Origin of the sequence: Streptomyces sp. NPDC005533 (assembly GCF_042871845.1) — a bacterium.
Classification (GTDB): Bacteria; Actinomycetota; Actinomycetes; order Streptomycetales; family Streptomycetaceae; genus Streptomyces.
The window spans coordinates 1-219192 of the sequence record NZ_JBIAJH010000011.1; the positions used below are offsets into that span (position 1 = coordinate 1).

General features: G+C 71.3%; 208 protein-coding genes, 1 tRNA gene, 1 pseudogene and 1 riboswitch. Of the genes and pseudogenes, 57 read left to right on the forward strand and 153 right to left on the reverse strand.

Features of this window, described 5'->3' with window-relative positions; genetic code table 11:
- The first annotated feature begins 98 nt into the window (after positions 1-98).
- Positions 99-299, forward strand: coding sequence for a PspC domain-containing protein (locus ACFYP3_RS13305; protein ID WP_030714303.1), 201 nt, complete (start codon positions 99-101; stop codon positions 297-299).
- 55 nt (positions 300-354) lie between these two features.
- On the opposite strand, the gene ACFYP3_RS13310 is transcribed toward ACFYP3_RS13305, so the two are convergent.
- The 3 genes from ACFYP3_RS13310 to ACFYP3_RS13320 form a co-directional block, all read right to left on the reverse strand.
- Positions 355-1119: a hypothetical protein gene (locus ACFYP3_RS13310; RefSeq protein ID WP_388831148.1), complete on the reverse strand. Its 765-nt coding sequence runs from the start codon at positions 1117-1119 to the stop codon at positions 355-357.
- 128 nt (positions 1120-1247) lie between these two features.
- Positions 1248-1511 (reverse strand): hypothetical protein, encoded by a 264-nt coding sequence (locus tag ACFYP3_RS13315; protein ID WP_030714310.1) that lies wholly within the window; start codon positions 1509-1511, stop codon positions 1248-1250.
- Positions 1512-1650: 139 nt separating this feature from the next.
- Positions 1651-2799, reverse strand: coding sequence for an adenosine deaminase (locus ACFYP3_RS13320; RefSeq protein WP_388831151.1), 1149 nt, complete (start codon positions 2797-2799; stop codon positions 1651-1653).
- 114 nt (positions 2800-2913) lie between these two features.
- Here ACFYP3_RS13320 and ACFYP3_RS13325 point away from each other — a divergent pair, with 114 nt between their 5' ends.
- Positions 2914-3648 (forward strand): alpha/beta hydrolase, encoded by a 735-nt coding sequence (locus tag ACFYP3_RS13325; RefSeq protein WP_388831153.1) that lies wholly within the window; start codon positions 2914-2916, stop codon positions 3646-3648.
- Between the two features lie 115 nt (positions 3649-3763).
- A complete protein-coding gene (locus tag ACFYP3_RS13330) occupies positions 3764-4132 on the forward strand; it encodes a cupin domain-containing protein (protein ID WP_388831440.1) in 369 nt (122 codons plus the stop codon).
- Here the strand turns inward: ACFYP3_RS13330 and ACFYP3_RS13335 are convergent.
- Entirely contained in the window at positions 4111-5376 is a 1266-nt protein-coding gene (locus ACFYP3_RS13335) for an ATP-grasp domain-containing protein (RefSeq protein WP_388831155.1), read from the reverse strand. The two genes, ACFYP3_RS13330 and ACFYP3_RS13335, sit on opposite strands and share 22 nt — an antisense overlap.
- Positions 5377-5513: 137 nt before the next feature.
- On the opposite strand from ACFYP3_RS13335, the gene ACFYP3_RS13340 reads away from it, so the two are divergent.
- Complete coding sequence (locus ACFYP3_RS13340; protein WP_388831157.1) at positions 5514-6557, forward strand: LuxR C-terminal-related transcriptional regulator; 1044 nt, start codon at positions 5514-5516, stop codon at positions 6555-6557.
- A 48-nt stretch (positions 6558-6605) separates the two neighbouring features.
- On the opposite strand, the gene ACFYP3_RS13345 is transcribed toward ACFYP3_RS13340, so the two are convergent.
- Positions 6606-7547 carry a LysR family transcriptional regulator gene (locus ACFYP3_RS13345; RefSeq protein ID WP_388831159.1) on the reverse strand — a complete coding sequence of 314 codons (942 nt, stop codon included), beginning with the start codon at positions 7545-7547 and terminating at the stop codon, positions 6606-6608.
- A 98-nt stretch (positions 7548-7645) separates the two neighbouring features.
- Here ACFYP3_RS13345 and ACFYP3_RS13350 point away from each other — a divergent pair, with 98 nt between their 5' ends.
- Positions 7646-8938, forward strand: a complete 1293-nt coding sequence (locus ACFYP3_RS13350) for an MFS transporter (protein WP_388831161.1) — start codon at positions 7646-7648, stop codon at positions 8936-8938.
- A gap of 91 nt (positions 8939-9029) precedes the next feature.
- Entirely contained in the window at positions 9030-9743 is a 714-nt protein-coding gene (locus tag ACFYP3_RS13355) for a L,D-transpeptidase family protein (RefSeq protein WP_388831163.1), read from the forward strand.
- Between the two features lie 4 nt (positions 9744-9747).
- Here the strand turns inward: ACFYP3_RS13355 and ACFYP3_RS13360 are convergent, their stop codons facing one another.
- Positions 9748-11091, reverse strand: a complete 1344-nt coding sequence (locus tag ACFYP3_RS13360) for an MFS transporter (RefSeq protein WP_388831165.1) — start codon at positions 11089-11091, stop codon at positions 9748-9750.
- 189 nt (positions 11092-11280) lie between these two features.
- Here ACFYP3_RS13360 and ACFYP3_RS13365 point away from each other — a divergent pair, with 189 nt between their 5' ends.
- The gene (locus tag ACFYP3_RS13365; RefSeq protein ID WP_388831167.1) at positions 11281-12285 is read left to right on the forward strand and encodes a sigma-70 family RNA polymerase sigma factor; all 1005 of its coding nucleotides are present in this window, start codon (positions 11281-11283) and stop codon (positions 12283-12285) included.
- On the opposite strand, the gene ACFYP3_RS13370 is transcribed toward ACFYP3_RS13365, so the two are convergent.
- From ACFYP3_RS13370 to ACFYP3_RS13430, 13 genes and pseudogenes are all read right to left on the reverse strand, one after another.
- Positions 12172-12510, reverse strand: coding sequence for an STAS domain-containing protein (locus tag ACFYP3_RS13370; RefSeq protein WP_388831169.1), 339 nt, complete (start codon positions 12508-12510; stop codon positions 12172-12174). The genes ACFYP3_RS13365 and ACFYP3_RS13370 overlap by 114 nt on opposite strands.
- Positions 12511-12591: 81 nt before the next feature.
- Positions 12592-13182, reverse strand: coding sequence for a Uma2 family endonuclease (locus ACFYP3_RS13375; protein WP_388831171.1), 591 nt, complete (start codon positions 13180-13182; stop codon positions 12592-12594).
- A gap of 95 nt (positions 13183-13277) precedes the next feature.
- Positions 13278-14555 (reverse strand): thymidine phosphorylase, encoded by a 1278-nt coding sequence (locus tag ACFYP3_RS13380; RefSeq protein WP_351586138.1) that lies wholly within the window; start codon positions 14553-14555, stop codon positions 13278-13280.
- A 90-nt stretch (positions 14556-14645) separates the two neighbouring features.
- Positions 14646-15044 (reverse strand): cytidine deaminase, encoded by a 399-nt coding sequence (locus ACFYP3_RS13385; protein WP_388831173.1) that lies wholly within the window; start codon positions 15042-15044, stop codon positions 14646-14648.
- Positions 15041-16306, reverse strand: coding sequence for an ABC transporter permease (locus ACFYP3_RS13390; protein WP_388831175.1), 1266 nt, complete (start codon positions 16304-16306; stop codon positions 15041-15043). Before ACFYP3_RS13390 ends, ACFYP3_RS13385 begins: the two co-directional genes overlap by 4 nt.
- Positions 16303-17418, reverse strand: coding sequence for an ABC transporter permease (locus tag ACFYP3_RS13395; RefSeq protein ID WP_388831177.1), 1116 nt, complete (start codon positions 17416-17418; stop codon positions 16303-16305). Before ACFYP3_RS13395 ends, ACFYP3_RS13390 begins: the two co-directional genes overlap by 4 nt.
- Positions 17415-19073 carry an ABC transporter ATP-binding protein gene (locus ACFYP3_RS13400; protein ID WP_388831442.1) on the reverse strand — a complete coding sequence of 553 codons (1659 nt, stop codon included), beginning with the start codon at positions 19071-19073 and terminating at the stop codon, positions 17415-17417. The genes ACFYP3_RS13395 and ACFYP3_RS13400 overlap by 4 nt, the downstream gene beginning before the upstream one ends.
- Before the next feature lie 232 nt (positions 19074-19305).
- Positions 19306-20364 carry a BMP family protein gene (locus ACFYP3_RS13405; protein WP_388831179.1) on the reverse strand — a complete coding sequence of 353 codons (1059 nt, stop codon included), beginning with the start codon at positions 20362-20364 and terminating at the stop codon, positions 19306-19308.
- A gap of 230 nt (positions 20365-20594) precedes the next feature.
- Positions 20595-21839 (reverse strand): amidohydrolase, encoded by a 1245-nt coding sequence (locus tag ACFYP3_RS13410; protein WP_388831444.1) that lies wholly within the window; start codon positions 21837-21839, stop codon positions 20595-20597.
- Between the two features lie 136 nt (positions 21840-21975).
- Positions 21976-23199 (reverse strand): hypothetical protein, encoded by a 1224-nt coding sequence (locus ACFYP3_RS13415; protein ID WP_388831181.1) that lies wholly within the window; start codon positions 23197-23199, stop codon positions 21976-21978.
- A gap of 48 nt (positions 23200-23247) precedes the next feature.
- Entirely contained in the window at positions 23248-24156 is a 909-nt protein-coding gene (locus tag ACFYP3_RS13420) for an N-acetylneuraminate synthase family protein (RefSeq protein ID WP_388831446.1), read from the reverse strand.
- A 414-nt stretch (positions 24157-24570) separates the two neighbouring features.
- Positions 24571-24942: pseudogene (locus ACFYP3_RS13425) on the reverse strand (cytidylyltransferase domain-containing protein); the annotation flags it as partial.
- Entirely contained in the window at positions 24939-26483 is a 1545-nt protein-coding gene (locus ACFYP3_RS13430; RefSeq protein ID WP_388831183.1) for a DUF6716 putative glycosyltransferase, read from the reverse strand. The gene ACFYP3_RS13430 and the pseudogene ACFYP3_RS13425, both read right to left, overlap by 4 nt.
- 176 nt (positions 26484-26659) lie before the next feature.
- Here ACFYP3_RS13430 and ACFYP3_RS13435 point away from each other — a divergent pair, with 176 nt between their 5' ends.
- Together ACFYP3_RS13435 and ACFYP3_RS13440 are read left to right on the forward strand one after the other, a co-directional pair.
- Positions 26660-27640, forward strand: a complete 981-nt coding sequence (locus ACFYP3_RS13435; RefSeq protein ID WP_388831185.1) for a glycosyltransferase family 2 protein — start codon at positions 26660-26662, stop codon at positions 27638-27640.
- On the forward strand, positions 27640-28995 hold the full coding sequence (locus ACFYP3_RS13440; RefSeq protein WP_388831187.1) for a polysialyltransferase family glycosyltransferase: 1356 nt from the start codon (positions 27640-27642) through the stop codon (positions 28993-28995). The genes ACFYP3_RS13435 and ACFYP3_RS13440 overlap by 1 nt, the downstream gene beginning before the upstream one ends.
- Here ACFYP3_RS13440 and leuE read toward each other — a convergent pair.
- On the reverse strand, positions 28988-29638 hold the full coding sequence (leuE, locus tag ACFYP3_RS13445; protein ID WP_388831189.1) for a leucine efflux protein LeuE: 651 nt from the start codon (positions 29636-29638) through the stop codon (positions 28988-28990). The genes ACFYP3_RS13440 and leuE overlap by 8 nt on opposite strands.
- A gap of 61 nt (positions 29639-29699) precedes the next feature.
- On the reverse strand, positions 29700-31280 hold the full coding sequence (locus ACFYP3_RS13450; protein WP_388831191.1) for a methylmalonyl-CoA mutase: 1581 nt from the start codon (positions 31278-31280) through the stop codon (positions 29700-29702).
- A gap of 179 nt (positions 31281-31459) precedes the next feature.
- On the opposite strand from ACFYP3_RS13450, the gene ACFYP3_RS13455 reads away from it, so the two are divergent.
- Positions 31460-32332 (forward strand): peptidoglycan-binding protein, encoded by an 873-nt coding sequence (locus ACFYP3_RS13455; protein ID WP_388831193.1) that lies wholly within the window; start codon positions 31460-31462, stop codon positions 32330-32332.
- Between the two features lie 263 nt (positions 32333-32595).
- Here ACFYP3_RS13455 and ACFYP3_RS13460 read toward each other — a convergent pair whose 3' ends face one another.
- Both ACFYP3_RS13460 and ACFYP3_RS13465 read right to left on the reverse strand, forming a co-directional pair.
- A complete protein-coding gene (locus ACFYP3_RS13460; RefSeq protein ID WP_388831195.1) occupies positions 32596-33645 on the reverse strand; it encodes a hypothetical protein in 1050 nt (349 codons plus the stop codon).
- Positions 33645-34397 (reverse strand): RNA polymerase sigma factor, encoded by a 753-nt coding sequence (locus tag ACFYP3_RS13465; RefSeq protein ID WP_385813832.1) that lies wholly within the window; start codon positions 34395-34397, stop codon positions 33645-33647. The genes ACFYP3_RS13460 and ACFYP3_RS13465 overlap by 1 nt, the downstream gene beginning before the upstream one ends.
- A gap of 483 nt (positions 34398-34880) precedes the next feature.
- Here ACFYP3_RS13465 and ACFYP3_RS13470 point away from each other — a divergent pair, with 483 nt between their 5' ends.
- From ACFYP3_RS13470 to ACFYP3_RS13490, 5 genes are all read left to right on the forward strand, one after another.
- Positions 34881-35342 carry a 2-oxo-4-hydroxy-4-carboxy-5-ureidoimidazoline decarboxylase gene (locus ACFYP3_RS13470; RefSeq protein WP_388831448.1) on the forward strand — a complete coding sequence of 154 codons (462 nt, stop codon included), beginning with the start codon at positions 34881-34883 and terminating at the stop codon, positions 35340-35342.
- A 152-nt stretch (positions 35343-35494) separates the two neighbouring features.
- The gene (gene sdhC / locus ACFYP3_RS13475; protein WP_388831197.1) at positions 35495-35875 is read left to right on the forward strand and encodes a succinate dehydrogenase, cytochrome b556 subunit; all 381 of its coding nucleotides are present in this window, start codon (positions 35495-35497) and stop codon (positions 35873-35875) included.
- Positions 35876-35880: 5 nt separating this feature from the next.
- On the forward strand, positions 35881-36381 hold the full coding sequence (locus ACFYP3_RS13480; protein WP_362800489.1) for a succinate dehydrogenase hydrophobic membrane anchor subunit: 501 nt from the start codon (positions 35881-35883) through the stop codon (positions 36379-36381).
- Positions 36382-36404: 23 nt separating this feature from the next.
- Positions 36405-38159: a succinate dehydrogenase flavoprotein subunit gene (gene sdhA / locus ACFYP3_RS13485; protein ID WP_388831199.1), complete on the forward strand. Its 1755-nt coding sequence runs from the start codon at positions 36405-36407 to the stop codon at positions 38157-38159.
- Positions 38159-38926, forward strand: a complete 768-nt coding sequence (locus ACFYP3_RS13490) for a succinate dehydrogenase iron-sulfur subunit (protein WP_362852056.1) — start codon at positions 38159-38161, stop codon at positions 38924-38926. The genes sdhA and ACFYP3_RS13490 overlap by 1 nt, the downstream gene beginning before the upstream one ends.
- 74 nt (positions 38927-39000) lie before the next feature.
- Here ACFYP3_RS13490 and ACFYP3_RS13495 read toward each other — a convergent pair whose 3' ends face one another.
- On the reverse strand, positions 39001-39171 hold the full coding sequence (locus ACFYP3_RS13495) for a hypothetical protein (RefSeq protein ID WP_388831201.1): 171 nt from the start codon (positions 39169-39171) through the stop codon (positions 39001-39003).
- A gap of 21 nt (positions 39172-39192) precedes the next feature.
- Between ACFYP3_RS13495 and ACFYP3_RS13500 the strand changes: the two genes are divergently transcribed.
- Together ACFYP3_RS13500 and ACFYP3_RS13505 are read left to right on the forward strand one after the other, a co-directional pair.
- Positions 39193-40065, forward strand: a complete 873-nt coding sequence (locus ACFYP3_RS13500) for a serine hydrolase domain-containing protein (RefSeq protein WP_388831203.1) — start codon at positions 39193-39195, stop codon at positions 40063-40065.
- 42 nt (positions 40066-40107) lie between these two features.
- Positions 40108-40659 carry a hypothetical protein gene (locus tag ACFYP3_RS13505; RefSeq protein WP_388831205.1) on the forward strand — a complete coding sequence of 184 codons (552 nt, stop codon included), beginning with the start codon at positions 40108-40110 and terminating at the stop codon, positions 40657-40659.
- A 45-nt stretch (positions 40660-40704) separates the two neighbouring features.
- On the opposite strand, the gene ACFYP3_RS13510 is transcribed toward ACFYP3_RS13505, so the two are convergent.
- Entirely contained in the window at positions 40705-42141 is a 1437-nt protein-coding gene (locus ACFYP3_RS13510; RefSeq protein ID WP_388831207.1) for a family 2B encapsulin nanocompartment shell protein, read from the reverse strand.
- 217 nt (positions 42142-42358) lie between these two features.
- Between ACFYP3_RS13510 and ACFYP3_RS13515 the strand changes: the two genes are divergently transcribed.
- Genes ACFYP3_RS13515 through ACFYP3_RS13525 form a run of 3 tightly spaced genes read left to right on the forward strand, consistent with a single transcriptional unit; the run spans position 42359 to position 43998 of the window.
- Positions 42359-42763, forward strand: a complete 405-nt coding sequence (locus tag ACFYP3_RS13515; RefSeq protein ID WP_388831209.1) for a hypothetical protein — start codon at positions 42359-42361, stop codon at positions 42761-42763.
- Positions 42764-42784: 21 nt separating this feature from the next.
- Positions 42785-43192 (forward strand): thiol-disulfide oxidoreductase DCC family protein, encoded by a 408-nt coding sequence (locus ACFYP3_RS13520; RefSeq protein WP_388831211.1) that lies wholly within the window; start codon positions 42785-42787, stop codon positions 43190-43192.
- An 11-nt stretch (positions 43193-43203) separates the two neighbouring features.
- Positions 43204-43998 carry a TetR family transcriptional regulator gene (locus tag ACFYP3_RS13525; protein ID WP_388831213.1) on the forward strand — a complete coding sequence of 265 codons (795 nt, stop codon included), beginning with the start codon at positions 43204-43206 and terminating at the stop codon, positions 43996-43998.
- 16 nt (positions 43999-44014) lie between these two features.
- Here ACFYP3_RS13525 and ACFYP3_RS13530 read toward each other — a convergent pair whose 3' ends face one another.
- From ACFYP3_RS13530 to ACFYP3_RS13540, 3 genes are all read right to left on the reverse strand, one after another.
- Positions 44015-45571: an ABC transporter substrate-binding protein gene (locus tag ACFYP3_RS13530; RefSeq protein WP_388831215.1), complete on the reverse strand. Its 1557-nt coding sequence runs from the start codon at positions 45569-45571 to the stop codon at positions 44015-44017.
- A 122-nt stretch (positions 45572-45693) separates the two neighbouring features.
- Complete coding sequence (locus tag ACFYP3_RS13535; RefSeq protein ID WP_388831217.1) at positions 45694-46989, reverse strand: metallophosphoesterase; 1296 nt, start codon at positions 46987-46989, stop codon at positions 45694-45696.
- Positions 46986-47300 (reverse strand): SCO4848 family membrane protein, encoded by a 315-nt coding sequence (locus tag ACFYP3_RS13540; RefSeq protein WP_388831219.1) that lies wholly within the window; start codon positions 47298-47300, stop codon positions 46986-46988. The genes ACFYP3_RS13535 and ACFYP3_RS13540 overlap by 4 nt, the downstream gene beginning before the upstream one ends.
- 121 nt (positions 47301-47421) lie before the next feature.
- Between ACFYP3_RS13540 and ACFYP3_RS13545 the strand changes: the two genes are divergently transcribed.
- Complete coding sequence (locus ACFYP3_RS13545; protein ID WP_388831221.1) at positions 47422-48660, forward strand: D-alanyl-D-alanine carboxypeptidase family protein; 1239 nt, start codon at positions 47422-47424, stop codon at positions 48658-48660.
- A gap of 48 nt (positions 48661-48708) precedes the next feature.
- On the opposite strand, the gene ACFYP3_RS13550 is transcribed toward ACFYP3_RS13545, so the two are convergent.
- From ACFYP3_RS13550 to glyA, 4 genes are all read right to left on the reverse strand, one after another.
- The gene (locus tag ACFYP3_RS13550) at positions 48709-49608 is read right to left on the reverse strand and encodes a YihY/virulence factor BrkB family protein (protein WP_388831223.1); all 900 of its coding nucleotides are present in this window, start codon (positions 49606-49608) and stop codon (positions 48709-48711) included.
- Positions 49609-49786: 178 nt separating this feature from the next.
- A complete protein-coding gene (locus ACFYP3_RS13555) occupies positions 49787-50392 on the reverse strand; it encodes a 2'-5' RNA ligase family protein (protein ID WP_388831225.1) in 606 nt (201 codons plus the stop codon).
- A 97-nt stretch (positions 50393-50489) separates the two neighbouring features.
- Positions 50490-51503, reverse strand: a complete 1014-nt coding sequence (trpS, locus tag ACFYP3_RS13560) for a tryptophan--tRNA ligase (protein ID WP_376619943.1) — start codon at positions 51501-51503, stop codon at positions 50490-50492.
- Between the two features lie 232 nt (positions 51504-51735).
- On the reverse strand, positions 51736-53004 hold the full coding sequence (glyA, locus tag ACFYP3_RS13565) for a serine hydroxymethyltransferase (RefSeq protein WP_030710527.1): 1269 nt from the start codon (positions 53002-53004) through the stop codon (positions 51736-51738).
- Between the two features lie 34 nt (positions 53005-53038).
- Positions 53039-53129: riboswitch (ZMP/ZTP riboswitch) on the reverse strand.
- Positions 53130-53263: 134 nt separating this feature from the next.
- Here glyA and rocD point away from each other — a divergent pair.
- The gene (rocD, locus tag ACFYP3_RS13570; protein ID WP_388831228.1) at positions 53264-54466 is read left to right on the forward strand and encodes an ornithine--oxo-acid transaminase; all 1203 of its coding nucleotides are present in this window, start codon (positions 53264-53266) and stop codon (positions 54464-54466) included.
- A gap of 15 nt (positions 54467-54481) precedes the next feature.
- On the opposite strand, the gene ACFYP3_RS13575 is transcribed toward rocD, so the two are convergent.
- A complete protein-coding gene (locus ACFYP3_RS13575; RefSeq protein ID WP_388831230.1) occupies positions 54482-55678 on the reverse strand; it encodes a glutathionylspermidine synthase family protein in 1197 nt (398 codons plus the stop codon).
- 14 nt (positions 55679-55692) lie between these two features.
- The gene (locus ACFYP3_RS13580; protein WP_388831232.1) at positions 55693-55995 is read right to left on the reverse strand and encodes a hypothetical protein; all 303 of its coding nucleotides are present in this window, start codon (positions 55993-55995) and stop codon (positions 55693-55695) included.
- A gap of 116 nt (positions 55996-56111) precedes the next feature.
- On the opposite strand from ACFYP3_RS13580, the gene ACFYP3_RS13585 reads away from it, so the two are divergent.
- Positions 56112-56936, forward strand: coding sequence for a hypothetical protein (locus ACFYP3_RS13585; protein ID WP_388831450.1), 825 nt, complete (start codon positions 56112-56114; stop codon positions 56934-56936).
- Between the two features lie 167 nt (positions 56937-57103).
- Here the strand turns inward: ACFYP3_RS13585 and ACFYP3_RS13590 are convergent, their stop codons facing one another.
- Entirely contained in the window at positions 57104-58504 is a 1401-nt protein-coding gene (locus ACFYP3_RS13590) for a PLP-dependent aminotransferase family protein (RefSeq protein ID WP_388831234.1), read from the reverse strand.
- A gap of 47 nt (positions 58505-58551) precedes the next feature.
- Here ACFYP3_RS13590 and ACFYP3_RS13595 point away from each other — a divergent pair, with 47 nt between their 5' ends.
- Positions 58552-59064, forward strand: coding sequence for a carboxymuconolactone decarboxylase family protein (locus tag ACFYP3_RS13595; RefSeq protein ID WP_388831236.1), 513 nt, complete (start codon positions 58552-58554; stop codon positions 59062-59064).
- Between the two features lie 69 nt (positions 59065-59133).
- Here ACFYP3_RS13595 and ACFYP3_RS13600 read toward each other — a convergent pair whose 3' ends face one another.
- From ACFYP3_RS13600 to ACFYP3_RS13620, 5 genes are all read right to left on the reverse strand, one after another.
- Complete coding sequence (locus ACFYP3_RS13600; RefSeq protein WP_388831238.1) at positions 59134-60138, reverse strand: hypothetical protein; 1005 nt, start codon at positions 60136-60138, stop codon at positions 59134-59136.
- 3 nt (positions 60139-60141) lie between these two features.
- Complete coding sequence (locus ACFYP3_RS13605; RefSeq protein ID WP_388831240.1) at positions 60142-60555, reverse strand: hypothetical protein; 414 nt, start codon at positions 60553-60555, stop codon at positions 60142-60144.
- Positions 60542-62260, reverse strand: a complete 1719-nt coding sequence (locus ACFYP3_RS13610) for a hypothetical protein (RefSeq protein WP_388831242.1) — start codon at positions 62258-62260, stop codon at positions 60542-60544. The genes ACFYP3_RS13605 and ACFYP3_RS13610 overlap by 14 nt, the downstream gene beginning before the upstream one ends.
- A gap of 133 nt (positions 62261-62393) precedes the next feature.
- On the reverse strand, positions 62394-63383 hold the full coding sequence (locus tag ACFYP3_RS13615) for a malate dehydrogenase (RefSeq protein WP_388831244.1): 990 nt from the start codon (positions 63381-63383) through the stop codon (positions 62394-62396).
- A 229-nt stretch (positions 63384-63612) separates the two neighbouring features.
- Positions 63613-64239, reverse strand: coding sequence for a short chain dehydrogenase (locus tag ACFYP3_RS13620; RefSeq protein WP_388831246.1), 627 nt, complete (start codon positions 64237-64239; stop codon positions 63613-63615).
- 71 nt (positions 64240-64310) lie between these two features.
- Here ACFYP3_RS13620 and ACFYP3_RS13625 point away from each other — a divergent pair, with 71 nt between their 5' ends.
- The gene (locus ACFYP3_RS13625) at positions 64311-65219 is read left to right on the forward strand and encodes a LysR substrate-binding domain-containing protein (RefSeq protein ID WP_388831248.1); all 909 of its coding nucleotides are present in this window, start codon (positions 64311-64313) and stop codon (positions 65217-65219) included.
- On the opposite strand, the gene ACFYP3_RS13630 is transcribed toward ACFYP3_RS13625, so the two are convergent.
- Both ACFYP3_RS13630 and ACFYP3_RS13635 read right to left on the reverse strand, forming a co-directional pair.
- Positions 65206-65742 (reverse strand): DUF3017 domain-containing protein, encoded by a 537-nt coding sequence (locus tag ACFYP3_RS13630; protein ID WP_388831250.1) that lies wholly within the window; start codon positions 65740-65742, stop codon positions 65206-65208. The two genes, ACFYP3_RS13625 and ACFYP3_RS13630, sit on opposite strands and share 14 nt — an antisense overlap.
- A complete protein-coding gene (locus ACFYP3_RS13635) occupies positions 65732-66592 on the reverse strand; it encodes a bifunctional methylenetetrahydrofolate dehydrogenase/methenyltetrahydrofolate cyclohydrolase (protein WP_388831252.1) in 861 nt (286 codons plus the stop codon). The genes ACFYP3_RS13630 and ACFYP3_RS13635 overlap by 11 nt, the downstream gene beginning before the upstream one ends.
- Before the next feature lie 244 nt (positions 66593-66836).
- Here ACFYP3_RS13635 and ACFYP3_RS13640 point away from each other — a divergent pair, with 244 nt between their 5' ends.
- Positions 66837-67499, forward strand: coding sequence for a hypothetical protein (locus ACFYP3_RS13640; RefSeq protein WP_388831254.1), 663 nt, complete (start codon positions 66837-66839; stop codon positions 67497-67499).
- Positions 67500-67578: 79 nt separating this feature from the next.
- Here the strand turns inward: ACFYP3_RS13640 and purH are convergent, their stop codons facing one another.
- Positions 67579-69171: a bifunctional phosphoribosylaminoimidazolecarboxamide formyltransferase/IMP cyclohydrolase gene (purH, locus tag ACFYP3_RS13645; RefSeq protein WP_388831256.1), complete on the reverse strand. Its 1593-nt coding sequence runs from the start codon at positions 69169-69171 to the stop codon at positions 67579-67581.
- Entirely contained in the window at positions 69168-69791 is a 624-nt protein-coding gene (gene purN, locus ACFYP3_RS13650; protein WP_388831258.1) for a phosphoribosylglycinamide formyltransferase, read from the reverse strand. Before purN ends, purH begins: the two co-directional genes overlap by 4 nt.
- Positions 69792-70036: 245 nt before the next feature.
- Here purN and ACFYP3_RS13655 point away from each other — a divergent pair, with 245 nt between their 5' ends.
- Entirely contained in the window at positions 70037-70618 is a 582-nt protein-coding gene (locus ACFYP3_RS13655; protein ID WP_388831260.1) for a hypothetical protein, read from the forward strand.
- Between the two features lie 278 nt (positions 70619-70896).
- Here ACFYP3_RS13655 and ACFYP3_RS13660 read toward each other — a convergent pair whose 3' ends face one another.
- Complete coding sequence (locus ACFYP3_RS13660; protein WP_388831262.1) at positions 70897-72510, reverse strand: DUF6350 family protein; 1614 nt, start codon at positions 72508-72510, stop codon at positions 70897-70899.
- Positions 72511-72629: 119 nt separating this feature from the next.
- On the opposite strand from ACFYP3_RS13660, the gene ACFYP3_RS13665 reads away from it, so the two are divergent.
- Positions 72630-73913 (forward strand): helix-turn-helix domain-containing protein, encoded by a 1284-nt coding sequence (locus ACFYP3_RS13665; RefSeq protein ID WP_388831264.1) that lies wholly within the window; start codon positions 72630-72632, stop codon positions 73911-73913.
- A gap of 84 nt (positions 73914-73997) precedes the next feature.
- Here the strand turns inward: ACFYP3_RS13665 and sucD are convergent, their stop codons facing one another.
- The 5 genes from sucD to ACFYP3_RS13690 all read right to left on the reverse strand — a co-directional run bounded on the left by sucD (position 73998) and on the right by ACFYP3_RS13690 (position 81079).
- A complete protein-coding gene (sucD, locus tag ACFYP3_RS13670; RefSeq protein WP_030710487.1) occupies positions 73998-74888 on the reverse strand; it encodes a succinate--CoA ligase subunit alpha in 891 nt (296 codons plus the stop codon).
- A 21-nt stretch (positions 74889-74909) separates the two neighbouring features.
- Positions 74910-76088: an ADP-forming succinate--CoA ligase subunit beta gene (gene sucC, locus ACFYP3_RS13675; protein WP_030864234.1), complete on the reverse strand. Its 1179-nt coding sequence runs from the start codon at positions 76086-76088 to the stop codon at positions 74910-74912.
- A 280-nt stretch (positions 76089-76368) separates the two neighbouring features.
- Positions 76369-77544, reverse strand: a complete 1176-nt coding sequence (locus ACFYP3_RS13680; protein ID WP_388831266.1) for a VWA domain-containing protein — start codon at positions 77542-77544, stop codon at positions 76369-76371.
- Positions 77545-77705: 161 nt separating this feature from the next.
- Entirely contained in the window at positions 77706-79976 is a 2271-nt protein-coding gene (locus ACFYP3_RS13685) for a DUF5682 family protein (RefSeq protein WP_388831268.1), read from the reverse strand.
- Positions 79973-81079 carry an AAA family ATPase gene (locus ACFYP3_RS13690; RefSeq protein WP_388831270.1) on the reverse strand — a complete coding sequence of 369 codons (1107 nt, stop codon included), beginning with the start codon at positions 81077-81079 and terminating at the stop codon, positions 79973-79975. Before ACFYP3_RS13690 ends, ACFYP3_RS13685 begins: the two co-directional genes overlap by 4 nt.
- Before the next feature lie 134 nt (positions 81080-81213).
- Between ACFYP3_RS13690 and ACFYP3_RS13695 the strand changes: the two genes are divergently transcribed.
- Both ACFYP3_RS13695 and ACFYP3_RS13700 read left to right on the forward strand, forming a co-directional pair.
- Entirely contained in the window at positions 81214-82557 is a 1344-nt protein-coding gene (locus ACFYP3_RS13695; protein ID WP_388831272.1) for an SWIM zinc finger family protein, read from the forward strand.
- A 290-nt stretch (positions 82558-82847) separates the two neighbouring features.
- Positions 82848-84443: a DUF5691 domain-containing protein gene (locus tag ACFYP3_RS13700; RefSeq protein ID WP_388831274.1), complete on the forward strand. Its 1596-nt coding sequence runs from the start codon at positions 82848-82850 to the stop codon at positions 84441-84443.
- 107 nt (positions 84444-84550) lie between these two features.
- Here the strand turns inward: ACFYP3_RS13700 and ACFYP3_RS13705 are convergent, their stop codons facing one another.
- Positions 84551-84952, reverse strand: a complete 402-nt coding sequence (locus ACFYP3_RS13705; protein ID WP_030710468.1) for a cobalamin B12-binding domain-containing protein — start codon at positions 84950-84952, stop codon at positions 84551-84553.
- Between the two features lie 174 nt (positions 84953-85126).
- Between ACFYP3_RS13705 and ACFYP3_RS13710 the strand changes: the two genes are divergently transcribed.
- The gene (locus ACFYP3_RS13710; RefSeq protein ID WP_388831276.1) at positions 85127-85909 is read left to right on the forward strand and encodes an esterase/lipase family protein; all 783 of its coding nucleotides are present in this window, start codon (positions 85127-85129) and stop codon (positions 85907-85909) included.
- Positions 85910-86129: 220 nt separating this feature from the next.
- Positions 86130-87665 carry a M23 family metallopeptidase gene (locus tag ACFYP3_RS13715; protein WP_388831278.1) on the forward strand — a complete coding sequence of 512 codons (1536 nt, stop codon included), beginning with the start codon at positions 86130-86132 and terminating at the stop codon, positions 87663-87665.
- Positions 87666-87738: 73 nt separating this feature from the next.
- Here the strand turns inward: ACFYP3_RS13715 and pcrA are convergent, their stop codons facing one another.
- Both pcrA and ACFYP3_RS13725 read right to left on the reverse strand, forming a co-directional pair.
- Positions 87739-90255, reverse strand: coding sequence for a DNA helicase PcrA (gene pcrA / locus ACFYP3_RS13720; protein ID WP_388831280.1), 2517 nt, complete (start codon positions 90253-90255; stop codon positions 87739-87741).
- Positions 90239-90586: an ArsR/SmtB family transcription factor gene (locus tag ACFYP3_RS13725; protein WP_388831282.1), complete on the reverse strand. Its 348-nt coding sequence runs from the start codon at positions 90584-90586 to the stop codon at positions 90239-90241. The genes pcrA and ACFYP3_RS13725 overlap by 17 nt, the downstream gene beginning before the upstream one ends.
- Before the next feature lie 160 nt (positions 90587-90746).
- Here ACFYP3_RS13725 and ACFYP3_RS13730 point away from each other — a divergent pair, with 160 nt between their 5' ends.
- Both ACFYP3_RS13730 and ACFYP3_RS13735 read left to right on the forward strand, forming a co-directional pair.
- Positions 90747-91100: a hypothetical protein gene (locus ACFYP3_RS13730; RefSeq protein WP_388831284.1), complete on the forward strand. Its 354-nt coding sequence runs from the start codon at positions 90747-90749 to the stop codon at positions 91098-91100.
- Between the two features lie 121 nt (positions 91101-91221).
- The gene (locus ACFYP3_RS13735; protein WP_388831286.1) at positions 91222-92280 is read left to right on the forward strand and encodes an NlpC/P60 family protein; all 1059 of its coding nucleotides are present in this window, start codon (positions 91222-91224) and stop codon (positions 92278-92280) included.
- Between the two features lie 21 nt (positions 92281-92301).
- On the opposite strand, the gene ACFYP3_RS13740 is transcribed toward ACFYP3_RS13735, so the two are convergent.
- From ACFYP3_RS13740 to ACFYP3_RS13750, 3 genes are all read right to left on the reverse strand, one after another.
- Positions 92302-93405, reverse strand: a complete 1104-nt coding sequence (locus tag ACFYP3_RS13740) for an alpha/beta hydrolase (RefSeq protein WP_388831288.1) — start codon at positions 93403-93405, stop codon at positions 92302-92304.
- A 90-nt stretch (positions 93406-93495) separates the two neighbouring features.
- Entirely contained in the window at positions 93496-94185 is a 690-nt protein-coding gene (locus tag ACFYP3_RS13745) for a LuxR C-terminal-related transcriptional regulator (RefSeq protein ID WP_388831290.1), read from the reverse strand.
- Entirely contained in the window at positions 94182-95477 is a 1296-nt protein-coding gene (locus ACFYP3_RS13750; protein WP_388831292.1) for a PspC domain-containing protein, read from the reverse strand. Before ACFYP3_RS13750 ends, ACFYP3_RS13745 begins: the two co-directional genes overlap by 4 nt.
- 131 nt (positions 95478-95608) lie before the next feature.
- Between ACFYP3_RS13750 and ACFYP3_RS13755 the strand changes: the two genes are divergently transcribed.
- A complete protein-coding gene (locus ACFYP3_RS13755) occupies positions 95609-96910 on the forward strand; it encodes a PspC domain-containing protein (RefSeq protein ID WP_388831294.1) in 1302 nt (433 codons plus the stop codon).
- Positions 96897-97121 carry a hypothetical protein gene (locus tag ACFYP3_RS13760; protein WP_388831296.1) on the forward strand — a complete coding sequence of 75 codons (225 nt, stop codon included), beginning with the start codon at positions 96897-96899 and terminating at the stop codon, positions 97119-97121. Before ACFYP3_RS13755 ends, ACFYP3_RS13760 begins: the two co-directional genes overlap by 14 nt.
- On the opposite strand, the gene ACFYP3_RS13765 is transcribed toward ACFYP3_RS13760, so the two are convergent.
- The 4 genes from ACFYP3_RS13765 to guaA form a co-directional block, all read right to left on the reverse strand.
- Positions 97067-97582 (reverse strand): DoxX family protein, encoded by a 516-nt coding sequence (locus tag ACFYP3_RS13765; RefSeq protein ID WP_388831298.1) that lies wholly within the window; start codon positions 97580-97582, stop codon positions 97067-97069. The genes ACFYP3_RS13760 and ACFYP3_RS13765 overlap by 55 nt on opposite strands.
- Before the next feature lie 18 nt (positions 97583-97600).
- Positions 97601-98842 carry a hypothetical protein gene (locus ACFYP3_RS13770; RefSeq protein WP_388831300.1) on the reverse strand — a complete coding sequence of 414 codons (1242 nt, stop codon included), beginning with the start codon at positions 98840-98842 and terminating at the stop codon, positions 97601-97603.
- A 117-nt stretch (positions 98843-98959) separates the two neighbouring features.
- Complete coding sequence (locus ACFYP3_RS13775) at positions 98960-99733, reverse strand: class II aldolase/adducin family protein (RefSeq protein WP_388831302.1); 774 nt, start codon at positions 99731-99733, stop codon at positions 98960-98962.
- Between the two features lie 156 nt (positions 99734-99889).
- Positions 99890-101476: a glutamine-hydrolyzing GMP synthase gene (gene guaA / locus ACFYP3_RS13780; protein ID WP_388831304.1), complete on the reverse strand. Its 1587-nt coding sequence runs from the start codon at positions 101474-101476 to the stop codon at positions 99890-99892.
- A 298-nt stretch (positions 101477-101774) separates the two neighbouring features.
- Between guaA and ACFYP3_RS13785 the strand changes: the two genes are divergently transcribed.
- Complete coding sequence (locus ACFYP3_RS13785) at positions 101775-102038, forward strand: chorismate mutase (RefSeq protein ID WP_388831306.1); 264 nt, start codon at positions 101775-101777, stop codon at positions 102036-102038.
- 264 nt (positions 102039-102302) lie between these two features.
- On the opposite strand, the gene ACFYP3_RS13790 is transcribed toward ACFYP3_RS13785, so the two are convergent.
- The 7 genes from ACFYP3_RS13790 to ACFYP3_RS13820 form a co-directional block, all read right to left on the reverse strand.
- Complete coding sequence (locus ACFYP3_RS13790) at positions 102303-103946, reverse strand: LPXTG cell wall anchor domain-containing protein (protein ID WP_388831308.1); 1644 nt, start codon at positions 103944-103946, stop codon at positions 102303-102305.
- A 166-nt stretch (positions 103947-104112) separates the two neighbouring features.
- Positions 104113-105918 (reverse strand): GMC oxidoreductase, encoded by a 1806-nt coding sequence (locus tag ACFYP3_RS13795; protein WP_388831310.1) that lies wholly within the window; start codon positions 105916-105918, stop codon positions 104113-104115.
- 11 nt (positions 105919-105929) lie between these two features.
- Entirely contained in the window at positions 105930-107558 is a 1629-nt protein-coding gene (locus tag ACFYP3_RS13800; protein WP_388831312.1) for a succinic semialdehyde dehydrogenase, read from the reverse strand.
- 93 nt (positions 107559-107651) lie between these two features.
- Entirely contained in the window at positions 107652-109316 is a 1665-nt protein-coding gene (locus ACFYP3_RS13805) for a protein kinase (protein WP_388831314.1), read from the reverse strand.
- Positions 109317-109441: 125 nt separating this feature from the next.
- A complete protein-coding gene (locus tag ACFYP3_RS13810) occupies positions 109442-112030 on the reverse strand; it encodes a protein kinase (protein WP_388831316.1) in 2589 nt (862 codons plus the stop codon).
- Positions 112031-112108: 78 nt separating this feature from the next.
- Entirely contained in the window at positions 112109-114556 is a 2448-nt protein-coding gene (locus tag ACFYP3_RS13815; RefSeq protein WP_388831318.1) for a protein kinase, read from the reverse strand.
- Between the two features lie 161 nt (positions 114557-114717).
- Positions 114718-116424 (reverse strand): glycerol-3-phosphate dehydrogenase/oxidase, encoded by a 1707-nt coding sequence (locus ACFYP3_RS13820; RefSeq protein WP_388831320.1) that lies wholly within the window; start codon positions 116422-116424, stop codon positions 114718-114720.
- 230 nt (positions 116425-116654) lie between these two features.
- Here ACFYP3_RS13820 and ACFYP3_RS13825 point away from each other — a divergent pair, with 230 nt between their 5' ends.
- Both ACFYP3_RS13825 and ACFYP3_RS13830 read left to right on the forward strand, forming a co-directional pair.
- Positions 116655-117884 carry a nucleotide sugar dehydrogenase gene (locus ACFYP3_RS13825; protein WP_030710418.1) on the forward strand — a complete coding sequence of 410 codons (1230 nt, stop codon included), beginning with the start codon at positions 116655-116657 and terminating at the stop codon, positions 117882-117884.
- 119 nt (positions 117885-118003) lie between these two features.
- A complete protein-coding gene (locus ACFYP3_RS13830; RefSeq protein WP_388831322.1) occupies positions 118004-118477 on the forward strand; it encodes a hypothetical protein in 474 nt (157 codons plus the stop codon).
- 75 nt (positions 118478-118552) lie between these two features.
- Here the strand turns inward: ACFYP3_RS13830 and ACFYP3_RS13835 are convergent, their stop codons facing one another.
- The 4 genes from ACFYP3_RS13835 to ACFYP3_RS13850 all read right to left on the reverse strand — a co-directional run bounded on the left by ACFYP3_RS13835 (position 118553) and on the right by ACFYP3_RS13850 (position 123190).
- Positions 118553-119677: a GuaB3 family IMP dehydrogenase-related protein gene (locus ACFYP3_RS13835; protein ID WP_388831324.1), complete on the reverse strand. Its 1125-nt coding sequence runs from the start codon at positions 119675-119677 to the stop codon at positions 118553-118555.
- Positions 119678-119986: 309 nt separating this feature from the next.
- Positions 119987-121486 (reverse strand): IMP dehydrogenase, encoded by a 1500-nt coding sequence (gene guaB, locus ACFYP3_RS13840; protein ID WP_365478460.1) that lies wholly within the window; start codon positions 121484-121486, stop codon positions 119987-119989.
- Between the two features lie 114 nt (positions 121487-121600).
- On the reverse strand, positions 121601-122230 hold the full coding sequence (locus ACFYP3_RS13845; RefSeq protein WP_388831327.1) for a sigma-70 family RNA polymerase sigma factor: 630 nt from the start codon (positions 122228-122230) through the stop codon (positions 121601-121603).
- A 348-nt stretch (positions 122231-122578) separates the two neighbouring features.
- Positions 122579-123190, reverse strand: a complete 612-nt coding sequence (locus ACFYP3_RS13850) for a response regulator transcription factor (RefSeq protein WP_003948568.1) — start codon at positions 123188-123190, stop codon at positions 122579-122581.
- Positions 123191-123579: 389 nt separating this feature from the next.
- On the opposite strand from ACFYP3_RS13850, the gene ACFYP3_RS13855 reads away from it, so the two are divergent.
- A complete protein-coding gene (locus ACFYP3_RS13855; protein ID WP_030710411.1) occupies positions 123580-123906 on the forward strand; it encodes a WhiB family transcriptional regulator in 327 nt (108 codons plus the stop codon).
- A gap of 185 nt (positions 123907-124091) precedes the next feature.
- On the opposite strand, the gene ACFYP3_RS13860 is transcribed toward ACFYP3_RS13855, so the two are convergent.
- A complete protein-coding gene (locus tag ACFYP3_RS13860) occupies positions 124092-124991 on the reverse strand; it encodes a LysR family transcriptional regulator (protein WP_388831329.1) in 900 nt (299 codons plus the stop codon).
- A 91-nt stretch (positions 124992-125082) separates the two neighbouring features.
- Here ACFYP3_RS13860 and ACFYP3_RS13865 point away from each other — a divergent pair, with 91 nt between their 5' ends.
- The 3 genes from ACFYP3_RS13865 (at position 125083) to ACFYP3_RS13875 (ending at position 127396) form a co-directional block, all read left to right on the forward strand.
- Positions 125083-125769 (forward strand): MOSC domain-containing protein, encoded by a 687-nt coding sequence (locus ACFYP3_RS13865; protein WP_388831452.1) that lies wholly within the window; start codon positions 125083-125085, stop codon positions 125767-125769.
- Between the two features lie 31 nt (positions 125770-125800).
- Positions 125801-126574 (forward strand): SDR family NAD(P)-dependent oxidoreductase, encoded by a 774-nt coding sequence (locus tag ACFYP3_RS13870; RefSeq protein WP_388831331.1) that lies wholly within the window; start codon positions 125801-125803, stop codon positions 126572-126574.
- 111 nt (positions 126575-126685) lie between these two features.
- Entirely contained in the window at positions 126686-127396 is a 711-nt protein-coding gene (locus tag ACFYP3_RS13875; RefSeq protein WP_388831333.1) for an ester cyclase, read from the forward strand.
- 73 nt (positions 127397-127469) lie between these two features.
- On the opposite strand, the gene groL is transcribed toward ACFYP3_RS13875, so the two are convergent.
- Together groL and groES are read right to left on the reverse strand one after the other, a co-directional pair.
- Positions 127470-129098: a chaperonin GroEL gene (gene groL / locus ACFYP3_RS13880; RefSeq protein WP_388831335.1), complete on the reverse strand. Its 1629-nt coding sequence runs from the start codon at positions 129096-129098 to the stop codon at positions 127470-127472.
- 112 nt (positions 129099-129210) lie between these two features.
- Entirely contained in the window at positions 129211-129519 is a 309-nt protein-coding gene (gene groES / locus ACFYP3_RS13885) for a co-chaperone GroES (RefSeq protein WP_030011064.1), read from the reverse strand.
- A 1223-nt stretch (positions 129520-130742) separates the two neighbouring features.
- Here groES and ACFYP3_RS13890 point away from each other — a divergent pair.
- The 5 genes from ACFYP3_RS13890 (at position 130743) to ACFYP3_RS13910 (ending at position 136607) form a co-directional block, all read left to right on the forward strand.
- Positions 130743-131423, forward strand: coding sequence for a response regulator transcription factor (locus ACFYP3_RS13890; RefSeq protein ID WP_388831337.1), 681 nt, complete (start codon positions 130743-130745; stop codon positions 131421-131423).
- The gene (locus ACFYP3_RS13895) at positions 131416-132756 is read left to right on the forward strand and encodes a sensor histidine kinase (RefSeq protein WP_388831339.1); all 1341 of its coding nucleotides are present in this window, start codon (positions 131416-131418) and stop codon (positions 132754-132756) included. The genes ACFYP3_RS13890 and ACFYP3_RS13895 overlap by 8 nt, the downstream gene beginning before the upstream one ends.
- A gap of 66 nt (positions 132757-132822) precedes the next feature.
- The gene (locus tag ACFYP3_RS13900) at positions 132823-134052 is read left to right on the forward strand and encodes an LCP family protein (protein WP_388831341.1); all 1230 of its coding nucleotides are present in this window, start codon (positions 132823-132825) and stop codon (positions 134050-134052) included.
- The gene (locus tag ACFYP3_RS13905) at positions 134040-135434 is read left to right on the forward strand and encodes an FtsW/RodA/SpoVE family cell cycle protein (RefSeq protein WP_388831343.1); all 1395 of its coding nucleotides are present in this window, start codon (positions 134040-134042) and stop codon (positions 135432-135434) included. Before ACFYP3_RS13900 ends, ACFYP3_RS13905 begins: the two co-directional genes overlap by 13 nt.
- A 705-nt stretch (positions 135435-136139) precedes the next feature.
- Positions 136140-136607: an NUDIX hydrolase gene (locus tag ACFYP3_RS13910; RefSeq protein ID WP_388831454.1), complete on the forward strand. Its 468-nt coding sequence runs from the start codon at positions 136140-136142 to the stop codon at positions 136605-136607.
- 428 nt (positions 136608-137035) lie between these two features.
- Here ACFYP3_RS13910 and ACFYP3_RS13915 read toward each other — a convergent pair whose 3' ends face one another.
- Positions 137036-137950, reverse strand: a complete 915-nt coding sequence (locus tag ACFYP3_RS13915; protein WP_388831345.1) for a polysaccharide deacetylase family protein — start codon at positions 137948-137950, stop codon at positions 137036-137038.
- Positions 137947-138822, reverse strand: coding sequence for a polysaccharide deacetylase family protein (locus tag ACFYP3_RS13920; protein ID WP_388831347.1), 876 nt, complete (start codon positions 138820-138822; stop codon positions 137947-137949). Before ACFYP3_RS13920 ends, ACFYP3_RS13915 begins: the two co-directional genes overlap by 4 nt.
- 194 nt (positions 138823-139016) lie before the next feature.
- On the opposite strand from ACFYP3_RS13920, the gene ACFYP3_RS13925 reads away from it, so the two are divergent.
- Positions 139017-140213 (forward strand): methyltransferase domain-containing protein, encoded by a 1197-nt coding sequence (locus tag ACFYP3_RS13925; RefSeq protein ID WP_388831349.1) that lies wholly within the window; start codon positions 139017-139019, stop codon positions 140211-140213.
- Between the two features lie 773 nt (positions 140214-140986).
- On the opposite strand, the gene ACFYP3_RS13930 is transcribed toward ACFYP3_RS13925, so the two are convergent.
- From ACFYP3_RS13930 to tsaB, 5 genes are read right to left on the reverse strand one after another with little or no spacing between them, the layout of a single operon-like run.
- On the reverse strand, positions 140987-141610 hold the full coding sequence (locus ACFYP3_RS13930) for a hypothetical protein (protein ID WP_388831351.1): 624 nt from the start codon (positions 141608-141610) through the stop codon (positions 140987-140989).
- 52 nt (positions 141611-141662) lie between these two features.
- Positions 141663-141935 (reverse strand): hypothetical protein, encoded by a 273-nt coding sequence (locus ACFYP3_RS13935; RefSeq protein WP_388831353.1) that lies wholly within the window; start codon positions 141933-141935, stop codon positions 141663-141665.
- Entirely contained in the window at positions 141932-143101 is a 1170-nt protein-coding gene (gene tsaD, locus ACFYP3_RS13940; RefSeq protein WP_388831355.1) for a tRNA (adenosine(37)-N6)-threonylcarbamoyltransferase complex transferase subunit TsaD, read from the reverse strand. Before tsaD ends, ACFYP3_RS13935 begins: the two co-directional genes overlap by 4 nt.
- Positions 143094-143573: a ribosomal protein S18-alanine N-acetyltransferase gene (gene rimI / locus ACFYP3_RS13945; RefSeq protein ID WP_030710386.1), complete on the reverse strand. Its 480-nt coding sequence runs from the start codon at positions 143571-143573 to the stop codon at positions 143094-143096. Before rimI ends, tsaD begins: the two co-directional genes overlap by 8 nt.
- 38 nt (positions 143574-143611) lie before the next feature.
- Positions 143612-144274 (reverse strand): tRNA (adenosine(37)-N6)-threonylcarbamoyltransferase complex dimerization subunit type 1 TsaB, encoded by a 663-nt coding sequence (tsaB, locus tag ACFYP3_RS13950; protein ID WP_388831357.1) that lies wholly within the window; start codon positions 144272-144274, stop codon positions 143612-143614.
- A gap of 166 nt (positions 144275-144440) precedes the next feature.
- On the opposite strand from tsaB, the gene ACFYP3_RS13955 reads away from it, so the two are divergent.
- Entirely contained in the window at positions 144441-144998 is a 558-nt protein-coding gene (locus ACFYP3_RS13955) for a hypothetical protein (RefSeq protein ID WP_388831359.1), read from the forward strand.
- A 33-nt stretch (positions 144999-145031) separates the two neighbouring features.
- Here ACFYP3_RS13955 and ACFYP3_RS13960 read toward each other — a convergent pair whose 3' ends face one another.
- The 8 genes from ACFYP3_RS13960 to ACFYP3_RS13995 all read right to left on the reverse strand — a co-directional run bounded on the left by ACFYP3_RS13960 (position 145032) and on the right by ACFYP3_RS13995 (position 152773).
- A complete protein-coding gene (locus tag ACFYP3_RS13960) occupies positions 145032-145214 on the reverse strand; it encodes a hypothetical protein (protein ID WP_388831361.1) in 183 nt (60 codons plus the stop codon).
- 116 nt (positions 145215-145330) lie between these two features.
- Entirely contained in the window at positions 145331-145798 is a 468-nt protein-coding gene (gene tsaE / locus ACFYP3_RS13965) for a tRNA (adenosine(37)-N6)-threonylcarbamoyltransferase complex ATPase subunit type 1 TsaE (protein WP_388831456.1), read from the reverse strand.
- A 49-nt stretch (positions 145799-145847) separates the two neighbouring features.
- Entirely contained in the window at positions 145848-147059 is a 1212-nt protein-coding gene (locus tag ACFYP3_RS13970) for an alpha/beta fold hydrolase (RefSeq protein WP_388831458.1), read from the reverse strand.
- Positions 147056-148192: an alanine racemase gene (alr, locus tag ACFYP3_RS13975; protein WP_388831363.1), complete on the reverse strand. Its 1137-nt coding sequence runs from the start codon at positions 148190-148192 to the stop codon at positions 147056-147058. The genes ACFYP3_RS13970 and alr overlap by 4 nt, the downstream gene beginning before the upstream one ends.
- 59 nt (positions 148193-148251) lie before the next feature.
- Positions 148252-149637, reverse strand: a complete 1386-nt coding sequence (locus ACFYP3_RS13980; RefSeq protein WP_388831365.1) for an NAD(P)H-hydrate dehydratase — start codon at positions 149635-149637, stop codon at positions 148252-148254.
- 26 nt (positions 149638-149663) lie between these two features.
- Positions 149664-150032, reverse strand: coding sequence for a holo-ACP synthase (locus ACFYP3_RS13985; protein ID WP_365482293.1), 369 nt, complete (start codon positions 150030-150032; stop codon positions 149664-149666).
- A 22-nt stretch (positions 150033-150054) separates the two neighbouring features.
- Entirely contained in the window at positions 150055-151902 is a 1848-nt protein-coding gene (gene glmS, locus ACFYP3_RS13990; RefSeq protein ID WP_388831367.1) for a glutamine--fructose-6-phosphate transaminase (isomerizing), read from the reverse strand.
- Between the two features lie 109 nt (positions 151903-152011).
- The gene (locus tag ACFYP3_RS13995) at positions 152012-152773 is read right to left on the reverse strand and encodes a hypothetical protein (protein ID WP_388831369.1); all 762 of its coding nucleotides are present in this window, start codon (positions 152771-152773) and stop codon (positions 152012-152014) included.
- A gap of 259 nt (positions 152774-153032) precedes the next feature.
- Here ACFYP3_RS13995 and coaA point away from each other — a divergent pair, with 259 nt between their 5' ends.
- Together coaA and ACFYP3_RS14005 are read left to right on the forward strand one after the other, a co-directional pair.
- Complete coding sequence (gene coaA, locus ACFYP3_RS14000) at positions 153033-154082, forward strand: type I pantothenate kinase (protein WP_388831370.1); 1050 nt, start codon at positions 153033-153035, stop codon at positions 154080-154082.
- A gap of 15 nt (positions 154083-154097) precedes the next feature.
- On the forward strand, positions 154098-155054 hold the full coding sequence (locus tag ACFYP3_RS14005) for a DUF389 domain-containing protein (RefSeq protein ID WP_388831371.1): 957 nt from the start codon (positions 154098-154100) through the stop codon (positions 155052-155054).
- A gap of 13 nt (positions 155055-155067) precedes the next feature.
- Here ACFYP3_RS14005 and glmM read toward each other — a convergent pair whose 3' ends face one another.
- From glmM to rfbB, 45 genes are all read right to left on the reverse strand, one after another.
- Complete coding sequence (gene glmM, locus ACFYP3_RS14010; RefSeq protein WP_388831373.1) at positions 155068-156426, reverse strand: phosphoglucosamine mutase; 1359 nt, start codon at positions 156424-156426, stop codon at positions 155068-155070.
- 136 nt (positions 156427-156562) lie between these two features.
- Positions 156563-157081, reverse strand: coding sequence for a 30S ribosomal protein S9 (rpsI, locus tag ACFYP3_RS14015; RefSeq protein WP_030710366.1), 519 nt, complete (start codon positions 157079-157081; stop codon positions 156563-156565).
- Positions 157082-157123: 42 nt separating this feature from the next.
- The gene (gene rplM / locus ACFYP3_RS14020) at positions 157124-157567 is read right to left on the reverse strand and encodes a 50S ribosomal protein L13 (RefSeq protein WP_008739660.1); all 444 of its coding nucleotides are present in this window, start codon (positions 157565-157567) and stop codon (positions 157124-157126) included.
- Positions 157568-157798: 231 nt separating this feature from the next.
- Positions 157799-159067 (reverse strand): glycosyltransferase family 87 protein, encoded by a 1269-nt coding sequence (locus ACFYP3_RS14025; protein ID WP_388831376.1) that lies wholly within the window; start codon positions 159065-159067, stop codon positions 157799-157801.
- Between the two features lie 69 nt (positions 159068-159136).
- The gene (locus ACFYP3_RS14030) at positions 159137-160765 is read right to left on the reverse strand and encodes an ABC-F family ATP-binding cassette domain-containing protein (protein WP_388831378.1); all 1629 of its coding nucleotides are present in this window, start codon (positions 160763-160765) and stop codon (positions 159137-159139) included.
- Between the two features lie 44 nt (positions 160766-160809).
- Positions 160810-161661 carry a tRNA pseudouridine(38-40) synthase TruA gene (gene truA, locus ACFYP3_RS14035; protein WP_388831380.1) on the reverse strand — a complete coding sequence of 284 codons (852 nt, stop codon included), beginning with the start codon at positions 161659-161661 and terminating at the stop codon, positions 160810-160812.
- A gap of 100 nt (positions 161662-161761) precedes the next feature.
- A complete protein-coding gene (rplQ, locus tag ACFYP3_RS14040) occupies positions 161762-162223 on the reverse strand; it encodes a 50S ribosomal protein L17 (protein WP_030154710.1) in 462 nt (153 codons plus the stop codon).
- Positions 162224-162326: 103 nt separating this feature from the next.
- A complete protein-coding gene (locus ACFYP3_RS14045) occupies positions 162327-163349 on the reverse strand; it encodes a DNA-directed RNA polymerase subunit alpha (protein WP_007265920.1) in 1023 nt (340 codons plus the stop codon).
- Positions 163350-163498: 149 nt separating this feature from the next.
- Positions 163499-163903, reverse strand: coding sequence for a 30S ribosomal protein S11 (gene rpsK, locus ACFYP3_RS14050; RefSeq protein WP_003956432.1), 405 nt, complete (start codon positions 163901-163903; stop codon positions 163499-163501).
- A 54-nt stretch (positions 163904-163957) separates the two neighbouring features.
- Positions 163958-164338, reverse strand: coding sequence for a 30S ribosomal protein S13 (gene rpsM / locus ACFYP3_RS14055; RefSeq protein WP_030710357.1), 381 nt, complete (start codon positions 164336-164338; stop codon positions 163958-163960).
- Between the two features lie 201 nt (positions 164339-164539).
- The gene (rpmJ, locus tag ACFYP3_RS14060; protein ID WP_003956441.1) at positions 164540-164653 is read right to left on the reverse strand and encodes a 50S ribosomal protein L36; all 114 of its coding nucleotides are present in this window, start codon (positions 164651-164653) and stop codon (positions 164540-164542) included.
- A gap of 74 nt (positions 164654-164727) precedes the next feature.
- The gene (gene infA, locus ACFYP3_RS14065; RefSeq protein WP_003956442.1) at positions 164728-164949 is read right to left on the reverse strand and encodes a translation initiation factor IF-1; all 222 of its coding nucleotides are present in this window, start codon (positions 164947-164949) and stop codon (positions 164728-164730) included.
- Positions 164950-165092: 143 nt separating this feature from the next.
- Positions 165093-165944: a type I methionyl aminopeptidase gene (map, locus tag ACFYP3_RS14070; protein WP_376614999.1), complete on the reverse strand. Its 852-nt coding sequence runs from the start codon at positions 165942-165944 to the stop codon at positions 165093-165095.
- A 92-nt stretch (positions 165945-166036) separates the two neighbouring features.
- Positions 166037-166684 (reverse strand): adenylate kinase, encoded by a 648-nt coding sequence (locus ACFYP3_RS14075; protein ID WP_388831383.1) that lies wholly within the window; start codon positions 166682-166684, stop codon positions 166037-166039.
- The gene (gene secY, locus ACFYP3_RS14080) at positions 166684-167997 is read right to left on the reverse strand and encodes a preprotein translocase subunit SecY (RefSeq protein ID WP_388831385.1); all 1314 of its coding nucleotides are present in this window, start codon (positions 167995-167997) and stop codon (positions 166684-166686) included. The genes ACFYP3_RS14075 and secY overlap by 1 nt, the downstream gene beginning before the upstream one ends.
- A 187-nt stretch (positions 167998-168184) precedes the next feature.
- Complete coding sequence (gene rplO / locus ACFYP3_RS14085; protein ID WP_008739693.1) at positions 168185-168640, reverse strand: 50S ribosomal protein L15; 456 nt, start codon at positions 168638-168640, stop codon at positions 168185-168187.
- Position 168641: 1 nt separating this feature from the next.
- Positions 168642-168824, reverse strand: a complete 183-nt coding sequence (gene rpmD / locus ACFYP3_RS14090) for a 50S ribosomal protein L30 (protein ID WP_005313525.1) — start codon at positions 168822-168824, stop codon at positions 168642-168644.
- The gene (gene rpsE, locus ACFYP3_RS14095; protein ID WP_030298218.1) at positions 168824-169429 is read right to left on the reverse strand and encodes a 30S ribosomal protein S5; all 606 of its coding nucleotides are present in this window, start codon (positions 169427-169429) and stop codon (positions 168824-168826) included. The genes rpmD and rpsE overlap by 1 nt, the downstream gene beginning before the upstream one ends.
- Before the next feature lie 45 nt (positions 169430-169474).
- Entirely contained in the window at positions 169475-169858 is a 384-nt protein-coding gene (rplR, locus tag ACFYP3_RS14100) for a 50S ribosomal protein L18 (protein WP_030026334.1), read from the reverse strand.
- 2 nt (positions 169859-169860) lie between these two features.
- Positions 169861-170400: a 50S ribosomal protein L6 gene (gene rplF, locus ACFYP3_RS14105; RefSeq protein WP_030710347.1), complete on the reverse strand. Its 540-nt coding sequence runs from the start codon at positions 170398-170400 to the stop codon at positions 169861-169863.
- Between the two features lie 20 nt (positions 170401-170420).
- Positions 170421-170819, reverse strand: coding sequence for a 30S ribosomal protein S8 (rpsH, locus tag ACFYP3_RS14110; protein ID WP_007265911.1), 399 nt, complete (start codon positions 170817-170819; stop codon positions 170421-170423).
- Between the two features lie 223 nt (positions 170820-171042).
- A complete protein-coding gene (locus ACFYP3_RS14115) occupies positions 171043-171228 on the reverse strand; it encodes a type Z 30S ribosomal protein S14 (RefSeq protein ID WP_003956452.1) in 186 nt (61 codons plus the stop codon).
- A gap of 5 nt (positions 171229-171233) precedes the next feature.
- A complete protein-coding gene (rplE, locus tag ACFYP3_RS14120; RefSeq protein ID WP_030388859.1) occupies positions 171234-171785 on the reverse strand; it encodes a 50S ribosomal protein L5 in 552 nt (183 codons plus the stop codon).
- Positions 171785-172096: a 50S ribosomal protein L24 gene (rplX, locus tag ACFYP3_RS14125; protein WP_030008468.1), complete on the reverse strand. Its 312-nt coding sequence runs from the start codon at positions 172094-172096 to the stop codon at positions 171785-171787. Before rplX ends, rplE begins: the two co-directional genes overlap by 1 nt.
- Positions 172097-172098: 2 nt before the next feature.
- Positions 172099-172467: a 50S ribosomal protein L14 gene (gene rplN, locus ACFYP3_RS14130; RefSeq protein WP_003956455.1), complete on the reverse strand. Its 369-nt coding sequence runs from the start codon at positions 172465-172467 to the stop codon at positions 172099-172101.
- 137 nt (positions 172468-172604) lie between these two features.
- Entirely contained in the window at positions 172605-172886 is a 282-nt protein-coding gene (gene rpsQ / locus ACFYP3_RS14135; protein WP_030008467.1) for a 30S ribosomal protein S17, read from the reverse strand.
- Positions 172886-173110, reverse strand: a complete 225-nt coding sequence (gene rpmC / locus ACFYP3_RS14140) for a 50S ribosomal protein L29 (RefSeq protein ID WP_008739703.1) — start codon at positions 173108-173110, stop codon at positions 172886-172888. Before rpmC ends, rpsQ begins: the two co-directional genes overlap by 1 nt.
- Positions 173110-173529 (reverse strand): 50S ribosomal protein L16, encoded by a 420-nt coding sequence (rplP, locus tag ACFYP3_RS14145; protein ID WP_030026326.1) that lies wholly within the window; start codon positions 173527-173529, stop codon positions 173110-173112. Before rplP ends, rpmC begins: the two co-directional genes overlap by 1 nt.
- 5 nt (positions 173530-173534) lie before the next feature.
- The gene (gene rpsC / locus ACFYP3_RS14150; protein ID WP_030230639.1) at positions 173535-174377 is read right to left on the reverse strand and encodes a 30S ribosomal protein S3; all 843 of its coding nucleotides are present in this window, start codon (positions 174375-174377) and stop codon (positions 173535-173537) included.
- Positions 174377-174724, reverse strand: coding sequence for a 50S ribosomal protein L22 (rplV, locus tag ACFYP3_RS14155; RefSeq protein WP_007265904.1), 348 nt, complete (start codon positions 174722-174724; stop codon positions 174377-174379). Before rplV ends, rpsC begins: the two co-directional genes overlap by 1 nt.
- A gap of 43 nt (positions 174725-174767) precedes the next feature.
- Positions 174768-175049 (reverse strand): 30S ribosomal protein S19, encoded by a 282-nt coding sequence (rpsS, locus tag ACFYP3_RS14160; protein WP_008739713.1) that lies wholly within the window; start codon positions 175047-175049, stop codon positions 174768-174770.
- 12 nt (positions 175050-175061) lie between these two features.
- Complete coding sequence (rplB, locus tag ACFYP3_RS14165) at positions 175062-175898, reverse strand: 50S ribosomal protein L2 (RefSeq protein WP_030388860.1); 837 nt, start codon at positions 175896-175898, stop codon at positions 175062-175064.
- Between the two features lie 39 nt (positions 175899-175937).
- Positions 175938-176261, reverse strand: coding sequence for a 50S ribosomal protein L23 (gene rplW, locus ACFYP3_RS14170; RefSeq protein WP_007265901.1), 324 nt, complete (start codon positions 176259-176261; stop codon positions 175938-175940).
- Positions 176261-176911 carry a 50S ribosomal protein L4 gene (gene rplD, locus ACFYP3_RS14175; protein ID WP_031152736.1) on the reverse strand — a complete coding sequence of 217 codons (651 nt, stop codon included), beginning with the start codon at positions 176909-176911 and terminating at the stop codon, positions 176261-176263. The genes rplW and rplD overlap by 1 nt, the downstream gene beginning before the upstream one ends.
- Before the next feature lie 4 nt (positions 176912-176915).
- Positions 176916-177560, reverse strand: a complete 645-nt coding sequence (gene rplC / locus ACFYP3_RS14180; RefSeq protein WP_007265899.1) for a 50S ribosomal protein L3 — start codon at positions 177558-177560, stop codon at positions 176916-176918.
- Between the two features lie 14 nt (positions 177561-177574).
- Positions 177575-177883 (reverse strand): 30S ribosomal protein S10, encoded by a 309-nt coding sequence (gene rpsJ, locus ACFYP3_RS14185; protein WP_003948644.1) that lies wholly within the window; start codon positions 177881-177883, stop codon positions 177575-177577.
- A gap of 469 nt (positions 177884-178352) precedes the next feature.
- Complete coding sequence (locus ACFYP3_RS14190; RefSeq protein WP_388831394.1) at positions 178353-179450, reverse strand: hypothetical protein; 1098 nt, start codon at positions 179448-179450, stop codon at positions 178353-178355.
- 105 nt (positions 179451-179555) lie between these two features.
- Positions 179556-182153: a peptidoglycan recognition protein gene (locus ACFYP3_RS14195; protein WP_388831396.1), complete on the reverse strand. Its 2598-nt coding sequence runs from the start codon at positions 182151-182153 to the stop codon at positions 179556-179558.
- Positions 182154-182345: 192 nt separating this feature from the next.
- A complete protein-coding gene (locus tag ACFYP3_RS14200; RefSeq protein WP_388831398.1) occupies positions 182346-184196 on the reverse strand; it encodes a hypothetical protein in 1851 nt (616 codons plus the stop codon).
- Positions 184197-184227: 31 nt separating this feature from the next.
- A complete protein-coding gene (locus ACFYP3_RS14205; RefSeq protein ID WP_388831400.1) occupies positions 184228-185127 on the reverse strand; it encodes a glycosyltransferase family 2 protein in 900 nt (299 codons plus the stop codon).
- A 6-nt stretch (positions 185128-185133) separates the two neighbouring features.
- Positions 185134-185577, reverse strand: a complete 444-nt coding sequence (locus tag ACFYP3_RS14210; RefSeq protein WP_388831402.1) for a DUF2304 domain-containing protein — start codon at positions 185575-185577, stop codon at positions 185134-185136.
- Positions 185574-186263 carry a glycosyltransferase family 2 protein gene (locus tag ACFYP3_RS14215; protein WP_388831404.1) on the reverse strand — a complete coding sequence of 230 codons (690 nt, stop codon included), beginning with the start codon at positions 186261-186263 and terminating at the stop codon, positions 185574-185576. Before ACFYP3_RS14215 ends, ACFYP3_RS14210 begins: the two co-directional genes overlap by 4 nt.
- 68 nt (positions 186264-186331) lie before the next feature.
- Complete coding sequence (locus tag ACFYP3_RS14220) at positions 186332-187666, reverse strand: lipopolysaccharide biosynthesis protein (RefSeq protein ID WP_388831406.1); 1335 nt, start codon at positions 187664-187666, stop codon at positions 186332-186334.
- On the reverse strand, positions 187663-188583 hold the full coding sequence (gene rfbD, locus ACFYP3_RS14225) for a dTDP-4-dehydrorhamnose reductase (protein WP_388831408.1): 921 nt from the start codon (positions 188581-188583) through the stop codon (positions 187663-187665). The genes ACFYP3_RS14220 and rfbD overlap by 4 nt, the downstream gene beginning before the upstream one ends.
- Positions 188580-189557 carry a dTDP-glucose 4,6-dehydratase gene (gene rfbB / locus ACFYP3_RS14230; RefSeq protein WP_388831410.1) on the reverse strand — a complete coding sequence of 326 codons (978 nt, stop codon included), beginning with the start codon at positions 189555-189557 and terminating at the stop codon, positions 188580-188582. The genes rfbD and rfbB overlap by 4 nt, the downstream gene beginning before the upstream one ends.
- A gap of 81 nt (positions 189558-189638) precedes the next feature.
- On the opposite strand from rfbB, the gene rfbA reads away from it, so the two are divergent.
- Together rfbA and rfbC are read left to right on the forward strand one after the other, a co-directional pair.
- Positions 189639-190514: a glucose-1-phosphate thymidylyltransferase RfbA gene (rfbA, locus tag ACFYP3_RS14235; RefSeq protein WP_319725466.1), complete on the forward strand. Its 876-nt coding sequence runs from the start codon at positions 189639-189641 to the stop codon at positions 190512-190514.
- Positions 190511-191110, forward strand: a complete 600-nt coding sequence (gene rfbC, locus ACFYP3_RS14240) for a dTDP-4-dehydrorhamnose 3,5-epimerase (protein WP_388831412.1) — start codon at positions 190511-190513, stop codon at positions 191108-191110. Before rfbA ends, rfbC begins: the two co-directional genes overlap by 4 nt.
- Positions 191111-191290: 180 nt before the next feature.
- Here the strand turns inward: rfbC and tuf are convergent, their stop codons facing one another.
- The 4 genes from tuf to rpsL all read right to left on the reverse strand — a co-directional run bounded on the left by tuf (position 191291) and on the right by rpsL (position 195647).
- Complete coding sequence (gene tuf, locus ACFYP3_RS14245; protein WP_030710320.1) at positions 191291-192484, reverse strand: elongation factor Tu; 1194 nt, start codon at positions 192482-192484, stop codon at positions 191291-191293.
- A gap of 146 nt (positions 192485-192630) precedes the next feature.
- A complete protein-coding gene (gene fusA / locus ACFYP3_RS14250) occupies positions 192631-194763 on the reverse strand; it encodes an elongation factor G (protein WP_362851956.1) in 2133 nt (710 codons plus the stop codon).
- 39 nt (positions 194764-194802) lie between these two features.
- The gene (gene rpsG / locus ACFYP3_RS14255; RefSeq protein ID WP_007265894.1) at positions 194803-195273 is read right to left on the reverse strand and encodes a 30S ribosomal protein S7; all 471 of its coding nucleotides are present in this window, start codon (positions 195271-195273) and stop codon (positions 194803-194805) included.
- Between the two features lie 2 nt (positions 195274-195275).
- Positions 195276-195647, reverse strand: a complete 372-nt coding sequence (rpsL, locus tag ACFYP3_RS14260; protein WP_007265893.1) for a 30S ribosomal protein S12 — start codon at positions 195645-195647, stop codon at positions 195276-195278.
- Positions 195648-196062: 415 nt separating this feature from the next.
- Here rpsL and ACFYP3_RS14265 point away from each other — a divergent pair, with 415 nt between their 5' ends.
- Positions 196063-198531: a YfhO family protein gene (locus tag ACFYP3_RS14265; protein WP_388831416.1), complete on the forward strand. Its 2469-nt coding sequence runs from the start codon at positions 196063-196065 to the stop codon at positions 198529-198531.
- Positions 198532-198618: 87 nt separating this feature from the next.
- On the opposite strand, the gene ACFYP3_RS14270 is transcribed toward ACFYP3_RS14265, so the two are convergent.
- The 10 genes from ACFYP3_RS14270 to ACFYP3_RS14315 form a co-directional block, all read right to left on the reverse strand.
- The gene (locus ACFYP3_RS14270) at positions 198619-202518 is read right to left on the reverse strand and encodes a DNA-directed RNA polymerase subunit beta' (protein WP_388831418.1); all 3900 of its coding nucleotides are present in this window, start codon (positions 202516-202518) and stop codon (positions 198619-198621) included.
- 97 nt (positions 202519-202615) lie between these two features.
- Complete coding sequence (rpoB, locus tag ACFYP3_RS14275; protein WP_030710308.1) at positions 202616-206098, reverse strand: DNA-directed RNA polymerase subunit beta; 3483 nt, start codon at positions 206096-206098, stop codon at positions 202616-202618.
- Between the two features lie 587 nt (positions 206099-206685).
- Positions 206686-207069: a 50S ribosomal protein L7/L12 gene (rplL, locus tag ACFYP3_RS14280; RefSeq protein WP_030710306.1), complete on the reverse strand. Its 384-nt coding sequence runs from the start codon at positions 207067-207069 to the stop codon at positions 206686-206688.
- Between the two features lie 110 nt (positions 207070-207179).
- Positions 207180-207710, reverse strand: a complete 531-nt coding sequence (gene rplJ, locus ACFYP3_RS14285; protein WP_030710304.1) for a 50S ribosomal protein L10 — start codon at positions 207708-207710, stop codon at positions 207180-207182.
- Between the two features lie 308 nt (positions 207711-208018).
- Positions 208019-208966 (reverse strand): hypothetical protein, encoded by a 948-nt coding sequence (locus tag ACFYP3_RS14290; protein WP_388831421.1) that lies wholly within the window; start codon positions 208964-208966, stop codon positions 208019-208021.
- A gap of 178 nt (positions 208967-209144) precedes the next feature.
- Positions 209145-209873: a 50S ribosomal protein L1 gene (gene rplA, locus ACFYP3_RS14295; protein ID WP_030710300.1), complete on the reverse strand. Its 729-nt coding sequence runs from the start codon at positions 209871-209873 to the stop codon at positions 209145-209147.
- 88 nt (positions 209874-209961) lie between these two features.
- Positions 209962-210396 carry a 50S ribosomal protein L11 gene (gene rplK, locus ACFYP3_RS14300; RefSeq protein WP_030710298.1) on the reverse strand — a complete coding sequence of 145 codons (435 nt, stop codon included), beginning with the start codon at positions 210394-210396 and terminating at the stop codon, positions 209962-209964.
- A 164-nt stretch (positions 210397-210560) separates the two neighbouring features.
- Complete coding sequence (nusG, locus tag ACFYP3_RS14305; RefSeq protein WP_388831424.1) at positions 210561-211475, reverse strand: transcription termination/antitermination protein NusG; 915 nt, start codon at positions 211473-211475, stop codon at positions 210561-210563.
- Positions 211476-211559: 84 nt separating this feature from the next.
- Positions 211560-211841: a preprotein translocase subunit SecE gene (gene secE / locus ACFYP3_RS14310; RefSeq protein WP_030388883.1), complete on the reverse strand. Its 282-nt coding sequence runs from the start codon at positions 211839-211841 to the stop codon at positions 211560-211562.
- Between the two features lie 106 nt (positions 211842-211947).
- Positions 211948-212020 (reverse strand) — tRNA-Trp (locus tag ACFYP3_RS14315).
- Between the two features lie 247 nt (positions 212021-212267).
- Here ACFYP3_RS14315 and ACFYP3_RS14320 point away from each other — a divergent pair.
- A complete protein-coding gene (locus ACFYP3_RS14320; RefSeq protein ID WP_388831426.1) occupies positions 212268-213494 on the forward strand; it encodes a pyridoxal phosphate-dependent aminotransferase in 1227 nt (408 codons plus the stop codon).
- A gap of 163 nt (positions 213495-213657) precedes the next feature.
- Entirely contained in the window at positions 213658-214677 is a 1020-nt protein-coding gene (locus tag ACFYP3_RS14325; protein ID WP_388831428.1) for an adenosine deaminase, read from the forward strand.
- Here the strand turns inward: ACFYP3_RS14325 and ACFYP3_RS14330 are convergent.
- The 5 genes from ACFYP3_RS14330 to ACFYP3_RS14350 all read right to left on the reverse strand — a co-directional run bounded on the left by ACFYP3_RS14330 (position 214667) and on the right by ACFYP3_RS14350 (position 218822).
- Positions 214667-215083 carry a hypothetical protein gene (locus ACFYP3_RS14330; protein WP_388831430.1) on the reverse strand — a complete coding sequence of 139 codons (417 nt, stop codon included), beginning with the start codon at positions 215081-215083 and terminating at the stop codon, positions 214667-214669. The genes ACFYP3_RS14325 and ACFYP3_RS14330 overlap by 11 nt on opposite strands.
- Before the next feature lie 16 nt (positions 215084-215099).
- A complete protein-coding gene (locus ACFYP3_RS14335) occupies positions 215100-216215 on the reverse strand; it encodes a UDP-N-acetylmuramate dehydrogenase (protein ID WP_388831432.1) in 1116 nt (371 codons plus the stop codon).
- The gene (locus tag ACFYP3_RS14340) at positions 216212-216610 is read right to left on the reverse strand and encodes a DUF3291 domain-containing protein (protein ID WP_388831434.1); all 399 of its coding nucleotides are present in this window, start codon (positions 216608-216610) and stop codon (positions 216212-216214) included. The genes ACFYP3_RS14335 and ACFYP3_RS14340 overlap by 4 nt, the downstream gene beginning before the upstream one ends.
- Positions 216611-216720: 110 nt before the next feature.
- Positions 216721-218172 (reverse strand): DHA2 family efflux MFS transporter permease subunit, encoded by a 1452-nt coding sequence (locus tag ACFYP3_RS14345; RefSeq protein WP_388831436.1) that lies wholly within the window; start codon positions 218170-218172, stop codon positions 216721-216723.
- A gap of 80 nt (positions 218173-218252) precedes the next feature.
- Positions 218253-218822, reverse strand: coding sequence for a TetR/AcrR family transcriptional regulator (locus ACFYP3_RS14350; protein WP_388831438.1), 570 nt, complete (start codon positions 218820-218822; stop codon positions 218253-218255).
- Between the last annotated feature and the right edge of the window lie 370 nt (positions 218823-219192).

A 219192-nucleotide genomic window follows, 5' to 3' on the forward strand; every position in this document is an offset into this window, starting at 1 on the left:
CAACAGCGGCTACCCCATGCCAGCCACACCCGACTCCCCTGGGTGTCCCGATCTTACGAATGACCCGAATCAACCCACGAAGAAAGGTATGGAACCCCATGAGCGCCCTTGTCCGCCCCCGTGACGGCCGCTGGATCGGTGGAGTGTGCGCCGGACTGGCCAGGCGTTTCGGAATTTCCGCGAACACGATGCGCGTCATATTCGCCGTCTCGTGCCTGCTGCCCGGACCGCAGTTCCTCGTGTACATCGCGCTGTGGGTGCTGCTGCCGAACGAGAAGTCCGCCTCCACCGCCTGGTGACCGGCGGCCGCGAGCGCGATCGGCGGCCGGGGGGACGGCCGGGAGGTCTGCCGGGTCAGCCGGCCTTCCGGACCTTTTCCAGCTGCTTGTCGGTCACTTCCTGCGGCACCTGGCCCTTCTTGTCGGCGCCCGCCACGTTGAGGGCCATCAGCCGCACGACGGTGTCGCCCTCGCGTGCGACGACGAGGTGGACCTGCGCCGAGACGCCCTCACCGGCCGCGGTCGTGGTCCAGCTGACGCTCTCGTCGGCACTCGTGCGGTAGTCGACCGCCCGCACCTCGCGGTAGCTGCCGGTCTGCTTCTCGACGGTGGCGGTGAAGCCCTTGCCGCAGGCGGCCACGGCCGCCTTGAGCCGGGCGATCAGCGCCTTGGCGTCGCTCTCGGCGTAGGAGCTGACGGAGGCGGACACGGCGAGCCCGACCTGTCGCTGGGAACCGATGCCGCGGTTGACGGTCCGGCGCGCGGCCGGGTCCGGCTTGTCGCCCATGATGTCGGCGAGCGGTTGGCAGGCCTTGCGGTCGGCCTGGGGCTGGCCGTCCGGGGCCTTGGGGTTCTTGCCCTGGGCGGAGATCTGGTAGCCGGGCAGGTCGCCCTGTTCCAGCGCCGAGCGGTCCAGCTTGGTGCCGCCGGTCTTCGGCTTGGCGGATCCCGTCGAGCCGGCGGACGCCGCCGGGGCGCCGGGCGCGCCGGAGGGCTGTTCGGCGGAGCCCTTGGGGTCCCGGTCCTTGTCCGTGGCGGGGGTCGCGCTGCTGCACCCCACCGCCGCGAGGAGCAGAGCGGGGACCAGTGCGACCATCGTCGCTCGTGCCTTCTTGCGCATGACCAAAGACCTCATACCGCTTACGTCGGCGGGCAGTTGGTGGCGATCGTGGCACACGGCACGACGCGGCGCCCACCCGCTCGAAGGGGTGTGCGCCACGTGTGCCCGCGTGCGAATTCCGTACGGAATCAGCCGCCGAGGTTGCTGGTCGGCAGGCCGCCGAGCAGACCGGTCACGGGGGCGAGCGCGGAGGCCGGGTCGCTCGACTGCTGGCCGCCCTCGGGGCTCACCTGCTGCTGGCTGGTGACGCTCTGGAGCGCGCCGGTGGCGGTGCTCGCCAGGTCGGTGAGGCCGACCGCGGGAACGGCGGCGGAAGCGGTACCGGCGGCGACGGCGGCGAAGGCGGCACCGAGAGCGGCGACACCGAGGGTCTTGGCAGCTGACTGCTTCATGAAAGGTATTCCTTGCGACGGGGAATTGAGCGGCTCCGCAAACTAGTCACTTCAAACCCTCGCCCGCAAACATCATTAAATACGAGAAAGCGCCCGGGAATTGCCTCTCCCGGGCGCTTTCAGTACGTCATGCCGTGGCCTAGGCCGATACAGAACCGCTGGTGGAAGCGGTCTGCTGGAACAGCCACTCCGACTTCAGCTCCGCGTAACCGGGCTTGATGACCTCGTTGATCATGGCCAGTCGTTCATCGAAAGGAATGAACGCGGACTTCATCGCATTGACGGTGAACCACTGCATGTCGTCCAGCGTGTAGCCGAAGGTGTCCACCAGGTGCTCGAACTCGCGGCTCATGCTGGTGCCGCTCATCAGCCGGTTGTCGGTGTTGACCGTGAGCCTGAAGTGCAGCTTCCGCAGCAGGCCGATCGGGTGCTCGGCGTACGAGGCGGCCGCGGCCGTCTGCAGGTTCGAGGTGGGGCACATCTCCAGGGGGATGCGCTTGTCCCGGACGTACGAGGCCAGCCGGCCCAGCTTCACGGAGCCGTCGGCGGCGACCTCGATGTCATCGATGATCTTCACGCCGTGACCGAGGCGGTCGGCGCCGCACCACTGCAGGGCCTGCCAGATCGACGGCAGGCCGAAGGCCTCGCCCGCGTGGATGGTGAAGTGGTTGTTCTCGCGCTTGAGGTACTCGAAGGCGTCGAGGTGGCGGGTGGGGGGGAACCCGGCCTCGGCGCCGGCGATGTCGAAGCCGACGACGCCGTTGTCGCGGTAGCGGTTGGCCAGCTCGGCGATCTCCAGCGCACGGGCGGCGTGGCGCATCGCGGTCAGCAGGGCGCCGATGCGGATGCGGTGGCCGTTGGCCTTCGCGCGGCGCTCGCCCTCGCGGAAGCCGTCGTTCACGGCCTCGACGACCTCTTCGAGGGTCAGGCCGGCTTCCAGGTGCTGCTCGGGGGCGTAGCGGATCTCGGCGTACACGACGCCGTCCTCGGCCAGGTCCTCGGCGCACTCGGCGGCGACCCGGAAGAGGGCGGCCTTCGTCTGCATGACCGCGCACGTGTGCGCGAAGGTCTCCAGGTAGCGCGGGAGGGAGCCGGAGTCGGCGGCTTCGCGGAACCAGATGCCGAGCTTGTCGGCGTCGGTCTCGGGGAGGTTCTCGTAGCCGACCTCGCGGGCCAGCTCGATGATGGTCCCGGGGCGCAGTCCACCGTCGAGGTGATCGTGCAGGAGCACCTTCGGGGAGCGGCGGATCTGATCCGGGGTCGGCAGGTTGGGGGTCTCGCTCGTCATCTGCGCACTCTAACTCCTACGCGCGTAGAGCGGGGTGCAGACGGCGACCGTCGATATGTAACAGAGACCGCGCGGACGGATGGCGTACACCTCGGGGTCTGAGACTGTTCCGCCATGGCACAGCATGCGCCGCCGGCGCGCGGGGCCCGCCTGGGGCGGGCGGCCGGCGCGAGAACCGGCTCGGGTTCGAGGGAAAGCCCGGTCAACGGGGTGGTGCTCCTGCTTCCCGGAGCGTCCAGATTCTCCCCCGGTCCCGTACGTCCCCTAGCGCGGGCGCTGGCCCGGGCGGGCGGGGCGGAGGGGCTGGTCACGCACCACGTCATCCACGGCGGGGGCGCCTCGCGGGAGGAGCAGGCGGGGTGGGCGGCGGACGAGGTGGTGCGCAGGTACGGGGACGTGCCGGTGTGCCTGGCCGGCTACGACGCGGGGGGCGCGGCCGCGCTGCGCGCCGCGGGCCACGGAGCCGTCAACTCGGTTCTGGCGCTCGCCCCTTGGTTAGGCGAGGCGACGGCCCGGGACTCCCCTGAACCGGTGAAACAGCTGTCGGGGCGGCAGGTGTTGATCGTGCACGGCACCAACGACGCGCGCAGCGACCCCGAGACCTCCTTCCGGCTGGCGGCGCGGGCGAAGAAGGCGAATCGTTCGACCTGCCGCTTCGAGGTGCATTCGGACGGGCACGGACTGCGCGAGCACCAGGCCGAAGTGGTGGCGCTGTCCGTGGACTTCGTCCTGGGCGCGGTGTTCTCGGGGCGCTACTCGCGGCCGGTGACCGACGCCCTCGCCGCGCCGCCGCCGCTGGGCCTGCGGATGCCGCTCGCCTCCGGCTTCGGCCGGTCGCTGCGCAGGTGACGGAGGGTGCCGGGCTCGCGCGGGTGCGCCCGCGGAGCGGGCCCGGCACGCAGGACGGTCCCGCGCGTAGAGTGGAAACAAGGACTCGGGCGCTTCTCCGACGGAGGCGATGACCATGGCCGGCCTGGTGTCCAGGAACTTCGACGAGGCGGACGAGACGCGGCCGTTCGGGGACGGCAAGGGCCGACTCGACCTGGTGGAGACGGAAAGCGGCGTGGTCGGGCGCGCCGTCTTCGAGCCGGGCTGGAAGTGGTCCCAGCACATCAAGCCGCTGGCCGGCACGGACAGCTGCATGGGCGACCACACCGGGTACGTGATGAGCGGCCGCATGAAGATCGTCATGGACGACGGCGAGAGCGCCGAGGTCGCGGCCGGCGACTACGTCCGGATCCCGCCCGGGCACGATGCCTGGGTCGTGGGCGACGAGCGGTGCGTCGTCGTGGACTGGACGGGCTACGGAACCTACGCGAAGCCTTCCGGCTGAGGTTGCCGCAGGCCGCCCGGCGCTCCCTGCACCAGCAGGGCGGCGGCCCGGTCGAGGGTGCGGGCCAGCGAGCCCGCCGTCGGGGCGGTGGCGAGGACGTAGGCGTGGTGGCGCGCGCCCGTGGGGGCGCGGCGGACCAGGGCGCCCGGCGGGATCTCCAGCTGCACCCGGGCCACGCCCGGCACGGCGCGGGCGGCCGCGAGCGCCGGGCGCACCCCGTCGAGGCGGCCGGGCGGGAAGTCCACGTACCGCAGCCCCGCGTGGGCGGTGCGCGGGCGGGGCACGCGCGCGGGCCCGGGCAGGCCGAGTCCGGCGGCGAGCGCCAGGCCGAGCACGTCGATGCCGTGGGCGAGCCGGAGCAGTCCCGCGAACTCCTCGGGGCCCGGGCGGGCGCGGGACCCGAGGAGGCGGGGGCCGCCGGCGGTGAGGACGACGCCGGTGTGCGAGGGGCCGTCGCGGTGGCGGGCGAGGTCGAGGACCCCGCGTACGAGGGCCCGTACGGCCTCGGCGCTGCACGGGGCCAGGGCCACCGGCAGCGTGTGGCCGGAGGCCGTGAGGCCGGGGGCGGGGGTGGCGGGCGCCGGGGTGTGCAGCATGCGGGCCCAGCCGAGGATGCGGTGGTGGCCCGCCGTGGAATGGGCTTCGACGGTGAGCTGCGGTCCTTCGAGGTACTCCTCGACGAGGAGGTCGGTGACCTCGGGGTAGCCGTGCGCGGCGGCGCGGGCCTCGGACTCGTCGCGGACCAGCCGCACCCCTTCCCCGTCGGCGCCCGCCCGCGGCTTGATGACGCACGGGTAGCCGATGAGGGTGGTGACGAAGGGGAGCGCGTCGGCGCGGCCGCAGCGGGCGAAGGAGACCGGCCGGGCGGGGTGCAGGGCGTTGGAGCGGGCGCGCAGGGCGGCCTTGTCCATGAGGGCGGTGACGGCGGCGGTGGGCGTGCCGGGCAGCCCCAGTTCCTCGTTGGCGCGGGCGGCGGCGAGGGCTCCGGCGGCGTCGAAGCCGAAGACGGCGGCCCGGCCGTGCCGGACGGCCTCCATGCGGCCGAGGGCCCCGACGAGGTGACGGTGGTCGCGCCAGTCCGTCCGTACCCGCCGCTCCGCCCCCTCACGGTCGGATGGCACCGATGGACCCGGCGCGACCACCACGGTGTGCGCGCCCGCTCGGCGGGCGGCTGCCACCACGGCTGGTCGCGGGCTCAGCAGGACGGCCACGGGCCCCCGCCCCTCCGGCGTCCGCTGCCGCATACCGCGCTCCCCCCTCACGCCGTGCCTCCACTGTGCCGGTTTGGCATATGCCTGTCGTGCCAGGTCAGGCGTCGTCTTATCGCCTTGCGGGAACACGAGGGGTTTACAGACAGACACAGAACGGGACGAATTGGAATATGCCCGCAGAGGAGACCGGAGCAAACGGAGCCACCGGCGCCGCCGGGGAGCTCAGCCCTGCGGCCCGGCGCCTCTACGCGTTCGCCGTCGAGCGGCACGCCTTCGACGCGACCGAGGCCACCGCGGCCCTGGGCGTGCGCGCCGCCGCCGCGATCACCGAGCTGGCCGCCGCGCACCTGCTCCAGCGGGCGCCGGGCGGCGGGCCGGAGCGGTGGAGCGCGGTGGCCCCCCGGGCGGCGGCGGCCCGCGCGCTGGCCCCGCTGGCCCTGCTCGTACGGGAGACCCACGACGAGATGGACCGGCTGCGGGGGCGGCTGGAGACGCTGGTGCCGGCGTACGAGGCGGGCACCGCGCACCGGGACCTGAGCGGGTCGGGCCGGCTGGAGCTGATCACGGACCTCGGCGCGGTACGGGGGCTGATCGCGGAGCTGGCCGCCTCGTGCGAGCGGGAGCTGCTGACCTCGCAGCCGGGCGGGGGCCGGCCGCCTGAGACGCTGGAGGAGTCGATCGGGCGGGACGAGTCGCTGCTGACGCGCGGGGTCCGGATGCGGACGATCTACCAGCACACGGCGCGGTACTCGCGGCCGACGGCGGCGTACGTGGAGCGGGTGACGGCACTGGGCGCGCAGGTGCGGACGCTGGGCGACGGGCTGATGCGGATGCTGGTCTTCGACGGGCAGACGGGGCTCATGGCGGTGCCGGACCGGACCGGGGCGGCGCTGGTGGTGCGGGAGCCGAGCGTCGTGCACTTCATGACGTCGGCCTTCGAGCGGTCCTGGCTCGGGGCGGAGCCCTTCCCGACGTCGGTGAGCCCGGAGGCGGCGCGGTCGATCTCGGACGAGCTGCGGCAGACGATCGTGCGGCTGCTGTCGGAGGGGCTGGAGGACAAGGTGATCGCGCGCCGGCTGGGGATGTCGGAGCGGACCTGCCAGCGGCACATCGCCGAGATCATGCGCGCGGTCGGGGCGAAGTCCCGCTTCCAGGCGGGCTACTTGCTCTCGGCGGCGCCGGCCCCGGCGCCCGCCCGGACGGATCCGGCCTGATCGTGCCACCTCCGGGTGCGGCGGGGTGATCGGTTTTCCGCGGTCGCGTCACGCGGCGGGTGGTTCCAGTTCGGGGATCAGGCGGCCGCGGCGGGAGAGCAGGAAGCGCTTGAACTCCGCCACGGGCGGGGTGTCGGGGTGGCCGTCGAGCCAGGCGACGCCGATCTCGCGGACGGCGCGCGGGGCGGTGACGGTCAGTTCGACCACTCCGGGGCGGGCCACGGCCGGGGGCGGCAGGAGGGCCACGCCGAGGCCGGCGGCGACCAGGCCGCGCAGGGTCTCGGCCTCCTCGCCCTCGAAGGCGACGCGCGGGGTGAAGCCGGCCTCCGCGCACAGGTCGTCGGTGATGCGGCGCAGGCCGTAGCCGGGTTCGAGGGTGACGAAGGTTTCCTCCGCGGCCTCGGCGAGGCGGATGCGCTTGCGGACGGCGAGGCGGTGGTCCTCGGGGACGACCAGGCGCAGTCGCTGTTCGTCGAGGCGGCGGGCGACGAGGTCGGGGGCGTCGGGGAGGGGTGAGGTGAGGCAGAGGTCGAGCGTGCCGGCCCGGAGCTTCTCCAGCATGGCCTCGCCGTAGTTCTGGACGAGGGAGAAGCGCACGCGCGGGTGGTCGGCCCGGAAGGCGCGGATCAGGCCGGGTACGGTCTCGGAGCCGAGGGTGTGGAGGAAGCCGAAGGCGACCTTGCCCAGGGCCGGGTCGGCGTCCTGCTGGACGGATTCGGCGGCGCGGGCGATGCCGTCCAGGGCCTGTTCGGCGAAGGCCAGGAAGGTGCGGCCCGCCGTGGTGAGGGCGACGTTGCGGCCCTTGCGGGCGAACAGCGTGACGCCCAGGTCCTGTTCGAGGCGGACCATGGCCCGCGACAGGGTGGACTGCGGTACGCCCAGTTCGTGTGCGGCGCGGGTGACGTGCTCGTGCCGGGCGACGGCGGCGAAATAGGCGAGGCGCGGGGCCAGCAGACGTGTCACCGCCATGTCTTCTTCGTAACGGTTCATAGACAGGCGCCGCCCTGAGCTGTGGTGATGCACGAGTGGATCGATTATCGCGATTCTGTGCATTGGACGCATCAAAAACACGCGCCTACCTTCGACGTATGCCTCCCGTTCATACCGGGGCACCCGTGATCCCGGGTGCCTCCACCCCGTCGTTTCCGCAGTCCGAAGCCCCCGAGCCGCGCGCTCCCGGCCGCCCCGGCTACCGCCGGATGAGCCTCGCGCTCTTCGCCGCCGGTCTGGCGACGTTCGCCCTCCTCTACTCCACCCAGGCGCTGTTGCCCGCGATCTCCGCCGGTTTCGGGGTGACGGCGGGCCGGGCCAGCTGGACGGTGTCCGCGGCCACCGGCGCACTCGCGCTGTTCGTCCTGCCGTTGAGCGCGCTGTCCGAGCGGTTCGGCCGCACGCGGACGATGACCTGGTCGATGGTGGTGGCCGTGGGCGTGGGCCTGCTGGTGCCGTTCGCGCCGAGCCTGGAGTGGCTGGTGGTGCTGCGCGCCGTCCAGGGCGCGGCGATCGCCGGGATCCCGGCCTCCGCGATGGCGTACCTGGCCGAGGAGGTCAGGCCGAAGGCCCTGGTGGGCGCGATCGGCCTGTTCGTGGCGGGGAACTCGATCGGCGGGATGAGCGGCCGTCTCGTCACGGGCTGGGCGGCGCAGCTGTGGGGCTGGCGGGCGGGGCTGGGAGCGGTCGCCCTGATGTCGCTGGTCTGCGCGGTGGCGTTCCTGGTGCTGCTGCCCAGGGCGCGGTTCTTCCGCCCGGCGTCGCTGAACCCGCGGGCGGTGGGCCGTACCGTCGTCGGTCATCTGCGGGATCCGCTGCTGCTGCGGCTGTACGGGATCGGCGCGCTGTTCATGACGGTGTTCGGCGCGGTCTACACGGTCATCGGCTACCGCCTGGTGGACGAGCCGTTCTCGCTCGGGCAGGGCGTGATCGGGTCGATCTTCCTGATCTACCTGGTGGGTACGGTCTCCTCGGCCGCCGCCGGCAAGCTGGTGGCCCGTACGGGTCGGCGCGGCGCGCTGTACCTGGCCGTGACGACCACGGCGCTGGGCCTGCTGCTGTCGCTGGCCGAGTCGCTGGCGGCGGTGCTGATCGGGCTGGTCCTGATCACGGCGGGCTTCTTCGCCGGGCACGCGGTGGCCTCCGCCGCGGTGAGCCGGACGGCGAAGACGGGCCGGGCGCAGGCCTCCGCGCTCTACCAGTCGGCGTACTACCTCGGCTCCAGCGCCGGCGGCACCCTGGGCGCCCTCGCGTACCACGGGGCCGGGTGGGCCGCCACGGTCGGGATCGCGCTGCTGGCGGTGCTGGGCGTCGTGTCCATCACCCTGTACGGGTCGCACGCGGCCCGCGCGGAGCGCCGGATGCCGGCGTCGGCCATGGCCGCGCGCTGACGAAATCTACGCTCCCGCACGAGGCAACCCCCGCACGTTTTCCGGGCATTCAACACGGTGGACGGAAGCGGTGCGAACAGGGGAGGTCCGGATGGGGACGCTGACGGCACGCGGGCGCGTGAAGCGGCGGGCGACGGTGGCGGGCGGGGTGGTGGCGCTGGCGCTGCCGCTGGTGGTCGCGGGGGGCGGGACGGCGCAGGCGGCCGGCTCCTGCAACCTCACGACGGGGCCGTACCAGCGGCAGGTGGAGCAGTTCCTGGGCCGGCCCGTCGACGGGAAGCAGTCCGCGGCGGACTGCACGGCGATCAGGTCGTTCCAGGCGAGTCACGGGATCACCCCGACCCAGGGGTACGCCGGACCGCTGACCTGGCAGACGATGAGCACGATGCTGGCCCAGCGGGCGGCGGGCAGCGCCCCGAACAGGGCGGGCGACTGCCCGGTGGACCGGGGGCGGATCGCCTGCGTCGACCTGACGCGGCAGCTCAGCTGGATCCAGGACGGCGCGGCGCTGACGTACGGCCCCGTCCCGGTCCGTACCGGCAAGGACGGCACGGAGACCCGGACGGGATTGAAGAAGATCTACTACCGCAGCATCGACCACTGGTCGACGCTCTACGACGTCTCGATGCCGTACGCGCAGTTCTTCGACGGCGGCATCGCCTTCCACTCGACCACCAAGAGCATGTGGAACCCGCCCGGTTCGGGCGGCTGCGTGAACATGCGGCCCGCCGACGCGAAGGCGTACTGGAACCTGCTGGGGAAGGGCGAGGACGTCTACGTGTACGGCCGCAAGCCCGGCACCTGAGCCCTCACCGCGCCGGGGCGGGCTCCGTCGCGGCGCGCTCGGCCGCCGCCCGCAGCTCGTCCAACCGCCGCAGGCCGGACCGCCGTTGGACGAGGGACAGGCCCGCCACGGCCGCGCCGAGGACCAGCCATCCCGCGGGGCCCGCGGTCATCACCGCGCCGGTGAGCAGCAGCGGGCCGGCGGACTTCTGGACGGACTGCGCCATGCCGGCCACGCCGAGGTACGAGGCCCGCGCCCGCGGGGGCGCGAGGGAGACCGCCAGTTCCCAGGAGCTCACCGAGCGCATCAGCTCCGCCGCGGTGGCCAGCACCGCCGCGGCGAGCAGGGCCGCCGAGGCGGTCCACATCCCGCCGCCGGCCGCCGCGGCCAGCAGGCCGCAGCACGCGAGCGTGGTCACCCCGTACAGCGCGACCGCGCGCGTCGCGGCGCGGGCGCCGTGGAAACGGGCCGACACCCGCAGCTGGAGGACGACGACGAGCACGGTGTTGAGGACCAGGAAGGCGGGGATCAGGGCGTGCGGGGCAGCGGTGTGGTTCACCAGCCACAGGGGCAGGCCGACGGCGAGGATCGAGTCGTCCAGGTTCATCAGGATGTCGAGCAGGACGAACCGGAGGTAGCCGCGGTCGCGCCAGGCGCTCGGTGCGGGCCCGGCCGCGGTCGCCGCGGGGGCCGTGCCCGGCGCGGCGCCGCCGGGGGGCGCGACCACCATCCCGCGGCCGCGCGGCTCGCGGGTGCGCCACACGAGGAGCGCGGCCACGAGGAACGACAGGGCGTTGGCCAGGATCAGCACGTGGTAGGCGCCGCGGGTGCCGACGGCGAGGCCGATGGCGGCGAGGCCGGCGCCGAGGGCGTAGCCGGCGTTGGCCGCACTGCGCGACAGCGCCTGGTAGGTGGCGCGCCGCTCGCCCGCGACGCGGGTGGCGAAGAGCATCTCCAGCGTCTTGGCGGCGCGGTCGCCCAGGTGGGTGAGGGCGAAGACGGGCAGCAGCACTGCGAAGTCGGTGACGGCCAGCAGCGCGCAGAGGGTCCCGAGGCGGACCAGGTGGCAGCCGATCAGCAGGGCGCGCAGGGGAACGCGGTCGGCGAGGTGGCCGGCCAGCGGCGATCCGGCGATGCCCGCCACCCCTGCCGCGCCCAGCAGCAGGCCGAGCCGTCCGGCGTCGAGGCCGACGACGAAGGTGAGGTACAGGACGCAGGACGCGGCCCACACGCCCGTCCCCGCGCGGTCCAGGAACTGGGCGAGCAGCATGATCCGCGCGTCCCGGCCGCCCGGTGGCCGGCGCAACTGCGCCGGCAGCCCGGCCGCCGCCCCCTGCCGTGCCGTCCGGATCTTCCCGCCGCGCCGCATCCCGGGCCCCCCGCATCCACCGTCCAGGTATCTCGATGTCGAGATACCTGCGGAAGCCTGCCGCCTTTTAATCTTGATGTCAAGATACTTGACATCAACAGAACAGGGTCGTCGAGCGCTTCCGGCTGCCGTTGTCAGAGGCCTCCGATAGTTTCGGGAGTAGCCGAACCAGCAGGGGGATGAACGGACATGAGCGACCTCGCCATCAGTACGGACCTCGACACGGCGATGGACCGGTACCGGGTCGAGCTCACCGGCTACTGCTACCGGATGCTCGGCTCCTCCTTCGACGCCGAGGACGCCGTGCAGGACACCTACGTCCGCGCCTGGCGCTCCTACGAGAAGTTCGAGGGCCGCTCCTCCCTGCGGTCATGGCTGTACCGGATCGCCACCAACGTCTGCCTCGACCTGCTGAACGCCGGGAACAAGCGGGCCCGCCCCATGGACCTGACCGCCCCCCAGCACCAGGCCTCCGCCGTGCTCAACGAGCGGCCCGAGGTGACCTGGCTGGAGCCGGTCCCGGACGGCCGGGTGCTGCCGCAGACCGCCGATCCGGCCGAGATGGCGCTGGCGAAGGAGTCCGTGCGGCTGGCCTTCGTCGCCGCCCTGCAGCACCTGCCGGCGAAGCAGCGGGCGGTGCTGATCCTGCGCGAGGTGCTGGCCTGGAAGGCCGACGAGGTCGCCCGGCTGCTGGAGACCACGGTGGCCTCGGTGAACAGCGCCCTGCAGCGGGCCCGGGCCACCCTGGCCTCGCAGGGCATCCGCGACAGCGATCCCGCGGACCCGCTCGACCCGGACCAGGCGAAGCTGCTGGAGCGGTACGTGTCCGCCTTCGAGGCCTACGACATCACGCGGCTCACCTCGCTGCTGCACGAGGACGCCGTGCTGTCGATGCCGCCGTTCGACCTGTGGCTGCGCGGCCACGAGGACATCGCGGCCTGGCACCTGAACCAGGGCATCGGCTGCAAGGGCTCGCGGCTGGTCCCGACGACGGCCAACGGCCTGCCCGCCTTCGGGCAGTACCGGCCGGCCGCCGACGGGAAGGGCCACACCCCGTGGGCGCTCCAGGTCCTGGAGATCTCAGACGGCAGGATCGTCGGGCTCAACGCCTTCCTGGACACCGCCCGCTGGTTCCCCCTCTTCGGTCTCCCCGAGCAGCTCGACGAGTCCCACGAGGCCCAGCAGGGCGCGTAGGGCGGGGCCCGCGCCGGTCACGGTGAAGCCCCCGCGCCCGCGGGCGGTCAGCCGCAGCCGCGCCAGCACCTCGACGGCGGCCAGGTCCGGCGCGGTGACGGCCCCGACGTCGCACTCCACCGCCGTCGCCCCGCCCTCGTACAGCCGGGCCAGCTGGGCGCACAGCCGTGCGGCGTCGCGGCGGGTCGATCCGGGTCCGGGCAGCACGAGTCGTCTGGTCTCCACAAGGGAAGGACCGCCGGGCCCACCGGAACTCATCGGCGGGGCCGCGACAAGGCGCGGTGAATCCCCGCCCCGGCTCCGAGATCAGGGGAGGGGGAAGCCGAACGTGTCGAGGACGAGGTCGAACGGCTCGGGGAGATGGACGGCCTCGCCGAACTTGCCCGCGTGCAGAAGGCGGTACTTGCCGTCGCCGGGCTCGCCGTACAGGTGGATGGTGGGGCTGCCCGTCGCGTGGGGATCGATGAGCAGGTAGAGCGGTACGCCCGCCGCGGCGTAGCCGTTGAGCTTCGCGACGCGGTCGTTTACGGCGTTCGACTTCGAGGTGACCTCGACGACGAGTTCGGCGGCGGCTGCCGGGATGTAGTTGGCGTCTTCGAGAACGACCTCGTCCGGCGCCACGACCAGGTCGGGGACGTAGAGCCCGCTCCGGGACGGAACCGCGACGTTGAGGGTCTGGTAGACCTCACAGGCCTCTGGCAGAACGGCCATCAGAGCCCGCTGGACCTTGACGGCGATGTAGTTGTGGTGGTTGACGGGCGGTGGCGCCACGGTGATGATCCCCTCGATGATCTCCACCCTGGAGCCCTCCGGCCAATCCGTCCCCTCCCAGAGACGGACCAGGCCGTCCCAGCCATCACCTTCTGCAGGCTCGTGCTGGACCGTGAGTGCGCTCATGGTGTGCTCCTCAAGCTGTTGGCACCGATCCCAGCATGCCGAACGGGACCGGCGGGGGTCCACCGGTCCCGTTCACCCGAAAGGGAAGCCGCAGGTCAGGCGATGCGGTCCAGGATGATCGGCGTGGCGGAGAAGGCCGTGCCGGCCGGGGAGACGTCGTACGTGCCCTCCAGCGCGGACAGGGCGTACGCGAACTTCTCCGGGGTGTCCGTGTGCAGGGTCATCAGCGGCTGGCCGGCGGTGACGGTGTCGCCCGGCTTCGCGTGCAGCTCGACGCCCGCGCCGGCCTGCACCGGGTCCTCCTTGCGGGCGCGGCCGGCGCCCAGGCGCCAGGCGGCGACGCCGACCCCGTACGCGTCCAGGCGGGTCAGGACGCCCGAAGCGGGGGCGGTGACCACGTGCTGCTCGCGGGCCACCGGCAGGGTCGCGTCCGGGTCGCCGCCCTGGGCCGCGATCATCCGGCGCCAGTGGTCCATCGCGGAGCCGTCGGCGAGGGCCTTGGCCGGGTCGGCGTCCTTGATGCCCGCCGCGTCCAGCATCTCCTTGGCCAGGGCGATGGTCAGCTCGACCACGTCGGCGGGGCCGCCGCCGGCCAGGACCTCGACCGACTCGCGGACTTCGAGGGCGTTGCCGGCGGTCAGGCCGAGCGGGGTGGACATGTCGGTGAGCAGGGCGACGGTCTTGACGCCGCTGTCCGTGCCGAGACCGACCATGGTGCGGGCCAGCTCGCGGGCGTCCTCGATGTTCTTCATGAAGGCGCCGGTGCCGACCTTCACGTCCAGGACGAGCGAGCCGGTGCCCTCGGCGATCTTCTTGGACATGATCGAGGAGGCGATCAGCGGGATGGCCTCGACCGTGCCGGTGACGTCGCGCAGGGCGTAGAGCTTCTTGTCCGCCGGGGCCAGGCCGTCGCCGGCCGCGCAGATGACGGCGCCCGTGGTGTCGAGGACGTGCAGCATCTCCTCGTTGGACAGCAGCGCGCGCCAGCCGGGGATGGACTCCAGCTTGTCGAGGGTGCCGCCGGTGTGGCCGAGGCCGCGCCCGGAGAGCTGCGGGACGGCCGCGCCGCAGGCGGCGACGAGCGGGGCCAGGGGCAGGGTGATCTTGTCGCCCACGCCGCCGGTGGAGTGCTTGTCGGCGGTGGGGCGGGAGAGGGAGTCGAAGTTCATGCGCTCGCCGGAGGCGATCATCGCCGCGGTCCAGCGGGCGATCTCGGTGCGGTTCATGCCGTTCAGCAGGATGGCCATCGCCAGCGCCGACATCTGCTCGTCGGCGACGACACCGCGCGTGTACGCGTCGATGACCCAGTCGATCTGCTCGGGGCTCAGCTCACCGCGGTCCCGCTTGGTCCGGATGACGGAGATGACGTCCATGTGGTGCTTCCTTCTACGCGCATAGAGAGAGGGGTTTGCGGAAGTACGACGGCCCTCCGCCCCGGCAGGGGCGAAGGGCCGTCGGCACGGCTATCTCAGGTGGTCGGGCCCGAAGGCCTGGGGCAGCATCTCCGCCAGCGGGAGGATCCCCTTCGGGGTCTCCACCAGCAGGTCCGGTCCGCCGAATTCGAAGAGCAGCTGCCGGCAGCGGCCGCACGGCACGAGGATCTCGCCCCGGCCGTCGACGCACGTGAAGTGCGTGAGGCGGCCACCGCCCGTGGCCTGGAGGGAGGACACCAGGCCGCACTCGGCGCACAGGCTGAGGCCGTAGCTCGCGTTCTCCACGTTGCAGCCGACGACGGTGCGGCCGTCGTCGACGAGGGCGGCGACCCCGACCGCGAAGCCCGAGTACGGGGCGTACGCCCGGGACATCGCGTCCCGGGCGGCCGTCCGCAGGGCTTCCCAGTCCACGGCGTGGGCCGGGGTCACTTGCCCTGGCCCTTGCGGTACGGCATGCCGTCCGCCTTCGGCATCCGCAGGCGCTGCGCGGACAGGGCGAGCACCAGCAGCGTGGTCACGTACGGGGCCGCGTCCACGAACTGGCTCGGCACCGAGTCGGTCATCGCGTACCAGACGAACAGCAGCGCGGCGCAGGCCGCCGAGATGCAGGCCTGCAGGTATTTCTTCTTGTAGAGCTGCCAGGCGCAGACGAGCACCAGCACGATGGCGATCAGCAGCAGCATGGCGTGGACGTTCGTGGCGCCACCGCGCAGCTTGAGGCTGTCGATGAAGCCGAACAGGCCCGCGCCCAGCGCCATGCCGCCCGGCATCCAGTTACCGAAGATCATCGCGGCGAGACCGATGTAACCGCGCCCGCCCGTCTGGCCCTCCTGGTAGATCGGGCTGGCGACGATCGACAGGAACGCGCCGCCCAGGCCGGCCAGGCCGCCCGAGACGATCACGGCGATGTACTTGTACTTGTAGACGTTGACGCCCAGCGACTCGGCCGCGATCGGGTTCTCACCGCAGGAGCGCAGCCGCAGACCGAAGGTGGTCCGCCACAGCACCCACCAGGTGGCCGGGATCAGCAGCAGGGCGACGATGGTCAGCAGGGACAGCTCGGTGACCAGGCCGCCGATGACGCCGGCGAGGTCCGAGACGAAGAACCAGTGCTTGGCCTGGAGGTCGGACATCCAGTCGGACAGCCCCGGGACGGTGATCTTGTAGATCGGTTCGACGTGCGGCGACTGCTTGGAGGAGCCGCCCGGCGCGTCCGCGAAGGTGAAGTTCGACAGGTACTGCGTGAAGCCCAGCGCCAGGATGTTGACGGCCACACCGGAGACGATGTGGTTGACGTTGAAGGTGATCGTGATGATCGCGTGCAGCAGGCCGCCGATGGCGCCGCCGATGATGCCGGCCATGACGCCGGTCCACGGACCCCACTGGTAGCCGGCCCAGGCACCGAACCAGGTGCCGAGGATCATCATGCCTTCGAGGCCGATGTTGACGACGCCCGCGCGCTCGGCCCACAGACCGCCGAGGCCGGCGAGGCCGATCGGGACGGCGAGCGAGAGCGCGCCGGAGACCTGGCCGACGGAGGTCAGGTCGTTCGCGCCGCTGATCAGGCGGACCAGCGAGACCAGCGCGAGGCCACCCGCGATGATCAGCATGATCCAGGGCAGGGTGAGCTTCTTGCGACCGCCGGACTTCTTCGGGGCGGCAGCCGTCGCGGAGACAGTGCTGGTGCTCACGCCGCGACCTCCTTGTCGGTCTTGATGGCGTGCCCGGCGGCGAGCTCCTCGCCGACCTTCTGCTGCTGGCGCCGGACGCCGTAGCGGCCGACGAGTTCGTACGAGACGACGACCGCGATCACGATCAGGCCCTTCATGATCGTGCCGATCTCCTTCGCGTACCCGGCCTGGTCGAGCGAGGCCGAGGCCTTGTCGATGAAGGCCATCAGGAACGCGGCGAAGAGCATGCCGACCGGGCTGTTGCGGCCGAGCAGCGCGATGGTGATGCCGGTGAAGCCGACACCGACGGGGAAGGCCAGGTTGTAGGTGTGCGTCTCGCCCAGCAGCTGCGGCATGCCGGCGAGACCCGCGACCGCACCGGAGATGAGCATCGAGGTGATGATCATCTTCTTGGCGTCGACGCCGGAGGCCTGGGCGGCGGACTCGCTGGCGCCGGTGGCGCGCAGGTCGAAGCCGAAGCGGGTCCGGTTGAGGGCGAACCAGTAGACGATGCCGAGGGCGAAGGCCACGAAGGTGAAGCCGTAGAGCTCCAGGCCGTCGCCGAGGGACACGGCCGGGAACCAGCCCGACTCGGCGATGTCGCCGGTCGTCAGGTCGTTGGAGCCCACGGCCTGGACGCCGAGGTTCTTCGTCAGCATCAGCCAGGCGATCAGGCTGGTCGCGATGGCGTTCAGCATGATCGTGGAGACGACCTCGCTCACGCCGCGCTTCGCCTTGAGGACACCGGCGATACCGGACCAGAAGGCACCGACGAGCATCGCCACGAGGACGATCAGCAGCAGGTGCAGCGGGCCCGGCAGGGCCACGGCCGCACCGACCACGGCGGAGAGCATCGCCGCGAGGCGGTACTGGCCGTCGACGCCGATGTTGAAGAGGTTCATCCGGAAGCCGATGGCCACGGCCAGGGCCGCCAGGTAGTACGTACCGGCCTGGTTCACGATGAGGACCTGGACGTCCTCGTAGCCGGCGTTCTCCACCATGAGGCGCAGCGGCTCGATCGGGTCGATGCCCGTCGCCGCCAGCACGATCATGGTCAGCAGGAAGGCGCTGACCAGGGCCAGCACGGGCCCGGCGAAGCCGAGGAGCAGCCGGTCCTTGTCGAATTTCTTCATCGGGCCTCATCCTCCGTCGTGTCACCGTCGGCAGCGGCGGAGTGGTTGTCGGTGGCTTCCAGGTGCCCGGAGGCGGCGCCCGTCATGGCGGTGCCGAGCTCCTCCGGGGTGACGGTCGCGGGGTCGGCGTCCGCGACCAGGCGACCGCGGTAGATCACCCGCAGGGTGTCGGACAGGCCGATGAGCTCGTCCAGGTCCGCGGAGATGAGCAGGACGGCCAGGCCCTCGCGGCGGGCGTCGCGGATCGCGTCCCAGATCTGCGCCTGCGCGCCGACGTCCACACCGCGGGTGGGGTGGGCGGCGATGAGGAACTTCGGGTTGTGGCTCATCTCGCGGCCGACGATCAGCTTCTGCTGGTTGCCGCCGGAGAGCGAGGCCGCGGTGACCTCGATGCCGGGCGTGCGGACGTCGTACTCGCGCACGATCCGCTCGGTGTCCTTGCGGGCCGCCTTCGTGTCGAGGATGCCGCGCTTGGAGTTGGGCGCCTCGGTGACGTGGCCGAGGATGCGGTTCTCCCACAGCGGGGACTCCAGCAGCAGGCCGTGCCGGTGCCGGTCCTCGGGGATGTAGCCGATGCCGCCCTCGCGGCGCTTGCGCACCGGGGCCTTCGTGATGTCCGTGCCGTCGAGCGTGATCACGCCCGTGTCGGCGGAGGCCATGCCCATGAGGGCTTCGATCAGCTCGGTCTGGCCGTTGCCCTCGACACCGGCGATGCCGAGGATCTCGCCCTTGTGGATGGTGAAGCTGACGTCGTCCAGCAGGAGGCGGCCGACCTCGACGTGCTCCACGATCGCGGAGTCCGCGGCGGCCGCGGGCACCAGGACCTCCGGCTCGGCGACGACGGCGTCGGTCGCGGCGAGGGTCAGGTTCCGCACCTGGAGCATCGGGACGTCGGTCACCGTCGACTCGCGGGTCTCCGGCGAGGGCAGCTCCGCACCGACCATCAGCTCGGCGAGCTGCTTGGTGGTGGCGGTCCTCGGGTCGGCGGTGCCGACCGTGGTGCCGCGCCGGATGACGGTGATGTCGTCGGCGACCTTCAGCACCTCGCCCAGCTTGTGCGAGATGAAGATGACGGTCAGGCCTTCGGCCTTGAGCTCGCGCAGGTTGTCGAAGAGGGCGTCCACCTCCTGCGGCACGAGCACGGCGGTCGGCTCGTCGAGGATGAGGATCTGCGCGCCGCGGTAGAGGACCTTGAGGATCTCCACGCGCTGGCGGTCGGCGACACCGAGGTCCTCGACCAGGACGTCGGGGCGTACGCCGAGGCCGTACGCGTCCGAGATCTCCTTGATCTTCTTGCGGGCCTTGGCGCCGATGCCGTACAGCTTCTCGCCGCCGAGAACCACGTTCTCCAGGACGGTGAGGTTGTCGGCGAGCATGAAGTGCTGGTGCACCATGCCGATGCCGCGGGCGATGGCGTCGCCGGGGGTGGTGAAGGAGACCTGCTCCCCGTCGATGGCGATGGTGCCCTCGTCCGGCTTCTGCATGCCGTAGAGGATCTTCATCAGGGTCGACTTGCCGGCGCCGTTCTCGCCGATCAAGGCATGGACCGTGCCCTTGCGGACGGTGATCGCGATGTCCTTGTTGGCGACGACGCCGGGGAAGCGCTTGGTGATGCCGTGCAGTTCTACGGCGGGGGGCGGGCTGGACGCGTTGATGACGCACTCTCCTTGGCGCGGAAGGAGCGGAAGGCAGGGGGGGACAGGGCGGGGAGTGAAAGTATCGCGTCCACGATGCTTCTACGCGCGTAGCACTGTCGGAAGTGAAAACTGGCGGCCACAGGGCCACTTGGTCACAGACTAGTGATCACAGAACGTGGCTCGGGGCCCGGGTAGCGATCGAGACCGCTGCCCGGACCCCGGAGACCAGGACTACTTGTCGGAGACGGCCTTACGGGGCGGTCTTGACCTCGATCTTCTTGGCGATGATGTCGGCCTTGGCCTTCTCCACCGCGGCGATGACGTCGGGCATCGCCTTGTACTTCGGGTTGGAGTCGGCCAGGCCGACGCCGTCCTTGTCCAGGCCGTAGCGGATCTCACCGGTGGTCGGCTTGCCGTCCTGGACCGACTTGATCACGTTGAAGACGGAGTCCTCGACGTCCTTGGTGACCGAGGTCAGGATGGAGTCCTTGTACTTCGCCAGACCGGCCTGGTTGTACTGGTCGGAGTCGACGCCGATGGCCCACTTGCCCTTGGCCGAAGCGGCCTCGATGGCACCGGAACCCGCGAGACCGGCGGCGGCGTAGACGACGTCCGCGCCCGCGTCGATCTGACCCTGCGCGGCGGCCTTGCCGAGGTCGGGCTTGGCGAAACCGTCGAAGTTCGGCGGCTGGGTCAGGTACTGGGAAAGCACCTTGGCGTTCGGGTTGGTGTCCTTGACGCCCTGGGTGAAGCCCGCCTCGAACTTCTTGATCAGCGGAACCTCGACACCGCCGATGAAGCCGACCGTGCCGGTCTTGGACACCTTGGCGGCGGCGACGCCGGCCAGGTAGGAGCCCTGCTCCTCGTTGAAGACGAGGTTGGCGATGTTCGGGCCGGTCACCGAGGTGTCGTCGATGATCGCGAACGTGGTGTCCGGGAACTTCGGCGCGACCTTCTTGATGGCCGGGGCGTAGGCGAAACCGACGCCGATCACCGGGTTGTTGCCCTTGCGGGCAAGCTCGGTCAGGCGCTGGACCTTGTCGGCCTCGCCCTCACCGTCGGTGGGCTCCGCCTCGGCGCCCTTGATCTTGAGGTCGGTTTCGGCCTTCTTCAGGCCGGCGTAGGCGGCGTCGTTGAACGACTGGTCGCCGCGGCCACCGATGTCGTACGCGATGGCAGCGGACTTCTGACCCGACTCCGAGGGGGAGGAGGAGGCGTCAGAGGACTTCTTACCGCCACAGGCGGTGGCCGAGAGGGCCAGCGCCGCGGACGCGATGCCCACGGTGGCGATCCTGGTGATCCGGCGCAAGGGGAGGCTCCTTCAAAACCTGACCGAAGCGCCACGACCGGCGCTGGTTTCGCGGCGATCGTAACGCGCGTAGATGTCAGTTAAAGGCCCGTTCATGAGTCGTTATCGGATCGTCGTGAACCGGACAGTGACCGATTGGTGACTCGTTACGGGTCCAGCCCTTGTGTACCAAGGGCTGGACACGCCCGGCAGGAGAATCGTCGATGTTGTAAGGAACGTCGCCCCGGCCGCTACCGGGCGGAGACGGTGCGACGCCCGTCGAGCAGGGCGGCGGCCGTGAAGAACTCCACGCCGACCGCGATCGCGTCCTCGTCCACGTCGAAGTCACCGCGGTGCAGATCGTGCTTGGCCGTGTCCCCCGGCGCCCGCACGCCCAGACGGGCCATGGCGCCGGGGACGTGCTCCAGGTACCAGGAGAAGTCCTCCCCGCCCAGGCTCTGCTCGGTGTCCTCGACCGACTCGGCGCCGCAGCGGGCCGTCATCGCCTCGCGCAGCAATTCGGTGATCACCGGATCGTTGACCACGGGCGGCACCCCGCGCACGTGGTTGATCTCGAACTTGGCCCCGTGCATGGTCGCGATCTCGTCGATCGCCCCGTAGAGCATGTCCGGCGCCTCGTGCCAGGCGTTCAGGTCCAGGCAGCGCACGGTTCCGGACAGCTCGGCGTGCATCGGGATGACGTTGCAGGCGTGCCCCGCCTCGATCCGGCCCCAGGTGACCGACATCCCCGAGCGGGCGTCCATCCGGCGGGCCAGCAGGGCCGGGGTGTCCACGGCCACCCGGGCGGCGGCCGTGACCAGGTCGGTGGTCAGGTGCGGGCGCGCGGTGTGCCCGCCGGAGCCGGAGAGGGTGACCTCCAGCCGGTCGCAGGCCGAGGTGATGGGGCCGGCCCGCAGCCCGATCCGCCCCGCGTCGACCCGGGGGTCGCAGTGCACGGCGACGATCCGGCCCACGCCGTCCAGCACCCCGGAGTCGATGGCGTCGGTGGCTCCGCCCGGCAGCACCTCCTCGGCGGGCTGGAAGAGCAGCCGTACGGGACGGGGCAGCAGCCCCTGCCGGTCGAGCTCGGCGAGCACCAGGCCGGCGCCGAGGACGACGGTGGTGTGCACGTCGTGGCCGCAGGCGTGGGCGCGGTCCGGGAAGGTCGAGCGGTACGAGACGTGCGTCTTGGCGTCCGGGATGGGCAGGGCGTCGATGTCCGCGCGCAGGGCCAGCATCGGCCGGCCCCCGTCCCAGGTGCCGACGTCACAGATCAGGCCCGTGCCGGACTTCAGCACCCGTGGTCGCAGGCCGGCTTTCTCCAGCCGGGCCTTGATCGCCGCGGTGGTACGGAATTCCTGGTGTCCGAGCTCCGGGTGCATGTGCAAGTCCCGGCGGAAGGCGATCAGTTCGGTACGCAGGTGGTCCGGAAGTGTGCCGGGCAGCTCGGGCCGGTCGGACGCGGCGGGCTGGGCGGTCGGGGACTCGCGGGACATCAACTGGTTCACCCGTTGAAGGGTAGGCGCACAGACGGGTCAACTGGCCGGGGATCCAGAAAAGTTCATGCCGTTAGGGGAAAGAAACACGGCCTCTGGCGCATGACCGGATGTCCGGGGGGGTAAACTCGCGCGCTCATCCGGCCGTAGGAGCCGCCTGGGCAGGGAGTCTGCGCACATCACGGGCGGTGTCGGTGACCCCGGCGAGGAAGCTGCGGGCGCGCGCGGACGCGGAGCCGGTGAGCCAGGACGGGTCCACATCGCATACGGCGACGGTCACACCGGTACCGGTCAGGGCGTACGGCAGCGTGTGGACGACGGTGGACGGAAAGCTGACGATCGTCCGGCCGACGGGACCGCGCCGCGCGATCAGCTCCAGCGGCAGGTCCGGGCGCACGATCTCCAGCCCGGTCGCCCGGCTCAGCGCGCGCAGCTTCTCCGGGGACTCGCGGCGGTGCGCGAAGTAGCGGGTGGCGCCGTGCTCCACGGTGAGGGCGCGCACCGCCTCCAGGTAGCGGGCCGGGTCCACCACACCGGTCTCCACCAGTGAGGTGCCGACCAGGTCGGTGCCCCGGGTCAGGCGGGGCGGGCCGAAGCGGGCGCGGGTCCAGGCGAAGTCGTTGACCCGCAGGGTCATGGCGCCGTGGGCGGTGACGGGCATCGAGCTGAACACCTCGACGCGGTGGCCGCGGCCCCGGGCGGGGGTGAAGCGGCGGCGCGCGGTCGCCGAGACGGGTGCGTAGGCCAGCTCGCGGACCCGGCCGGGCAGGCCTCCGCCGCCGACCCGGTGCCAGCGTACGAGGCGTTCGCCGCGGGCGGTCTGGGCGACGAACTCCATGGTGGCGGTGCCGTCGTCGACCACCACGAGCTCCTCGGCGCGCACGAGGGTGAGCAGCAGCTGCACGTAGCGCGAGAAGGGGTCGCCGATGACGACGGTGCGCGCCGCGCGGACGTCGCGCGCCAGCGCGGCGAGCGCCTTCAGCGGCGCGAACCGGCTGCCGCGCGCCTCCTGCCAGCACACCTCGTACCCCTCGTCCCGCGCCAGCGCGGCCATCCGGCGCAGCTGGCCGCGGGACATGGGGTCGGTGGGCGGCAGGACGACGATCCTGAGGGAGGACCCCGCGCCCGCCGGAGCGGGGGCGGGGTCCGGCCCGGCCCCGCCGTCCCCCTGCGCCCGGGCCCGGTCCGGGCCGGGTTCCGCCCCGCCGGAGCGGTGCCCGCGCTGGCGCGGGACCCCGTCCAGCCGGGGCTGCTGCGGGCCGGCGCCGGCCGGGGCGCTGCGCGCGTACGCCCACTCCAGCACGTTGAGGAGTTGGACCGGGCTCTCGACGAACGCCAGGGTGGAGGCGGAGGGGGTCACCACGTACTCCTTGTCGGGGGGTGGAACGCGTACGCGCCGGAGCGGGGGTCAGACGGCTACCGGCTCGCCCTGGACGCGGCGGAGCTTCTTCATGGGGCCGAGCTCGGACTCGTAGACCCGCTTGACGCCGTCGCCGAGGGCGGTCTCGATGGTGCGGATGTCGCGGACCAGGCGGGTCAGGCCGCCGGGCTCGACGGAGGCGGCCTGGTCGGAGCCCCACATCGCGCGGTCGAGGGTGATGTGGCGCTCGACGAAGGTGGCGCCGAGGGCGACGGCGGCGAGGGTGGTCTGCAGGCCCGTCTCGTGGCCGGAGTAGCCGATCGGGACGTTGGGGTACTCGTCCCGCAGGGTGTCGATGACCCGCAGGTTGAGCTCCTCGGCCTTGGCCGGGTAGGTGGAAGTGGCGTGGCAGAGCAGGATGTTGGCGCTGCCGAGCACCTCCACCGCGTGGCGGATCTGCTGCGGGGTGGACATGCCGGTGGACAGCACGACGGTGCGGCCGGTGGCGCGCAGGGCGCGCAGCAGCTCGTCGTCGGTGAGGGAGGCGGAGGCCACCTTGTGGGCGGGGACGTCGAACTTCTCCAGGAAGGCGACGGCCTCGGTGTCCCACGGGGAGGCGAACCAGTCGATGCCGCGCTTGGCGCAGTGCTCGTCGATGGCGCGGTACTCGTCCTCGCCGAACTCGACCTTGTGGCGGTAGTCGATGTAGGTCATCCGACCCCAGGGGGTGTCGCGCTCGATGTCCCACTGGTCGCGCGGGGTGCAGATCTCCGGGGTGCGCTTCTGGAACTTCACGGCGTCGCAGCCGGCTTCGGTGGCGGCGTCGATGAGGGCGAAGGCGTTGCCGAGGTCGCCGTTGTGGTTGATGCCGATCTCGCCGACGACGTAGACGGGGCGGCCGGGGCCCGCGGTGCGCGCTCCGAAGCTGCGCAGGCGGGGGTCCGGGGTGGAGGTCATGGCAGGGGGCGTCCTTCGGTGCGGGGGTGTGCGGGGTGTGGGCTGCGGGTCGAGGTGGGGCGCGGGGTGGGGCACGGCGTGGGGATGCGGTGCGGGGTGCGGGTCGAGCAGGGGCGCGAGCAGGCGGGCGCGTTCCAGGTCGTGCGGGTCGTCGATCTCCAGGACCCGGGAGGGGTCGGTGGCGACGGGCAGGGTGCGGCCGAAGAAGCGGTGGCGGGCGGCGCGGAGGCCGTCGGCGTCCATCGCGTAGGCGGCCCCGGTCTCCAGCAGGTCCTGCGGCCGGTCCTGGCGCCGGGGTCGGTACGCCTGGTCGTGGTTGACCCCGGCGCCGGAGCCGTCGGCCCCGGAGCGCCAGAGGAAACCGTGGAAGGGGGCCACGGTCAGGGCCGAGTCGGCCGCGCCGGAGGCGACGGCCACGGCGACCGACTCGACGTCGGAGGCGGTGAGGAACGGGCTCGTGCACTGGACGAGGAGGACCACGTCCACGCGGACGGAGTGCAGTTCCTCGAAGGCGGCGAGCGCGTGCAGGAGGGCGGCCTCGCTGCTCGCGGTGTCGCCGGAGATCGCGGTCGGGCGGGCGATCACGTCGGCTCCGGCGGCGCGGGCGGCCGCGGCGATCGCGTCACAGTCCGTGGAGACCACCACGTCGGTGACGGTCGGCGCGGAGCGGCAGGCCCGGACGGCGCGGGCGACGAGCGGGGTGCCGGCCACCTCGGCGAGGTTCTTGCCCGGAACTCCCTTGGAGCCGCCGCGGGCCGGGATCACGGCGAGGACGCGGGGGCTCACAGCTCCCCCAGCCTGCGGATCACCGGGGCGACGCGCTGCACGCCGTGCCGGTAGGCGCCGCGTGCGGCCTCGCGCAGGTGGGCGCGGAGCCGGCGGCGCAGCCGGGACTCCCCCGCCGTCGGGCGCACCGCGCCGGGCAGCGGGGTGCCGTCGGGGGCGAGGTGGTGCCGGGCGAGGATCCCGGGCAGGTACCGGGGGGCGGTGGTGAGCGTGTAGTACGGCGCGAGGGCGGGCAGCCGGGTCGCGGCCACCAGCCCGGCGACCTTCGCCCGGGCGACGGCGTAGGCGTCGTGCGCCACGCCTGCGGCGGGCTCGGCGGGCGAACGCGCGGCCCCGACCGACGCGGCCCCGACCGACTCGGCCGACGGGCGCGCGGCGGCGGCCGGGTCGTCCGACGAGCGCGCGGCGGCGGCCGGGTCGGCCGACGAACCCGCAGACCCGGCCGATTCGGCCGACGGACGCGCGGCGGCGGCCGGGTCGGCCGACGGGAGCGCGGCCCCGACCGACTCGGCCGACGGGCGCGCGGCGGCGGCCGGGCCCGGGCGTACGCCCTGGGCCGCCAGCCAGAGCGGATCGCCCTCCGGGAGGAGCCCGGAGTCGAGCTGGTCCCAGGAGGCCAGGCAGCCGGATCCCAGGAAGTGGTGGTTGCCGAGGGTCTCGCGGATGCCGAGGTCGGTGAGGATCGCCGTCGGGATGGACCGGTGCAGGGACTCCAGGGCGGCGGTGGAGGAGACGGTGACCAGCAGGTCGGTGCCGTCCAGCACCTCGCCCATGTTCCCGTACACCAGGCGGCAGTTGGCGGGCAGTCCGCCCGGGAGCTTCTCCGCGAGCCGCTGGTACGGCTGCTCCTCCAGGTGCGTGGTGTGCTCCCCGGGCTTGCTGCGCAGCTTGATCAGCACCTCCCGGTCGGGGTGCAGCCGTGCGTGCGCGGCGGCCCGTTCCAGCAGGTAGGCGCGGTCGGCGCGGCTGTCGGGCACGGAGGGCTGGACGGCGAAGACCACCGTGTGGGCCCTGCTCCCGGCCGGCTCGTACGGCGCCCCGCCCAGGAAGGGCAGCGCGGTCTCGGTGACGGCTCCGGCGTCCGCGCCGACGCCCTCGTACACGGCGCGGAAACGCTCGGCGTCGTGGCGGGAGTTGGCGAGGACGAGGTCGGCCCCGTGCCGCAGCAGCAGCCCGTCGGCGAGCTTCTCGTATACGACGCCCACGTATCCGGTGACGAAGACGGGCCGCTTCGCGGGGTTCGGCCACAGGGCGCGGGCCCCGTGCAGGACGGCCTGGACCGCTCCGCCCACGAGGGCGAGGACGACCACGTCGTGGCGCTCCCGCTCGATCTCGGCGAGGAACTGCGCGCAGGTCACCTCGGACAGCCGGTCGGCCCGCACCCCCACCTCACCGAGCTGGCGCGCGGTGGGGGTGGCGCGGCCGCGCAGCAGGTATCCGGTGAGCTGGTGGTCGGGGACGAGACGGCGGGCGGTGAGTGCGCCCCATTTCCATCGCGTATCGGAATCGGCGAGTACGGCGACGCGTTTGCGTTCTGGCACGCGGCAGAAGCTATTCCGCAATTTCGGTGATCGGCCCAACGAGCGCACAACAGCGGGTTAACAACGCGTCGACGAAATGCGAAAGCGCACGGGTTAACTCGCCCGCCCCGCGCCGTTCACGTGAAATCCGCATCCGGGCCACAGTGAATGCCGGGCGGCGCCCTAATGTCTCGCGGGTGCCCAAGCTCTCTGTTGTCGTGCCGTTCTACAACGTGCAGACGTACGCACCGGATGCCCTGAGGAGTCTCGAACTCAACGCCCGGGAGGATTTCGAGTTCCTGCTCGTCGACGACTGCTCGACGGACGGGACGCCCGGCCTGCTGGAGCGGGCGGCGCGCGAGCTGCCCGGGGCGGTGCACCTCAGACACGAGCGGAACGGCGGTCTGGCCACCGCGCGGAACACTGGCCTGGACGCGGCCCGCGGCGAGTACGTCACCTTCCTGGACGGCGACGACTGGCTGGCCCCCGGCCACCTGGCCCGCACGCTGGCCACCATAGAGGCGCTGAGCTGCGATTTCGTCCGCACCGACCATGTGCGGTGCACGGGCAGGACGCGGAGCGTGCAGCGCGTCCCGTACGGCCCGCAGTCGGTCGTCGCCGATCCGCGCACCGCGATCCTGCCCGCCGACCGGGCCACCTCGGTGGACTATCCGTACGCCTGGGCCGGCATGTACCACCGGCGGCTGCTGGAGCGCGGGGTGCTGCACTTCACCGACGGGCTGCGGACGGCCGAGGACCGGCCGTGGATCTGGCGGCTGCACCGGGAGGCGGAGTCCTTCGCCGCGGTGGGCCTGCCCGGGGTCTTCTACCGGCGCGGGGTTTCCACGTCCCTGACGCAGATCGGGGACGAACGGCAGCTCGATTTCATCCGGGCGTTTGATCAAGTACTGGCGGATGTCATCGCGGACCGGGAATCCGGTCTGCTGCTTCCGAAAGCCGTCCGAACGTATTGCGCGATTATCGCGCACCATTTCGGATCCATGGAAAGGTTCGAACCGGCCGTGGCCAAGAAACTCCGTTCGATGAGCGCGGCCGCGCTCGGCCGCATGCCCCAGGACGTATTGGACCAGGTCCTGGACTCGATGGACATCGAACGCTCCACCCTGCTGCGGCGGGTGCGCGGCAGCCGTCGCGCCCCCTCGGGAGCGGCCGCCTGATGCCCACCCAGATCTTCCTGGCCTCCACCCTCTACGGCGCGGCCACGCTCGCGGCGGGCATCGACGCGGGCGCCTTCCCGCCCGCCGGCCGCCGGATCCTGCTGACCAGCAACCACGCCGTCACCGCCGAGGTCACCCCCGGGATCGCGGACATGCCGGGCTTCGCCGCCCTGCGCACCCGCTTCGACGAGGTGCTCGACTGGAACCGGGTCATCGAGCCGCAGCACCCGAGCACCTGGGCCCCGCGCGCGGAGGACGTCCCGATCTGGGAACGGCAGCTGCGCTCCCTGTGGGGCCTCGGCGAGGACCGCGTCGAACTGGTCGTGGAATCGCTCCAGGTGCCGCCGGCCCAGACGCTGTGCCGGCTCTTCCCGGGCGCGGCGGTCGACGTCTACGCCGACGGGCTGATGAGCTACGGGCCCACCCGCTTCCGGCTCGACCCGCAGCTCGGGATGCGGGTGCGGCGGGTGCTGCACCTGGACCTGGTGCCGGGGCTGAAGCCGCTGCTGCTGACGGAGTTCGGGGCGCGGGTGGAGCTGGTGCCGACGGAGTCCTTCCTCAAGGTCCTCGCCGAGCTCGCCGGGGCCACCGAAGCGCACGCAGCCCCCGAGGTCCCCGGGGCCGAGCCCCCGGCGCTGCTCCTGGGCCAGTACCTGTCGGCGCTCGACCTGATGACCCCGGCCGAGGAGGAGGAGCTCCATGTGTCGATGGTCCGGGGCGCGCACGCCCTCGGCCACCGCGAGCTGGTCTTCAAACCGCACCCCGGCGCCCCGGCCGCGTACTCCCGCCGGGCCGAGGAGGAGGCCGGGCGGCTCGGCGCGCGGCTGACCGTGATCGCCGCGCCGGTGCTCGCCGAGACCCTCTACCAGCGGCTGCGTCCGGCGCTGGTCGTCGGCTGCTTCTCCACCGGCCTGCTGACCGCCGCCACCCTGTACGGGCTCCCCGTGGCCCGGACCGGCACGGACGCGGTCCTGGCCCGCCTGACCCCGTACCCGAACAGCAACCGGGTCCCGCTGGCCCTGGTGGACGCCCTGCTCCCGGACCTCGCCGACGCGCAGGCCGTGCGCGCCTGGACACCACCGACTCCGGAGCAGGTCCGGGCGGAGCCCGCCGCGCTGCTGACGGCCGTCGGGTTCACCATGCAGCCGCAGATCCTGGCCGCGCGCCGGCCGGCGGCCGAGGCCTATCTGGCGCAGCACCTGGACGCGCGCGCCTGGCGGTACTTCACCCGGCGCCGGCTGACCTCGCTGGGCCTGCCGGGCGGCATCCCGGCGCAGCTCTCGTTCCTGCCGCGCAGCCGCGCGGTGCGCCGGGCCGTCCGGCGGCTCGCCCGGGTGCGCCGCGCCCTCAGCTGACGGCGAGCTTGGCCGCGAAGCCGAGGAAGAGCACGCCCGCGGCCGAGGTGGCCCCGGCCGACAGCCGCTTGCGCCGGCGGAAGGCCTCCGAGAGCCGGGTGCCGCCGAAGATGAGCAGCGTCAGGTAGACGAAGCTGCCGGTCTGCAGCAGGCCGCCGAGGACCAGGAACGACAGCGCCGGGTAGGCGTAGGACGGGTCCACGAACTGCACGAAGAAGGACATCAGGAAGAGGATGGCCTTCGGGTTGAGGAGGCTGATCAGCAGCGCCCGCCGGTAGGGCCGCTCGTTCTCGCCCGGTTCGGCGGGGGCGGCGGCCCGCGCCTCGTCCCGCTCGCGGCGCGTGCGCCACAGCGCCCAGGCGCCGCGCATCATCCCGACGGCCAGCCAGGCCAGGTACCCGGCGCCGAGGAACTTCACCACGGTGAACACGACCGGGCTGGCCCGCAGCAGCGCTCCCGCGCCCACGGCGGTCAGCAGCATCAGCACGGCGTCGCCGGTGAACACGCCGGCGGCGGCCTTGTATCCGGTGCGGACCCCGCGCCGGGCGGCGACGGAGAGCACGTAGAGCGAGTTCGGACCCGGCAGGAGAATGATCAGTACGAGGCCGGCGAGGTACGTCGGCAGATCGGTGACACCCAGCATGTGCAGGAGTGTCCCACGAGGACACACCTGACAGTCCAGTGCCCTCTTTGAAGGCGCGTGGTCACCATGTGGAATCCGTCGGCTCGTACGTCCCCCACACCTCCCGCAGCGCCCCGCACACCTCCCCCACCGTGGCCCGCGCCCGCAGCGCCTCCTTCATCGGGTACAGCACGTTCTGCGTTCCCGCGGCCGCCTCCCGCAGGGCCGCGAGGGCCGCCGTCACCGCCGCCGCGTCCCGCTCCGCGCGCAGCCGGGCCAGCGCCGCGCACTGCCGCTCCTCGATGGCCGGGTCCACGCGCAGCGGCGCGTACGGCTCCTCCCGCTCCAGCGCGAAGCGGTTGACGCCGACCACCACCCGCTCCCCGCTCTCGGTCTCCTGCGCGATGCGGTAGGCGTTGCGCTCGATCTCGCCCTTCTGGAAGCCGTTCTCGATCGCGGCCACCGCCCCGCCCTGGTCCTCGACCCGCCGCATCAGCGCGAGCGCGGCCGCCTCCAGGTCGTCGGTCATCCGCTCCACGGCGTACGACCCGGCGAAGGGGTCCACGGTGTGCGGCACGTCCGTCTCGTGCGCGAGGACCTGCTGGGTGCGCAGCGCGAGGCGGGCGGACTTCTCGGTCGGCAGCGCGATGGCCTCGTCGAAGGAGTTGGTGTGCAGGGACTGGGTGCCGCCCAGGACGGCGGCGAGCGCCTGCACGGCCACCCGTACGAGGTTCAGTTCGGGCTGCTGCGCGGTCAGCTGGACCCCGGCCGTCTGGGTGTGGAAGCGCAGCATCAGCGACTTCGGATCGCGCGCCCCGAACTCCTCGCGCATGACGCGGGCCCAGATCCGCCGGGCGGCGCGGAACTTCGCGACCTCCTCCAGGAGGGTGGTGCGGGAGACGAAGAAGAAGGAGAGGCGGGGCGCGAACTCGTCGACCGCCATGCCGGCGGCGAGGGCCGTACGGACGTAGGTGATGCCGTCGGCGAGGGTGAAGGCCACCTCCTGCGCGGGCGAGGCCCCCGCTTCGGCCATGTGGTAGCCGGAGATGGAGATGGTGTTCCACTTGGGGATCTCGGCCCGGCAGTAGCGGAAGGTGTCGGCCGTCAGCCGCAGCGAGGGCTCGGGCGGGAAGATGTACGTGCCGCGCGCGATGTACTCCTTCAGGATGTCGTTCTGGACCGTGCCCGTCAGCCGTTCGCCCGGAATGCCCTGTTCTTCCGCGACCAGTTGGTAGAGCAGCAGGAGCAGCGCGGCGGGCGCGTTGATGGTCATGGAGGTGGAGACGCGGTCGAGCGGGATCCCGTCGAACAGCGTCCGCATGTCGTCGAGCGAGTCGACGGCGACCCCGACCTTGCCGACCTCGCCGTGCGCGAGGGGGGCGTCGGAGTCGTGCCCCATCTGGGTCGGCAGGTCGAAGGCGACGGACAGTCCGGTGCCGCCGCCCGCGATGAGCTGCCTATAGCGGGCGTTGGACTCGGCGGCCGTGCCGAAGCCGGCGTACTGCCGCATCGTCCACGGCCGCCCGGTGTACATGTTCGGATAAATCCCCCTGGTGTAGGGGAATTCACCCGGTTCGCCCAGGGCGGTCGCGGGGTCCCACTCCGTCAGGTCGCCGGGTCCGTAGACGGGTTCGATCGGGAGTCCGCTCTCGGTGCGTGCCATGTGACGAAGACCTCCGTAGAGCCACCGGGCCCGGGGCTGGTACAACCGTGCCCGCACATCGGTTCTTCAGGCCGCGGACGGCTGCTGGTCACAATGGCGCAACATCCCGTGGCCCGGTGCAACTCTCCGCGCGTGCCAGGCATCACCTAGATACACGACGTAGAAACCGGGGGACTGCAATGCAGCGCCAGAGATTCATAATCCGCACGATCGGGGTGGCCGCCGCCGTCGCGCTCGCCGCGACCGCCTGCGGGCCGCAGAAGTCGGAGTCCGCCGGCTCCACTCCTTCGGCTCCGTCCTCGCCCACGGCGGGCGCCACTCCCGAAGCCTCCCCGACCACCGACAACAAGCCCGCCGAGGCCTCGCCGTCGCCGTCGGCGTCCGCGTCGGCCTCCCCGTCGGCGTCTCCTTCGCCCACGGTGAAGCAGATCATGGCCAACGGCGACGACACCGACCAGGTGCGCGAGCTCCAGGCCCGCCTGCGCCAACTCAAGCTGATGTCGGTGGCCCCGACCGGTTTCTACGGCTCGAAGACCACGGCAGCGGTCAAGTCCTTCCAGTCGAAGAACGGTCTGACCGCGACCGGCTCGGTCGACGAGGCCACCTGGAAGAAGATCCAGGGCGCCAGCAAGAAGCCCACCGCCGACGAGCTGCGCCCGCCGACCGTCAACGAGGTCGACGCGCCGGACCCGCGCTGCATGGAGGGCCGGGTCATGTGCATCAGCAAGGAGAGCCGCACCCTCGCCTGGATGATCGACGGCAAGGTCGTCTCCACCATGGACGTGCGCTTCGGTTCGGAGAACACCCCGACCCGTGAGGGCGTCTTCAAGGTGGACCGCAAGGAGAAGGAGTGGACGTCGACGCTCTACCACACGTCCATGCCGTACTCGATGTTCTTCAGCGGCGGCCAGGCCGTGCACTACTCGGCCGACTTCGCGGCCCGCGGCTACGCCGGCGCCTCGCACGGCTGTGTGAACGTCCGCGACAAGGGCAAGCTGTCGGCGCTCTTCGGCCAGGTGAACGTGGGCGACAAGGTCGTCGTCTACTGGTGACGCGCGCGGCCCCACGAGCCCACGCAGAAGGCCTTCGACCGGGATCCGGTCGAAGGCCTTGTTGTTGCGCGGGCCGTGGGCCGGCCGCCGGGGTCGAGGTAAAGGGCGCGGGCAGGGCCGGGGGAACGTGCCCCGCCCGCGCCGGTTGCGCAGAGCCCAGGGGTACGGGGGGAACCCCGGCTCATGCGCGGCCGATGACCAGTCGGCTCGATATGTACTGCGTCGCCGGTTCGAAAAGTGTTACAGGCGGGTCAGCACATGTGTCAGAGGCCGGTGCGCAGGCCCGTCGCACCCCGCGGAAGCGCCGGGGCGAGGGTCGGGGGCCCCGGCGTGCCGTCCCCGAGCGGGGTGTCGCGACGCTTGCCGCCGGAGTCCCCGTCCAGCACCGACTTGCAGTAGTCCGGGATCCGGGTGAGTCCGTCGGCCAGGCGGGAGAGCCGCTCGCGGCGGTCGTCGTCGAGGCGTCCCGACCGGTAGTCCTGGCAGAGGTCCAGCGCCTTCAGCAGGGTCTCCCGCTCGCGCCGCTCACGGTCCTTGCCGGTGTCCCCGCCGCCGAAGGTGTCCCGGTCCGGGTCCTTGTCGCCCGTGCCGCCCGCGGCGTTCCGGCCGCTCTCGGTGTCCTTGCCCGCGCCGCCGGTGCCCGAGGCGCCCGACGAGGCGCCCCCGCCGGCCGTGGTGCCCGGCACCGTGCGTCCGTCCGGGCCCGGGAACTGCGTGGGACCGGGGGTGACCGTCGAATTCGAGCCGTTCGGCAGCGGGGTGGGCAGCAGCTTCGGGGTGAGCGTCGGGGCTCCGCTGCCGATGCCCGGCTCCGGGTTCTCGCCGGCGCTCACGGACATCGCCGGTCCCGGCCCCGCGGTGTCGTGCCGGTCCCGGTCCAGCAGCCCGGCGCCCGCCGCGGCGGCGAGACCGCCGACGGCGACGCTCGCCAGAGCGGCCGCCAGGCCGAAGCTCACGGTCCGGGCGCGCCGGGGCGCGGGGGTGAAGGAGGGGACGAGACGGCCGAGATCGACCACGGGCTCGCCGGATCCGGCCGGCGCGGTGCGCTCCGGCCGTCGTGCGGAAGGACCGGCGGCACGTGACGTGCGGAAGGCGGCCACGGCCGCGGCCTCGCCGGGCAGTTCCGTGCCCGCGGGCGGCAGCTCGCCGCCCGTACCCAGGGCTTGAAGGGCGTCCAGCGCGGCACGCAGTCGCGCGGCCTCGACGCGGGCACGCGGTTCTGCGCCGGCCGGCCCCACAGGTTCCGCCGGTTCGCCGCGCAGCAGTCTGTCCGCCGCGGCCTGGTCCAGCCACCTGTTGCGCTCGTCGGCCATCACATGTCCTTCTGCGTCCGCCAACGTGAATGCGTCACACCGGTTTGTTCTACGAAGCCCCCGCCACGGCCGCGTTGCGCGGGTACGGCGTCGAGATCCCTCCCGCCCCCGCCGTCCCACGGCTGGCCACCGGCATTATGGCCGACCGCCGCGCCCGGCTCCGCGCCGGTGCCCGGGTCCGGCCCGAATCCGCCGTCCGCGCCCTCTTCGCCGAGCAGCTCGGCCAGCTTCTTCAGGCCCCGGTGCGCCGCGGTGCGGACGGCGCCGGGGCGCTTGCCGAGGGTCTCGGCCGCGCTCTTCGCGTCGAGCCCGACCACGACGCGCAGGACGACGGCCTCCGCCTGGTCCTGCGGGAGCCGGGCGATGAGCGCCATGGTCCGGCCGGTGGAGAGGGACTCCATCGCCGCGCCCGCGGTGTCGCAGTCGGCGGCCCACGCGGTCAGCTCGGTGTCGTCGCCGCCGATGGCGGGACGGCGCCCGCGCATGCGGATGTGGTCGAGGGCCCGGTTGCGGGCGATGCGGGCGGCCCAGCCGCGGAAGCGGTCGGCGTCGCCGGTGAAGGAGTCGAGGTCGCGGGCGATCTGCAGCCAGGCCTCGGAGGTCACGTCCTCCGCGTCGCCGTCTCCGACGAGCGTGCGTACGTATCCGAGCAGGCGTGGGTGCACGGCGCGGTACACAGCACGGAACGCGTTCTCGTCGCCGTCCTGTGCCGCGAGCACCGCGGCGGTCAGCTCCGCGTCGTCCCCCAGCAAAGTCCCCAACCCGTTCAACGTCCTGTACGTGTGGCGCAAATCAGCACGTTACGGCTTTCAAGCACCTCCCGTCCACGAGTGATACAACGCGCAACCAATCCTGTGCGGAGCGAGGTGTGACACAAAACGCACTCCGGGCGCTGACAGGGGTACGGGCTTGTCGCACGAGTCCGTGACGGATGGCGGCCGGGGCCTCTCCTGTGGGGGGTGGCGGCCTCGGTCGCCCTCCCCCTCCCGGACGACTTCCCGGGCCTGGCTGTGGCGCTCACGTCATCCTTTCGGCTCACTTCCGGGTGAAATCCCCAGATGGGTACGACACACCCTGCCTCCCGTCGCTAGCGTGGCGGTACACCCGCGCCGCGCCCCGAGGAGCCCTCGCTGTCCAGCCACCTTCCGGCACAGGCCCGCGGCTGCCCCGACCCTTCTCACGGCTCAGGACTGACGCGGTTCAACGCCCTGTCCCCCGAGGCCGCCCACGCCGTCCTGCTGAACTGCTGCGGGAGCCGGCGCTGGGCGCACCGGATGGCCACCCACCGCCCGTACCCGAATCCGGACGCCCTGCTCGCCGCCGCGGACGAGGCCTCGTACGACCTCTCGCAGGCCGATCTGACCGAGGCGCTGGCCGCGGAGTCCTCGGCGGAGCTGGACCACGGCGCACCGTACGCCGCGCTGCTGGCCCTCGACGCGGCGCACGCGGAGTACGAACGGAAGTTCGGTCACGCCTTCGTGATCAGTCTCGCCGGGCATCCGCCGGAGGAGCAGGCGGACCAGCTGCTGGGGGCGATCCGCCGCAGGATGACGCACGAGGTGGACGAGGAGCGCTCCATCTCCGCGGACGAGCTGCGCCGCGTCGCCCAGGACCGGCTCTGGGATCTGACACGCTGGCTGACCTCGACCGATGGGCCGAGTGCCACGGAAATCGGGCTATTCGCCCCTGTGGGATAGCCCGTACGTGCCTGTTTGATCACACCGATGGCCCCCGCGCAAGGGAACCGACAAAGCGTCGCTACGATGTCCGGGGCCGGAGGACCGTACCCGGCCGGGCCCGACCGACAAAGAAGCCGGCTGGCCCCCGCCCCGCTTCCGGAGGGTTTTCCGTGCCGGCTGGAACGTTGTACCGCGGCCGGGAAGGAATGTGGTCCTGGGTGGCTCATCGAGTCACCGGCGTCCTCATTTTCTTCTTCCTGTTCGTACACGTCCTCGACACCGCTCTCGTCCGCGTCTCCCCCGAGGCGTACGACGACGTGGTGGCTACCTACAAGACTCCGATCGTCGCGCTGCTGGAGTACGGCCTCGTCGCCGCCATCCTGTTCCACGCGCTCAACGGTCTCCGTGTCATCGCCGTGGACTTCTGGTCCAAGGGACCCCGCTACCAGAAGCAGATGCTCTGGACCGTCGTGGGCATCTGGATCGTGATGATGGCCATGGCCCTGTACCCCGTACTGGGTCACGCCTACCTTGAACTGTTCGGGAAGTGACACGCATGTCTTCTGACACTTCTTCCGTCGACATGACCAAGGGCGCCGGCGACGGCGGCTCCGTGACCGGCGTCTCGCTCTACGACGTCGACAACCCGGCGCCGTACATCGAGGCCCCGCGCAAGCGCACGGGCAAGACCCCGCGCTCGACCCGCGGCAACTTCGAGATGGTCGCGTGGCTCTTCATGCGCCTCTCGGGCATCGTGCTCGTCGTCCTGGTCATCGGCCACCTGCTGATCCAGCTGGTGCTCGACGGCGGCGTCTCCAAGATCGGCTTCGCCTTCGTGGCCGGCCGGTGGGCTTCCCCGTTCTGGCAGGTCTGGGACCTGCTGATGCTGTGGCTGGCGATGCTGCACGGCGCCAATGGTCTGCGTACCGTCATCAACGACTACGCGGAGCGCGCCAACACGCGGCTGTGGCTGAAGGGCCTGCTCTACACCGCCACGGTGTTCACCATCCTTCTGGGCACGCTGGTGATCTTCACCTTCGACCCGAACATCCGCTAGGCAACGGGGCTGAGGCGAAACCAATGAAGATCCACAAGTACGACACCGTCATCGTCGGCGCAGGTGGCGCGGGCATGCGCGCCGCCATCGAGTCGACGAAGCGCAGCCGCACCGCGGTGCTGACGAAGCTCTACCCCACCCGCTCCCACACGGGCGCCGCGCAGGGCGGCATGGCCGCCGCGCTGGCGAACGTGGAGGAGGACAACTGGGAGTGGCACACCTTCGACACGGTCAAGGGCGGTGACTACCTGGTCGACCAGGACGCCGCCGAGATCCTGGCGAAGGAGGCCATCGACGCGGTCCTCGACCTGGAGAAGATGGGCCTGCCGTTCAACCGCACCCCGGACGGCACCATCGACCAGCGCCGCTTCGGCGGCCACTCGCGCAACCACGGCGAGGCGCCGGTCCGCCGGTCCTGCTACGCCGCGGACCGCACCGGTCACATGATCCTCCAGACGCTGTACCAGAACTGCGTCAAGGAGGGCGTGGAGTTCTTCAACGAGTTCTACGTCCTCGACCAGCTCCTGGTCGAGGAGGACGGCGTCAAGAAGTCGGCCGGTGTGGTCGCGTACGAGCTCGCCACCGGCGAGATCCACGTGTTCCAGGCCAAGGCCGTCATCTACGCCTCCGGCGGCACCGGCAAGTTCTTCAAGGTGACCTCCAACGCGCACACCCTCACGGGTGACGGCCAGGCGGCCTGCTACCGCCGCGGCCTGCCGCTGGAGGACATGGAGTTCTTCCAGTTCCACCCGACGGGCATCTGGCGCATGGGCATCCTGCTGACGGAGGGCGCCCGCGGTGAGGGCGGCATCCTCCGCAACAAGGACGGCGAGCGCTTCATGGAGAAGTACGCGCCGGTCATGAAGGACCTCGCGTCCCGTGACGTCGTCTCGCGCTCCATCTACACCGAGATCCGTGAGGGCCGCGGCTGCGGTCCCGCCGGTGACCACGTGTACCTGGACCTGACGCACCTCCCGCCGGAGCAGCTCGACGCGAAGCTCCCGGACATCACCGAGTTCGCGCGCACCTACCTGGGCATCGAGCCGTACACGGACCCGATCCCGATCCAGCCCACCGCGCACTACGCCATGGGCGGCATCCCGACCAACGTCGAGGGTGAGGTCCTGGCGGACAACACCACCGTCGTCCCGGGCCTGTACGCGGCCGGCGAGGTCGCGTGCGTGTCGGTGCACGGCGCGAACCGCCTGGGCACCAACTCGCTGCTGGACATCAACGTCTTCGGCAAGCGCTCCGGCATCGCCGCGGCCAGGTACTCGCAGGAGAACGACTACGTCGAGCTCCCGGAGAACCCGGCGCAGCAGGTCGTCGACCTCGTCGAGCGCCTGCGCAACTCCACGGGCAACGAGCGGGTCGCCGAGCTGCGCCTGGAGCTCCAGGAGACGATGGACGCGTGCGTGATGGTGTTCCGTACGGAGCAGACCATCAAGACCGCGGTCGAGAAGATCGCGGAGCTGCGCGAGCGCTACAAGAACGTGTCCGTCCAGGACAAGGGCAAGCGCTTCAACACGGACCTGCTGGAGGCCATCGAGCTGGGCAACCTGCTCGACCTGGCCGAGGTCATGGCCGTGTCCGCGCTGGCGCGCAAGGAATCCCGCGGCGGTCACTACCGCGAGGACTACCCGAACCGCGACGACGTCAACTTCATGCGCCACACCATGGCGTACCGCGAGGTCGGCGACGACGGCAAGGACTCCGTCCGGCTGGACTACAAGCCCGTCGTCGTCACCCGCTACCAGCCGATGGAGCGTAAGTACTGATGGCCACCCCGACCATGTCCGAGACGGACAAGATGGAGGCGGCGGCCGCCGCCTCGCCGTTCATCACGGTCACCTTCCGGATCCGCCGCTTCAACCCGGAGATCTCGGAGGAGTCGACCTGGCAGGACTTCCAGGTCGAGATCGACCCGAAGGAGCGCGTGCTCGACGGTCTCCACAAGATCAAGTGGGACCTCGACGGCACGCTGACCTTCCGCCGCTCGTGCGCGCACGGCATCTGCGGCTCCGACGCGATGCGGATCAACGGCAAGAACAGGCTCGCCTGCAAGACGCTGATCAAGGACATCAACCCGGAGAAGCCGATCACCGTCGAGGCCATCAAGGGCCTCACGGTGATGAAGGACCTCGTCGTCGACATGGAGCCCTTCTTCCAGGCGTACCGCGACGTCATGCCCTTCCTGGTCACCAAGGGCAACGAGCCGACGCGCGAGCGCCTGCAGTCCGCCGAGGACCGCGAGCGCTTCGACGACACCACCAAGTGCATCCTGTGCGCCGCGTGCACGTCCTCGTGCCCGGTGTTCTGGAACGACGGCCAGTACTTCGGCCCGGCGGCGATCGTCAACGCGCACCGCTTCATCTTCGACTCGCGTGACGAGGCCGGCGAGCAGCGGCTGGAGATCCTGAACGACAAGGACGGCGTGTGGCGCTGCCGCACGACCTTCAACTGCACCGACGCGTGCCCGCGTGGCATCGAGGTCACGAAGGCGATCCAGGAAGTCAAGCGCGCCCTGATCACGCGCCGCTTCTGACCTTCCGGTCCGTCTGTGCGAGGCCCCGTCCCCGGTCCGTCCGGGGGCGGGGCCCTCGCCGTTCCCCCAGCGCGTCAGCGGGCGGGAGCCGCGCTCACGATCGGCGCCCTGCCGGCCTCGGCCCGGCCGGCTCCGGCTCCCGCTCCGGGCACCGGGACGGGCACGGCGGTGGGCCACCGCTCGGGGGTCGACGAGGAGGCCCTGGCGCAGGCGATGGCCCCCGGCGCCGTCGCGGCGGGCACCATGGTGCGGGTGTCCGGGCGGGGGTGCGCTGGACGAAGGCGACGGGTCCGCTCTCCCAGGACCCCGCGGCGTCCTTCCGGATCGGCAGCATGACCAAGCTGTTCACCTCCACCGTGGTGCTCCAGCTCGTCGCGGAGGGCCGGTTCACCCTGGACACCCCGATCCGGGAGGTCCTCCCCGAGACCGTTCCGGCGCACTGGAAGCCGATCACCATCGGTCAGCTGCTGAGCCACACCAGCGGCCTCGGGCTGCCCTGCGAGCCCCTGGCGGACGGCCTCGGGCTGACCCCCGAACGGGTGGTCCACGCCTGGACCGGCTGCCCCACCGCACCGCAGTCCCCCGTCACCGCGCAGCAGTACAACGGCGCCAACTACTTCTTCCTCGGACTCGCGATCGAGAAGGTCACCGGCCGCACCTACGCCGAGGAGGTCCAGCGGCGCATCGCGCGCCCGCTCGGCCTGCGCCACACGTACGTCCCGCAGGCGGGGGACGCCTCCATGCCCACCCCCTCCCTCGCCGCGCCGACCCCGAAGGAGCCGTGGGCCTGGGCGGAAGACGGGATGATCTCCAACGCCCCCGACATGGAACGCTTCATGAGGGCCCTGCTCGGCGGCCGCCTGCTGCCCCCGGCCCAACAGCGACAGCTCTTCGTCAAGCCCGAACTGTCCAAGACAGCCGCTGAACAGCCGTACAATCAGGGCGGGTTGATGTTCCACATCCTCTCGGACGGGACGGAGATCCGGGGGAAGACGGGCAGCACGGCCCCGTACTCCAACGGCGTCTTCGGCACGCGGGACGGCACGCGGATCGCCACCTGGTCCTTCCTCCCCACCCCGGAGGCGGCCAAGGCGGGCATCATCGACCGCGTGACCAAGATCCTGGAAGCGGCTCTCTGACCGGCGTACGGGGAGGGGGGCCCTTGTGGAAGGATCGGCCATATGAGCGAGCAGCAGCCGAATCCGTACGCGAACGACCCCACCGGCCAGGGCGGCCAGGGCGGCACCCCCGGTCAGGGCGACTACAAGTGGGGTCCGGGCGAGGCCAGTTACGGCTACCCGCAGCCCTATCCGGCGGCCCCGGCCTACCAGCCGACCATCGGCGGCGCGGGCCTGCCGGCCCCGGGCTACCCCGCCGCCGCCCCGGCCGGCGGCGCCGGCCTGTCCCTCGGCGACATCACCATCGCCGGGGACCAGATCATCACCCCGTCCGGCGCGATGCCGCTCAAGGGCGCCATGTGGAACGCGACGGACTTCTCGCGCACCGAGGAGAAGATCCCGGCCCACGCCGTCGTGCTCGCGATCGTCTTCTTCATCTTCTGCCTGCTCGGCCTGCTCTTCCTCCTGATGAAGGAGAAGACCACCACCGGCTACATCCAGGTGACGGTGACCAGCGGCGGCCGCCACCACTCCACGATGATCCCGGCGACGAACGCGGGCTCCTACCAGTGGGTGATGTCCCAGGTGAACTACGCCCGCTCGCTGAGCTTCTGACGGGTCGGCGCGGGGCGGGGCACCGCCCGGCGGGCGCCCCCGCCCTCACGCGCGCGGACGGACCTCGACGTTCTCCAGGACGCCGACGGCGTCCGGGACCAGGACGGCCGCCGAGTAGTAGGCGGTGACGAGGTACGAGATGATCGCCCGCTCGTCGATGCCCATGAAGCGGACGTTGAGCCCCGGCTCCAACTCGTCCGGCAGGCCGGTCTGGTAGAGGCCGATCACGCCCTCGTTGTCCTCGCCCGTGCGCACCGCGATGATCGAGGAGGTGTGCTGCTCGGTGAGCGGGATCTTCCCGCAGGGCAGGATCGGCACCCCCCGCCAGGTGGGGATGTGGTGGCCGTCGACCTCGACGGCGGCGAGGCCGATGCCGCGCTTGTTGCACTCCTTGCCGAAGGCGGCGATCGCCTTCGGGTGGGCGAACAGGTACTGGGTGCCGCGCCGCATGGAGAGCAGGTCGTCGAGGTCGTCCGGGGTCGGCGGCCCGCAGTGCGTCTGGATCCGCTGGTCGAAGTCGGCGTTGTGGAGCAGCCCGAACTCCGGGTTGTTGACGAGCTCGTACTCCTGCCGCTCCCGTAGCTCCTGGACGGTGAGCCGAAACTGCTGGTGGGTCTGGTTCATCGGCTGGTTGTAGAGGTCGGCGACGCGGGTGTGCACCCGCAGCACGGTCTGGGCGACGCTCAGCTCGTACTCGCGGGGCGTGAGCTCGTAGTCGGCGAAGGCGCCGGGCAGCGGGTGCTCCCCGTGGTGGCCGGCGCTCAGTTCGATGGCCTTCTCCCCGGCCCGGTTGGTCCGGAAGCCGTTGCGGCTGCCGTTCAGGCCGGCGACGTGCGCGCGCAGGTGGGCGTACTGGTCGGCGACCGCCCGGTACGCCGTCTCCGGGAGGGCGAGGAGCGTGACGGCGGTCGCCGCGCGGGCGGTGAACTCCCAGGTGGCGCCCTTGGCGCGGGCCAGGGTGTGGCCGCCGAAGGTGTCGCCGTCACCGAGGCGGCCGATGACGTTCTCGTCGCCGTACTTGCCCGCGCAGACCTTCTCGACCTTCCCGTGGGCGATGAGGAAGACGTGGTCGGCCTTCTTCCCCGACTGCACGATGACCTGGCCGGGCTGGTACTCCTTCTGCACGAACCGCTCGGCCAGCGCGCCGAGCGCGAGCGGGTCGCCGAAGCCGCGCAGCAGCGGCAGCTCGGTCAGCTCGGCCGGGATGACGTGGACCTTGGAGCCGTTCTTGACGAAGGTGACGCGGCCGTCGCCGAGCGTGTACGAGAGCCGCCGGTTCACCCGGTAGACGCCGCCGGGCGTGTGCACCCAGGGCAGTTTCCGCAGGAGCCAGCGGGAGCTGATGCCCCGCATCTGCGGCTCGGACTTGGTCGTCGTCGCGAGGTTGCGCGCCGCCGCCGTACTCAGGCTGAGCTGTTCCTGTTCCTGTTCCTGCCGCTGCGCCGTTCCGGTCCGGGTGCCGGGGGCTGTCTCGACCGACATGGCCGCCTCGCTTTCGAATGCAGGTGACGGTGACCCTCGGTCGCCATGTGTAACGCATCGTGGTTGCGGCTGTCGCCGGGCGTCGCCACGGCCGGGTGAGGTGAGGGGGCCGTCCGGCCCAGCCCCGAGAGCCCCCGAGCATGCGCTTGAACTTGTTCAAAAAAGGCCCTACAGTCAACGTCGTAAGCATTTGAACGCGTTCAAGGGGGCTGGGTCCATGGACCTCACCGTGGTCACGTACGTCATCTACCTGCTGGTCAGCATCGGTCTCACCGTCTGGGTGGCCCGCACGCTCAGCCGCAACGGCCGGGTCTTCATCGGCGACGTCCTCCAGGGCAACGAGAAGCTCGCGGACGCCGTCAACCAACTCCTCGTGGTCGGCTTCTACCTGGTGAACATCGGCTTCGTGACGCTGTACCTGAGGTCGAGCGAGGAGGTCGACACCGCCCGCGGACTCTTCGAGGCCCTCTCGGTCAAGCTCGGCGTCGTCCTGCTGGTCCTCGGCGTCATGCACCTCGGGAACGTGTGGGTGCTGAACAAGATGCGCCGCCGGGGCATCATGGAGCACCAGCAGACCCCGCCCGTCGCCCCGCAGGGGTGGACCGTGCCGACCGGGGCCTGAGCCGTGGCCCCCACGGGAGCGGTGCGGAAACTGACCGTCCTGTACGACGCGAACTGCCCGCTCTGCGTGCACATCCGGCACTGGCTGCTCGCGCAGCGCTGGCTGGTCCCGCTCGCCCTGGTCCCGGCGGCCTCGTACGAGGCGCAGCGCCGCTACCCGCGGCTCGACCACGCGTCGACGCTGAAGGAGATCACCGTGATCGGGGACTCGGGGCAGGTGTGGACGGGGACCGACGCCTTCATCGTGTGCCTGTGGGCGCTGGTGGAACACCGGCCGAAGGCCAACTGGCTGGCCACCGCGGCCGGCCGGCCCTTCGCCCGGGCGGCCATGTACACCGCCTCCGCCTGGCGGCAGGCGGTACGGACCGGGGGAGCACCGGAAGGTGTGGAGGGACCGGCCTGTGACGACCACTGTTCCGTCCCCCGATAGGCTCATCCACCGTGACTGATCAGAAGGCTCCCAAGAGCGAGCAGACCCGCACGCTCATCCTCGAAACCGCGCTCCGTCTCTTCCAGGAGCGCGGCTTCGACAAGACGACGATGCGGGGTATCGCGAAGGAGGCCGGTGTCTCGGTCGGCAACGCCTACTACTACTTCGAATCGAAGGAACACCTGGTCCAGGGGTTCTACGACCGGATCGGCGCGGCACACCAGGCGGCGGTCCGGCCCATCCTGGACAACGAGACCGATCTCCAGAAGCGGCTCGCGGGCGTACTGACCAGCTGGATGGACATCGCGGCCCCGTACCACGAGTTCGCCTCGCAGTTCTTCAAGAACGCCGCCGACCCCGAGAGTCCGCTGAGCCCGTTCTCGCCGGAATCCGAGACGGCGCGGCAGGCGGCCATCGACATCCACCGCGAGGTGCTGGCGGGTGCGAAGACCAAGGTGCCGGCCGAGCTGGCCGACGTCCTGCCCGAGCTCATGTGGCTCTCGCAGATGGGCCTGGTCCTGTACTGGGTCTTCGACCGCTCCCCGAACAGCGAGAAGACGCGGCGGCTCGCCGAGCGCGGCGCGCAGCTGACGACGCGGGGCATCGTCCTCGCCCGGTTCCGGGTGCTGCGGCCGCTGGTGCGGGAAGTGCACGAACTGTTCGCGGACTTCCTGCCGGGCATGGCGCAGACGGCCACGGCCGGGGCCCGGCGCAAGGCGTCGGACCCGGACCCGAAGTCGGACCCGGACCCGAAGTCGACGTCGGACCCGAAGTCGACGTCGGACCCGAAGTCGGACCCCGCGTAGGCCCGGGGCCCCGTGCTCAGAGCCAGTCGAGTTCCCACAGGCGCCAGACCCCGGTGCCGTCCGACAGGTACTGGCCGCCGGTGACGGCGTCGCGGGACATCACGTAGTCCTTCTTCTGCCAGATCGGCACCAGCGGGGCCTGCTGGGCGACCGCCTTCTGGAGGTCGCGGAACTCGGTGGCGGCGTCGGCCCGCTCCGAGTGGGACTGGGTACGGGTGATCAGCTCGTCGACGTGCTTGTCGGAGAACCCGTTGTTCATGGACGAGTCGGCGCCGACGAGCGGGGAGAGGAAGTTGTCCGCGTCCGGGAAGTCGGCGACCCACCCGATCGTGTAGACGTCGAACTCGCCCGCCGCGTACCCCTTCTGGTAGTCGGCCCACTTCTCGACCGGCTTGACCGTCACCTGGAAGAGCCCGGTGCCCTCCAGCTGCCGCTTGAGTTCCTGGGCCTCGGTGACGTTCGCGCCGCGCACGTTCACGCCCAGGGTGAGCGGGACGGTGGCGTTGATCCCGGCGTCCTTGAGGAGCTTCTTCGCGGTGGCAGCGTTGGGCGTCGGGTAGGCGTCGAAGAAGGGCGTGCTGTGACCGGCGATGCCCGCCGGGACCAGGGAGTACAGCGGGGTGACGGTGCCCAGGTAGACGTCGCTCGCCACCTTGGAGCGGTCGAGCACGGCGGCGACGGCCTGGCGGACGGCGAGCGGCGCGGCGGCGGAGCCGGGGCGGACGTTGAAGACCATCGAGCGGGTCTCGCTGCCGCCGGCGGCCTGGTAGCGGACGTCCTTCATGCCCGGGTTGAGGCCGGCGAGGACGGCCGGCGGCATCTCCCGGTGGGCGACCTCGACCTGGCGGGCGTTCCAGGCCTGGTCGAGGTCCGCGGAGTCCTTGTAGTACTTCACCGTGACGGGAGTGCGGGCGGGCTTGCCCTGCCCCTTGTACGAGGTGTTGGGCTTGAGCCCGGCGCTCGTACCGGCCTTGTACGCGCCCAGCGTGTACGGGCCCGAGCCGTCGATCCTGCCGTCCTCGCGCAGGGACTTCGCCGGGTACGTGTCCTTGTCGACGATCGAGGCGGCGCCCGTCGCGATCTTGAAGGGGAACGTGGCGTCGCCGGCGGAGAGGTTGAAGGTGACCGTCCGGCCCTCGGCCTTGACCGACTCCAGGGTGTTGAACAGCGGGGCCGGGCCCTGGTCGGAGTTGATCGCTTTGATGCGGTCGAAGGAGTGCTTGACGTCCTCGGCGGTGATCGCCCGACCGCCGGCGAACTTCACGTCGGGGCGCAGCTCGCACTGGTAGGTGGTGAGCTTCTGGCCGACGAACCCGCAGGAGGAGGCGGCGTCCGGCACGGGGGCGTCGGAGCCGGGCTTGACGGTCAGCAGCGACTGGTAGACGTTGCTGAACAGGGCCCAGGAACCGACGTCGTACGCCCCTGCCGGGTCGAGGGAGGAGACCACGTCGGTCGTCCCGACCCGGATGGCGCCGTGGCCGCTGCCGTCCTCGGGCAGCAACTGCCAGGCGGCCACGCCGGCCACGCCGAGGACCAGCCCGGCCGCGATGATCTTCCAGCGGACAGACCGCATCCCGTGAACCCCACCCCTTGTCCCGGTGACAGCGCCACGCTGTCCGATTAACGGTCATCCCATCACGGAATATCAGCTGCCGGAAGGTCGATTCCCGGGAGTTCAAGGGCGGTTGGAGCGGGTCAGGCCTGATATGAGGCGAGTTCCACGACCGTGATGTCGGACGGCGCGCCCACCCGGACCGGGGGTCCCCAGGCGCCGGCCCCGCGGGACACGTAGAGCTGGGTGTCGCCGTAGCGCTCCAGCCCGGCCACGGTGGGGTTGGCGAGCTCGGCGAGGTAGTTGCCGGGCCAGAGCTGGCCGCCGTGGGTGTGGCCGGAGAGCTGGAGGTCGACGCCGTGGCGGACGGCGTCGTGGATGACGACGGGCTGGTGGGCGAGGAGCACGGCCGCCCGCGACCGGTCCCGGTCACCGAGGGCCGCACCGAAGTCGGGGCCCTTCCCCTCCGTTTCCCCCTGGACGTCGTTGACGCCGGCGAGGTCGAAGTGGGGCAGGGCGCGGCGGGCGTTCTCCAGCGGGGTCAGCCCCAGTTCGCGGACGTGGTCGATCCACTGCTGCGCCCCGGAGAAGTACTCGTGGTTGCCCGTCACGAAGTACGAGCCGTGGCGGGCGTCGAGCCGGCGCAGCGGCTCCGCGGCGGGCCCGAGGTCGGGGACGCTGCCGTCGACGAGGTCGCCGACGATCGCGATGAGGTCGGGCCGGGTGCGGTTGACGGTGTCGACGATGCGCTGGGTGTGGGCGCGGCCGAGCACCGGGCCGAGGTGGACGTCGCTGACGACGGCGATGCGGAACCCGTGCGCCGCGCGCGGCAGTTTCGCGAGGGGGACCCGCACCCGCCGCACGCTCGGCCCGCGCAGGACCCCGTAGGTCCCGGTGGCGACGGTGCCGACGGCCACGGCGGCGGCCGCCCCGCCGACCGCCCGCGCGACGAACCGGCGGCGGGTCAGCTCCAGGCCCCTGACGGCGGGCCCGGGGGCGGGCTCGTCGGTGGCGGCCGCGAGGGCCGCCGGGGCCGGGTCGGGGGCGGGGGCGGGGGCGGCGGCCCGGGGAACGGTCTGCGGCGCGGAAGGCCCGGCGACCGCCCCGGAGGGGACCCGGTGGGCCAGACGGCGGAGCAACAGCGCGCGGATCGGCTCCGCGACCAGCATCGTCAGGGTCAGGTACAGGAGCACCGCGAGCCAGAGGTACCCCGGCCAGGCCACCGTCTGCTGCAGCCAGAAGGGGGCTCCGGCACGACCCGTGGTCAGGGCGGCCACAGAGAGGAGGGGCAGGGCGATGGTCAGAGCCGTGCCGATGCGGCGGGTGCGGGCGCCGGGCGCCGTGGTGTCGCGGACCAGCCGGATCCACAGCCAGCGGTGCACCAGCACCAGCAGGGCGCAGACCGCGAGCGCGACGAGCGCGAAGACGAGGATCGTCACGCCGGATCACCCGTGCCGCCGGCCGGCCCCGCGCCCGTACCAGCACCAGTACCCGTGCCCGGGCCCGGGCGTGATGCGCGCCGCAGGGCCCGCACCCCGCGCAACCCGATCACACCGACCGCCGTCCCCAGGAGAAAGGACGTCACCGCGAGCGTCAGGTGCACCCAGAAGTAGGAAGTGGGGTCACCCGCCGCGTCGAAGGCCTGACCACTGCCGTTCTTCCACAGGTTCCGGACGAAAGACACCCAGATGAACCAGCTCCACACTCCGAAGGCGAGCAGGAACCAGGAGGCGGCACGGCTGAGTTTCATGCCTTCAGTATCGGATTCGTCCCCAGGACGGACGCGCCGGGGTGGGCTGTCCCGGGGGTGGTTGCACCGAAATGGCCGGTCAGCGACGCCGGGCAGCTCATCGGGAGGTACTTTCACCTGCGTGTCCGCCAAGACGACCGCGCTGACGGTCCTTTCCGCCGCGTTGCTGGTGCCCTCCCTCCTGGTGGCCCCCGCCCACTCCGCGCCGAACCCGCCGGCCGACGGGAAGGGCGGGCCCGCGAAGGCGCCGCAGCCCGCGCCGCCCGCGTCGATGTCCACGGTCGGCGGTTCCCTGCTCGGCCAGCCGGGGACCCAGGTGAACCTGCTGCCCGGCGCTCCCGCCCTGCCGACGAACCTCAGCGGGCGGTCCTGGATCGTGGCGGACGCCGAGTCGGGCGAGGTCCTGGCGGCGTACAACGCGCACTGGCGGCTCCCCCCGGCCTCCACCATGAAGATGCTCTTCGCGGACACCGTGCTGCCGAGCCTGCCCAAGGAGCAGGTCCACAAGGTCACCGAGCAGGACATGGAGGGCGTGGGCCAGGGCAGCAGCCTGGTCGGCGTCAAGGAGGACCTCGAATACTCGGTCCACGACCTGTGGCTCGGGGTGTTCCTGCGGTCGGGGAACGACGCCGTGCACGTGCTCTCGGCCATGAACGGCGGCATCGACAAGACCGTCAAGGACATGCAGGCGCACGCCGAGGAGCTCCAGGCGCTGGACACCCACGTCGTGTCCCCCGACGGGTACGACGCCCCCGACCAGGTGTCGAGCGCGTACGACCTGACGCTCATCGCCCGCTCCGGCCTGCAGAAGCGGGACTTCCGCGAGTACTGCGGCACGGCCGAGGCGAAGTTCCCCGGCCGGCAGGAGGCCGGTAAGCCGCGCGAGTACTTCGAGATCCAGAACACCAACCGGCTGATGACGGGCGCGGGCGGGCTCTCCCCCTACAAGGGCATCGCCGGGGTGAAGAACGGCAACACCACCATGGCCGGCGCCACCTTCACCGGGGCCGCCCAGCAGGGCTCCAGGAAGCTGCTGGTCACGGTGATGAACCCGGGCGCGGGCGGTGCGAACTCGGTCTACGAGGAGACCGCGGCACTGTTCGACTGGGGGTTCGCGGCCGCCGGGAAGGTCAGGCCGGTGGGTGAGCTGGTGCCGCCGAAGAGCGCGGACACCTCCCCGCACGGATCTCCGGCCCAGTCCCACGAGAACAACCCGTCGGCGGCCGGGAAGGGCTCGGGCGGCGTGGGCACCGCGCTGGGCATCGCGGGCGGCGTACTGGCCGTACTGGCGGGCGGCGCCCTGGTGGTCAACCGCCGCTGGCCCCGCGGCCGCCGTGGCCGGGGCGAGGACCTGGTGTGACCGCGGTCCGGGCCCCGCACGCGGCCCGGCCGGGGCCGGGCCCGGGATTCACCCGGAGGCGTCCGCGTCGGCCCTCTCCTCGGCCTCCTGGCTCTCGTCCGCGTCCCCGGTGGCCGTCCAGGAGGCGACGTACAGCAGCAGCTTCGCCGTGAAGTTGATCCAGAGCAGCAGGGCGATCGGCACGCCGAAGGCCCCGTACATGCTCTTCGCGGCGACCTCCCGCATGTAGCCGCTGAGCAGCAGCTTCAGCAGCTCGAAGCCCGCCGCGCCGATGAGCGCCGCCTCGATCAGGCGGCGGCGCGGCGGCTCCACCCCGGGGAGCAACGTCAGGAGGTAGAGCAGCACCAGGAAGGCGGCCACGACGCCGACGAGGAAGGCGGCCGCGCGCAGCCCCACGCCGCCCGCGCCCTCCTTCGGGACGCCCAGCCAGTCGGCGGACTTCCCGACCGCCGAGGCGCCGAAGATCGAGGCGGCGGCCGAGGCCAGGCCCACGGCGCCGAGGCCGAGGAGGACGAGCCCGTCCTTGCCCTTGCGGACGATGGGGTTCCCGTCGTCCTCGTCGTCCTTCTCCCACACGGCGCGCAGGCAGTCGCGCATCGCGCCCACCCAGCCGATGCCGGTGAACAGCAGCAGGGCGCCCGCGACGAGCCCGACGGTGGCCGCGTTCGCGACGAGCCCCTCGATGTTCAGCTGGTCGGAGATCCCCGGGACCTGCTCGGCGAGGCTCTTCTCCAGCTGGTCCAGCTGCTTCTGGCTGAGCAGCGCCGCGCCCACCGCGGCGGCCACGGTGATCAGCGGGAAGAGCGCCAGGAAGCTGATGAAGGTGATGGCGGCGGCGAGCCGCGTCCAGTGCACGCGGTCGAGGCGCTCGTACGAGCGCCACGCGTGGGTCCGCATGAGACGGTCCACGAGCGGCCCGATCACCGGGAGTTTCCTCAACCAGTCCATGGGGTCACCGTAAATGAGCCGACGTAAATAGCCGGGATTGTCGGTTTCGGGTACTACGGTCGTCGACTGTGACTTTTTCCGATGCGCGCCCTGACGGCCGCCCGTTCCACACGCTCGTTCTGCGAAGGCTGAGATTCCGCGCCCGGCGCACCGCCCGGCTGACCCTGCGCCCGCTCCTTCAGGAGGGCCGGGCGGTGGCCCCGGTGGCTCCCGCCGCCTCGCCCGCGGGGCGGCCCGGCTGCGGCGGTACGCCGATCGCCCCGGTCCCGAAGGGGTACTCGCGCAGCTTGCGCCAGACCCCGTCCGAGCCCTGCTCGTAGAGCGCGAAGCCCTCGCACAGCCACTCGGCGGTGTATTCGGAGAGGGCCGAGAAGGCCAGGTCCATCGCCTCCTCGGAGATCCCGTGGGCGACGGTGACGTGGGGGTGGTACGGGAAGGCCAGCTCACGGTCGAGCGGCCCGTCGGGGGCGCGGACCTCGCCCTGGAGACGGGTGCAGCCGTCGGCGCCCTCGACGACCTGGACGTAGACGACCGGCGAGAGGGGGCGGAAGGTTCCCGTCCCGCCCAGCCGCATCCGGAAGGCGCAGGAGGCGGCCGCGACCTCGGCGAGGTGGGCGCGGATCGCGGGGAGCCGGTCCGCCTCCACCTCGGTCGGCGGCACCAGGGTGACGTGCGTGGGGATGCCGTGCGCGGCGGCGTCCCCGAAGCCGGCGCGCCGCTGCTGGAGCTGGCTGCCGTACGGCTCCGGGACCGCGATCGAAACGCCGAGCGTTACGGTCCCCACGTATCTCTCCTCCGGTTGTCGCTGTGGACTGCTGCCGCCCCAGTGTGGCGGCAGCACCCCCGTTCTTGCCAGGGCCCTCTGTCCGTAGTTGCGTTCGTCAGTGCTTGGCGGGCACCAGACCGAGGCGGTCGTACGCCTGCGCGAGGGTCTCGGCGGCGACCGCACGGGCCTTCTCCGCGCCCTTGGCCAGGATGGAATCCAGCGTCTCCGGGTCGTCCAGGTACTCCTGGGTGCGCTGCTTGAAGGGTGTGACGAAATCGACCATCACACCGGCCAGGTCGGTCTTCAGCGCGCCGTAGCCCTTGCCCTCGTACTTCGCCTCCAGCTCGGCGATCGTCTCGCCCGTGAGGGTGGCGTAGATCGTGAGCAGGTTGCTGACGCCGGGCTTCTTCTCCGTGTCGAAGCGGATCTCGGCCTCGGTGTCGGTGACCGCGCTCTTGATCTTCTTCTCGGTGACCTTGGGCTCGTCGAGGAGGTTGATCAGGCCCTTGGGGGACGACGCGGACTTCGACATCTTGATCGCCGGGTCCTGGAGGTCGTAGATCTTCGCGACCTCCTTGACGATGTGCGCGGCGGGCAGGGTGAAGGTCCGGCCGTAGCGCTGGTTGAAGCGCTCGGCGAGGTCGCGGGTCAGCTCGATGTGCTGGCGCTGGTCCTCGCCGACGGGGACGGCGTTCGCCTGGTACAGCAGGATGTCGGCGACCTGGAGGATCGGGTACGTGAACAGGCCGACGCTGGCGCTGTTGACGCCGCCCTTCGCGGACTTGTCCTTGAACTGGGTCATCCGGCTGGCCTCGCCGAAACCGGTGATGCAGTTCATGACCCAGCCGAGCTGGGCGTGCTCGGGCACGTGGCTCTGGATGAAGAGCGTGCAGCGCTCGGGGTCCAGACCGGCGGCGAGCAGCTGCGCGGCGGAGAGGCGGGTGTTCGCGCGGAGGTCCTTCGGATCCTGCGGCATGGTGATCGCGTGCAGGTCGACGACCATGTAGAACGCGTCGTGCGTCTCCTGGAGGGCGACGTACTGGCGAATGGCTCCGAGGTAGTTCCCGAGGTGGAACGAACCGGAGGTGGGCTGGATGCCGGAGAGCGCGCGAGGACGATCAGAAGCCATGTCCCCATTCTCTCAGGTGCGGGGGCGGGCTCGGGCCCGCCGCTGGCCGGATACCTCCGGGTCGCGCCGCGGGTGCCGGTGCGGTGCGGGGGTACCGGGCGGTAGCGGCGCGTCCGGATCCAGCCCCGGCCGAGCGACCGCTTTCCGTTCCGGGCGGGGCCGGGCCGACACCGCCGCGCGGGGCTCCGCGGGCGCCGCCCACACGGCGGAGCCCCGGCGACGGCGGCGCAGGTCAGGACAGCGGGAGGCCCGGGGCGGGGAAGGCGGCCATGAGGTCGGCGACCTCCGCGCGGACCGCGGCCAGGGCCGGCTCGTCACCCTTCGCGGCGGCGTCGACCGCGCGCGAGATCCAGTCCGCCACCAGCGGCATGTGCTCCGCGGACAGCCCGCGGGACGTCAGCGACGGCGTACCGATCCGCACCCCCGAGGGGTCGAACGGCTTGCGCGGGTCGAACGGGACCGTGTTGTAGTTCACCACGATCCCCGCCCGGTCCAGGGCCTTCGCCGCGACCTTGCCCGGCACGTCCTTGCCCGTCAGGTCGATCAGGATCAGGTGGTTGTCGGTGCCGCCCGAGACCAGGTCGAAGCCCCGCTCCAGCAGCGCCGCCGCCAGCGCCTTCGCGTTGGCGACGACCGCGTGCGCGTACGCGGTGAAGGACGGCTGGGCGGCCTCGTGCAGGGCCACCGCGATGCCGGCCGTCGTCTGGTTGTGGGGGCCGCCCTGGAGGCCCGGGAAGACCGCCTTGTCGATGGCCTTCGCGTGCTCCTCGCGGCACATCAGCATCGCGCCGCGCGGGCCGCGCAGGGTCTTGTGCGTGGTGGTGGAGATGACGTCCACGTGGCCCGCCGGGGACGGGTGCGCGCCGCCCGCGATCAGGCCCGCGATGTGGGCCACGTCCGCGACCAGGACCGAGCCCGCCTCCTCGGCGATGGACGCGAAGGCCGCGAAGTCGATGGTGCGGGGCAGGGCGGTGCCGCCGCAGAAGATCAGCTTGGGCCGCTCGGCGAGCGCCAGGTCGCGCACGGCGTCGTAGTCGATCAGCCCGGTGTCGGCCTGGACGCCGTACTGCACGCCGCGGAACCACGAGCCGGTCGCCGAGACGCCCCAGCCGTGCGTCAGGTGGCCGCCCATCGGCAGGGCCATGCCCATCACGGTGTCGCCCGGCTTCGCGAAGGCCAGGTACACGGCCAGGTTGGCCGGCGAGCCGGAGTACGGCTGCACGTTCGCGTGGTCCACGCCGAACAGGCCCTTCGCCCGCTCGACCGCCAGGGCCTCGACGCGGTCGATGTTCTGCTGGCCCTCGTAGTAGCGGCGGCCGGGGTAGCCCTCGCTGTACTTGTTCTGCAGCACGGTGCCGGAGGCCTCCAGCACGGCCGCGGACACGTAGTTCTCACTGGGGATCAGGCGCAGGGTCTGCGCCTGGAGGACTTCCTCCGCCGCGACGAACGACGCCAGTTCGGGGTCGGTCGCGGACAGGGCGGGATGGCGGCTCGCGGACATGGCGGGCTCCTCCGGGGTCGATGTGATCGGTACCCCGCGAGGCCCAGGCGAGCGGCCCTGAATGCGGTCGAACGCGCACGGCTCCCCCGGAGTTCGTTCTCCGTGCGCCAGTCGCCGTGCGTAGCGCCCACCTTAGCCGCCGCGCGACGCGGAAGGTTTCTGCATCCGGCATCGGAGCGACGATAAGAAGACGACGATAAGAAGGGTGACGCCACCCTCGTCACCCCCGCACCGGGCAAGACGGACGATCGGAGACCCCGTGTCGACAACTGCTGATGTGATCCGCTCCGCCGACGCGCACAGCGCGCACACCTACCATCCGCTGCCCGTCGTCGTCGCGTCCGCGGACGGCGCGTGGATGACCGACGTGGAGGGCCGCAGATACCTCGACATGCTCGCCGGGTACTCCGCCCTCAACTTCGGGCACGGCAACCGGCGTCTGATCGATGCCGCCCGCGCCCAGCTGGAGCGGGTCACGCTCACCTCGCGCGCCTTCCACCACGACCGGTTCGCCGACTTCTGTACCGAGCTCGCCGCGCTGTGCGGCAAGGAGATGGTGCTGCCGATGAACACGGGCGCGGAGGCCGTGGAGACGGCGGTGAAGACCGCCCGCAAGTGGGGCTACGAGGTCAAGGGCGTCCCGGACGGGCACGCCAAGATCGTGGTCGCGGCCGACAACTTCCACGGCCGGACCACGACCGTCGTCTCCTTCTCGACGGACCACGACGCCCGCGACCACTTCGGGCCGTACACGCCGGGCTTCGAGATCGTCCCGTACGGGGACCTCACCGCGCTGTCCCACGCCGTCACCGAGAACACCGTGGCCGTCCTGCTGGAGCCGATCCAGGGCGAGGCGGGGGTGCTGGTCCCGCCGCCCGGCTACCTGAGGGGCGTACGGGAGCTGACCCGCGAGCGGAACGTGCTCTTCATGGCGGACGAGATCCAGTCGGGGCTGGGGCGGACCGGCAGGACCTTCGCCTGCGAGCACGAGGGGGTCGTCCCCGACGTCTACATCCTCGGCAAGGCGCTCGGCGGCGGTGTGGTGCCGGTGTCGGCCGTCGTCGCCGACGAGGACGTGCTCGGGGTGTTCCGGCCCGGGCAGCACGGGTCGACCTTCGGCGGGAACCCGCTCGCGTGCGCGGTCGCCCTGGAGGTGATCGCGATGCTGCGGACCGGCGAGTACCAGCAGCGCGCCACCGAGCTGGGCGACCACCTGCACCACGAGCTGGGCCTGCTGGTCGGCGGGGGCGCCGTGACCGCCGTGCGGGGCCGCGGGCTGTGGGCGGGCGTCGACATCGCCCCGGGCCACGGGAGCGGCCGGGAGGTCTCCGAGAAGCTGATGGAGCGGGGGGTGCTGGTGAAGGACACCCACGGATCGACGATCCGGCTCGCCCCGCCGCTGGTGATCAGCAAGGAGGACCTGGACTGGGGGCTGGACCAGCTGCGGGCGGTCCTGGCCTGAGCCCGGCGAGAGGGCTCAGAGGATCACGTGGGGCAGGAAGCGGGCGTACTCGTCCGTGACCGGCCCCGCGGATTCGCGGATGCCGAGCCCCGCCGCCTCGTCCTCGACGACCCACGCGCCGAGCACCACCCGGTTGCCGTCGAAGTCGGGCAGCGGGGCCAGGCCCTGGAAGCAGTACCGCTCGCCCTCCTCCGGTACGAAGGGCTCGCCGCCCGGTTCGTGCAGGGTGACGCCCGCGCCCTCGCGGCCGAGCAGCGGCTTGGCCACGTAGCCGGCGGATCCGGCCCCGGCCAGCTCGCGCGGTCCGTCGAGGTAGGCGGGCAGCAGGTTCGGGTGCTCGGGGAACAGCTCCCACAGGATCGCGAGCAGCGCCTTGTTGGAGAGCAGCATCTTCCACAGGGGCTCGATCCAGCAGGTGGTGCCGGTGCCGCCGCCGTGGTCGTACGTGCCGAGGACCTGCGGGCCGAACTCGTCCGTGGCCAGCCACTCCCACGGGTAGAGCTTGAAGCAGCTGCGGATGAAGCGGAGCTTGTCGTCCACGAACCGGCCGGACAGGCTGTCCCAGCCGATCTGCTCGACGGAGAGGGCGTGGGTGTCCAGGCCGGCCTGCTCGGCGGTCTCCTGGAGGTAGGCGACCGTCATCAGGTCCTCGCCCAGCTCGTCGGTCTCGGAGTGCGCGAAGTGCAGCGGACCGGACGGCAGGAGCTCCGCCTGGCGGCGCCAGGCGTCGACGAGGCGCTCGTGGAGGCTGTTCCACTGGTCGGCGCCGGGGAAGCGTTCCTCCATCCAGAACCACTGCGGGCTGGCCGCCTCCACCAGCGAGGTGGGGGTGTCGGCGTTGTACTCCAGCATCTTGGCCGGGCTGCCGGTGCCGTCGTAGCGCAGGTCGAAACGGCCGTAGAGGGAGGGCTGTTCGGCGCGCCGGCGCCAGGACTCGGCGATCAGCGCGGCGAGCTCCGGATCGGTGATGCCGAGGTCCGCGAACCTGTCGTGCTCGACGATGTGCGCGGCGGCCGCCAGGCACATGGCGTGCAGCTCCTCGACGACGTTCTCCAGGGCCTCGACCTCGGGGAGGGAGAAGGAGTAGTACGCGCTCTCGTCCCAGTAGGGGCGCAGGGTGTCGTCGGGGTAGCGGGTGAGGGGATAGATGAGCCCCTGCTCCTCGACGGTCTTCTGCCAGCCGGGGCGGGGCTCGATGGTGTGCCGCTGCATGGGTTCCGGTTTCCTCAGCCGCCGCTGGAGCCGGAGCTGCTGTGGCCGCCGATGCCGCCGCGGGTGACGGCCGACTTGTCGAAGCTGCCGCCGGAGACCTTGCCGCTGCTGACGTAGCCGCCGTAGTAGTACGCGCCGCGGCCGCCGCTCTTGCACTCCTTGTTGTTCAGGTGCTCCAGCGTGGTGCGGGACGCGCAGCGCTTGTCCGGTGCGTCGCTGCTGCCGCAGGCCACGAGGGTGGCCGCGAGCAGGCCCATGCCGCCGAGGGCGACCGCGCCCGAGCGCATACGGCGCTGGTTGGTGCTGCTGCTGTCCATGTCTGCTGCTCCCCCTGGGGCCTGGCGTGCTGCCGACAGAGTAGAGCGGTCGCCCGGGCCGATGGAATCCGGCCGCCGTGAGATCCGTGACCTAGAGTCGGTTCGTGCTCCTTGGGATGGTTTGCGCGCTCGGTGCGGCGGTCTGCTTCGGTACGGCGTCCGTTCTGCAGGCGGTCGCGGCGCGGGCGGCGGAGCCGGGCTCGGGGTCCGGGGTGGACGCGGCGCTGTTCCTGCGCGCCGTGCGGCAGTGGCGGTACCTGCTGGGTCTCGGTCTCGACGCGGTCGGCTTCGTCCTCCAGATCATCGCGCTGCGCCGCATCCCGATCTACGCGGTGGGGGCCGCGCTGGCCGCCAGTCTGGCGGTGACGGCGGTGGTCGCGGCGCGGCTGCTGCGGGTGCGGCTGTCCCGGACGGAGTGGGGTGCGGTGTGGACGGTGTGCGCGGGCCTGCTGATGCTCGGGCTCGCCGCCGGGGAGGAGGGCTCGGGAACGGGGTCGCTCGCGCTGGAGCTGGGGCTGCTGGCGGTGGCGGGGCTGGTGCTGGTGGTGGGCGCGGTGGCGGGGCGGCTCCCGGACGGCCCGCGGGCGCTGGTGCTGGGTCTGGCCGCGGGGACGGGCTTCGGGGTGGTCGAGGTCGCGGTGCGGCTGATCGACTCCCCCTGGGACCTGCGCGATCCGTCGCTGTACGCGCTCCTGCTGGGCGGCGGCGCGGCCTTCCTGCTGCTCACGTCCGCGCTGGCGCGCGGCTCGGTGACGGCGGCGACGGCGGGGCTGGTGCTCGGCGAGACGATCGGTCCGGCCGCGGTGGGCGTGGTCTGGCTCGGCGACCGCACCCGCGAGGGCCTGACGTGGCTCGCCGTCGCCGGCTTCGCCGTCGCGGTCGCCGGCTCCCTGGCCCTCGCCCGCTTCGGCGAACCGGCGGCTCCGTCCCCGGCCGGGTGACGAGGGCCGCGCCGCCCGCTCGGCCGCGCGGCCGTCTGCAGCCCGTCGTGTCGGGGCTCCGCCCCGAACCCCGCGCCTCGAACGCCGGCGGGGCTGGATGTGGCCGGCGTTTGAGGAGCGGGGGTTTGGGGGGCCGGCCCCCGGCGGCCGGGCCGCAGGCGGGCCCGTCAGGGAAGGGCGGCGGCGAGGGCAGCCAGCGTCGGCGACCACGCGCTGTCCGACGGCGTCCCGTAGCCCACGACCAGCGCGTCCCGCGGCGCGAGCGCCGCCTGCGGGTGCCGGAAGCGCGACAGGCCGTGCAGGGCCAGGTCCTGCCAGGCGGCCGACTGCACGACCGACCGCTCCGTCCCCGCCGGAAGGTCCAGCACCGCGTGCAGCCCCGCCGCGATTCCCGACACCCCGACCCGGCCCGCCACGGCCGCCACCAGCTCGTCCCGGCGACGCCGGTAGCGCAGCCGCATCCCGCGCACGTGGCGGTCGTACGCCCCCGAGGTGATGAACTCCGCCAGCGTCAGCTGGTCCAGCGTGCTGGAGGCCCAGTCCGTGGGGCCCTTGGCCGCGAGGACCTCGTCCAGCAGCCCCGGCGGGACGACCATCCAGCCCATCCGCAGCCCCGGCGCGAGAGACTTGCTGGCCGTGCCGAGGTAGACCACCCGGTCCGGGTCCAGCCCCTGGAGGGCGCCGACCGGCTGGCGGTCGTAGCGAAACTCCCCGTCGTAGTCGTCCTCCAGGATCAGCCCGCCCGTGGTCCGGGCCCAGTCGACCGCCGCCGCCCGGCGGGCCGGGGTGAGGGCCGCGCCCGTCGGGAACTGGTGCGCCGGGGTCAGCAGCACGGCGCCCGCCGCCGCAGTCAGCTCGCCCGTGCGGGCCCCGTCCCCGTCCACCCCCAGCGGCCGCGTCCGCAGCCCGGCCCGCTCCAGCAAGTTCCGGTGGAAGTCCAGGCCGTACCCCTCCACCGCGACCTCCCGCACCCGCCGCGCCCGCAGCACACCGGCCAGCAGGGTGAGGCCGTGCAGGAAGCCCGCGCACAGCACGATCCGGTCCGGGTCGGCGTACACCCCGCGGGCCCGCGCCAGATAGCCGGCCAGTGCCTGCCGCAACTCGACGCGGCCGCGCGCGTCGAGCGCGTAGCCGAAGGCCTCGTTCGGCGCGTCGGTCAGGGCCCGCCGGGCCGCCGACAGCCAGGCCGCGCGCGGGAATCCGCCCAGGTCCGGGGAGCCGGGCTGCAGGCTGTACGAGGGCCCCTTGCGCGCGGGGCGCCGTACGGGGGCGGCCGCCGCGGCCCGGCGCGGACGGGCCCGCTCCGCGACCCGGGTGCCGGAGCCCTGGCGGGCGGTCAGCCAGCCCTCGGCCACCAGCTCGGCGTACGCCTCCGCGACCGTGTTCCGCGCGATGCCCAGGTCGGCGGCGAGGGTGCGGGAGGACGGCAGGCGGGTCCCGGCCGCCAGCCGCCCGCTGCGCGCGGCCTCCCGCAGCGCCTCGGTGAGTCCGGCCCGCAGCCGCCGGCCGGCGGAGAGGTCCAGGTGCAGGTGGAGGTCGGCGCCGAAAGTGGCCCACGATCGCGTCATGGATATGGACCATATCCGTGGGCCGCCCGGATCCTAGGGTGGATCACATGACGACCACCCACGCACCCGCACACACACACGCACACGCACCCGAGCACACCCCCCGCATGCAGATGGCGAAGCTCGCCCCCGAGGTCTACAAGGCCGTCCTGGCCCTGGAGATCGCCTCCCGCAAGGGCCTGGACCCGGCCCTGGTCGAGCTCGTCAAGATCCGGGCCTCGCAGGTCAACCACTGCGCCTTCTGCCTCGACATGCACACCAAGGACGCCCTCGCGCACGGGGAGAGCGTCGACCGGATCGTGCAGCTGGCCGCCTGGGAGGAGTCGCGGCACTTCTACACCGAGAAGGAGCTCGCGGCGATCGAACTCACCGAGGCCGTCACGGTCCTGACGGACGGGTTCGTGCCCGACGAGGTGTACGCGAAGGCCGCCGAGCACTTCGAGGAGCGCGAGCTGGCCCAGCTGATCGCCGTGATCGCGACGATCAACGTCTGGAACCGCATCGGGGTCACCACCCGCATGGTGCCGGGCCACTACAAGCCGGGCACGTACCCGTCCTGACCGGCGTCGCCGGGCGGGCCGGCCGGCGGGCCGGGCCCGCCGACGCACCCGGACGGCCCACGAACCAGGTCAACCGGCCGGCCGGAACGCGGCCAGCGCCGCCGCGTGGTGGTCCTGCGTGACCTGCCACTCGGCGGCCGGGCCCGCGGTCAGCACCGCCCACTTGCCGCCGTCCGACCCGAACAGGACGCGTTCGACGCCGCGCCGCAGCCCGTGCGACTCCTCGCTGTCGTACTGGTAGACGAGCTCGGCCGCCCCGGAGCCGCCGGGGACCGGGCCGACGCTCACCTCCTGGTACCCGCGGGTGGCGCTCCGCAGGTATCCGGAGGCCTGGGTGACCGCTTCGAGCGGGCTGAGCTCCGGCTCCGACACCCGGAAGACCTGGATCAGCGCGGCCCGGTCGGCCGAGCGGTAGAAGACCCCCTCCTTGAGCTCCTCCCGCACCCAGCCCGCCGGGACGGCGATGGTGAAGCCCGCCGGGTCCTGCTTGGTCTCGTGGGCTCCCGCCCCCGTTCCCGGACCGGTGCCGGTCGGACTCGGGCTCGGGCCCGCACTCCTACCGGCCCCGGACGTCGGGGAGCCGGGGGCGGGGGGCGACGCCGTCCCGGACGGTTCCCCGCCGGACCACGACGGCGTTCCCGAGGCCACCGTCCCGTTCTTCTCCCCCGCGCGGTGCGCGTCGTCCGTGTCGCGGGCCAGGAACCACACCGCGCCGGCGCCGATCGCGACGGAGGCGACCGCGATGCCGGCCGTCACCGGAGTCCGCCACCGGCCGCGCGGCCCGCCGGACGGCGGCACCGGGCCGGACTGCGGCGGCAGGGGCGGCAGATATCCGGGGCCGGAGCCGTACGGCGGCTGCGGCGCGGTCGGCTCCCCGTACGGGGGCGGGGCCGCAGCTCCCGGCCCGAGCCCGAGCGGGTCGTACGCCGGTGGCGTGCCCGGCGGCTGCGGCGGAACCGGCGGCAGGCCCGGCGGCGGCCCGGCCGGCGGCCCCGTCGGGGCCGGGTCCACCACCCAACGCTGCGCCTGCGCGTCCCAGCGGCGCGGGCCGGACGGAGGCTGTGCCGGAGCCACGGCTCAACCCCCCAGCGTGCCGAGCAGGCTGCCCAGGGCAGCGGCCGCGCTCACCGACTCCACCAGCGGGGCCCACCGCTCCAGCGCCGCGCGCAGCCGTGCGGGCAGGCCGGGGCGGATCGTCTCGGCGCCCTCCAGCTGCTCGGCGATCCCGTCCAGTTCGGCGTCGAGGGCGGTTCTGTCGGCGCCGCGGGGGGCTTCCCGTACGAGCGCCTCGCGCAGGGTGAGGACCGCCTCCAGCAGCTGTGCGGCGTCGGGTGCGGCCGCTCCGGTACCGCCGTGGTGGACGGTGTTGGTGTTGTTGGAGCCGCCGAAACTGACCGCGCTGTCGTGGACGCTGCCGATCCGCACCCCGGACTCCGGCCCCGTGCCGCTGCCGCTCCCGCTTCCGCTCCCGCTTCCGCTATCTGTCGCCATGGCTCCCCCTGTGTGTGCTGTTGTGGTTGCCGCTGCCGCCGAAGCTGGCCGCGCTGCCGTACATCGCCCCCACGTACGTCGCGCCCTCGGCGAGGTAGATGCCGGCGCGCTGCGCGAACGCCTCGGTGTGCCAGCCGGCTTCGTGCAGGACCAAGGTAATACCGGCGACGACCCGGTCCTGAATGGTCTTCAAGTACCTGTCGAGGTCCATGAGGTGGAACAGCGAGCCGTTGTCCTGCGAGGCGAGTTCGCGCACGGACAGGCGCGGGCCCTCCGGCCGGGCGCCGCGGTGACCGCCGGCCGCGATCCTCACCCAGCTGGCGACTCCGCGCCCCAGGGTGACGAGGGAGGCCGTGAAGGAGCCGGGGGTGTGCCGCAGGGCCCAGAGCACCTTCCCGAACCGGTTGTTGTTCAGGTAGCGGTGGGCGTCCGCGTCCGCGTTGTGGAAGGCGACGTGGACGGGCAGCAGCACGTGCGGGGCCAGCTCCACCATCATCATCCCGCCCTGGGTGTGGACCCGTACGAACAGGGTGACGACCATGTTCTCGTCCCAGCCGCCGACGCGGATGCGCAGGAAGTGCCGGCGGCGTTCGCCGCCCTCCTCGATGGCCGCGGCCCGGTGCGCCTCGAAGTCCGCCCGCAGGTGGGGGCCTTCGTCGCGGTGCCCCAGTCCGTCGCCCGGCAGGAACACGCACTGGTCGACGACCAGCTCCTGCATCCGGTCCAGTACGGCGGCCTGGGCCTCCGGGGAACCGTGCGGCGAGGGCGCCCGCAGCCGCTCCACCAGGGGCACGATCGCCTCCAGGATGCGGGCGTTGGTGAGCTGGTCCGGTGTGGTGCCGGCGGGCAGGTCCTCACGGGGGCGCAGTTCGAAGGACTGCTGCCAGGGACGGTAGGCCTGGCCGGCCCCGACGAACGGGTCGTTGATGTCGTACATGATCAGCGGCGAGTGCTGCTCGTCGACGATGCGCCGCCGCACGCGCGCGAACCGAACGCCCACCTCGGCCTCGGCGGGATCGGTCGGCCGGTGGGCGTACCGGTCCCGGTTGAGGTCGTCGGCGATGGTCCGGGCGACGTACCCGCGCTGGAGGCCCACGACGGTGACGACCGCGGCGAAGACCGCCGGCACCCATCCGATGACCAGTCCGGTCGCCACCCCGCCGAGGCCCTGCGCGAAGAACAGGACGCCGAGGCCGAAGGAGCCTCCGGTGTCGTCGAAGGCGCCGAGCAGCGCCAGCCAGACCATGAGGATCACGAACAGCAGGGCGAGCAGGTTCCACCAGGCGTAGACGCGCACCACGATGGACAGGAGGCGCGCCAGCAGTCCGGAGCGGGCCCTGAGCCAGCCCGCGAGGCTCAGCAGCAGGAACGGGACGAGGAGCACCGCGAGGGCGCCCCCGGTCAGCACGGAACCGACGAACCAGGCGCCGAGTACGCCGAGCGCCCAGCCGAGTTCGGCGCGGCGGGCGCGCAGGGCGTGGGCGAGGACGCGCGAGGCGTCGAACCCGTAGGAGGGCGCGACGATCCGCTCCTCGTGGACGTACAGCTCCTTGATCACCCGATCGCGGTATCCGGCGTCGATGTAGGTGCCCGCGCACAGGAAGCGGCCGGCCTCGCTGAGCGCCGGGTCGACGGGGGGACGGCCGCGGCGGAGGTCGTCCTGCCGCCCGCCGGTGGATTGAGGGGGAATCGGGCTCTCGGTCACCGACCGACCTTAGATTTCCCTTATTTCAAGCGACAGAGGTAAACACGCCAAAGCGCCCCGGCCTGGTGGGGCCGGGGCGCTCGGGTCCGCGCTTCCCGCCGAGGTGTACGCACTGCTCGGCGGGAAGGACGGATCAGATCAGGCCGAGCTCGCGGACCGCGTCGCGCTCCTCCGACAGCTCCTGGACGGAGGCGTCGATGCGGGTGCGGGAGAACTCGTTGATGTCCAGGCCCTGGACGATCTCGTACTTGCCGTCCTTGCAGGTGACGGGGAAGGAGGAGATCAGGCCCTCCGGGACGCCGTAGGAGCCGTCCGACGGGATGCCCATCGAGGTCCAGTCGCCCTCGGCGGTGCCGTTGACCCAGGTGCGCACGTGGTCGAGGGCGGCGTTGGCGGCCGAGGCGGCCGAGGACGCGCCACGGGCCTCGATGATCGCGGCGCCGCGCTTGGCGACGGTCGGGATGAAGGTGTCGGCGAGCCACAGCTCGTCGTTGACGACCTCGGCGGCGTTCTTGCCGGCGATCTCCGCGTGGAAGATGTCCGGGTACTGGGTCGCCGAGTGGTTGCCCCAGATGGTGAGGCGCTTGATGTCGGTGACGTCGGCGCCGGTCTTCTTGGCGAGCTGCGAGATCGCGCGGTTGTGGTCCAGGCGGGTCATCGCGGTGAAGCGCTCGGCCGGTACGTCCGGGGCGGCGGCCTGCGCGATGAGCGCGTTGGTGTTGGCCGGGTTGCCCACGACCAGGACCTTGATGTCGTCCGCGGCGTTCGCGTTGATCGCGGCGCCCTGCGGCTTGAAGATGCCGCCGTTGGCGGAGAGCAGGTCACCGCGCTCCATGCCCTTGGTGCGCGGGCGGGCGCCCACGAGCAGCGCGACGTTGGCGCCGGCGAAGCCCTGGTTCGGGTCGTCGAAGATGTCGATGCCCTTGAGCAGCGGGAAGGCGCAGTCGTCGAGCTCCATGGCGGTGCCCTCGGCGGCCTTCATGCCCTGGGGGATCTCCAGAAGACGGAGCTTGACCGGCACGTCCGCGCCGAGCAGGTGCCCGGAGGCGATGCGGAAGAGCAGCGCGTAGCCGATCTGGCCGGCGGCGCCGGTGACGGTGACATTCACAGGAGTGCGGGTCATGGCCTTCTCCGTTAGACAGCTGGCGGTGGGGCGTCCCTGCCCCATGTGCTGGAGGACGCCGCTCCCCTGTAAATCTTGACGTGAAGAGACATCCGCGGTCAGGCTATCCGACCCGGAAGCGGGCTGACCCCCGGGTCCCTGTGGTGCGTGGCACACGGGTCCCGGCGTTTCGAAGGAAGAGCCGGTCCGGGGACCTCTGTTCGGCCTGCTGTCCGGCGCGCCGGCCCGGCTACTCGACCTGGAGGACCCGGCCCGTCTGGTGGCCCTCGATCGACTTGACGTACGCGTTCGCCGCGCGGGCCACGGGCACCGGGTCGAATCCCGCGAAGGTGTCCCCGTAGACGTCGAGGGACTCCTCGAAGACGGTGGGGCTGACGGCGTTGATGCGCTGGCGGCCGGGCAGTTCGATGGCCGCGGCGCGCACGAAGGCATCGACGGCGCCGTTGGCGAGGGCGGCCACGGCGCCGCCGAGCAGGGGTTCGCGGGCGAGGATGCCGGTGATCAGGGTGTACGAGGCGTGCGCGGGCAGGTGGGCGACGCCTTGGCGGACCAGCTCGACCTGGCTGACGACCTTGCCTTCGAGGCCGCTGCGGACGTCGTCGGTGCCCAGTTCGCCCAGGGGGCGCCAGGGCACGCTGCCGGCGGCGCACGCCACCGCGTCGATCTCGCCCACTCGTTCGGCCACCTGGGCGTACATGGCCCGGACGGACGCGGGGTCGGTGATGTCCACCGGCACGTCGGCGCCCGTGCGGGAGGCGGTGACGACCTGGTGGCCGCGCTCGCGCAGGGCCGCGTGGACCGCCCGTCCGAGGGTGCCGTGGGCTCCGACCAGGACGACCTTCTTCTTCGCGTTCATGGCACGAGCATCACCCGGGCCGAACTGTGAAGTCCAGCTACCTCTGCTACAGCAATCATTAAGATGAACTCATGCTCGATGTGAAGCGGATGATCATCCTCCGGGACCTGGCGGCCCACGGGAAAGTGACCGCCGTCGCCGACCTGCACGCGGTGACCCCCTCCGCCGTCTCCCAGCAACTGCGCGCCCTGGAGGCCGAGGCCGGGGCCGCCCTCGTCGAGCGGGACGGGCGCGGGCTGCGGCTCACCCCGGCCGGCGCGGCGCTGGCCGCCGCCTGCGAGCCCGTACTGGCCGCCCTGGAACGGGCCGAAGGAGCGGTCCGGGCCCTCGCCACCGAACCCGGCGGCGAGTTGGCCGTCGGCTGCGCCCCGAGCGCGCTGGCCACGGTGGCCGCGCCGCTCGTGGCCGAGCTGGCCGTACGCCACCCCCGGCTGCGCCCGCGCATCGTGCAGGCCGATCCCGAGGATGCCGTGCCGCTGCTCCGCGCGCGCCGCCTGGACCTGGCGGTGACGTACGCGTACCCGCTGCTCGGCGCCCCGCCCGCGCCGGGGACCACCGCGGTGCCGTTGTTCGAGGACCCGCTGTGCCTGGCGCTGCCGCGGGCCCTGGTCCCCGCCTACGAGCGGGACGGGCTCGCCGCGCTGGCCGTGACCGACTGGGTCGCGGCCCCCGCCCCGAGCAGCTGCCGCGAGATGCTGCTGCACGCCTGCCGGAACGCCGGATTCACCCCGCGCGTCGCGCACGAGTGCGCGGACCTGCGGGCCGGCCTGTGGCTCGTGGCCACCGGCCGGGCCGTGTCGATCCTGCCCGAGCTGCTGTGCGACGCCCCGCCGCCCGGCGTCTCCGTACGGGAGCTGCCGGGCCCCGGGCGGACGCTCGACGCACTGGTCCGGGCGGGCACGGAGACCCAGCCGGCCGTCGCGGCCACCCTGGCCGCGCTCACGGCGCTCACCGGACCCGCCGCCCTCACCGCACGGTGAAGCGGACCGCGGTCTCCAGGAACGGGATCTCCAGCAGCGGCTTGGGCTCGATCACCAGCGCGAGCAGCGTGATCGCCACGCCCAGCAGCCCGTACGTGATCATGTCCGTGAAGCGGGAGCGCACCGCGAGCATCCCCACCGAGGGCAGCAGGCGCCGCATCACGGACGCGGCGATCAGGGCCACGCCGATCGCCAGGCAGCCGGCCTTCGGGTGCCCCACCGCGGTGGTCAGCAGCCCGGCCGCGGTCGCGGCGAGCACGCTGAGCATCGGCCACTGACGGGCGGGCGTGGACACCGCCCCCGGGACGGCGCGGCCGCTGCCCTCGGGGCGGGCGGTGTCCCGGGTGATGGACGGGAAGCGCCGGGACCGGCGCCCCTCGTCCGCGGGCGCGGCGAGCGTGCCGGCCGCGCCCGGGGTGACGGGCGTGACCGGCACGCCGGACGGGACGGGCGTGCCGTTCGCCGGGGCCGCGCCGCCGCCGCCCGCGCGCCCGGAGTGCTCCGCGTCCCGTTCAGCCTGCACTGGTGGTCCGTTCCGCCGCCTCGACGACGTTGACGAGCAGCTGGGCCCGGGTCATCGGGCCGACTCCGCCGGGGTTCGGGGAGATCCACCCGGCCACCTCGGCCACACCGGGGTGCACGTCGCCGACGATCTTCCCGTCCTGGTCGCGGCTGACGCCCACGTCGAGCACGGCCGCGCCCGGCTTCACGTCCTCCGGCTTGACCAGGTGCGGCACGCCGGCCGCCGCGACGATGATGTCCGCCTGCCGCAGCAGCCCGGAGAGGTCGCGCGTGCCGGTGTGGCAGAGCGTCACGGTCGCGTTCTCGGACTTGCGGGTGAGCAGCAGGCCGATGGAGCGCCCCACGGTGATCCCGCGGCCGAGGACGACGACGTGCGCGCCGTTGATCCCGACGTCGTGGTGGCGGAGCAGCTCGACGATCCCGTACGGGGTGCAGGGCAGCGGGCCCGGCTCGTTCAGCACCAGCCGGCCGAGCGACATGGGGTGCAGGCCGTCGGCGTCCTTCAGCGGATCCATCAGCTCCAGGACCCGGTTGGTGTCGATGCCCTTGGGGAGCGGGAGTTGCACGATGTAGCCGGTGCAGTCCGGGTTGGCGTTGAGCTCCCGTACGACCGCCTCGATGTCCTCCTGGGTGGCCGTGGCGGGCAGTTCGCGCTGGATGGAGGCGATGCCGACCTCGGCGCAGTCCTTGTGCTTGCCGTTGACGTACCAGCGGCTCCCCGGGTCGTCACCGACCAGGAGGGTGCCGAGGCCGGGGGTGATGCCCCGGGCCTTCAGGGCCGCCACGCGGGCGGTCAGTTCGGACTTGATCGCGGCGGCGGTGGCCTTGCCATCGAGAATCTGGGCGGTCATGACCCCATCCTCCCGGATGAGGTGGCCCCGGTTCCAGTCAAGGTGCTCGCCGGTGTGCAGGGTTCATTGCACTTGCACAACAAGTCACCGGCCGCACCGTAACGAACTGGACAAGCCCCGGCAGCCGGACGACGATGAAAACGACTGAGTGCCGCGGGCAGTGCCGGGGGGCGGACCGCACCGTGCAGGATTCCTCCGCGCTCATGCCGTGCGTCCCCGCGCTTCCACGGAGGAACACCCCAAGATGAGCTTCGGCGACCCGCACAATCCGTACGGACAGCAGCCGCCCCAGGCCCCGCAGGGCCAGCCCGGCTACGGCTACCCCCAGCAGGCCCCGCACGCCGTCCCGCAGCAGGGCGGCTACGCCTATCCGCAGCAGGCACCGCAGGCGTACCCGGGCGGCCCCGTCGGATACCCGGGCGCCCCGTTCCAGGAGATGCCCGGCGGCGCGAAGGCGGCCCGCGTCATCCTCTTCATCATCGGCGGCCTGCAGGTCCTGGCCGGCCTGTTCTTCATCATCGGCGGCGCCGTGTTCGCCGCGGCGCTCTCGGACTCCGGTTCCTCCAGCTCCTCCGCCGAGGACCTGGGGGCCGTCGCCGGCATCGGGGGCGTCGTCATCGGCCTCGTCTTCATCGGCTTCGCCCTGTGGCCCATCCTGACCGCGGCCAAGATGGCCAAGGGCCGCGGCGGCGTCCGCGTCTCCGGCATCCTCTACGGATCGCTGCAGATCCTCTTCGCCGTTCTCGGCGTGCTGGGGAACGTGATCGCGCTCAGCGCCGACGAGCACGGCCAGTCCGGCTTCACCGTGATCACCACACTGCCGTCCCTGGTCTCCCTCGCCCTCGGCATCACGGTCGTCGTGGGCCTCGCGAAGGCGGGCGACTACTTCCGCCGCCCCCAGTACTGAGCCCCTCCCGTCCGCACACGGCGAAGGCCGCGTCCCGCAGTGCGGGGCGCGGCCTTCGCCGTCACCGGGCCTTCGGGGCTCAGTGGAAGAAGTGGCGGGTCCCGGTGAAGTACATGGTCACACCGGCCTTCCGGGCGGCCTCGACAACCAGCTCGTCACGCACCGAACCGCCCGGCTGGACCACGGCCTTGATGCCCGCGGCCGTCAGGATCTCCAGCCCGTCCGGGAAGGGGAAGAAGGCGTCGGAGGCGGCGTACGAGCCCTGCGCGCGCTCGGCGCCCGCCCGCTCGACGGCCAGCTTCGCCGAGTCGACGCGGTTGACCTGACCCATGCCGACGCCGACCGAGGCGCCGTCCTTGGCCAGCAGGATCGCGTTGGACTTGACGGCCCGGCAGGCCTTCCACGCGAAGGCCAGCTCGGCGAGCTCGGCTTCGGAGAGGGCGTCGCCGGTGGCGAGGGTCCAGTGGGCCGGGTCGTCGCCCTCGGCCTGGAAGACGTCCGACTGCTGGAGCAGCGTGCCGCCCGAGATCGGCTTGAGGTCGCCCGGCTGGTGCGGGGTGCCGTCCACCTTCAGGACGCGGATGTTCTTCTTCTTGGCCAGGACCTCGACCGCGCCGTCCTCGTACGCGGGGGCCGCGATGACCTCGGTGAAGATCTCGGCGACCTGCTCGGCGAGCTCGACGGTCACCGGGCGGTTCACGGCGATCACGCCGCCGAAGGCCGACAGCGGGTCGCAGGCGTGCGCCTTGCGGTGGGCGGCGGCGACGTCCGCGCCGACCGCGATGCCGCACGGGTTGGCGTGCTTGATGATCGCGACGCAGGGCTCGTCGTGGTCGTAGGCGGCGCGGCGCGCGGCCTCGGTGTCCACGTAGTTGTTGAAGGACATCTCCTTGCCGTGCAGCTGCTCGGCGTTGGCGAGCCCGCCCGGCTGCCCGTCGGTGTAGAGCGCGGCGGCCTGGTGCGGGTTCTCGCCGTAGCGCAGGGTCGACTTGCGCTCCCAGGCGCCCGCGAGGAACTCCGGCAGGACCGCCTCCGGCTCCGGCGCGTACACGTTCGTGAACCAGGAGGCCACGGCCACGTCGTAGGCGGCGGTGTGCTGGAAGGCCTCGGCCGCGAGCCGCTTGCGGGCGGTGAGGTCGAAGCCGCCGCCCTGGGCCGCGGCGATCACGTCGGCGTAGCGCGCGGGGCTGGTGACGACGGAGACCGACGGGTGGTTCTTGGCGGCGGCGCGGACCATCGACGGACCGCCGATGTCGATCTGCTCGACGCACTCGTCGGGGGTGGCACCCGACTGGACGGTGGCCAGGAACGGGTACAGGTTGACGACCACGAGGTCGAAGGGCTCGACGCCCAGCTCGGCGAGCTGGTTGCGGTGGTCCTCCAGGCGCAGGTCGGCGAGGATGCCGGCGTGCACGCGCGGGTGCAGGGTCTTGACGCGGCCGTCCAGGCACTCGGGGAAGCCGGTCAGCTCCTCGACCTTGGTGACGGGCACCCCGGCCGCGGCGATCTTCGAGGCGGTGGAGCCGGTGGAGACGAGCGCGACGCCCGCCTCGTGCAGCCCGCGGGCCAGCTCTTCCAGTCCCGTCTTGTCGTAGACGCTGATGAGCGCACGCCGGATCGGCCGCTGGGTCGTGGTCGGGTCGTTGCTCGCTGCGATGTCTGCGGCGGTCACTGGATTGTTACCTTTCGTCCCTCAATGCGGTAGCCGTGCCGGGCCAGGCGCCCCACGACATCGACGAGCAGCTGGCGCTCGACTTCCTTGATGCGCTCATGGAGAGCGGCTTCGTCGTCCTCGTCCCTGACCTCGACCACACCCTGGGCGATGATCGGACCGGTGTCCACGCCGCTGTCCACGAAGTGGACCGTGCAGCCGGTGACCTTCGCGCCGTAGGCGAGCGCGTCCCGTACGCCGTGCGCACCGGGGAAGGCGGGGAGGAGGGCGGGGTGGGTGTTGATGAACCGGCCGCCGAAGCGGTCGACGAACTCCTTGCCCACGATCTTCATGAACCCGGCGGACACGACGAGGTCCGGCGCGTGGGCGTCGGTCGCCGCCGTGAGGGCGGCATCCCACTCCGCACGGCTCGCGTAGTCCTTGACCGGGCAGACGAAGGTGGGGATCCCGGCCTTCTCCGCCCGCTCCAGGCCGGCGATGCCCTTGCGGTCGGCCCCCACGGCGACGACTTCGGCGCCGAAGCCCTCGGATCCGCCGGGGTGGGCGTCGATGGCGTCGAGCAGGGCCTGGAGGTTGGTGCCGGAGCCGGAGACCAGCACGACCAGGCGGGAGGCGGCCATGGGAGGCCCTTTCTCGCGGGAATTGCGGTGTTCGTCTTTGTGTGGTCATACGAAACTTCGGGGTACCGATATACGGGGAACCATACGAAGCCACCGACCGCCTGCAACGATACCGGCACACCGGACGGCCCCCGAGGGACGGGGGGACGGCCGGGCGGTAGCGTCTGGCGTACAAGTCGCAAACTGGCCTCACCTCGACACGACGTCACCACGACGTCCATGACACAGGGGAAGAAACACACCCGATGCCGGACCGCCGTCAGCCCGACTCCCCCACCGACGACAACCCCTTCGCGGCCCCGCCGGAAGGCCGGCCCGACCAGCCGTGGCAGCCGCGCAGCGGCGGTGGCGGCGGGAACGGGGAGGAGGACCCGGGGGATTCCGACGGCCGACGGGGCCCGGCACGCTGGGACCCGACGGACCCGATCCAGCGCCGGGCCCGCTACGCGCTGCTGGCCGGCATGTGGGGCTTCTTCTTCGGGATCTTCGGCATCCCGTCCGTGGGCCTGCTGCTGGGCGCGCTCGCCCTGTACTGGGGCATCAGCGCCCTGCGCGGCAAGCCCGCGGCGGCGACCGGTGAGCCGGGCGCCCCGACGGGCCTGGACGCCCTGGGGCCGGCGGCCCGCCCCCAGCGCACGGCGGCGGTCAGCGGCCTGGTCACGGCCTCGCTGGCGATCCTGCTGGCGATGAGCTCGTACGGCCTGCAGCTCGCGTACAAGGACTTCTACGTCTGCCGCGACGACGCCCTCACGCAGTCCGCGGAACTCCAGTGCAACACCCTCCTGCCGAACAACGTCCTGGGCGACGTCCTCAAGGTCCGCCAGTAACCCCCACCGCCCGAGCCCCGTCCCCCGGCGCCCGCCCCGCACTCCAGCCCCGCCGGCGCCTGAGGCGCAGACTCCGAGGCCGAGCCCCATTCTCAGCCCCGCCGGCGCTTGAGGCGCAGACTCCAAGGCCGAGCCCCGTTTCCAGCCCCGCCGGCGCTTGAGGCGCAGACTCCAAGGCCGAGCCCCGTTTCCAGCCCCGCCGGCGTTTGAGGCGCGGGGTGCGGGGCCGAGCCCCCGCCTCCAGCCGCGCCGGCGCTTGAGGCGCGGGGCCGAGTACCTCAGGCGGGCGGCTTCCGTCGGGCCAGCACCCGCGACCCCACCACCGGCGGAGCCAACGGCACTGGGGGAGCCACCGGCGGGTCCACCGGCTTCGCCGCGAGCAGGATCGGCGTCAGGTCCAGCCCCCGCCCCGACACCACGGTCACGGCCCGGGGCGCCCGAGCCGCAACGGCCGCCGGCGCCGCGGGAGCCACGGGCTCGGGCGGGGCCGGGGGCGCCACCGCCCCGATCTCCGGGATCAGCGTCCCCGCGGCCTTCCGCATCGCCGCCCACCGCACCTCCCGCACACCGCTGTCGTGCCAGCGGTCGTCCACCACCTCGTCCACGTCCAGCGCGGACAGCGCGTCGAGCGCGGCCAACCCCCTGGCCGGCCGGTTCCGCCACGCGTGCACCGCCACCGCGACCGGCACCGCCAGCAGCAGCGTCCACGCGCAGGCCGCCGCCCCGGTGGCCCACCACACCGGCCCGAAGTCGGACAGCCGCCGCGAGCCCAGCGGCCCCGCCGAGGCCGCCGCGAGCCCGGTCATGACCAGCCCGCAGACCACGGCGCCCAACGCCGCCGTGAGCGCGGTCTCCGTGTACGAGACCTCGCGCGCCCGGCGGACCGCGAACCAGCCCACCGCCAGCCCGGCGACCACCGGAACTGCGGCGACCGCCCAGGTCAGCGGGGTGCCGGGCCCCTCGGCCGGCAGCGCGGCCAGCAGCGGGAACCGGGGCAGCCCCGGCTGGCCCGCGAAGCCGAGCGGGGTGGCGGTGGCGTCGGCGCCGAGGGCGAAGCCGGGCCCGAGGGCGTAGGCCGCACCCCACACGGTGGCGTTCGGTACCAGCGAGAGCGCGAGCAGCAGGACCGCGAACCGGCCAGACCACACCTCGGTCAGCGACAGGAACGACGTCTGGACCTCGGCGCCGTGCCAGGCGAGCGAGGCCCCGACGAGCAGCGCGCCGCCGCCCAGCAGGACCAGCGCCCCGCCCGCCCCGGCTCGCAGCGCCAGCGCGTACCGGGGGCGTGCGACAGCCCTCCGCACGCCCGCCGGCAGCCACGACGGCAGCGGTCCGAGCGGACGCCCCCTGGCCCCCCACACCCCGCCCAGGGCGGCGAGCACGGCGACCAGCGGGACGTGCCAGGCCGCGCTGATCGGGTCGGCCGGCATGGGGCCGCCGGCCGCGTACACCGTGGCGAGGGCCCCGACGGCGAGGTACCCGCAGAGCACGGCGGAGAACACGGCGCCGGCGGGCAGCACCTCCTCGTCCTCCTCCTCGGCGCTCCCCAGCCGGGCGGCCCGCCGCATCAGGAGCACCGGCAGGGCGACGAGCAGCAGGGGGGTCAGGCCGACGGGCGCGGGCACGCCGGACAGCGTCTCGTACCGCACCAGCTCCGTCCCGTGGGCGAGCAGCCACAGCCCGGCGGCGAGGTGCAGCGCGCCGCCGGGTCCGCTGTCCGGGTAGGGCGAACTGATCCACAGCACGATGACGAGCACGGCGAGGAAGCCGAGCCCGAGTCCGGCCGCCACGGCGCCGCCCGCCACACATGCCGCGGCGGCGGGCGAACGGCGTCGCGCGCCGGCGCGCGGAGCCGCCGGCAACGAGGTCCCGCGTTCGGTCACTTGGGTCACCCCGCCATGGTGCCAACGACACGCGCTATGGACGGGTAACAGGCGAATGTCCGTGGTGTCGCTCAATATACGTTTATGTACTTTTTCGCCCAGGGCGGTCGGGTCGCGGGGAGTGTGGCATGACACGCAGCGTCGATACGACCTCCTCATCGGTCCCGGAGCTGCGCCTGCCCGCCCGCAAGGAGCGGCGCAGGCTGCGCGAAGCGGCGGATCTGACGCACGAGCAGGTCGCGGCGGCGGTGGGCGTCACCGCGACGACGGTCCGCTCCTGGGAAACGGGCCGCACGGACCCCCGCGGCCGCAACCGCGAGGCGTACGCGGCCTTCCTGGCCGCCCTCGCGACCCCGGCGGCAGCCCCGGAGCAGGCCGACGCCACGTCAGACGGCCCCGCCGGAACACCCGGCGAGCCCCGCGAGCCCGCCGCACCCGCCGAGCCCGGACCGGCGGAGGCGCCCGCCGAGCCCGCCGCGCCCGCCGAAACCGCCGCGACCGGACCGGTGGAGCCACCGGCCGAGCCCGCCGTGCCCACCGAGGCCGCCGTGCCCACCGAGGCCGCCGCGCCCGCAGTGCCCTCGTCCGGCGGCCGGACGACCGGCCCGGCCGCGGCCTTCGACGCCCTCTACGACCACGCCGCCCCCGCCCTGGCCCGCCAGGCCTATCTGCTCACCGGCCGCCGGACCCTCGCCCTGAAGGCCGTGGAGCGCGCGTTCACCCGCGCCTGGGCCCGATGGCCCGAGGTGGCCACCGACCCGGACCCGGTGGGCTGGGTGCGCGCGGTCGCGTACGACTACGCCCTCTCCCCCTGGCACCGGTTCCGGCGTGCCCACCGCCGGCAGGACGCGCCCCCCGCCGACCCCGCGGACCGCATCCTGCTCTCCGCGGTGCTCGCGCTGCCCACGCGTCACCGCCGGACCGTCATGCTCTACGACGGCGTCGGCCTCGACCTGCCCGACACCGCCGCCGAGACCGAGGCCAGCACCCCCACCACCGGCCTCCGCCTCGTGCACGCGCACGCCGACCTCGCCGCGCGGATCCCCCAGCTGGCCGAGGTGGCGCCCGAGAAACAGTCGGCGCTGCTGCGCGACCTCTTCGCCGCGCTGCGGCCGGCCGCCCCCCTCGCCCCGCGCCCGGCCGCGGCCGTACGGGGCGGCGGCGAGCGGCGCGTACGGCTGTGGAGCCGCGGGGCCCTCGGGCTGACCGCGGTGATCGCCACCGCCACCGGCTACACCGCCGTGACCGCGCCCGACCACTACGAGCCCCCGCAGGCACCCGGCCAGAGCGTCTCCGGCGTACCCCCGCTGAGCGGCCCCCAGCAGCTCACCGAACCGCGCCGGCAGCTCCACGAGAAACTGCGCGCCGATCCGGAGGCCGGGCCGGCCAGGATCGCCCCGAAGGTCGAATGAGAACGGGCGTGGCCCGCACCCCCCGAGGGGTGCGGGCCACGCCCGTGCGTCGTGCGTCCGTACGTGCGTCCGTACGGGGACTGCCTACTGAGCGGCGTTCAGGATCTCGCGCGCCAGCTTCGCGGTCTCGGTCGGCGTCTTGCCGACCTTGACGCCGGCGGCCTCGAGGGCCTCCTTCTTGGCCTGCGCGGTGCCGGAGGAGCCGGAGACGATGGCGCCGGCGTGGCCCATGGTCTTGCCCTCGGGGGCGGTGAAGCCCGCGACGTAGCCGACGACCGGCTTGGTGACGTTCTTCGCGATGAAGTCCGCCGCACGCTCCTCGGCGTCGCCGCCGATCTCGCCGATCATGACGATCAGCTCGGTCTCCGGGTCGGCCTCGAAGGCCTCCAGGGCGTCGATGTGCGTGGTGCCGATGACCGGGTCGCCACCGATGCCGACGGCGGAGGTGAAGCCGATGTCACGGAGCTCGTACATCATCTGGTAGGTCAGCGTGCCGGACTTGGACACGAGACCGATCTTGCCGGGCTTGGTGATGTCGCCCGGGATGATGCCGGCGTTGGACTGGCCGGGGGTGATCAGACCCGGGCAGTTCGGGCCGATGATCCGGGTCTTGTTGCCCTTGGCGGTCGCGTACGCCCAGAAGGCGGCGGAGTCGTGCACCGCGATGCCCTCGGTGATGACGACGGCCAGCGGGATCTCGGCGTCGATCGCCTCGACCACGGCGGCCTTGGCGAAGGCCGGCGGGACGAAGAGGACGGAGACGTTGGCGCCCGTCTTCTCCATCGCCTCGGCGACGGAGCCGAAGACCGGGACCTCGGTGCCGTCGAAGTCGACGGTGGTGCCGGCCTTGCGCGGGTTCACGCCGCCGACGATGTTGGTGCCGTCAGCCAGCATCAGCTTGGTGTGCTTCATGCCCGTGGCACCGGTCATGCCCTGGACGATGACCTTGCTGTCCTTGTTGAGGAAGATAGCCATGTGAGTCTGTGACCTCTGCCCTTACTTCGCAGCCGCGAGCTCGGCGGCCTTGTCGGCCGCGCCGTCCATGGTGTCCACGCGCTGCACCAGCGGGTGGTTGGCGTCCGAGAGGATCTTGCGACCCAGCTCGGCGTTGTTGCCGTCGAGACGGACGACGAGGGGCTTGGTGACCTCTTCGCCCTTGTCCTTCAGCAGCTGCAGCGCCTGGACGATGCCGTTGGCGACCTCGTCGCAGGCGGTGATGCCACCGAAGACGTTGACGAAGACGGACTTGACGTCCGGGTCGCCGAGGATGATCTCGAGACCGTTGGCCATGACGGCGGCGGAGGCGCCACCGCCGATGTCCAGGAAGTTGGCGGGCTTGACGCCACCGTGGTTCTCGCCGGCGTAGGCGACGACGTCGAGGGTGCTCATGACGAGACCCGCGCCGTTGCCGATGATGCCGACCTCACCGTCGAGCTTGACGTAGTTGAGGTTCTTCGCCTTGGCGGCGGCCTCGAGCGGGTTCGCGGCCGCGTGGTCCACGAACTCCTCGTGGCCCGGCTGGCGGAACTCGGCGTTCTCGTCGAGCGAGACCTTGCCGTCGAGCGCGATGACGTCGCCGGAGGCGACCTTCGCGAGCGGGTTGACCTCGACGAGGAGCGCGTCCTCGGCGATGAAGGTCGCCCACAGGGTCACGAGGACCTCGGCGACCTTCTCGGCGACCTCGGCGGGGAACTGCGCCAGCGCGACGATCTCGCGGGCCTTCTCGATGGTCACGCCCTCGTTGGCGTTCACCGGGACCTTGGCGAGCTTCTCCGGGGTCTCCTCGGCGACCTGCTCGATGTCCATGCCGCCCGCGACCGACGCCATGGCGAGGAAGGTGCGGTTGGTGCGGTCGAGGAGGTACGAGACGTAGTACTCCTCGAGGATCTCGGGAGCCGTCTCGGCGATCATCACCTTGTGGACCGTGTGGCCCTTGATGTCCATGCCGAGGATGTCCGTCGCCCGGGCGACGGCCTCGTCCGGGGTGGCGGCCAGCTTCACGCCGCCGGCCTTGCCGCGGCCGCCGACCTTCACCTGCGCCTTGACGACCGACTTGCCGCCCAGCCGCTCGGTGGCCTCGCGAGCCGCCTCAGGCGTGTCGATGACTTCACCGGCCAGCACCGGTACACCGTGCTTGGCGAAGAGGTCCCTCGCCTGGTACTCGAACAGGTCCACGCGCGTCCGTCCCTTGTCTTTTTTAAAGATTCGCAGTGATTCGCGGTTGTCTGCTATCTGCGTGGGCGTGCCGCGGAGGGCAACGTGACGGCGCTGTCACAAGGAAGGCGCACACGGTGACCGTGGACGCGGCATGTCCGTCCCGCAGGTTATCCCCGCGGGCCGTAGGTCCCTAAATCGCAGATCACACCTGAGCGGTGATACCTGTCACAGATCGCCTCACGGTTGAACTGGAAGTTCGTGCGATTCACCCCTTCACACAAGGGACGGGGACGGCCCTTCAGGGTGTGGGCAGGGGCCGCTTCTCCAGCGCCGCGGCCATCACCTCCGGGAACAGGTCGGGGGTGCAGGCGAAGGCCGGCGCGCCGAGCGCCGCGAGCGCGGCGGCGTGCTCGCGGTCGTAGGCCGGGGCTCCCTCGTCGGACAGCGCCAGCAGCGTCACGAACTCGACCCCCGCCCCCTTCATCGCGGCGACCCGCTTGAGCATCTCGTTGCGGATCCCGCCCTCGTAGAGATCGCTGATCAGGACGACGACGGTGTCGGCGGGCCGGGTGATCTTCGACTGGCAGTAGGCGAGGGCGCGGTTGATGTCCGTACCGCCGCCCAGCTGGGTGCCGAAGAGGACGTCGACGGGGTCGTCGAGCTGGTCGGTGAGGTCCACGACGGCGGTGTCGAAAACGACGAGCCGGGTCGCGATCGAGCGCATCGAGGCCAGCACCGCGCCGAAGACGGAGGCGTAGACGACGGAGGCCGCCATCGAACCCGACTGGTCGATGCAGAGGATCACCTCCTTCTTCACCGATTGCGCCGCACGGCCGTATCCGATCAGCCGCTCGGGGACGACGGTGCGGTATTCGGGCAGGTAGTTCTTGAGGTTGGCCCGGATCGTGCGGTCCCAGTCGATGTCGTGGTGGCGGGGCCGGCTGATCCGCGCGGACCTGTCGAGGGCGCCGGTGAGCGTCGCCCGGGTCCGCGCCGCGAGCTTCTTCTCCAGCTGCTCGACCACCTTGCGGACCACGGCCCGCGCCGTCTCCTTGGTCGTCTCGGGCATCGCCTTGTTCAGCGAGAGCAGCGTGCCCACGAGGTGCACGTCCGGCTCCACGGCCTCCAGCATCTCCGGTTCCAGCAGCAGCGTGGACAGGCCGAGCCGCTCGATCGCGTCGCGCTGCATCACCTGGACCACGGAGCCGGGGAAGTATGTGCGGATGTCCCCGAGCCAGCGCGCCACGTTCGGCGCGGACCCGCCGAGCCCCGCCGACCGCGCCCCCGGTCCCTTGCGGGACCCCGCGTCGCCCCCGTACAGCGCCCCGAGCGCGGCGTCCATCGCCGCGTCCCGCCCGGCGAGCACACACCCGGTCCCCTCGGCGTCGCCCCCACCGAGCACCATCCGCCACCGCCGCAAGCGCTCGCCTCCGGCGAGGTCCGCCGTGTCCTGCGCCCTGTCCACACCGCTCATCCGCCTGTCCCCCACCACTAGTCGCATCCACACAATCCAGCCCTGCTGCACCCGGTCTTTCAGCCCCGCCGGCGTTCGAGGCGCGGGGGGCCGGTCTTTCAGCCCCGCCGGCGTTTGAGGCGCGGGGGCCGGGGGCGGAGCCCCCGCAACGGCGCCGCACCTCACCCGGCGAGCAGTATCCGCACCAGCCCCACGACCGCGTCCGCCCGCTCCGGGTCCAGCTCGGGACCGAAACCGGCGGGCGCCAGGCCCGGCACGGCGGCCGCGGCGCCACCCGGCCCGCGCCGCACCAGCTCGCCCAGGCTCCGCCGCACTCCCGACTCGTACGCCCCGAAGGTCCTCCGCAGCAGCGGGAGCACGTCGGTGAAGGCCCGCTCCGGCACCCCCACCAGCCAGGTGTCGATGAGCCCCAGCAGCCGGTCGTCGTGGACCAGCAGCGTGCCCCCGCCCGAACTCCCGCCCGCGAAGCCCTCGATCCAGCCCGCCGCGTCGGCCGGAGGGGCGGCGGGGGACAGCGCGAGCCCCATCAGCCGCGCCGTCTCCTCGGCCGGCAGCCGTCCGTCGTCGAGGAGCAGCCTGGCCGCCCGGCCGCGTATGACGCCCGGCACGGTGTCCCGGCCGGCCAGCGTCCGCAGCACCGCGGACCAGCGCTCCCGCCGCCCCTCGTCGGCGTCGGCCAGCAGCGCGACCGCCCCGTGCACCCCGTCCACGTGGCCCCGCAGCTCGGCTGCCGCGTCGGAGTCCAGGCCGGCCGCGCAGGCGGGCGGCAGCGCCACGCATATCCGCTCCGCGAGCCCGGCCGCGACCGTGCCCAGCGCTGTCGCGTCGGTGCCGCGCACGTCCCCGTACCGCAGCGAACGGGCCAGCGCGGGCAGGGCCTTGGCGAGCCGCGCCACGTCGGTGTCCAGTGCGGCCCGGTCCGCGAGGGCCCGCAGTACGGCGGGCAGCGCCTCGGACAGCCCGGCGAGCAGGCACCGCTCGGCGAGCGCCGTCACCTCGCCCAGCTCGTCGGCGCCGACCGCGTCGGCCTCGGCCTTCGCGGTGGCCGCCGCGAGGACGGTGGTGCCCCAGATCCCGGCCTCGGCGACCCGCACCGACAGTTCGGGCTCCCACCGCAGCCGCCAGGTCTCGCGGAACGTCCCGGTACTGCCGCGGGAGGCGGCCGGGGTGCCCCATCCGATGCCGAGCAGCCGCAGCCGGTGGAGCAGCAGGGACTTCGCCGCGTCGGTGTCCTTGCGCAGGTCGAGTTCCAGTTCGCGGTCCTGCGCCTCGGCCTTGAGCCGCAGCGAGCGCTGCTGCCGTGTCAGGTCCCGCTGGAGCGGTACGACGGGCGCCGCGTCCGGGACCTCGCCGAGTACGTCGCCGACCACCAGGCGGTCCTCGATCAGCGCGAGCGGTATGTCGGAGCCGTCGCACATCACCGCCCGGACCGCCTCCAGGGTCTCCGTCAGGCCGGGCAGGGGCCGTCCCCGCATCACGGCGAGGGTCTCGGCCAGCCGGACCGCCTCGATGACGTGCGCCGAGGAGACCTGCCGGTCCTCCGCGCGCAGCAGGCCGGCGACCTTGGTCAGCCACCGCTCGACGGGCCGGTCCCGGGCCTCGAAGAGGTGGGCGTACCAGCCGGGTGAGGTGATCCCGGCGCCGTACCCGCCGGCCCGGGCGAGCCGGCGGTGGGTCCACGGCACCCAGGTGGTCTCCACCTTGACCTTCGGGAGGCCGCTGAGCAGTGCCTTGTCCGCGGCCACGGTGGTCTTCGTCCGCAGCGCCGGGACGTGCCAGGCCCCGCACACGACGGCGTACGCCTCGCCGAACTCGCGGCGGGCGGCCCGCATCCGCTGCCGCATGTACGCCTCGCGCACCAGGTCGCGGTGGTGGCCCCCGTCGCCGTACGCCTCGCGCAGGGCTCCCATGGCCTCCCCGAGCGCCTCGAACGCGCCGAGCACCTCCTCCCCCGCGCCCCCGGCGGCGCCGGCGCCCCGGTGTTCGACCACGTCCTCCCACCAGCGTTCGGGATCGTCGTACCCGGCGGTCTCGGCCAGCACCGCGAGGGGGTCCACCCGGACCGCCTCGGGACCGGCCGGGTCGTCGTCCGGCTCCGGCGTCGCCAGCGAGTGCGCGGCCGGCAGGTCCATGAACCGCACCGGTACGCCGGCCTGTTGCGCCCAGCGGATCGCCACCCACTCCGGGGAGAAGTCGGCGAGCGGCCAGAACGCGGCCCGGCCGGGGTCGTCCGCGGCGTGCGCGAGCAGCGCCACGGGCGGCCGCATTCCGGGATCGGCGGCCAACGCGAGCAGCCCGTCCCCCTCGGGCGGCCCCTCGATCAGCACGGCCACCGGGCGGGCCGCGTCGAGCGCCGCCCGCACCGCGCGGGCCGAGCCGGGCCCGTGGTGCCGTACGCCCAGCAGCATCGGGCCCCGTGAGCTCGGGCTCATACCGTCACCTCCCGGCAGGCCCGGTAGAAGTCCTTCCAGCCGTCCCGCTCGCGGACCACGGCCTCCAGGTACTCCTGCCAGACCACCTTGTCGGCGGCCGGGTCGCGGACGACGGCTCCGAGGATGCCGGCGGCCACGTCGGAGGGGCGCAGGACGCCGTCCCCGAAGTGGGCGGCCAGGGCCAGGCCGCCGGTGACGACGGAGATGGCCTCGGCGGTGGACAGGGTGCCGCTGGGCGACTTCACCTTCGTACGGCCGTCGCCGGTGACTCCGTCGCGCAGCTCGCGGAAGACGGTGACGACGCGGCGGATCTCCTCCAGGCCCTCGGGGGCGGCCGGCAGGTCGAGGGCGCGGCCCATCTGGTCGACGCGGCGGGCCACGATGTCGACCTCCGCGTCGGCGCTGGCGGGCAGCGGCAGCACCACGGTGTTGAAGCGGCGGCGCAGCGCGCTGGAGAGCTCGTTGACCCCGCGGTCGCGGTCGTTGGCGGTGGCGATGAGGTTGAAGCCGCGCACGGCCTGCACTTCTTCGCCGAGCTCCGGTATCGGCAGCGTCTTCTCCGACAGGACGGTGATGAGGGTGTCCTGGACGTCGGCGGGGATGCGGGTGAGCTCCTCGACGCGGGCGGTCATGCCCTCGGCCATGGCCCGCATGACGGGGCTGGGGACGAGGGCCTCGCGGCTGGGGCCGTGGGCGAGGAGCCGGGCGTAGTTCCAGCCGTACCGGATGGCCTCCTCGGGGGTGCCGGCGGTGCCCTGGACGAGGAGGGTGGAGTCCCCGCTGACGGCGGCGGCGAGGTGTTCGGAGACCCAGGTCTTGGCGGTGCCGGGGACGCCGAGCAGGAGCAGCGCGCGGTCGGTGGCCAGGGTGGTGACGGCGACCTCGACGATGCGGCGCGGGCCCACGTACTTGGGTGTGATGACCGTGCCGTCGTCGAGGGTGCCGCCCTGCAGGTACGTGGCGACGGCCCACGGGGAGAGCTCCCAGCGGGCCGGGCGGGGCCTGTCGTCGGCGGCCGCGAGGGCTTTCAGTTCGTGTGCGAAAGCGTCTTCGGCGTGCGGTCGCAGCGCTTCGGCCGGGCGTTCGTTCTCGGGCGTGGTCATGGTCCCCCTCCAAGGCTCGGCAGTCGCTCCCGACTGCTGTGTCCACGGTGCACCACGCCACTGACAACCGGCCCTGCTCAGCGCGTTGTTGCAGGTCAGGGCGATTGTCAGTGGGGGTCTCTACGGTGGAACACATGACTGAGCAGGGGGTCCGCTGGACAGCGGAACAGGTACTGGCTCTGGCTCCTGACGACGCCTCACGCAAAGCGGGGAGCAGACTCGGCGGGGCGGGTCCGTGGTCACAGATCGGAGGTTCCGCTTCCGGTTCTGTGTGGGGGTTGTGCAAGGGCAGCGGCAGCACGCCGTACCGGACGGTCGTGGACCTGGCCGGACCGGCATACAAGTGCTCATGTCCCAGCCGCAAGTTCCCGTGCAAGCACGCGCTGGGACTGCTGCTGCTCTGGTCCGCCGAGGGGGTCGGCGAGCCGGGCGAGGCGCCGGACTGGGCCGCGCAGTGGCTGGAGGACCGGGCGGCCAAGGTCGCGCGTCCCGTCGCGGGGGCGGCCGGGCCGGTGGACGAGGAGGGGGCGCGCAAGCGGGCCGAGCGGCGGGCGGCCCGTGTCGGCGCGGGCGTCACCGAGCTGGAACAACGGCTGGCCGATCTGGTGCGCGGCGGCCTCGCGGGCCAGGAACAGACCGGTTACGCGGGGTGGGAGGAGACCGCGGCCCGGATGGTCGACGCCCAGGCCCCCGGACTGGCCGCGCGGGTGCGCGAGTTGGGGACGATACCCAGTTGCGGCCCGGGCTGGCCCGCCCGGATGCTGGAGGAGGCGGCGCTGCTGCACCTGCTGGACCGGGCCTGGACGGGGGTGGCCGGGCTGCCGGAACAGCTGGCGGCGACGGTGCGCAGCCGGGTGGGACTGCCGGCCTCCGGGGAGGGGGAGGCCGTACGGGACCGCTGGCTGGTGCTGGCCCAGTACGACTCGGTGTCACCGGACGGCCGGCTCACCACCCGCCGGATATGGCTGCGCGGACTGCAGGGCGGACGGCCCGCCCTGGTACTGGACTTCGGCCCGCCCGGGCGCCCGCCGGGTCTGTCGCTGCCGGTCGGACTGGTGCTGGAGGCGGAGGTCCGTTTCCGGCCCGGATCGGCGGGGCTGCGGGCGGACCTCGGGGAGAGGCACTCGGCGGCCCTTGCGGGCACCGAGGTTCCGCCCGGGGTGAGCACGGGGGCGGCCCTGGAGGCCTACGGGACGGCCCTGTTGGAGGACCCGTGGCTGGAGTCCTGGCCGGTGGTGCTCGGCCCGGTGGTTCCGATACCGGGCGAGCTCGGCTGGCAGCTGGCGGACGTGGAGGGCACCTGCGCCCTGCCGGTGCCCCTCACCGGGGCCGGCAGCCGGTCCCGCTCGGGCCTGTGGCAGCTGGCCGCGTTGTCGGGCGGGGACCCGGTGACGGTGTTCGGCGAGTGCGGCCACCGCGGCTTCACCCCGCTGACGGCCTGGCAGCCGGGCTCTCCCGAGCCGGTCGCCCTGTCCTGAGCGCGGGCTGACGACACCACACACAGCAGGGGGCCTGGGGGGACGTATGCCGTCACACCGGGGCGGCGGGGAGGGAACGCGGGGGCGCCGGGGGGCGTCGCACGCGGCACGACGAGGTTGCGGAGCGCGGGGGCGCCGGCGCTGTGACGACGAGAAGCCGGGGGGCTTGCATGAACGACAACCACGCCAGTTGAGCGCAGTACACGCACGCACGACAGCCCCGGTCCCGCGGAGGGGGCGGGACCGGGGCGCAGGACGCGAAGAGGCACGAGCGGCGAGGGAGGGGCCCGATGAGCAAGGGTGACGAGGGGTACGGGGAGTGGGAGGAGCTGGTCGGCGCCGCACTGCTGGGCACCGAGCGGCGCCGGGGCGGGGGCCCGGCCGGCTCGCCGCAGACGCTGCTGGACGCGGCGGCCGTGCACGCCGTACGGCGCAGAGCCGGGTTGCGGCCGGCCGCGGCGGGCCCGCTTCCGCAGCCCGCGCCCCGCGATCCGCGCCCGGTGCCACCGGAGGCGGCCGGCCGCAGGCTCGCCCAGTTGCTCGCCGGCCGGACGGCCGCGGGCGGCGCCGGCGGCCGGCGCGGGGCCGCCCCGGACCTGACGGAGCTGCTGCCCCAGTGGCTGGCCGCGGCCGGCCGGTACGGCTACCGCGCGCCGGCCGCCCTCGTACCGGCGCTACTGGACGCGGCCCGGGCCCGGACGGACCTGCGTCCGCAGGCGCTGGCCCTGGCGGGCACGCGCGGGCTGTGGCTGGCCCGGCTGAATCCGGACTGGCGGTTCGCCCTGCGCGGCGGGGCGGGCGGCGCCGGGGACCTGCCCGAGGCGACCGACGCGGCCGGGGTCGAACGGCTGTGGCAGGAGGGGCTGTTCGCGGAGCGGGTGGCGCTGCTCGGCGTCGTACGCGCGCACGAGGCGTCGGCGGCGACGCGGCTGCTGGCGACGACCTGGGCCACCGAACGGGCCGAGGACCGGCTGATGTTCCTCGATTCGCTGCGGGTGGGGTTGTCGCAGGGGGACGAGGCCTTCCTGGAGGAGGCCTTGGGCGACCGCAGCCGCAATGTCCGCGCGACGGCCGCCGAACTGCTGTCGGCGCTGCCGCGATCGGCCCTGGCCGGCCGGATGGCGGAGCGTGCCCTGGCCTGTGTGGGCCCGGAGGGAGTGACCCCGCCGGCCGAGTGCGATGCGGGCATGCTCCGCGACGGGGTGGTCAAGCGGCCGCCCGCCGGGCGCGGGGAGCGGGCCTGGTGGCTCGGCCAGATCGTGGAGGCGGCGCCCCTGTCGTGCTGGCGGGAGCGGTTCGGCGGGCTCGGCCCGGCGGAGATCGTGGCGCTGCCGCCGGCCGAGGGCGAGGGATGGGAGGGCTGGACGGAGGAACTGCACGCGGCGTGGTGCCGGGCGGCGGTGCGCCAGCGCGACGCGGCGTGGTCGCGGGCCCTGCTCGGCCCGCCGTCCGCGTCGCCCGCCGCGGGTCCGGGCACGGCCTCGCTCGCGGAGCGGGCCAAGCTGCTGGAGACCCTGCCGGACGCGGAGCGGGCGCAGTGGGTCGCCGAGTTCATACGGGCGCACGGGCTGTCGGAGGCGTTCCAGCTGCTCGGGGTGTGCGTCGTGCCGTGGGCGGGGGCGCTGGGCCGGGCGGTGGTGGACGCGCTGGACATGGCCCGCGAGGCCGGCAGCTATCCGTGGAGCTTCAGCGGGGTGATGGGCCTGGCCGAGCGCTGCCTCGATCCTGCGGAGGCCGGCCGGCTGGAGGCCCTGACCGCGGCCACGGCGGAGCCGCAGGACGCGGCTCCCGGCGCGGCCGCGTACTGGGCCGAGGCCTTTCAGCGGCTGGTGGCCACGCTTCGACTGCGCGCGGCCATGCTGTCGGAGCTGGCGCCGGCCGCCTGATCCCGCCCCGCGGGGGGGCGGGCCGGCGGTCCGGTGCGGCGCACGACCTGGTGCTCCGCCCCGGATCCCGCGCCTCGAGCGCCGGCGGGGCGGCGAGAGCGGGGCTGTCAGGTGCGGACGTTCGCCCGGACCCAGTCCACGATGGACGTCGTCGTCGCGCCCGGGGTGAAGATCTCGGCCACGCCCTTCTCCTTGAGCGGGGCGATGTCGTCCTCCGGGATGATGCCGCCGCCGAAGACCTTGATGTCCTCCGCGTCGCGCTCCTTGAGGAGTTCCAGCACGCGCGCGAACAGCGTGTTGTGGGCGCCGGAGAGGATCGAGAGGCCGATCGCGTCGGCGTCCTCCTGAATGGCGGTGTCCACGATCTGCTCGGGGGTCTGGTGGAGGCCGGTGTAGATGACCTCCATGCCCGCGTCCCGCAGCGCCCGCGCGATCACCTTGGCCCCGCGGTCGTGGCCGTCGAGACCCGGCTTGGCCACCACCACACGGATCGGACCGGTCACACCCATCGCACTGCCTCCCGAGTGAACGAACGTTAAGTACAGCATCGCGCACGCCACCGTTTCGCGGTCCCCCACGAGGGGGAAATCACACGTGGGACGGCATTGCGCCACCGCGCCGACAGCCGCACGGCACGGTGGCGCAAGAGCCCCGGGTCCCAAGAGGCTCAGGGGAGGCCGTCGATGGGGCTGTACATACCCGTGTCCATGCCCTTGTCCGGTGCGGCCCTGCGGGCCGGCGCGCTCGAGGTGGTGGTGCTCGGCGGGCACCTCCTCCTCTATTCGACCGGAGTGTGCCAGGAAAAGGTCGCCGCCGCCGCACCCGCGACACGCCCGCCCGTCCTCCTCCTCCACGGATTCACCGACAACCGGTCCGTCTTCGTGCTCCTGCGCCGCGCCCTCGGAGCGGACGGCCTGCGGCACGTGGAGGCGTACAACTACTCCCCCTTCACCCTCGACCTGCGCGTGACCGCCCGCCATCTCGCCCGGCGCGTCGAGGAACTGTGCGAGCGCACCGGGCAGGAACGGGTCGACCTGGTCGGGCACAGCCTGGGCGGCCTGGTCGGCCGGTACTACGTGCAGCGCCTCGGCGGCGACACCCGGGTCCGGACCCTCGTCACCCTCGGCACCCCGCACTCCGGGACGCGGGTCGCACCCTTCATGGACGCGCACCCGCTGGTGCGGCAGATGCGCCCGGACTCGGAGGTGCTGACCGAACTGGCCGCGCCCGCGCCCGGATGCGCCACCCGCTGCGTGGCGTTCTGGAGTGAGTTCGACGCGCTGATGACTCCCGTCGGGACCGCGCGGATCGAGCATCCGGATCTGCTCGTGGAGAACGTGCAGGTCACCGGGATCGGGCACCTCGCACTGCCCGCGCACCCCGCCGTCATCGCGGCCGTCCGGCGCGTCCTCGACGGGCCCGGCCCGGCCGCCGTCGCGGGCTCGGAGGCCGCTTCCGTCGCCTAGCCGCCACGCGACCTCCAGTCGAACGAATTTCGAACTCAAGGCCAAGGGTGCGTCTTTCGGCGACCGAAAGGCGGCCGAATGCCCGGTTCCGGCAATCTGGAGACCCGGCGAAGATTGTCGTTGCGAGTAACCGACGGGTACAGTCACGCCACTGCTCTCCTCCGGTGAACCACGCGTTCCCGGCCACCCAGGCCCCACTGCCGAGGCGAAAGAGAAGTTGGTGAACGACCGCCCCTCGTCGGGCCAGTATCCGGATGCCGGGTATGACGGCCTTACCACCACCACTTTCGCTGGTGACTCGACCTACGTTTCCTATGAAACGCAGGGCCAGGGGGTCAACTACGCCGCCTACGGCTCCTACGAGACCGGCGCGTACGACACCACCGCGTGGACCGCGCAGGACCCTTACCTGTCCACGATCCCGGCCCAGGCCGCACCCGAGGACACCACCGGGACCTGGGACGCGAGCGCCTACACACAGGGCGCGGACTACTCCGGTTACACCGAGTACCAGCCGGCCTCCTTCGGCTACGACGCCTCCGGCGAGCAGACCGGGCACTGGGCGATGCCGGGTTACGGCACCACCGGCACCGAGACCGGCGCCTACGACGCCACCGCCTGGAACACCGTCGCGCAGTCCCCGGCCCAGCCCGAGGCCGCGTACTCCTACGAGTACGCGTACCAGCCCGCGCAGGAGCAGCCCCAGCAGCAGCCGCAGGCACAGGAGTACGCGTACGGCACGACCTCCGTCGGCTACGACGCCGGGGCCCAGGCCGCACACGACGGGTACGCCGACGGCTACAGCCAGACCGCGGTCTTCGAGACGCTCTCCGACACGAACCCCGAGGCTCCCGAAGCGGCCCAGGCCGCCGAGGTCCACGAGCTGCCCGAGGTCCACGAACTCCACTCCGCGCACGAGGTCCACGACCTCCCCACGCAGGCCATGCCCGTGACCGCCGCTCCGCGCGCCGCGCGCCGGACCGCCGCGAAGGGCAGCACCAAGGCCGCCGGCAACAGCCGTCGCCGCACCCCGGCGAAGCGTTCCGCCCTGCTGACCGTCGCCGTGCCCTCCGCGTGCGTGATGGGCGTCGCGGGCGTGGCGGCCGCCTCGGTCGGCGGGCTCACCGACACGGACAAGCCCGCCCAGGACACCACCACGATGGCCGCGCCCGACCCGGCCTCGGTGAAGCCCGTCGCGGCGAACACCAAGCTCGACACCCAACTGGTCGCGCTCAGCGCCGACGCGGGCGATTTCGCGGACCGCGCGAGCCGCACGCAGGAGCGCATCGACCTGCGCGAACGCCAGGAAGAGGAAAAGAAGAAGAAGGCGGAGGAGGCCGCGGCCAAGGAGGCCGCCCGCCCCAAGTTCGCCATCCCCGTCGAACAACACGGTCTGAGCGCCAACTTCGGTCAGGCCGGCGGCATGTGGATGTCCGTGCACACCGGCATCGACTTCCCGGTCTCCTACGGAACCCCGGTCATGGCCGCCACCGACGGCACCGTGCGCACCCAGTACAACAGCGCCTACGGGAACATGGCCATAGTGACCGCGCCCGACGGCACCGAGACCTGGTACTGCCACCTCAGCTCCACCAAGATCCGCGGCGGCAAGGTCAAGGCGGGCGACGTCATCGCCTACTCCGGCAACTCGGGCAACTCCACCGGCCCGCACCTCCACTTCGAGGTCCGGCCCGGCGGCGGTTCCGCGATCGACCCGCTGGCGTGGCTCCGCATGCACGGCCTGGACCCGACGTAACCAGCCGACGGGGCTCGGCCGGACGGCCGAGCCCGGTCTCCTCACCGGGCCCGCGCCGCTCCGCTTCGCTCCGTCAGAGCTTCTGCACCGGCGCGTACCGCAGCAGCAGCCGCTTCGGCTTGTCGTCCCCGAAGTCGATGGTGGCCTGCGCGTCCGCGCCCGCTCCCTTGACCTCCATGACGGTGCCGAGCCCGAACTGGTCGTGCGTGACCCGGTCCCCGACCACCAGCGCGATGACCGGCTTGTCCGCGGCCCGCCGCGTCGCGAAGCCGGACGGGCCCGACTTCGTGCGCGACGAGGACAGGAACGCCTCGGGCGAGGTGCCGAAGGTCGCCTTGCCCGCAGCGGAGGACCCGTAGCCGGAGCTCCGCATCGGTCCCGCCGGCTTCTGCGTGGCGCCCGTCCGCTTCCACTGGAGGTACTCGGTCGGGATCTCCTCGAGGAACCGCGACGGCGGGTTGTACGAGGGCGTGCCCCAGGCGCTGCGCATGCTGGAGCGCGTGAGGTACAGCCGCTCGCGGGCCCGCGTGATGCCGACGTAGGCGAGGCGGCGCTCCTCCTCCAGCTCCTTGGTCTGGCCCAGCGCGCGCATGTGCGGGAAGACCCCGTCCTCCATGCCGGTCAGGAAGACCACCGGGAACTCCAGGCCCTTGGCGGTGTGCAGGGTCATCAGCGTGATGACGCCCGTGCCCTCGGTGTCCTCGTCGGGGATCTGGTCGGAGTCGGCGACGAGCGCGACCTGCTCCAGGAACTCGGCCAGGGTGCCGGACCCGGGAGCCGGGGCTCCGGTCTCGGCCGCCTCGGCCGCCGCGGCCTCCCGCGCCTGCTCGAACTCCAGCGCCACCGCGGCCAGCTCCTGGAGGTTCTCGATCCGCGTTTCGTCCTGCGGGTCGGTCGACGCCTGCAGTTCGGCGAGGTAGCCGGTCCGCTCCAGGACCGCCTCCAGGACCACCGCCGGGCCCGCGCCCGAGTCGACGATCGTGCGGAGCTCCTCCATCAGCACGTTGAACCGCTTGACCGCGTTCGTCGAGCGGGCGGCCATGCCGAAGGCCTCGTCCACGCGCCGCAGCGCCTGCGGGAAGGTGATCTTCTCGCGCATCGCGAGGGCGTCGATCATCGCCTCGGCGCGCTCGCCGATGCCGCGCTTGGGCGTGTTCAGGATCCGGCGGAGCGGGACGTTGTCCTCGGGGTTGGCGAGGACGCGCAGGTACGCGAGGACGTCGCGGACCTCCTTGCGCTCGTAGAAGCGGACGCCGCCGACGACCTTGTAGGGCAGTCCGACGCGGATGAAGATCTCCTCGAACACGCGTGACTGCGCGTTGGTCCGGTAGAAGATCGCGACGTCGCCCGCCTTGGCGTCGCCCGCGTCCGTCAGCCGGTCGATCTCGTCGGCGACGAACTGCGCCTCGTCGTGCTCGGTGTCCGCGACGTAGCCGGTGATGACGGCGCCGCTGCCGGCCTCGGTCCACAGGTTCTTGGCGCGGCGGTTCTCGTTGCGCTCGATGACCGCGTTGGCGGCGGACAGGATCGTCTGCGTGGAGCGGTAGTTCTGCTCCAGCAGGATCGTCGTCGCGTCCTTGTAGTCCTCTTCGAACTGGAGGATGTTGCGGATGGTCGCGCCGCGGAAGGCGTAGATCGACTGGTCGGCGTCGCCCACCACGCACAGTTCGGCCGGCGGCAGGTCCGGGTAGCCGGTGCCGACCAGCTCGCGCACGAGCGTGTACTGGGCGTGGTTGGTGTCCTGGTACTCGTCCACCAGGACGTGCCGGAAGCGGCGCCGGTAGTGCTCGGCGACGTCGGGGAACGCCTGGAGCAGGTGCACCGTGGTCATGATGATGTCGTCGAAGTCGAGCGCGTTCGCCTCGCGCAGCCGCCCCTGGTACATCGCGTACGCCTGGGCGAGGGTCTTCTCGAACCCGTCGACGGCCTGGTCGGCGAAGGCCTCCTCGTCGATCAGCTCGTTCTTCAGGTTCGAGATCTTGGCGTTGAAGGACTTCGGCGGGAACTTCTTCGGGTCCAGGTCCAGGTCGCGGCAGACGAGCGCCATCAGGCGCTTCGAGTCGGCCGCGTCGTAGATCGAGAACGAGGAGGTGAAGCCGAGCCGCTTGGACTCGCGGCGCAGGATGCGGACGCACGCGCTGTGGAAGGTGGAGACCCACATGGCGTTCGCGCGCGGGCCGACCAGGCTCTCGACGCGCTCCTTCATCTCGCCGGCGGCCTTGTTGGTGAAGGTGATCGCCAGGATCTGGCCGGGGTGGACGTTCCGCGCGGACAGCAGGTGTCCGATGCGGTGGGTCAGCACCCGGGTCTTGCCGGAGCCGGCGCCGGCCACGATGAGCAGCGGGGAGCCCGCGTGCACCACGGCCGCGGCCTGCTGCTCGTTCAGCCCGTGCAGGAGCGTCGCCGGGTCGATGACGGGCTTGGGGGCGCCGTCCCGGTAGTACGCGTCCCCGCTCATGGGCACGTCGAAGCGGCCGCCGAAGAGGTCGTCCGCGCCCTGTTCCGGGGCGCCGTGGTCCTCGGGCGGCGGCGGGACCTCGTCGGAGGGGGTGAGGTCCGCCAGGAAACTGTCGTCAAAGAGGCTGCTCATCGCATTCCGAGTCTAGGGGGCGGGACCGACAGGCCAGGACGAGTTCCAGCAGACCGGGGAAGCACTCGTCCAGATCGTCGCGGCGCAGTGCGAGGGAGAGCTTGCGGCCGCAGGGCCGCTGGCGGATCACTCCGCTCTCGCGCAGCGTCTTGAGGTGGTGCGTGACGCTCGATCTGGGCAGGTCGGGCACGACCTCGCCGCAGAACGCCTCCTCGCCGGAGGCCAGCTTGCGGACGATCTCCAGGCGCACGGGATGCCCGAGCGCGGCCAGCACCCCGACCAGCTCGATGCGGTCGGCGGCGGGGTGGGTCAGGTCGGCAGCGGCAGCCATGCGCCCACTGTACGCAGATCTCGTACGGACATCGCCAGACCATACGAAGATCTCGTACGGTCTGCATCGATCATACCGATTGTACGAAATCTTCGTACGCCCATCCGGAGGAGCCGATCCGCCTGCCGGGCCGATCGGAGCGCCCCGTACGCTCGCCCGCATGGACGTACTGATCAATGCCTTCGTCGGCCTGCACATCATCGGGATCGCCTCGCTGCTCGGCGGTTTCCTGACCCAGATGAAGGCGATGGGCGCGGGCACCGCCCGCTTCACGCCGGCCATGCTGCACGGCGCGCTCACCATGCTCGTGACGGGCGTCCTGCTGGTCGGCTTCAACGAGATGGACGGCACGCCGGTCAACAACGTCAAGGTCGGTGTGAAGCTCGCGATCCTCTTCGTGATCCTCGCCCTCGTCTACGTCAAGCGCGACGAGGAGAAGGTCGAGAAGGCGAAGTTCGGCGCAGTCGGCGGACTGACCATGATCAATATATTTATCGCCGTCCTCTGGCACTGACGGATAGCGATCCGCCACATCCGATCAGTTCGGATCATCTCGACATCGGCCCGTTACTTTCAGGTTTAGCGTCCTCCCCCAAGACCCAGCGTCAGCGACAGGGGAAGGACGTGAGGCCCGCGTGGCCAGTCATCGAAAGCCGAGGCAGCGCCCGCTCTCCGGCGGCACGGCACGGACGACCGCCGCCACCCTCGCCCTCGCGGGCGCTGCCACCGCCACCGCCTTCGAAGGCACCTCCCAGGCCGACCCCCGGCCCACCCCCTCCCAGGTCAAGACGGAGGTGGACCGGCTCTACGAGGAGGCCGAGGCGGCGACCGAGCAGTACAACGGGGCGAAGGAGAAGGCCGACGAGGCCGAGCGCGCGCTGACCGGCCTGCGCGAGGAGACCGCCCGCAAGACCGACCAGCTCAACACCGCCCGCAGCGCGCTCGGGACGCTCGCGGCCTCCCAGTACCGCAGCGGGTCCCTGGGCACCGCCGTACAGCTCGCGCTGGCCGCCGACCCGCAGGAGTACCTCTCGCAGGCCTCCTTCATCACCCGCGCCGGAGACCGCAACGCCGCCGGGATCACCACCGTGCGCCGCCGCCTCGACGAGGTCGGCAGGCTCCGGGAGCAGGCCGCGGGACAGCTCGCCGACCTCCGCGCCAAGCAGGACGAACTCTCCGCGCACAAGGCCGTGATCGAGGACAAGCTCGCCGCCGCCAAGCGCCTGCTGGCCAAGCTCACCGCCGAGGAGCGCGCCGCCTACGAGGCGCAGACGCCCGCCGCGTCACCCGCCGCCTCATCCGCCGCCACGAAGAGCAGCACCCCGCCCCCGCCGCCTGCCGACGGTTCCCGCGCGGCGCGCGCCGTGGCCTTCGCGTACGGGGCGATCGGGAAGCCGTACGTCTGGGGCGCGACGGGCCCGGGGTCCTTCGACTGCTCGGGACTGACCCAGGCGGCCTGGCGCTCGGCCGGGGTCTCCCTGCCCCGCACCACCTACACCCAGATCAACGCCGGCCGGCGCGTCTCCCGCGACCAGCTGGCCCCCGGCGACCTGGTGTTCTTCTACTCCGGGGTGACCCACGTCGGCCTCTACATCGGCAACGGCCAGATGATCCACGCCCCGCGCCCCGGGTCGACGGTCCGCCTCGCGCCGGTCGACTCGATGCCGTGGGCCGGCGCCTCCCGCCCGGCGTGACCTCATCGGCCCCGGCGCGGCCTACGGCGCCTTGACGATGCCGCTCAGCCAGCCGAACGTCTGCGGCAGCTGCTTGGACCACGATTCGAGGTTGTGGCCGCCGACCACCTTCTCCGCGTGCACCGCCGTCGGCTTCTGCGCGAGGCCCTTCAGGTCCATGCCGGAGAGGTAGCCGTCCTGCTCGGCCCCCGACATCCACAGCGACACCGCCGGTGGTGTGGGCGCGGCCTTGAGCAGGTTCTTCAGGTTGTGCGTGGTGCGCAGCTGCGGGTCCTGGGCGACCAGCGAGGAGGGTTCCTGGCCGGGGTCGTTGTAGCCGGACAGGGAGACGGCCGCGCCGTAGCGGTCGGGGTGAAGGATCGCCAGCTTGGCGGCGCAGTAGGCGCCCGCCGAGTACCCGGCCACGCCCCAGGTGCGGGCCTCCTCCGAGGCCCGGAAGTTGTCGACGACCATCTTGCGGACGTCGACGCTGAACCAGCTGTCCGCGTTGACCTTGCCGGGGATGTTCGCGCAGCCGGTGTCGCCGTTGCCGACGAGCATGGCGCGCGGGGAGACCAGGATGAACGGCTGCACCTTGCCGCTCTTCATCAGCGGCTCCAGCACCTCGTGCGCCTTGAGCCCCTGGAACCAGGACTTGCCCGTCCCCGGTATGCCCGGGATCAGCTCGACCACGGGGAACTTCTTGTCCTTGTAGGCCGGGTCGTCGTACTGCGGCGGCAGCCACACCATGACGTCGCCCCTGACCCCGGAGATCCTGCCGTCGAGCTCGGTCTTCCGGACCCGCTCGCCGAGGCCCTCGACGGGCTGGAACTGCTGCTTGACCTTAGGGGTCTCTTCGACCTTCTTCCCGCCGAGCCCGTCCGGGCCGAGGTCGGGGGCGGCGGTGACGTACTTCCCGGTGCCGAAGAGGTCGCCCCACGACGCGTAGAAGTGCTCGGCCCTGTTGACCGCGACGAACACCACCGCGACGGCGGTCACCTGCGCGAACACCACCATCAGCGCGCGCACGGCGGTGCGTGCGACGGCGGGCCCGCGCACCTTGCTCCACACGGCCAGCGGCAGGACGACGGCGATCGCGGTCAGCGCGATCACGGTCACGAAGAAGGGGGTCCCCGTCAAGCTCATCACGCCACCGTAGAGGGCGGCGCGACCTGCCCCGGTTGCCCGTCCGACCTGCGGTGTGGGTCACACCCGCAGGTCAGAGCGGGCCGTGCGTCACACCAGGCGGCGGGCCGTCGCCCAGCGGGTCAGCTCGTGGCGGTTGGACAGCTGGAGCTTGCGGAGCACGGCCGAGACGTGCGATTCCACCGTCTTCACCGAGATGAAGAGCTGCTTGGCGATCTCCTTGTACGCGTAGCCGCGCGCGATCAGCCGCAGCACCTCGCGCTCGCGCTGGGTGAGCCGGTCCAGGTCCTCGTCCACCGGCGGCGCGTCCGTCGACGCGAAGGCGTCGAGCACGAAGCCCGCCAGCCGCGGCGAGAACACCGCGTCCCCGTCCTGCACGCGGAAGACCGAGTCCACCAGGTCGGTGCCGGTGATGGTCTTGGTGACGTAGCCGCGTGCGCCGCCCCGGATCACCCCGATGACGTCCTCGGCCGCGTCGGACACCGACAGCGCGAGGAACCGCACCGGGTTCTCGGCCGCCGCCATCAGCGGGGCGCAGCGCCGCAGCACCTCGACCCCGCCGCCGCCGGGCAGGTGCACGTCGAGCAGGACCACCTCGGGCCGGGTGGCGGTGATGACGGTGACGGCCTGGTCGACGTCGGCGGCCTCGCCGACGACCTCGACCCCGGTCCGCGCGGTCTCGCCGATCTCGGCCTGCACTCCGGTGCGGAACATCCGGTGGTCGTCCACGAGGACCACCCGGACCCTCCTGGTCTCCGTCACAGCGCTGTCCTCGGTCATCCTGCGTTCGCCGCCCTCTCCATCTCCAGCTCGACTTCCGTGCCGCCGTCGGGCGCGGACCGCAGCCGTGCGGTCCCGCCGTTGCGCTGCATCCGGCCGATGATCGATTCTCGTACGCCCATGCGGTCGTCCGGTACCGCGTCGAGGTCGAAGCCCGGTCCCCGGTCCCGTACGGACACGAAGACGGTCCGCCCCTCCACCTCCGCGTACACCTGCACGGGCCCGCCCTCGCCACCGTACTTGGCGGCGTTGACCATCGCCTCGCGCGCGGCCTGTACCTGTGCCGCCAGCCTCTCGTCGAGCGGGCAGTCGCCGACGACGACGACCTCGATGGGGACGCCGTGGTGGTCCTCCACCTCGGCGGCGGTCTTCTTCACGGCGTCCGCCAGGGTGGCGGGCTCCTCCGCCTCCTCCTTGCCGGTGCCCTCGGGCTTGTAGAGCCAGTTGCGCAGCTCCCGTTCCTGCGCCCGCGCGAGCCGGCGCACCTCGCCGACGTCCTCGGCGTTGCGCTGGATCAGGGTGAGGGTGTGCAGCACCGAGTCGTGCACGTGCGCGGCGACCTCGGCCCGCTCCTGGGCGCGGATGCGCATCAGGCGTTCCTCGGAGAGGTCCTGGGTCATCCGGATCAGCCAGGGTCCGGCGAGCAGGGCGACGCCGACGAGGACGGCGAGGGTGGCGGTGAGGACGTTGCCGAGCTGCGCGGCGGAGCCCCGTACGACGATGAAGACGGTCAGGCCCACACCGACGAGGGCGACCCCGGCGAGGGCGCGGGCCACCTGGAACAGGCGCCCGTGCCGCCCGGCGGCCGTGGTCCAGTGGGCGCGGCGGGCGTTGTCGGCCTGCCGCCATACGAGGACCACACCGGCCCCGACCAGCAGCGTCGGCCACACGTACCGGCCGGAGGCGCCGCCGACCTGGACCTTCGAGATGAAGATGCCCGCGCCGACGGACAGGGCGATCAGCGCGGCGATCTGGCCGCGGTCGGGCTTGCGCAGGCGGCGGCTGCCGTCGGGGAGCGTCTCGAAGAAGGAGCGGTGCCCGCTGCGGCCGCCGACGCCGAGCGGCACGAACACCCAGAACGCGGCGTACAGGAGCACGCCCAGCCCGTCGCCCCACATGAACAGGCCGAGGAAGGCGAGCCGGACCCAGATCACGGGCAGCCCGAGGTGGCCCGCGAGACCGCGCGCGACGCCGCCGAGCATCCGGCCGTCCGCGCTGCGGTAGAGCTTGCGCTGCGGTGGTTCGTCGACGTCCGGTGCGTGCGGGGGACGGGGAGCGGCGGCTACGGGCATGTCACCAAGGGTCACACGCGCGGCCGCGGCCCGGCATCAGGGCATCCCCCCACTTGTCTGCGGGGGATATCAGGGTTGCGCCAGGGTAGGGCCCGGTGCCGCGCGCCACCGCGGCCCGTCACCATGGACCCATGACCGAAGTACACGAAGCCCCGGCGGCGGACGCCGGGGGTCCCCCGGCAGCGGACGCCCGGCCGCCCCTGCGCCGCAGCAGGCGCGACAAGGTCCTCGCGGGCGTGTGCGGCGGCCTGGGCCGGTACTTCGACCTGGACCCGGTGGTCTTCCGCATCGTCCTCGGTGTCCTCGCGGTCACCGGCGGCGTCGGCCTGATCTTCTACGGCTTCGCGTGGCTGCTGCTCCCCCAGGAGGGAGAGGAGGACAGCGAGGCGAAGAAGCTGCTGACCGGCCGGGTCGAAGGCGCCACGCTGGCGGCGGTGTTCGCGGCCCTGGTGGGCTGCGCGCTGTTCCTGTCGATGCTGGACAACGGCGGGCTGGCGGTCTTCTCGGTGCTGGCCGCCCTCGCCCTCGGCGGGGCGGCGTACTGGTCGCAGCGGCACCGGCACACCTTCCCGCCGAAGGCGGAGGACGCGCCGGGCCACCGCCCGCCGACCCCCGAGACCCAGGCCCCGCCGACGCCCGGCGGACCGTCGTGGTGGCGGGACCCGCTCGTCAAGGACGGCACCACCGGCCCCGTCGGGTCGAGCGGCTACCTGTGGGGACCGGACGACGACACGGTCGCCGGCGCACCCGGCCCGATCGCCGCGGCGGCTCCGAGGACGGTCCCGGCGGCGCCCCGCCCGCGCGGCGGGATCGGCGGCCGGGTGTTCGTACTGGCCCTGCTGGCCGGGCTCGTCTCCACCGCCTCGGTGTGGGAGGGCAGCACCCTCGGCCACGCCCTGCAGATCGGCCTCGCCGGCGCGCTGGCCGTCTTCGGCCTGGGCCTCGCCGTCAGTTCGGTCAAGGGCCGCACCGGCTTCGGCACCGTCCTGCTCGCGGTCGTCACCGCCGGGCTCCTCGCCGTGGCCTCGGCGCTGCCGGGCGAGATCGGCACCGACTGGCGGCGGACCGAGTGGCGGCCCGCCGCGGTGGCCGACGTACGGCCCTCGTACGAGGCGGGCACCGGGCTCGCCGTCCTGGACCTGAGCCGCCTGGACGTGCCGAAGGGCGCGACCGTCCCGGTGCGCGCCTCCCTGGACGCCGGGCAGCTCAAGGTGATCCTGCCGCGCGAGGTGACGGCCGAGGCCGACGTCTCGGTCCGTCTGGGCGACATCCACCTGCCCGGGGAGACGAGCCGGGACGTACGGATCCGCAGCGGCGGCGAACACCAGCGGGCGACGCTGGCGCCCGCCGCCGGCACCGAGGCCGGCGGAACGATCGAGCTGCACCTGAACACGGGTGTGGGACAGGTGGAGGTGGCCCGTGCGGCGTCATGAGTTCCAGCCCGGACGGCTCCTCGCGGGGCTGGTCCTCATCGCGGCGGGCGTGCTGTACCTGCTCGACGCGACCGGCGAGGCCGATCTGCCGTGGTTCCTCGTCATCCCGATGACCTTGGGCGGTCTGGCGTTCGCCGCTCTGGTCGGGATGGTGACCTACGCCGTGCGCCGGGACAGGCGCGATCGGATCACGGAGTCCAGCGACAGGTAGGGGGCTCCGGCGAGGATCAGCGGGATCCAGGCCATCAGGTAGACGAGGTCGTTGCCGTAGTAGTACGGGGTCACCGCCCACGACACCGTGAGCCACAGGCTGAGCGAGATCAGCGCTCCGCCGAGGGCCGCGACACGGGTCAGCAGTCCGGCCAGGGTTCCGAGACCCACCAGGATCTCGCCGATGGCGAGGGCCACGGCGAAGCCGACGGGGGAGTTCAGCGAGAGGTCCACCAGGGCGGGGACCGCGGAGGTGTCGCGCACCCCGCGCATCAGATCGCCGATGGATCCGTCACCGCCGGCGGAGAGGAACGCGGAGTCGGTCAGTTTGTCCAGCCCCGCGTAGACGAAGGTTACGCCGAGGAAGATCCGCAGGGGCAGCAGCGCGTGCCGGGACGCCAGCTCGCGCAGGCCGACCGCGTCACGAGGGGCTTCGGCTTCAGGAACATCGGTTCGGGTCACGGGACATGTGTACCCCGATCACTCGGCGACGTCGATGGTGCAGCGGTTGGATTCCACTCCGGCGGCCGTGACCACCTGGATCTCGATGCGGCCGGGTTCCACTTCCGCCGGGACCGGCACCGTCAGGACGGTGTCGGAGGGGTTCGTGAACCCGCCCGGCACGGGGACCAGCGGCACGTGCACGTGCACCGCCCCGATCCGCACCACCAGCCGGGCCAGCATCTCCGGCGTCTGCGCCCCGGGCGGCACGAAGCCCACGCCCCTGATCTCGATGTCGTCCCCGGGGCGGACGGCCGCGTCCAGGTCCCCGGGCTCCCGTCTGCGCACCACCGACAGCACGAGCGGGCGGGTGCCCTCCGCGTACTTCGCCGCCAGGTACACCGCCGCCGACAGCGCCACCAGCAGGGCCAGCGCCCAGGGCAGCTGCGGCAGCCGGTCCGGGAAGCGGGCCAGCGAGGCGGCCGCGTACACCAGCACCACCGTCGAGACGAGCACGTACTGCGCGTCGGGGAAGCTCCCGCGGCCCGCGTCGTCCGTCAGCAGGTCCGCTCCGCGCGGCCGGTCCGCCGGCAGCTTCTGCAGCCGCTGCCCCATGATCCGTACGGACACCACCCGGCGTACGAGCACCGCCACCCCCGAGGTCAGCGAGACCACGGCCAGCAGGGGCAGCGCCCGGTCCAGTGCGAGGCCCGCGTACAGCGCCTGCCGCTCGGGCCCGGGCGCCGAGGCGGCCAGCCGCAGCGCCGGCAGCAGCGTGGCGAACGCCGTCAGCACCACCCAGGCGCCGGGCACCGCCTTGGACGTGGAGAGCCGGTTGTCCTCGCCGACCAGCGGGGCCAGCAGCCCGCCGCGCACCGACTGGGCGCGGGCCGCGACCGTGAGCAGCCCGGCCAGCACCACGGCCGCCAGCAGCCCGGCGGTGCGCGCCGTGGACCAGCCGGTGCCGAGCGCGGCGGCGACCTGGACCACCAGCAGCACGCCGGCGGCGATCCACACGGCGAGGACGGCCCGCCGCGAGAACAGGTACAGCCAGGAGTTCCCGGCCTCCCGGCCGCGGTCGGCGACGGTACGGGCCGACAGGGTCAGCTCGTCGGAGACCCACTGGCGGGAGGCGCCGAGCGAGTGGGCCACGGCGGCGGGCACGCCCAGCCCGGAGGCGAACTCGTCGCGCTTCTCCAGGAAGGCGGCGACGGCGCGGCGGTGGCCCTCACGTGCGCACTCCTCGCAGGTGCAGGCCGTGGTATGGGTACCTCTGGACATCTCTTGGACAGCCACGAGCGTGCCGCCTCTCTGAACTACGGTGCAATGCCAGCGAATTGTGCACCACTGCGGCAGTGCTCCGGATTGCGCACGATGTCAGAGCAGGTGATTAACGGTTCATGATGTTGACGCCACCGGCGTGTCCCCCTCGCGGAGCAGCGGCTGACAGCTCACCCACGCGGCCAGATCGGACCCGAACCGCCCACGGGTGGCGACCGCGGCCCGGTGGTCGATGAGCACCGGCTTCCCGGCCGCCCGCGCGATCAGCTGCACCTGCGCCGCCCGCTCCGCCGCGATGAACCACCACGTGGCGGCGTCGACCGAGTCCCCGACCGTGAGCAGCCCGCGGTTGCGCAGGACCAGCGCCTTGTACGGGCCCAGCGCGAGCGCGATCCGGTCGGCCGACTCGGCCCCCGCGTACTCGTCCAGCAGCGCGTGGTCCTCGTAGAAGGCACAGGCCTCCTCGGTGATCGGGGCGAGCAGCTCGCCCAGCGCCGCCAGGGCGCGGCCGTACGGGGCCTGCGCGCGGACCACGGACACCACCTCGGGGCGCTCGCGGTGGACCGCCGCGTGCACGGCGAAGGCGAGCTCGTTGACCCGGCGCTCCCCGCGGACGACCCGGCCGTCCCCGTCCACCAGCAGCAGGTCGCCGGTGGTGAGCGCGGTGAAGGGCACCCCGAAGGGGTTCACCCAGGAGCAGTCCTCGAACTCCGGGTCCCGCGCGGTGACCTGCCCGGCCACCCCGTCGTCGTACCCGAGCCGGCCCAGCAACCGCAGCGCCGCGACGAGCCGCTCCTTGCGGTGGGCGCGCGCCGCCTCGACGGTGTCGTGCACGGGCGGCATCTCGAAGCGGAGCCGCTCCACGGGCACGGGTTCGGGCCGGTCCGGCACGGGGCCTCCTCATGTTCGCCTGCGTTCGCCCACGGGCGTCCTCGGGTCGCGGCGCAACGTACCGGCGCCCCCGCGAAGTGGCCATACATACGACGAAGCCGCCGCTCCGGAGGGAGCGGCGGCTTCGTCGCGCGCGGTGGGGGCCCTACTCGGGGACTACTCCCACTCGATGGTGCCCGGCGGCTTGCTCGTGCAGTCGAGGACCACCCGGTTCACCTCGGGGACCTCGTTGGTGATGCGGGTGGAGATCTTCGCGAGCACCTCGTACGGCATGCGCGTCCAGTCCGCGGTCATCGCGTCCTCGGAGGAGACGGGACGCAGCACGATCGGGTGGCCGTAGGTGCGGCCGTCGCCCTGGACGCCGACGCTGCGGACGTCCGCGAGCAGCACGACCGGGCACTGCCAGATCTCGCGGTCCAGGCCGGCCGCGGTGAGCTCGTGGCGGGCGATGGCGTCGGCCTCACGCAGCAGGTCCAGGCGCTCCTTGGTGACCTCGCCGACGATGCGGATGCCGAGGCCGGGGCCCGGGAAGGGCTGGCGCTGGACGATCTCGTCGGGCAGGCCGAGCTCCTGGCCGACCATCCGGACCTCGTCCTTGAACAGCTGGCGCAGCGGCTCGACGAGCTCGAACTCGATGTCGTCGGGGAGCCCGCCGACGTTGTGGTGGGACTTGATGTTCGCGGTGCCGGTGCCGCCGCCGGACTCGACGACGTCCGGGTACAGGGTGCCCTGGACGAGGAAGGCGACGGCGGGGCCCTCCTCCTGGAGGATCTCCAGCTGGGCCTGCTCGAAGACGCGGATGAACTCGCGGCCGATGATCTTGCGCTTGGTCTCCGGGTCGGAGACGCCGGCGAGCGCGTTCAGGAAGCGTTCCTGCGCGTCGACGACCTTCAGCTGCACACCGGTGGCGGCGACGAAGTCCTTCTCGACCTGCTCGGTCTCACCCTTGCGCATCAGACCGTGGTCGACGTACACGCAGGTCAGCTGCTTGCCGATGGCCTTCTGGACGAGGGCCGCGGCGACCGCCGAGTCCACGCCGCCGGAGAGGCCGCAGATGGCGCGCTTGTCGCCGACCTGCTCGCGGATGGCCGCGACCTGCTCCTCGACGATGTTGCCGGTGGTCCAGGTGGGGGCGAGGCCGGCGCCGCGGTAGAGGAAGTGCTCCAGGATCTGCTGGCCGTGCGTGGAGTGCATCACCTCGGGGTGGTACTGCACGCCGTACAGCTTCTTCTCGTCGTTCTCGAAGGCGGCGACCGGGACGACGTTCGTCGACGCGGTGACGGCGAAGCCCTCGGGGGCGGCGGAGCAGGCGTCGCCGTGGGACATCCACACCGACTGGTTCTCGGGGGTGCCCTCGAAGAGGGTGGAGCCGGGCTTGGAGACGGCCAGCGGGGTGCGGCCGTACTCGCGGGCGCCGGTGTTGTCGACCCGCCCGCCGAGGGTGGTCGCCATCAGCTGGAAGCCGTAGCACATGCCGAAGACGGGGACACCGGCCTCGAAGATCGCACGGTCGAGCTGCGGGGCGCCCTCCTCGTACACGGAGGACGGACCGCCGGAGAGGATGATCGCCTTGGGGTTCTTGGCCAGCATCTCGTCGACGGGCATCGAGCTCGGCACGATCTCGCTGTAGACCCGTGCCTCGCGGACGCGGCGGGCGATGAGCTGGGCGTACTGGGCGCCGAAGTCGACGACGAGAACCGTGTCCGGGGCGCTGTCGTGGGCGGCGGAGGGTGCTTCTGGCACGGGGCGGCCTTCCGGCGGAAGAGGTGGCTGTTTTGTCGATTCTAACGGGGGTCGTCAGCCCCTCTTCGTCTCACCATCCGAATCGGCTTGGCCTGGAGCGGGACGGAAGGTAATAATCCCCTTCATGCGCAAGCAGCTGAGCTTCCTCTTTACCTATGGCACCGGCCGGTCCGGTCGCCATGGGTCCTCGTGATGCTCGCTTGAGCCGCTGACTTCCCAGAGCGCCCCGGTCCGACAGGACCGGGGCGCTCTGGCGTTCTTGCGGACCTGCGGGCCACACCCGACAGGAGAGAAGACCATGACCACGATCGCCACCACCCCCGAGCAGCTGATCGCCGACTCCCGGATGCGCATCGACGCCATCGACGACCGGATCATCGGGCTGATCCAGGAGCGGATGGCCGTCTCGACGGTCATCCAGGACGCCCGCATCGCGTCGGGCGGCCGCCGCGTGCACCTGACCCGCGAGATGGAGGTGCTCTCGCATTGGAGCGACGCCCTCGGGAAGCCCGGCACCGCCCTCGCGATGACCCTGCTGGAGCTGTGCCGGGGCCGCGTGTGACGGCTGTTCGTCACCCGTCCGGACCGTGACCGCCCCCGGGACCCCTCGTTGGTGAGGATGACCGCGGCAGCCAGCCGTGGAACGCATCACCACGCGTGGCTCCGCCGGGAGCGATGAGACGTGCGCCCCGTGGAGCGCGCGTCGTGGGACCTCGCTCCTTCGCGTGACCGGACGGCAGGGGACAGCAGCCCGGTCACCCCTCGGAGGACGGCCGGCCCCGGGGACGCCCCGGGCCGGCCGTTCTTCTGCGTCGCGGGTACGCCGTTACGCGCGCCCGGCGGCCTTGCGGCGGAACGCCAGGACCAGTGCGCCGCCCGCGGCCACCAGCACGGCGCCGCCGAAGGCGATCGTCTCGGCGGAGGTGCCGGTGGAGGCCAGGCCGCCGTTCGCCTTCGCGCCGGTGCCGCTGCCCGGGGTTGGCGAAGCGGTCGGGGTCGCGGTCGGGGTGGCCGTGGCGCTCGGGGTCGCCGAGCCCGTGGGCGTCGGGCTGGGCGTGCTGCCGCCGCCCTTCGCGTTGATCACGAGGGCCGCCTTGTTGTTGGCGTGGTTCGGGTCCCACCGCTGGGGCTGGGTGCCGCCCGGCGTCCACTGGCCGACGGAGACGGAGCCCTTGGCGTCCTCGACGACCGTCTCGATCTTCAGCTCGAACGGGTAGGAGAAGTTCTCCTTCTCCCCCACGACGTGACCGGTGGAGCAGAAGTAGCGCGGCGCGCCCAGGGCCTGCTCGCGGTGGGTGCCGTCGGCGTTGACCGCCTGGCAGCGCTCCGGCACCTTGGTCACCTTCGCGCCCGCCGGGACCACGATGTCCGTACGGGCGACGTCCTCACCGGAACGCAGGTACGCCACCCACGCCGGGCCGTTGTTGCGGAAGCCGAACTCGGCCCGCACCGTCTCGCCGGCCTTGCCCTTGAGGGAGACGGGCGTGGCCACGAGGTCGGCGGTGTTGCGCGTCGCGAAGTCGAACTCCTGGACGTTGTTCCAGGGGTCGAGGTCCACCACCTGCGCGGAGGCCTTGGGCGCCCGCTCCTTCAGGGTCAGCTGCTTGCCGGCGGCGGCCTTGCGGAGCTGGTCGGCCTTCGGCTGGTCGCCGTTCGCGTACACCGTGTAGGTCACCCCGTCGACGAAGGCGTGCGGGGCGGCCTTGAGGGTCAGCGCGCCCTCGACCCCGTAGACCTTGCCCGGCAGGTACTCGCCTTCGAGCAGGCACTGCGCCGTGCTCCAGCCGGTGTTCCACGGCCGGTCCGCGCCCGTGTCCTCGGAGTAGGAGCAGTTGTCGTACCGCTCCACCAGGCCGATGCCGTGCGTGGTGCGCACTTCGAGCACCACGCCCCGGACGGGGTCCGTGCCCTTGTTGGCGAAGATGATCGGCAGGTCCTGCTTGTCGCCCGGCTTCTGCTCCGCCTTGAGCGGGGCGGGCTCCAGCACCAGGTCGGGGCCGCCGACGCGGACCTTGGTGGTGGCGGCCTTGAAGGAGGCGCCTTCGGCCTTGCCGGTCAGCGTGAGGTCGGCGGTCGCGCCGACCGTGCTGTCCTTGGCCGCGCTGAGCTTCAGGTCCACGACGGTGGAGTCGCCCGTCCACAGCGCCCAGCGCTTGCAGGTGACGGCCGTGGCGGTGAGCGTGCAGTCCGAGCTCTGGTGCTCGGCGAGCGTGACGTCGGCGACGCCCTTGAGCGGGGTCAGGTCGATCGTGAAGGTGCTCTGACGGTCGAGGGTCTTGTCGGTGCCGTTGAGGACCCGGAACTCGACCGAGGTCTTCTGCGGCTGACCGCCGGCGCCGGGGTGGGGGCGCAGGCCGGTCTCGGCCGGGCCGGTCAGCCGGAATTCGGGATCCGCTGCGTGTGCGGGAGTGGTGGCCAGCGCCACGGCCGCGAGGCCGCAGGCAGCCAGCAAGGAGATGCGCTTTCTCATGCAGCCGTTGACTGACGAAGATCAGTCGCAGTTGCACACTTCGCTGTGTGATCGACACCACAGACCGGCCCGGCAGATTCCGGTACAACCATCAAGGCTGAACATCTGTCACCTATGTACCGCGGCGGGCACCGCGCTCGGAGGGGGAGCGCGGTGCCCGCCGCTGTCATGACCGGCGCGGCGGGACCTCGGGAACCCCCAGGAACGGCAGGCGCAGCGCGCCGAAGGCCTCCTTCGGGACCGCCGGCCGGGCCGGCTCCACCGCCTCCAGGCGGACGTACGCCGCCCCTTGTTCGGGCCGCGGATCCCGCTCGCCCTTGTTCGGCCAGTACGACATCGCCCGTTCCGCTTGTGCCGTGATCGTCAGCGACGGATTGACCCCGAGGTTCGCGGAGACGGCCGAGCCGTCCACCACCGAGATGCCCGGGTGCCCGTAGAGCCGGTGGTACGGGTCCACCACGCCCTCCTGCGCCGACGCCCCGATCGGACAGCCGCCGAGGAAGTGCGCGGTCAGCGGGGTCCCCATCAGCTCGCCGATGTTGCTGCCCGGGAAGCCGTTGATCTCCTCGGCCAGCAGGGTCGCGGCCCGGGTGGCCTCCTCGATCTGCACCGGGTTGGGGGCGCCGTGGCCCTGGCGGGCGGTGAGCAGGCCCTTGCCGATCCCACCGGGCTTGCGGTACGTGGTCAGGGAGTTGTCCAGCGACTGCATGACGAGGCCGATGATGGTCCGCTCCGACCAGCGCCGGTTGGACAGCGAACGGGCCAGCTGTACGGGGTGCTTCGCGGTCCTGGCCAGCCAGGCGCGGACCCGGTGCCTGCTGTGGGGGACCTGGAGGATGGTCATGAACCCCATGGCGTTGGAGCCCTTGCCGTAGCGGACCGGCTCGATGTGGGTGTCCGCGTTGGGGTGCACGGACGAGGTGATCGCCACGCCCCGGGTGAAGTCGGCCCGCCGCGCCGTGCCGGGGCCGTCGCCGTGCCGCCGGCGGTAGCGGCGGTCGTCGGTCTGTGCGCCGACCAGGCCCTCGGAGTTGGTCCGGGTGAGCTCCCCGAGCCGCTCGGACAGGCGCGGGAGCTCGCCGCGGTCCTTCATCGTGTGCAGCAGGGTCTGCGTGCCGTAGGTGCCCGCCGCGACGACCACGTACCGGGCGCGCAGCACCCTGGCCTTCCCCCGGCGGCGGCCGTCGGTGGGGACCGTGCGGACCCGGTAGCCGCCCTCGGTGTGGTCGGCCAGGGCGGTGACGGTCGTCATGGGGTGGATGACGGCGCCGGCGCGCTCGGCGAGGTGCAGGTAGTTCTCGTTGAGGGTGTTCTTCGCGCCGTGCCGGCAGCCGGTCATGCACTCGCCGCATTCGGTGCAGGCCTTGCGGGAGGGTCCGGCGCCGCCGAAGTACGGGTCGGGGACCTCCTGGCCGGGACGGGCCTTCACGTGCCCCTCGGCGTCGTCCCCGTCGCCGAAGAAGACGCCGACCGGGGCCATGTGGAAGGTGTCCGCCACGCCCATCTGCTCGGCGGCGGCCTTGAGGTGGACGTCGGAGGGGGTCATGGTCGGGTTGAGGCGCACCCCGAGCATCCGCTGGGCCTGGTCGTAGTACGGGGCCAGTTCGTCGCGCCAGTCGGTGATGGACGCCCACTGCCGGTCCTCGAAGAAGGCGGTGGGCGGCACGTACAGGGTGTTGGCGTAGTTGAGCGAGCCGCCGCCCACGCCGGCGCCGGCGAGCACCATGACGTTGCCGAGCAGGTGGATCCGCTGGATCCCGTACAGCCCGAGGGCGGGGGCCCACAGGTAGTTGCGCAGGTCCCAGCTGTTCTTCGGCAGGCTTTCGCGGGTGAAGCGGCGCCCTGCCTCCAGGACGCCGACCCGGTAGCCCTTCTCGGTCAGGCGCAGGGCCGAGACCGAGCCGCCGAAGCCCGATCCGATGACGATGACGTCGTAGTCGTATGCGGCGTCGGATGCGTCGTCGTGCGACACGGATACCCCTTTCAGCGCAGTCGGAGGGCCTTCATGATCTTGAGGCTGCGGGTCATGAACGCCGCGTACTTCTCGTCGTCCATGCCCAGCGAGGGCGCCATGGGGAGCAGCCGCTGGTGGGCGACGGTCTGGGCCTCGGTGTACTTGAGGATGCCCTCGGAGCCGTGGCGGCGGCCGAGGCCGGAGTCCTTCATGCCGCCCATGGGGGCCTGGGCGCTGCCGTAGGCGGGGGCGTAGCCCTCGTTGATGTTGACGGTGCCGGTGCGCAGGCGGGCGGCGACGGAGTGGCCGCGGCGGGCGTCCTTGGTCCAGACGCTGCTGTTCAGGCCGTACGCGGTGGCGTTGGCCTCGGCGATGGCCCGGTCCTCGTCGGTGAAGCGGTAGATCGAGACGACCGGGCCGAAGGTCTCCTCGCCGCACACCGCCATCGGCGCCTCGACCCCGTCGAGGATGGTGGGCTCGTAGAAGAGGGGGCCGATGTCGGGGCGGGCGGTGCCGCCGGCGACGAGGGTGGCGCCCTTGGCGACGGCCTCGTCCACGTGCCGCTGTACGGTCTCCAGCTGGCGCTCGCCGACCAGGGAGCCCATGTCGGCGCCGTAGGCCAGCGAGCCGCCGAGCCGCATGGCCTTGGTGCGGGCGGCGAACCGCTCGACGAACGCGTCGGCGATCGAGGCGTGGACGTAGAGCCGCTCGATGGAGATGCAGAGCTGGCCGGCGGAGGAGAAGCAGGCGCGGACGGCGCCGGCGGCTGCCTTCTCCACGTCGGCGTCGTGCAGGACGAGCATGGCGTTCTTGCCGCCGAGTTCGAGGGAGACCCCGACGAGGCGGTCGGCCGCGCCCCGGGCGACCTCGCGGCCGGTGCGGGTGGAGCCGGTGAAGGACACGTAGTCGGCGTGCCGGACCACCTCGGGGCCGACGACGGGTCCCTCGCCGAGGACGATCTGGAAGACGTCGGCGGGCAGCCCGGCCTCGATGAGCAGGTCGCGGGCCCACAGGGCGGTCAGCGCGGTCTCGGTGTCGGGCTTCATGACGAGGGCGTTGCCCGAGACGAAGGCGGGCAGGGCGTCGCCGACCGACAGCTCCAGGGGGTAGTTCCAGGGGGCGATCTGGCCGACGACCCCGCGCGGCTGGCGCAGCTCGGTGACCTTGGTGAGGGTGGGCATGGCGCCCGTGTGGCCCTTGGGGCGCAGGTACCGGGGGGCCTTGCGCCCGTAGTGGCGGGCCGAGACGGCGACCGCCTGGACCTCCTCGTGGGCGTGCAGGCGGGCCTTGCCGGTCTCCAGCTGGATCAGGTCGAGGACCTCGGCCTGCCGGTCCAGGACCAGGTCGTGGAAGCGCAGGAGCACGGCCGCCCGCCGGGCGACGGGGACGGCAGCCCAGGCGGGCTGGGCGGCGCGGGCCCGCTCGAAGGCCTCGGCCACGTCCTCGGGGGTGGCCTCGGGAAGCTCCGCCAGCCGGTCCCCGGTGAAGGGGGTGTGGTTGGCGGTGCGCCCGGAGCCGAGCACTCCGCGGGTCAGCCGGGCGACCAGATCGGGGGTCACCACGTCGGCGGCGGTGCGGGCACCGGCCGGGGCGGGGGCGACCGGGTTGGTGGGTTCCGGTGCGGTGCGGAGGGGGGCCGGGGCCTGCGAGTCCGTCATGCCGGTGAGCGTATTGCGCCGGACCGCCTTTGGGTACCCGCCGGTAACCGGATTTTGCCATTTCCGCCAGTGATCGCTGGCAGGGTGACGGGGTCAGGGCTTCTGGGCGGGCGGCTCCCAGCCGCTGAGCACGATGTCGAACTGCTGCTCGGTCGTGGCCCAGTCGGCGATCGGGCTCGACATGTAGATGGCGTACTCCGTGCCGTCCTGGGCCACGTACATCTGCTCCTTGGCCCTGCGCGGACCGGGGTGGTTCTGCTTCTCCGTCCAGCTGAAGTCCCACAGCGCGGCCCGGGTGCTGTCCCGGAAGGTGTTCTGGTTCATCCGGACCTTCTTGTAGTCGGTCCGCTTGGCCACCTGCTTCTCCAGGTCGACCAGGTGCTCCAACGGGGTCCCGTAGTCCGGCGTGGAGTCGGAGGCGATCCGGATGAAGTGCTTCCCGTCGTCCGGGGTGTAGTCGACCTGGTCGCCGTTCGCCTTGCGCGTCCAGCCCTCCGGGACGAACAGGGTGAAGCCCTCGATGGGGTCGACGACCTTGGTGTATCCGGCCGGAGCCGACGCCTGCGGCTTCCCGCCCCCGTCCTTCACGTCGGGGGCGCTGACGTTCTTGTCCGCGCCGCCGCTCCCCGCGTCGCCGATGTACTTGAGCACCCCGAACACACCGCCCCCACCGAGCAGCGCCGCCACCAAGGCGATGCCCGCGGCCCGCTTGAGCCAGCCGCTCCCCGGGTCCGCGGGCACGGGTACCGGCGCGGTCGCGGCGGGTTCCGGCAGCGGGGCCGTCTGCGAGGTCGTCTGCACGGCCGGCTGCGCGGCCGCCTGCCCGCGCTCCGCCGGCGCGGCCGGCTCGGGGGACGGCTCCTGCGCCGGGGCCAGTTCGTCCTGGGTCACCGCGCGCGTCGGCACGTACGCCTGCGCCGCCTTCGGCTCCCGGCCCTCCATCGCCTCCAGCAGCATCCGCTCGGCCTCGTCGGCCGTGGGCCGCTCCACCGGGTCCTTGCGCAGCAGGGCCGTGATGACCGGCCCCAGGGCCCCGGCCTGGCGCAGCGCCGGCGGCTCGTCGTTCACCACGGCCTGCAGGCTGGAGATGGGCGACGTACGGCGGAACGGCGAGCGGGCCTCCACCGCCGTGTAGAGGGTGGCGCCCAGCGACCACAGGTCCGAGGACGGATCGGGGATCCCGCCGGTGACCCGCTCGGGAGCCAGGTAGTCGATGGAACCGACGATCTCACCGGTCCGCGTGATCGAGGAGTCGCCCTCGATCGCGGCGATCCCGAAGTCCGTGAGGAGCACCCGGCCGTCCTTGGCCAGCAGCACGTTGCCCGGCTTCACGTCCCGGTGCAGGACGCCGACCGCGTGCGCGGCGCGCAGCGCGCCCAGCACGTGCAGCCCGATCCGGGCCGCCTCGCGGGGCTCGATCCGCCCGGCCGCCTTGGCCGCGTCCGCGAGGGAGGGGCCGTCGATGTACTCCATGACGATCCACGGCCGGTCGTCGTGCTCCAGCACGTCGTGCACGACGACCACCGCCGGATGCTGGATCCTGGCCGCCGCCCGGGCCTCCTTCTGCGTCCGAGCGTGCATGACGTCCCGGTCCGCCTGGGCGACGTACAGACCCGCCGTCAGTTCCTTGACCGCGACGGTCCTGTGGAGCAGCTCGTCATGCGCGCGCCACACTTTGCCCATGCCGCCGCGGCCGATCGGCTCGACGAGCCGGTACCGGCCCGCCAGCACGGCGCCCCCACCTGTCTGCTGTTCCACGAAATCCCGCCGCTCTCTGCACTTCAGGCCAGATTACGGATCCCACAGGGGCTGCCGGAACCGCCCGGCCGCCGAAAGGCCGCACTGTGACGCAATCGCCGTACTGATCCGTCGTCAGTATCCGCTCATCCGCCCGACTTGTAACTCGTCGTGGCCTTTTCGAAGACCTCGGTGACCTTCGACTGCTCGTCCTCCGGACCCGTGACCAGGACGACGTGGTAGCTGCCGCCCAGCGCGACGACGAAGTTCCGGGCGAAGACGTTGCGGCCGGTCCCGTCGATCCAGGTGTACCGGCCCGTGGCCTGGAGCTGCTGGCCCACCTTGGTGGTCTTCACGTCCCCGACGGTCGACCAGGTGGACGTGCGGTACGGGGTCAGCTCCGGCTCCTTGTCCTTTTGGTACGCCGCCGGGTCGGGATTGCCCTGGACCTTGTCCCGGCCGGGGACCACCGTCAGTACGAACGGCCCGTTGGTGTACCGCACCTGGCCCGACTCGTTGATCCCGCGCCGCTCCCAGCCCTCGGGGACGGCGATCTCGAAGTGCTCCGGGTCCTGCTGCGTCGTGTAGCCGGGCGGGGCGGAGGCGGGGGTGGCCGGTGACGCGGCGGGCGCGGTCGTCTGCGGCGCGGGCCTGGACTCGGGCGTGCCGGTGGGCACCTTCGAGGGGCTCGGCTTCGACGACGGCTGCCCGGTGCTCCCCCGGGCGTCGCCCTGCTGCTCCGGGGCGCCGGAGCGGGGCAGGAACAGCATCGCGTACGCCACGGCCCCGGCCAGCAGGACCAGGATCCCGACGAGCAGGGTCCGGCCGAGGGCGCGCGGCTTGCGGGGGGCCGCGGGATTGCGGTGCCGCCCGTGGACCTCGCCGCGGCGGCGTACGACGGGCAGCCGCGCGGGATCCGGCTCCGGCATCGGGAGCGTCCCGAACCCGGCGTCCGGCTCGGGGGCGGACCGTACGAGCGAGCGCAGCCAGCCGCGGAGCTCCTCGAAGTCGGGCCGCTCGGTCGGGTCCTGACGCAGCAGCGACTCCACGACCGGGCGCAGCGCCCCGCACTCCTCGGCGAAGGCGGGCGGTTCGGCGCAGACCATGTCGACGAGCTCGGCGACGCTGTCCTCGGGGTACGGGGCGTGCCCCTGCACCGCGCGGTACAGCAGGGCGCCGAGGGCCCAGAGGTCGGTGGCGGGCCCGACGGGGGGCGCCAGCTGCCAGTGCCCGAGGACGGGGCCGGCCTGTTCGGGAGCCCAGCGCTCGGTGACGGCGCCGACGACGGCCATGCGCGTCTGGCGGGCCCGCTCGGCGTCCAGCCCGGTCCGGGGTCCGGCCCAACCGCCCGCGGCGGGACCGGGACCGGGACCGGCCGGCTGCGGACGGTCGGGATCCGCGGGCAGCGGCGCGGGGGCCGGGGACGGCAGGTTCGGTGCTTCGGCCTGGTGGTAGCCCTGGGGCAGGGCGAGTCGGACGGGCAGCGCGGGCGGCTGCGCGGATGCGTCGGCCCGGTGGTGCGCCTCCGGACCGGGGCCGGGCCGCGGCCCTGCCGGGGGCTCCTGCGGGGCCGCGGGCTCCCGGGCCGGCTCCTGCGCCTGCTCCGGCTCCTGCCCCTGCTCCGGCTCCTGCTCCTGCTCCTGCGGCGCCTGCGGGTCCGGTTCCTGCGGGGCCGGCAGCGCCGGGCGGTTGCGGGGGGTCGCGCCGTGCCAGGGGGCGGCGGAGGCCGTCTCCGGGCCGCCGTACGGGTACGAGTACCCCTGCGGGAGGGTCGACCCGTGCGGCCTCTGCTCCGGCACGACGACGGGGTCGCCCTGGCGCTGCTCGCCGACCTTGGCGGCCGCGGCCCGCGCCCCGGCCCGGTAGGCGGCGATGGCCCCGGCCCGCGCGGCCGCCTGGAGGTCGGGGCGGTCCTGCGGTCGGCCCGGGGTGATGTGATCGGTGTACCGGGGCCCGGTGTCGTACCCGGGAGCCACGAGAGGGGCGTACCCGGCGTAGGTCTCCGGCCCGGGCCCGGGCTCCGGCGCCGGGGCGGAGGGGGCCGTCGGTGCTTCCGGCACGGGAGTCCGCGCCCACCCCGGATCCGGAGTCGGCGCGGGGGCGGGGGGCGTGGCGGGGGCCGCGGCCCCCCAGCCCCCTCCGCCGTCGGAGTCGGCGGCGCTCGGGACGGGGTCGTAGCCGCACAGGGCCTCCTCCGCCGCGCCGGCCGCCAGGCCCGTCAGTACGACCCGGCCGTCATCGCACACCAGCACCGTCCGGACGGTGATGTTCCGGTGCGTCCAGCCGTGCGCGTGCAGCACCCGCAGCGCGGTCAGTACGTCCGACGCCACCTCAGCGGCCCTGTAGGGGCTGAGGGGTTCGTCGGCGATCAGTGCGGCCAGCGGCCTGGCGGGGACGAGTTCGCTCACTATCCACAGCGACTCGCCCTCGGCGAAGACGTCGAAGACCTGGTCCAGCCGGGGATGGTCCGGGATCGAGGCCGCCGCCTGTGCCGCCTCGATGGCGCGTCGCACGGCCGGCAGATCGGCGGGCGAGCGGCGCGCCGCCGCCGGCACGGGCCGCGGCCCGTCCAGCAGCTCCGCGTCCACGACCTCCGGCAACGGCACCTGCCGGACCAGGACTTCCTGCCCGGAGCGCGTGTCGAAGGCCCGGGTCTCGACCAGCTCGTACTCGTCGGACGGCGGCAGCGGCAGACGGTAGCGGCCGGCCAGGATCCGGCCCGCGTACTCCTCCACATCGCCTCCCCCGAGTGCGTCGGGCCCCCCAGGGCCCCGCTGACACGATACGTCGCCGGGGGCGCCCGCGTCCCAGGGTCAGCCGAGCGGCTGGAAGGTCTCGAAAGCGGTGTTGCGCATCTGGGTGCACTCGGCGCCGTCCCACTGGTCGGCGGCGCAGCTGATCATGATGGCGTAGCCGTGCGTGGCGTCCAGCTTGAAGCCGCGGTTGAGCACCCGGACCGTCATCCCCTTCTGCTCGCGCTCGAACTCCCAGTCCGCGACGGTCGGATAGCCGCGGTAGTCCACCACGTCGATCCGCAGCTGCCGGTATCCCTTGCTGCTGCCGGACACGCCGGGGACCGACTTGAGCCACGCGAGGCGGGCGTCGTCGCCCGGCTTGCCGGTGTAGTCGACCTGGATCCGCGGGAAACCGCCGCTTTCACGGGCGTATATGCCGCCGGAGTTGTCGCCAGCTATGTCTATCTGCTTGAAGCCCTCGGGCATCGCCATCGAGAAGTGGAAGCCCAACTCCGTCACCAGGGCGTATCCCGCCGGGAGCGCGGCCCCGCCGGCGCCGCCGGAGGTGGCGCCCTGGCCCGAGCTTCCGCCCTGCCCCGAGCTGGCGGCCGGGGACTGCCGGCCCTGGCCGGGCTCGCCGCCCGTACCCGTGGTGGTGCCGGTGCCGGTGCCCGCACTGCCGTTGCCGGCCGTATCGCCGGTGTTCCCCGAGGGCTTCGGTGATTCCTGCTTGTTGGGGGCGGAGGCGCTCGGCTGCCCGCCCTTGCCCTCGTTCTTGGCACCCTTGTCGTCGCCGCTCATGGCGTAGGCGATCAGCGAGCCGACCACCGCCAGCACCACGACCACGGCCGCTATCGCGAGCGCGATGGTCCGCCGGGGCATGACGTCGGTGAGCGGCGCCACGACGGGGGACGGCTTGGCCTTCGGCGGCTCTGCGGCCGAGACGGCCGTCGTGGCCGCCGCGGCGGTGGCCGCCTTGCGGGCCGACTTCAGTGCGGCGCGGGCGCGTTCGCGCTGCTCGCGCTCGCGGCGTTCGCGTTCCTTCTTCGCCGCCTTCTCGGCAGCCTTCTCGGCCGCCTTCTCCACGGCGACCTTCTCCGCGGCCGCCTTGGCGTCCGCGAGCGATATCTGCCGGGTCTCCTCGGCGGCGGCCGGGGCGGCCACGGGGGCCGGCACCGGCTCGGGCGCGTTGATCACGGCGGTGAGCAGGGCCCGTGCGCGGGCGTCGTCGAGCCGCAGCGCGGGGTCCTTGACCAGCAGGCCGTAGATGACCTCGGCCAGCGGGCCGGCGTTCTTCGGCGGGTCCACCGGCTCGGTCATCACCGCGGTGAGGGTGGCGAGCGCGGACCCCTTGTCGTACGGGGGCACTCCCTCGACCGAGGCGTACAGCAGGCCGCCGAGCGACCACATGTCGGCGGGCGGGCCGGGCTTCTGGCCGCGGGCGCGCTCGGGGGAGATGTAGGAGGGGGCGCCGACGAGCATGCCGGTGGAGGTGACGGAGGGGTCGCCTTCCACCTGCGCGATGCCGAAGTCGGTGAGGACGACACGGCCGTTGCCGGCGATGAGCACGTTGGAGGGCTTGACGTCGCGGTGGAGGATGCCCTGGCCGTGCGCGGCGCGCAGTACGTCGAGCACGGCGAGGCCGACCTCGGCGGCACGACGGGGGGTCAGCGGACCGTTCTCCCGTACGAACTCGGCGAGCGAGGGGCCCTCGATGAGCTCCATGACGATCCACGGCCGGCCGTCCTCGTCGACGACGTCGTAGACGGTGACGGCGCCGCCGCTGCGGATTCGGGCAATGGCCTTGGCCTCGCGGAGGGTACGGGTGATGAGGCGGCGCTTCTCGTCCTCGTCGACGCCGGTGCTGAAGCGGAGCTCCTTGACGGCGACCGTGCGGCCCAGGGTCTCGTCCTGGGCCCGCCAGACGGTACCCATGCCGCCCTTGCCGAGCACGGCTCCCAGCCGGTACCGCCCGGCCAGCAGGCGCCCCTCGTCCTGCCCGTCGCCGGCCGCCTTGGCCGCCGCGGCCTTGACGGCGGCCGCCATGGCATCCGCCTTCTCGACGACGGGATTGGCAGGCGCGGCCTTCCCCGGCTTCGCCCCGGCCACGGGCTTCGCGTCCTCGACCTCCGCCGCCGCGGGCACGGCCTTGCTCAACTTCGGCTTCGCGACCGCCGGCTCGGCATCCTCGGGCTCGGCCTTCGCGCCGTCAGGCTCCGCCGCAGGCGCGGCCTTGGCCTCGGCCTGCTCACCGCTCGGCTTCGCCGCCCCGGCAGGCGCGGCCTTCGCGTCGTCAGGTTCCGCCGCGGGCTCGGCCTCCGCGTCGTCAGGCTCCCCCGCGGGCGCGGCCTTGCTCAGGTTCGGCTTCGGCTTCGGCTTCGCGCCGGCCCGCTCCTCACGGCCGAGCTCCGCCGCAGGCGGCCCGGCAGGCGTCCCGGAAGGCGCGCGGCCAGCCGAAGACTTCGCACTGTCAGGCGTCGCCGCAGGCGACCCCGCAGGTGACTCGGTGTGCTCCGGCTTCGACATGCGTCCCCTCTGCGATCCTGCCGCTGCTCCGCCTGCCCCGGCGGCTGAACGACCCGGCGGCCGGGGCCCGCGATAACCCGCCCCGGCAGAACCCTCATTGTTCCTCACTCCGCAACGGACGGACCCCCCGGGTCCGCGGTTCCCCTTCGCGTATTCCGGAGTTACAACGGAACGATGTCGGGCGCCCCCAGCCGCGCCGCGTCCGCGGTCTGGTCGTCGGGCTGGCGCTGCGACTCCCGCTCCGCCTGGACCCGCTTCTCGTAGTGCTCCACTTCCTTCTCGATCTGCTGCTTGTCCCACCCCAGCACCGGAGCCATCAACTCCGCGCACTCCCGCGCCGACCGCGTCCCGCGGTCGAAGGTCTCGATGGAGATCCGGGTCCGCCGCGTCAGCACGTCGTCCAGGTGGCGCGCCCCCTCGTGCGAGGCCGCGTAGACGATTTCCGCCCGCAGGTAGTCCTCCGCCCCGGTCACGGGCTCGCGCAGTCCCGGATCGGCGGCGATGAGGTCGAGCAGTTCCTCGGTCAGCGACCCGAACCGGTTCAACAGGTGTTCCAGCCGCGCCACGTGAAGTCCCGTCCGGGCCGCCATCCTGGCCCGCCCGTTCCACAGCGCGCGGTACCCCTCCGCCCCGACCAGCGGGACGTCCTCCGTCACGCACTCCGCCACCCGCTGGTCCAGCCCGTGCACGGCCTCGTCGACGGCGTCCTTCGCCATCACCCGGTACGTCGTGTACTTGCCTCCGGCCACGACCACCAGCCCGGGCACCGGGTGCGCCACCGTGTGTTCGCGCGAGAGCTTGCTCGTCGCGTCCGACTCTCCGGCCAGCAGCGGCCGCAGGCCCGCGTACACGCCCTGGACGTCGTCGCGCGTCAGTGGCACCGCCAGCACCGAGTTCACGTGCTCCAGCAGGTAGTCGATGTCCGCGCTGGACGCCGCCGGGTGGGCCTTGTCCAGGTCCCAGTCGGTGTCCGTGGTCCCCACGATCCAGTGCCGCCCCCACGGGATGACGAACAGCACCGACTTCTCGGTCCGCAGGATCAGCCCGGTACTGGAGTGGATCCGGTCCTTGGGCACGACCAGGTGGATGCCCTTCGAGGCCCGGACGTGGAACTGCCCGCGCTCCCCGATCAGCGCCTGGGTGTCGTCCGTCCACACCCCCGTCGCGTTGACCACCTGCTTGGCGCGGATGGCGTACTCACCGCCGCCCTCCACGTCCCGCACCTGTGCGCCGACCACCCGTTCGCCCTCGCGCAGGAAGCCGATCACCCTCGCCCGGTTGGCGCAGTGCGCCCCGTACGCCGTGGCCGTGCGCACCAGGGTGGTGACGTAGCGCGCGTCGTCCATCTGGGCGTCGTAGTACTGCAGGGCCCCCACCAGGGCGTCCTTGCGCAGGGCCGGGGCCACCCGCAGGGCGCGCTTGCGTGACAGGTGCCGGTGGACCGGCAGGCCGCGTCCGTGCCCGCTGGAGACCGACATCGCGTCGTACAGCGCGACGCCCGCGCCGGCGTACAGCCGCTCCCAGGCCTTGTGCTGCAAGGGGTACAGGAAGGGCACCGGCTTGACCAGGTGCGGGGCGAGCCGCTCCAGCAGCAGGCCGCGCTCCTTCAGTGCTTCCCGTACGAGGGCGAAGTCGAGCATTTCCAGGTACCGCAGGCCGCCGTGGATCAGCTTGCTGGACCGGCTGGAGGTGCCCGACGCCCAGTCCCGCGCCTCCACCAGGCCGGTCGACAGGCCTCTGGTGACCGCGTCGAGCGCGGTGCCGGCGCCGACCACGCCCGCGCCCACCACCAGCACGTCCAGTTCCCGCTCGGCCATCCGGGCGAGGGCCTCGGCCCGCTGCGCCGGCCCCAGTGTCGCTGTCCTCACGGCTGCCTCCCGTTGGTGCGGGTGAGATCCCGCTCACATGCCCCCGTTTCACGATTCTGACCGCCCGCACCCACATCAGCCACCGCCTGTGGACAACACAACGATGACCTTCGCCCCGGAATGCGACATATCTGTCATATATACGCCTAGTCTGACATTGCGCCAGCTCCCCTGCCCCCTGGAGAACTTGCGCGGCAGCCCCCTCATGTCAGGGAAGGGACGGCACCCCCATGCCCGCAGATCTCGCCGTCATCGGACTCGGCCATCTCGGCCTCCCACTCGCCCAGGCGGCCGTAGCCGCCGGGATCGAGACGGTCGGCTACGACAGCGGTCCGGTCACGGACTCCACCCTCACCGCCGCCGAGATCCGCCGCATGTCGGCGGCCGGCTTCCGGGTGACCACCAACCCAGCCGAGCTCGGCAGGGTCCGCACGGCAGTCATCTGCGCCCCCACCCAGCTCGGCGCCGACCGCGCACTGGACCTCTCCGCCATCGGCGAAGCCGGCCACGCGCTCGCCGCCCGGCTGCGCCCGCACACCACCGTGATCCTCGAATCCGCCGTGCACCCGGGCGTGACCGAGGACTACCTGCGCCCGATCCTCGAAGCGGGCTCGGGCCTGCGGGCCGGCCGGGACTTCCACCTGGCCTACTCCCCCAGCCGCCACGACCCCGGCAACCGGACCCACGGCATCGCCAACACCCCCAAGGTGATCGGCGGCCTCACCCCGGCCTGCACCGAGTCCGCGCACGCCTTCTACGCCCGCCTCACCGAGAAGGTGGTCCGCGCCCGCGGGCTGCGCGAGGCCGAGACCGTCCAGCTCCTCGAAACGAACTACCGGCACGTCAACATCGCCCTCATGAACGAGATGGCGGTCCTGTGCCACGACCTCGGCGTCGACCTGTGGGACGTCATCCGCTGCGCCGAGACCAAGCCGTACGGCTTCCAGGCCTTCCGCCCCGGTCCCGGGGTCGGCGGCCACGGCGTCCCCCTCGACCCGAACTACCTCCCCCACACCACCCGCACCCCCGGTCACCCCCTGCGCATGGTCGGCCTGGCCCAGGAGATCAACAACCGGATGCCGCAGTACGTCATCCAGCGCTCGGCCACCCTGCTGAACGAGCACGGCAAGTCGGCCCGCGGCGCCCGCGTCCTGCTCCTGGGGGTCACCTACAAGCCCGACCTCGCCGACCAGGAGGGCTCCCCGGCCCGCGAGATCGCCAGCCGTCTGCTCGACCTGGGGGCCCTGATCAGCTACCACGACCCGTACATCACGGGCTGGCGGGTCCGGGACCAGCCGGTCCCCCGCGCCGAGTCGTTGTACGAGGCGGCGGCCAACGCCGACCTGACGATCCTGCTCCAGCACCACCGCACCTACGACCTGCAAGGTCTTGCCGTGAAGGCCCAGTTGCTGCTGGACACGCGCGGCGCCAGCCCGGTGGGCGCGGCCCACCGCCTCTGACGGCCGGGAAATCCTCCCTGTGAATGTCCGACGGGACTGCTAGCCTGCGGCGTCACTTATCTCGCACATACGTCCCCAGGACACGTGTGCCCCACGAATCCCTGGGGGGGATTTCCCGCATGAGCCAGAACTTCACGCCGCCCGCGCCCGACTCCTTCAGCCCGGCGCCCGCCCCGGCCCCGGCGCGCACCGGCAACTTCGGTCTCGGCATCGTCGCGGCCGTCGTCGCGGCCCTCGTCGCGGCGGCCGCGTACGGCGGCATCATGAACGCCATCGACCGCGAGATCGGCTACGCCGCGATCGGCGTCGGCCTCCTCGTCGGTCTCGCCGCCGGCAAGGTGGGCGGCCGCAACCCGATCCTGCCCGTGGTCGCCGTCGTGCTCTCCCTCGGCGCCGTTTACCTCGGCCAGGTCTTCTTCATCGCGCTGGCGGTCGCCGACTACGGCAACGTCGGCGTGGGCGAGGTCATCAGCGAGGTCGGCGTCGGCGGTCTGAACGACCTCTGGAAGGAGAGCGCGGACTTCATGTCCTTCGTCTTCCTCGGCATCGGCGGCTTCGCCGCCTTCGGCGCGGCCAAGAAGGTCAGCGACTGACCGGGCCGCACCGCGTACGCCGGAGGGCCGGCACCCCCCACGGGGTGCCGGCCCTCCGGCGTACGGGCGGAGCGGTCAGCGGCTGTGCTGCGAGTCCGCGATGGTGACCTCGACCCGCTGGAACTCCTTGAGCTCGCTGTAGCCGGTGGTGGCCATCGAGCGGCGCAGCGCGCCGAAGATGTTCATCGACCCGTCCGGGCTGTGCGAGGGACCGGTGAGGATCTCCTCGGTGGTGCCGACCGTGCCGAGGTTGACCTTCTTGCCGCGCGGCACGTCCTCGTGGACGGCCTCCATGCCCCAGTGGTTGCCCTTGCCGGGCGCGTCGGTGGCACGGGCCAGCGGGGAGCCCATCATCACGGCGTCCGCGCCGCAGGCGACGGCCTTCGGGATGTCGCCCGACCAGCCGACGCCGCCGTCGGCGATGACGTGCACGTAGCGGCCGCCGGACTCGTCCATGTAGTCGCGGCGGGCCGCGGCCACGTCCGCGACGGCGGTCGCCATCGGGACCTGGATGCCGAGCACGTTGCGCGTGGTGTGCGCGGCGCCGCCGCCGAAGCCCACCAGGACGCCCGCGGCGCCGGTGCGCATCAGGTGCAGGGCCGCCGTGTAGGTGGCGCAGCCGCCCACGATGACCGGGACGTCGAGCTCGTAGATGAACTGCTTCAGGTTCAGCGGTTCCGCGGCGCCCGAGACGTGCTCGGCCGACACGGTGGTGCCGCGGATCACGAAGATGTCCACGCCCGCGTCGACGACGGCCTTGGAGAACTCGGCGGTGCGCTGCGGAGAGAGCGCGGCGGCGGTGACGACGCCCGAGTCGCGCACCTCCTTGATCCGCCGGCGGATCAGGTCCGCCTGGATCGGCGCGGAGTAGATCTCCTGGAGACGGCGGGTGGCGGACTCCTCGTCGAGCTCCGCGATCTCGTCGAGCAGCGGCTGCGGGTCCTCGTACCGGGTCCACAGGCCTTCGAGGTTCAGCACGCCGAGGCCGCCGAGCTCGCCGATGCGGATCGCGGTCTGCGGGGAGACGACCGAGTCCATGGGGGCGGCCAGGAACGGGAGCTCGAAGCGGTACGCGTCGATCTGCCAGGCGATCGAGACCTCCTTCGGGTCCCGGGTCCGCCGGCTCGGGACGATGGCGATGTCGTCGAACGCGTACGCCCTGCGGCCGCGCTTGCCGCGCCCGATCTCGATCTCAGTCACGTGTGGTGGCCTTTCCTCTGGGTCTGCCCGTCCAGTATCCCCGAACCCCGGGGGCGCGCGTTCCGGTGACCGCTGTACGGACGAGCGGCCCCACGCCGAAGGGGCGGGCCCCGGTCTTCCGGGCCCGCCCCTCCGGTCGGCCGACTAGGTCGTCTCTTTCGGATCTTGCCGGTCAAGCCCGCGTCGTCCGGTGCCGTGCATCGGCGTGTTGGCGGGGCGCCCTCGTACTGGACGTACTGGGGTGCTCCGCCAACGCGGCGAGGTGCGGTGCCGGGCGGCGCGGGCGAGGCAAGATCCGGAAGAGACGGACTAGCCCTTGCGGGAGTAGTTCGGTGCTTCCACCGTCATCTGGATGTCGTGCGGGTGGCTCTCCTTGAGGCCCGCCGAGGTGATCCGGACGAAGCGGCCCCGGTCCTGCAGCTCGGGGACCGTGCGGCCGCCGACGTAGAACATCGACTGGCGCAGGCCGCCGACGAGCTGGTGCACGACCGCGGAGAGCGGGCCGCGGTACGGGACCTGGCCTTCGATGCCCTCGGGGATGAGCTTGTCGTCGCCGCCCACGCCCTCCTGGAAGTAGCGGTCCTTGGAGAAGGAGCGCTGGTCGCCGCGGGACTGCATGGCGCCGAGCGAGCCCATGCCGCGGTAGGACTTGAACTGCTTGCCGTTGATGAAGAGCAGCTCGCCCGGGGACTCCTCGCAGCCCGCGAGCAGCGAGCCGAGCATCACCGTGTCGGCGCCCGCGACGAGCGCCTTGGCGATGTCGCCGGAGTACTGGAGGCCGCCGTCGCCGATGACCGGGACGCCGGCCGCCTTGGCGGCGAGCGAGGCCTCGTAGATGGCCGTGACCTGCGGGACGCCGATGCCGGCGACGACGCGGGTGGTGCAGATGGAGCCGGGGCCCACGCCGACCTTGATGCCGTCGCAGCCGGCGTCGATCAGCGCCTGGGCGCCGTCGCGGGTGGCGACGTTACCGCCGATGACGTCGACGGTGGAGTTCGACTTAATCTTGGCGACCATGTCGCCGACCAGGCGCGAGTGGCCGTGGGCGGTGTCGACGACGATGAAGTCGGCGCCCGCCTCGATCAGGGCCTGGGCGCGCTCGTACGCGTCGCCGGCGACACCGACGGCCGCGCCGACGAGCAGCCGGCCGTCCTTGTCCTTGGCGGCGTTCGGGTACTTCTCGGCCTTGACGAAGTCCTTGACCGTGATGAGGCCCTTGAGGATGCCCGCGTCGTCGACCAGCGGAAGCTTCTCGATCTTGTGGCGGCGCAGCAGCTCCATGGCGTCGACGCCGGAGATCCCGACCTTGCCCGTGACCAGCGGCATCGGGGTCATGACCTCGCGCACCTGGCGGCTGCGGTCCGACTCGAAGGCCATGTCGCGGTTGGTGACGATGCCGAGGAGCTTGCCGGCGGCGTCGGTGACCGGGACGCCGGAGATGCGGAACTTCGCGCAGAGCTCGTCGGCCTCGCGCAGCGTCGCGTCCGGGTGCACCGTGATCGGGTCGGTGACCATGCCGGACTCGGAGCGCTTGACCAGGTCGACCTGGTTGGCCTGGTCGACGATGGAGAGGTTGCGGTGCAGCACGCCCACGCCGCCCTGGCGGGCCATCGCGATGGCCATGCGGGCCTCGGTGACCTTGTCCATGGCCGCGGACAGCAGCGGGACGTTCACGCGGACGTTCTTGGAGATGAGGGAAGAGGTGTCGATCGCGTCAGGCGACATGTCCGACGCGCCCGGCAGCAGCAGCACGTCGTCGTAGGTCAGTCCGAGCGTGGCGAATTTGTCGGGCACTCCGTCGGCGGTCATGACACCTTCCCAAATGGTCTTGCTCAGCGCGGATGTCCATGCTAACGGGATCCCGACGCGTCTCATTCCACGACCAAGGTCAAGCAGAAGTTTCGTCGCTTCCTACGACTGCGCCTACTGCTCGGCGAGTGCCCGCAGCCTGCTGAGCGCCCGGTGCTGTGCCACGCGCACGGCTCCGGGGGACATGCCGAGCATCTGCCCGGTCTCCTCCGCGGTCAGCCCGACGGCCACCCGCAGTACGAGGAGCTCGCGCTGGTTCTCCGGCAGGTTGGCCAGCAGCTTCTTGGCCCAGGCGGCGTCGCTGCTGAGCAGCGCCCGCTCCTCCGGGCCCAGCGAGTCGTCGGGCCGCTCCGGCATCTCGTCGGAGGGCACGGCCGTGCTGCCGGGGTGCCGCATGGCGGCCCGCTGCAGGTCGGCGACCTTGTGCGCGGCGATGGCGAAGACGAAGGCCTCGAAGGGCCGCCCGGTGTCCCGGTAGCGGGGCAGGGCCATCAGGACGGCGACGCAGACCTCCTGCGCCAGGTCCTCCACGAAGTGACGAGCGTCACCCGGGAGCCGCGACAGTCGCGTGCGGCAATAGCGGATCGCGAGGGGGTGCACGAAGGCGAGCAGGTCGTGCGTGGCCTGCTCGTCGCCCTCGACCGCCCTGCGTACGAGCGCGCTGACACCCCCGGAACTACCGCCCTTGGCGGCGCCGGTGGGGCCTGTGGCCGCGGGGGACCCCAGGGCCTCGTCGTCGCGCATCAATCCATGGTGCCTTGGCGCCGGAGCATCCGCGGCACCGTGGCCCTTGTTGTGCATCGAAGCGTTATGAGCGGGTGCGCCTGAGCTCGTCATCTGCGCCCTCCCCTCCCGCTCGGCCGAATAGTCTCCGAGAGACTCCACACCCTCAAGGATGCGGCATCGCGCACGAAGCGAGACGTCCCCCGGATTGTGCCCCGCCAACCCCCGGGTGCGCACCGGGTACGGCGGGACAGGGCTACACCGGAATCGAGGGCGGCGCGCCGCCCCGTCCGCCCCTGGCGGACGGGACCGCTCTCGACGATCCGCGGTCTGCGGCGGACCCGTCCGGGCCCGGCCCGGACCTGCGGGTCAGCGGACCAGACCCCAGCGGAATCCGAGCGCCACGGCGTGCGCCCGGTCCGAGGCGCCGAGCTTCTTGAACAGCCTGCGGGCGTGCGTCTTGACCGTGTCCTCGGAGAGGAAGAGCTCGCGCCCGATCTCCGCGTTGGACCGGCCGTGGCTCATGCCCTCCAGTACCTGGATCTCGCGCGCGGTGAGCGTGGGCGCGGCGCCCATCTCGGCCGAGCGGAGCCGGCGCGGGGCCAGTCGCCAGGTCGGGTCGGCCAGGGCCTGGGTGACCGTGGCCCGCAGTTCGGCGCGCGAGGCGTCCTTGTGCAGGTAGCCGCGGGCGCCGGCGGCGACCGCGAGGGCCACGCCGTCCAGGTCCTCGGCGACCGTCAGCATGATGATGCGGGCTCCGGGGTCGGCCGAGAGCAGCCGACGGACCGTCTCCACACCGCCGAGCCCGGGCATCCGTACATCCATCAGAATCAGGTCGGAGCGGTCGGCACCCCAGCGGCGGAGGACTTCCTCGCCGTTGGCAGCCGTCGTCACACGCTCGACGCCGGGCACGGTGGCAACCGCGCGACGGAGCGCCTCTCGGGCAAGCGGGGAGTCGTCGCAGACGAGGACGGATGTCATGACCGCCCTCCGCAGCTGCTGATGCGCGTCACCTTGAGCCTCCAGGCTGGTACGTATCGTCACCTGTGCGGTCGATGCCCCCGGACACCTGTCCGAGAACTTGTTGGTTCAACCGCCTTCGCACTCTCAACGATGGTCACTCGAAAGAGTTACGGGTCGGACGGACACCTTCGGCACTCTACGTGAGGAAGCGATCACGGCGTCGACGCCACAAGCCACGCGTCCTCCATCTGGAGCTATGCCCTATTTGGCGGCTTTCCTTCCGTTTGGCACGTGTCTGAGGCTAGATTCCCAATGAGTCATATTTACATCTACTCCGACAGTAGGTGTGGAGACCCTTGGAGACATCGACCGTATCCGCCTCAGTACCGGCACCAAGAGGACTACCAATGGCAGATTTCTCCCGCCTCCCCGGACCGAACGCCGACCTCTGGGACTGGCAGCTGCTGGCTGCCTGCCGCGGGGTCGACAGCTCCCTCTTCTTCCACCCGGAAGGCGAGCGGGGCGCGGCCAGGAGCGCGCGCGAGGCCTCGGCTAAAGAGGTCTGCATGCGATGCCCGGTCCGCGCGGAATGTGCCGCGCACGCACTCGCCGTCCGCGAGCCCTACGGAGTGTGGGGAGGCCTGACCGAGGACGAACGCGAGGAACTGATGGGCCGCGCCCGGCACCGTCTGATCCCCGCCTCGAGTGCGATCGGGCCGATCGCTCCGGACTGAGCGCTCGACGAAACGTCCGAAGGAACGTTTCTGCGAATCACTTGCACGCCCGGGCGTGTCGCCTCCCGGCCCGGAGTTCACCCGTTCGGCCGTACGCACCCGGCTGAGTGTGTGCGTACGGCCGGTTGCGTGGCGCTCCCGGGGCGAGCACGGGGGTCACCGGGCCGGTCCGCCCGGCGCGGTCGTCAGCGCCTGGCGGCCCGCTCCAGCTGGGCCAGGGTCGCGGCCACCGCCGGCACCCGGGCCAGGTCGGGCAGGGTCAGCGCCACGACCTCCCGCTCGACGGCCGGCTCCACGACGACCGTGCTCACGCCCTTGGCCCGTACGGACTCCACCGCGAGCTCCGGCAGCACCGCCACGCCCAGCCCCGCGCCGACCAGGCCGACCACCGCCGGATAGTCGTCGGTGGCGAAGTCGATGCGCGGGGTGAAGCCCACGCCCTCGCACACCTCCACCAGATGGCGGCGGCAGCGCGGACAGCCCGCGATCCAGGGCTCGTCGGCCAGCTCCGCCATGCCCACGCGCTCCGCCCCGGCCAGCCGGTGCCCGTCCGGGACGAGCCCGACGAGCCGGTCCGTCAGCAGCGGCCGGACCACGAGGTCCTCCCACTCCGCGGCGGAGCCCGCGGCCCCGCCGTAGCGGAAGGCGAGGGCCAGGTCGCAGTCGCCCTCGCGCAGCATCTCCACCGAGCGCGGCGGCTCCGCCTCGACCAGCGAGATCCGGGTGCCGGGGTGTTCGGCGCGCATCGCCGCGAGCGCGGTCGGCACCAGTGTGGAGCTGCCGCTGGGGAAGGACACGAGGCGGACCCGGCCGGCGCGCAGCCCGGCGATGGCCGCGACCTCCTCCTCGGCGGCCGTCAGCCCGGCCAGGATTCCGGCGGCGTGCCGGACCAGGGCCTCACCGGCCTGGGTCAGCCGCATCTCGCGGCCGGTGCGGATGAGCAGCGGCGTGCCGGCCGACTGCTCCAGCGCCTTCATCTGCTGGGAGACGGCGGGCTGGGTGCAGCCGAGCTCGCGGGCGGCGGCGGAGAAGGATCCGGTCCCGGCGACGGCGCGCAGAACCCGGAGATGACGTGCCTCGATCACCCTTCGATCATAAGCCCTGCTTTGATTGCCAAGCGAATCCCTCGGGGAAACTTTGGGTCTCAGGCGCCGCTAGCGTGTCCCCATGGGCCCCATGCAACTGATCTCCGTGAACCTCGGCCGCGCCACGGCCGTCGACTACACCGACGCCGACGGCGGGGTGACGGGCATCGGCAAGCGCCCCGTCCCCGGGCCGGTCCGCGTCAGCGCCCCCGGGCCGAAGGCCACCGGGCGCGGCAGCGGCCTGGAGGGCGACGCCGTCTGCGACCGCCGCCACCACGGCGGCGACCACCAGGCCGTCTACGCGTACGCGCGCGAGGACCTGGACTGGTGGGAAGGCGAGCTGGACCGCGACCTGCCCGGCGGGACGTTCGGCGAGAACCTCACCACCTCCGGCATCGACCTGAACACCGCGCGGCTCGGCGACCACTGGCGGGTCGGCGCGGACCTCGTCCTCGAAGTGGCCTCGGCCCGCATCCCGTGCCGGACCTTCCAGGGGGTCCTGGGCGAGAGCGGCTGGGTCAGGCGGTTCACCCGGGCCGCCCGGCCGGGCGCGTACCTGCGGGTGATCCGGGAGGGGTCGGTCTCCCCCGGCGACCCCGTCGAGATCGTCCACCGGCCGGACCACGACGTGACGGTGGAGCTGTGGTTCCGCGCCTTCACCACCGAACGCGCGCTGCTGCCGCGCACCCTGGCGGCGGGGGCGGCGATGGAGCCGGAGGCCCACGAGCGGGTGCGCCGGTACATGGAGACGCAGGGGGCCGGCGCCGGGGCGCGGTAGGACCGTCACCCCGGGCGGCTAGGTTGCGCCTATGACGACTGCGTTGATTACGGGATCCACGGCGGGCATCGGCGCCGCTTTCGCCCGGCGGCTCGCCGCCCAGGGGCACAACCTGGTGCTGGTGGCGCGCGACACCAAGCGGCTCGGCCAGCAGGCCACCGAGCTGCACGACCGGCACGGCATCGAGGCCGAGGTACTGGCCGCCGACCTCTCCACCGAGGAGGGCATCGCGGCGGTGGAGCAGCGCCTCGACGACCGGACGCACCCGGTGGACCTGCTGGTCAACAACGCCGGTTTCGGCAACAAGGGCCGCTACCTCGAGGTCTCCATGGCCGACGAGCTGACCATGCTGAAGGTGCACATCGAGGCGGTGCTGCGGCTGACTTCGGCGGCCACCGGGTCGATGCGCTCGCGCGGCCGCGGCGGCGTGATCAACGTGGCCTCGGTCGCGGCCTTCGTGCCGCGCGGCACGTACGGGGCGAGCAAGGCCTGGGTCGTGCAGTTCACCCAGGGCGCGGCGCGGGACCTGGCGGGTTCCGGGGTACGGCTGATGGCGCTGTGCCCCGGCTTCGTGCGCACGGAGTTCCACCAGCGCGCCGGCATGGGGACGGACAACATCCCGGGCTGGATGTGGCTGGACGCCGACAAGCTGGTGGCGGCGGCCCTGGCGGATCTGGCGCGCGGCAGGACGGTGTCGATCCCGGACCCGCGGTACAAGGCGCTGATGGGCGTGGTGAAGCTGACGCCGCGCGGGCTGCTGGGCGGGATGTCCTCGCGTACGGGCCGCAAGTACGGGCCCCAGTAGCGGTCGTGGCCCGTGGGTGAGCGCGACCCGTCGGTAGGCCGCCACCGGACCGCCAAACGGGCTAACCCTCCCTAAACTGGACGTATCCCATCTCCAGCGGGAGGCGACGCGATGACATTCGTACAGGTGATCGATTATGAGACCAGGCGGTTCGATGAGATGAACGCGCTCATCGACCGCTGGGCGGAGCAGAGCAGCGGCAGGCGCACCGCCACGCACACGATGATCGGCCAGGACCGCGAGGCCCGGACCCACTACGTGGACATGGTGGAGTTCGCCTCCTACGAGGAGGCCATGAAGAACTCTCAGCTCCCGGAGACGGACCGGATGTTCCAGGAGATGGTGGCCCTCTGCGAGGGAATGCCGAAGTTCATGAACCTCGACGTGGTCCGCGACGAGCACTTCAACAAGCAGCTCGCCAACCGGGTGTTCGAGGAAGCCGCCATGGAGGGCGACATGAGCGTCCTCGACGAGGGCTTCGCGACCAACTACATCAACCACGACGCCGGCAGGGAGGAATCCACCGTCATCGGCCGCGACGCCATGCGGTCGGACATGGAGGCGTGGCGCGCCGCCTTCGACATGACCTTCGAGCCGGTGGCCCAGCTGGCCGAGGGCGACATGGTCACGACCGTGTGGAACTGGCGCGGCACCCACAAGGGCACCTTCATGGGGATCGCCCCGACCGGGAAGACGTACGAGATGTCCGGAAGCACCACCTTCCGGTGCCTGGACGGAGAGATCGCCGAGGGCTGGTGGCATTACAACCCCGGAGTGCTGCAGCGCCAGATGGGCGGCTCCGGAGCGCCCTACGGATCCTGAGGACCCGGGCCGGAGCACGGGGAAGGCCCCGTTCCGCGACTGCGGAACGGGGCCTTGCCTGCGTGGTGCGCGATCAGTGGCTGTGGCCGTGACCGTGGCCGTGACCGGCGTCGCCCTCGTCCTCCGCCGGCTTCTCGACGACCAGGGTCTCGGTCGTGAGCAGCAGGGAGGCGATGGAGGCGGCGTTCTCCAGCGCGGAACGGGTGACCTTCACCGGGTCGATGACGCCGGCCTTGACCAGGTCGCCGTACTCGCCGGTGGCGGCGTTGAAGCCCTGGCCCTTGTCGAGCTCGGCGACCTTCGAGGTGATGACGTAACCCTCGAGGCCGGCGTTCTCGGCGATCCAGCGCAGCGGCTCGACGGCGGCGCGGCGCACGACCGCGACACCGGTGGCCTCGTCGCCCGACAGGCCGAGGTTGCCCTCCAGGACCTTCACGGCGTGGACGAGCGCGGAGCCACCGCCGGAGACGATGCCCTCCTCGACCGCGGCGCGGGTCGCCGAGATGGCGTCCTCGAGGCGGTGCTTCTTCTCCTTGAGCTCCACCTCGGTGGCGGCGCCGACCTTGATGACGCAGACGCCGCCGGCGAGCTTCGCCAGGCGCTCCTGCAGCTTCTCGCGGTCCCAGTCCGAGTCGGTGGACTCGATCTCGGCCTTGATCTGGTTGACGCGGGCGGCGACCTCCTCGGAGCTGCCACCACCGTCGACGATGGTGGTGTCGTCCTTGGAGATGGTCACGCGGCGCGCGGAGCCCAGTACGTCCAGACCGGCCTGGTCGAGCTTGAGGCCGACCTCCTCGGCGATGACGGTGGCACCGGTGAGGGTGGCCATGTCCTGGAGCATCGCCTTGCGACGGTCACCGAAGCCGGGGGCCTTGACGGCGACCGCGTTGAAGGTGCCGCGGATCTTGTTGACGACGAGGGTGGAGAGCGCCTCGCCCTCGACGTCCTCGGCGATGATCAGCAGCGGGCGGGAGCCGCCGGCCTGGATGACCTTCTCCAGCAGGGGCAGGAGGTCCTGGATCGAGGAGATCTTGCCCTGGTTGATCAGGATGTACGGGTCGTCGAGGACGGCCTCCATACGCTCCTGGTCGGAGACCATGTACGGGGAGAGGTAGCCCTTGTCGAAGGCCATGCCCTCGGTGAACTCCAGCTCCAGGCCGAAGGTGTTGGACTCCTCGACGGTGATGACACCGTCCTTGCCGACCTTGTCCATCGCCTCGGCGATGAGCTCGCCGACCTGCTGGTCCTGCGCGGAGAGCGCGGCCACGGCGGCGATGTCGGACTTGTCCTCGATCGGGCGGGCGGTCGCGAGGAGCTCCTCGGAGACGGCCTTGACCGCGGCGTCGATGCCCTTCTTCAGGGCGGCCGGGGACGCACCCGCGGCGACGTTGCGCAGACCCTCGCGGACCAGCGCCTGGGCCAGCACGGTGGCGGTGGTGGTGCCGTCACCCGCGATGTCGTTGGTCTTGGTCGCCACCTCCTTCACGAGCTGCGCGCCCAGGTTCTCGTACGGGTCGTCCAGCTCGACCTCGCGGGCGATGGTGACACCGTCGTTGGTGATGGTGGGGGCGCCGAACTTCTTGTCGATGACGACGTTGCGGCCCTTGGGGCCGATCGTCACCTTGACCGTGTCGGCAAGCTTGTTGACGCCGCGCTCGAGGGCGCGACGGGCGTCCTCGTCGAACTTCAGGATCTTCGCCATGGGAGCGGTTCAGCCCTCTCGAAAACTCGGGTTTAACGAGCTGCGCCCCTCGCCGCCCGGCAATCAGCGGGGTGACCAGGGGCGCAGCTCAAAGCAGTACTGATGAAGAGAATTACTTCTCGACGATCGCGAGCACGTCGCGAGCCGAGAGGACGAGGTACTCCTCGCCGCTGTACTTCACTTCGGTGCCGCCGTACTTGCTGTAGAGCACGATGTCGCCGACGGTGACGTCCAGCGGGAGACGCTGGCCGTCCTCGAAGCGACCCGGGCCCACCGCGAGGACGACGCCCTCCTGGGGCTTCTCCTTCGCGGTGTCCGGGATGACCAGGCCGGAGGCCGTGGTCTGCTCGGCGTCGAGCGGCTGGACCACAATGCGGTCCTCAAGCGGCTTGATGGCAACCTTGGAGCTGGCGGTCGTCACGATCCGACCTCCCCCTTCGGAGATCCGGGGTTAACTGTCTGAGGTGGCGACCAGGTCGATCCGTCGTCGCGGGTGCCGGACCTGCCTGTCGCTGTGTTGGCACTCACCAGGGGCGAGTGCCAGGTGCGAGACTATTCCGGCGATTAGCACTCGGTCAAGCGGAGTGCCAATTCTGGCCGCCGGGGGTGTCGTTTTCCCCGCCTGGGCGGGTTGCCCTGCGGGTTGCCCTGCGGGCGGCTCGGCAGGTTTGTCGCCGGGCTGGGTCCGCAGCACGGGTTGCCCTGCGGGCGGCTCGGCAGGCGTGTCGGCGGGCTGCGTCCGTCGCGCGGGTTGCCCTGCGGGCGGCTCGGCAGACGTGTCGGCGGGCCGGCTCCATAGGCGCGAGTTGCCCCGCAGGCGGCTCGGCGGGCTTGTCGGCGGGCTGCGTCGCGCGGGTTGCCCTGCGGGCGGCAGGGCGAGGTTTCCGGCGGGGGTCGGCCGGAGCGCGGTTGCCCTGCGGGCGGCGCGGCAGGCTGGGCCCCTGGCGCGGGTTGCCCTGCGGGCAGCTCGGAAGACTTCCGGCGGGCTGGGTCCGTGGCGCGGGTTGCCCTGCGGGCGGCAGGGCGGGGTTTCCGGCGGGTTTGTCGGTGGGGGTCGGTCCGTGGCGCCGCGCCGGGATGTCTCCTCGGCTCGCGCCTGCGGGCATGTCACGGCCGCTGAGGGCGGTTGCACGCTCGTCCTGCGGGGACACCCCGACACGTCCCCACTCCCCTCCGGCTCCCGAAGCCCGGGCGTGGGGCGGGGACACGCAGGAGGGTCCCCGCAGGACGAGCGCGCAACCCAGGCCGCACAACCGGACCACTGCCGCAGGCGCGAGCCGAGGAGATCCTCGTGCGGGGCACCGACCCACCCCACCACCCGGTTGGGGCGCGGGCCGCGCCAAATCCAGCCCCGCCGGCGATTGAGGCGCGGGGCCCGGGGCGGAGCCCCGATCTTTGAGCCGCCTGCCAGGCCGAGCCGCACCCACCCAGCCCCGCCGCACCCACCCAGCCCCGCCGGCGAGGCACGCGGCGGAGCCCCGATCTTTGAGCCGCACCGCTCCGGGCCGAGCCGCACCCAACCAGAGCCGCCGGCGAGGCCCGGGCGAGCCGCCCGCCGGGCCGAGCCGTCACCCCGCCGAGCCGCCCGCAGGGCAACCCGTACCCCCACCCGGGAGGGAAAGGGCGATATGTGACGCTTGCTCCGTGCACATCCTCGTAGTCGAAGACGAAGAAGGCCTCGCCGAGTCCCTGCGGCGCGGCCTGTCCGCCGACGGCCACCTCGTCGAGGTCGCGCACGACGGCCACCGCGGCCTGGACCTCGCCCTCGCCGGCGGCCCGTACGACGTCGTCCTGCTCGACCTCATGCTCCCCTGCCTCAGCGGCTACGAGATCTGCGCCCGCCTGCGCGCCCACGGCGACACCACCCCGGTCCTGATGCTCACCGCCCGGGACGGCGAGTACGACGAGGCCGAGGGCCTGGACTGCGGCGCGGACGACTACCTCACCAAGCCGTTCTCCTTCGTCGTCCTGGCCGCCCGGATCCGGGCGCTCGCCCGCCGCGCCGGCGCCCCCGACCGCAGCCTCCTCCAGGCCGGCGACCTCGTCCTGGACCCGCAGGGCCGCCGCTGCCGCCGCGGCGGCCGGGACATCGAGCTCACCGCCCGCGAACTCGGCGTGCTCGCCTGCCTGATGGAGCAGCCCGGCCGGGCCGTCGCCAAGCAGGACATCCTCGACGAGGTCTGGGACGCCCCGCACGGCATCGACCCGAACATCGTCGAGGTGTACGTCTCCTCGCTGCGCAAGAAGATCGACGCCCCCTTCGGCCGCCGCTCGATCCTCACCGTCCACGGGACCGGCTACCGGATGGCCCCCGACGGTGGCTAGGGCCACCGTCCGCGCCCGCACCGCCGCGGCCGCCGCCCTCGCGATGGCCGCCGTCCTCGCCGCCGGCGGGCTGTGGCTGCACGCCCTGCTGCGCGCCAACCTCCTCGACAACACCACCGGCCGCACCGAGCTCGCCGCCCGCAAGGTCGCCGCCCAGCTCGACAGCCGGACCCTGCCGCCCGGCGGACGGCTGCCCGCGCCCGAGAGCGGGGTGGACCTGGTCCTCGTACGGGACGCGGCCGGCCGGACCATTGCCACCACCGGCGACCCGCGGCACGGCCCGGATCCCGAGGAGCTCGACGGCGCGCCGCGCCCCGGTCCCGGGGAGGACTCCCGCTCGGCCGTCCTGCCGCCTGCGCACCCCGGCGCGGAACGGCGCGCGGTCGTCGTCCTCGACGCGCCGGGCGCACACACCGTGTACGCGATGACCGTGCTCGGCGACGTCGACGACGCGACCCGGGCCGTCGAGGTCGGGCTGCTGGCCGGCGCGCCCCCGCTGATCGGCTTCGCGGCAGCCCTCGCCTGGTGGGTGACCGGCCACGCCCTGCGCCCGGTGAGCGCGATCCGGACCGAGCTGGCGGCGGTCACCGGGAGCGAGCTGGACCGGCGGGTTCCGGACCCGGGCGGGGCCGACGAGATCGCGCAGCTGGCCCGGACCGTCAACGACACCCTGGACCGGCTGGAGCGCTCCGACGCGCGGCAGCGGCAGTTCACCGCGGACGCCTCCCACGAGCTGCGCAACCCGCTGGCCGCCGTACGGTCCCGGCTGGAGGTGGCGCTGGCCATGGACCGCCCCGACCGGGAGTCGGTCGCGGCCGCGCTGGCCGACACCGAGCGGCTCCAGCGGATCGCGGCGGACCTGTTGCTGCTGGCCCGGCTCGACGGCGGGCCGGCGCCCCGGCCCGAGCCGGTGGACCTGGCGCTGCTGGCCGCGGAGGACGTGGCGCGCCGGGGCGGCGCCCGGGTCGCGGTACGGCTGGACGCGCGGGCGCCCGTACCGGCGTCGGGGGATCCGGCGCGGCTGGAGCGGGCGCTGGCCAACCTGGTGGACAACGCCCTGCGGTACGCCCGCGCGGAGGTCGTCGTACGGGCGGCGGCGCGGGACGGCTGGGCGGTGCTGGAGGTCACGGACGACGGGCCGGGCATACCGGAGGCGGACCGGGACCGGGTGTTCGAGCGGTTCGTGCGGCTGGCCGCGGACCGGGGCCGGGCCAGCGGCGGCACGGGGCTGGGCCTGGCCATCGCCCGGGAGATCGCGCGGGCGCACGGGGGCGACGTACGCGCGCTGCCGGCGCCCGCCGGGGGCGCGCGGCTGGTGCTGCGGATCCGGTAGCGCCCCCCTGGGCTCCCCCGGAGCCCTCAGGATTCCTTCAGCGGGCCTCCCCCAGCATGGGCTGGCATGAGCGCGCACCGGAGGAAGCCGAGGCAGACCACGACGACCCGACCCCGCCACCGCCCGTCCCGCCGCAGCCCGTCCCACCACCGCCCGTCCCGCCGCCGGCGGATCGGACGCGCGCTGCTGGTCACCGGCTGCGCGCTGGCGGTCATGGCGGGCGGCGGCGCCTGGTACCTGTACCGGGACCTCGCCGCCGGCATCGCCAGCTCCAAGGCCCTCGAAGGCGCCGAGAAGTCGAAGTTCGGCGACACCAACATCCTGCTCGTGGGGCTGGACAGCCGCCGGGACCAGAACGGCGAGGAGCTGCCGGAGGAGGTCCTCGACCAACTGCACGCCGGCAGCTCGGACATCGGCGGCTACAACGCGAACACCCTGATCCTGCTGCACGTGCCCGGCGACGGCAGCCGGGCGAAGGCCTTCTCGGTGCCGCGCGACGACTTCGTCGACATCCCGGGCCACGGCAAGGACAAGATCAAGAAGGCATACGGGCTGGCGAAGGAGCGGAAGCAGGAACAGCTCGTCGCGCAGGGCGCCAAGGGCGGCCGGCAGCTGGAGCGGGCGGGCCGGGAGGCGGGGCGCCGGGCGCAGATCGAGACGGTGCGGAACTTCCTGGGCGTCCCGGTCGATCACTTCGCCGAGCTGAACCTGGCCGGCTTCCACCACCTGGCGGACGCGCTGGGCGGCGTACCGGTGTGCCTGAACAAGGCGGTGAAGGACAAGTACTCCGGCGCCGACTTCCCCGCGGGACCGCAGACGCTCGACGGCCGGCAGTCGCTCGCCTTCGTGCGCCAGCGGCACGGCCTGGAGAGGGGCGACCTGGACCGGACGAAGCGGCAGCAGGCCTTCCTCGCGGGCGCGACGAAGAAGCTGAACTCGGCCGGGACGTTCACCGACCCGGTGAAGCTGCTCAGGCTGGTCGACGTCGCGAAGCAGGACGTGGTCACGGACGAGGGATGGGACCTCACGGCGTTCGTGAAGCAGGCGAAGAGCCTGTCCGGGGGGAGGGTGGAGTTCACGACGCTTCCCATCGAAGGCTTCGGAAGGAACCATGGGGAGGACATCAACGTCGTAGATGATATGAAGATAAAGCGCCTCATTAACGAGCAGATCGGACCCAAGGCTTCCCCCGGCTCCGGCGCACCGTCCTCACCTCCGTCCTCGCCGGAAGCGGCGCCCCCGCCGCCCTCCCCGTCCGCCCCCAAGGACGGTGGCGGCATCCCGTGCGTGGACTGAAGCCCCTGACGTCGGCGGGCGCCCGGCGCCGTACGGAGGCGCTGCTCCTCGTCTTCGTCATCGCCATCGCCGTCTTCGGCCACGCCGCCGCGGGCCTCGCCATGAACGACGAGCTGCCGCCCGACCTCGCCGGCTTCACCATCAGCCTGACCCTGCTGTCGCTGGTGGGGCACTTGGGCGTGCGCCGCTTCGCGGCCTACGCGGACCCCCTGGTCTTCCCCCTCGCCATGCTGCTGACGGGGCTCGGGCTGGTGCTGCTGCACCGCCTCGACCAGGGCTACATCGAGCGCTACAACTCCGACGCGAACGCCCCCGAGCAGCTGATGTGGACGGTGGTCGGGGTCGCCGCCTGCCTCCTGGTACTGGCGCTGCTGCGCGACCACCGGCTGTTGCAGCGGTTCATCTACCTCACGATGGCGGTCGCGCTGGTGCTGCTGATCGCGCCGGCCTTCTTCGGCGCGGACACGTACGGCGCGAAGCGGTGGATCAAACTCTTCGGCTTCTCGCTGCAGCCCGGCGAGTTCGTGAAGATCATGATCGCGGTCTTCTTCGCCGGGTACCTGGTCGTCCACCGGGACTCGCTGGCCCTGACGGGCCGCAGGTTCATGGGGATGCGACTGCCCCCGATGCGGCAGCTCGGGCCGATCGTCACGGTGTGGATCGTCTCGATGCTGGTGCTCGTCTTCGAGCGCGACCTCGGCACCTCGCTGATCTTCTTCGGCGTGTTCGTGGTCATGCTGTACGTCGCCACCGAGCGCACCGGATGGATCGTCTGCGGCCTGGTCATGGCCTCGGCCGGCGCGTTCGTCGTCGGCTCGACGGAGCCCCACGTCAAGGCCCGCGTGGCGGCTTGGCTCAACCCTCTGTCGTACTACTGGGAGAACCGGCCGCCGGGGATCACCTCGGACCAGTCGGCGCAGGCGCTGTTCAGTTTCGGCACGGGCGGCATCTCGGGCACGGGCCTCGGCCTGGGCCACCCCGAGCTGATCGCGTTCGCCGGACGCAGCGACTTCATCCTGACCACGGTGGGCGAGGAGCTCGGCCTGGCCGGGGTCATGGCCGTCCTGATCCTCTACGCACTCCTCGTGCAGCGGGGGCTGCGCATGGCACTCGGCGCCCGCGACCCGTTCGGCAAACTGCTGGCGGTCGGCCTGGCCTCGGCGCTGGCCCTCCAGGTCTTCGTGGTCGCGGGCGGCGTGACGGGCCTGATCCCGCTGACCGGCAAGGCCCTCCCCTTCCTGGCCAAGGGCGGCTCGTCCCTGCTGGCCAACTGGATCATGATCGCCCTCCTCCTACGCATCAGCGACAGCGCGGAACGCCAACGCGAGGCCGACGCCCGCGACCCGGCGGAAACGACGATCACACCGACGGTGCGGGCGTAGGGGGGCGGGGCTTCGGGAGGACGGGGCCGGGCTTCGGGGGCCAGGTCCCGGCCGGGCGGAATCAGAGGAGGCGGCGGCGGGGGTTTCCCGCCAGTCTCATCGTCCTTCCGTGTCGGGCCGGCCCCTCAAGGGCGCTCCTTCGTCGCGTCGCTACGCGATGGCCTGCGGCCACCCTTGACCGACCGACCCGCCACGAAAACACGAAGACAGCCGGGAAACCCCAAAAGAACGAGCCGGGCGATCGGGCGAGGGACGGCCCCATCACAGATGTCCGGGCACGTCGGGACGCGCCAACGATCGCTACGCGCTCCGCGATCACGGCGACTGCGGTCCGCCTGTGGCCGGACATAAGCCGTCCACGATCGCTACGCGCTCCGCACGTCTCAGCGTCTGCGAGCCGCCTTGGGCCGATATCCGTTCGCTGAGCTGGTGGGTCGGTAGGGGACTAGGCGTCGAAGTCGTATTCCAGGACGTAGGACGCGGAGTCCAGCGTCATCTCGTTGACCTCGACTCCCGTCCGAACACCCGAGGACCCGAGGTAGGTCGCCGTACGCAACAGCAGTGAGACCGAATTCGCTGCTCGGTGCGCGTCCGCGATATCGCGTCCGGGGGCGAATTCACCACTGCTGTGGGCAACATCGAGGCCGCAGACTGATGCACCTACGACGCAGGCAGATGGATGCGACATTCGGGAGACGAGGCGAAATGCCCAGGCGTGACTACCAGGACGATCCCAACGCCCCCTTGGCGAACAGCTTGATACCGGCGGCTTCAGCGGTGGTCGTCGATGGCCGCGGGCGGGTGTTGCTGCAGCGACGCACGGACAACGGGATGTGGGCGCTGCCGGGCGGCAAGATGGAACTGGGGGAGAGCATCGCCGACTGCGCGGTCCGGGAGACTCTTGAGGAAACGGGCATCACGGTCGAGATCAAGGGGATCGTCGGTACGTACACCGACCCTGGACACGTCTTTGCCTACGACGACGGCGAAGTCCGGCAGGAATTCTCGATCTGTCTTCTCGCGCACCCCACCGGGGGCAGGCTCCAGACGTCTGACGAGTCGTTCGAAGTCGCGTGGTTCACCCCAGACGCCACCGACGACCTTCCGATGGTGCCCAGCATCCGCAAACGCATCAGCGATTGGCGAGCCGGGCTGGCCCCCGTCGTCCGCTGACGCCAGGTAGCCCTCAATGTGCCCCACGTCGGGCCCAAGGCGGCTGGTAGTCGCCGAGACCAGTGAAGCGCGTAGCGATCGTGGGCGGCTTATGTCCGGCCACAGGCGGATCGCAGTCGCCGTGAGCGTGGAGCGCGTAGCGATCTGGGGCGTAGCGGGACCCGTGCCCGGAGGGTGCCGACGTGGCCGTCCCTGTCCTGCGGGCCCGGCTCGTTCTTTTGGGGGTTTCCCGGCTGTCTTCGTGTTTTCGTGGCGGGTCGGTCGGTCAAGGGTGGCCGCAGGCCATCGCGTAGCGACGCGACCGAAGGGAGCGCCCTTGAGGGGCCGGCCCGACACGGAAGGACGATGAGACTGGCGGGAAACCCCGCCCCGCCTCCTCTGATTCCGCCCGGCCGGGACCTGGCCCCCGAAGCCAAGGCCCCCGCCCCCTACAGGTAGTCCTCCAGGCGGCCTATGCGGTAGCCCTGTTCCTGGATGCGTTGGAGCATGCGCGTCGTCATCTGGGTTTCGGTCGTGCCCTTGAGTTCGGCCGGGCCGCGGAAGTGTGCCAGGACGATGTCGCCCGGGTGGAGGGCGGAGCCCTCGGCGTACTGGAAGTTGTTGATCTGCATCGACACCCGCCACAGGACCAGGGACGAGACACCGCACTCCGAGGCTGCCCGGAGGGTGTCGTCGTTGTAGTTGCCGAACGGCGGGCGGAAGAGCGGCGGGCGCGTGCCGAAGCGCTCTTGCAGGTGGTCCTGCTGGCCGCATATCTCCTTCTTCTGCGCCGCGAAGGAGAGCGTCCGGAGGTTCGGATGGGTCAGCGTGTGGTTGTTTATCGTGCTGCCGGAGCCGTTGTCGCGGAGCTTCTCGAAGTGCCCGTAGTCCGACGACGCGACGCTGTGCGTCAGGAACATGCTGAGGGGCAGCTTCAGATCGGCCGCCATCTTGAGGAACTCGGGGTCCTTCTCGGCGCCGTCGTCGAAGGTCAGGAAGACGACTTTCTCCCCGTCCGGCACGGGTATTCGGTCTATCACCGGGACCTTGCCGGGGGCGGCCTTCGGGATCTGCGGCTTCTGGGCGGGCTTCGGCGCGTAGGCGAGCGGGGCCGTCAGGCCCCATTTCCGGTACGCCTCGTCGCCCGCGCCCCCCGGCGCCGGTGTCGCGGGTGCCGACGGCTCGGCGGCGTCGGCACCCCTCGAATCCTTCGGGCCCTTCGGGTCCTTGGACGCGGACTCCGTCCCCTGCGTCGTGCGGCCCAGTCGTCCACTGCTGTCCGCGCTGTCCCCGCACCCCGTCAGGGACAGCGCGAGCGCGCCGGCCGCCAGCGTTCCGGCTACGAACCGGCGCGCGTGCTTCACAGATAATCCTCCAGGCGAGCCACGGCGTACCCCTTGTCCGTGACGGTCTTCATGACATGACGGATCATGTCAGGCATCGTGCCCTTCCAGTCCTCCTTCCCCCGGAAGTGCGTGAGGATGATGTCACCGGGGTGCAGGTCCCGGTCCCACTCGCGGTAGTCCATGCGGTTCGTGAACGCCTCGGCGTTCCACAGCGGGACGGCCTTGATGCCGCAGGACTTCGCCGCGCGCAGCGTGTCCTGGTTGTAGTTGCCGTACGGCGGCCGGAAGAGGGTCGGCCGCTTGCCGAACTGCTTCTGGATGGTGTCCTGCTGACCGCAGATCTCCTCGCGCTGCTGCTCGTACGACAGGCCGGGCATGTAGCGGTGGTTGATCGTGTGGTTGTTCAGGGTGACGCCGGCGGCCTGCATCTCCTTGAAGTACGGGTAGTTGTCCCGCACGAGGTAGTCGCTGAGGAAGGCCGTGTACGGGATCTTCAGCTCCTTCATCATCTTCAGGAACTCGGGGTCCTTCTCCGACCCGTCGTCGATCGTCAGGAAGACGACCTTGTCCTCGGTCGGGACGGTGGTGAAGACCGGCGGGTACTCCTCCTGGTCCTCGACCTCGAAGCCGTCGCGCGTGGTGATCGCGGGCTTCTCCTTCGGCGCGGCCGGGGCGGTGAGCGGCGTCTTGCGCAGCCCCCACCGCTTCGCCGCAGCGACGCGTGCCTGCTGGGCCGCCTTGGCCTTCTCGGCGGCGCTGAGCGCGCCCGCGGCGCCCGCGCCGCCGGCGGCCTTGGCGGCCTTCTCCTTCGCGGCCTTGTCCGGCGCGTCGGATCCGCCGGAGCCGCACGCCGTTCCGAGGGCGGCGACGAGCAGGGCTGCCACGGCCACCCCGAACCGGCTGCGCGGACCTGCCGCGTACCGGTGACCTTGTTGCGAGTTATGTTCCTTTTGTCGTACTAGCTGCATAGCAGCGCATCCTGGCACCCGACACACGGGCTTCCCGGAAGACACCGCGAACGCGGTCGCACCTTCCTTCGACTGGCCCACACGTCCGGGTCCGTCCCGTCGCCGACAATGGACCCGTGACCCCCGAAGACTTCGCCGCCCTCCTCACCCCCGAGGGCCACGCCCTCCTCGACTCGCTGCGCGACTACGACCCCGCCCAGGAGCTGGCCGTGGCCACCCGGCTGCGCCGCGAGCACCCCGCCGGGCTGGTCTCCGCCGTGCTCGGGCAGGCCCGGCTGCGCCAGCGCGCGGTGGCGAAGTTCGGCGTCGAGGACGCCTTCCGGATGTACTTCACGCCCGGCGGCGGCGAGATGGCCACCCGCGCGTCCGTGGCCTCGTACCGGGCGGAGCGGCTCGCGGCCCTCGGCGTACGCAGCCTCGCGGACCTTTGCTGCGGCATCGGCGGCGACGCCCTCGCCCTGGCCCGGCTCGGCATCCGGGTGCTCGCGGTGGACCGCGACCCGCTGACGGTCGCCGTCGCGCGGGCCAACGCCGAGGCGCTGGGGCTGGCGGACCTGATCGAGGTCCGGGAGGCGGACGTGACGGAGGTGGACACCTCCGGCTACGACGCCGTCTTCATCGACCCGGCCCGGCGCGGCGGGCGCGGGCGGGTCTTCGACCCGGAGTCGTACTCGCCGCCGCTGTCCTGGGCCGTCGCCACCGCCCGTACGGCGAAGTACGCGGCCATCAAGATCGCGCCGGGGATCCCGCACGAGGCCGTGCCGGAGGAGGCCGAGGCCGAATGGATCTCCGACCAGGGGGACGTCAAGGAGGCGGTGCTGTGGTTCGGGACCGCGCCCGGGACCGTGCGCGCCACCCTGCTGCCGGGGCCGCGCGAGCTGCGGACCGCCGATCCGCTGCCCGATCCGCCGGCCGGGCCGGTCGGCCGCTGGCTGTACGAGCCCGACGGCGCCGTCATCCGCGCCCACCTGGTCGCCGAGGTCGCCGCCCAGCTGGACGGCCGGCTCATCGACCCGACCATCGCGTACGTCACCGCCGACGAGCTGCGCGCGACGCCGTACGCGACGGCGTACGAGATCACGGACGTGCTGCCGTTCGGCCTGAAGAAGCTGAAGGCCCTGCTGCGCGAGCGCGGGGTGGGCATCCTGACCGTGAAGAAGCGCGGCTCGGCGGTGGAGCCGGAGGAGCTGCGCAAGAAGGTCAAACCGCAGGGCCCGAACTCCGCGACGGTCTTCCTGACCCGGGTGGCGGGCGCTCCGTCGATGCTGATCGGCCACCCCGCCGTTTCGCCTGCGGCGACGCCTCCCCGGTAACCTCCGCGCGGCCCCGCCGGCAGGGCTCGCGCCCGGCTGACGGCCCTGCGGCCCGCGCCACCGGACCGCCGGCCAGGCGCGGCCCTCTCGCGGGCCGGCGCCCGGCGCGAGCCGCTGCGCGGCCTGGCCCGCAGCCCGCCCGGCGGGCGGCTCGCGGCCCGGCGCCGCTACGCGGGCCGTAGTCCCGGCCCGGTTCCGGCCCGGCGCCCCTGGCGGGAGCCCCGACCCCGCGCCGCTGCGCCGGCCGCAGTCGTGGGCCGCCAGCGGGCCGGCGCCCGGCGGGTGGGCCGCAGCCCGGTGCCACTGCGCGAGCCGTAGCGCTGGCCCTGTCGCGGGCCGGCGCCCGGCCTGGGCCGCAAGCCCGCCCGGCGGGTGGGCCGCAGCCCCGCGCCGCTACGCGGGCCGTGGTCATGGCCCGGTTCCGGGCCAGCACCCCGGCCTCGAGCGCAACCCGGGGCCCGCGGCCGTGGCCAGCTCGCGGTCGGCGACCGGCTTGGGGGCAGGCCGCCCGGCGCGAGCCTCAGCCGTGGCCCGATTGCGGGCCCGCGCCCCGGCATCGGCCGCCGTCGGGGGTCGGGGTGCGGCCGTCGGGCCACTCCGCGGCCTCAGCCGTGGTCCGGCTGCGGGCAGGCGCCCCGGCATGGGCCGCCGTCGGGGGCCGGGGGTTCGGCCGTCGGGCCACTGCGCGAGCCTGAGCCGTGGTCCGGTTGCGGGCAGGCGCCCCGCCGACGGGGCTCGCGCCCCGGCCGTCGGCGGGAGGCGTGCCTCCTTGGTTACGGCGTCGGCGGTCTGCGGGTCGTGCGGAGGGCCCAGCGGTAGTGGGCGGCCGCCTTGGCGATGCCCAGGAGGGCGGTGATCCACAGGATCAGGCCGAGGCCCATGTAGTACGCGACCTCGCCGTACGTCTCCTGGCCCGGGCGGGCCGAGACGGCGACGCCGAAGGTCACCCACAGCCCGGCCGCGCCCAGGGCGAGGGAGGCCAGCAGCCAGGTCAGGCTCCGGCCGGGCGCGCGCATCCGGGCGTCGGCCTCCGGGTCCCGGCCCGCCTCGGCCCACGCGCACAGCAGCCGCCGGACCTCGCGGTCGCGCCGGGCGCCCCACGCGAACCAGAACCCGGCCGGCACCAGCACCCCGGAGCCCAGGACGAGGAAGACGAGCGCCAGGACGAACGAGACCGGGTCGCCCTGCTCGAAGGCCACCAGGGCCATGCCCACGAAGGACCAGCCGAGGGCGAAGACGGCCGAGACGGCCCAGAGCAGCAGCAACCGCCCGATGCCCAGGCTGCGTTGGCCCAGGTCGTGCAGGAAGCGCGCACGGTCGGCCCGTGCGTGGTCCTCGTCCGGCCAGGCGCGCAGGTGCGCGGGCGGCGGCGGAGGCGGCAGGTCACGGCGAGGCATGCACATGACCATAGCCGCAGCCCGGGGCCGCGCCCGGACCGGGCCGGAGCCGTCAGGCCCCCTCGACCTCCACCGACTCGAACCGCCAGCGGTGCACCGCCCGCGTGATCAAGTCGGCTGCGGGCTCCGGCAGTTCGGGAAGGTCCGCCGACACCCCTTCGGCCGCCTCCCACCAGGTGAGCACGAGCACCCGGTCCTGCGGGGCCCGGAACACCTCGCGGCGCACCGGCTCCCGGGCCAGGACCTGGGCCCGGGCCCACTCCAGGAGTTCGTTGCCCCGGCCGTCGGCGGCCCGGGCCTCCCACATCAGCGCGACGGTGCTCATGAGTAGAGGTTGTCCTTGCTCAGCTCGTGCACGTGGTCGTGGTCGTGACCGTGGCCGTGGCCGGAGCCGTGCGCATGCCCGTGGCCGGAGCCGTGGCCGTGGCCGTCGCCGCCCCCGTGGGACGTCCCCGGCACGTGCGGGTCCGTCACCGGCAGCGAGGAGTCCGCCGACAGGTCCCAGTCGGAGGGGGCCCGGTTCCGCTTGACCATCTCCGCGCCCAGCGCCGCCACCATCGCGCCGTTGTCGGTGCACAGCTTCGGCCGCGGCACCCGCAGGATGATCCCCGCGTCGTCGCATCGCTCCTGCGCGAGCGACCGGAGCCGGGAGTTGGCGGCCACACCGCCGCCGATCATCAGGTGGTCGACGCCCTCGTCCTTGCACGCCCGGATCGCCTTGCGCGTCAGCACGTCCACCACGGCCTCCTGGAAGGACGCCGCCACGTCGCGCACCGGCACCTCCTCGCCGGCGTTGCGCTTCGCCTCGATCCAGCGCGCGACGGCCGTCTTCAGCCCGGAGAACGAGAAGTCGTACGCCGCGTCGCGCGGCCCCGTCAGCCCGCGCGGGAAGTGGATCGCCTTCGGGTCGCCCTCGCGCGCGAGCCGGTCGATGACCGGGCCGCCGGGGAAGCCCAGCTGGAGCACGCGCGCGATCTTGTCGAAGGCCTCGCCCGCCGCGTCGTCGATGGTCGCGCCCAGCGGCCGTACGTCGGAGGTGATGTCGGGGGCCAGCAGCAGCGAGGAGTGCCCGCCGGAGACGAGCAGCGCCATCGTGGGCTCCGGCAGCGGGCCGTGCTCCAGCTGGTCCACGCAGATGTGCGAGGCCAGGTGGTTCACCCCGTAGAGCGGCTTGCCCAGCGCGTACGCGTACGCCTTGGCCGCCGAGGTGCCCACCAGCAGGGCTCCGGCGAGGCCGGGCCCGGCGGTGACCGCGATGCCGTCGAGGTCGCGGGCGCTGACCCCGGCCTCCTTCAGGGCGCGCTCGATGGTGGGGACCATCGCCTCCAGGTGGGCCCGCGAGGCCACCTCGGGCACGACGCCGCCGAAGCGGGCGTGCTCGTCGACGCTCGACGCGATGGCGTCCGCGAGCAGGGTGGTGCCGCGGACGACGCCGACGCCGGTCTCGTCGCAGGACGTCTCGATTCCGAGGACGAGCGGTTCGTCAGCCATTGCTCTCACTGCTCTCAGTTCGTGCTTGTGCGGGGTCGGTCAGTCGCATGACGAGCGCGTCGACGTTGCCGGGCTGGTAGTAGCCGCGCCGGAAGCCGATGGGCTCGAAGCCGAAGCGCTCGTAGAGCTTCTGGGCGCGGGTGTTGTCCACCCGTACCTCCAGCAGCACCTCGGCGCACTCGAACGCGGTGGCGGCCCGCAGCAGGTCGGTCAGCAGCCGGGCGCCGAGCCCGGTCCCCCACTGGTCGCGGGCGGCCGCGATGGTCTGTACGTCGGCCAGATCGCCGGCGGCGGCCAGCCCGGCGTATCCCACGAGCCGGCCCGACGCGTCCTCGGCCACCACGTAGCGGCGGGTGGCCTGCGGGCCGCGGGCGTGGGCGAGCTCGGACCAGAACATGCCGGCGGACCAGGCGTCCTCGGGGAACAGCTCGTGCTCCAGTTCCAGCACGGGCCCGATGTCCCACCAGCGCATCTCGCGCAGGGTGTGCGGGGTGTGCGGGGTCGCCGGGGTCACTGCGGGGTGACCACCTTGTAGTTCTTGGGCACCTGCGCGTCGGGCCGGCGCAGGTAGAGCGGGGTCGGGGGCAGGAAGTCCGCCCCCGCCGCCAGTCGTTCCGCGGCCAGGGAGGCCAGTGCGGCGGCGGACTGGTGCTCGGGGCCGCGCGCGTCCGGGAACACCTCGGGGTACAGGAGCGCTCCCTGGCCCACCGCGGGCACCCCCGCGACCTGTTCGGCGATCTCGGCCGGGCGGTCCACGGCGGGCTGTCCGACGCGCGTGCGCGGGTCCTCGTACCGGGCCCAGTAGACCTCCTTGCGCCGCGCGTCGGTGGCGACGGTGAAGGGGCCCTCGATCCCGGCGGTGCCGGCGGCGTAGGCGAGGCCGTCGAGCGTGCACAGCCCGTGCACGGGCACGCCCAGCACGGCGGCGAAGGTGGTGGCGGTGACGAGGCCGACGCGCAGTCCGGTGTACGGGCCGGGTCCGACGCCGACGACGATGCCGGTGACGGCGTCGAGCTTCACCCCGGCCTCGGCGAGGACCCGGTCGACGGAGGGCAGCAGCAGCTCCCCGTGGCGGCGGGCGTCGACCTGGTTCGACTCGGCGAGGACGGTCTCGCCGTCGTGCAGGGCGACGGTGACGGCGGGCGTGGCGGTATCTACAGCGAGCAGGAGCACGCGAACAGCCTACGACTCCGGCGGCCGCGCCCCTTGCGGCCGGTCGGAAAGGGGGGCGGCTGCTACCTTTCGACCGAGGGATCACTGAGGTATCGGTCGAGCGGTCGGCCGAACTGCCGGTCGAGGCACCGGTCGGGTGTCGGTCAGCGCGGAGAGGTGGAGCAAGGTGGCACGCAGCAGCTCGGGAATCGTGGCCGGGCTCACCATCGCGGCGGTGGCTGCGGTCGGTTTCCTCGGCTACCAGGCCTCCGCCACGGCGCCGGCGCGCCCGCCGAAGGCGGCCGCGCAGGACCCGGCCCCCGCTCCGAGCCTGCCCGCCGCCAAGCAGGACGCGGCGAAGGCGGCGCCCGTGCCGGAGGGCTCCGGCATCGGGACGCGCGTCGTGTACTCGGTGGGTCAGAAGCGGGTGTGGCTGGTGGGCGAGTCCGGGCAGGAGCCGAAGTCGTTCACGGTGATGCCGAGCACGGTGCATCCGAAGGCGGGCACCTACGTCGTCGGTTCGCGCTCCGGTTCGGTCACCGGCTCGGACGGCGTGCCGATCGAGCACGTCGTGCGGTTCGCCACCGCCGAGGGGGTGGCGGTCGGTTTCAGTGCCCGCTCGGACGGCGCAACGCCGGCGCCCGACGCGGCGAAGAAGACCGGCGGGATCCGCATGACGCGTGCCGACGGGGACGCGATGTGGGCTTTCGCGACGATCAACTCGAAGGTCGTCGTCGTTCCCTGACCGGGCTCCCCGACCTTCACCCGTACGTGCGACTCAGGCCGCTTCGGATTCCGGAGCGGCCTCTTCGCGTGCGGTGCCGTCCTGCGGCCCGCCCGGTACGTGTTCGCGTGCGGGCGGTGTCGAGACGGCGGTGGCGGCCACTCCGGCGGCGAGCAGCGTCCGCATGGAGACGACGGACGGGCGGGGATCGCGCTGTGCTCCTGCTGGTGCCGACATGGCTGCCTCCTGGACCCCGGGACACCGAACTTAGGCATACCTAAGAAACTCTCGGTACCATGTCACCACGAGGGCTGCCACCAGCGCAATATCTTGCCGACGAGTTGTCGGTACGTTTACTCCGAGAAGGCGCCCGCCAACGCCTCCAGCCCGGCCCCGGCGGTCCAGCGCGCCCCGACCCCGCGCACCGCGACCTCGCGCACGTCGTCCAGCACCTCCTCGTGGCCGACCGCGCGCGCGATCACCACGTGCAGCCGGTCGTCGGAGAGCTCCTCCACCTTGCCGTCGCCCCACTCCACGACGACCACGGACGCGGGCAGCGACACGTCGAGGTCCAGGTCCTCCATCTCGTCCAGTCCGCCGCCCAGGCGGTACGCGTCCACGTGCACCAGCGCCGGCCCGCCGGTCAGCGAGGGGTGCACACGGGCGATCACGAACGTCGGCGAGGTCACGGCCCCGCGCACGCCCAGGCCCTCGCCCAGGCCGCGGGTCAGCGTGGTCTTGCCCGCCCCCAGCTCGCCGGTCAGCAGGACGAGGTCGCCGGGGCGCAGCAGCGCGGCGATCCTGCGGCCCAACTCCTGCATCGCGTCCGGGGAGCCGACGGTGATCCGGGTCTCTGCGCTGCCCTCGGCCTCAGGTGCCTGCGCCTGGCTGCGCTGTGCTTCCAGCGGTACTTCTTCCATGCGCGCCAACGTTAGTCGGTGTGGGGACCGGGACCGCGCCGGTCTGCGCCAGCAGTCCGGTGAGCAGCCGCGTCACGGTCTCCGGGCGCTCCAGCATCATCAGGTGGCCGGTGGACTCCAGGACCACGAGGTCGGCGCCGGGCAGCGCCTCCTTGATGGCCACGCTGTGCCCCGGCGGGGTGATCATGTCCTTGTCGCCGGCGATGACGGTGACCGGGATGTCGGCGAACAGCCGGAGCGCCGCGGTCTTGTCGTGGGTCTGGAAGGCCGGGTAGAACTCGGCGACCACGTCGATCGGGGTGGCCTCGATGAGCCGCTCCGCGAAGCGCGTGACGCCCGGGTCCACGTCCCGGGAGCCGAACGAGTACATCTTGATCATGCCGGCGAACAGGTCGGCGGTGGCCCGGCGGCCCTTCTCCACGAGCTCCACCTGCGAGCCGAGCGCCTTGAGCACGCCCGGCAGGATCCGGCGCACGGCGCCCACCCCGACGGACGGCAGCCCGTACGTCACCTCGCCGAGGCGGCCGCTGGAGGTACCGACCAGGGCCACGCCGACCACGCGCTCGCGGACCAGGTCGGGGAACTGCTCGGCGAATCCCATGATGGTCATTCCGCCCATCGAGTGACCCACGAGGATCAGCGGGCCCTCGGGGGCGGCGGCGTCGATGACCGTCTTCAGGTCGCGGCCGAGCTGCTCCATGGTCAGCGGCTCGCCGTCCGCCTGGGCGAGGCCGCGGGCGCTGCGGCCGTGGCTGCGCTGGTCCCAGTAGACCGCGCGGACCATTCCGCGCAGGGCGGCGCGCTGGAAGTGCCAGGAGTCCTGGCTGAGGCAGTAGCCGTGGCAGAAGACGACGGTGGCCGGGGGTGCGGCCTTGCGCCGCAGCCGGCGCCGCTTGCCCTCGTCGGGCACCTCTTCGACCTCGTAGTACAGCTCGGTGGCGTCCTCGGCCCGGCAGGTCCCCTCGGTGCCGCGCAGCGAGCCGTAGTCCCCGGCGGCGTCGAGGGCCAGGCGTGCCTTCATGCGCATGCCGCGCCCCACGGTGATCCGTTCGACCGCGACACCGGCCGCCGCGCCTGCGGCCATCACGCCGATGGCGGCGCCGGCCCAGCCGGCCTTGCGCCAGTTCTCGCTCACGCCGCCGCCCTCACTCCGCTCGCTCAGCCGCCCAGGTACACCCGGGGCACACGGCCACCGATACGGGTGACGATCTCATACGCGATCGTGTGCGCCGCTTGTGCCCAGTCCTCGGCGGTGGGTTCACCGCGTTCCGCGTCCCCGAAGATGACGGCTTCGTCGCCGACGAGGGCGTGGTCTCCCTCCAAGTCGACCACGAACTGGTCCATGGCGACGCGCCCGGCGACCTGGCGGATCCGGCCGGCGACGAGCACCGGTCCGCGCCCGGAGGCGTTCCGCGGGATGCCGTCGGCGTAGCCGGCCGGGACCAGCGCGAGGTTCGTCTCGGCCCCGGTGACGTAGTGGTGGCCGTAGCTGACGCCGTGCCCGGCGGGAACGGTCTTGACCAGGGCCAGGGAGGCCTTGAGGGTCATCGCGGGCCGCAGGCCCAGCTGGGCCGGGGTGCCGAGCTCGGGCGCGGGCGAGACCCCGTAGACGGCCAGCCCGCAGCGCACGAGGTCGAAGTGGGACTCCGGCAGGGTGAGGGTGGCCGGCGAGTTGGCGATGTGCCGGACCTCGGGCTCGACGCCCTCCTTCTCGGCGTACGCGAGCATGTCGCGGAAGGCGGTGAGCTGGAGCCGGATGGAGGGGTGGCCGGGCTCGTCGGCGCAGGCGAAGTGCGACCAGACGCCGGTGACCCGGACGGTCCCCTCGGCCTGGGCGGCGACGGCCGCCCCGACGAGGGCCTCCCATTCGGCGGGCTGGCAGCCGTTGCGGCCGAGGCCGGTGTCGGCCTTGAGCTGGATGCGCGCGGTGCGGCCCGCGGCGCGGGCGGCGGCTCGTACCTCGTCGAGGGCCCACATGCCGCTGACGGACACGTCGATATCGGCCTCGACGGCTTCGCGCCAGGGCCCGCCGGGGGTCCAGAGCCAGCACATGAGGCGCCCCCGGATGCCGGCGGCGCGGAGCGCGAGGGCCTCGTCGGGCGTGGCCGTCCCCAGCCAGGTGGCACCGGCCTCCTGGGCGGCCTTGGCGCACTCCAGGGCCCCGTGCCCGTAGGCGTTCGCCTTGACCACGGCCATCAACTCGGCCCGGGGTGCCCGCTCGCGCAGCGCGCGCACGTTCTCCCGTACCGCACCAAGATCGATCTCGGCGTACACGCGCGTCGGTGTCTCGTTCATCGCCCCCAGTCTCTCAGAATCCCCACCCCGCCCTGCCGGTCAGCCCCGCCGCTGCGGTGTCACCGGGCGGCGTTGCGCCACGCGGTGGGGAGGGCCTCGGCCAGGTGGTGGGCCAGGAGGGGGCCGCCGGCGAGTCGGGCGGCCAGGCCGTGGAGGTACGCCGCCACCGCGCCCGCGTCCGCGCCCGACAGGCCCGCCGCCAGCAACGACCCCGCCAGCCCCGACAACACGTCCCCGCTGCCCGCGGTGGCCAGCCACGGACTCCCCGTCGGATTCACCCGGACCGCGCAACCGCCGGAGGCGACCAGCGTGGTCGACCCCTTCAGCAGGACCGTCGCCCCGTACCCGGCCGCCAGCCTCCGCGCCGCTTCCAGCCGCCCCGCCTCCACCGACTCCCGCGACACCCCCAGCAGCGCCGCCGCCTCCCCCGCGTGCGGGGTCAGCAGCGTCGGGGCCGTCCGGGCCCGCAGCGCGTCCGCGTCCAGCCCGCGCAGCCCGTCCGCGTCGACCAGCACCGGTACGTCGCCCGCGAGCAGGTCCGCGACCTCGCCCGCGCGTCCCTCCCCCAGTCCCGGCCCGACCACCCAGGCCTGCACCCGGCCGGGCCCGATCAGCGTCTCCGGGTACCGGGCGAGGACGGCCTGCGCCGCGGGCCCCACGTACCGCACCGCACCCGCTCCGCCGCGCAGGGCGCCCGCCACGGCCAGTACGGCCGCCCCCGGGTACTGCGCGGAGCCGGCGACGATCCCGACCACGCCCCGCCGGTACTTGTCGCTCGACGCCGTCGGCACCGGCAGCAGCCCCGCGACGTCCGTGTGCTGCAAGGCCTCCACCTGCGGCGACGGCAGCTCCAGCCCGATGTCCACCAAGCGCACCACGCCCGCCCGCGAGGCCCCCGGATCGATCAGCAGGCCGGGCTTGTACGCCCCGAAGGTCACGGTCACGTCGGCCGTGACGGCCGGCCCCGCCACCTCGCCGGTGTCGGCGTCGACCCCGCTCGGCAGGTCCACGGCCACCACCGGGACCCCCGTCGGGATCCGTTCCACGAGCGCGGCCGCCGCCGGCCGCAGCCCGCCCCGCCCGCCGATCCCGAGCAGCCCGTCGACCACGAGGTCCGCGCGGTGCGGGACGGCCTCCTCGACCCGGCCCCCGGCGGCCCGCAGCGCGGCCAGCCCGCCCGGGTGCATCCGTTCGGGGTCCATCGGCACCGCCGTCACCGCGGCCCCGCGCCGGGCGAGCCGCGCCCCGGCGTAGAGCGCGTCGCCGCCGTTGTCGCCGGGCCCGACCAGCAGCACGGTCCGGGACCCGTACACCCGTCCGAGCAGCCCCGCGCACACGGCGGCCAGTCCGGCCGCCGCCCGCTGCATCAGGGCGCCTTCGGGCAGCCGGGCCATCAGCTCCCGCTCGGCGGCCCGTACGGTCTCCACGCTGTAAGCAGTACGCATGGCACCAGCCTGCCCCACGGCGGGCGTCAGCCCTCCGCGATCACCACGGCGGAGGCGACGCCGGCGTCGTGGCTCAGCGAGATGTGCCACGACTTCACGCCCAGCGCCAGCGCCCGCGCCTCCACCGTCCCCGACACCCGCAGCCGCGGCTGCCCGCTGTCCTCCACGTACACCTCGGCGTCGGTCCACAGCAACCCGGCGGGCGCGCCGAGCGCCTTGGCCAGCGCCTCCTTCGCGGCGAACCGCGCGGCGAGCGAGGCGGTCCCGCGCCGCTCGCCGCTCGCCAGCGTCAGCTCGGCGTCGACGAACAGCCGCTGCGCGAGGCCCGGCGTGCGTTCCAGCGCCGCGCCGAACCGCTCGATCTCCGCCACGTCGATCCCGACGCCGATAATCACGTCTTACAGCTCCAGCCGGTCACTACTCCACGGTCACGGACTTTGCGAGGTTACGCGGCTGGTCCACCTCGTTGCCCCGCGCCGTCGCCAGTTCGCACGCGAAGACCTGCAAGGGCACGGTCGCCACCAGCGGCTGGAGCAGCGTCGGCGTCGCCGGGATGCGGATCAGGTGGTCGGCGTACGGGACGACCGCCTCGTCGCCCTCCTCCGCGATCACGATGGTCCGCGCCCCGCGCGCCCGGATCTCCTGGATGTTCGACACGATCTTGTCGTGGAGCACGGAGCGTCCGCGCGGCGACGGTACGACGACCACCACCGGCAGGTCCTTCTCGATCAGCGCGATCGGCCCGTGCTTGAGCTCGCCCGCCGCGAAGCCCTCGGCGTGCATGTACGCGAGTTCCTTGAGCTTGAGCGCGCCCTCCAGCGCCACCGGGTAGCCGACGTGGCGGCCGAGGAACAGCACGGTGTCCTTGTCGGCGAGGGAGCGCGCGAGCTGCCGTACCGGTTCCATGGTCTCCAGTACGGTGTCCACCGCCGCGGCGATGTCCGACAGTTCGCGGACCACGGCCTGGATCTCGTCGCCCCACTTCGTCCCCCGCACCTGCCCGAGGTACAGCGCCACGAGGTAGCAGGCGACCAGCTGCGTCAGGAACGCCTTCGTGGAGGCGACGGCCACTTCCGGGCCCGCGTGCGTGTAGAGCACGGCGTCCGACTCGCGCGGGATCGTCGACCCGTTCGTGTTGCAGACGGCCAGCACCCTGGCCCCCTGCTCGCGGGCGTGCCGCAGCGCCATCAGGGTGTCCATGGTCTCGCCGGACTGGGAGATCGCGACGACCAGCGTCCGCTGGTCCAGGATCGGGTCGCGGTAGCGGAACTCGCTCGCCAGCTCCGTCTCGCACGGGATGCGGGTCCAGTGCTCGATGGCCAGCTTCGCGATCATGCCCGCGTGGTAGGCCGTGCCGCAGGCCACGATCACGACCTTGTCGACCTCCCGGAGCACCGAGACGGGGATGCGCACCTCGTCCAGGGTCAGCGAGCCGCTCGCGTCGATCCTGCCCAGGAGGGTGTCGGCGACGGCCTTCGGCTGCTCGGCGATCTCCTTGAGCATGAAGTAGTCGTAGCCGCCCTTCTCGGCCGCCGAGGCGTCCCAGTCCACGTGGTACGCCCGGACGTCCGCGGGCGAACCGTCGAAGTTCGTCACCGTGACGCCCTCGCGGCGCAGCTCCACGACCTGGTCCTGGCCGAGCTCGATCGCGGACCGGGTGTGGGCGATGAACGCGGCGACGTCCGAGGCGAGGAAGTTCTCGCCCTCGCCGACGCCCACCACCAGGGGCGAGTTCCGGCGCGCGCCGACCACCACGTCCGGCTCGTCGGCGTGCACGGCGACCAGCGTGAAGGCGCCCTGCAGCCGGCGGCACACCTGCCGCATGGACTCCGCGAGGTCGCCCGTCGCCGAGAAGTGCTCGGCCAGCAGGTGCGCCACGACCTCGGTGTCCGTCTCGGACTCCAGCCGGTGTCCGCGCTCGGCGAGTTCGGCCCGCAGCTCGGCGAAGTTCTCGATGATGCCGTTGTGCACGACGGCGACCCGCCCCGAGTTGTCGAGGTGCGGGTGGGCGTTGACGTCGGTGGGCCCGCCGTGGGTCGCCCACCGGGTGTGCCCCAGCCCGGTGGATCCGGCCGGCAGTGGGTGCCCGACCAGTTCCTTCTCCAGATTGACGAGCTTTCCGGCCTTCTTGGCGGCGGCCAGGCTGCCGTCCGAGAGCACGGCGACGCCTGCCGAGTCGTAGCCGCGGTACTCCAGCCGCTTGAGTCCGGCGATGACCACATCGAGCGCAGACTGCGCTCCCACGTAACCCACAATTCCGCACATAGGCCGCAGCGTACGCCGTAGTTGGCCGTCTGCCCCGTACCTGAACACGACGAAAACCCCGCCCCGGCGAATGAGCCGGAGCGGGGTTGACGTTCGGTCGGTCGGGGACTCAGCCGAGCTTCTTGACCTGCGCGGCCACGATGGCGGTCGGCTTCTCCGCGACGCCCAGGGCCGACGCGGTGTGGGTGGCCAGCACGTTGCCCTTGCGGACGACGACGGTCTCGGTCGTGACCTTCGTGCCCTCGACGTCGGCCTCCAGCGTCAGGGCGATCGCCTCGTCGCCCCCGGTGGCCGCGGAGGACACCACCTTGTCGATCTTGGTGTTCTCGCCCTCCATCGTCAGCGAGAAACCGGCGGCGCACGCGGCGGCCGCGGACTTGACGGCTGCGAAGGCCTCCTCCGCGCCCTTGCCCTCGTAGGAGGCGAGGGTGACCGAGGTCCGGGTGCCGGCGAGGGCCTTCAGCCCCGCGGTGGCCGCGTCCTCCGGGCTGTCGCCCGCCTTGGGCTTGGCGACGGTCTTCATCCGCGCCACACCGGCGGCCGTGCCGACGGTGGCCGCGCCCTGCGTCCTGACCACTGGCTGGCACTCGGCCTTGTCGCTCTTCGCGGCCTCACCGGCCGCCACCTCGTCCTTCGGGACGGTGGTGACCAGGTGGTCCGCCAGCTCCTCCTTGGTCAGGAGCAGGGCGGACAGCTCGGCGTCCGTCTTGGCCTTGGCGCCTGCGGCGGCCGGGGCCGACGAGGAGGCGGACCCGGACGGCTTGGCGTCGGCCTTGGTGTCGGCCTTGTCGGAGCCGCAGGCGGTGACCAGCAGGGCCAGGGACACCGCGGACGCGGCCACGACGGTACGACGGACAAGAGCGGTACGCACGAAAGATCTCCCCCATGGAGCAAACGACATCAGGGCAGCGCGAAAGATCATCGGCGCCGCGGTGATCAACAATGTACGGGGCGTTCGATCGGGCGATCGGGGTTTTCCGCGTGGGCCCCGGATCGTGACCGGGGCGAGACCCCCTTTGCCCCGAATCGAGACCGGCCCGCCGCAACCGCCGCCGCGGCCCTCCCGCGGCCCCTGCGCACGTGACCGACCACACCACCCACAACCGCCCCCGAGCCCCGACAATGGCGGTGTGATCACTTCGCCGCCACGAAGCAGCACGCCGGACGACGCAACGGAGCGAGCCGGCCGGGAGGGGCACCCCACGCGCCCCGCCCACCGACGGGGCCCCGAGGCCTCGCCGTACGTCGACCTCACCCGGGCCGAGTGGAGCGCCCTGCGCGAGCGGACCCCGCTGCCGCTGACCGCCGACGAGGTGGAACGGCTGCGCGGCCTCGGTGACGTCATCGACCTCGACGAGGTCCGCGACGTGTACCTGCCGCTCTCCCGCCTCCTGAACCTCTACGTCGGCGCCACCAGCAACCTCCGCGGCACCCTGAACACCTTCCTGGGGGACGCGGGCAACGGGCACGGCGCCCAGCAGGGCACGCCCTTCGTCATAGGGGTCGCCGGTTCGGTCGCCGTCGGCAAGTCCACCGTCGCCCGTCTCCTCCAGGCCCTGCTCGCCCGCTGGCCCGAGCACCCGCGGGTGGAGCTGGTCACCACCGACGGGTTCCTGTACCCGATGAAGGAGCTCCAGCGGCGCGGCCTCACCTCCCGCAAGGGCTTCCCGGAGTCCTACGACCGCCGCGCGCTCACCCGTTTCGTCGCCGACATCAAGGCCGGAAAGGACGAGGTCAGGGCCCCGGTCTACTCCCACCTGATCTACGACATCGTGCCCGGCGAGGAGCTCGTCGTCCGGCGCCCGGACATCCTCATCGTCGAGGGCCTCAACGTGCTCCAGCCGGCCCTGCCCGGCACGGACGGCCGCACCCGCGTCGCCCTCGCCGACTACTTCGACTTCAGCGTGTACGTGGACGCGCGTCCCGAGGACATCGAGCGCTGGTACCTCAACCGCTTCCGGAAGCTGCGCGAGACCGCCTTCCAGAATCCTTTCTCCTACTTCCGCAAGTACACCCAGGTCTCCGAGGAGGAGGCCATGGAGTACGCGCAGACGATGTGGCGGACGATCAACAAGCCCAACCTGCTGGAGAACGTGGCGCCCACCCGCGGCCGGGCCACCCTCGTCGTCCGCAAGGGCCCGGACCACAAGGTGCAGAAACTGAGCCTGCGCAAGCTCTGAAGCTAGTCTGCGGCCATGCTGCATCTTCGGATGATCACCCCGCACCACCTCACGGAGCAGGTGGTGGAGCTGATCGACAACACGGTCGGCACCACTCACCTGGTCGTACTGGCCGGCGCCGCCCGCAACCCCGAAGGCGATCTCGTGCTCTGCGACGTCGCCCGCGAGGCGGCCGACGAGCTCCTCCAGGAGATGCGCCGGCTCGGCATCGACAAGAGCGGCTCCATCGCCGTGGAGAACATCGACCTGTCCATCTCCCGACGCGCCGACGACGCGGAGGCCGAGGCGCCGGGCGAGGCCGCGGACGCGGTGATCTGGGAGCAGCTGTCGGAGGCGACCCACGAGGAGTCCACCCTCACGATCACCTACGCCGCCTTCATGATCATCGCGACGATGATCGCGGCCTGTGGCGTGGTGCTGGACAACGCGATCCTGATCGTGGGCGCCATGGCCGTCGGCCCGGAGTTCGGGCCGCTCGCCGGCATCTGCACGGGCCTGGTGCAACGCCGGCCGCGGCTCGCCGGGCGCTGCCTCTACGCCCTGGTGATCGGCTTCACGGCGGCGATCGCGGCGACGACGGTCTTCAGCCTGGGGATGGACGCGCTCGACCTCTTCCACGAGGCGATGCTCGACGACCCCCGCCCGAACACCAGCTTCATCTGGCAGCCCGACCCGTTCTCCTTCGTCGTGGCGCTGCTCGCCGGGGTGGCCGGCATGCTGTCGCTGACCTCGGCGAAGGCCGGTGCGCTGGTCGGCGTGGCGATCTCCGTCACCACCGTCCCGGCGGGCGCCAACGCCGCCGTGGCACTCAGCTACGGGGACTTCGCCCAGATGTGGGGCTCGGCCGTCCAGCTGGCGCTCAACCTGGGCGGCATCGTCCTCGCCGGCACGCTCACCCTGATCGCGTCGAAAATGCTGTGGCGCACCCAGCGGGGCCGGATGACCCGGCCGCCGGGTGCGCCACGCACCTGAGGACTGCCCGGGACTAGCCCAGCGCCGACTTCACGACGTCCGCGAGACGGCCGGCGATCGCGCGGGCCTGCTCGATGTCGGCGGCCTCGACCATCACCCGTACGAGGGGCTCGGTACCGGACGGACGGAGCAGCACCCGTCCGGTGGTGCCCAGCTCGCGCTCGGCGTCGGCCACGGCCGCCGCCAGCTCCGCGGAGGTGGTGACCCGGGACCGGTCCACGTCGGGGACGTTGACCAGCACCTGCGGCAGCCGCTGCATGACGCCCGCCAGCTCGGCGAGGGACCTGCCGGTGGCCGCGACCCGCGCCGCCAGCAGCAGCCCGGTCAGCGTGCCGTCGCCGGTCGTCGCGTGGTCGAGGATGATCACGTGGCCGGACTGCTCGCCGCCCAGCGCGTAGCCGTGCTCCTTCATCGACTCCAGCACGTACCGGTCGCCGACCCCGGTCTGTACGACCTGGATGCCCTCGCCCTCCATGGCCAGCTTGAAGCCCAGGTTGGACATCACGGTGCCGACCACGGTGTTCTCGCGCAGCTGGCCGGCCTCGCGCATGGCCAGCGCCAGCACCGCGAGGATCTGGTCGCCGTCGACCTCCGCGCCGGAACCGTCCACGGCGAGGCAGCGGTCGGCGTCACCGTCGTGCGCGATGCCGAAGTCGGCGCCGTGCTCGACGACGGCCGCCTTGAGCAGGCCGAGGTGGGTGGAGCCGCAGCCGTCGTTGATGTTCAGGCCGTCCGGCTCGGCGCCGATCGTGATGATCTCCGCGCCGGCCCGGGCGAAGGCCTCGGGCGAGACGTAGGCGGCCGCGCCGTGCGCCTCGTCCAGGACGATCTTCAGGCCGTCGAGGCGGTTGGGGAGGACCCCGATGAGGTGGGCGACGTACTTCTCGAAGCCCTCGGTGTAGTCGGAGACCCGGCCGACGCCGGCGCCGGTGGGCCGGTCCCACGGGGCGCCGGTGCGGTGCTCCTCGTAGACGGACTCGATGCGGTCCTCCAGCTCGTCGGCGAGCTTGTGGCCGCCGCGCGCGAAGAACTTGATGCCGTTGTCCGGCATGGCGTTGTGGCTGGCGGAGAGCATCACGCCGAGGTCGGCACCCAGCGCACCGGTGAGATACGCCACCGCCGGGGTGGGCAGCACACCGACGCGCAGGACGTCCACGCCCGCGCTCGCGAGGCCGGCCACGACCGCCGCCTCGAGGAATTCGCCGGAGGCCCGGGGGTCCCGGCCGACCACGGCCGTCGCCCGGTGGCCCGCGAAGGTGCCCGCTTCGGCCAGCACGTGGGCAGCCGCCACGGAGAGGCCGAGCGCGAGCTCCGCCGTCAGATCCGCGTTGGCAACGCCGCGTACACCGTCCGTCCCGAAGAGTCGTCCCACTGTTGTCCTCCCGAGTTTCCGCATCGCATTATGACCGCTTGTGACAGGTATTTGCCGCTTGTGGCGGTAAACGAACCGCCCCGGCAGCACAGAGAGTGCTGCCGGGGCGGTTTCGTTGCAGAACAGCAGGCGCAGATTAACGCTTGCTGTACTGCGGAGCCTTACGGGCCTTCTTGAGACCGGCCTTCTTGCGCTCGACCGCACGGTCGTCGCGGGAGAGGAAGCCGGCCTTCTTCAGCGCCGGGCGGTTGTTGTCCACGTCCGCCTCGTTCAGCGCACGGGCCACGCCGAGGCGCAGGGCGCCGGCCTGACCGGACACGCCGCCACCCGAGATGCGGGCGATGACGTCGTAGCGGTTGTCGAGCTCGAGCAGCTTGAACGGCTCGTTGACTTCCTGCTGGTGCACCTTGTTGGGGAAGTAGTCCTCAAGGGTGCGACCGTTGATCTTCCACTTGCCGGTGCCCGGGACGATCCGGACGCGGGCGATGGCGTTCTTGCGACGGCCCAGGCCGGCGGCCGGCTGGGGGTCGCCGAAGCGGCCGGCAAGGGACTCGGAGGTGTAGTCGCCCTCGACGACGACCTCGGACTCGCTGGTGTACTCCTCGACGTTGCCCTCGAACTCTTCGACGGTCGTCTCGGCGGTGGTCTCGGCCACGATGCTCCTCAGAATTTTCTACGTCTTAGGGGGTGGCCGGAACTACTGCGCGACCTGGGTGATCTCGAACGGCACCGGCTGCTGGGCAGCGTGGGGGTGCTGGTCGCCCGAGTAGACCTTCAGCTTCGAGAGCATCTGACGGCCCAGGGTGTTCTTGGGGAGCATGCCCTTGATGGCCTTCTCGACGGCCTTCTCCGGGTTGTTCGCCAGGAGGTCGTCGTAGCGCACGGAGCGGAGACCGCCCGGGTAGCCGGAGTGGCGGTACGCCATCTTCTGCGAGGCCTTGTTGCCGGACAGGTGAACCTTGTCGGCGTTGACGATGATGACGAAGTCGCCCATGTCCATGTGGGGGGCGTAAGTCGGCTTGTGCTTGCCGCGCAGGAGGGCTGCGGCCTGGGTCGCCAGACGGCCGAGGACAACGTCCTGGGCGTCGATGACGAGCCACTGGCGCGAGATGTCGCCGGGCTTGGGGCTGAACGTACGCACGCGTATGCCTTCGCTTCTTCGGTGGTGGTATCCCAAGGGCGCAAGCCCCAACGGGAAGGTCCTGACAGGGTCACCACGGACGATCACGACAGCCCTCATTCGCAGCGGGGACGCACCCGCGCGAACTGCTGGTCATCGGTCCGGTGGACCGGCGCAAGGCCCTTTCACGTGAGAATGAGAAAGCCAATACGCATAACAAACCAGCAGGATACCCAAGCAGACCCGTACGGGTCAAAACGCGGTCCGCGATGCCGATTCTGCTGGCGTCGCGGCGCACTCCGGTTCGGTCCTGGGTGGGGACCCCGTAGTTGTTACTGGTGTCAGGATAACCCGACCGGAGCGCAGCACACGACGCGCCAGCAGAATCGCGAGGGCGCACAGGGTGGCGCAGTCCTTGAAGGCGCGCCGCTTGTGGGCCAGCTCCGAGGGCCACGGGATCAGGGCCACCTGGGGCGTCAACGCCAGCCAGAACCAAGGCGATCGGGGCATCGAGCCCGGCCGCACCGCCGAGGCCAGCAGCAGCGGGAGCACCACCAGCAGGTAGTGGTCGAAGGACGGCCGCGACACCAGGAATGCGGCGAGCATCACCAGACAGGCGGTCTCCACCAGCCGCAGCTCACCCCCGTCGGCCTCGTCCCGCCGGTGCCACCGCACCCAGACCGCCCACAGGGCGGCCCCGGCCCCGGCGAACGCGAACAGCACCGCGATCGGCTCGGGCACCCCCAGCCGCGGCAGCACCGCGATGGGCGAGGCGTCCCAGGGCAGGGCGTACGCGTCCTGCCCCTGGAGCAGGAAGGGCAGGGTCTTGGTGAAGAACAGCGACGGGCTCGGCATCATCAGCGCGCCGGCCAGCGAGAGCCCCAGCGGCACCAGCACGGCCACGGCCAGCCCCCGCCACTGCCGGGCGAGCAGGAACAGCAGCCCGATCGGCACCAGCATCGGCTTGCACGCGATCGCCAGCCCGATCACCAGCCCGGCCGCCGCCCACGACCGCCGGTGCGCGAGCAGCAGCGCCAGCGGCAGCGCGGCCGCCGAGATGGCGGTCCAGTTGCCGATCAGCACGAGGTTCACGTACGGCTTGTAGGCGAGGGCGAAGACCGCGAAACCGCCGACCGCGAAGCGCGAGCGCAGCGGCACCGCGAACATCCGCAGCGCGGCCAGCCAGCCCGCTCCCAGCAGCCCCGACATGCCGACCGGCAGGACCCACTGCAACACCGTCCGCGGCAGCAGGGCCTCCGGGACCGCCATGATCACGGCGCTCGGGAGGTAGAGGAAGCGCTTGTCCTCGTACGGGGAGCCGCCCGCGAGCAGCGTCTGCGCCGCCTTGACCACGAAGGCGTTGTCCGAGCCCCAGTTCGCGCGCAGGCTCGTGGAGACGGCGACCCCGAGGAGCACCGCGAGGGAGAGGACCTGCACGGACCGGGAGGCCGGGCGCAGCAGCCAGTCGATCAGCCGGCTCCCGGAGGCCGGCGTTCCGGAGGTCTGGTTCTCCCACTTCATCAGCCAGATGCTAGGCCGCAGCCCCACGACGCCTGCCCCTCACTCATCCGAGGGGGTGACGGTATCCCCCTAGCGCTTGCGTTCGACTCTACGTTCGTCCCAGACGGGTTCCTGAGTCTCCCGCACAACACCGTCCGAACCGAAGACCAGGTAACGGTCAAATGTGCGCGCGAACCAGCGATCGTGCGTGACGCACAGCACAGTCCCCTCGTACGCCTCCAGGCCGTCCTGGAGTGCCTCCGCGGACTCCAGGTCCAGGTTGTCCGTCGGCTCGTCCAGCAGCAGCGCCGTGGTCCCCGCCAGTTCGAGCAGCAGGATCTGGAAGCGTGCCTGCTGGCCGCCCGAGAGCTTCTCGAACGGCTGGTCGGCCTGGCGCTCCAGCTCGTACCGGCGCAGCGCGCCCATCGCCGCGCCGAGCGGCTTCGCCGCCTCCGTCCACAGGATGTCGACGAGGGTGCGGCCGAACAGCTCGGGGTGGGCGTGCGTCTGCGCGAAGTGGCCGGGAACCACCCGCGCGCCCAGCTTCCACGTGCCCGTGTGCTTGACGTCCTCGCCGGCCATCAGCCGCAGGAAGTGCGATTTGCCGGAGCCGTTCGAGCCCAGCACGGCGACCCGCTCGCCGTAGAAGACCTCCAGCGAGAAGGGCTTCATCAGCCCCGTCAGCTCCAGGTTCTCCACGGTCAGCGCGCGTACGCCCGTCCGCCCGCCCTTGAGCCGCATCCGGATGTCCTGCTCCCGCGGCGGCTCCGGCGGGGGGCCGGCCTCCTCGAACTTCTGGAAGCGGGTCTGCATCGCCCGGTACCGCGAGGCCATGTCGGGGCTGCTCGCGGCCTGGTTGCGCAGCCGCAGGACCAGGGCCTTGAGCCGGGCGTGCTCCTCGTCCCAGCGCCGCTTGAGCTCCTCGAAGCGCGCGAAGCGCTCCTTGCGGGCGTCGTGGTAGGTGGCGAAGCCCGCGCCGTGCACCCAGACGTCGGAGCCCATCGGGCTCGCCTCCAGGCTGATGATCTTCTCGGCGGCCCGGGTCAGCAGCTCCCTGTCGTGCGAGACGAACAGCACGGTCTTCCGGGTCGCCTTGAGCTGGTCCTCCAGCCACCGCTTGCCGGGGACGTCGAGGTAGTTGTCCGGCTCGTCGAGCAGCAGCACCTCGTCCGGCCCGCGCAGCAGCGCCTCCAGCACGAGCCGCTTCTGCTCACCGCCCGACAGCGTGCGGACCTCGCGGAACTGCGCGGTGTCGTACGGGATGGCCAGCGCGGCCATGGTGCAGACGTCCCACAGGGTCTCCGCCTCGTAGCCCTGGACGTCCGCCCAGTCGCTGAGCGCCTGCGCGTAGGCCATCTGCGCGGCCTCGTCGTCCACGGTCAGGATCAGCTGCTCGGCCCGGTCCACGGCCTTGGCGGCCTCCCGGATCCGCGGCTGGGCCACCGACACCAGGAGGTCCCGCACGGTCGTCTCGTCCCGCACCGAGCCCACGAACTGCGACATCACACCGAGACCGCCGGAGACGGTCACACCGCCGCCGTGCGGCTGGAGCTCCCCGGAGATCATCTTCAGCAGGGTGGTCTTACCGGCCCCGTTCGCCCCCACGAGGGCGACCACCGACCCCTCCCCCACGCGGAAGGAGACGTCGGGGAGCAGGACCCGCCCGTCGGGAAGGTAGTACTCCAGATGGCTGGCTTCGAGATGTCCCATGCCCGGCATTCTCCCGGTCCGGCGCCGATCCACCCAACCGGTTTGGCCGGCGGTCAGCAGCAGCCGGCTCCGGGGAGGGTGCGCATGTTGCGGGCTTCCTTGCTGCGGGCGGCCAGCAGCTCGTCCGCCGGGTAGCCGACCTCCTCCAGCGTCAGCCCGTGCGGCTTGACCACGTGCACCGAGGAGTCCCGTACGGCGGCCCGCAGGACCTTGCCGGGCCAGTCGGTGGGCCGGTGCCCGTCGCCGACGTGCAGCAGGGCTCCCACCAGCGAGCGGACCATGTTGTGGCAGAAGGCGTCGGCGCGGACGGTCGCCGTGACGATCCCGTCCTCGGCGCGCTCCCAGCTGAGCTGCTGGAGCGTGCGGATGGTCGTGGCGCCCTCGCGCTTCTTGCAGTACGCGGCGAAGTCGTGCTCGCCGAGCAGCGGGGCGGCCGCCTCGTTCATGGCGTCCACGTCGAGGGGCCACTGGTGCCACAGCACGTGGCCGCGGCGCAGCGGGTCGACGCCCCCCTGGTGGTCGCCGACGCGGTAGGCGTAGCGCCGCCAGATGGCCGAGAAGCGGGCGTTGAAGCCCTCGGGGGCCTCGGCGACCTTCCACACCCGTACGTCGTGCGGCAGCCGTCCGGCAAGGCGGCGCAGCAGCTTGTCGTGGTGCTCGGCCCACACCTCCTCGGCGAGGTCGAACTGGGCGACCTGCCCGCGGGCGTGCACGCCCGCGTCGGTACGCCCGGCCACGGTCAGCTCGACCGGGTCGGACAGCCGCATCACGGTCTGCAGGGCCGACTCCAACTCGCCCTGGACGGTCCGCAGCACGCGCTGCTTCGCCCAGCCGGAGAAGTCCTTGCCGTCGTAGCTCAGGTCCAGCCGCACCCGGACGTGCCCGGGCTCCACCTCGTCACTCACGTGACAGATCCTCTCAGAGTCACCGCAATGCAGAACGGGCCCGCCCCCCGGAAGGGGCGGGCCCGTTCAGAGCCGATCAAGCAAGCGTGATCCCGGAGGATCAGGCCTCCTTGGTCTCCTCGGCGGGGGTCTCGACAGCCTCCGCCTCCTTGACCGCGCGCTTGGTGGCGGCCTCGGCCTCACCAGTGGCCTGCTGGGCGACCGTGAGGGCCTCGACCAGCTCGATCACGGCCATCGGGGCGTTGTCGCCACGACGGTTGCCGATCTTGGTGATGCGCGTGTAACCACCGGGGCGGTTCTCGTAGCGCGGGGCGATCTCGGTGAACAGCGTGTGCACGATGCTCTTGTCCGTGATCGTCTGCAGCACCAGGCGACGGTTGTGGATGTCGCCCTTCTTGGCCTTGGTGACCAGACGCTCGGCGTAGGGACGCAGGCGACGGGCCTTGGCCTCGGTGGTGGTGATGCGGCCGTGCTCGAAGAGCGCCTTCGCGAGGTTCGCGAGGAGGTGCTTCTCGTGCGCGGCGGAGCCGCCCAGGCGGGCACCCTTTGCGGGACGCGGCATTGTTACTCCTTCAAATCTGCACCGGCCGTGTCAGGTACCGGAGTCAGTTCCCTCAAGCGGTCGCGAGAGGGGGTGTGGGGGGCGCGAGCCCCCCACAAGCTTTCTAGTACTGCTCGGTCTCGACGAAACCGGCGTCCGCGTCGTCGTCGGCGCCGAAGGCGTCGGCGGCAGCGGTCGGGTCGAATCCGGGCGGGCTGTCCTTGAGGGCCAGGCCCATGCCGGCCAGCTTCGCCTTGACCTCGTCGATCGACTTCGCACCGAAGTTGCGGATGTCGAGCAGGTCGGCCTCGGAGCGGGCGACGAGCTCACCCACGGAGTGGATGCCCTCGCGCTTGAGGCAGTTGTACGACCGGACGGTGAGCTCGAGCTCCTCGATCGGCAGCGCCAGGTCGGCGGCCAGGGCGGCGTCCGTGGGGGACGGGCCCATGTCGATGCCCTCGGCGTCGATGTTGAGCTCGCGCGCCAGACCGAACAGCTCGACCAGGGTCTTGCCGGCGGACGCCATGGCGTCACGCGGGCGCATGGCCTGCTTGGTCTCGACGTCGACGATCAGCTTGTCGAAGTCGGTGCGCTGCTCGACTCGGGTCGCCTCGACCTTGTAGGTGACCTTGAGGACCGGGCTGTAGATGGAGTCGACCGGGATGCGGCCGATCTCCTGGCCCAGCTGCTTGTTCTGGACGGCGGAGACGTAACCGCGACCGCGCTCGACGGTCAGCTCCATCTCCAGCTTGCCCTTGCCGTTGAGCGTGGCGAGGACCAGGTCCGGGTTGTGCACCTCGACACCGGCCGGGGGCGCGATGTCAGCGGCGGTGACCAGGCCGGGACCCTGCTTGCGCAGGTACATCACGACCGGCTCGTCGTGCTCCGAGGAGACGACCAGCTGCTTGATGTTCAGGATGATGTCGGTGACGTCTTCCTTCACACCCGGCACGGTCGTGAACTCGTGCAGGACGCCGTCCACGCGGATGCTGGTGACAGCGGCACCCGGGATCGAGGACAGGAGCGTGCGGCGCAGGGAGTTGCCGAGGGTGTAGCCGAAGCCCGGCTCCAGCGGCTCGATCACGAACCGCGAGCGGTACTCGTCGACGACCTCTTCGGTCAGCGAAGGACGCTGAGCGATAAGCATGTCTGTGTTCCTTCATTCGTGGACGCCCACTATTTGACGCCCGACGGGGTGCAGCCGGAGCTGCGGACTACAAGGGTACGGGCGGTACGTCCCCCGCGAGGGGTTCGTACCGCCCGGACACTCAAGAACGCACAGGTGCGTCCGCTGCGTCAGACGCGGCGGCGCTTCGGCGGGCGGCAGCCGTTGTGCGGGGTGGGGGTGACGTCCTGGATCGAGCCGACCTCGAGGCCGGTGGCCTGGAGGGAGCGGATCGCGGTCTCGCGGCCGGAGCCCGGACCCTTCACGAAGACGTCGACCTTGCGCATGCCGTGCTCCTGCGCGCGGCGGGCGGCCGACTCGGCGGCCATCTGCGCGGCGAAGGGGGTGGACTTGCGCGAGCCCTTGAAGCCGACGTGGCCGGCGGAGGCCCAGGAGATCACGTTGCCCGAGGGGTCGGTGATCGAAACGATGGTGTTGTTGAACGTGCTCTTGATGTGGGCGTGCCCGTGAGCGACGTTCTTCTTTTCCTTGCGGCGCACCTTCTTGGCAGCGCCCTGACGACCCTTGGGGGGCATCTAAATCTCCTACGGGAGGTGGTCGGTCCTACAGCGCAAGACCGCTGAACAGGACTACTTCTTGCCCGGCTTCTTCTTACCGGCGATCGCGCGACGCGGGCCCTTGCGGGTACGCGCGTTCGTGCTGGTGCGCTGACCGTGCACCGGGAGGCCGCGACGGTGGCGGATACCCTGGTAGCACTGGATCTCGACCTTGCGACGGATGTCGGCCTGGATCTCGCGGCGGAGGTCACCCTCGGTACGGAGGTTGGCGTCCACGTACTCGCGGATCTTGACCAGGTCCTCTTCGGCCAGGTCACGAACGCGGGTGTTCGGGTTCACGCCGGTGGAGGCGAGGATCTCCTTGGACCGGGTGCGCCCGATACCGAAGACGTAGGTGAGTGCGATCTCCACACGCTTTTCGCGCGGGATGTCAACACCGGAAACGCGTGCCATTCAATGGCTCCTGTGTGTTCGGGGGTCTTCCGCAGAATCAGCCCCGACCGCCGACCACACCTGAATGGGTGGTGGTACGCCCGGGTCCCCGGCCCCCGCCGGAGGTGCCGCCGGCCCCTTGCAGGGCTGGGCGGATTCTGCGTATGTACGTTTTCTTACGTCGCGCGAAGAACTGCGTTAAGGCAGGTCGGTCGGCGTGCGTCAGCCCTGGCGCTGCTTGTGGCGCAGGTTGTCGCAGATGACCATGACCCGACCGTGACGGCGGATCACCTTGCACTTGTCGCAGATCTTCTTGACGCTCGGCTTGACCTTCATGTTGGTGAGGTTCTCCGGGTCAGTGCCACCACCCGCACCGGGACAAGACGCCCAGGCAGGAGTGAGGACAAGATCTACTTGTATCGGTAGACGATCCGGCCACGCGTCAGGTCGTACGGAGACAGCTCCACGACGACCCGGTCATCCGGGAGGATGCGGATGTAGTGCATGCGCATCTTGCCGCTGATGTGCGCGAGGACCTTGTGACCGTTCTGCAGTTCCACCTTGAACATCGCGTTCGGGAGGGACTCGATCACGGTGCCCTCGATCTCGATGGCACCTTGCTTCTTGGCCACGCTTCGCCCTTCGAATCGGCTACCTTGATCGACTCCGGTGCGCCACGCTTGCAGGCATGGATGTGCACGAGAGCCGACGAGTCAGTCTACGTCAGGGCACCCAGAAAGACGAATCCGGAAAGTTTGCCCCAGAGTGTAGATCATTACGCCAGAGGGTCCGGAGCCGTGGTGACTCCGTACTCCGCCAGCTTCGCCTTGCCGCAGTCCGGGCTGGTCAGGACGATCGGACCGGCCTCCGTCAGGGCGATGGAGTGCTCCCAGTGCGAGGACCAGGTGCCGTCCGTCGTGATGACCGTCCAGTCGTCCGCCAGTACCTCCGTCTGGGCGGTGCCCAGGGAGACCATCGGCTCGATCGCCAGGCAGACGCCCGGGACCAGCTTGATCCCCTTGCCCCGCTTGCGCGAGACGTAGTTCAGCAGGTGCGGGTCCATGTGCATCTCGGACCCGATGCCGTGGCCGCCGTAGTCCTCGATGATCCCGAACTTGCCGAGGCTGTGGTCACCGGTGGCGGGACGCGGCTGGCGCTTGATGTACGTCTCGATCGCCTTGGAGATGTCCACGAGCCGGTTGCCGAGCTTCATGGCGGCGATGCCGGCCCACATGGACTCCTCGGTCACCCGGGAGAGCTCCAGGAGCTCCGGGGCGTGCCCCGTGCCCACGAAGGCGGTGTACGCGGCGTCGCCGTGCCAGCCGTCGACGATGGCGCCGGCGTCGATCGAGATGATGTCGCCGTCCTTGAGGACCGTCTTGTCGTCCGGGATGCCGTGGACGACGACCTCGTTCACCGAGGTGCAGATCGTCGCGGGGAAGCCGCCGTAGCCGAGGAAGTTCGACTTGGCGCCGGCGTCCGCGATCACCTTGCGGGCCACCATGTCCAGATCACGCGTCGTGGCGCCCGGAACGGCCGCCTCACGGGTCGCCGCGTGGATCGCGGCGACGACCAGCCCCGCCTCGCGCATCTTCGCGATCTGCTCGGGGGTCTTGATCTGGACCATGAAAAACGCCTTCCAGCCTCGGTACGAGTCTTCTCAACAGTACGGCCGCGATGCCCTGGGGACACCGCGGCCGTTCTTGCCCTACGGGGGTACTACTTCGGGAGGGCGTCCATCGCGCGCTTCGTGACGTCCGCGACCTCACCCAGGGCCGGGATGGTCACCAGCAGGCCCTGGCCCTTGTAGTAGTCGATGATCGGCTCGGTCTGCGTGTGGTAGACCTCCAGCCGGTTGCGCACCGTGTCCTCGGAGTCGTCACCGCGCTGGTACAGCTCGCCACCGCAGAGGTCGCAGACGCCCTCGGTCTTCGGCGGGGCGTACGCGACGTGGAAGACGTGCGAGGAGTCGTTGCGGCAGCACCGGCGGCCGGCGATCCGCTTGACGACCTCGTCCTCCTCGACCTCCAGGTCGAGGACGGCGTCGAGCTTCATGCCCTCGGCCTTCAGCATCTCGTCGAGGGCCTCGGCCTGCGACACGTTGCGCGGGAAACCGTCGAGCAGGAAGCCGCGGGCGGCGTCGGGCTGCGCCATCCGGTCCTTCGCCATGCCGATGGTCACCTCGTCGGGGACCAGGTCGCCGGCGTCCATGTACGCCTTCGCCTGCTTGCCCAGCTCGGTTCCCTGGCTGATGTTGGCCCGGAACAGGTCGCCCGTGGAGATGTGCGGGATCGACAGGTTCTTGGCGAGGAACGCGGCCTGCGTTCCCTTGCCCGCACCGGGCGGTCCCACGAGGACGATTCGCATCAGCGGAGGAACCCTTCGTAATTACGCTGCTGGAGCTGGCTCTCGATCTGCTTCACGGTTTCCAGACCCACACCCACGATGATCAGGATGCTCGTCCCGCCGAACGGGAAGTTCTGGTTCGCTCCGAAGCCGGCCAACGCCATCGTCGGCACAAGAGCGATGAGACCCAGGTACAGCGACCCCGGCCAGGTGATCCGGTTGAGCACGTAGCTCAGGTACTCGGCAGTGGGTCGACCGGCACGAATACCCGGGATGAACCCACCATACTTCTTCATGTTGTCTGCAACTTCCTCGGGGTTGAACGAGATCGCCACGTAGAAGAACGCGAAGAAGACGATCAGGAGGAAGTAGGTCGCGATGTAGTACGGGTGGTCACCCTTGACGAAGTGCTTCTGGATCCAGGTGGCCCAGCCCGCGGTCGAGCCGCTGAACTGGACGATCAGTGCCGGGATGTAGAGCAGCGACGAGGCGAAGATGACGGGGATGATGCCCGCCTGGTTCACCTTGAGCGGGATGTAGGTCGAGGTACCGCCGTAGGCACGGCGGCCGATCATGCGCTTCGCGTACTGGACCGGGATCCGGCGCTGCGCCTGCTCGACGAAGACCACCAGGCACACCATCGCGAGGCCGACCAGGATGACGACGCCGAACTCGACCCAGCCATCCGCGATCTTGCCCTGGAGCTTGATCTGCCACATGGCGCCGATGAAGCCGGCGGCGATCGAGATGAACATGAGGATCGACATGCCGTTGCCGATGCCGCGGTCCGTGATGAGCTCACCGAGCCACATGACGACGCAGGTTCCGGCGGTCATGGTGACGACCATGACGATCGTGGTGAAGATGGACCGGTCGGGGACGATATCGCGGGCGGCCGAGCAGCCCTGGAACAGGGCACCGGTGCGGGCCGTGGCGACGAGGCCCGTGCCCTGCAGGATCGCCAGCGCGACCGTCAGATAGCGCGTGTACTGAGTGATCTTCGCCGTGCCGGACTGGCCCTCTTTCTTGAGGGTCTCCAGCTTCGGGATGACCACGGTCAGCAGCTGCAGAATGATGCTCGCCGTGATGTAGGGCATGATGCCGAGCGCGAAGATCGTGATCTGCAGCAGCGCACCGCCGCTGAACATGTTGACGAGGCCGAACAGCCCATTGCTGCTGCCTGCCTGCTCAACACAGATCTGAACGTTCTTGTAGCTCACGCCGGGTACCGGGATGTGGGACCCGAGCCGGAACAGCACGATGATGCCGAGCGTGAAGAGCAGCTTCTTGCGCAGGTCGGGCGTCTTGAACGCCCGGGCGAACGCGGTGAGCACGGTGCCTCCTGCGACCCCCGCGCTACTGCGTCAGAGGTGACGGTCTGAGGGATCGACGTATACGACAAAGCAAAGGTGCACGCCACCTTACCGGCGAGTGTGCCTTCCGTGGAACGACCAACCGGGGATGCCCCATATGTGAGGCATCCCCGGTCGGGTTTCGAGCTATTCAGCCACTGAAATCGTCTTAGACGAGCTCGGTGACGGTGCCACCGGCAGCGGCGATCTTCTCCTTGGCGGAGGCGGAGACGGCGTCAACCGAAACCTGCAGCGCCACGGAGAGCTCGCCCTGGCCCAGGACCTTGACGAGGCTGTTCTTGCGAACCGCGCCCTTGGCGACCAGGTCGGCCACCGTGACTTCTCCACCCTCGGGGTAGAGAGCGCCGAGCTTGTCCAGGTTGACGACCTGGAACTCGGTGCGGAACGGGTTCTTGAAGCCCTTGAGCTTCGGCAGGCGCATGTGGAGGGGCATCTGCCCACCCTCGAAGCGCTGCGGGATCTGGTAGCGGGCCTTCTGGCCCTTCGTACCACGACCGGCCGTCTTACCCTTCGACGCCTCACCACGACCGACACGGGTCTTCGCGGTCTTGGCGCCGGGGGCGGGACGGAGGTTGTGGGCCTTCAGCGGGCTGTTCTCAGCCATGTTAGTCAACCTCCTCAACCGTCACGAGGTGGCGGACGGTGTGCACCATTCCGCGGAACTCGGGGCGGTCCTCCTTGACGACCACGTCGTTCAGGCGCTTGAGCCCGAGCGAACGCAGAGTGTCGCGGTGGTTCTGCTTGCTACCGATGTACGACTTCGTCTGCGTGATCTTGAGGCGAGCCATTACGCAGCACCCGCCCCGGCACGTGCACGAAGCAGGGCCGCGGGGGCGACGTCCTCGAGGGGCAGACCACGGCGAGCCGCGATCTCCTCGGGACGCTGCAGGCCCTTGAGGGCCGCCACGGTCGCGTGCACGATGTTGATCGCGTTCGAAGAGCCGAGCGACTTCGACAGGATGTCGTGAACGCCGGCGCACTCCAGAACGGCGCGCACCGGGCCACCGGCGATAACACCGGTACCGGGGGAAGCCGGCTTCAGCAGCACGACGCCCGCAGCGCGCTCGCCCGTGATCGGGTGAGGGATGGTGCCCTGGATGCGCGGAACCTTGAAGAAGTTCTTCTTCGCTTCCTCGACACCCTTGGCGATGGCCGCGGGAACTTCCTTGGCCTTGCCGTAACCGACACCTACAGTGCCGTCACCGTCGCCCACCACGACCAGCGCGGTGAAGCTGAAGCGGCGACCACCCTTGACAACCTTGGCGACGCGGTTGATCGCGACAACGCGCTCAACGTAAGCGGTCTTCTCGGCGGCAGGGCCACCGTCGCGACCCTTCCGGTCCCGCCGCTCGCCGCCACCGGCACCGCTTCCGCGGCGCTGGGGTCCAGCCATTGGATTACCTCTCTCTGTTACGTCCGTGAGTCCCGGAACCGGGGCTTAGAACTTCAGCCCGGCTTCGCGGGCGGCGTCAGCCAGAGCGGCAATGCGCCCGGCGTATCGGTTGCCACCGCGGTCGAACACGACGGTCTCGACACCCGCAGCCTTGGCACGCTCGGCGACGAGCGCGCCGACAGCCTGGGCCTGGGCGCTCTTGTCGCCTTCGCCACCGCGGATCGAAGCGTCCAGGGTCGACGCGGACGCCAGGGTGTGACCCTGGAGGTCGTCGATGACCTGAGCAACGATGTTGCGGTTGGAACGCGTCACGACGAGGCGCGGACGCTCCGCCGTACCCGAGACGTTCTTGCGGATGCGGATGTGGCGGCGAGCCTTGGCAGCGCGCTTGTACGCGTCGCCCTTGGCGATCTTCACACCGTATGCCATGGCTACTTACCAGCCTTTCCGACCTTGCGGCGGATGACTTCGCCGGCGTACTTGACACCCTTGGCCTTGTACGGGTCGGGCTTCCGCAGCTTGCGGATGTTGGCGGCGACCTCGCCGACCTTCTGCTTGTCGATGCCCTCGACCGTGAACTTGGTCGGCGACTCGACCTTGAAGGAGATGCCCTCGGGCGCCTCCACCAGGATCGGGTGGCTGTATCCGAGCTGGAACTCCAGGTCGGAGCCCTTCGCCAGGACACGGTAACCGACACCGCTGATCTCGAGAGCCTTGACGTACCCCGTGGTCACACCGGTGATCATGTTCGCCACCAGCGTGCGGGACAGGCCGTGCAGGGCCTTGTTCTGACGCTCGTCGTTCGGGCGGGTGACGTTCAGAACGCCGTCCTCGTCCTTGACGACTGCGATGGGCGCCTTAACGGTGTGCGCGAGGGAACCCTTGGGGCCCTTCACGGCGACCGTCTGGCCATCGATGGTGACGTCCACACCGGCGGGAACCTGGATGGGGAGCTTGCCGATTCGCGACATTGCTTTTCCTCCGTTCCCGACTACCAGACGTAGGCGAGGACTTCCCCACCTACGCCCTTCTTGCCTGCCTGCTGGCCGGTGAGGAGACCGTGGGACGTGGAGATGATCGCCACGCCCAGGCCGCCGAGCACCTTCGGCAGGTTGGTGGACTTTGCGTACACGCGCAGACCGGGCTTCGAGATCCGCTTGATGCCCGCGATGGAGCGCTCACGGTTCGGCCCGAACTTCAGCTCGAGGACGAGGTTCTTGCCGACCTCGGCGTCCTCGACCTTCCAGCCGGTGATGAAACCCTCCTGCTTGAGGATCTCCGCGATGTGCGACTTGATCTTGCTGTGCGGCATCACGACGGTGTCGTGGTACGCCGAGTTAGCGTTACGCAGACGGGTCAGCATGTCTGCGATCGGGTCAGTCATGGTCATGAAGTGGCCTTCGGCCTCTCTCGCCGGGGTTTCCTGTATGCGCCATCCCTCTCCCCACTCAGTGGCGGGACGGGTGCGGTGCGGGGACCTACGGCGTAGTAAGTCGTTATGGGCGGCGGACGCCCAACCACACAAGCCTAAGGCATGCGCGGCCGGGCACCCACCGTCCAGATGCTTACCGAGAGTGCCTGGTACCGCCCAAGTCCTTGCGGACGAGGGTGATTTACCAGGAGCTCTTGGTCACGCCCGGCAGCTCGCCACGGTGAGCCATCTCACGAAGGCAGACGCGGCACAGGCCGAACTTGCGGTACACGGAGTGGGGGCGACCGCAGCGCTGGCAGCGGGTGTACGCACGCACACCGAACTTGGGCTTGCGGGCAGCCTTCGCGATGAGAGCCTTCTTCGCCATCTCGCTTACGCCTCCTTGAAGGGGAAGCCGAGGTGACGAAGGAGGGCACGGCCCTCGTCGTCGTTGGTCGCCGTGGTGACCACGGTGATGTCCATACCCCGGGTACGGTCGATCTTGTCCTGGTCGATCTCGTGGAACATGACCTGCTCCGTGAGACCGAAGGTGTAGTTGCCACGGCCGTCGAACTGCTTCGGCGACAGACCACGGAAGTCACGGATACGCGGCAGCGCGAGCGACAGCGTACGGTCCAGGAACTCCCACATGCGGTCACCACGGAGGGTGACGTGGCAGCCGATCGGCTGACCCTCGCGCAGCTTGAACTGCGCGATGGACTTCCGGGCCTTCGTGACGGCCGGCTTCTGACCGGTGATCGTCGTCAGGTCCTTGATGGCGCCGTCGATCAGCTTGGAGTCGCGGGCGGCGTCGCCCACACCCATGTTGACCACGATCTTCACGAGGCCGGGGATCTGCATGACGTTCTCGTAGGAGAACTCCTCACGCAGCTTGCCCGCGATGTCCTCGCGGTACTTCGTCTTGAGACGCGGAGTGGTAGCCATCAGATGTCCTCACCCGTCCGCTTGGCAACGCGGATCTTGTTGCCCTCGTCGTCGAAGCGGTAGCCGACGCGGGTGACGACCTTCTTGCCGTCCTTCTCCACAACCAGCTGAACGTTGCTGACGTGGACCGGGGCCTCGGTGATCACAATGCCACCGGCCTGGTTCTGCGCAGCCTTGGTGTGCTTCTTGACCCGGTTGACACCCTCGACGAGGACACGGTTGTCGGCGGGGAAGGCAACGATGACCTTGCCCTGCTTGCCCTTGTCCTTACCGGTGATGACCTGGACCAGGTCGCCCTTCTTGATCTTCATGCTTACAGCACCTCCGGCGCGAGCGAGATGATCTTCATGAACTTCTTCTCGCGCAGCTCACGGCCGACGGGGCCGAAGATACGGGTGCCGCGAGGGTCGCCGTCGTTCTTCAGAATGACGGCGGCGTTCTCGTCGAAGCGGATGTACGAGCCGTCCTGGCGGCGGCGCTCCTTCACGGTGCGAACGATGACCGCCTTGACGACGTCACCCTTCTTCACGTTGCCACCGGGGATCGCGTCCTTGACGGTGGCGACGATGACGTCACCGATGCCCGCGTAGCGGCGACCGGAACCACCGAGAACACGGATGCAAAGGATCTCCTTGGCACCAGTGTTGTCGGCGACACGCAGTCGCGACTCCTGCTGGATCACGTCTATCTCCTGTTTGTCTGCCGGTTCCCGGCGGGGGCTTCACTCCGAGGAGCGAGGCCCCCACCGAGCCTGGCGGAACGAATCTGAGGGAAACCCCTCAGACTGTGTCTGGTGGGAATTCGCTTGCGCGAATTTCCTTACTTGGCCTTCTCGAGGATCTCGACGATGCGCCAGCGCTTGCTCGCCGACAGCGGACGCGTCTCCATGATGAGGACGCGGTCGCCGACGCCGGCAGCGTTCTGCTCGTCGTGAGCCTTGAGCTTGTTCGTACGGCGGATGACCTTGCCGTACAGGGCGTGCTTCACGCGGTCCTCGACGGCGACGACGACGGTCTTGTCCATCTTGTCGCTGACGACCAGACCCTCACGGGTCTTGCGGAATCCGCGCTCGGTCTTCTCAGTCACGTTGTTCTCGCTCATCAGGCGCTCTCCACCGTCTCGATACCGAGCTCACGCTCGTGCATCAGGGTGTAGATGCGAGCGATGTCCTTACGGACGGACTTGAGCCGGCCGTTGTTCTCCAGCTGACCCGTGGCCGCCTGGAAGCGGAGCTTGAACAGCTCCTCCTTGGCCTCGCGCAGCTTGCCAACGAGCTCCTCGTTGCCGAGCTCACGCAGCTCGGACGCCTTGGTTCCCGTCGCCATCACGACTCACCTGCCTCGCGCCGAACAATCCGGCACTTCATCGGAAGCTTGTGAGCAGCGCGGGTGAGCGCCTCACGAGCAATCTTCTCGTTCGGGTAGGACAGCTCGAACATGACCCGGCCCGGGTGCACGTTGGCAATCCACCACTCGGGAGAACCCTTACCGGAACCCATGCGGGTCTCGGCGGGCTTCTTCGTGAGCGGGCGGTCCGGGTAGATGTTGATCCAGACCTTGCCGCCACGCTTGATGTGGCGGGTCATCGCGATACGAGCCGCCTCGATCTGGCGGTTCGTCACGTACGCCGGGGTCAGCGCCTGGATGCCGTACTCGCCGAACGAGACCTCAGTACCGCCCTTGGCCATACCGCGGCGCTTCGGGTGGTGCTGCTTGCGGTGCTTGACCCTACGAGGGATCAGCATGTCGGTCAGGCCTCCGTTCCGGTGCTCTCAGCCGGAGCGGCGGCGGGAGCGTCGGCCTTGGGGGCCTCGACACCAGCAGCCTGCTGCGGCTTGCGGCCACCACGGCCGCCGCGCTCGCCACCACGGCCACCACGGCCGGCGGGACGGTCGCCAGCGCCCTGCGCGCCACGGGCCGGGCGGTTACCCGCACGGGCCGCAGCGTTCTCGGCGCGAACCTCGGCGATGTTCTTGACGTCGCCCTTGTAGATCCAGACCTTCACACCGATACGGCCGAAGGTGGTCTTGGCCTCGAAGAAGCCGTAGTCCACGTTCGCGCGGAGGGTGTGCAGCGGCACACGGCCTTCGCGGTAGAACTCGGAGCGGGACATCTCGGCGCCGCCGAGACGGCCGCCACACTGGATCTTGATGCCCTTGGCGCCGGCCTTCATCGTGCCCTGCATGCTCTTACGCATGGCGCGACGGAAGGAGACGCGGGAGGAGAGCTGCTCGGCAACGGCCTGGGCAACCAGCTGAGCGTCGAGCTCGGGGTTCTTGACCTCGAGGATGTTCAGCTGGACCTGCTTGCCCGTGAGCTTCTCGAGGTCACCGCGGATGCGGTCGGCCTCGGCGCCACGGCGGCCGATGACGATGCCCGGACGAGCGGTGTGGATGTCCACACGCACGCGGTCACGGGTGCGCTCGATCTCAACCTTCGAGATGCCGGCGCGCTCCATGCCGGACGTCATCATCCGACGGATGGCGACGTCTTCCTTGACGTAGTCCTTGTACAGCTTGTCGGCGTACCAACGCGACTTGAAGTCGGTGGTGATGCCGAGCCGGAACCCGTGCGGGTTTACCTTCTGGCCCATTACCGGGAACCTTCCTTGCTGCTGACGACCACGGTGATGTGGCTGGTCCGCTTGCGGATCCGGTAGGCACGGCCCTGGGCACGCGGACGGAACCGCTTCAGGGTCGGGCCCTCGTCCACGTACGCCTCGCTGATGACCAGCGTGGAGGCGTCCGGGTGGTTGTAGTTGTGTGCGGCGTTGGCAATGGCGCTGTCCAGCACCTTGCCGACCGGCACGCTCGCGGCCTGCGGGGCGAAACGCAGGACCGCCTGAGCCTCCGTGGCATCCATGCCACGGATAAGGTCCACCACTCGGCGGGCCTTCATGGGCGTGACGCGGATGTACCGCGCCTGGGCCCTGGCTTCCATGGTTGTCCCTTCGGTGTAAGTCATAGTCGTAACCACCCCGCCTTTAGCGGCGCTTCGACTTCCGGTCGTCCTTGACGTGGCCGCGGAAGGTGCGAGTCGGCGAGAACTCGCCGAGCTTGTGGCCGACCATCGACTCGGTGACGAACACCGGGACGTGGGTCTTGCCGTTGTGCACCGCGATGGTGTGACCCAGCATGCTGGGGATGATCATCGAGCGACGGGACCAGGTCTTGATGACGTTCTTGGTGCCGGCTTCGTTCTGGACGTCCACCTTCTTTACGAGGTGGTCGTCGACGAAGGGCCCCTTCTTGAGACTGCGCGGCATCTAAACCCGCTCCTAGCGCTTCTTGTTCGTCTTGCGGCGGCGGACGATGTACTTGCTCGAAGCCTTCTTCGGCGAGCGAGTACGACCCTCCTTCTGACCCCACGGGGAGACCGGGTGGCGACCACCACTGGTCTTGCCCTCACCACCACCGTGCGGGTGGTCAACCGGGTTCATCGCGACACCGCGGACGGACGGGCGAACGCCCTTCCAGCGCATGCGGCCGGCCTTGCCCCAGTTGATGTTCGACTGCTCGGCGTTGCCGACCTCGCCGACCGTGGCACGGCAGCGCGCGTCGACGAGACGGATCTCGCCCGACGGCATGCGGAGGTGGGCCATGACGCCCTCCTTCGCGAGCAGCTGCACGGAGGCACCAGCGGAGCGGGCGAACTTCGCACCGCCACCGGGACGGAGCTCGATCGCGTGGATCGTGGTACCGACCGGGATGTTGCGGAGCGCCAGGTTGTTGCCGGGCTTGATGTCGGCCGTCGGGCCGTTCTCAATCCGGTCACCCTGCTGCAGACCGCGCGGCGCGATGATGTAGCGCTTCTCGCCGTCGGCGTAGTGCAGCAGCGCGATGCGCGCGGTGCGGTTGGGGTCGTACTCGATGTGCGCGACCTTGGCCGGCACGCCGTCCTTGTCGTGACGACGGAAGTCGATCACGCGGTAGGCGCGCTTGTGTCCGCCACCCTGGTGGCGAACGGTGATCCGGCCGGTGTTGTTACGGCCGCCCTTGCTGTGCAGAGGGCGAACCAGCGACTTCTCCGGCGTGGACCGCGTGATCTCGACAAAGTCGGCGACGCTGGAGCCACGACGGCCCGGGGTCGTCGGCTTGTACTTGCGGATACCCATTTCTCAGTCCTCGTCCGATTCCGGACGACTAGACCTCCGTTAGGAGGCCTGGCCGCCGAAGATGTCGATACGGTTGCCCTCGGCAAGGGTCACGATGGCGCGCTTGGTGTTGGCACGCTTGCCGAAACCGGTCTTGGTGCGCTTGCGCTTACCCTGACGGTTGATCGTGTTGACCCCGGTGACCTTGACCGAGAAGACCGCTTCCACGGCCTGCTTGATCTGGGTCTTGTTGGCGCCGGGCGCGACGATGAACGTGTACTTGTTCTCGTCCAGCAGCGCGTAGCTCTTCTCCGAGACAACCGGCTTGATCAGCAGGTCGCGCGGGTCGGTGAAGGTCTTGCTGGTAACGGTCGCCTCAGACATCAGGCGTCGCTCCCTTCGGTCTCGTCGGCCTTGGGGCCAGACACGAAGGACTCGAGCGCGGCCTGGGTGAAGACCACGTCGTCAGAGACGATCACGTCGTACGTGTTCAGCTGGCCCGGCTCCAGGATGTGAACCTGGGGCAGGTTGCGGGCGGACAGCCACGCGGCCTCGTCGGCACGCTCGACGACCAGGAGCAGGTTCTTGCGCTCCGAGATCTTGCCGAACAGCGTCTTGGCGGCCTTCGTGGAGGCGGCACCCTCGACCACGCCGGTGACGACGTGGATGCGGGAGTGACGCGCACGGTCCGAGAGGGCACCGCGGAGGGCGGCGACCTTCATCTTCTTGGGGGTCCGCTGCGAGTAGTCACGCGGCTGCGGGCCGTGGACGACGCCACCGCCTGCGAACTGCGGAGCGCGGGTCGAACCCTGACGGGCGCGGCCGGTGCCCTTCTGGCGGTACGGCTTGCGGCCACCACCACGGACTTCGCCACGGGTCTTGGTCTTGTGCGTGCCCTGACGGGCAGCAGCCAGCTGAGCGACAACGACCTGGTGGATCAGCGGAACGCTGGTCTTGGCGTCGAAGATCTCCGCGGGGAGCTCGACGGTACCGGCCTTGTCGCCTGCCGGCGAAAGGATGTCAATGGTGCTCATTACCTCAAGCCCCCTTGGCCGCGGTACGGACCAGGACGAGGCCGCCGTTCGGACCGGGGACCGCGCCCTTGATGAGCAGCAGACCCTTCTCCGCGTCAACCGCGTGGATGGTCAGGTTCTGGGTGGTGACGCGCTCGTTACCCATGCGACCGGCCATGCGCATGCCCTTGAAGACACGCCCAGGGGTGGCGCAGCCACCGATCGAACCGGGGGAGCGGTGCTTGCGCTGCACACCGTGACCGGCGCCGAGGCCCCGGAAGTTGTGCCGCTTCATGACACCGGCGAAGCCCTTGCCCTTGCTGTTGCCCGTGACGTCAACCTTGACGCCGGACTCGAACACCTCAGCAGTGATCTCCTGGCCGAGCGTGTACTCGCTGGCGTCGGAGGTGCGGAGCTCCACCAGGTGGCGGCGGGGGGTCACGTCGGCCTTGGCGAAGTGGCCCTTGAGGGGCTTGTTCACCTTGCGCGGGTCGATCTCGCCGAAGGCGATCTGGACCGACTCGTAGCCGTCGATGTCGTTCGTACGGACCTGGGTAACGACGCAGGGTCCGGCCTTGACCACGGTCACCGGGACGACACGGTTGTTCTCGTCCCAGACCTGGGTCATGCCGAGCTTCTCGCCCAGGACGCCCTTGATCTGCTTTGCCATCTTCTCGACGCCTCTCAGAGCTTGATCTCGATGTCAACGCCGGCCGGAAGGTCCAGGCGCATCAGCGAGTCAACGGTCTTGGGGGTCGGGTCGAGGATGTCGATCAGGCGCTTGTGCGTGCGCATCTCGAAGTGCTCGCGCGAGTCCTTGTACTTGTGCGGCGACTTGATGACGCAGTACACGTTCTTCTCAGTGGGCAGCGGCACCGGGCCCGCGACCGACGCACCAGTGCGCGTCACCGTCTCGACGATCTTCTTCGCCGAGGAATCGATGACCTCGTGGTCGTAGGCCTTGAGCCGGATGCGGATCTTCTGTCCCGCCATGGCTACTCCGTAGTCCTGTCTGTATGTGGAAACGCTCTGGCCCTCGGTCGGCTGTGGGACGGATCCCACCGCTTCTCTCCGACCCACGTGGTCGGGCGTGTCGCACTCCCTCTACAGAAAATTCCCATACGGAAATTCCCTCGTCCAAGGGGGTGCGGTCCCTGTGACCGCGTTTCGGGGGAGAAACACCCACCGAGTGCCTGGTGGGCACCGTGCTGACGCTTCCCAGAAGATTCCCGTACGTCCGTCCCCATTGCTGCCCCGAGAGGCAGATTAAGAACGACGAGTACTGTGGGACTCGCTTCCGGTCCTCCCGGCGGGAGGCGCGCAGCATCGGCACTCAGCCGAGCAACTTGAGTAGTCTGCCATACGAGGCACGTACCTGGCCAATCGGGCCGAAGAGAATACCCCGCCACGCTGAGTGGTCAAACTGCACCACGCGCATCGCCCGGCGGGGCTCCTCCCCCGTTCAGGAGCGCGTGACCGTCCCGCACCCTTCGCCCTCGATGTCCCTGCTGCGGTCGTACGGATCCACGGCGGGACCGGTGGGCGTCGGCCCGGCCGGAGCCTCGCGCGGGAACTCCGGGTGCAGGAAGCCGTCGGCCGTCCCGCATGCGACGTTCGACCACTCCGAGACGTACTTGCGCAGCTGGAGCCGGCCCCGGGTGGCCTCCCAGCGCGCCGGGTCGAGCAGGCTCAGGGTGACCTGCCGGCGCACGATGGTGCGCTGCACGTCCGTGCCCCCGTTCGTCATGGGGTGGACGAAGGTGTAGTCCGTCACCACGAGCAGTTCCCCGGGCTCCCCCGCCTCCGCGCGCATGCTGCCGCGCACCTTGACGACGTCACCCACCGGCTTGACCTTCGTCTGGTCGAAGCGGGTGAAGAGCGTCACCGGGGTGTTCTCCTCGGTGGGCCTGGTCAGGGACTGCTCCAGCCGCTGCGGGACCTCCGGCTGCTTGGGGTCCAGGATCGCCAGGGCGGCGGCCGGCCGCTCCCCGCGCAGGGTCGCCGGGTCGAGATTGGTCGCGATCAGGAACTGCCTGGCCTTCTCCAGCGCGTCCGCGACCTGCTGCTCGGACATCCCGGCGACGGCCGTGGCCGCGGGCGCCTCGATGCCGGCGGCCCCGTCGGCCCACTGGAGGGCCGGGGAGCCGCGGAAAGGTTCCTGCAGAGTCGGCTGGTCGGGTGCCGTCGACGGCGGCGGCGCGGTCGGACGTCCGGACTCCCCCGGCAGCGGAGCGGCGTTCCGGGCGTCCTGGCGGGCCTCGGTCCTGCCGGTGAGCCGGTCGATCACCAGCTCGGGCCGTACGGCGATCAGCGCGAGCGCGGCGATGCCGAGGACGGCCAGGGCGGCCCCCAGCCGCCCGGGCCGCCGGCGCTCCCGCCGTACGGGCCCGGTCCGCCAGCCGGGCGGCTCCTGCCCCTGCGTGGCGCGCAGCCGTTCGGTGACCATCCGCGCCCGTGCGGAGGGCTCGGTCGGCGCGCTGCCGGCGCCCTGGGCGGCCTGCTCCATGAAGCGGGCCAGCTCCTCGTCGGAGATCCCCGCCCCGTCTTCGTTCTTCCCCATGTCCCCTGTGTCCCCCTGTTTCCGTTCCCTGCCGCGACATGCCGCGAGGGGCCCCGCACCTTGCGGTGTGGAGCCCCTCACCTGCGAAAAGGCGTGTTCACGCCACTAGCTGAAGTACCCCGTGATGTCCGCGATGAGATCCACGGAACCGCTGTTGTTGTAGAAGCTGACCTTGCCGTCCACGACGGGGACGACCACCAGGTTGGGGATCGTGAGACCGGCGGTGACGTTCAGGTTGGAGGCGCTGGAGCGGGTGGTGCCGCTCGGGAAGACCGACACGTAGCTCGCCTCCGTCGGGTTGGTCGCCGTCACGTTCAGCACCACGGCCTTGATCCCGGTGGCAGGGATGCCGCCGACGCCCGCCACGGGCAGCGTGACCACGCCGCCCTTGGTGACCGGGCCCTGCCGGACGCCGAGGCCCGTGCGGGTGTCCATCAGCCGCTTCGGGCCGAAGTTCGCGTGCACGGCGCCGTCGGCGGCGTCCGAGAAGTAGCCGGTGATGTCGGCGATCAGGTCGACGTTGCCCTGGTTGTTGTAGAAGCTGACCTTGCCGTCCACGACGGGGACGACCACCAGGTTGGGGATCGTCTGGCCCGGGGTGAAGTTCAGGTTCGACGCGCTGGAGCGGGTCGTACCGCTCGGGAAGACCGACACGAAGCTGGGCTGCGTCGGGTTGGTCGCCGTCACGTTCAGCACCACGGCCTTGACGCCGGTGGCCGGGATGCCGTCGACGCCCGCCACGGGCAGGGTGACCACGCCGGCGGTTCCGACCGGACCGGCCGGAACGCCGAGGCCCGTGCGGGTGTCCATCAGCCGCTTCGGGCCGAAGTTGGTCTGCGTGGCGCCCTCACCCTCCGAGGTGAAGTAGCCGGTGACGTCCGCGATCAGGTCGACGTTGCCCTGGTTGTTGTAGAAGCTGACGCTCCCGTTGACGACGGGGACGACCACCAGGTTGGGGATCGTCTGGCCCGGGGTGAAGTTCAGGTTCGAGGCGCTGGAGCGGGTCGTACCGCTCGGGTACACCGAGACGAAGCTGGGCTGCGTCGGGTTGGTCGCCGTCACGTTCAGCACCACGGCGGTGGGCGTGCCGCCGGTGGCGGCGGCCACCGGCAGGGTGACCACGCCGGCGGTGCCCACGGGGCCGGAGCGAACGCCCAGGCCGGTACGGGTGTCCATCAGCCGCTTCGGCGCGAGCGGGACGAACTTGGCGCCCTTGACGTCCGCGTCGACGGTGACCGCGAGGCTCGTGGAGACCTTGCCGTTCGCGGCGGTCGCGCGGACCCGGACCTCGTGCTTGCCGTGGGTCACGACGGCGGTCGCCTTGCGGGCGGCGGCGTCGGTGACGGCGGTGGCCTCACCGTCCACCAGCAGCTCGAACTTGTTCAGCGCGCCACTGGCCGTGCTGGTGGTCCAGTCGACCGTCAGTGCGGCGCCGCCGGGGTAGGTGGCGCCCGGGACTGCCGGCGCCCCGTTCACCGAGGTGAGCTTCAGCTGGGCCGCGGGGCCCGTCTGGCGGAGCGCCTCCAGCTGCGGGTAGAGGGAGTTGCCCGGGCACTGCGTGTTGAAGCCGTCGCGGTGGCCGGAGAGCGACTTGAACTCGTACTGCTGTCCGGCGGTGTAGCTCTTGCCGAAGAAGTTCGTCTGGGTGGCGCCGGCGGTCAGCGTCGCCGTGCCCTTCATGTCCCCGTCGTACTGGCCGAGCTTGTACGCGGCGACCTTGGAGACGGCTTCGAGCGCGGCGGGCGAGGCCCCCGCGTTCGTGTAGTCACCGAGGATCGAGACGCTCGTCGACTCGGAGTTCCAGCCGAAGGTGTGCGCCCCCTGGACGGGCTGGTCCACGCCGCCCTGACGGCCTTCGAAGATCGTGCCGCACTTGTCGACGAGGAAGTTGTAGCCGAGGTCGCGCCACTTCTCGATCTCCACGTGGTACTTGTGGATGCTCCGGACGATGGCGGCGGACTCGGAGCACTCGTACGGCGCGCTGGCGGCGGTGTGGTGGACGAAGACCGCCTTGATCTTCGCGCCGGCGAGGTAGATCGGGCCCTCGTTGTTCAGGGACTCGTCCGCGCCCCACTGCACGCGCGAGACGACGTCCGGCCGCGGGGCGGTCGACTCCGGTCCCGGTGTGGTCGGCGGAGTCGGCGTGGGGTCCTCCGCGGGGAGGGCGAAGGCGGCCGGGCCGAGGCCCAGGCTGCCCTTCTTCTTGGCCTTCGCGCCGCCGGCCCCCGGGTCCACCAGGTTCAGCTCCATGCCGGCGGGCAGCTCGGCGCCGCCGGCCACCCGTACCTCGGCCCCGTCGGACGGACCGACCCAGACCGGCTCGGTGGCTCCGCGCAGCCCCGGGCGCTTGCCGTCGAGACCGGACTCGGCCTGCTCCAGCGCGACCCACTTCGACCACTTGCCGGTGTCGGCGTCCCGGGTGCGGGCCTCGATCTTGCCCTTGACCTCGGCCTCGGGGTCGTTCCAGGAGACGCCGAGGAGCCCGAAGGGCTCGGTGCCCTGCTGGGAGAGGACGGCCTCGCCCCTGCCCTTGGGCTTCAGCGCGAGCCGGTGCAGCTCGCCCTCGACCGGACCCTTCTCGCGGGCGCGGGTGCTGTAGGGCGACACCTCTCCCCCGTCGGAGGCACCCGTTCCGCTGGCGACGCCCTGGATGCCGAGCACCGTCACGACCCCGAGCGCGGCGGCAAGAGCCGTCCCGCGCACACGACCTATTTTCAAGTTGTCCGTCCCCGCCCCTGTGGTGATGCAGAAGTAATGGCTGACCGGCCGGATGCTACTGGCCGCCGGCGCCGGTCCGATCAGGGGGGTCGGTCTCGGGCGGCCACGGGTGCGGATGCGCGAGGACCCCCGGTCCGCGGCGCAGCGCGGGACGGGGGTCCTCGGTGGGGACGAAGGCTACTTCTTCGCCTTCTCCTTCTCCTTCTGCTCCTGCTCCTGCTCTTCCTTCTTCAGCTCCGACGCCGGCGCCTTGCGCCCGCAGACGGCCTGCCAGTTCAGCGGTCCGATGCCACCGCACCAGATCTCGCCGTCGTCGGCGTTCTGCTTCCAGTCGGTCGTGACGACGTCCGCGCACTTCTTCTTGTCCGGCGCGAAGCGCGGGCAGGTGCCGTCCGCCTTCTTGATGGTGTGGGCCCGCCAGGCGTCGATGCCCATCGTCATGTTGTCGGACTGCGGCATGTACCGGTTGACCGACCAGGACGCGCCCATCGTCGCGAACAGCGCGACCACGCAGACCATGCCGGCCGCGAGCTGGGCGACGACCCGCCGGGGCACGACGCGGGCGGCCGGGGCCGCGCCGCTCGGCCGCAGGGTGCGCTCGGCCCAGCCGGAGCTCCGGTTCACCACGGCCATCATGCCGAGGACGGCCAGGATCATCAGGCAGTACATGATGATCCAGGTGGTGCGCGGGAAGAGCTGCACGGCCTTGTCGTGCGCCATGTGCGAGGCGAACCAGAAGCGGGCCAGCCAGGCGCCGGCCAGGGTGGCGGCGGCGGTCAGGACCATGATGTTGCGCAGCGCCAGGCCGATGCCCAGGCCCACGGCGAACAGCAGCAGCAGGGCGAAGCCGCTCTGGCCCGCCATCTCGCCGGCCACCGGCCAGGTCTGGTACTCCAGCTTCCCGGAGCGGTCGGACACCCAGCCCAGGACGTACGCCGGGTCGACGTACACCGCCAGGAAGGCGTAGCGGTCCGGGGTCTGGGAACCGAGCCGGGCCATCTGGTAGATCAGCGGGGCGCCCACGATGCCGGCCGTCAGCAGGGTGGCGCCGACGAACGCGGCGGTCCGCTTGACCACGGCCTTGCCGGCGCGCCACGGGAAGACGCCCAGCGCCAGCAGGAACACGCCGGGCGCGGCCCAGACGTACCAGCCGGAGTACCAGAGGAAGACCACGCCGAAGACGAGGCCGAGGACCGCGCCGCGGAGCAGCACCCGGCGCAGCGGCTGCTCGCCGGCGCGGCGCATCTCGCGCAGCGTGTAGCCGAGCAGCGGCAGCAGGACGAGCATGCTGGCGTGGCTGTACGGGCGGATCGGGTCCATGAAGAGGATGGCCGAGGGCACGGCGATCAGCAACGCCCAGAACGGCCGGAGCAGCAGCCGCCAGGCCAGGTACGTCATCGGGCCCGCGATCGCGGTGAAGAAGATCTGGAAGTCCTTGAGGGCGAACCCGGCGCCGCCGATGCCGCCGTAGCGGATCTTCGCCCAGACGGCCATCAGGCCGGGGAAGAGCGGCGGGTAGATGCCCGACGGGCCCTCGCCGTGCAGGAAGGAGTTGGCCATGGCGATCAGGGCGCTCGGGTCGCCCTCCTGGCCGCCGAGGCCCCAGGGCGTACCGCGCAGGGCGACGACCACGCCGCCCGCCACCACGCCGGTGGCGAGGCCGGCGAGGGCGGCGCACACCAGGCGCTTCGCCAGCTGGTGGCGGTGGAGGCTGCCGCGGTAGGCGGTGTAGAGCAGGACCGCGAGCAGCGGCAGGCCGAGGAGGGCCGCGTACATCTGGAGCTTGGCGAGACCGCTGACCTGACCGATGCGCACGAGCGGGTTCACGCTGATGTGCGTGCTCAGCAGCGTGAACCCGAGGGCCGCCACCAGACTGACGACGACCTCCGCCGAGGCCTGCACCCACCGCCGGGACAGCCACGCCTCGCTCCGCGAGGGGGACAAGCGGCTGGTGCCTTGGGCCGGTTCGGCGGGCCGCTGCGCCGGAGCGCCGGCCTCACCGACCTGCTCGGGGGCCAGGTGTGTCATCTCAGTCCGTTTCGTGGTGGGCGGAGTGGGCTCAGTTCTGGCCGGAGGTGAACGCGTGCTTCGCCAGCGTTCGAGCGCCTTCCTTGTGTCCGCGGCGCAGGGCTCCGGGGAGCATCGTCAGCGCGTGCAGACGGGAGGCGCTGTGGAAGCGGGCGGCGCGGGCCGCCTTCGGCCAGCCGCGGGCGTCCATGCGTGCGGCGACCGCGGAGAAGTACCGCTCGGCCTCGGTGAAGCGGGTTCCGGAGAAGGCCTGGACCGAGGACTCGCTGACCGCGTGGCGGCGGTACTGGAACACGGTGGTGGAGTTGTCGACGACCATCTCCTCGCCGTCTTCGAGCAGGTCGACGACGAGCGCGAGGTCCTGGATCACCGAGTAGTCGTCGCGGAAGTTCACCTTGCGCAGGGCCTCGCCCCGCCAGGCGATCGACGGGAAGTAGAGCCAGTTGCCGCGCAGCACGCTGGCGGCCAGCTCCTCGCCGGCCATCAGCCGGCTGCCCTTGACCTGCGGTGCGTACAGCCGCTTCTTGGTGTTGTCCGCCAGGCCGGCCGTCACCTTGCCGTCGCCGTCGATGACCTCGACGCCGGGCTGGACCATGCCGATGCCCGGGTGGGCGGCGACGAGCGCGCGCACGGTCTCCAGGTAGTGCGGGTGCAGCAGGTCGTCGCAGCCCATGATGACGACGTAGTCGGCCTCGGACAGCCGCACGCACTTCTGGAAGTTCTTGGTGATGCCGAGGTTCTGCTCGTTGCGCGTGTAGTGGACCCGGTCGTCACCGAGCCGGGCGAACCAGCCGGGTACGTCGGGCTCCTTGCCGTCGTCGATCACGACGAGGCGGAAGTCCCGGTCCGTCTGCGCCAGGACGCTGCGGACGGCGTCCTGCATCAGCTGCACGTCCCCGTAGTAGGGGAGCATGAAGTCGAAGGTCACCATGGGGCTTCAGGCCTTCACGGAGTCGGATCCGGCGCCGGCCTCGGCCTTGGCGCCGGCAGCGGATTCCGGGGTCGCCTGCGCGACGACGGTGTCCTGACCCAGCCGCTCGTCGTTGTGCCGGACGCCTTCGTTGATGGCGACCGTCCGGGCGAGGTCGGTGATCTTCTTCTCCAGGGAGCGGAAGCGCAGGAAGGTGTTGAGCGTGAGGAAGCCCATCGCGAGCACCATCACGTACAGCACCAGGTCGGTGCCGCGGCCGACGCCGAGCTGCTGGGCGAGCCAGGTGACGTCGGTCGGGCGGAGCACCGCGTACACGTTGACGATGACGAAGGCCGAGAACGCGATGCGCTTCCACGCGCGGTTCTTCGCCTGGCCCCAGGTCCGGATGAACATGAGGGCCATCGACACCGAGCCGACGATCAGGACCAGCTGGATCCAGAAGTACTTCATCGACGCCCACGCTCCCGCAGCGAAATGTCAAAAAGGATGTTGACGCCGTTGATCAGGGACTGACCCTTGGCGCGTGAGTAGTCGGTGTAGAGGATGTCCACCGGTACCTCTGTGACGCGCAGCGTGGAGCCGGCGAGGAAGCCGACGAGCTCGGACGCGTGGGCCATGCCGTTCATGGTGATGTTCAGCTGCTCGGCGGCCTCCCGGCCCAGCACGCGCAGGCCGTTGTGCGCGTCGGTGAGCTTGAGCTTGCGCGCGGTCGGGCTGACGGCGGCGGCCGTGCGCAGCACGACCTGCTTGATCCACGGCACCTGGCCGTTCTGCTCGATGAAGCGGGAGCCGAGCACGACGTCGGCCTCGTCGCGGCGCAGCACGCCGACCATGGTCTCGACGTCCTTGGTCTGGTGTTGACCGTCGGCGTCGAAGGTGGCGAAGTAGCGGGCGCCGGGCTGGGCGAGCGCGTAGGTGAGGCCGGTCTGCAGGGCCGCGCCCTGGCCGAGGTTGACCGGGTGGCGCACCAGGTGGGCGCCGGTCGTGGCTATGTGCTTGGCCGAGTCGTCGGTGCTGCCGTCGTCGACGACGACGATGTTGGGGAACGTCTTGCGGGCCCCCTCGACCACGTCGGCGATCACCTGGCCCTCGTTATAGGCCGGTATGACCAGCCAGACATCGTCGTATTCGGACACGGTAGCTCCAGCGGGATGTGGCACAAACGAGTGCTCGGTGATCGGTGTGACGTCGTGGCGGGGCATGGTCATTTCCCGACCGCTCCCACGCCCGGGCTGCCTGTGTCGGCCAACTGCCGGGGGCCTTCACCGGCTGCGGCGGCGGCTCCGGGGAAGCTCAGCCTGAGGGCTGCCAGCATAGCGAGGACCGTGGCGGTCGAACCGAGGGCGTAGGCGACGATCACGCGCACGGCCACGTCGCCCGGTATCAAGGTGATGCCCACCAGGACCGCCGTGCCGAGGGCCCAGGAGAGCAACTGCAGGTTGTGCCGCTTGAATACCATGAGCGCCTGTCCGAGGACCATCGCGAACATGTACGCCGCGGTGCCGGCGGACAGCAGGAAGAAGTCGAAGCTGCCCAGCACCCGGTCCTCGGTGCCGAAGAGCACCTCGATGAGCCAGGGGCCGAGGACCGTGGCCGGTACGCCGCCGAGCAGTCCGAGCGCGGCGACGACCATCGCGATCCGGCGCAGCATCGCCCAGAAGGCCACCCGGTCGCCGGCGGTGAACGCGGCGGTGAGACCGCTGAGCAGCGAGGCCTGGAGCGAGCCGAAGACGAAGAGCGGCACCCGCGCGAGCACGGTCGCGCTCATCAGGGCCGCGATCAGCGCGCTGTCGGACGGAGCCAGCAGCTTGGTGCTCATGACGGCCGCGTTGACGACGACCTGGGACAACAGGGTCGCGCAGACGAGCAGGCCGAGGCCGCTGCACAGGTCGCGCCAGGCGATCGGCTCGCCGGGTCCGACGGCGCGCAGCAGCGCCGGCAGGGTGACCAGCGTCGCGATGACCGGCGCGACGGCCAGGATCAGGCTGAAGGCCAGCGCCGAGTGCAGGCCGAGGAGCGCGCAGCCGAAGGCCAGCACGATGCGCAGGCCGCCGTCGACGGCGAGCTGGGTGCCGTACGCGCCGAACAGGCCGAGGCCGGCCAGCACTCCGCGGGTGAGGTAGCACAGGGCCATGCCGGCGAAGGCGCTGCCGAGCGCCGCCACCAGGGCGCGGTCCCCGTGGAAGAGCAGGTCGGCGATGGGTCCGGCGCCGAGGACGAGGACGAGCAGGGTCGCGCCGAGGATGCCCGCGGTGAGCAGGCCGGCCCGGCGCAGCACGGGGGCCGCGCCCTGGCCGAGGACCACGCGGGCGGAGACGATCCGGGTGAGTTCCTGCTCCATCGGGAAGAAGATGCCGATGCCGATGGACATGACGATCGTCCACAGCACGGAGACGTTCGCGTAGCCCGTGTCGGACAGGCTGTGGCCGGCCACGCCCAGGTGGGCGTAGGAGGCCGCGCCGAGCACGACGGTGCCGCCGGCCACCGCGACGGTGCCCGGCGGCAGCGCCGCGCTCAACTTGTTCAGCAGGGCTTTCATCCCGCTCGGCCGTCCCGGGCCTGTGCGGCCAGTGCGGCGAAGCCGGGGGTGGCCAGCGCTTCGGCCAGCTGTTCGCGCCAGTCGGCGAGCGGAGCCATGCCCCCCTCGTCCCAGCGGTCGTGCGCGAGCACGCTGAAGGCGGGGCGGACGGCGGGGCGGACGAACGCCTCCGAGGTGGTCGGCCGGATCCGCTCGGGGTCCAGGCCGCTCAGCCGGTAGGTCTCGCGGGCCAGTCCCATCCAGGTGGTCCGGCCGCTCGCGGTGCCGTGGTAGATCCCGCCCATGGCGTGGCCCTTCAGCGCGGCCAGGCCGAGCTCGACCAGGTGGCGGGCCAGCGCGCGGGACCAGGTGGGCTGGCCGTGCTGGTCGTCGACGACGTCGAGGGTGTCCCGCTGGGCGGCCAGCTTCAGCATGGTGGCGACGAAGTTCGGGCCGTGCTCGCCGTACAGCCAGGCGGTGCGGACGATGTAGCCGTCCTGCGGCAGCAGTTCGGCCACGGCCTGCTCGCCGACCAGCTTGGAGCGGCCGTAGGCGTTCACCGGACCGGTCTCGGCGTCCTCCCGGTACGGCTCCGCGGCGTCGCCGGGCAGCACGTAGTCGGTGGAGACGTGGATCAGACGCACGTGGGCGTCGGCGCAGGCCTCGGCGAGGACGCGTACGCCGGTGCCGTTGACGGCGGTGGCGGCTTCCTCGGCGGTCTCGGCGCCGTCCACGTCGGTCCAGGCGGCGCAGTTGACGACCACGGTGGCGCCCTCGACCGCGGCCCGGACGGCGGCCGGGTCGGTGATGTCGAGGTCGGCGCGGCGCAGGCCCACGGCTTCGATGCCGGAGGCCTTCAGCTCAGCCAGGACGTCCTGGCCGAGCATCCCCGCGGCGCCGGTGACGAGCCAGCGGCCGGCGAACGAGTCGGTGCTCACTTCTGCAGGGCCGCCTTCGCCTTCAGCGGCTCCCACCACGCGCGGTTCTCGCGGTACCAGTCGATGGTGGCCTTGATGCCGTCCTCGAAGGTGACCTGCGGCGCGTAGCCGAGCTCGGCGCCGATCTTGCTGATGTCGATGGAGTAGCGGAGGTCGTGGCCCTTGCGGTCCTCGACCTGCTCGACCATGTCCCAGCCGAGGCCGGCGGCCTCCAGCAGGACACCGGTGAGCTCCTTGTTGGTGAGCTCGGTGCCGCCGCCGATGTTGTAGACCTCGCCGGCGCGGCCCTTGCGCATGGCCAGGTCGATGCCGCGGCAGTGGTCGGAGACGTGCAGCCAGTCGCGGACGTTGCCGCCGTTGCCGTACAGCGGGACCTTCTTGCCGTCCATCAGGTTCGAGACGAACAGCGGGATGACCTTCTCCGGGAACTGGTAGTGCCCGTAGTTGTTGGAGCAGCGGGTGACCACCACGTCCATGCCGTGGGTGCGGTGGTAGGCCAGCGCCAGCAGGTCGGACGACGCCTTGGAGGCGGAGTAGGGGGAGTTGGGCACCAGCGGCCACTCCTCCGTCCAGGAGCCCTCGTTGATCGAGCCGTAGACCTCGTCGGTGGAGATGTGGACGAAGCGGCCGACGCCGTGCTTGCGGGCCGAGTCGAGCAGGACCTGCGTGCCGACCACGTTGGTCATCACGAAGGGGCCCGCGCCCGCGATGGAGCGGTCCACGTGGGACTCGGCGGCGAAGTGCACGACGACGTCGTGGCCGGGCATCACCTGGTCGACGGCCTCCGCGTCGCAGATGTCGCCCTGGACGAAGGTGTATCCGGGGTGGTCCGCGACCGGGGCGAGGTTGGCCTCGACGCCCGAGTACGTCAGCTTGTCGAAGACAGTGATCTGCGCCGTGGCATCTGCACCGAGCTGCTGGCGGACGAATTCTGAACCGATGAAGCCGGCGCCGCCGGTCACGAGGATGCGCATAATACGAAGAGTCTAGCGGCCTGCCGAACGTCACATTCCCTTGGCTCGGCTCCCCCGCACGCTCTCGCATAGGGTTCACCCATGCGTGGAATCCTTTTGGCCGGTGGCACCGGATCGCGACTCTGGCCGTTGACCCGGGCCGTCTCGAAGCAGTTGCTGCCCGTCTTCGACAAGCCGATGATCTATTACCCCCTCTCCACCCTGGTGATGGCGGGTATCAGCGAAATCCTGATCATCACCACCCCCGAAGACCGCGACCAGTTCGAGCGCCTGCTCGGTGACGGCTCGCAGTTCGGCCTGCGGCTGGAGTACGCCGTCCAGGAGCGGCCGGAGGGCATCGCCCAGGCCTTCGTCCTCGGCGCCGACTTCATCGGTGACGAGTCCGTCGCCCTGATCCTCGGCGACAACATCTTCCACGGCAGTGGCCTCGGCACCCGCCTCGCCCAGCACACCGGCGCCAAGGGCGGCCGCGTGTTCGCGTACCCGGTGGCGGACCCCACCGCGTACGGCGTCGTCGAGTTCGACGAGAACGGCCAGGCCATCTCCATCGAGGAGAAGCCGGAGAAGCCCAAGTCCCGCTACGCGGTGCCGGGTCTCTACTTCTACGACAACCAGGTCGTCGAGATCGCCCGCGGCCTGAAGCCCAGCGCCCGCGGCGAGCTGGAGATCACCGCCGTCAACGACGCGTACCTCCAGGCCGGCGAGCTGAACGTCACCATCCTCGACCGCGGCACCGCCTGGCTCGACACCGGCACCTTCGTGTCGATGGTCCAGGCCTCCGAGTTCGTCCGCGTGATCGAGGAACGCCAGGGCTTCAAGATCGGCTGCATCGAGGAGGCGGCCTGGCGGGCCGGCCTGATCGACTCGGCGCAGCTGCGCGCGCTCGCCGAGCCCCTCACCAAGAGCGGTTACGGCAACTACCTGTTGACGCTGCTCGACGAGGAGGACGCCCGATGAAGTTCCGCGAACTCTCCATAGCGGGTGCCTTCGAGGTCACCCCGCAGCTGCACGGCGACCCGCGCGGCCTGTTCACCGAGTGGTACCGCTTCGACCGGCTGGCCGAGATCGTCGGTCACCCGCTGAACCTGGCGCAGGCGAACCTCTCGGTCTCCTCCGCCGGTGTGGTCCGCGGCATCCACTTCGCCGACGTGCCGCGCGGTCAGGCCAAGTACGTGACGTGCGTGCGCGGCGCCGTGCTCGACGTCATCGTCGACCTGCGGGTCGGCTCCCCCACGTTCGGCAAGTGGGAAGGCGTCCGCCTGGACGACGTGGACCGCCGCGCGGTCTACATCCCCGAGGGCCTGGGCCACGGCTTCTGCGCGCTGAGCGACGACGCCACGCTGTCGTACCTCTGCTCGGAGACGTACAACCCGACCGGCGAGCACTCGGTCCACCCCCTCGACCCCGATCTGGGCATCGAGTGGCCGGCGGACGTCCCGCTGCTGTCCGCCCGCGACGAGGCCGCCCCCTCGCTGGCCGAGGCGATCGAGACCGGGCTGCTGCCCGACCACGCCGCCTGCCTGGAGTTCACCGAGTCCCTGCGCGTGAACTGACCCACCGCACGTACGCGAGAGGGCCGCACCCCGTCCGGGGGTGCGGCCCTCTCGCGTACCCGGGCCCGCCGCGCGGACCCGTGACGCCGAAGGGCCCCGTCCCACCGCCGAGGCGATGGGCCGGGGCCCTCCGGTGCAACTTGGTGCCCGCTTCAGCGAGCTACCAGGTCAGAACACGAATTACTTCGTGATCTTGGTGACCTGGCCGGCGCCCACGGTACGACCACCCTCACGGATGGCGAACTTCAGGCCCTCCTCCATGGCGACCGGCTGGATCAGCGCGACCGACATCTCGGTGTTGTCGCCCGGCATGACCATCTCCGTGCCGGCCGGCAGGGTGACGACACCCGTGACGTCCGTGGTACGGAAGTAGAACTGCGGACGGTAGTTGTTGAAGAACGGGGTGTGACGGCCACCCTCGTCCTTCGACAGGATGTAGGCCTGGGCCTCGAACTCGGTGTGCGGGGTGACCGAACCGGGCTTGATGATGACCTGGCCGCGCTCGACGTCCTCGCGCTTGATGCCACGGAGGAGCAGACCGACGTTCTCGCCCGCCTGGCCCTCGTCGAGGAGCTTGCGGAACATCTCGATACCGGTGACCGTGGTGGTGGTCTTCTCTTCCTTGATACCGATGATGTCGACGGTCTCGTTGACCTTCAGGACACCACGCTCGATACGGCCGGTGACGACCGTACCGCGACCGGTGATCGTGAAGACGTCCTCGACGGGCATGAGGAACGGCTTCTCGGTGTCACGCGGCGGGGTCGGGATGGCCTCGTCGACGGCGGCCATGAGGCCGAGGAGCTTCTCGCCCCACTCCTTGTCGCCCTCGAGGGCCTTCAGCGCGGAGACGCGGACGACCGGCAGGTCGTCGCCCGGGAACTCGTACTCGGAGAGCAGCTCACGGACCTCGAGCTCGACGAGCTCCAGGATCTCCTCGTCGTCCACCATGTCGGCCTTGTTCAGGGCGACGACGATGTAGGGGACGCCGACCTGGCGGGCCAGGAGCACGTGCTCCTTGGTCTGCGGCATCGGGCCGTCGGTGGCGGCGACCACGAGGATGGCACCGTCCATCTGCGCGGCACCGGTGATCATGTTCTTGATGTAGTCCGCGTGACCCGGGCAGTCGACGTGGGCGTAGTGACGCGCCTCGGTCTGGTACTCGACGTGCGCGATCGAGATGGTGATACCGCGCTGGCGCTCCTCAGGAGCCTTGTCGATCTGGTCGAAGGCCGAGGCCTCGTTCAGGTCCGGGTACGCGTCGTGCAGCACCTTGGTAATGGCGGCCGTGAGGGTCGTCTTACCGTGGTCAATGTGACCGATGGTGCCGATGTTGACGTGCGGCTTAGTCCGCTCGAACTTCGCCTTCGCCACGGGGTCCTCCTGGAGAGTGGTTCTGTACGCCTTACTCATCGGCGCCAGGTGATCTTTGCTGGAATGCCGGTACCTCAGGGCAACGGGAGTTTCTCCTGTTGCCCCAGAGGCTCCGGTGACAAGCCTAAAGCGTGTACTCGGAAGAGTTACTCGCCCTTGGCCTTCGCGATGATCTCCTCAGCGACGTTCCGGGGAACCTCGGCGTAGGAGTCGAACTGCATCGAGTAGCTGGCGCGACCCGAGGTCTTGCTGCGGAGGTCTCCGACGTAGCCGAACATCTCCGAAAGGGGCACGAGGCCCTTCACGACGCGAGCACCGTGACGCTCCTCCATGGCCTGGATCTGGCCACGGCGGGAGTTGATGTCACCGATGACGTCACCCATGTAGTCCTCGGGCGTGGTGACCTCGACGGCCATCATCGGCTCAAGGAGCACGGGAGAAGCCTTGCGCGCGGCCTCCTTGAAGGCCTGCGAGCCGGCGATCTTGAACGCGAGCTCGGAGGAGTCGACCTCGTGGTAGCCACCGTCGAGAAGCGTGACGCGAACGCCCGTCATCTCGTAGCCGGCCAGGATGCCGAACTGCATGGCCTCCTGCGCACCGGCGTCGACCGAAGGGATGTACTCCTTCGGGACGCGTCCACCGGTGACCTTGTTCACGAACTCGTACGCCGGACCGTCGGTCTCGGTGATGGGCTCGATCGCGATCTGCACCTTGGCGAACTGACCGGTACCACCGGTCTGCTTCTTGTGCGTGTAGTCGTGACGCTCGACGGCCTTGCGGATCGTCTCGCGGTACGCGACCTGCGGCTTGCCGACGTTGGCCTCGACCTTGAACTCGCGCTTCATACGGTCGACCAGCACCTCGAGGTGCAGCTCGCCCATACCGCCGAGGATGGTCTGGCCCGTCTCCTCGTCCGAGTGAACGTGGAAGGAGGGGTCCTCCTCCGCGAGACGCTGGATGGCGACACCCAGCTTCTCCTGGTCACCCTTGGACTTGGGCTCGATGGCGACCTGAATGACAGGGGCCGGGAAGTCCATGGACTCCAGGATCACCTGGTTCTTGTCGTCACACAGCGTCTCACCGGTGGTGGTCTGCTTCAGGCCCATGACGGCGACGATGTCGCCGGCGCCCACCGAGTCGATCTCCTCACGCTTGTTCGCGTGCATGCGGTAGATCTTGCCGATGCGCTCCTTCTTGCCCTTGACGGAGTTCAGCACCGCAGTGCCGGCCTCCAGGCGGCCCGAGTAAACCCGGACGAAGGTGAGCTTGCCGAGGTGCGGGTCGCTCATGATCTTGAACGCCAGCGCCGCGAGCGGCTCCTCGTCGGAAGGCTTGCGCTTCACGACGATCTCGGGGTCCTTGACGTCGTGGCCCTCGATGGCCTCGATGTCCAGGGGGGACGGCAGGTAGCGGACGACCGCGTCGAGCAGGGGCTGAACGCCCTTGTTCTTGAACGCCGTGCCACAGAACACCGCGGTGATCGTGGGCTCGCCCTTGCCCTTGCCGGAGCCGAGGATGATGCGACGGACGGCGGCGTGCAGCTGCTCCACGGACGGCTCGTCGCCGTTCAGGAAGAGCTCCATGATCTCGTCGTCGTTCTCGGCGACCGTCTCGACGAGCTTCCCGCGCCACTCTTCAGCGGCCTCGGTGTGCGTGTCGGGGATGTCGACGATGTCGTACATCTCGCCCTTGGTCGCCTCGGCGGACCAGACGAACGCCTTCATCGTGACGAGGTCGACGACACCCTGGAAGTCGGCCTCGGCACCGATGGGGAGCTGCATGACGATCGGGATCGCGCCGAGGCGGCTCTCGATCATGTCGACGCAGCGGTGGAACTCGGCGCCCGTACGGTCGAGCTTGTTGACGAAGCAGATGCGCGGCACGCCGTAGCGGTCCGCCTGACGCCAAACGGTCTCGGACTGCGGCTCCACACCGGCGACACCGTCGAACACGGTGACGGCGCCGTCGAGGACGCGGAGCGAACGCTCCACCTCGACGGTGAAGTCAACGTGACCCGGGGTGTCGATGATGTTGATGGTGTGGTCGACGTCCTCGAGCGGCCAGTGGCAGGTCGTCGCGGCGGACGTGATCGTGATGCCGCGCTCCTGCTCCTGCTCCATCCAGTCCATCGTGGCAGCGCCGTCGTGGACTTCACCGATCTTGTAAGACACACCGGTGTAGAACAGGATGCGCTCGGTGGTGGTCGTCTTGCCCGCGTCGATGTGGGCCATGATGCCGATGTTGCGCACCTTGGCCAGGTCAAGCGAAGTGGTAGCCATATCGGCTCAGTCTTCTCTCGGTCTCGATGGGGGTTGGGACTACCAGCGGTAGTGCGCGAAGGCCTTGTTGGACTCGGCCATCTTGTGCGTGTCCTCGCGCTTCTTGACAGCAGCGCCAAGACCGTTGGAGGCGTCGAGCAGCTCGTTCATGAGGCGCTCGGTCATGGTCTTCTCACGACGGGCGCGGGAGTAACCCACGAGCCAGCGGAGGGCCAGGGTCGACTGACGACCCGGCTTGACCTCGACGGGGACCTGGTAGGTCGCGCCACCGACACGGCGGGACTTGACCTCGAGGGACGGCTTGACGTTCTCCAGCGCGCGCTTCAGCGTGATGACCGGGTCGTTGCCGGTCTTCTCGCGGAGGCCTTCCATGGCGCCGTAAACGATGCGCTCGGCGGTGGAGCGCTTGCCGTTCAGGAGGATCTTGTTGATGAGCGACGTCACCAGAGGAGATGCGTAGACCGGGTCGATGATGACCGGGCGCTTCGGGGCGGGGCCCTTACGAGGCATTCTTACTTCTCCTTCTTGGCGCCGTAGCGGCTGCGGGCCTGCTTGCGGTTCTTGACAGCCTGGGTGTCAAGCGCACCGCGGATGATCTTGTAACGAACACCCGGCAGGTCCTTCACACGGCCACCACGCACGAGCACGATCGAGTGCTCCTGCAGGTTGTGTCCCTCACCCGGAATGTAAGCGGTGACCTCGATGCCGGAGGTCAGACGCACACGCGCGACCTTACGGAGCGCCGAGTTCGGCTTCTTCGGGGTGGTCGTGAACACACGCGTGCAGACGCCGCGACGCTGGGGCGAAGCCTCGAGCGCGGGGGTCTTTGTCTTCTCGACCTTGTCCTGCCGGCCCTTACGGACCAGCTGCTGGATCGTAGGCACTACTTCTCCGGTTTCTGTGTGCCGTGTAGTGAAACTAACCTGGAACTCCCCCGACCCACGCGGTCGGGTGTGTCGGAAGCTGCACGCTCTCACCGAAGTGAGGCAGGCGCAGATCGCGGTGTGTTCTTCTCGACTCTCCGCGGGGTCTTATGCACACGCGGGAGCCAGGGCACACCCCAGGCACAAGGTCAGAGCGTACCTACCTCACAGAGGTAGGTCAAAACAAATGCCCAGCACGAAAACCGACCGCGCGCAAGCGGGACGCGTCGGCCTTCTGCCGTGGAGCCCCGACGATCACCGGCCAGGGGGTCCTCCCCCCGGGGTACGGGGCGGCCCGTCCATGCCGGCCGCCCCACCCCGGCGACCTAAACTGGCGGCTTGCCGTCGAGCAGCAGGGAGCAGGACATTGGGGACCGTGGCACCGGAGCAGACCGCAGTCGGCGCTCCTCCCCCCGACCCCGTCCCCGGTCCGGCCCGGCGGCCCCGCCGCCGGGCCACCCGGCTGTACGGGCCGCTGCTCGCCTTCGTCGTCACCTCGGCCGCGTTCTGCGCGGCCTGGGTGGCGCGCGGCACCTTCCCCTTCGGCGACACCGGCCGCGCCCTCAACGACCAGGCCAACCAGTACGTGCCCTTCCACCGGGCGCTGTGGGACCTGGTCCACGGGCAGGCCGCCGGCGACCTGCTCTTCACCTGGCGGGGTGGCTTCGGACAGCAGTTCCTGTCCGACTACTACACCTACCTCGGCAACCCCTTCTCCTGGCTGGCCGTCCTCGTCCCGCGCGCCCACGTCGACCTGGCCGTCTTCGCGGTCACCCCGCTCACGATGGGCGCCGCCGCGGCCGTGATGACGGTGTACCTCGGCAAGCTGCACCCCGGCCCGTGGTGGCAGCGGGGCGTGCTCGGAGCCACGTACGGCCTGTGCGGCTGGGCGCTCAGCGACGCCTCGTACATCCCGATGTGGCTGTGGGGCCTGGTCGCGCTCCCGATGCTCGGCATCGCCGTCGAGTGGTGCCTGGAGGAGCGCCGCTGGCCGGGCGTGGCCCTGCTGGTCGCCCTGGCGTGGTTCGGGAACTTCTACACCGCGATGATGGCCACGATGGCCGCCTGCATCCTGCTGGCCATCCGCCTGAGCACCCGTGACATGACGGGCCGGCAGCGGCTGCGCACCGTGTGGCGGGCAGCGACGGCCGCCGGGACCGGGATCCTGCTGACGCTCCCGCTCCTCCTGCCGTCGTTCCTGTCCAGCGGGGCCGCGCAGCCCACCAAGGCCGCCGCCTTCGACCCCGTACGCGTCGAGGTCTTCTTCGCCGGCATGCTCCCGGCCACCCACCTGTGGGGCGGCCGGCCGCGCCTGTACGTGGCCTCGCTGGGCCTGATCCTGGCGGGGAGCTTCCTGCTGAACACCCGGGTCGCGAAGCGGACCCGCCTGGTGTGGGCGGCGGCGATCGTGCTGGTGCTCGCCTCCTTCCAGTTCCCGCCGACGCAGTTCGTCTGGCACGGGCTGGCGGTGCCGAACGGCAACCCGTACCGCGAGACCTTCGTCTTCAGCGGCATGGTGGTGATCGTCGCCTGGCTGGCGCTGGCGAACCGGCCGCGCCCCCTCCACCTGTCCCTGGCCGCCGCCCTGCTCGTCGCCGCCACCTTCGTCCTGCGCCACACCGACGACTTCGGCGGCTGGACCTGGCCCGCCGTGCTCGGCGGCGGCGCGGTCTCGCTGCTCGCGCTCCTGCTGCTCTCCCTGGGCAAGAAGCGCCGCCTCCTCGTCCCCGTGGCGGCGGCCCTGATGATCGGCGTGGTCTTCGCCGAGTCCACCGTCGCCGCGGCGAACGCCGACTCCCGGCGGGCCCGTGAGCGCTGGGCCAAGCCGATCTCCACCTCGAACCGGTCGATCACCGGCCACTTCGAGGCGGTCCGCGGCGTGGCCGGCTGGCCCGCGTACCGCACCGACCCGGGCGCACCGCAGACCTCGTACAACGACGCCCTCGCCCTGCGTGCGGAGGGCCCGCAGTACTACAGCAGCTATCTCCCGGAGGCCACGTACCAGGCCCTCGAACCCCTCGGCTACGGCTTCAAGAACGACGGCCGGACCTTCTTCGGCGCCGACAACCCGGTGCTCGACGCGATCTTCTCGATCGGCGCGCGGGTCCGCCCCGGGGCCGCCCCGGGCACCTGGACGGCCTCGAAGTTCCCCGCGCCCCCGCTCGTCACCGTCCGCACCGGCCCCTACGCCTCCCCCAACCCGGCCGACAGCGTCTACGCCCGCCAGGAGAACGTCCTGGGCGCGACCGTCTACCAGGTCCCCCAGGTGACCCGTGGGGGCAGCGCCACCGAGCAGACGTACGCCGCCCAGTGCGCCCCCGGCTCCGAGGCCTACTGGTTCTCCCCCGCCCTCTACGGGACCCTCGAGACGGGCGGCGCGCAGCACCGGCTGGAGGACGAGATGACCGGGGTCGTCCCCCTCGGCCCGGTCCCCGCCTCCGGCCGGATCGACGTGACGGTCCGGACGCGGACCCAGGACGCCGGCGCCGGCGAGCACCCGCTGGGCTGCCTGGACCGCCCGGCCCTCGACACCGCGGTCCGCCACCTCACCGCGACCGGCGCCACCGAGGTCACCACGGGCGGCCACTCCCTCGAGGCGACCCTCCCCCGGGACGCCTCCGGCACGGCGGTCGTGGCCGTGACCGACGTCCCCGGCTGGGAGTGCTCCGCCCCGGCCAGGAGCTTCCACGGCCTGCTCGCCGTGGACCTCCCTCCGGGCACCCACAAGCTCTCCTGCACCTTCACCCCCAAGGGCCTCACCCCGGGCCTCGCAGCCGGCACCCTCGGCCTGATGATCCTCATCGGCGCGACGGCCCCCGCCCTCCTCCGCCGCCGCCGCGCCTGAGCCCGCCCGGGGTCCCCGTGAACCCGGGAACGAGGAAACCCCCCGCCGCTCCTCTCGGAGCGACGGGGGGTTTCTTCATACGAGCTGTCAGCCGTTGTACGGGCCGTAGTCGTAGTCCTCCAGCGGGACAGCCTGGCCGGAGCCGGTGCCGAAGGGCGAGTAGTCGATGTCGTCGTAACCGACGGCCGAGTACATCGCGGCCTTGGCTTCCTCGGTGGGCTCGACCCGGATGTTGCGGTAGCGGGCGAGGCCCGTACCGGCCGGGATGAGCTTACCGATGATGACGTTCTCCTTGAGGCCGATGAGGCTGTCGGACTTGGCGTTGATCGCCGCATCCGTCAGGACTCGGGTCGTCTCCTGGAAGGAGGCGGCCGACAGCCAGGATTCCGTCGCCAGCGAGGCCTTGGTGATACCCATCAGCTGCGGACGGCCGGAGGCGGGGTGACCGCCCTCGGTGACCACACGACGGTTCTCGGTCTCGAACTTCGACCGCTCGACCAGCTCGCCCGGCAGGAGCTCCGCGTCGCCGGACTCGATGATCGTCACGCGGCGCAGCATCTGCCGGATGATGATCTCGATGTGCTTGTCGTGGATCGACACGCCCTGCGAGTTGTAGACCTTCTGGACTTCGCCGACCAGGTGGACCTGGACGGCACGCTGACCGAGGATGCGCAGCACGTCGTGCGGGTTGGTGGCACCCATGGTGAGCTTCTGGCCCACCTCGACGTGGTCGCCCTCGTGCACGATGACCTTGGCGCGCTTCGAGATCGGGAACGCCGTCTCGTCGCTGCCGTCGTCGGGCGTGATGACGATCTTCTTCGTCTTCTCGGTCTCCTCGATCCGCACGCGGCCGGCGGCCTCGGAGATCGGGGCGACACCCTTCGGGGTACGGGCCTCGAAGAGCTCGACGACACGCGGCAGACCCTGCGTGATGTCGTCACCGGCCACACCACCGGTGTGGAAGGTACGCATCGTCAGCTGGGTACCGGGCTCACCGATGGACTGGGCGGCGATGATGCCGACCGCCTCACCGATGTCGACCAGCTTGCCGGTGGCGAGCGAGCGTCCGTAGCAGAAGGCACAGGTGCCGACCGCGGACTCACAGGTCAGGACCGAGCGGGTCTTGACCTCCTCGACGCCGTTGGCGACCAGGGCGTCGATCAGGACGTCACCGAGGTCGACGTTGGCCGGCGCGATGACCTTGCCGTCGATGACGACGTCCTCGGCCAGCATGCGGGCGTAGATCGAGGTCTCGACGTCGTCGGCCTTGCGCAGCACGCCGTCCTCGCCGCGAACGGCGATCTTCAGCTTCAGACCGCGCTCGGTGCCACAGTCCTCCTCGCGGATGATCACGTCCTGCGAGACGTCCACCAGACGACGGGTCAGGTAACCCGAGTCGGCGGTACGCAGGGCGGTGTCCGCCAGACCCTTACGGGCACCGTGCGTGGAGATGAAGTACTCCAGAACGGTGAGGCCCTCACGGAAGGACGCCTTGATCGGACGCGGGATGGTCTCGTTCTTCGCGTTCGACACCAGACCACGCATACCGGCGATCTGTCGCATCTGCATCATGTTTCCTCGGGCACCCGAGTCAACCATCATGAAGATGGGGTTCGTCTTGGGGAAGTTCGCGTTCATCGCCTCGGCAACCTCGTTGGTCGCCTTGGTCCAGATCGCGATGAGCTCCTGCGTGCGCTCGTCCTTGGTGATCAGACCGCGCTCGTACTGCTTCTGGACCTTCTCGTCCTGCGCCTCGTAACCCGCGACGATGGCCTTCTTGGCCTCGGGCACGACGACGTCGGAGATGGCCACGGTGACGCCCGAACGGGTCGCCCAGTGGAAGCCGGCCGCCTTCAGGTTGTCGAGCGTCGCCGCCACGATGACCTTGGGGTAGCGCTCCGCCAGGTCGTTGACGATCTCGGAGAGCTGCTTCTTGCCCACCGAGTAGTCGACGAACGGGTAGTCCTCGGGCAGCAGCTCGTTGAAGAGCGCGCGGCCCAGGGTCGTCTTCAGACGGAAGCTGTCGCCCGGCTGGAACTCCTGCTCGCCCTCCTCGGCGACCGGCGGCACCCAGCCACGCGGCGGGATGGTGCCCACCGGGAAGCGGATGTCGACGGACGACTGGAGCGCCAGCTCGCCGTTGTCGAACGCCATGGTCGCCTCGGCCGTGGAGCCGAACGCGCGGCCCTCGCCCTTGGTGTCACGGAGCTCACCGTCGGTGGTCAGGAAGAACAGACCGAGGACCATGTCCTGGGTCGGCATCGTGACCGGACGGCCGTCGGCCGGCTTGAGGATGTTGTTCGAGGACAGCATCAGGATGCGGGCCTCGGCCTGCGCCTCCGCGGAGAGCGGCAGGTGCACGGCCATCTGGTCACCGTCGAAGTCCGCGTTGAACGCGGTGCAGACGAGCGGGTGGATCTGGATGGCCTTGCCTTCGACCAGCTGGGGCTCGAAGGCCTGGATGCCGAGGCGGTGCAGCGTGGGCGCACGGTTCAGGAGGACCGGGTGCTCGGCGATGACCTCTTCGAGCACGTCGTACACGACCGTGCGGCCGCGCTCGACCATGCGCTTCGCCGACTTGATGTTCTGCGCGTGGTTCAGGTCGACCAGGCGCTTCATCACGAACGGCTTGAAGAGCTCCAGCGCCATGGCCTTCGGCAGACCACACTGGTGCAGCTTCAGCTGGGGACCGACGACGATGACGGAACGCGCGGAGTAGTCCACGCGCTTGCCGAGGAGGTTCTGACGGAATCGACCCTGCTTGCCCTTCAGCATGTCGCTGAGGGACTTCAGGGGACGGTTGCCGGGACCGGTCACCGGACGACCACGACGACCGTTGTCGAAGAGGGCGTCGACGGCCTCCTGGAGCATGCGCTTCTCGTTGTTCACGATGATCTCGGGGGCACCGAGGTCGAGAAGGCGCTTCAGGCGGTTGTTGCGGTTGATCACGCGGCGGTACAGGTCGTTCAGGTCGGAGGTCGCGAAGCGGCCACCGTCCAGCTGCACCATCGGACGCAGGTCCGGCGGGATCACCGGCACGCAGTCCAGAACCATGCCCTTGGGCTTGTTGCTGGTCTGCAGGAACGCGGAGACGACCTTGAGGCGCTTGAGCGCACGGGTCTTCTTCTGGCCCTTGCCGGTACGGATGATCTCGCGGAGGCGCTCGGCCTCCTCCTCGAGGTCGAAGGACTCCAGGCGCTTCTGCAGCGCGGCGGCGCCCATGCAGCCGTCGAAGTACGTGCCGAAGCGGTCACGCAGCTCGCGGTAGAGCAGCTCGTCGCCCTCGAGGTCCTGGACCTTGAGGTTCTTGAAGCGGGCCCACACCTCGTCGAGGCGGTCGATCTCGCGCTGGGCGCGGTCACGGAGCTGCTTCATCTCGCGCTCGGCACCTTCGCGCACCTTGCGGCGTACGTCGGCCTTCGCGCCCTCGGCCTCGAGCTCGGCCAGGTCGGTCTCGAGCTTCTTGGCACGGCCTTCGAGGTCCGCGTCACGGCGGTTCTCGATCTGCTGGCGCTCGACGGAGACGTGCGCCTCCAGCGACGGGAGGTCGCGGGTGCGACGCTCGTCGTCGACGAACGTGATCATGTACGCGGCGAAGTAGATGACCTTCTCGAGGTCCTTCGGCGCGAGGTCCAGCAGGTATCCGAGGCGCGACGGGACGCCCTTGAAGTACCAGATGTGGGTGACGGGAGCGGCAAGCTCGATGTGGCCCATCCGCTCGCGGCGCACCTTGGCGCGCGTGACCTCGACGCCACAACGCTCACAGATGATGCCCTTGAAGCGGACACGCTTGTACTTGCCGCAGTAGCACTCCCAGTCCCGGGTAGGACCGAAGATCTTCTCGCAGAAGAGTCCGTCCTTCTCAGGCTTGAGGGTGCGGTAGTTGATGGTCTCCGGCTTCTTGACCTCGCCGTGCGACCAGGTTCGGATGTCGTCCGCGGTGGCAAGGCCAATCCGCAGCTCGTCGAAGAAGTTGACGTCGAGCACTGTGCGTCAATCCCTCTTTCGGGGTCGAGTCTCAATCATGGTCTGAACGGTCCCGGGGATGACGGGGGGCTCTTGAGCGAGCCCCCCGTCAGGCCCGTCAGACCTCTTCGACGCTGCTCGGCTCGCGCCGGGACAGGTCGATACCGAGCTCCTCCGCCGCGCGGAAGACGTCCTCGTCGGTGTCGCGCATCTCGATGGACATGCCGTCCGAGGACAGCACCTCCACGTTGAGGCAGAGCGACTGCATTTCCTTGATGAGCACCTTGAAGGACTCGGGAATGCCCGGCTCGGGGATGTTCTCGCCCTTGACGATGGCCTCGTAGACCTTCACGCGGCCGGTGACGTCGTCGGACTTGATGGTCAGCAGCTCCTGGAGGGCGTAAGCGGCGCCATAAGCCTCGAGCGCCCACACCTCCATCTCACCGAAGCGCTGGCCACCGAACTGAGCCTTACCACCCAGCGGCTGCTGCGTGATCATGGAGTACGGACCGGTCGACCGAGCGTGGAGCTTGTCGTCGACCAGGTGGTGGAGCTTGAGGATGTACATGTACCCGATCGAGATCGGGTCCGGGAACGGCTCGCCGGAGCGGCCGTCGAACAGACGCGCCTTGCCGGACGGGAGGACCAGGCGGTCACCGTCGCGGTTCGGGATGGTGTGCTCGAACAGGCCCGCGAGCTCGTCCTCACGCGCACCGTCGAACACCGGGGTGGCGACGTTGGTGCCCGGCGCGACCTTGTCGGCGCCGATGACCTTCAGCCGCTCGGCCCATTCCTCGCCGAGCCCGGAGACGTCCCAGCCGCGGCTGGCGAGCCAGCCGAGGTGGATCTCCAGGACCTGTCCCGGGTTCATTCGGGACGGGACACCCAGCGGGTTCAGGATGATGTCGACCGGCGTGCCGTCTTCAAGGAAGGGCATGTCCTCGATCGGAAGGATCTTGGAGATGACACCCTTGTTGCCGTGGCGGCCGGCGAGCTTGTCACCGTCGGTGATCTTGCGCTTCTGGGCGACGTAGACGCGGACCAGCTGGTTCACGCCCGGAGGAAGCTCGTCGCCCTCCTCGCGGTCGAAGACGCGGACACCGATGACCTTGCCGATCTCACCGTGAGGGACCTTGAGCGAGGTGTCACGCACCTCGCGGGCCTTCTCACCGAAGATCGCGCGGAGCAGGCGCTCCTCCGGGGTCAGCTCGGTCTCACCCTTGGGCGTGACCTTGCCGACCAGGATGTCGCCGGCGACGACGTCCGCACCGATGCGGATGATGCCGCGCTCGTCGAGGTCCGCGAGGACCTCCTCGGAGACGTTCGGGATGTCCCGGGTGATCTCCTCGGGGCCGAGCTTGGTGTCACGGGCGTCGACCTCGTGCTCCTCGATGTGGATCGAGGAGAGGACGTCGTCCTGCACGAGGCGCTGCGACAGGATGATCGCGTCCTCGTAGTTGTGACCTTCCCACGGCATGAACGCGACGAGCAGGTTCTTGCCGAGGGCCATCTCGCCCTCTTCGGTCGCCGGTCCGTCGGCGAGGACCTGGGACTCGATGATCCGGTCGCCCTCGTTGACGATGACCTTCTGGTTGACCGAGGTGCCCTGGTTCGAGCGGGAGAACTTGGCGACGCGGTACGTGGTGTACGTGCCGTCGTCGTTGGCGACGGTGATGTAGTCGGCCGAGACCTCCTGGACGACACCGTCCTTCTCCGCACGGATCGAGTCACCGGCGTCGACCGCACAGCGGTACTCCATGCCGGTGCCGACGAGCGGGGCCTCCGCCTTGATGAGCGGAACGGCCTGGCGCATCATGTTCGCGCCCATGAGGGCACGGTTGGCGTCGTCGTGCTCCAGGAAGGGGATCATCGCGGTCGCGACGGACACCATCTGGCGCGGGGAGACGTCCATGTAGTCGACGTCGTCGCCGGCGATGTAGTCGATCTCGCCGCCACGACGGCGCACCAGCACGCGGTTCTCGGTGAAGCGCATGTCCTCGGACAGGCCGGCGTTGGCCTGGGCGATGACGAAGCGGTCTTCCTCGTCGGCCGTCAGGTAGTCGACCTCGTCGGTGACGACGCCGTCGATGACCTTGCGGTACGGGGTCTCCACGAAGCCGAACGCGTTGACGCGGCCGTAGGAGGCGAGCGAGCCGATCAGACCGATGTTCGGGCCTTCAGGGGTCTCGATCGGGCACATGCGGCCGTAGTGCGACGGGTGGACGTCACGGACCTCGAAGCCGGCCCGCTCACGGGACAGACCGCCGGGGCCCAGCGCCGACAGGCGGCGCTTGTGGGTCAGGCCCGAGAGCGGGTTGTTCTGGTCCATGAACTGCGACAGCTGGCTGGTGCCGAAGAACTCCTTGATGGAGGCGACGACCGGCCGGATGTTGATCAGGGTCTGCGGCGTGATCGCCTCGACGTCCTGCGTGGTCATCCGCTCGCGGACGACGCGCTCCATACGAGCCAGACCCGTGCGGACCTGGTTCTGGATGAGCTCGCCGACGTTGCGCAGACGACGGTTGCCGAAGTGGTCGATGTCGTCGGTCTCGACCACGATCGAACGGCCGGACTCGCCGGTCGTCTCGGTCTCACCCGCGTGCAGCTTCACCAGGTACTTGATCGTCGCGATGACGTCGTCGGTGGTGAGCACACCGGCGTCGAGCGGCTCGTCGGCGCCGAGCTTCTTGTTCACCTTGTAGCGGCCGACCTTGGCGAGGTCGTAGCGCTTCGGGTTGAAGTAGAGGTTCTCGAGCAGCGTCTGAGCGGCCTCGCGGGTCGGCGGCTCGCCCGGGCGCAGCTTGCGGTAGATGTCGAGCAGCGCGTCGTCCTGACCCTGGGTGTGGTCCTTCTCCAGGGTGGCGCGCATGGACTCGTACTCGCCGAACTCCTCGAGGATCTGCTCGGTGGTCCAGCCGAGAGCCTTCAGGAGGACGGTGACGGACTGCTTGCGCTTGCGGTCGATGCGGACACCGACCATGTCGCGCTTGTCGATCTCCATCTCCAGCCAGGCACCCCGGGACGGGATGATCTTGGCGGAGAAGATGTCCTTGTCGGACGTCTTGTCGATGGAGGAGTCGAAGTAGACACCGGGGGAGCGGACAAGCTGCGACACGACGACACGCTCGGTGCCGTTGATGACGAAGGTGCCCTTGTTGGTCATGAGCGGGAAGTCGCCCATGAAGACCGTCTGAGACTTGATCTCTCCGGTCTCGTTGTTCGTGAACTCGGCCGTGACGAACAGCGGAGCCGCGTACGTGAAGTCGCGCTCCTTGCACTCGTCGACAGAGTTCTTCGCCGGCTCGAAACGGTGGTCGCGGAAGGTCAGCGACATCGACCCGGAGAAGTCCTCGATCGGCGAGATCTCCTCGAAGATCTCTTCCAGACCGGACTTGGTGGGGACGTCCTGTCCACTCTCAAGCGCCGACTCGACGCGAGACTTCCAGGCAGCATTGCCGAGAAGCCAGTCAAAGCTCTCGGTCTGCAGCGCCAGGAGGTTCGGAACCTCGAGGGGCTCCTTGATCTTTGCAAAGGAGATGCGCAGCGGGGCGGTGCTGGCACCGTTGTTCGTATTGGTCGAGGCGTTGCGCGAGGCGGCCAAGAGGGGGTCCTTCCGAGGGCTCGGACTCACTACGCGCGTACCGGTCCCAGCAGACACAGAAGACAAGCCCCCCAAATCCAGCTGAAAGGCCAGGTCAGGGCGGATCAATCAAGTGTGCTCAAGCGTGGGCATGTCCCTGGCGACGGGCAGGGGACAGCTAACAGGCAGCGCAAAGGGTCAGTGTAGCCACTTGGCTCACTGATGTCCAGACCAGGTTTCCGGAAACCGGCAACAGGCCTTCCCTGACTCGTTCCACCAACGCAGTGTCCATCCGACCCTGCGTCCAACGCGTGCGGCTCTCGTACACAGAGCGCGTATCAGTACTGCCCTCTTCGTAGTCGATCCATGCCTCGGATCTCGGATCGAGGCGGTCGACCTCTCGACGGGTCTGAGAATGCTGCGCCGCGTCCCGTTCGTCAAGGCCCCCTGCTCCGAGCGGATCATCTTCGGACCCTGCGTCGAGGCAACGATGATCACCCTACTCCCCAACGAGACCAGGGCAAGTCAGGCACTGCGGGTACGCCAAAGGGCGACCACCCTTACGGGTGATCGCCCTTGGTTGAGGCCCCAGAGGGGCCTCAGAGGTGTTACTTGACCTCGACAGCCGCGCCGGCAGCCTTGAGGGACTCGGCGGCCTTGTCAGCGGCCTCCTTGGCGACCTTCTCGAGGACCGGCTTCGGAGCGCCGTCCACGAGGTCCTTGGCCTCCTTCAGACCCAGGGAGGTCAGCTCGCGCACGACCTTGATGACCTGGATCTTCTTGTCGCCGGCACCGGTGAGGATGACGTCGAACTCGTCCTGCTCCTCGGCGGCCTCGGGGGCAGCGCCACCGGCGGCGGGGCCGGCAACGGCGACGGCCGCGGCGGCGGTGACGTCGAACTTCTCCTCGAAGGCCTTCACGAACTCGGAGAGCTCGATGAGGGTCATCTCCTCGAACTGGGCGAGGAGGTCGTCCTGAGAGAGCTTCGCCATGATGGGCGATCCTTCCACTAATTCGGCAGGTGCCGGATGTATATAGAGGCGGGCGTAACGGCCCGCTACGACCCACGCACTAGGCGGCGTGGATCAGTGCGCGAGCCGAATTACTCGGCACCGCCCTGCTCGGCGAGCTTGACGCGAAGCGCTTCCGCGGTGCGGACGAACTTCGACGGCAGCGCCTGGAAGAGCGAGGCAGCCTGAGACTGCTTGCCCTTGAACGCGCCGGCCAGCTTGCTGAGCAGAACCTCGCGGGACTCGAGGTCCGCAAGCTTCTTGATCTCATCGGCGGTGAGCGCCTTACCATCAAGGACACCCGCCTTGATGATGAGATTCGGGTTGTCCTTGGCGAAGTCACGCAGGCTCTTCGCCGACTCCACCGGGTCACCGGTGATGAAGGCGACCGCGGTCGGACCAGCGAAGTGCTCGTCCAGCGCGGTGATCCCGGCCTGGTTGGCCGCAATCTTGGTCAGCGTGTTCTTCACCACGGCGTACTGGGCGTTCTCACCGAGCGAACGACGCAGCGTCTTGAGCTGCGCGACGGTGAGACCCCGGTACTCGGTCAGCACGGCGGCGTTCGAGCTCTGGAACTGGTCCGTGAGCTCGGCTACCGCGGCAGCCTTGTCGGGCCTTGCCATAGAGCGTCGGCCTCCTTCCGGGTGATGAGGACCGCTCAGAAGGGGCTGAACAAAACGAAACGCCCCGGCGCAAGCGCACGGGGCTTAAGCTCGACCGAATCACTCCGGGAGCTTTTCCACGAACACCTGCGCAGGACGTCCGCACTCAGCGGATCCTTCGGCCACCGCACCCTTGCGGGCACGGCAACGACCAGCGGTCTTTGGCTTCTCCGGAAGAGTACGTGAAGGCCGCCAGTCGAGGCAAATCGCCTCGGGCCCGGCCGCCCCGCGGGGTGCCGGGACCGGCCGCGGGAGCCGCCGGGGGCGCCTCAGGAGCCGCCGAGACCGCCCAGGCCGGCGTCCCGCAGCGTCTTGTCGGCCTCCTTCAGGTCCGCGTCGACGTCCTTCAGCTTCTGGTCCGTCTCCTTCAGGCTCTCGCGGGTGTCCTTGAGGCTCTGGTCGGTGTCCTTGAGGCTGTCCTCCAGGTCGACGACCTGGTCGGCCGGCGGGGCCTGGACCGGGGCGGCCTTGCCGAAGTCCGTGAACTTCGCCGTGGTCTTCGTCGAGCCGCTGCCGTCCGTGCTCACGCTGTCGACGCGGACGGGGTAGCCGTCCTTGTCGATCCACAGGTCCACCTCGACGCTCTTGACGTGCTTCACGGACTCGTGGAGGTACTGGCGGTTCTTCTCCTCCATGACCTTGGTGGACTCGTCCGCCTTGAGCAGGTCCTCGTTCGTGAGGGTGCCCTTGTAGTGCTGGGCGTCGATGCCGTCGGCCTTCTCGGCCCCGACGTGGGTCACCTTCTCCTGGCCCAGCAGCATCGCGAGGTACTCGGCCGGGTCGTCGTTCAGCCGGACCCCCGGCTTGCCGTCCTTGGCCAGGTTCATCTTCATCCAGGTCTTGCCCTTGAGGGGCTTGTCCAGCTGGGTGTAGATGAGGTCCTCAATCATGATCGAGCGGGCCTCGGGCCGCTCGCCCTTCAGCAGCAGGTCGTGGCTGGAGGGGTACCAGCCCTTCGTGCCGGACTGGGTGCTGGTCTTGCCGTCGGCCCCGACGATGGACAGCTCCGCCTTGGCGAACTTGGCCGCCACCGTCTTCAGGTAGGACGCCTTCACGGCCTCCGCGGGCGCGTGCGCCTTCGCGTCCGCCCCGTGGCCCCCCTCGGCCGTGCCGCTGCCCCCGTCGGCCTGGTCGCCGCCGCAGGCCGTGAGGCCGCCCACGAGCAGTGCAATACCCGCGATCGCGATGCCGGCTCGGGTCCGGACAGCCTTGTGCATGTGTTCTCCCCCATGATCGTGCGTCGAAGTCAACGCGACCCTACGTTCCCCCTCGGCCGGATCTCGCCCCCATTACGCCCGTATCGGGGGACATGTGGCCCGAAACACGGAAACGGGCCCCTCGCCGCCCTGTGAAGGGGGCGAGGGGCCCGTTCAGCCACTCAGCGAGCCGTCAGGCTCAGACAGCAGCCGGGTCTTCCTCGACGAGGAGGTTCCGGGTGCGGTTCGAGTCCAGCTGGATGCCGGGACCCATCGTGGTGCTCAGGGCGGCCTTCTTGATGTAGCGGCCCTTCGCGGCGGACGGCTTCAGACGAAGGATCTCGTCGAGGGCCGCGCCGTAGTTCTCGACCAGCTGCTCATCGGAGAAGGAGACCTTGCCGATGATGAAGTGCAGGTTCGAGTGCTTGTCGACGCGGAACTCGATCTTGCCACCCTTGATCTCGGTGACGGCCTTCGCGACGTCCATCGTGACGGTGCCGGTCTTCGGGTTCGGCATGAGGCCACGGGGACCGAGCACGCGGCCGAGGCGGCCGACCTTGCCCATGAGGTCCGGGGTGGCCACAACGGCGTCGAACTCGTTCAGGCGGTTGCCCTTGGCGATCTCGTTGATCAGCTCGTCGTCGCCGACAATGTCGGCGCCGGCGGCTTCCGCGGCCGCAGCACGGTCACCGGTCGCGAAGACCAGGACCCGGGCGGTCTTGCCGGTGCCGTGCGGGAGGTTCACGGTGCCACGCACCATCTGGTCGGCCTTGCGCGGGTCGACGCCCAGGCGGAAGGCGACCTCGACGGTGCTGTCGAACTTGGTCGCGGAGGTCTCCTTGGCGAGACGGACGGCCTCGAGCGGGGCGTACAGCTTCTCCCGGTCGACCTTGGCGTCCGCAGCGCGGAGAGTCTTGCTGCGCTTCACTTCTGCTCCTGTGTGTTTTCTTCAGGCGTGGAGTCGTGGTGCGGACCAGCGCTTGGTCCTACCACTGGTGGTGCTGGAGGGGGCTGGATCAGCCTTCGACGGTGATGCCCATCGAACGCGCGGTGCCGGAAATGATCTTCACGGCGGCGTCGATGTCGTTGGCGTTCAGGTCGGGCATCTTCAGCTCGGCGATCTCCTTGACCTGGGCGGCCGTGAGCTTGGCGACCTTGGTCTTGTGGGGCTCGCCGGAGCCCTTCTCCACGCCCGCGTGCTTCAGGATGAGGCGCGCGGCCGGCGGAGTCTTGGTGATGAAGGTGAAGGAACGGTCGTCGTAGACCGTGATCTCCACCGGCACGACCATGCCGCGCTGCGACTCGGTCGCGGCGTTGTAGGCCTTGCAGAACTCCATGATGTTGACGCCGTGCTGACCGAGCGCGGGGCCGACCGGCGGAGCCGGGTTGGCCGCACCGGCCTTGATCTGGAGCTTGATGAGCCCCGTGATCTTCTTCTTCTTGGGAGGCATTGCTCTCTCCGGGTCCTAGTGAGAGTTTTTCGCCGCCAACCGGTCATCCGGATGGAGGCATACCGCACCACGATAACGGGTATCGGTGCGGGGCTGAAAACCGAGCAGGTCAGACCACCCTTTACGGGGCGATCTGACCTGTCCGGAAGCGTTGTCTCAGAAGATCAGTTCTTCTGGATCTGGTCGAAGCTGAGCTCGACCGGGGTCTCGCGACCGAAGATCTCGACGAGGCCCTTGACCTTCTTCGAGTCGGGGTTGATCTCGTTGATCGTCGCCTGCAGCGTCGCGAACGGGCCGTCGGTGACGGTGACCGAGTCGCCGACCTCGAAGTCCAGGACCTCGATGGTGCGCTTGACGGCGGGCGCCGGCAGACCGGCGGCCTCCGCGGCGGCCTTGTCGGCCTTCTCCTTGGCCTCCGGCGCGAGCATCTTGACGATCTCGTCCAGGGTCAGCGGGTACGGGTCGTACGCGTTGCCGACGAAGCCGGTGACGCCGGGGGTGTTGCGGACGACGCCCCAGGACTCGTTCGTCAGATCCATGCGGACGAGAACGTAACCGGGCAGCTTGTTCTGCCGGACGTTCTTGCGCTCGCCGTTCTTGATCTGGACGATCTCTTCCTCGGGCACCTCGGCCTGGTAGATGAACTCCTCGACGTTCAGCGAGACGGCGCGCTGCTCCAGGTTGGCCTTCACGCGCTTCTCGTAGCCCGCGTAGGTGTGGATCACGTACCACTCGCCGGGAAGCAGACGGAGCTCGTCGCGCAGGGCCTGGACCGGGTCCACGGGCTCGGCGGGCTCGACCGGGGCGGCCTCTTCGGCCTCCGCGCCGTCAGCCTCGGCCTCGACGTCCGCCTCGACCTCGTCGGCGGCCTCTTCGAACTCGGCGTCGTCCTCGATCTCGGCGTCGTCCTCGATCTCGCCCTCGACGTGCAGCGCGGCCTCTTCGGCGGGGACACCCGCCTTGGCGTCGGCGTGCTCGGCCTCATCGGGGTCCACAGCGTCTGCCGCCTCGACGATGTCGAGCTCGTCCTCGACGGACTCGACGGAGTCGTGGCTCGCGTTCAGGTTCGGGTCAGACACGGTGGCTGCTTCTTCCTGGATACAAAAGGTGGTGGAACATGCGAAAACGGGCGACACCCATCAAGGCGCCGCCCTCCGCGGGGATCAGCCGAAGACGAACTTGATGGCTTTTTCGAACCCAAAGTCAATCACGGTCACGAGACCGATCATGATGACGACGAAGACAATCACCACGGTGGTGTACGTCGTGAGCTGGTTGCGAGTGGGCCAGACAACCTTGCGGAGTTCCGCGACGATCTGGCGGTAGAAAAGCGCGAGCCGGCCCAGAGGGCCCTTCTTGCCGCGCTTGCCGCCCTTGCGGGCCTTCTTCTCGCGCGTCTCGTCCTCGGCGTCAGGCATGTCGATGGAGCCCAGGGCGTCCGTCACGTCTCTCACCTGAATCCGGGTCGTGGCCGTACCGCGCCCGGTTGCGCCGCACGGCGTTGCATCTAAGTACGTACCTGCGCACACACGTCCGAGAAGGAGTGTGGAGCAGGGCCGGAGGGACTCGAACCCCCAACCGCTGGTTTTGGAGACCAGTGCTCTACCAATTGAGCTACGACCCTTTGTGTCCCCCAACCTACCGCATCCGGGCGAGTGCACGGAGTGCTCACGCTTTGCAGCGGCTGGCGAGGTCCAACGACAGGTGAGTGTACGTGAACTGAACCGTGACGTCGAACAGCACCCGGGCTGACATGCCCAGGTCGTCGTCCGGAGGGCGTTCGTGGGCGTCCGTCCCCTGTCCCGTGCGGCTCCGGTCCGATGACTGAAACGGTGTGCGGCGCTTCTTTGCCGTCTGGGACGATTGCTCGCATGACCTCTGCAACGCCTTCCTCCGAGCGCCGGGTGTCCGCCCGTATCGGCGCCATTTCCGAGTCCGCCACCCTCGCCGTCGACGCCAAGGCCAAGGCCCTCAAGGCCGCCGGGCGCCCGGTGATCGGCTTCGGTGCCGGCGAGCCCGACTTCCCGACCCCGGACTACATCGTCGAGGCCGCGGTCGAGGCCTGCCGCAACCCGAAGTACCACCGCTACACGCCGGCCGGCGGCCTGCCCGAGCTGAAGGCCGCGATCGCCGCCAAGACGCTCCGCGACTCCGGCTACGAGGTCGACGCGTCGCAGGTCCTCGTGACCAACGGCGGCAAGCAGGCGATCTACGAGGCCTTCGCGGCCATCCTGGACCCGGGTGACGAGGTCATCGTCCCGGCTCCGTACTGGACCACCTACCCGGAGTCCATCCGTCTCGCCGGCGGTGTCCCGGTCGAGGTCGTCGCCGACGAGACCACCGGCTACCGCGTCTCCGTCGAGCAGCTCGAAGCGGCCCGCACCGAGCGCACCAAGGTCGTCCTCTTCGTCTCCCCGTCCAACCCGACGGGCGCGGTCTACAGCGAGGCCGACGCCGAGGCCATCGGCCGCTGGGCCGCCGACAAGGGCCTGTGGGTCCTGACCGACGAGATCTACGAGCACCTCGTCTACGGCGACGCGAAGTTCGTCTCCCTCCCGGCGATCGTCCCCGAGCTGGCCGACAAGTGCATCGTCGTCAACGGCGTCGCCAAGACGTACGCGATGACCGGCTGGCGCGTGGGCTGGATCATCGGCCCGAAGGACGTGGTCAAGGCCGCGACGAACCTGCAGTCGCACGCCACCTCCAACGTCTCCAACGTGGCCCAGGTCGCGGCGCTCGCCGCCGTCTCCGGCAACCTGGAAGCCGTGCACGAGATGCGCACCGCGTTCGACCGCCGCCGCCAGACGATCGTGCGGATGCTGAACGAGATCGAGGGCGTGGTCTGCCCGACCCCCGAGGGCGCGTTCTACGTGTACCCCTCGGTCAAGGCGCTCCTCGGCAAGGAGATCCGCGGCAAGCGCCCGCAGAGCTCCGTGGAGCTCGCCGCCCTGATCCTCGACGAGGTCGAGGTCGCGGTCGTCCCCGGCGAGGCCTTCGGCACGCCGGGTTACCTGCGCCTGTCCTACGCCCTGGGCGACGAGGACCTGGTCGAGGGCGTCTCCCGCGTCCAGAAGCTCCTCGCGGAGGCCAAGGCCTAGGCCTGACGCGCCCGCAGCCGGACCTGAGCGGCGTCTCCCCCGTACGGGGGCGGCGCCGCTCAGCCACATCCGGCGCTCCCCACGTCCCGCTCTCGCGTTCGGGCAAGCCCCCAAAAGGTAAAACCCCCTCCCGCCGAGCGCAGCGGTACGGCAGGATCAACAAATGGAGCACGCACGCGATCTCACGCTTCTGCCGAAAGCCCACCTCCACCTGCACTTCACCGGGTCGATGCGACCATCGACCCTCCTGGAGCTCGCCGACAAGTACGGGGTGCGCCTCCCGGACGCCCTCACCGCCGGCGAGCCCCCGAAGCTCCGCGCCACCGACGAGCGCGGCTGGTTCCGCTTCCAGCGGCTCTACGACGCCGCCCGCTCCTGCCTCCGCGAGCCCGACGACATTCGCCGCCTCGTGCGCGAAGCCGCGGAGGAGGACGTACGGGACGGCAGCGGCTGGCTGGAGATCCAGGTGGATCCCACCTCCTACGCCCCCCTGCTCGGCGGCATGATCCCGGCCGTCGAGATCATCCTCGACGCCGTCGACGCGGCCTCCCGCGAGACCGGCCTCGGCATGCGGGTCCTCATCGCCGCGAACCGCATGAAGCACCCGCTCGACGCCCGGACCCTGGCCCGCCTCGCCGTCCGCTACGCCGACCGCGGGGTCGTCGGCTTCGGGCTCTCCAACGACGAGCGCCGCGGCATGGCCCGTGACTTCGACCGGGCCTTCGCCATCGCCCGCGAGGGCGGCCTCCTCGCCGCCCCGCACGGCGGCGAGCTCACCGGCCCGGCCTCCGTCCGCGACTGCCTCGACGATCTGCACGCCGCCCGCATCGGGCACGGCGTGCGGGCCGCGGAGGATCCCCGGCTGCTGAAGCGGCTCGCCGACCGCCAGATCACCTGCGAGGTCTGCCCGGCCTCCAACGTCGCCCTCGGGGTGTACGAACGCCCCGAGGACGTCCCGCTGCGCACCCTCTTCGAGGCCGGGGTGCCGATGGCGCTGGGCGCGGACGACCCGCTGCTGTTCGGGTCCCGGCTCGCCGCCCAGTACGAGATCGCCCGCCGCCACCACGGCTTCACGGACCCGGAGCTCGCCGAGCTGGCCCGCCAGTCGGTCCGCGGCTCGGCCGCGCCCGCCGACGTACAGGAGAAGCTGCTGGCCGGGATCGACCACTGGCTCACCGCGTGAGCCGCAGGTCCCCCTCGTAGCAGTCGGCCCGCACCCGGTGCCCGTCCTGGAAGCCGATCTCCAGGTGGGTGCGGCCCTGCTCGGGCAGTGCGAATTCGGCGACCGAGGCGACGGTCTCGCCGAGGTGGCGCAGGAAGGGGTGGTCGCCGAGGTCCTCGCCGACCTCGATGCGGCCCCATTCCCCCATGTCGTACGGCTCGTGGGGCGGGGCCGACTCGACGATGAGGCACTGGTCGGACCCGGTGGTGATCCGGATCGTGTCGCCGACGCTGTCGATCAGCCACACGTCGAGGGGTGCCTCGGAGCGTTCGCCGTCGCTGATGTGCCAGGACGCGACGACTCTGCTGAGCGTGCGCCCCACGAGACGGGTGGGGTCCGTACCGGCCCCGTGCAGGGGACAGAGCATGGGCGGCCGGGACTCCTCAGATGCTGACGCCGACCGTCACCGGTTCGTTGACCAGGGTGACGCCGAAGGCCGCGTGGACGCCCGCGACGACCTCGCGGGCCAGGGCGAGGAGGTCCTCGGTGGTGGCCTCGCCGCGGTTGGTGAGGGCGAGGGTGTGCTTGGTGGAGATGCGCGCGGGGCCGGTGCCGTAGCCCTTGGTGAAGCCGGCCTTGTCGATCAGCCAGGCCGCGCTGGTCTTCGTACGGCCGTCGCCGGCGGGGTAGGCGGGCGGGGCGGTGTCGGGGCCGAGGCGGTCCTGGACGCGGGCGAGGAAGGCGGCGTACGCCTCGGCGGTCAGGATCGGGTTGTGGAAGAAGGAGCCGGCCGACCAGGTGTCGTGGTCGGCGGGGTCGAGGACCATGCCCTTCCCGGCGCGCAGGCGCAGCACGGTCTCGCGTGCGGTGGCGGCCGGGACCCGCTCGCCGGCCTCGACGCCGAGGGCGCGGGCGGTCTCGGGGTACTTGATCGGCGCGGACAGGCCGCCCGCGTCCTCCAGGGCGAAGCGCACGCGCAGGACGACGTACCGCTCGGGCTGGTCCTTGAAGGTGCTGTTGCGGTACCGGAAGGCGCACTCGGCGGCGGTCAGGGTGACCGTCTCGCCGGTGGTGCGGTCGTAGGCGACGACCTCGGTGATGGTGTCGCAGACCTCCTGGCCGTACGCCCCGACGTTCTGGATGGGCGTGGCACCGGCCGAGCCGGGGATTCCGGCGAGGCACTCGACGCCCGCGAGGCCGGCGTCGACGGTGCGGGCGACGGCGTCGCTCCAGTTCTCGCCGGCCGCGAGCTCCAGGGTGGTGCCGTCCAGGACGAAGCCGGTGGTCGCGATGCGCAGGGCGGTGCCGTCGAAGCCCTTGTCGCCGATGACCAGGTTGCTGCCGCCGCCGATGACCAGGAGCGGGGTGCCGCTCTCGTCCGCGGCGCGCACGGCGGCGACGACCTCGGCGTCGGTGGTCGCGGTGACCAGGCGGGCAGCGGGGCCACCGAGACGGAAGGTGGTCAGCGGGGCGAGGGGGGCGTCGTGGAGTTCCTGCACGGGGACAAGAGTACGGTCCGTGCCCCTCGCATCCCTGCGGGGCCACGGACCGTGCCTCACGAGGCGGCCTTCTGTTCGGCCAGCCGGCGCTCGGCCTCCTCCCAGCCGATGGGCAGCTGGTCGGCGCGCACGGTCCAGAAGGTGAAGGTCGATTCCTTCATGAACGCGGCGGCCGCGCGGGAGCTGGACCGGTGCGGCTCGCTTCCCGCGAACCGGTAGAGCGCGTCCCGGTCCTCCCAGGCGGAGAGGGTGAGGAAGGTGCGCCGCAGGACGCGGGCCCGCAGGGCGACCCCGTGGGCGCCGGAAGCCCCGCGGATCTGCCGGACGATGCCGGGGGCCTTGAGGAAGAACCTGACGGCGCCGGCGAGGGTGGCGGTCTCGAAGCGGGAGGCCATGACGTGGACCTCGGCGTCGGGGGCCGCCTGGGTGGGGGTGGACCAGGGGATGTCGGGCATGGCGGGCGCTCCTTCACGATGATGCGTACGGATCTTCGTGCGCGGGGGTGCTGCGGTTCTCGCGGCCACCTCCCGCGCGGCCCCCGGCCGGCGAGCGGGGTCGGGCGCGGTCAGCCGGCGGCGGGCACCTTTTCGAGGGGCGCGACCTGATCGACGGCGGCGGGGGCCGCGGAGGGCTTCGGCCGGCGCGGCAGGAGCAGGGCGAAGGCGGCGGCCAGGGCGACGGCGCCGGCGCCGATCCACAGGGCGGGGACGGTGCCGTCGGTGAAGGCCTGCGGGGATTCGTAGCCGCCCTGGGCGGAGAAGACCGAGGCCAGGACGGCGACGCCGAGGGCTCCGCCGACCTCGCGGAGGGCGTTGTTGGCGCCGGAGGCCTTGCCCTGGTCGGCGGGGGCCACGGTGGACATCAGGACGTTGGCGGCCGGGGCGAAGTAGAGGGCCATGCCGATCCCGCTGAGGATCAGCGGCGGCAGCTGGGCGGCGTACGAGACGTCCGTGCTGAGGACCGCCGCGAACCAGCCGAGGCCGAGGGCCTGGAAGGCGAGCCCGGCGGCGACGACGGGGCGGCCGCCGATGCGGTCGGAGAGGATGCCGGCCAGCGGGGCGACGATCATCGGCATGCCGGTCCAGGGGAGCATGCGCAGGCCGGCCTCGGTGGGCGAGTAGCCGGCGACACCCTGGAGGAACTGGCTGAGCAGGAAGATCGAGCCGAACATGCCCAGGAACATCAGCAGGCTGGCGATGTTGATCCCGAGGAAGCCGCGGTTCTGGAAGAGCCGCATGGGGAGCATGGGGTTGGCGTTGTTGAAGCCGTGGTGGATGAAGCCGCCGACGAGCGCGGCGCCGACGATCAGGCCGGTGAGGACGGGGGCGCTGGTCCAGCCCTCGGAGTTGGCGTTGACCAGGGCGTAGACGATGCCGAAGAGGCCACCGCTGATGAGCAGGGTGCCGGGGATGTCGAGCCGGGATCCGGGGGCGGTGGACTCGGCGAGTCGCAGGCGGGCGAGCGGTATCAGCGCCAGCCCGATCGGGACGTTCAGCCAGAAGATCCACTGCCAGGAGATGTGCTCGGTGAGGCTGCCGCCGATCAAGGGCCCGCTGGCGACGGCGAGGCCGGTGACGGCTCCGTAGATCCCGAGGGCCATGCCGCGCCGGGCGGCCGGTACGGCGGCGGTGAGCAGGGTGAGGGTGAGCGGCATCATGACCGCGGCGCCGACGCCCTGGACGGCGCGGGCGGCGATGAGCGCGTCGATGCCGGGCGAGAGCGCGGCCGCGGCGGAGGCGCCGGTGAAGACGGCGAGGCCGGCGATGAAGAGCCGGCGGCGGCCGAAGCGGTCGCCGAGGGCGGCGCCGAACATCAGGAGGACGGCGAAGGTGAGCGTGTACGCGTTCACCGTCCACTCCAGGTCCTCCAGCCGGCCGCCGAGGTCCTCGCGGATGGCGGGGAGGGCGGTGGTGACGACCAGGTTGTCGAGCGCGGCCATGAAGCTGGCCGTGCCGGTGAGGATGAGGGCCCAGATGGCGGGTCCTCGGAGCTTGGTGTCCGTGTCCTGCGTGTTCACGATTCCCCCTGCGACTTGTTAGTTATTGCTGACTAACTTCCGTGCCCATGGAAATGCGCGCGAGCGGATCTCGCGCGCCCTCACTTCTCCAGGCGCCCCTTGGCGCGGGCCGACGGATAGAGACCTTCCCAGACCCGGTGCTCGGGCGGGAACCCCATGGCGGCGAGAGTATTGATCAACATCCCGTACGCCATGAAGGTCGTGGTCTCACTGACGTCCCCACCGAAGGGCACGTGGACCGTGTCCCAGAGCTCCATCCAGCCCTTGCGCACGAGCTCGCCGAGCTCGTGGTCCCCGGCCGCCTCGGCGGCGGCGACGGTGACGTACATCTGGAGCTGCATCTGGAGCTTGTCGGGATCCTCGGCGATCAGCCGGGTGTAGGCGTTCGCCATGGCATGGGTGGCCTCCTCGCCGTGCAACCCTTCGGCGGCTTCGGCGAAAACGGCCCGCGTATCCCTCAGGCAGCGCTCGGCCGCGGCGAGGAAGATGGCGGGCTTGTTCGGGAAGAGCCGGAAGAGATACGGCTGCGAAACGCCCACCCGCTTGGCGATCGCCTCGGTGGAGGTCCCGTAGTAACCCCCACGCGCGAACTCGTGCATCGCCGCACGAATCACGCTCTCCCGCCGCTCATCTGCACTCATCCTTGCCATGCCCTCAAGTTAGTGCTCAATCACTAACTTAGTCAAGGCCGCAGACCGAGGCTCCAAGAGACCACGCAGCACTGGATCCCAGCCCAGGCCGACGGCCAGCCGCCGAGCCGACCGAAGCGGGTAGCGATCGACGGCGGCCTATGCCCAGCCCAGGACGGCGGGCAGCCGCCGAGCCGACCGAAGCGCGTAGCGATCCGGGGCGCACCCGGACCCCACCCCGGCCGGAGGTCACGGACGTGCCCGCCTCCCGCCCGCCCGCCCGGCCCGTCCCTTCGGGGGTTTCCCGGCTGTCTTCGTGTTTTCGTGGCGGGTCGGTCGGTCAAGGGTGGCCGCAGGCCATCGCGCAGCGACGCGACGAAGGAGCGCCCTT

Bases quoted from the DNA above. Each gene is read 5' to 3' on its own strand.
- ACFYP3_RS14025 (WP_388831376.1), bottom strand. From the start codon at position 159,067: ATGAAGTGGGAGAACCAGACCTCCGGAACGCCGGCCTCCGGGAGCCGG.
- rplE (WP_030388859.1), bottom strand. From the start codon at position 171,785: ATGGCTACCACTCCGCGTCTCAAGACGAAGTACCGCGAGGACATCGCG.
- alr (WP_388831363.1), bottom strand. From the start codon at position 148,192: ATGAACGAGACACCGACGCGCGTGTACGCCGAGATCGATCTTGGTGCG.
- rpsQ (WP_030008467.1), bottom strand. From the start codon at position 172,886: ATGAGCGAGAACAACGTGACTGAGAAGACCGAGCGCGGATTCCGCAAG.
- rfbA (WP_319725466.1), top strand. From the start codon at position 189,639: ATGCGTGGAATCCTTTTGGCCGGTGGCACCGGATCGCGACTCTGGCCG.
- ACFYP3_RS14210 (WP_388831402.1), bottom strand. From the start codon at position 185,577: ATGAAGTACTTCTGGATCCAGCTGGTCCTGATCGTCGGCTCGGTGTCG.
- glyA (WP_030710527.1), bottom strand. From the start codon at position 53,004: ATGTCCGCGAGCCGCCATCCCGCCCTGTCCGCGACCGACCCCGAACTG.
- rplB (WP_030388860.1), bottom strand. From the start codon at position 175,898: ATGGGTATCCGCAAGTACAAGCCGACGACCCCGGGCCGTCGTGGCTCC.
- ACFYP3_RS13635 (WP_388831252.1), bottom strand. From the start codon at position 66,592: ATGACCGCCCAGATTCTCGATGGCAAGGCCACCGCCGCCGCGATCAAG.
- ACFYP3_RS13495 (WP_388831201.1), bottom strand. From the start codon at position 39,171: ATGGTGCCCGCCGCGACGGCGCCGGGGGCCATCGCCTGCGCCAGGGCC.
- ACFYP3_RS13790 (WP_388831308.1), bottom strand. From the start codon at position 103,946: ATGAGAAAGCGCATCTCCTTGCTGGCTGCCTGCGGCCTCGCGGCCGTG.
- ACFYP3_RS13450 (WP_388831191.1), bottom strand. From the start codon at position 31,280: ATGGCACGCACCGAGAGCGGACTCCCGATCGAACCCGTCTACGGACCC.
- groL (WP_388831335.1), bottom strand. From the start codon at position 129,098: ATGGCGAAGATCCTGAAGTTCGACGAGGACGCCCGTCGCGCCCTCGAG.
- ACFYP3_RS13960 (WP_388831361.1), bottom strand. From the start codon at position 145,214: ATGTCGGCACCAGCAGGAGCACAGCGCGATCCCCGCCCGTCCGTCGTC.
- ACFYP3_RS13800 (WP_388831312.1), bottom strand. From the start codon at position 107,558: ATGACGGACTCGCAGGCCCCGGCCCCCCTCCGCACCGCACCGGAACCC.
- rpsE (WP_030298218.1), bottom strand. From the start codon at position 169,429: ATGGCTGGACCCCAGCGCCGCGGAAGCGGTGCCGGTGGCGGCGAGCGG.
- ACFYP3_RS13625 (WP_388831248.1), top strand. From the start codon at position 64,311: ATGCTCGATGTGAAGCGGATGATCATCCTCCGGGACCTGGCGGCCCAC.
- fusA (WP_362851956.1), bottom strand. From the start codon at position 194,763: ATGGCTACCACTTCGCTTGACCTGGCCAAGGTGCGCAACATCGGCATC.
- ACFYP3_RS13550 (WP_388831223.1), bottom strand. From the start codon at position 49,608: ATGGACTGGTTGAGGAAACTCCCGGTGATCGGGCCGCTCGTGGACCGT.
- ACFYP3_RS14115 (WP_003956452.1), bottom strand. From the start codon at position 171,228: ATGGCGAAGAAGGCTCTCATCGCGAAGGCTGCCCGCAAGCCCAAGTTC.
- ACFYP3_RS13530 (WP_388831215.1), bottom strand. From the start codon at position 45,571: ATGCGGTCTGTCCGCTGGAAGATCATCGCGGCCGGGCTGGTCCTCGGC.
- ACFYP3_RS13730 (WP_388831284.1), top strand. From the start codon at position 90,747: ATGGACGTACTGATCAATGCCTTCGTCGGCCTGCACATCATCGGGATC.
- ACFYP3_RS13335 (WP_388831155.1), bottom strand. From the start codon at position 5,376: ATGCGGCAGCGGACGCCGGAGGGGCGGGGGCCCGTGGCCGTCCTGCTG.
- ACFYP3_RS13785 (WP_388831306.1), top strand. From the start codon at position 101,775: ATGACCACGATCGCCACCACCCCCGAGCAGCTGATCGCCGACTCCCGG.
- ACFYP3_RS13305 (WP_030714303.1), top strand. From the start codon at position 99: ATGAGCGCCCTTGTCCGCCCCCGTGACGGCCGCTGGATCGGTGGAGTG.
- rplJ (WP_030710304.1), bottom strand. From the start codon at position 207,710: ATGGCAAGGCCCGACAAGGCTGCCGCGGTAGCCGAGCTCACGGACCAG.
- ACFYP3_RS13440 (WP_388831187.1), top strand. From the start codon at position 27,640: ATGCCCACCCAGATCTTCCTGGCCTCCACCCTCTACGGCGCGGCCACG.
- rpmJ (WP_003956441.1), bottom strand. From the start codon at position 164,653: ATGAAGGTCAAGCCGAGCGTCAAGAAGATCTGCGACAAGTGCAAGGTG.
- ACFYP3_RS13410 (WP_388831444.1), bottom strand. From the start codon at position 21,839: ATGTCCCGCGAGTCCCCGACCGCCCAGCCCGCCGCGTCCGACCGGCCC.
- ACFYP3_RS13850 (WP_003948568.1), bottom strand. From the start codon at position 123,190: ATGACATCCGTCCTCGTCTGCGACGACTCCCCGCTTGCCCGAGAGGCG.
- ACFYP3_RS14350 (WP_388831438.1), bottom strand. From the start codon at position 218,822: ATGGCAAGGATGAGTGCAGATGAGCGGCGGGAGAGCGTGATTCGTGCG.
- ACFYP3_RS13695 (WP_388831272.1), top strand. From the start codon at position 81,214: ATGACTGAGCAGGGGGTCCGCTGGACAGCGGAACAGGTACTGGCTCTG.
- ACFYP3_RS13680 (WP_388831266.1), bottom strand. From the start codon at position 77,544: ATGAGCGGTGTGGACAGGGCGCAGGACACGGCGGACCTCGCCGGAGGC.
- ACFYP3_RS13690 (WP_388831270.1), bottom strand. From the start codon at position 81,079: ATGACCACGCCCGAGAACGAACGCCCGGCCGAAGCGCTGCGACCGCAC.
- ACFYP3_RS14340 (WP_388831434.1), bottom strand. From the start codon at position 216,610: ATGCCCGACATCCCCTGGTCCACCCCCACCCAGGCGGCCCCCGACGCC.
- rpsG (WP_007265894.1), bottom strand. From the start codon at position 195,273: ATGCCTCGTAAGGGCCCCGCCCCGAAGCGCCCGGTCATCATCGACCCG.
- ACFYP3_RS13930 (WP_388831351.1), bottom strand. From the start codon at position 141,610: ATGCCTCGCCGTGACCTGCCGCCTCCGCCGCCGCCCGCGCACCTGCGC.
- guaB (WP_365478460.1), bottom strand. From the start codon at position 121,486: ATGACCGCCGACGGAGTGCCCGACAAATTCGCCACGCTCGGACTGACC.
- ACFYP3_RS13590 (WP_388831234.1), bottom strand. From the start codon at position 58,504: ATGACGCGATCGTGGGCCACTTTCGGCGCCGACCTCCACCTGCACCTG.
- ACFYP3_RS13355 (WP_388831163.1), top strand. From the start codon at position 9,030: ATGGGGACGCTGACGGCACGCGGGCGCGTGAAGCGGCGGGCGACGGTG.
- ACFYP3_RS13575 (WP_388831230.1), bottom strand. From the start codon at position 55,678: ATGCAGCGGCACACCATCGAGCCCCGCCCCGGCTGGCAGAAGACCGTC.
- ACFYP3_RS13460 (WP_388831195.1), bottom strand. From the start codon at position 33,645: ATGGCCGACGAGCGCAACAGGTGGCTGGACCAGGCCGCGGCGGACAGA.
- ACFYP3_RS14205 (WP_388831400.1), bottom strand. From the start codon at position 185,127: ATGGTGACCTTCGACTTCATGCTCCCCTACTACGGGGACGTGCAGCTG.
- rpsM (WP_030710357.1), bottom strand. From the start codon at position 164,338: ATGGCACGCGTTTCCGGTGTTGACATCCCGCGCGAAAAGCGTGTGGAG.
- ACFYP3_RS14220 (WP_388831406.1), bottom strand. From the start codon at position 187,666: ATGAAAGCCCTGCTGAACAAGTTGAGCGCGGCGCTGCCGCCGGGCACC.
- rplX (WP_030008468.1), bottom strand. From the start codon at position 172,096: ATGAAGATCAAGAAGGGCGACCTGGTCCAGGTCATCACCGGTAAGGAC.
- rplV (WP_007265904.1), bottom strand. From the start codon at position 174,724: ATGGAAGCCAGGGCCCAGGCGCGGTACATCCGCGTCACGCCCATGAAG.
- ACFYP3_RS13865 (WP_388831452.1), top strand. From the start codon at position 125,083: ATGCAACTGATCTCCGTGAACCTCGGCCGCGCCACGGCCGTCGACTAC.
- ACFYP3_RS13315 (WP_030714310.1), bottom strand. From the start codon at position 1,511: ATGAAGCAGTCAGCTGCCAAGACCCTCGGTGTCGCCGCTCTCGGTGCC.
- rfbC (WP_388831412.1), top strand. From the start codon at position 190,511: ATGAAGTTCCGCGAACTCTCCATAGCGGGTGCCTTCGAGGTCACCCCG.
- purN (WP_388831258.1), bottom strand. From the start codon at position 69,791: ATGGCCGCCTCCCGCCTGGTCGTGCTGGTCTCCGGCTCCGGCACCAAC.
- ACFYP3_RS13830 (WP_388831322.1), top strand. From the start codon at position 118,004: ATGAGCCAGAACTTCACGCCGCCCGCGCCCGACTCCTTCAGCCCGGCG.
- ACFYP3_RS13350 (WP_388831161.1), top strand. From the start codon at position 7,646: ATGCCTCCCGTTCATACCGGGGCACCCGTGATCCCGGGTGCCTCCACC.
- ACFYP3_RS13510 (WP_388831207.1), bottom strand. From the start codon at position 42,141: ATGTCGGTCGAGACAGCCCCCGGCACCCGGACCGGAACGGCGCAGCGG.
- ACFYP3_RS13325 (WP_388831153.1), top strand. From the start codon at position 2,914: ATGGCACAGCATGCGCCGCCGGCGCGCGGGGCCCGCCTGGGGCGGGCG.
- ACFYP3_RS13310 (WP_388831148.1), bottom strand. From the start codon at position 1,119: ATGCGCAAGAAGGCACGAGCGACGATGGTCGCACTGGTCCCCGCTCTG.
- ACFYP3_RS13615 (WP_388831244.1), bottom strand. From the start codon at position 63,383: ATGACCCGCACTCCTGTGAATGTCACCGTCACCGGCGCCGCCGGCCAG.
- ACFYP3_RS13540 (WP_388831219.1), bottom strand. From the start codon at position 47,300: ATGAAACTCAGCCGTGCCGCCTCCTGGTTCCTGCTCGCCTTCGGAGTG.
- ACFYP3_RS14330 (WP_388831430.1), bottom strand. From the start codon at position 215,083: ATGCTCTGTCCCCTGCACGGGGCCGGTACGGACCCCACCCGTCTCGTG.
- rplK (WP_030710298.1), bottom strand. From the start codon at position 210,396: ATGCCTCCCAAGAAGAAGAAGATCACGGGGCTCATCAAGCTCCAGATC.
- rpsC (WP_030230639.1), bottom strand. From the start codon at position 174,377: ATGGGCCAGAAGGTAAACCCGCACGGGTTCCGGCTCGGCATCACCACC.
- ACFYP3_RS14190 (WP_388831394.1), bottom strand. From the start codon at position 179,450: ATGGGGAAGAACGAAGACGGGGCGGGGATCTCCGACGAGGAGCTGGCC.
- ACFYP3_RS14075 (WP_388831383.1), bottom strand. From the start codon at position 166,684: ATGCGAATCGTCCTCGTGGGACCGCCCGGTGCGGGCAAGGGAACGCAG.
- pcrA (WP_388831280.1), bottom strand. From the start codon at position 90,255: ATGAGCAGCCTCTTTGACGACAGTTTCCTGGCGGACCTCACCCCCTCC.
- ACFYP3_RS13700 (WP_388831274.1), top strand. From the start codon at position 82,848: ATGAGCAAGGGTGACGAGGGGTACGGGGAGTGGGAGGAGCTGGTCGGC.
- ACFYP3_RS13815 (WP_388831318.1), bottom strand. From the start codon at position 114,556: ATGTCGAAGCCGGAGCACACCGAGTCACCTGCGGGGTCGCCTGCGGCG.
- rpmD (WP_005313525.1), bottom strand. From the start codon at position 168,824: ATGGCTCGCCTCAAGATCACGCAGACGAAGTCGTACATCGGTAGCAAG.
- ACFYP3_RS13595 (WP_388831236.1), top strand. From the start codon at position 58,552: ATGACGACCACCCACGCACCCGCACACACACACGCACACGCACCCGAG.
- ACFYP3_RS13745 (WP_388831290.1), bottom strand. From the start codon at position 94,185: ATGACCGAGGACAGCGCTGTGACGGAGACCAGGAGGGTCCGGGTGGTC.
- ACFYP3_RS13455 (WP_388831193.1), top strand. From the start codon at position 31,460: ATGCAGCGCCAGAGATTCATAATCCGCACGATCGGGGTGGCCGCCGCC.
- rplO (WP_008739693.1), bottom strand. From the start codon at position 168,640: ATGGCTGAGAACAGCCCGCTGAAGGCCCACAACCTCCGTCCCGCCCCC.
- trpS (WP_376619943.1), bottom strand. From the start codon at position 51,503: ATGGCTTCTGATCGTCCTCGCGCGCTCTCCGGCATCCAGCCCACCTCC.
- ACFYP3_RS13770 (WP_388831300.1), bottom strand. From the start codon at position 98,842: ATGTCCAGAGGTACCCATACCACGGCCTGCACCTGCGAGGAGTGCGCA.
- tsaE (WP_388831456.1), bottom strand. From the start codon at position 145,798: ATGCAGGAGTTGGGCCGCAGGATCGCCGCGCTGCTGCGCCCCGGCGAC.
- ACFYP3_RS13900 (WP_388831341.1), top strand. From the start codon at position 132,823: ATGAGCGCGCACCGGAGGAAGCCGAGGCAGACCACGACGACCCGACCC.
- rpsJ (WP_003948644.1), bottom strand. From the start codon at position 177,883: ATGGCGGGACAGAAGATCCGCATCCGGCTCAAGGCCTACGACCACGAG.
- ACFYP3_RS13655 (WP_388831260.1), top strand. From the start codon at position 70,037: ATGCCGGACCGCCGTCAGCCCGACTCCCCCACCGACGACAACCCCTTC.
- leuE (WP_388831189.1), bottom strand. From the start codon at position 29,638: ATGCTGGGTGTCACCGATCTGCCGACGTACCTCGCCGGCCTCGTACTG.
- ACFYP3_RS13870 (WP_388831331.1), top strand. From the start codon at position 125,801: ATGACGACTGCGTTGATTACGGGATCCACGGCGGGCATCGGCGCCGCT.
- ACFYP3_RS13340 (WP_388831157.1), top strand. From the start codon at position 5,514: ATGCCCGCAGAGGAGACCGGAGCAAACGGAGCCACCGGCGCCGCCGGG.
- ACFYP3_RS14320 (WP_388831426.1), top strand. From the start codon at position 212,268: ATGACCTCTGCAACGCCTTCCTCCGAGCGCCGGGTGTCCGCCCGTATC.
- ACFYP3_RS13665 (WP_388831264.1), top strand. From the start codon at position 72,630: ATGACACGCAGCGTCGATACGACCTCCTCATCGGTCCCGGAGCTGCGC.
- ACFYP3_RS13490 (WP_362852056.1), top strand. From the start codon at position 38,159: ATGGCCACCCCGACCATGTCCGAGACGGACAAGATGGAGGCGGCGGCC.
- ACFYP3_RS13725 (WP_388831282.1), bottom strand. From the start codon at position 90,586: ATGGCTGCCGCTGCCGACCTGACCCACCCCGCCGCCGACCGCATCGAG.
- rpsK (WP_003956432.1), bottom strand. From the start codon at position 163,903: ATGCCCCCCAAGGGTCGTCAGGGCGCTGCCAAGAAGGTGCGCCGCAAG.
- ACFYP3_RS13710 (WP_388831276.1), top strand. From the start codon at position 85,127: ATGGGGCTGTACATACCCGTGTCCATGCCCTTGTCCGGTGCGGCCCTG.
- ACFYP3_RS13345 (WP_388831159.1), bottom strand. From the start codon at position 7,547: ATGAACCGTTACGAAGAAGACATGGCGGTGACACGTCTGCTGGCCCCG.
- ACFYP3_RS14325 (WP_388831428.1), top strand. From the start codon at position 213,658: ATGGAGCACGCACGCGATCTCACGCTTCTGCCGAAAGCCCACCTCCAC.
- ACFYP3_RS13705 (WP_030710468.1), bottom strand. From the start codon at position 84,952: ATGGGTGTGACCGGTCCGATCCGTGTGGTGGTGGCCAAGCCGGGTCTC.
- ACFYP3_RS13980 (WP_388831365.1), bottom strand. From the start codon at position 149,637: ATGCGTACTGCTTACAGCGTGGAGACCGTACGGGCCGCCGAGCGGGAG.
- rplL (WP_030710306.1), bottom strand. From the start codon at position 207,069: ATGGCGAAGCTCTCTCAGGACGACCTCCTCGCCCAGTTCGAGGAGATG.
- rplW (WP_007265901.1), bottom strand. From the start codon at position 176,261: ATGTCTGAGGCGACCGTTACCAGCAAGACCTTCACCGACCCGCGCGAC.
- ACFYP3_RS13910 (WP_388831454.1), top strand. From the start codon at position 136,140: ATGCCCAGGCGTGACTACCAGGACGATCCCAACGCCCCCTTGGCGAAC.
- ACFYP3_RS13640 (WP_388831254.1), top strand. From the start codon at position 66,837: ATGAGCTTCGGCGACCCGCACAATCCGTACGGACAGCAGCCGCCCCAG.
- ACFYP3_RS14290 (WP_388831421.1), bottom strand. From the start codon at position 208,966: ATGCACAAGGCTGTCCGGACCCGAGCCGGCATCGCGATCGCGGGTATT.
- rpmC (WP_008739703.1), bottom strand. From the start codon at position 173,110: ATGGCGACGGGAACCAAGGCGTCCGAGCTGCGTGAGCTCGGCAACGAG.
- ACFYP3_RS13480 (WP_362800489.1), top strand. From the start codon at position 35,881: ATGTCTTCTGACACTTCTTCCGTCGACATGACCAAGGGCGCCGGCGAC.
- ACFYP3_RS14045 (WP_007265920.1), bottom strand. From the start codon at position 163,349: ATGCTTATCGCTCAGCGTCCTTCGCTGACCGAAGAGGTCGTCGACGAG.
- ACFYP3_RS13380 (WP_351586138.1), bottom strand. From the start codon at position 14,555: ATGGACGTCATCTCCGTCATCCGGACCAAGCGGGACCGCGGTGAGCTG.
- sucD (WP_030710487.1), bottom strand. From the start codon at position 74,888: ATGGCTATCTTCCTCAACAAGGACAGCAAGGTCATCGTCCAGGGCATG.
- ACFYP3_RS13605 (WP_388831240.1), bottom strand. From the start codon at position 60,555: ATGGCGACAGATAGCGGAAGCGGGAGCGGAAGCGGGAGCGGCAGCGGC.
- ACFYP3_RS13755 (WP_388831294.1), top strand. From the start codon at position 95,609: ATGACCGAAGTACACGAAGCCCCGGCGGCGGACGCCGGGGGTCCCCCG.
- ACFYP3_RS14005 (WP_388831371.1), top strand. From the start codon at position 154,098: ATGCTGCATCTTCGGATGATCACCCCGCACCACCTCACGGAGCAGGTG.
- rplP (WP_030026326.1), bottom strand. From the start codon at position 173,529: ATGCTGATCCCTCGTAGGGTCAAGCACCGCAAGCAGCACCACCCGAAG.
- ACFYP3_RS14030 (WP_388831378.1), bottom strand. From the start codon at position 160,765: ATGCCGGGCATGGGACATCTCGAAGCCAGCCATCTGGAGTACTACCTT.
- rpsS (WP_008739713.1), bottom strand. From the start codon at position 175,049: ATGCCGCGCAGTCTCAAGAAGGGGCCCTTCGTCGACGACCACCTCGTA.
- ACFYP3_RS13580 (WP_388831232.1), bottom strand. From the start codon at position 55,995: ATGGACAGCAGCAGCACCAACCAGCGCCGTATGCGCTCGGGCGCGGTC.
- ACFYP3_RS13855 (WP_030710411.1), top strand. From the start codon at position 123,580: ATGGCAGATTTCTCCCGCCTCCCCGGACCGAACGCCGACCTCTGGGAC.
- ACFYP3_RS13875 (WP_388831333.1), top strand. From the start codon at position 126,686: ATGACATTCGTACAGGTGATCGATTATGAGACCAGGCGGTTCGATGAG.
- ACFYP3_RS13420 (WP_388831446.1), bottom strand. From the start codon at position 24,156: ATGACCTCCACCCCGGACCCCCGCCTGCGCAGCTTCGGAGCGCGCACC.
- rplQ (WP_030154710.1), bottom strand. From the start codon at position 162,223: ATGCCGCGTCCCGCAAAGGGTGCCCGCCTGGGCGGCTCCGCCGCGCAC.
- ACFYP3_RS13365 (WP_388831167.1), top strand. From the start codon at position 11,281: ATGAGCGACCTCGCCATCAGTACGGACCTCGACACGGCGATGGACCGG.
- glmS (WP_388831367.1), bottom strand. From the start codon at position 151,902: ATGTGCGGAATTGTGGGTTACGTGGGAGCGCAGTCTGCGCTCGATGTG.
- ACFYP3_RS13845 (WP_388831327.1), bottom strand. From the start codon at position 122,230: ATGCGCGACGACGAGGCCCTGGGGTCCCCCGCGGCCACAGGCCCCACC.
- ACFYP3_RS14200 (WP_388831398.1), bottom strand. From the start codon at position 184,196: ATGACACACCTGGCCCCCGAGCAGGTCGGTGAGGCCGGCGCTCCGGCG.
- ACFYP3_RS13935 (WP_388831353.1), bottom strand. From the start codon at position 141,935: ATGAGCACCGTCGCGCTGATGTGGGAGGCCCGGGCCGCCGACGGCCGG.
- ACFYP3_RS13330 (WP_388831440.1), top strand. From the start codon at position 3,764: ATGGCCGGCCTGGTGTCCAGGAACTTCGACGAGGCGGACGAGACGCGG.
- ACFYP3_RS13320 (WP_388831151.1), bottom strand. From the start codon at position 2,799: ATGACGAGCGAGACCCCCAACCTGCCGACCCCGGATCAGATCCGCCGC.
- ACFYP3_RS13505 (WP_388831205.1), top strand. From the start codon at position 40,108: ATGAGCGAGCAGCAGCCGAATCCGTACGCGAACGACCCCACCGGCCAG.
- rpsH (WP_007265911.1), bottom strand. From the start codon at position 170,819: ATGACCATGACTGACCCGATCGCAGACATGCTGACCCGTCTGCGTAAC.
- rimI (WP_030710386.1), bottom strand. From the start codon at position 143,573: ATGCGCTGGTGGGACATCGGGCCCGTGCTGGAACTGGAGCACGAGCTG.
- rplF (WP_030710347.1), bottom strand. From the start codon at position 170,400: ATGTCGCGAATCGGCAAGCTCCCCATCCAGGTTCCCGCCGGTGTGGAC.
- rplR (WP_030026334.1), bottom strand. From the start codon at position 169,858: ATGGCATACGGTGTGAAGATCGCCAAGGGCGACGCGTACAAGCGCGCT.
- rplD (WP_031152736.1), bottom strand. From the start codon at position 176,911: ATGAGCACCATTGACATCCTTTCGCCGGCAGGCGACAAGGCCGGTACC.
- ACFYP3_RS13515 (WP_388831209.1), top strand. From the start codon at position 42,359: ATGGACCTCACCGTGGTCACGTACGTCATCTACCTGCTGGTCAGCATC.
- map (WP_376614999.1), bottom strand. From the start codon at position 165,944: ATGGTCCAGATCAAGACCCCCGAGCAGATCGCGAAGATGCGCGAGGCG.
- ACFYP3_RS13740 (WP_388831288.1), bottom strand. From the start codon at position 93,405: ATGAGCTTGACGGGGACCCCCTTCTTCGTGACCGTGATCGCGCTGACC.
- ACFYP3_RS13685 (WP_388831268.1), bottom strand. From the start codon at position 79,976: ATGAGCCCGAGCTCACGGGGCCCGATGCTGCTGGGCGTACGGCACCAC.
- ACFYP3_RS13360 (WP_388831165.1), bottom strand. From the start codon at position 11,091: ATGCGGCGCGGCGGGAAGATCCGGACGGCACGGCAGGGGGCGGCGGCC.
- tsaD (WP_388831355.1), bottom strand. From the start codon at position 143,101: ATGGCTGACGAACCGCTCGTCCTCGGAATCGAGACGTCCTGCGACGAG.
- ACFYP3_RS13825 (WP_030710418.1), top strand. From the start codon at position 116,655: ATGCCCGCAGATCTCGCCGTCATCGGACTCGGCCATCTCGGCCTCCCA.
- ACFYP3_RS13585 (WP_388831450.1), top strand. From the start codon at position 56,112: ATGGTTTGCGCGCTCGGTGCGGCGGTCTGCTTCGGTACGGCGTCCGTT.
- ACFYP3_RS13395 (WP_388831177.1), bottom strand. From the start codon at position 17,418: ATGAAGAAATTCGACAAGGACCGGCTGCTCCTCGGCTTCGCCGGGCCC.
- rplC (WP_007265899.1), bottom strand. From the start codon at position 177,560: ATGGCAAAGCAGATCAAGGGCGTCCTGGGCGAGAAGCTCGGCATGACC.
- rfbB (WP_388831410.1), bottom strand. From the start codon at position 189,557: ATGCGCATCCTCGTGACCGGCGGCGCCGGCTTCATCGGTTCAGAATTC.
- sdhA (WP_388831199.1), top strand. From the start codon at position 36,405: ATGAAGATCCACAAGTACGACACCGTCATCGTCGGCGCAGGTGGCGCG.
- ACFYP3_RS13750 (WP_388831292.1), bottom strand. From the start codon at position 95,477: ATGCCCGTAGCCGCCGCTCCCCGTCCCCCGCACGCACCGGACGTCGAC.
- ACFYP3_RS13375 (WP_388831171.1), bottom strand. From the start codon at position 13,182: ATGAGCGCACTCACGGTCCAGCACGAGCCTGCAGAAGGTGATGGCTGG.
- ACFYP3_RS13620 (WP_388831246.1), bottom strand. From the start codon at position 64,239: ATGAACGCGAAGAAGAAGGTCGTCCTGGTCGGAGCCCACGGCACCCTC.